Source organism: Shimia haliotis (assembly GCF_900114415.1).
GTDB classification, from domain to species: domain Bacteria; phylum Pseudomonadota; class Alphaproteobacteria; order Rhodobacterales; family Rhodobacteraceae; genus Shimia; species Shimia haliotis.
Map to the genome: position 1 here is coordinate 113,043 of NZ_FOSZ01000002.1, position 228,148 is coordinate 341,190.

233 protein-coding genes, 1 tRNA gene, 1 pseudogene and 1 riboswitch (2 of these 236 only partly in view) are annotated in these 228,148 nt (G+C 59.1%); of the genes and pseudogenes, 81 read left to right on the top strand and 154 right to left on the bottom strand.

Features of this window, described 5'->3' with window-relative positions; translation table 11 throughout:
• The 3 genes from BM069_RS05885 to BM069_RS05895 all read right to left on the bottom strand — a co-directional run.
• On the bottom strand, positions 1-40 hold the start of the coding sequence (locus BM069_RS05885; RefSeq protein WP_093321669.1) for a hypothetical protein. It extends 290 nt beyond the left edge of the window; the window shows 40 of its 330 coding nt (coding positions 1-40); it begins with the start codon at positions 38-40; its stop codon lies off the left edge, out of view.
• Complete coding sequence (locus tag BM069_RS05890; RefSeq protein WP_170846689.1) at positions 37-261, bottom strand: helix-turn-helix transcriptional regulator; 225 nt, start codon at positions 259-261, stop codon at positions 37-39. The genes BM069_RS05885 and BM069_RS05890 overlap by 4 nt, the downstream gene beginning before the upstream one ends.
• Positions 262-538: 277 nt before the next feature.
• On the bottom strand, positions 539-1,234 hold the full coding sequence (locus BM069_RS05895) for a hypothetical protein (RefSeq protein ID WP_093321671.1): 696 nt from the start codon (positions 1,232-1,234) through the stop codon (positions 539-541).
• A gap of 79 nt (positions 1,235-1,313) precedes the next feature.
• On the opposite strand from BM069_RS05895, the gene BM069_RS05900 reads away from it, so the two are divergent.
• The 5 genes from BM069_RS05900 to BM069_RS05925 all read left to right on the top strand — a co-directional run bounded on the left by BM069_RS05900 (position 1,314) and on the right by BM069_RS05925 (position 4,988).
• Positions 1,314-1,988 (top strand): XRE family transcriptional regulator, encoded by a 675-nt coding sequence (locus tag BM069_RS05900; protein ID WP_093321674.1) that lies wholly within the window; start codon positions 1,314-1,316, stop codon positions 1,986-1,988.
• Between the two features lie 340 nt (positions 1,989-2,328).
• The gene (locus tag BM069_RS05910; protein ID WP_093321678.1) at positions 2,329-2,781 is read left to right on the top strand and encodes a DUF2924 domain-containing protein; all 453 of its coding nucleotides are present in this window, start codon (positions 2,329-2,331) and stop codon (positions 2,779-2,781) included.
• The gene (locus BM069_RS05915) at positions 2,778-4,094 is read left to right on the top strand and encodes a recombinase family protein (protein ID WP_093321681.1); all 1,317 of its coding nucleotides are present in this window, start codon (positions 2,778-2,780) and stop codon (positions 4,092-4,094) included. The genes BM069_RS05910 and BM069_RS05915 overlap by 4 nt, the downstream gene beginning before the upstream one ends.
• Positions 4,091-4,486, top strand: coding sequence for a hypothetical protein (locus BM069_RS05920; RefSeq protein WP_093321683.1), 396 nt, complete (start codon positions 4,091-4,093; stop codon positions 4,484-4,486). The genes BM069_RS05915 and BM069_RS05920 overlap by 4 nt, the downstream gene beginning before the upstream one ends.
• A gap of 235 nt (positions 4,487-4,721) precedes the next feature.
• Positions 4,722-4,988: a type II toxin-antitoxin system ParD family antitoxin gene (locus BM069_RS05925; RefSeq protein WP_093321686.1), complete on the top strand. Its 267-nt coding sequence runs from the start codon at positions 4,722-4,724 to the stop codon at positions 4,986-4,988.
• 179 nt (positions 4,989-5,167) lie between these two features.
• Here the strand turns inward: BM069_RS05925 and BM069_RS05930 are convergent, their stop codons facing one another.
• From BM069_RS05930 to BM069_RS05960, 7 genes are all read right to left on the bottom strand, one after another.
• Positions 5,168-5,419: a hypothetical protein gene (locus BM069_RS05930; RefSeq protein WP_093321689.1), complete on the bottom strand. Its 252-nt coding sequence runs from the start codon at positions 5,417-5,419 to the stop codon at positions 5,168-5,170.
• The gene (locus BM069_RS05935; RefSeq protein WP_244503548.1) at positions 5,412-5,657 is read right to left on the bottom strand and encodes a hypothetical protein; all 246 of its coding nucleotides are present in this window, start codon (positions 5,655-5,657) and stop codon (positions 5,412-5,414) included. Before BM069_RS05935 ends, BM069_RS05930 begins: the two co-directional genes overlap by 8 nt.
• 79 nt (positions 5,658-5,736) lie before the next feature.
• On the bottom strand, positions 5,737-6,324 hold the full coding sequence (locus tag BM069_RS05940; protein ID WP_093321694.1) for a YgiT-type zinc finger protein: 588 nt from the start codon (positions 6,322-6,324) through the stop codon (positions 5,737-5,739).
• Positions 6,325-6,767: 443 nt separating this feature from the next.
• Positions 6,768-8,081, bottom strand: a complete 1,314-nt coding sequence (locus BM069_RS05945) for an McrC family protein (RefSeq protein WP_093321696.1) — start codon at positions 8,079-8,081, stop codon at positions 6,768-6,770.
• Positions 8,081-10,639, bottom strand: coding sequence for an AAA family ATPase (locus tag BM069_RS05950; RefSeq protein WP_244503549.1), 2,559 nt, complete (start codon positions 10,637-10,639; stop codon positions 8,081-8,083). Before BM069_RS05950 ends, BM069_RS05945 begins: the two co-directional genes overlap by 1 nt.
• The gene (locus BM069_RS05955) at positions 10,640-13,924 is read right to left on the bottom strand and encodes a TM0106 family RecB-like putative nuclease (RefSeq protein ID WP_093321699.1); all 3,285 of its coding nucleotides are present in this window, start codon (positions 13,922-13,924) and stop codon (positions 10,640-10,642) included.
• Between the two features lie 494 nt (positions 13,925-14,418).
• Complete coding sequence (locus BM069_RS05960) at positions 14,419-14,922, bottom strand: hypothetical protein (protein WP_139216153.1); 504 nt, start codon at positions 14,920-14,922, stop codon at positions 14,419-14,421.
• A gap of 298 nt (positions 14,923-15,220) precedes the next feature.
• Here BM069_RS05960 and BM069_RS05965 point away from each other — a divergent pair, with 298 nt between their 5' ends.
• From BM069_RS05965 to BM069_RS06005, 10 genes are all read left to right on the top strand, one after another.
• The gene (locus BM069_RS05965) at positions 15,221-16,327 is read left to right on the top strand and encodes a hypothetical protein (RefSeq protein WP_093321704.1); all 1,107 of its coding nucleotides are present in this window, start codon (positions 15,221-15,223) and stop codon (positions 16,325-16,327) included.
• 72 nt (positions 16,328-16,399) lie between these two features.
• Positions 16,400-17,092, top strand: coding sequence for a thermonuclease family protein (locus tag BM069_RS05970; RefSeq protein ID WP_093321707.1), 693 nt, complete (start codon positions 16,400-16,402; stop codon positions 17,090-17,092).
• A gap of 38 nt (positions 17,093-17,130) precedes the next feature.
• On the top strand, positions 17,131-17,634 hold the full coding sequence (locus tag BM069_RS05975) for a hypothetical protein (protein WP_139216154.1): 504 nt from the start codon (positions 17,131-17,133) through the stop codon (positions 17,632-17,634).
• Between the two features lie 40 nt (positions 17,635-17,674).
• Positions 17,675-17,839, top strand: coding sequence for a hypothetical protein (locus tag BM069_RS19790; RefSeq protein WP_170846690.1), 165 nt, complete (start codon positions 17,675-17,677; stop codon positions 17,837-17,839).
• A gap of 64 nt (positions 17,840-17,903) precedes the next feature.
• The gene (locus BM069_RS05980; protein ID WP_025047588.1) at positions 17,904-18,887 is read left to right on the top strand and encodes a helix-turn-helix transcriptional regulator; all 984 of its coding nucleotides are present in this window, start codon (positions 17,904-17,906) and stop codon (positions 18,885-18,887) included.
• A 26-nt stretch (positions 18,888-18,913) separates the two neighbouring features.
• Positions 18,914-19,576 carry a HEPN domain-containing protein gene (locus BM069_RS05985; RefSeq protein WP_051544589.1) on the top strand — a complete coding sequence of 221 codons (663 nt, stop codon included), beginning with the start codon at positions 18,914-18,916 and terminating at the stop codon, positions 19,574-19,576.
• 165 nt (positions 19,577-19,741) lie between these two features.
• Complete coding sequence (gene zorA / locus BM069_RS05990; RefSeq protein ID WP_139216155.1) at positions 19,742-21,754, top strand: anti-phage ZorAB system protein ZorA; 2,013 nt, start codon at positions 19,742-19,744, stop codon at positions 21,752-21,754.
• 2 nt (positions 21,755-21,756) lie between these two features.
• Entirely contained in the window at positions 21,757-22,860 is a 1,104-nt protein-coding gene (locus tag BM069_RS05995; protein WP_051544588.1) for an OmpA family protein, read from the top strand.
• Complete coding sequence (locus BM069_RS06000; protein ID WP_025047585.1) at positions 22,857-25,082, top strand: EH signature domain-containing protein; 2,226 nt, start codon at positions 22,857-22,859, stop codon at positions 25,080-25,082. The genes BM069_RS05995 and BM069_RS06000 overlap by 4 nt, the downstream gene beginning before the upstream one ends.
• A complete protein-coding gene (locus BM069_RS06005; protein WP_093321715.1) occupies positions 25,079-28,177 on the top strand; it encodes a DEAD/DEAH box helicase in 3,099 nt (1,032 codons plus the stop codon). The genes BM069_RS06000 and BM069_RS06005 overlap by 4 nt, the downstream gene beginning before the upstream one ends.
• Before the next feature lie 275 nt (positions 28,178-28,452).
• Here BM069_RS06005 and BM069_RS06010 read toward each other — a convergent pair whose 3' ends face one another.
• The 29 genes from BM069_RS06010 to BM069_RS06150 form a co-directional block, all read right to left on the bottom strand.
• Positions 28,453-28,962 (bottom strand): hypothetical protein, encoded by a 510-nt coding sequence (locus tag BM069_RS06010; RefSeq protein ID WP_093321717.1) that lies wholly within the window; start codon positions 28,960-28,962, stop codon positions 28,453-28,455.
• Between the two features lie 5 nt (positions 28,963-28,967).
• Complete coding sequence (locus tag BM069_RS06015; protein WP_093321720.1) at positions 28,968-29,393, bottom strand: hypothetical protein; 426 nt, start codon at positions 29,391-29,393, stop codon at positions 28,968-28,970.
• Positions 29,386-30,219 carry a hypothetical protein gene (locus BM069_RS06020; protein ID WP_093321723.1) on the bottom strand — a complete coding sequence of 278 codons (834 nt, stop codon included), beginning with the start codon at positions 30,217-30,219 and terminating at the stop codon, positions 29,386-29,388. The genes BM069_RS06015 and BM069_RS06020 overlap by 8 nt, the downstream gene beginning before the upstream one ends.
• Positions 30,220-30,275: 56 nt before the next feature.
• Positions 30,276-31,391 (bottom strand): phage tail fiber repeat family protein, encoded by a 1,116-nt coding sequence (locus BM069_RS06025; protein WP_093321726.1) that lies wholly within the window; start codon positions 31,389-31,391, stop codon positions 30,276-30,278.
• Positions 31,391-31,618 carry a hypothetical protein gene (locus BM069_RS06030; protein WP_093321729.1) on the bottom strand — a complete coding sequence of 76 codons (228 nt, stop codon included), beginning with the start codon at positions 31,616-31,618 and terminating at the stop codon, positions 31,391-31,393. The genes BM069_RS06025 and BM069_RS06030 overlap by 1 nt, the downstream gene beginning before the upstream one ends.
• Positions 31,619-31,620: 2 nt before the next feature.
• On the bottom strand, positions 31,621-31,965 hold the full coding sequence (locus BM069_RS06035; protein WP_093321732.1) for a hypothetical protein: 345 nt from the start codon (positions 31,963-31,965) through the stop codon (positions 31,621-31,623).
• Positions 31,966-32,100: 135 nt separating this feature from the next.
• Entirely contained in the window at positions 32,101-32,358 is a 258-nt protein-coding gene (locus BM069_RS06040) for a hypothetical protein (protein WP_093321735.1), read from the bottom strand.
• Positions 32,359-32,360: 2 nt separating this feature from the next.
• Positions 32,361-33,293 carry a C40 family peptidase gene (locus tag BM069_RS06045; RefSeq protein ID WP_093321738.1) on the bottom strand — a complete coding sequence of 311 codons (933 nt, stop codon included), beginning with the start codon at positions 33,291-33,293 and terminating at the stop codon, positions 32,361-32,363.
• Positions 33,294-33,374: 81 nt separating this feature from the next.
• On the bottom strand, positions 33,375-33,686 hold the full coding sequence (locus BM069_RS06050; protein ID WP_093321741.1) for a phage holin family protein: 312 nt from the start codon (positions 33,684-33,686) through the stop codon (positions 33,375-33,377).
• Positions 33,687-33,713: 27 nt separating this feature from the next.
• Positions 33,714-33,944: a hypothetical protein gene (locus BM069_RS06055; RefSeq protein ID WP_093321744.1), complete on the bottom strand. Its 231-nt coding sequence runs from the start codon at positions 33,942-33,944 to the stop codon at positions 33,714-33,716.
• Complete coding sequence (locus tag BM069_RS06060) at positions 33,944-36,508, bottom strand: phage tail protein (protein ID WP_093321747.1); 2,565 nt, start codon at positions 36,506-36,508, stop codon at positions 33,944-33,946. The genes BM069_RS06055 and BM069_RS06060 overlap by 1 nt, the downstream gene beginning before the upstream one ends.
• A 5-nt stretch (positions 36,509-36,513) precedes the next feature.
• The gene (locus BM069_RS06065; protein ID WP_093321750.1) at positions 36,514-36,918 is read right to left on the bottom strand and encodes a DUF6950 family protein; all 405 of its coding nucleotides are present in this window, start codon (positions 36,916-36,918) and stop codon (positions 36,514-36,516) included.
• Positions 36,915-37,475, bottom strand: a complete 561-nt coding sequence (locus BM069_RS06070) for a hypothetical protein (RefSeq protein WP_093321752.1) — start codon at positions 37,473-37,475, stop codon at positions 36,915-36,917. The genes BM069_RS06065 and BM069_RS06070 overlap by 4 nt, the downstream gene beginning before the upstream one ends.
• Positions 37,475-38,071 carry a hypothetical protein gene (locus tag BM069_RS06075; RefSeq protein WP_093321755.1) on the bottom strand — a complete coding sequence of 199 codons (597 nt, stop codon included), beginning with the start codon at positions 38,069-38,071 and terminating at the stop codon, positions 37,475-37,477. Before BM069_RS06075 ends, BM069_RS06070 begins: the two co-directional genes overlap by 1 nt.
• Positions 38,068-40,509 carry a phage tail tape measure C-terminal domain-containing protein gene (locus tag BM069_RS06080; protein WP_093321758.1) on the bottom strand — a complete coding sequence of 814 codons (2,442 nt, stop codon included), beginning with the start codon at positions 40,507-40,509 and terminating at the stop codon, positions 38,068-38,070. Before BM069_RS06080 ends, BM069_RS06075 begins: the two co-directional genes overlap by 4 nt.
• Positions 40,502-40,699: a DUF7697 family protein gene (locus BM069_RS06085; protein ID WP_093321761.1), complete on the bottom strand. Its 198-nt coding sequence runs from the start codon at positions 40,697-40,699 to the stop codon at positions 40,502-40,504. The genes BM069_RS06080 and BM069_RS06085 overlap by 8 nt, the downstream gene beginning before the upstream one ends.
• Positions 40,700-40,827: 128 nt before the next feature.
• Positions 40,828-41,196, bottom strand: a complete 369-nt coding sequence (locus BM069_RS06090) for a hypothetical protein (protein WP_093321764.1) — start codon at positions 41,194-41,196, stop codon at positions 40,828-40,830.
• Entirely contained in the window at positions 41,196-42,137 is a 942-nt protein-coding gene (locus BM069_RS06095) for a phage tail tube protein (protein ID WP_093321767.1), read from the bottom strand. Before BM069_RS06095 ends, BM069_RS06090 begins: the two co-directional genes overlap by 1 nt.
• A gap of 25 nt (positions 42,138-42,162) precedes the next feature.
• Positions 42,163-42,582: an acyl-CoA transferase gene (locus BM069_RS06100; RefSeq protein WP_093321770.1), complete on the bottom strand. Its 420-nt coding sequence runs from the start codon at positions 42,580-42,582 to the stop codon at positions 42,163-42,165.
• A gap of 120 nt (positions 42,583-42,702) precedes the next feature.
• Positions 42,703-43,119 (bottom strand): GFA family protein, encoded by a 417-nt coding sequence (locus BM069_RS06105; RefSeq protein WP_200880368.1) that lies wholly within the window; start codon positions 43,117-43,119, stop codon positions 42,703-42,705.
• A 133-nt stretch (positions 43,120-43,252) separates the two neighbouring features.
• Complete coding sequence (locus BM069_RS06110; RefSeq protein WP_093321773.1) at positions 43,253-43,882, bottom strand: DUF6441 family protein; 630 nt, start codon at positions 43,880-43,882, stop codon at positions 43,253-43,255.
• On the bottom strand, positions 43,879-44,190 hold the full coding sequence (locus tag BM069_RS06115) for a head-tail joining protein (protein WP_093321776.1): 312 nt from the start codon (positions 44,188-44,190) through the stop codon (positions 43,879-43,881). The genes BM069_RS06110 and BM069_RS06115 overlap by 4 nt, the downstream gene beginning before the upstream one ends.
• The gene (locus BM069_RS06120) at positions 44,190-45,203 is read right to left on the bottom strand and encodes a major capsid protein (RefSeq protein WP_170846691.1); all 1,014 of its coding nucleotides are present in this window, start codon (positions 45,201-45,203) and stop codon (positions 44,190-44,192) included. The genes BM069_RS06115 and BM069_RS06120 overlap by 1 nt, the downstream gene beginning before the upstream one ends.
• A gap of 25 nt (positions 45,204-45,228) precedes the next feature.
• Complete coding sequence (locus tag BM069_RS06125) at positions 45,229-45,606, bottom strand: head decoration protein (RefSeq protein ID WP_093321781.1); 378 nt, start codon at positions 45,604-45,606, stop codon at positions 45,229-45,231.
• A gap of 4 nt (positions 45,607-45,610) precedes the next feature.
• Positions 45,611-46,705 (bottom strand): head maturation protease, ClpP-related, encoded by a 1,095-nt coding sequence (locus BM069_RS06130; protein WP_170846692.1) that lies wholly within the window; start codon positions 46,703-46,705, stop codon positions 45,611-45,613.
• 4 nt (positions 46,706-46,709) lie between these two features.
• Entirely contained in the window at positions 46,710-48,233 is a 1,524-nt protein-coding gene (locus tag BM069_RS06135; protein WP_244503550.1) for a phage portal protein, read from the bottom strand.
• 3 nt (positions 48,234-48,236) lie between these two features.
• Positions 48,237-48,452, bottom strand: coding sequence for a phage head-tail joining protein (locus tag BM069_RS06140; RefSeq protein WP_093321785.1), 216 nt, complete (start codon positions 48,450-48,452; stop codon positions 48,237-48,239).
• A 4-nt stretch (positions 48,453-48,456) separates the two neighbouring features.
• Complete coding sequence (locus tag BM069_RS06145; RefSeq protein WP_093321788.1) at positions 48,457-50,457, bottom strand: phage terminase large subunit family protein; 2,001 nt, start codon at positions 50,455-50,457, stop codon at positions 48,457-48,459.
• Complete coding sequence (locus tag BM069_RS06150; protein ID WP_093321791.1) at positions 50,405-50,965, bottom strand: hypothetical protein; 561 nt, start codon at positions 50,963-50,965, stop codon at positions 50,405-50,407. The genes BM069_RS06145 and BM069_RS06150 overlap by 53 nt, the downstream gene beginning before the upstream one ends.
• Positions 50,966-51,076: 111 nt before the next feature.
• Here BM069_RS06150 and BM069_RS06155 point away from each other — a divergent pair, with 111 nt between their 5' ends.
• The 3 genes from BM069_RS06155 to BM069_RS06165 all read left to right on the top strand — a co-directional run bounded on the left by BM069_RS06155 (position 51,077) and on the right by BM069_RS06165 (position 51,904).
• Positions 51,077-51,346 carry a hypothetical protein gene (locus BM069_RS06155; protein WP_093321793.1) on the top strand — a complete coding sequence of 90 codons (270 nt, stop codon included), beginning with the start codon at positions 51,077-51,079 and terminating at the stop codon, positions 51,344-51,346.
• A 5-nt stretch (positions 51,347-51,351) separates the two neighbouring features.
• On the top strand, positions 51,352-51,570 hold the full coding sequence (locus BM069_RS06160) for a hypothetical protein (protein ID WP_093321796.1): 219 nt from the start codon (positions 51,352-51,354) through the stop codon (positions 51,568-51,570).
• A 91-nt stretch (positions 51,571-51,661) separates the two neighbouring features.
• Entirely contained in the window at positions 51,662-51,904 is a 243-nt protein-coding gene (locus BM069_RS06165) for a DUF3489 domain-containing protein (protein ID WP_093321799.1), read from the top strand.
• Here the strand turns inward: BM069_RS06165 and BM069_RS06170 are convergent.
• The 4 genes and pseudogenes from BM069_RS06170 to BM069_RS06180 all read right to left on the bottom strand — a co-directional run bounded on the left by BM069_RS06170 (position 51,886) and on the right by BM069_RS06180 (position 54,637).
• Positions 51,886-52,188 carry a DUF7220 family protein gene (locus tag BM069_RS06170; protein ID WP_425288665.1) on the bottom strand — a complete coding sequence of 101 codons (303 nt, stop codon included), beginning with the start codon at positions 52,186-52,188 and terminating at the stop codon, positions 51,886-51,888. The genes BM069_RS06165 and BM069_RS06170 overlap by 19 nt on opposite strands.
• Positions 52,185-52,667 carry a hypothetical protein gene (locus BM069_RS20005; protein ID WP_244503573.1) on the bottom strand — a complete coding sequence of 161 codons (483 nt, stop codon included), beginning with the start codon at positions 52,665-52,667 and terminating at the stop codon, positions 52,185-52,187. The genes BM069_RS06170 and BM069_RS20005 overlap by 4 nt, the downstream gene beginning before the upstream one ends.
• A gap of 205 nt (positions 52,668-52,872) precedes the next feature.
• Positions 52,873-53,487, bottom strand: a pseudogene (locus tag BM069_RS20165) (DNA cytosine methyltransferase); the annotation flags it as partial.
• Positions 53,384-54,637: a site-specific DNA-methyltransferase gene (locus BM069_RS06180; RefSeq protein WP_093321804.1), complete on the bottom strand. Its 1,254-nt coding sequence runs from the start codon at positions 54,635-54,637 to the stop codon at positions 53,384-53,386. The gene BM069_RS06180 and the pseudogene BM069_RS20165, both read right to left, overlap by 104 nt.
• A gap of 454 nt (positions 54,638-55,091) precedes the next feature.
• On the opposite strand from BM069_RS06180, the gene BM069_RS06185 reads away from it, so the two are divergent.
• Entirely contained in the window at positions 55,092-56,012 is a 921-nt protein-coding gene (locus BM069_RS06185) for an HNH endonuclease (protein WP_093321806.1), read from the top strand.
• 7 nt (positions 56,013-56,019) lie between these two features.
• Here the strand turns inward: BM069_RS06185 and BM069_RS06190 are convergent, their stop codons facing one another.
• The 16 genes from BM069_RS06190 to BM069_RS06265 form a co-directional block, all read right to left on the bottom strand.
• Positions 56,020-56,439, bottom strand: coding sequence for a DUF6362 family protein (locus BM069_RS06190; protein ID WP_009811235.1), 420 nt, complete (start codon positions 56,437-56,439; stop codon positions 56,020-56,022).
• Positions 56,432-56,635 carry a hypothetical protein gene (locus tag BM069_RS06195; RefSeq protein WP_093321809.1) on the bottom strand — a complete coding sequence of 68 codons (204 nt, stop codon included), beginning with the start codon at positions 56,633-56,635 and terminating at the stop codon, positions 56,432-56,434. Before BM069_RS06195 ends, BM069_RS06190 begins: the two co-directional genes overlap by 8 nt.
• Positions 56,632-57,168, bottom strand: a complete 537-nt coding sequence (locus BM069_RS06200) for a crossover junction endodeoxyribonuclease RuvC (RefSeq protein ID WP_093321811.1) — start codon at positions 57,166-57,168, stop codon at positions 56,632-56,634. Before BM069_RS06200 ends, BM069_RS06195 begins: the two co-directional genes overlap by 4 nt.
• 362 nt (positions 57,169-57,530) lie before the next feature.
• Positions 57,531-59,906: an AAA family ATPase gene (locus tag BM069_RS06205; protein WP_093321813.1), complete on the bottom strand. Its 2,376-nt coding sequence runs from the start codon at positions 59,904-59,906 to the stop codon at positions 57,531-57,533.
• Positions 59,903-60,661, bottom strand: a complete 759-nt coding sequence (locus tag BM069_RS06210; protein WP_093321816.1) for a hypothetical protein — start codon at positions 60,659-60,661, stop codon at positions 59,903-59,905. Before BM069_RS06210 ends, BM069_RS06205 begins: the two co-directional genes overlap by 4 nt.
• Entirely contained in the window at positions 60,661-60,867 is a 207-nt protein-coding gene (locus BM069_RS06215; RefSeq protein WP_093321819.1) for a DUF6511 domain-containing protein, read from the bottom strand. Before BM069_RS06215 ends, BM069_RS06210 begins: the two co-directional genes overlap by 1 nt.
• A complete protein-coding gene (locus tag BM069_RS06220; RefSeq protein WP_093321823.1) occupies positions 60,860-61,078 on the bottom strand; it encodes a hypothetical protein in 219 nt (72 codons plus the stop codon). The genes BM069_RS06215 and BM069_RS06220 overlap by 8 nt, the downstream gene beginning before the upstream one ends.
• On the bottom strand, positions 61,075-62,757 hold the full coding sequence (locus BM069_RS06225; protein WP_093321825.1) for a DEAD/DEAH box helicase: 1,683 nt from the start codon (positions 62,755-62,757) through the stop codon (positions 61,075-61,077). The genes BM069_RS06220 and BM069_RS06225 overlap by 4 nt, the downstream gene beginning before the upstream one ends.
• Positions 62,758-62,769: 12 nt before the next feature.
• The gene (locus BM069_RS06230) at positions 62,770-63,381 is read right to left on the bottom strand and encodes a hypothetical protein (RefSeq protein ID WP_093321828.1); all 612 of its coding nucleotides are present in this window, start codon (positions 63,379-63,381) and stop codon (positions 62,770-62,772) included.
• Between the two features lie 19 nt (positions 63,382-63,400).
• Entirely contained in the window at positions 63,401-64,276 is an 876-nt protein-coding gene (locus BM069_RS06235; RefSeq protein ID WP_093321831.1) for an ATP-binding protein, read from the bottom strand.
• Positions 64,273-64,806, bottom strand: coding sequence for a hypothetical protein (locus tag BM069_RS06240; RefSeq protein WP_212611517.1), 534 nt, complete (start codon positions 64,804-64,806; stop codon positions 64,273-64,275). Before BM069_RS06240 ends, BM069_RS06235 begins: the two co-directional genes overlap by 4 nt.
• Positions 64,806-65,159 carry a hypothetical protein gene (locus BM069_RS06245; protein WP_170846693.1) on the bottom strand — a complete coding sequence of 118 codons (354 nt, stop codon included), beginning with the start codon at positions 65,157-65,159 and terminating at the stop codon, positions 64,806-64,808. The genes BM069_RS06240 and BM069_RS06245 overlap by 1 nt, the downstream gene beginning before the upstream one ends.
• A gap of 22 nt (positions 65,160-65,181) precedes the next feature.
• On the bottom strand, positions 65,182-65,778 hold the full coding sequence (locus BM069_RS06250; RefSeq protein WP_093321834.1) for a sigma factor: 597 nt from the start codon (positions 65,776-65,778) through the stop codon (positions 65,182-65,184).
• A gap of 153 nt (positions 65,779-65,931) precedes the next feature.
• Positions 65,932-67,587: a DUF262 domain-containing protein gene (locus tag BM069_RS06255; RefSeq protein WP_093321837.1), complete on the bottom strand. Its 1,656-nt coding sequence runs from the start codon at positions 67,585-67,587 to the stop codon at positions 65,932-65,934.
• 150 nt (positions 67,588-67,737) lie between these two features.
• Complete coding sequence (locus BM069_RS06260) at positions 67,738-68,688, bottom strand: hypothetical protein (RefSeq protein WP_093321841.1); 951 nt, start codon at positions 68,686-68,688, stop codon at positions 67,738-67,740.
• Complete coding sequence (locus BM069_RS06265) at positions 68,648-69,889, bottom strand: hypothetical protein (RefSeq protein WP_093321844.1); 1,242 nt, start codon at positions 69,887-69,889, stop codon at positions 68,648-68,650. Before BM069_RS06265 ends, BM069_RS06260 begins: the two co-directional genes overlap by 41 nt.
• A gap of 337 nt (positions 69,890-70,226) precedes the next feature.
• On the opposite strand from BM069_RS06265, the gene BM069_RS06275 reads away from it, so the two are divergent.
• From BM069_RS06275 to BM069_RS20195, 4 genes are all read left to right on the top strand, one after another.
• Complete coding sequence (locus BM069_RS06275) at positions 70,227-70,679, top strand: DUF2924 domain-containing protein (protein WP_093321849.1); 453 nt, start codon at positions 70,227-70,229, stop codon at positions 70,677-70,679.
• A complete protein-coding gene (locus BM069_RS06280; RefSeq protein WP_093321852.1) occupies positions 70,676-71,986 on the top strand; it encodes a recombinase family protein in 1,311 nt (436 codons plus the stop codon). Before BM069_RS06275 ends, BM069_RS06280 begins: the two co-directional genes overlap by 4 nt.
• Positions 71,983-72,357: a hypothetical protein gene (locus BM069_RS06285; protein ID WP_093321855.1), complete on the top strand. Its 375-nt coding sequence runs from the start codon at positions 71,983-71,985 to the stop codon at positions 72,355-72,357. Before BM069_RS06280 ends, BM069_RS06285 begins: the two co-directional genes overlap by 4 nt.
• A gap of 323 nt (positions 72,358-72,680) precedes the next feature.
• A complete protein-coding gene (locus tag BM069_RS20195) occupies positions 72,681-73,328 on the top strand; it encodes an Eco29kI family restriction endonuclease (protein WP_425288671.1) in 648 nt (215 codons plus the stop codon).
• Between the two features lie 36 nt (positions 73,329-73,364).
• Here BM069_RS20195 and BM069_RS06295 read toward each other — a convergent pair whose 3' ends face one another.
• The 5 genes from BM069_RS06295 to BM069_RS06315 all read right to left on the bottom strand — a co-directional run bounded on the left by BM069_RS06295 (position 73,365) and on the right by BM069_RS06315 (position 79,578).
• Entirely contained in the window at positions 73,365-74,528 is a 1,164-nt protein-coding gene (locus tag BM069_RS06295) for a DNA cytosine methyltransferase (RefSeq protein WP_093321860.1), read from the bottom strand.
• The gene (locus BM069_RS06300) at positions 74,525-74,935 is read right to left on the bottom strand and encodes a very short patch repair endonuclease (RefSeq protein WP_093321863.1); all 411 of its coding nucleotides are present in this window, start codon (positions 74,933-74,935) and stop codon (positions 74,525-74,527) included. The genes BM069_RS06295 and BM069_RS06300 overlap by 4 nt, the downstream gene beginning before the upstream one ends.
• Before the next feature lie 61 nt (positions 74,936-74,996).
• Positions 74,997-75,506, bottom strand: coding sequence for a hypothetical protein (locus BM069_RS06305; RefSeq protein ID WP_139216158.1), 510 nt, complete (start codon positions 75,504-75,506; stop codon positions 74,997-74,999).
• An 8-nt stretch (positions 75,507-75,514) separates the two neighbouring features.
• The gene (locus BM069_RS06310) at positions 75,515-77,188 is read right to left on the bottom strand and encodes a DEAD/DEAH box helicase family protein (RefSeq protein ID WP_093321867.1); all 1,674 of its coding nucleotides are present in this window, start codon (positions 77,186-77,188) and stop codon (positions 75,515-75,517) included.
• The gene (locus BM069_RS06315; protein WP_093321870.1) at positions 77,185-79,578 is read right to left on the bottom strand and encodes an ATP-binding protein; all 2,394 of its coding nucleotides are present in this window, start codon (positions 79,576-79,578) and stop codon (positions 77,185-77,187) included. The genes BM069_RS06310 and BM069_RS06315 overlap by 4 nt, the downstream gene beginning before the upstream one ends.
• A gap of 91 nt (positions 79,579-79,669) precedes the next feature.
• Here BM069_RS06315 and BM069_RS06320 point away from each other — a divergent pair, with 91 nt between their 5' ends.
• Entirely contained in the window at positions 79,670-80,371 is a 702-nt protein-coding gene (locus tag BM069_RS06320; RefSeq protein WP_093321873.1) for a hypothetical protein, read from the top strand.
• A gap of 314 nt (positions 80,372-80,685) precedes the next feature.
• Here BM069_RS06320 and BM069_RS06325 read toward each other — a convergent pair.
• Both BM069_RS06325 and ychF read right to left on the bottom strand, forming a co-directional pair.
• Positions 80,686-80,775: transfer RNA gene (locus BM069_RS06325), tRNA-Ser, on the bottom strand.
• Between the two features lie 170 nt (positions 80,776-80,945).
• Entirely contained in the window at positions 80,946-82,043 is a 1,098-nt protein-coding gene (gene ychF / locus BM069_RS06330; protein WP_093321876.1) for a redox-regulated ATPase YchF, read from the bottom strand.
• A 96-nt stretch (positions 82,044-82,139) separates the two neighbouring features.
• On the opposite strand from ychF, the gene BM069_RS06335 reads away from it, so the two are divergent.
• Both BM069_RS06335 and trpA read left to right on the top strand, forming a co-directional pair.
• Positions 82,140-82,553, top strand: a complete 414-nt coding sequence (locus BM069_RS06335; RefSeq protein WP_093321878.1) for a VOC family protein — start codon at positions 82,140-82,142, stop codon at positions 82,551-82,553.
• A gap of 79 nt (positions 82,554-82,632) precedes the next feature.
• The gene (gene trpA / locus BM069_RS06340) at positions 82,633-83,424 is read left to right on the top strand and encodes a tryptophan synthase subunit alpha (RefSeq protein ID WP_093322789.1); all 792 of its coding nucleotides are present in this window, start codon (positions 82,633-82,635) and stop codon (positions 83,422-83,424) included.
• Between the two features lie 138 nt (positions 83,425-83,562).
• Here the strand turns inward: trpA and BM069_RS06345 are convergent, their stop codons facing one another.
• Entirely contained in the window at positions 83,563-84,942 is a 1,380-nt protein-coding gene (locus BM069_RS06345) for an ATP-binding protein (RefSeq protein WP_093321881.1), read from the bottom strand.
• Positions 84,942-85,487 (bottom strand): heme NO-binding domain-containing protein, encoded by a 546-nt coding sequence (locus BM069_RS06350; RefSeq protein WP_093321883.1) that lies wholly within the window; start codon positions 85,485-85,487, stop codon positions 84,942-84,944. The genes BM069_RS06345 and BM069_RS06350 overlap by 1 nt, the downstream gene beginning before the upstream one ends.
• 145 nt (positions 85,488-85,632) lie before the next feature.
• On the opposite strand from BM069_RS06350, the gene BM069_RS06355 reads away from it, so the two are divergent.
• From BM069_RS06355 to BM069_RS06365, 3 genes are all read left to right on the top strand, one after another.
• Positions 85,633-86,799 carry an alpha-hydroxy acid oxidase gene (locus BM069_RS06355; RefSeq protein ID WP_093321885.1) on the top strand — a complete coding sequence of 389 codons (1,167 nt, stop codon included), beginning with the start codon at positions 85,633-85,635 and terminating at the stop codon, positions 86,797-86,799.
• 146 nt (positions 86,800-86,945) lie between these two features.
• Positions 86,946-87,584: a 50S ribosomal protein L25/general stress protein Ctc gene (locus BM069_RS06360; protein ID WP_093321887.1), complete on the top strand. Its 639-nt coding sequence runs from the start codon at positions 86,946-86,948 to the stop codon at positions 87,582-87,584.
• 119 nt (positions 87,585-87,703) lie between these two features.
• Complete coding sequence (locus BM069_RS06365; protein WP_093321890.1) at positions 87,704-88,852, top strand: M24 family metallopeptidase; 1,149 nt, start codon at positions 87,704-87,706, stop codon at positions 88,850-88,852.
• An 83-nt stretch (positions 88,853-88,935) separates the two neighbouring features.
• On the opposite strand, the gene BM069_RS06370 is transcribed toward BM069_RS06365, so the two are convergent.
• The gene (locus BM069_RS06370) at positions 88,936-89,625 is read right to left on the bottom strand and encodes an FkbM family methyltransferase (RefSeq protein WP_093321892.1); all 690 of its coding nucleotides are present in this window, start codon (positions 89,623-89,625) and stop codon (positions 88,936-88,938) included.
• Between the two features lie 89 nt (positions 89,626-89,714).
• Between BM069_RS06370 and pth the strand changes: the two genes are divergently transcribed.
• From pth to BM069_RS06385, 3 genes are all read left to right on the top strand, one after another.
• Positions 89,715-90,422: an aminoacyl-tRNA hydrolase gene (gene pth / locus BM069_RS06375; protein ID WP_093321895.1), complete on the top strand. Its 708-nt coding sequence runs from the start codon at positions 89,715-89,717 to the stop codon at positions 90,420-90,422.
• Positions 90,419-91,459 (top strand): DUF2332 domain-containing protein, encoded by a 1,041-nt coding sequence (locus BM069_RS06380; protein WP_093321897.1) that lies wholly within the window; start codon positions 90,419-90,421, stop codon positions 91,457-91,459. Before pth ends, BM069_RS06380 begins: the two co-directional genes overlap by 4 nt.
• Before the next feature lie 62 nt (positions 91,460-91,521).
• Positions 91,522-92,685 carry a serine hydrolase domain-containing protein gene (locus tag BM069_RS06385; protein WP_093321900.1) on the top strand — a complete coding sequence of 388 codons (1,164 nt, stop codon included), beginning with the start codon at positions 91,522-91,524 and terminating at the stop codon, positions 92,683-92,685.
• Positions 92,686-92,771: 86 nt separating this feature from the next.
• Here BM069_RS06385 and BM069_RS06390 read toward each other — a convergent pair whose 3' ends face one another.
• Complete coding sequence (locus BM069_RS06390) at positions 92,772-94,136, bottom strand: FAD-dependent oxidoreductase (protein ID WP_093321901.1); 1,365 nt, start codon at positions 94,134-94,136, stop codon at positions 92,772-92,774.
• Between the two features lie 126 nt (positions 94,137-94,262).
• Between BM069_RS06390 and BM069_RS06395 the strand changes: the two genes are divergently transcribed.
• On the top strand, positions 94,263-94,637 hold the full coding sequence (locus BM069_RS06395) for a DUF2237 family protein (RefSeq protein ID WP_093321903.1): 375 nt from the start codon (positions 94,263-94,265) through the stop codon (positions 94,635-94,637).
• A 128-nt stretch (positions 94,638-94,765) separates the two neighbouring features.
• Complete coding sequence (gene hmuQ / locus BM069_RS06400) at positions 94,766-95,086, top strand: heme-degrading protein HmuQ (RefSeq protein ID WP_093322791.1); 321 nt, start codon at positions 94,766-94,768, stop codon at positions 95,084-95,086.
• 18 nt (positions 95,087-95,104) lie between these two features.
• Here hmuQ and BM069_RS06405 read toward each other — a convergent pair whose 3' ends face one another.
• The 5 genes from BM069_RS06405 to ihfB all read right to left on the bottom strand — a co-directional run bounded on the left by BM069_RS06405 (position 95,105) and on the right by ihfB (position 98,282).
• On the bottom strand, positions 95,105-95,446 hold the full coding sequence (locus BM069_RS06405) for a hypothetical protein (protein WP_139216159.1): 342 nt from the start codon (positions 95,444-95,446) through the stop codon (positions 95,105-95,107).
• Positions 95,447-95,592: 146 nt separating this feature from the next.
• Positions 95,593-96,849, bottom strand: coding sequence for a tryptophan synthase subunit beta (trpB, locus tag BM069_RS06410; protein ID WP_093321907.1), 1,257 nt, complete (start codon positions 96,847-96,849; stop codon positions 95,593-95,595).
• Between the two features lie 119 nt (positions 96,850-96,968).
• Positions 96,969-97,610, bottom strand: a complete 642-nt coding sequence (locus tag BM069_RS06415) for a phosphoribosylanthranilate isomerase (RefSeq protein ID WP_093321909.1) — start codon at positions 97,608-97,610, stop codon at positions 96,969-96,971.
• Positions 97,611-97,648: 38 nt separating this feature from the next.
• Entirely contained in the window at positions 97,649-97,999 is a 351-nt protein-coding gene (locus BM069_RS06420; RefSeq protein WP_093321912.1) for a lipopolysaccharide assembly protein LapA domain-containing protein, read from the bottom strand.
• 1 nt (position 98,000) lies between these two features.
• Complete coding sequence (gene ihfB / locus BM069_RS06425) at positions 98,001-98,282, bottom strand: integration host factor subunit beta (RefSeq protein ID WP_093321915.1); 282 nt, start codon at positions 98,280-98,282, stop codon at positions 98,001-98,003.
• Between the two features lie 324 nt (positions 98,283-98,606).
• Between ihfB and BM069_RS06435 the strand changes: the two genes are divergently transcribed.
• The 3 genes from BM069_RS06435 to BM069_RS06445 all read left to right on the top strand — a co-directional run bounded on the left by BM069_RS06435 (position 98,607) and on the right by BM069_RS06445 (position 100,975).
• On the top strand, positions 98,607-99,680 hold the full coding sequence (locus BM069_RS06435) for a bifunctional transcriptional activator/DNA repair enzyme AdaA (protein ID WP_093321921.1): 1,074 nt from the start codon (positions 98,607-98,609) through the stop codon (positions 99,678-99,680).
• Positions 99,677-100,447 carry an isocitrate lyase/PEP mutase family protein gene (locus BM069_RS06440; RefSeq protein ID WP_093321924.1) on the top strand — a complete coding sequence of 257 codons (771 nt, stop codon included), beginning with the start codon at positions 99,677-99,679 and terminating at the stop codon, positions 100,445-100,447. The genes BM069_RS06435 and BM069_RS06440 overlap by 4 nt, the downstream gene beginning before the upstream one ends.
• 96 nt (positions 100,448-100,543) lie before the next feature.
• On the top strand, positions 100,544-100,975 hold the full coding sequence (locus BM069_RS06445; RefSeq protein ID WP_093321926.1) for a GNAT family N-acetyltransferase: 432 nt from the start codon (positions 100,544-100,546) through the stop codon (positions 100,973-100,975).
• 508 nt (positions 100,976-101,483) lie between these two features.
• Here the strand turns inward: BM069_RS06445 and BM069_RS06455 are convergent.
• The gene (locus BM069_RS06455) at positions 101,484-101,882 is read right to left on the bottom strand and encodes a hypothetical protein (protein ID WP_093321932.1); all 399 of its coding nucleotides are present in this window, start codon (positions 101,880-101,882) and stop codon (positions 101,484-101,486) included.
• A gap of 256 nt (positions 101,883-102,138) precedes the next feature.
• Positions 102,139-103,818 carry a 30S ribosomal protein S1 gene (gene rpsA / locus BM069_RS06460; RefSeq protein WP_093321934.1) on the bottom strand — a complete coding sequence of 560 codons (1,680 nt, stop codon included), beginning with the start codon at positions 103,816-103,818 and terminating at the stop codon, positions 102,139-102,141.
• Between the two features lie 453 nt (positions 103,819-104,271).
• On the opposite strand from rpsA, the gene BM069_RS06470 reads away from it, so the two are divergent.
• Complete coding sequence (locus BM069_RS06470; protein WP_093321939.1) at positions 104,272-105,249, top strand: HAD family hydrolase; 978 nt, start codon at positions 104,272-104,274, stop codon at positions 105,247-105,249.
• Between the two features lie 44 nt (positions 105,250-105,293).
• Here the strand turns inward: BM069_RS06470 and BM069_RS06475 are convergent, their stop codons facing one another.
• From BM069_RS06475 to BM069_RS06490, 4 genes are all read right to left on the bottom strand, one after another.
• Positions 105,294-106,187, bottom strand: a complete 894-nt coding sequence (locus BM069_RS06475; RefSeq protein ID WP_093321942.1) for an AraC family transcriptional regulator — start codon at positions 106,185-106,187, stop codon at positions 105,294-105,296.
• A 150-nt stretch (positions 106,188-106,337) separates the two neighbouring features.
• Positions 106,338-107,183: an alpha/beta hydrolase gene (locus BM069_RS06480; RefSeq protein ID WP_139216160.1), complete on the bottom strand. Its 846-nt coding sequence runs from the start codon at positions 107,181-107,183 to the stop codon at positions 106,338-106,340.
• 167 nt (positions 107,184-107,350) lie between these two features.
• Entirely contained in the window at positions 107,351-107,626 is a 276-nt protein-coding gene (locus tag BM069_RS20015; RefSeq protein ID WP_342028840.1) for a DUF6525 family protein, read from the bottom strand.
• 119 nt (positions 107,627-107,745) lie between these two features.
• Positions 107,746-108,387, bottom strand: coding sequence for a nitroreductase family protein (locus tag BM069_RS06490; RefSeq protein WP_093322796.1), 642 nt, complete (start codon positions 108,385-108,387; stop codon positions 107,746-107,748).
• A gap of 138 nt (positions 108,388-108,525) precedes the next feature.
• On the opposite strand from BM069_RS06490, the gene BM069_RS06495 reads away from it, so the two are divergent.
• On the top strand, positions 108,526-108,915 hold the full coding sequence (locus BM069_RS06495) for a winged helix-turn-helix transcriptional regulator (protein ID WP_093322798.1): 390 nt from the start codon (positions 108,526-108,528) through the stop codon (positions 108,913-108,915).
• Positions 108,916-108,922: 7 nt separating this feature from the next.
• On the opposite strand, the gene BM069_RS06500 is transcribed toward BM069_RS06495, so the two are convergent.
• The 13 genes from BM069_RS06500 to miaB all read right to left on the bottom strand — a co-directional run bounded on the left by BM069_RS06500 (position 108,923) and on the right by miaB (position 122,027).
• The gene (locus BM069_RS06500; protein WP_093321947.1) at positions 108,923-110,089 is read right to left on the bottom strand and encodes a fasciclin domain-containing protein; all 1,167 of its coding nucleotides are present in this window, start codon (positions 110,087-110,089) and stop codon (positions 108,923-108,925) included.
• A gap of 113 nt (positions 110,090-110,202) precedes the next feature.
• Positions 110,203-110,811, bottom strand: a complete 609-nt coding sequence (locus tag BM069_RS06505) for a (d)CMP kinase (RefSeq protein ID WP_093321949.1) — start codon at positions 110,809-110,811, stop codon at positions 110,203-110,205.
• Between the two features lie 3 nt (positions 110,812-110,814).
• Entirely contained in the window at positions 110,815-112,161 is a 1,347-nt protein-coding gene (aroA, locus tag BM069_RS06510; protein ID WP_093321952.1) for a 3-phosphoshikimate 1-carboxyvinyltransferase, read from the bottom strand.
• Positions 112,162-112,286: 125 nt separating this feature from the next.
• Entirely contained in the window at positions 112,287-113,009 is a 723-nt protein-coding gene (gene trmB / locus BM069_RS06515; protein WP_093321955.1) for a tRNA (guanosine(46)-N7)-methyltransferase TrmB, read from the bottom strand.
• 69 nt (positions 113,010-113,078) lie between these two features.
• Positions 113,079-113,936, bottom strand: a complete 858-nt coding sequence (locus tag BM069_RS06520) for a bile acid:sodium symporter family protein (RefSeq protein ID WP_093321957.1) — start codon at positions 113,934-113,936, stop codon at positions 113,079-113,081.
• A 177-nt stretch (positions 113,937-114,113) separates the two neighbouring features.
• Positions 114,114-115,295, bottom strand: a complete 1,182-nt coding sequence (gene metK / locus BM069_RS06525; protein WP_093321960.1) for a methionine adenosyltransferase — start codon at positions 115,293-115,295, stop codon at positions 114,114-114,116.
• Between the two features lie 7 nt (positions 115,296-115,302).
• Positions 115,303-115,351, bottom strand: a riboswitch (SAM-SAH riboswitch).
• Positions 115,352-115,387: 36 nt separating this feature from the next.
• Positions 115,388-116,902, bottom strand: coding sequence for an apolipoprotein N-acyltransferase (gene lnt, locus BM069_RS06530; RefSeq protein ID WP_093321963.1), 1,515 nt, complete (start codon positions 116,900-116,902; stop codon positions 115,388-115,390).
• Positions 116,895-117,779: a hemolysin family protein gene (locus BM069_RS06535; RefSeq protein WP_093321965.1), complete on the bottom strand. Its 885-nt coding sequence runs from the start codon at positions 117,777-117,779 to the stop codon at positions 116,895-116,897. The genes lnt and BM069_RS06535 overlap by 8 nt, the downstream gene beginning before the upstream one ends.
• Positions 117,780-117,809: 30 nt before the next feature.
• The gene (gene ybeY, locus BM069_RS06540) at positions 117,810-118,301 is read right to left on the bottom strand and encodes an rRNA maturation RNase YbeY (RefSeq protein ID WP_093321968.1); all 492 of its coding nucleotides are present in this window, start codon (positions 118,299-118,301) and stop codon (positions 117,810-117,812) included.
• Between the two features lie 46 nt (positions 118,302-118,347).
• Positions 118,348-119,382 carry a PhoH family protein gene (locus tag BM069_RS06545; protein ID WP_093321970.1) on the bottom strand — a complete coding sequence of 345 codons (1,035 nt, stop codon included), beginning with the start codon at positions 119,380-119,382 and terminating at the stop codon, positions 118,348-118,350.
• A gap of 179 nt (positions 119,383-119,561) precedes the next feature.
• Positions 119,562-119,861 (bottom strand): hypothetical protein, encoded by a 300-nt coding sequence (locus BM069_RS06550; protein WP_093321973.1) that lies wholly within the window; start codon positions 119,859-119,861, stop codon positions 119,562-119,564.
• Between the two features lie 11 nt (positions 119,862-119,872).
• On the bottom strand, positions 119,873-120,448 hold the full coding sequence (locus BM069_RS06555) for an OmpA family protein (RefSeq protein ID WP_425288666.1): 576 nt from the start codon (positions 120,446-120,448) through the stop codon (positions 119,873-119,875).
• A gap of 229 nt (positions 120,449-120,677) precedes the next feature.
• Positions 120,678-122,027 carry a tRNA (N6-isopentenyl adenosine(37)-C2)-methylthiotransferase MiaB gene (gene miaB, locus BM069_RS06560; RefSeq protein WP_093321976.1) on the bottom strand — a complete coding sequence of 450 codons (1,350 nt, stop codon included), beginning with the start codon at positions 122,025-122,027 and terminating at the stop codon, positions 120,678-120,680.
• A gap of 123 nt (positions 122,028-122,150) precedes the next feature.
• Here miaB and BM069_RS06565 point away from each other — a divergent pair, with 123 nt between their 5' ends.
• Both BM069_RS06565 and BM069_RS06570 read left to right on the top strand, forming a co-directional pair.
• Positions 122,151-123,020 carry a hypothetical protein gene (locus BM069_RS06565; RefSeq protein ID WP_093322801.1) on the top strand — a complete coding sequence of 290 codons (870 nt, stop codon included), beginning with the start codon at positions 122,151-122,153 and terminating at the stop codon, positions 123,018-123,020.
• Positions 123,011-124,540, top strand: a complete 1,530-nt coding sequence (locus BM069_RS06570; RefSeq protein ID WP_093321978.1) for a phospholipase D-like domain-containing protein — start codon at positions 123,011-123,013, stop codon at positions 124,538-124,540. The genes BM069_RS06565 and BM069_RS06570 overlap by 10 nt, the downstream gene beginning before the upstream one ends.
• Before the next feature lie 6 nt (positions 124,541-124,546).
• On the opposite strand, the gene BM069_RS06575 is transcribed toward BM069_RS06570, so the two are convergent.
• Both BM069_RS06575 and irrA read right to left on the bottom strand, forming a co-directional pair.
• Positions 124,547-125,539, bottom strand: a complete 993-nt coding sequence (locus tag BM069_RS06575; RefSeq protein ID WP_093321981.1) for an NADPH:quinone reductase — start codon at positions 125,537-125,539, stop codon at positions 124,547-124,549.
• 80 nt (positions 125,540-125,619) lie between these two features.
• Positions 125,620-126,036: an iron response transcriptional regulator IrrA gene (gene irrA, locus BM069_RS06580; protein ID WP_093321984.1), complete on the bottom strand. Its 417-nt coding sequence runs from the start codon at positions 126,034-126,036 to the stop codon at positions 125,620-125,622.
• Positions 126,037-126,231: 195 nt separating this feature from the next.
• Between irrA and fabA the strand changes: the two genes are divergently transcribed.
• From fabA to BM069_RS06610, 6 genes are all read left to right on the top strand, one after another.
• Entirely contained in the window at positions 126,232-126,738 is a 507-nt protein-coding gene (fabA, locus tag BM069_RS06585; protein ID WP_093321988.1) for a bifunctional 3-hydroxydecanoyl-ACP dehydratase/trans-2-decenoyl-ACP isomerase, read from the top strand.
• 407 nt (positions 126,739-127,145) lie between these two features.
• Entirely contained in the window at positions 127,146-129,089 is a 1,944-nt protein-coding gene (locus tag BM069_RS06590; RefSeq protein WP_093321991.1) for a S8 family serine peptidase, read from the top strand.
• Positions 129,089-129,610, top strand: a complete 522-nt coding sequence (locus BM069_RS06595; protein ID WP_139216161.1) for a hypothetical protein — start codon at positions 129,089-129,091, stop codon at positions 129,608-129,610. The genes BM069_RS06590 and BM069_RS06595 overlap by 1 nt, the downstream gene beginning before the upstream one ends.
• 299 nt (positions 129,611-129,909) lie before the next feature.
• A complete protein-coding gene (locus tag BM069_RS06600) occupies positions 129,910-130,716 on the top strand; it encodes a crotonase/enoyl-CoA hydratase family protein (protein ID WP_093322803.1) in 807 nt (268 codons plus the stop codon).
• 98 nt (positions 130,717-130,814) lie between these two features.
• Entirely contained in the window at positions 130,815-132,044 is a 1,230-nt protein-coding gene (fabB, locus tag BM069_RS06605) for a beta-ketoacyl-ACP synthase I (protein ID WP_093321996.1), read from the top strand.
• Positions 132,045-132,051: 7 nt separating this feature from the next.
• Positions 132,052-132,840: an enoyl-ACP reductase FabI gene (locus tag BM069_RS06610; protein WP_093321999.1), complete on the top strand. Its 789-nt coding sequence runs from the start codon at positions 132,052-132,054 to the stop codon at positions 132,838-132,840.
• Positions 132,841-132,856: 16 nt separating this feature from the next.
• Here the strand turns inward: BM069_RS06610 and BM069_RS06615 are convergent, their stop codons facing one another.
• Together BM069_RS06615 and BM069_RS06620 are read right to left on the bottom strand one after the other, a co-directional pair.
• The gene (locus tag BM069_RS06615) at positions 132,857-133,927 is read right to left on the bottom strand and encodes an NAD(P)H-dependent flavin oxidoreductase (RefSeq protein WP_093322001.1); all 1,071 of its coding nucleotides are present in this window, start codon (positions 133,925-133,927) and stop codon (positions 132,857-132,859) included.
• Between the two features lie 98 nt (positions 133,928-134,025).
• Positions 134,026-134,454 carry an FKBP-type peptidyl-prolyl cis-trans isomerase gene (locus BM069_RS06620; protein ID WP_093322805.1) on the bottom strand — a complete coding sequence of 143 codons (429 nt, stop codon included), beginning with the start codon at positions 134,452-134,454 and terminating at the stop codon, positions 134,026-134,028.
• A gap of 140 nt (positions 134,455-134,594) precedes the next feature.
• On the opposite strand from BM069_RS06620, the gene BM069_RS06625 reads away from it, so the two are divergent.
• The 8 genes from BM069_RS06625 to BM069_RS06660 all read left to right on the top strand — a co-directional run bounded on the left by BM069_RS06625 (position 134,595) and on the right by BM069_RS06660 (position 142,720).
• A complete protein-coding gene (locus tag BM069_RS06625) occupies positions 134,595-135,278 on the top strand; it encodes a haloacid dehalogenase type II (protein WP_093322002.1) in 684 nt (227 codons plus the stop codon).
• On the top strand, positions 135,278-136,117 hold the full coding sequence (locus tag BM069_RS06630; protein ID WP_093322005.1) for an alpha/beta fold hydrolase: 840 nt from the start codon (positions 135,278-135,280) through the stop codon (positions 136,115-136,117). Before BM069_RS06625 ends, BM069_RS06630 begins: the two co-directional genes overlap by 1 nt.
• Positions 136,114-137,094 carry a threonine ammonia-lyase gene (locus tag BM069_RS06635; protein ID WP_093322007.1) on the top strand — a complete coding sequence of 327 codons (981 nt, stop codon included), beginning with the start codon at positions 136,114-136,116 and terminating at the stop codon, positions 137,092-137,094. The genes BM069_RS06630 and BM069_RS06635 overlap by 4 nt, the downstream gene beginning before the upstream one ends.
• 165 nt (positions 137,095-137,259) lie before the next feature.
• Positions 137,260-138,456, top strand: coding sequence for an endonuclease/exonuclease/phosphatase family protein (locus BM069_RS06640; RefSeq protein ID WP_093322010.1), 1,197 nt, complete (start codon positions 137,260-137,262; stop codon positions 138,454-138,456).
• A complete protein-coding gene (pcaD, locus tag BM069_RS06645; protein ID WP_093322012.1) occupies positions 138,456-139,244 on the top strand; it encodes a 3-oxoadipate enol-lactonase in 789 nt (262 codons plus the stop codon). Before BM069_RS06640 ends, pcaD begins: the two co-directional genes overlap by 1 nt.
• The gene (locus BM069_RS06650; protein WP_093322015.1) at positions 139,237-139,947 is read left to right on the top strand and encodes an alpha/beta fold hydrolase; all 711 of its coding nucleotides are present in this window, start codon (positions 139,237-139,239) and stop codon (positions 139,945-139,947) included. The genes pcaD and BM069_RS06650 overlap by 8 nt, the downstream gene beginning before the upstream one ends.
• Positions 139,948-140,341: 394 nt before the next feature.
• Positions 140,342-141,544 carry a TCR/Tet family MFS transporter gene (locus BM069_RS06655; RefSeq protein ID WP_093322017.1) on the top strand — a complete coding sequence of 401 codons (1,203 nt, stop codon included), beginning with the start codon at positions 140,342-140,344 and terminating at the stop codon, positions 141,542-141,544.
• An 87-nt stretch (positions 141,545-141,631) separates the two neighbouring features.
• Positions 141,632-142,720, top strand: coding sequence for a Zn-dependent alcohol dehydrogenase (locus tag BM069_RS06660; RefSeq protein ID WP_093322020.1), 1,089 nt, complete (start codon positions 141,632-141,634; stop codon positions 142,718-142,720).
• Here the strand turns inward: BM069_RS06660 and BM069_RS06665 are convergent.
• Complete coding sequence (locus BM069_RS06665; RefSeq protein WP_093322023.1) at positions 142,717-143,586, bottom strand: LysR family transcriptional regulator; 870 nt, start codon at positions 143,584-143,586, stop codon at positions 142,717-142,719. The genes BM069_RS06660 and BM069_RS06665 overlap by 4 nt on opposite strands.
• A gap of 121 nt (positions 143,587-143,707) precedes the next feature.
• Here BM069_RS06665 and tmpA point away from each other — a divergent pair, with 121 nt between their 5' ends.
• The 7 genes from tmpA (at position 143,708) to BM069_RS06700 (ending at position 150,881) form a co-directional block, all read left to right on the top strand.
• Positions 143,708-144,832, top strand: coding sequence for a 2-trimethylaminoethylphosphonate dioxygenase (tmpA, locus tag BM069_RS06670; protein WP_093322025.1), 1,125 nt, complete (start codon positions 143,708-143,710; stop codon positions 144,830-144,832).
• Entirely contained in the window at positions 144,829-145,410 is a 582-nt protein-coding gene (gene tmpB / locus BM069_RS06675; protein ID WP_093322028.1) for a (R)-1-hydroxy-2-trimethylaminoethylphosphonate oxygenase, read from the top strand. The genes tmpA and tmpB overlap by 4 nt, the downstream gene beginning before the upstream one ends.
• Positions 145,411-145,533: 123 nt before the next feature.
• The gene (locus BM069_RS06680) at positions 145,534-146,763 is read left to right on the top strand and encodes a mandelate racemase/muconate lactonizing enzyme family protein (protein ID WP_093322032.1); all 1,230 of its coding nucleotides are present in this window, start codon (positions 145,534-145,536) and stop codon (positions 146,761-146,763) included.
• Between the two features lie 60 nt (positions 146,764-146,823).
• Positions 146,824-147,156: an ArsR/SmtB family transcription factor gene (locus BM069_RS06685; protein WP_425288667.1), complete on the top strand. Its 333-nt coding sequence runs from the start codon at positions 146,824-146,826 to the stop codon at positions 147,154-147,156.
• Entirely contained in the window at positions 147,153-149,576 is a 2,424-nt protein-coding gene (locus tag BM069_RS06690; RefSeq protein ID WP_093322808.1) for a ligase-associated DNA damage response DEXH box helicase, read from the top strand. Before BM069_RS06685 ends, BM069_RS06690 begins: the two co-directional genes overlap by 4 nt.
• A gap of 107 nt (positions 149,577-149,683) precedes the next feature.
• On the top strand, positions 149,684-150,346 hold the full coding sequence (gene pdeM, locus BM069_RS06695) for a ligase-associated DNA damage response endonuclease PdeM (protein WP_093322035.1): 663 nt from the start codon (positions 149,684-149,686) through the stop codon (positions 150,344-150,346).
• Between the two features lie 106 nt (positions 150,347-150,452).
• Positions 150,453-150,881, top strand: coding sequence for a PaaI family thioesterase (locus BM069_RS06700; protein WP_170846694.1), 429 nt, complete (start codon positions 150,453-150,455; stop codon positions 150,879-150,881).
• A gap of 50 nt (positions 150,882-150,931) precedes the next feature.
• Here the strand turns inward: BM069_RS06700 and folD are convergent, their stop codons facing one another.
• From folD to ruvC, 22 genes are all read right to left on the bottom strand, one after another.
• On the bottom strand, positions 150,932-151,834 hold the full coding sequence (folD, locus tag BM069_RS06705) for a bifunctional methylenetetrahydrofolate dehydrogenase/methenyltetrahydrofolate cyclohydrolase FolD (RefSeq protein WP_093322036.1): 903 nt from the start codon (positions 151,832-151,834) through the stop codon (positions 150,932-150,934).
• Positions 151,835-151,846: 12 nt separating this feature from the next.
• On the bottom strand, positions 151,847-152,740 hold the full coding sequence (locus BM069_RS06710; protein WP_093322039.1) for a bifunctional 5,10-methylenetetrahydrofolate dehydrogenase/5,10-methenyltetrahydrofolate cyclohydrolase: 894 nt from the start codon (positions 152,738-152,740) through the stop codon (positions 151,847-151,849).
• A gap of 11 nt (positions 152,741-152,751) precedes the next feature.
• On the bottom strand, positions 152,752-153,048 hold the full coding sequence (locus BM069_RS06715) for a chorismate mutase (protein ID WP_244503553.1): 297 nt from the start codon (positions 153,046-153,048) through the stop codon (positions 152,752-152,754).
• A gap of 64 nt (positions 153,049-153,112) precedes the next feature.
• A complete protein-coding gene (locus BM069_RS06720) occupies positions 153,113-154,789 on the bottom strand; it encodes a formate--tetrahydrofolate ligase (RefSeq protein ID WP_093322041.1) in 1,677 nt (558 codons plus the stop codon).
• Between the two features lie 177 nt (positions 154,790-154,966).
• Positions 154,967-155,566: an MOSC domain-containing protein gene (locus BM069_RS06725; protein WP_093322044.1), complete on the bottom strand. Its 600-nt coding sequence runs from the start codon at positions 155,564-155,566 to the stop codon at positions 154,967-154,969.
• Between the two features lie 350 nt (positions 155,567-155,916).
• On the bottom strand, positions 155,917-157,320 hold the full coding sequence (locus tag BM069_RS06730; RefSeq protein ID WP_093322046.1) for a pyridoxal phosphate-dependent decarboxylase family protein: 1,404 nt from the start codon (positions 157,318-157,320) through the stop codon (positions 155,917-155,919).
• Positions 157,321-157,611: 291 nt separating this feature from the next.
• Positions 157,612-159,534, bottom strand: coding sequence for an ATP-dependent zinc metalloprotease FtsH (ftsH, locus tag BM069_RS06735; protein WP_093322050.1), 1,923 nt, complete (start codon positions 159,532-159,534; stop codon positions 157,612-157,614).
• Positions 159,535-159,641: 107 nt separating this feature from the next.
• A complete protein-coding gene (gene tilS / locus BM069_RS06740) occupies positions 159,642-160,832 on the bottom strand; it encodes a tRNA lysidine(34) synthetase TilS (RefSeq protein ID WP_139216162.1) in 1,191 nt (396 codons plus the stop codon).
• 24 nt (positions 160,833-160,856) lie between these two features.
• Positions 160,857-161,705 carry a tol-pal system protein YbgF gene (gene ybgF, locus BM069_RS06745; protein WP_093322055.1) on the bottom strand — a complete coding sequence of 283 codons (849 nt, stop codon included), beginning with the start codon at positions 161,703-161,705 and terminating at the stop codon, positions 160,857-160,859.
• A 13-nt stretch (positions 161,706-161,718) separates the two neighbouring features.
• Complete coding sequence (gene pal / locus BM069_RS06750) at positions 161,719-162,219, bottom strand: peptidoglycan-associated lipoprotein Pal (protein ID WP_093322058.1); 501 nt, start codon at positions 162,217-162,219, stop codon at positions 161,719-161,721.
• 81 nt (positions 162,220-162,300) lie between these two features.
• A complete protein-coding gene (gene tolB, locus BM069_RS06755; protein WP_093322060.1) occupies positions 162,301-163,626 on the bottom strand; it encodes a Tol-Pal system beta propeller repeat protein TolB in 1,326 nt (441 codons plus the stop codon).
• Entirely contained in the window at positions 163,623-164,714 is a 1,092-nt protein-coding gene (locus BM069_RS06760) for an energy transducer TonB (protein WP_244503554.1), read from the bottom strand. Before BM069_RS06760 ends, tolB begins: the two co-directional genes overlap by 4 nt.
• A 16-nt stretch (positions 164,715-164,730) precedes the next feature.
• Complete coding sequence (tolR, locus tag BM069_RS06765) at positions 164,731-165,210, bottom strand: protein TolR (protein ID WP_093322063.1); 480 nt, start codon at positions 165,208-165,210, stop codon at positions 164,731-164,733.
• A 3-nt stretch (positions 165,211-165,213) separates the two neighbouring features.
• Positions 165,214-165,888 carry a protein TolQ gene (gene tolQ, locus BM069_RS06770; protein WP_093322066.1) on the bottom strand — a complete coding sequence of 225 codons (675 nt, stop codon included), beginning with the start codon at positions 165,886-165,888 and terminating at the stop codon, positions 165,214-165,216.
• 115 nt (positions 165,889-166,003) lie between these two features.
• Entirely contained in the window at positions 166,004-166,390 is a 387-nt protein-coding gene (gene ybgC / locus BM069_RS06775; RefSeq protein WP_093322069.1) for a tol-pal system-associated acyl-CoA thioesterase, read from the bottom strand.
• Positions 166,391-166,463: 73 nt separating this feature from the next.
• Positions 166,464-167,747: a mechanosensitive ion channel family protein gene (locus tag BM069_RS06780; protein ID WP_093322071.1), complete on the bottom strand. Its 1,284-nt coding sequence runs from the start codon at positions 167,745-167,747 to the stop codon at positions 166,464-166,466.
• Between the two features lie 125 nt (positions 167,748-167,872).
• Positions 167,873-169,405, bottom strand: coding sequence for a glutamate synthase-related protein (locus BM069_RS06785; RefSeq protein ID WP_093322074.1), 1,533 nt, complete (start codon positions 169,403-169,405; stop codon positions 167,873-167,875).
• A gap of 145 nt (positions 169,406-169,550) precedes the next feature.
• Positions 169,551-170,180, bottom strand: coding sequence for a hypothetical protein (locus BM069_RS06790; protein ID WP_093322076.1), 630 nt, complete (start codon positions 170,178-170,180; stop codon positions 169,551-169,553).
• Positions 170,177-170,365 (bottom strand): nucleoside triphosphate pyrophosphohydrolase family protein, encoded by a 189-nt coding sequence (locus tag BM069_RS19795; protein WP_093322079.1) that lies wholly within the window; start codon positions 170,363-170,365, stop codon positions 170,177-170,179. The genes BM069_RS06790 and BM069_RS19795 overlap by 4 nt, the downstream gene beginning before the upstream one ends.
• Positions 170,362-171,387: a Holliday junction branch migration DNA helicase RuvB gene (ruvB, locus tag BM069_RS06800; protein WP_093322081.1), complete on the bottom strand. Its 1,026-nt coding sequence runs from the start codon at positions 171,385-171,387 to the stop codon at positions 170,362-170,364. The genes BM069_RS19795 and ruvB overlap by 4 nt, the downstream gene beginning before the upstream one ends.
• Positions 171,388-171,390: 3 nt before the next feature.
• A complete protein-coding gene (gene ruvA, locus BM069_RS06805) occupies positions 171,391-172,101 on the bottom strand; it encodes a Holliday junction branch migration protein RuvA (RefSeq protein ID WP_093322084.1) in 711 nt (236 codons plus the stop codon).
• Positions 172,098-172,604: a crossover junction endodeoxyribonuclease RuvC gene (gene ruvC, locus BM069_RS06810; protein ID WP_093322815.1), complete on the bottom strand. Its 507-nt coding sequence runs from the start codon at positions 172,602-172,604 to the stop codon at positions 172,098-172,100. The genes ruvA and ruvC overlap by 4 nt, the downstream gene beginning before the upstream one ends.
• Before the next feature lie 334 nt (positions 172,605-172,938).
• On the opposite strand from ruvC, the gene BM069_RS06815 reads away from it, so the two are divergent.
• A complete protein-coding gene (locus BM069_RS06815; RefSeq protein ID WP_093322087.1) occupies positions 172,939-173,127 on the top strand; it encodes a DUF1127 domain-containing protein in 189 nt (62 codons plus the stop codon).
• Positions 173,128-173,289: 162 nt separating this feature from the next.
• Here the strand turns inward: BM069_RS06815 and BM069_RS06820 are convergent, their stop codons facing one another.
• From BM069_RS06820 to BM069_RS06835, 4 genes are all read right to left on the bottom strand, one after another.
• Positions 173,290-173,637, bottom strand: a complete 348-nt coding sequence (locus BM069_RS06820; RefSeq protein ID WP_093322090.1) for a hypothetical protein — start codon at positions 173,635-173,637, stop codon at positions 173,290-173,292.
• Positions 173,638-173,905: 268 nt separating this feature from the next.
• Positions 173,906-174,775, bottom strand: a complete 870-nt coding sequence (locus tag BM069_RS06825; protein WP_093322092.1) for a 50S ribosomal protein L11 methyltransferase — start codon at positions 174,773-174,775, stop codon at positions 173,906-173,908.
• 63 nt (positions 174,776-174,838) lie between these two features.
• On the bottom strand, positions 174,839-176,071 hold the full coding sequence (locus tag BM069_RS06830; protein ID WP_093322095.1) for an MFS transporter: 1,233 nt from the start codon (positions 176,069-176,071) through the stop codon (positions 174,839-174,841).
• Positions 176,072-176,217: 146 nt separating this feature from the next.
• On the bottom strand, positions 176,218-178,425 hold the full coding sequence (locus BM069_RS06835; protein ID WP_093322098.1) for a primosomal protein N': 2,208 nt from the start codon (positions 178,423-178,425) through the stop codon (positions 176,218-176,220).
• 178 nt (positions 178,426-178,603) lie between these two features.
• Between BM069_RS06835 and BM069_RS06840 the strand changes: the two genes are divergently transcribed.
• Both BM069_RS06840 and BM069_RS06845 read left to right on the top strand, forming a co-directional pair.
• The gene (locus BM069_RS06840; RefSeq protein ID WP_093322816.1) at positions 178,604-179,314 is read left to right on the top strand and encodes a DUF484 family protein; all 711 of its coding nucleotides are present in this window, start codon (positions 178,604-178,606) and stop codon (positions 179,312-179,314) included.
• Entirely contained in the window at positions 179,311-180,225 is a 915-nt protein-coding gene (locus tag BM069_RS06845) for a tyrosine recombinase XerC (RefSeq protein WP_093322100.1), read from the top strand. The genes BM069_RS06840 and BM069_RS06845 overlap by 4 nt, the downstream gene beginning before the upstream one ends.
• A gap of 6 nt (positions 180,226-180,231) precedes the next feature.
• Here BM069_RS06845 and uvrC read toward each other — a convergent pair whose 3' ends face one another.
• The 8 genes from uvrC to BM069_RS06885 form a co-directional block, all read right to left on the bottom strand.
• Positions 180,232-182,106: an excinuclease ABC subunit UvrC gene (gene uvrC / locus BM069_RS06850; RefSeq protein ID WP_093322818.1), complete on the bottom strand. Its 1,875-nt coding sequence runs from the start codon at positions 182,104-182,106 to the stop codon at positions 180,232-180,234.
• 355 nt (positions 182,107-182,461) lie between these two features.
• Entirely contained in the window at positions 182,462-183,241 is a 780-nt protein-coding gene (locus BM069_RS06855) for an SDR family oxidoreductase (RefSeq protein WP_093322103.1), read from the bottom strand.
• A gap of 22 nt (positions 183,242-183,263) precedes the next feature.
• Positions 183,264-184,220: a calcium/sodium antiporter gene (locus tag BM069_RS06860; RefSeq protein WP_093322105.1), complete on the bottom strand. Its 957-nt coding sequence runs from the start codon at positions 184,218-184,220 to the stop codon at positions 183,264-183,266.
• Between the two features lie 167 nt (positions 184,221-184,387).
• Positions 184,388-185,185, bottom strand: coding sequence for a S49 family peptidase (locus BM069_RS06865; protein ID WP_093322108.1), 798 nt, complete (start codon positions 185,183-185,185; stop codon positions 184,388-184,390).
• Positions 185,186-185,277: 92 nt separating this feature from the next.
• Complete coding sequence (locus tag BM069_RS06870) at positions 185,278-186,039, bottom strand: ABC transporter permease (protein WP_093322111.1); 762 nt, start codon at positions 186,037-186,039, stop codon at positions 185,278-185,280.
• On the bottom strand, positions 186,036-186,965 hold the full coding sequence (locus BM069_RS06875; RefSeq protein ID WP_093322113.1) for an ABC transporter ATP-binding protein: 930 nt from the start codon (positions 186,963-186,965) through the stop codon (positions 186,036-186,038). The genes BM069_RS06870 and BM069_RS06875 overlap by 4 nt, the downstream gene beginning before the upstream one ends.
• Positions 186,966-187,216: 251 nt before the next feature.
• A complete protein-coding gene (locus BM069_RS06880) occupies positions 187,217-187,738 on the bottom strand; it encodes an SRPBCC family protein (RefSeq protein ID WP_093322819.1) in 522 nt (173 codons plus the stop codon).
• Positions 187,739-187,914: 176 nt separating this feature from the next.
• Positions 187,915-188,775, bottom strand: coding sequence for a crotonase/enoyl-CoA hydratase family protein (locus BM069_RS06885; protein ID WP_093322116.1), 861 nt, complete (start codon positions 188,773-188,775; stop codon positions 187,915-187,917).
• 295 nt (positions 188,776-189,070) lie between these two features.
• Between BM069_RS06885 and BM069_RS06890 the strand changes: the two genes are divergently transcribed.
• The 3 genes from BM069_RS06890 (at position 189,071) to BM069_RS06900 (ending at position 191,437) form a co-directional block, all read left to right on the top strand.
• Complete coding sequence (locus BM069_RS06890; RefSeq protein WP_093322821.1) at positions 189,071-189,553, top strand: MaoC family dehydratase; 483 nt, start codon at positions 189,071-189,073, stop codon at positions 189,551-189,553.
• 92 nt (positions 189,554-189,645) lie between these two features.
• Positions 189,646-190,848: an acetyl-CoA C-acyltransferase gene (locus BM069_RS06895; protein WP_093322119.1), complete on the top strand. Its 1,203-nt coding sequence runs from the start codon at positions 189,646-189,648 to the stop codon at positions 190,846-190,848.
• 133 nt (positions 190,849-190,981) lie between these two features.
• Positions 190,982-191,437, top strand: coding sequence for a YHS domain-containing (seleno)protein (locus BM069_RS06900; protein ID WP_093322121.1), 456 nt, complete (start codon positions 190,982-190,984; stop codon positions 191,435-191,437).
• Between the two features lie 19 nt (positions 191,438-191,456).
• Here BM069_RS06900 and BM069_RS06905 read toward each other — a convergent pair whose 3' ends face one another.
• Positions 191,457-191,900, bottom strand: coding sequence for a MarR family winged helix-turn-helix transcriptional regulator (locus tag BM069_RS06905; protein ID WP_093322124.1), 444 nt, complete (start codon positions 191,898-191,900; stop codon positions 191,457-191,459).
• A gap of 69 nt (positions 191,901-191,969) precedes the next feature.
• On the opposite strand from BM069_RS06905, the gene BM069_RS06910 reads away from it, so the two are divergent.
• Entirely contained in the window at positions 191,970-192,425 is a 456-nt protein-coding gene (locus tag BM069_RS06910) for a hypothetical protein (RefSeq protein WP_093322127.1), read from the top strand.
• Positions 192,426-192,488: 63 nt separating this feature from the next.
• On the opposite strand, the gene BM069_RS06915 is transcribed toward BM069_RS06910, so the two are convergent.
• The 4 genes from BM069_RS06915 to BM069_RS06930 are packed head-to-tail and all read right to left on the bottom strand — an operon-like array spanning position 192,489 to position 197,618.
• Positions 192,489-193,559 carry an acyl-CoA dehydrogenase family protein gene (locus BM069_RS06915; protein WP_093322129.1) on the bottom strand — a complete coding sequence of 357 codons (1,071 nt, stop codon included), beginning with the start codon at positions 193,557-193,559 and terminating at the stop codon, positions 192,489-192,491.
• A gap of 2 nt (positions 193,560-193,561) precedes the next feature.
• Complete coding sequence (locus BM069_RS06920; RefSeq protein WP_093322132.1) at positions 193,562-194,749, bottom strand: acyl-CoA dehydrogenase family protein; 1,188 nt, start codon at positions 194,747-194,749, stop codon at positions 193,562-193,564.
• A gap of 4 nt (positions 194,750-194,753) precedes the next feature.
• The gene (locus BM069_RS06925) at positions 194,754-196,841 is read right to left on the bottom strand and encodes a 3-hydroxyacyl-CoA dehydrogenase NAD-binding domain-containing protein (protein ID WP_093322134.1); all 2,088 of its coding nucleotides are present in this window, start codon (positions 196,839-196,841) and stop codon (positions 194,754-194,756) included.
• Between the two features lie 21 nt (positions 196,842-196,862).
• Positions 196,863-197,618: an SDR family NAD(P)-dependent oxidoreductase gene (locus BM069_RS06930; RefSeq protein ID WP_212611518.1), complete on the bottom strand. Its 756-nt coding sequence runs from the start codon at positions 197,616-197,618 to the stop codon at positions 196,863-196,865.
• A gap of 208 nt (positions 197,619-197,826) precedes the next feature.
• Between BM069_RS06930 and BM069_RS06935 the strand changes: the two genes are divergently transcribed.
• From BM069_RS06935 to BM069_RS06950, 4 genes are all read left to right on the top strand, one after another.
• Positions 197,827-199,479: a long-chain-fatty-acid--CoA ligase gene (locus BM069_RS06935; RefSeq protein ID WP_093322139.1), complete on the top strand. Its 1,653-nt coding sequence runs from the start codon at positions 197,827-197,829 to the stop codon at positions 199,477-199,479.
• A gap of 37 nt (positions 199,480-199,516) precedes the next feature.
• Complete coding sequence (locus BM069_RS06940) at positions 199,517-200,344, top strand: IclR family transcriptional regulator (RefSeq protein WP_093322142.1); 828 nt, start codon at positions 199,517-199,519, stop codon at positions 200,342-200,344.
• A 238-nt stretch (positions 200,345-200,582) separates the two neighbouring features.
• Positions 200,583-202,001 carry a calcium-binding protein gene (locus tag BM069_RS20115; RefSeq protein WP_093322144.1) on the top strand — a complete coding sequence of 473 codons (1,419 nt, stop codon included), beginning with the start codon at positions 200,583-200,585 and terminating at the stop codon, positions 201,999-202,001.
• Positions 202,002-202,074: 73 nt separating this feature from the next.
• On the top strand, positions 202,075-202,869 hold the full coding sequence (locus BM069_RS06950) for a phytanoyl-CoA dioxygenase family protein (RefSeq protein ID WP_093322147.1): 795 nt from the start codon (positions 202,075-202,077) through the stop codon (positions 202,867-202,869).
• A 17-nt stretch (positions 202,870-202,886) separates the two neighbouring features.
• On the opposite strand, the gene BM069_RS06955 is transcribed toward BM069_RS06950, so the two are convergent.
• Entirely contained in the window at positions 202,887-203,789 is a 903-nt protein-coding gene (locus BM069_RS06955) for a heparin lyase I family protein (protein ID WP_244503555.1), read from the bottom strand.
• A 121-nt stretch (positions 203,790-203,910) separates the two neighbouring features.
• Entirely contained in the window at positions 203,911-204,375 is a 465-nt protein-coding gene (locus BM069_RS06960; protein ID WP_093322149.1) for a GatB/YqeY domain-containing protein, read from the bottom strand.
• Between the two features lie 198 nt (positions 204,376-204,573).
• On the opposite strand from BM069_RS06960, the gene carA reads away from it, so the two are divergent.
• Positions 204,574-205,731 carry a glutamine-hydrolyzing carbamoyl-phosphate synthase small subunit gene (carA, locus tag BM069_RS06965; RefSeq protein WP_093322152.1) on the top strand — a complete coding sequence of 386 codons (1,158 nt, stop codon included), beginning with the start codon at positions 204,574-204,576 and terminating at the stop codon, positions 205,729-205,731.
• Between the two features lie 227 nt (positions 205,732-205,958).
• Positions 205,959-207,698 carry a glycosyltransferase gene (locus tag BM069_RS06970; protein ID WP_425288668.1) on the top strand — a complete coding sequence of 580 codons (1,740 nt, stop codon included), beginning with the start codon at positions 205,959-205,961 and terminating at the stop codon, positions 207,696-207,698.
• On the opposite strand, the gene BM069_RS06975 is transcribed toward BM069_RS06970, so the two are convergent.
• On the bottom strand, positions 207,699-208,337 hold the full coding sequence (locus BM069_RS06975) for a GntR family transcriptional regulator (protein WP_093322157.1): 639 nt from the start codon (positions 208,335-208,337) through the stop codon (positions 207,699-207,701).
• A gap of 100 nt (positions 208,338-208,437) precedes the next feature.
• Here BM069_RS06975 and BM069_RS06980 point away from each other — a divergent pair, with 100 nt between their 5' ends.
• The 3 genes from BM069_RS06980 (at position 208,438) to BM069_RS06990 (ending at position 210,681) form a co-directional block, all read left to right on the top strand.
• Positions 208,438-209,082: a pyrimidine 5'-nucleotidase gene (locus BM069_RS06980; RefSeq protein ID WP_093322160.1), complete on the top strand. Its 645-nt coding sequence runs from the start codon at positions 208,438-208,440 to the stop codon at positions 209,080-209,082.
• A 137-nt stretch (positions 209,083-209,219) separates the two neighbouring features.
• The gene (locus BM069_RS06985) at positions 209,220-209,399 is read left to right on the top strand and encodes a hypothetical protein (RefSeq protein ID WP_093322163.1); all 180 of its coding nucleotides are present in this window, start codon (positions 209,220-209,222) and stop codon (positions 209,397-209,399) included.
• 73 nt (positions 209,400-209,472) lie between these two features.
• Positions 209,473-210,681, top strand: coding sequence for a UbiH/UbiF family hydroxylase (locus BM069_RS06990; protein ID WP_093322166.1), 1,209 nt, complete (start codon positions 209,473-209,475; stop codon positions 210,679-210,681).
• 42 nt (positions 210,682-210,723) lie between these two features.
• Here BM069_RS06990 and BM069_RS06995 read toward each other — a convergent pair whose 3' ends face one another.
• From BM069_RS06995 to BM069_RS07010, 4 genes are all read right to left on the bottom strand, one after another.
• On the bottom strand, positions 210,724-211,848 hold the full coding sequence (locus BM069_RS06995; RefSeq protein ID WP_093322168.1) for an aminotransferase class V-fold PLP-dependent enzyme: 1,125 nt from the start codon (positions 211,846-211,848) through the stop codon (positions 210,724-210,726).
• Positions 211,849-211,928: 80 nt separating this feature from the next.
• A complete protein-coding gene (locus tag BM069_RS07000; protein WP_170846695.1) occupies positions 211,929-212,663 on the bottom strand; it encodes a GGDEF domain-containing protein in 735 nt (244 codons plus the stop codon).
• 74 nt (positions 212,664-212,737) lie between these two features.
• Positions 212,738-213,196 (bottom strand): Lrp/AsnC family transcriptional regulator, encoded by a 459-nt coding sequence (locus BM069_RS07005; protein ID WP_093322174.1) that lies wholly within the window; start codon positions 213,194-213,196, stop codon positions 212,738-212,740.
• On the bottom strand, positions 213,193-213,648 hold the full coding sequence (locus BM069_RS07010; protein WP_093322176.1) for an Lrp/AsnC family transcriptional regulator: 456 nt from the start codon (positions 213,646-213,648) through the stop codon (positions 213,193-213,195). Before BM069_RS07010 ends, BM069_RS07005 begins: the two co-directional genes overlap by 4 nt.
• A 141-nt stretch (positions 213,649-213,789) precedes the next feature.
• Between BM069_RS07010 and ilvC the strand changes: the two genes are divergently transcribed.
• A complete protein-coding gene (gene ilvC, locus BM069_RS07015; protein WP_093322179.1) occupies positions 213,790-214,812 on the top strand; it encodes a ketol-acid reductoisomerase in 1,023 nt (340 codons plus the stop codon).
• 190 nt (positions 214,813-215,002) lie between these two features.
• Positions 215,003-215,923, top strand: a complete 921-nt coding sequence (locus BM069_RS07020) for a DMT family transporter (protein ID WP_093322182.1) — start codon at positions 215,003-215,005, stop codon at positions 215,921-215,923.
• Here BM069_RS07020 and glmM read toward each other — a convergent pair.
• The 8 genes from glmM to BM069_RS07060 all read right to left on the bottom strand — a co-directional run bounded on the left by glmM (position 215,920) and on the right by BM069_RS07060 (position 226,741).
• The gene (gene glmM / locus BM069_RS07025; RefSeq protein ID WP_093322184.1) at positions 215,920-217,266 is read right to left on the bottom strand and encodes a phosphoglucosamine mutase; all 1,347 of its coding nucleotides are present in this window, start codon (positions 217,264-217,266) and stop codon (positions 215,920-215,922) included. The genes BM069_RS07020 and glmM overlap by 4 nt on opposite strands.
• Entirely contained in the window at positions 217,256-218,275 is a 1,020-nt protein-coding gene (gene folP, locus BM069_RS07030; RefSeq protein WP_093322187.1) for a dihydropteroate synthase, read from the bottom strand. The genes glmM and folP overlap by 11 nt, the downstream gene beginning before the upstream one ends.
• A 38-nt stretch (positions 218,276-218,313) precedes the next feature.
• The gene (locus tag BM069_RS07035; RefSeq protein WP_093322189.1) at positions 218,314-219,243 is read right to left on the bottom strand and encodes a dihydroneopterin aldolase; all 930 of its coding nucleotides are present in this window, start codon (positions 219,241-219,243) and stop codon (positions 218,314-218,316) included.
• Positions 219,244-219,346: 103 nt separating this feature from the next.
• Positions 219,347-219,988, bottom strand: coding sequence for a cell wall hydrolase (locus tag BM069_RS07040; protein WP_170846696.1), 642 nt, complete (start codon positions 219,986-219,988; stop codon positions 219,347-219,349).
• A gap of 149 nt (positions 219,989-220,137) precedes the next feature.
• Positions 220,138-222,678 (bottom strand): putative PEP-binding protein, encoded by a 2,541-nt coding sequence (locus BM069_RS07045; protein WP_093322195.1) that lies wholly within the window; start codon positions 222,676-222,678, stop codon positions 220,138-220,140.
• 82 nt (positions 222,679-222,760) lie between these two features.
• A complete protein-coding gene (gene glyS / locus BM069_RS07050) occupies positions 222,761-224,986 on the bottom strand; it encodes a glycine--tRNA ligase subunit beta (RefSeq protein WP_093322198.1) in 2,226 nt (741 codons plus the stop codon).
• Between the two features lie 9 nt (positions 224,987-224,995).
• Positions 224,996-226,210 carry a sodium/glutamate symporter gene (gene gltS / locus BM069_RS07055; RefSeq protein ID WP_093322201.1) on the bottom strand — a complete coding sequence of 405 codons (1,215 nt, stop codon included), beginning with the start codon at positions 226,208-226,210 and terminating at the stop codon, positions 224,996-224,998.
• Positions 226,211-226,213: 3 nt separating this feature from the next.
• Positions 226,214-226,741, bottom strand: coding sequence for a DUF6446 family protein (locus tag BM069_RS07060; protein ID WP_093322203.1), 528 nt, complete (start codon positions 226,739-226,741; stop codon positions 226,214-226,216).
• 107 nt (positions 226,742-226,848) lie between these two features.
• Here BM069_RS07060 and BM069_RS07065 point away from each other — a divergent pair, with 107 nt between their 5' ends.
• The gene (locus BM069_RS07065) at positions 226,849-227,487 is read left to right on the top strand and encodes a MarC family protein (protein ID WP_093322207.1); all 639 of its coding nucleotides are present in this window, start codon (positions 226,849-226,851) and stop codon (positions 227,485-227,487) included.
• 8 nt (positions 227,488-227,495) lie between these two features.
• Here the strand turns inward: BM069_RS07065 and BM069_RS07070 are convergent, their stop codons facing one another.
• On the bottom strand, positions 227,496-228,148 hold the 3' portion of the coding sequence (locus tag BM069_RS07070; RefSeq protein WP_093322210.1) for a glycine--tRNA ligase subunit alpha. The gene runs 277 nt beyond the window's last position; only the last 653 of its 930 coding nucleotides appear in the window; the start codon falls outside the window, past its right edge; it ends in the stop codon at positions 227,496-227,498.

Sequence of the window (228,148 nt, forward strand, 5' to 3'; positions counted from 1 at the left end):
CTGAAACAGCGGTCGAACTGGACGGGATATGCGCGATCATGCGGCGCACCCAACAATAGTCAGGGTCGGCGTTGGCCCAGCGGTCTCGATATGCTTGGCCTCGAAGGCCTGGATATCAGCTTGGCGATAGCGCACATGCCGGCCAATCCGGACGAACTGCGGGCCACGACCTTCGGCGCGCCAACGTTCCAGGGTGCGCGGCGCAATATTCCAGCGCCGGGACAAGAGCTTCGTGCTCAATAGGGTGTGATCTTGTTCCATGGCGGTCCTCATCGAGTTGATGAGGGCAACTTGCCAAACCCTTGGGTTGGAGGTCGTGGCACGAATGGTCGGTGGCAGAAATTAATTTTTGTTGGAAAATCAATGCCCGATAAATTTTCGGTCGGAGCTCCAACTCAACACCAACCAATCACCGACCAAGCTCCGACCGAACACCGACCGAAGGGAGCTACACAATGAGCGACAAAATCGAATCACGATGAGCGCCGGACACAAAAAAGCCCGCGTGAAGCGGGCCTGTTCAGCGTGAAGTTCGGCATCAGGGGCCGACGCGCATCGTCACCACCAAGGTGGGTTCGAGCATGTAATACCCCCGGCGCTTTGCGACGGGATGCACGATGTCGCGCCACCCCTTCCGGCTGGAAAACAAATAGCTGAGTTTCAAGGAGGCCGACCCTGCCGCCGCCAAGATTTGAACACCGCGCTGCTCCGGGTCACCCGTGATGGCGCAGATGAACAAATAGTTCAAAGCGCGCGCCTGCATGTCTGTAAAGAGATAGTGCTGCCCATTCAGATCAAACGACAAAAACCGATCATAATCATTGGCATGAGGGGCGCCAGCGGCCATGATTGTTGCCTCGAAATGCTCGCGCTCAGCGGCGCGGACAAGCAGCGCATCGCGATAGACCACCCAATCCACAGCGCCCTCAGACGTCGTCACGTTTCCACCGTTTTGCACAAAGGACGAGACAGAACAGGCTTTCTTGCGCAGTACCCGCATCGCGTCACGCCGCTCCAGATCCACTACCCCCTCGAAGTCAGGGTTGCACCGACCTGGGCGGTCTTTTCGATCGGCAACTACGAAGGAGCCGTAGACGCGGACCGACAGAGTCAGCTGACCCATCTCCACGACATAGCCCAGCTCAGACTCAGAGATGCCCCAGTCCGCCAAGACCTCCTGTAGGGTGAAATAGTCTCGTGGAATCAACACTGGCAGCACCCCCTTCTTGTTCATGTATTGTTCTTATCTATTTGACTGTCCATTTTCAACAGAATAGATATCCCACTTAGTCCACAACTTACTGGGGATAACCATGATCGTCACGAACATCGCACAGCGACTGAAGGCTCGCGCGTTTCAGCTCGACATGACGCCTGCAGCGGTGGCCGAGGCCTCAGGCCTGAACCGTTCCTTCATCTACGACATTATCCGCGGCAAGTCTGTGCGGCCGAGCCGTGCCAAGCTGCAGAAGGTCGCAGAGGTCTTGAAGGTCGATGTTGACTGGCTGATCGACGGTGATGGAACGATCGAGGGTGAAGCCCCCAAAATCTATTCTCCAGACACGACCTTCGTCGGCATTTCTGGCGTCAAGGCGAAGGCCTCAGCGGGTGGCGGCACAATCGTGCATGGCGAGGATGAGCAAGCCAGCAAGCTTTATCATTTCCGGCTGTCCTGGATTGAAGATGAGTTGGAGGCCAATCCGAAAAATCTTAGGATCCTCCGTGTCACTGGGGACAGCATGGTGCCCACATTGAATGATGGGGATACGATCCTGGTCGATATGGGGCGCAAGTCGCCCTATCCGCCAGGGCTTTTCGTCTTGCATGACGGCATGGGGCTGATGGCCAAGCGGATCGAGCACATTCCGTCCAGCGACCCACCGCGCATTCGTGTCACCTCCGACAACCCTAACTACTCGCCCTATGAATGCCTTCTCGACGAGGTCAATATCATTGGCCGGATTCGGTGGTACGGCCGTCGGGTCTGATTCAGCTTGCCGACATGAGGCGCCACAAACCGACATAAGACGACAAGACATTGTTTTTGCTTGAATAAGTGAACACAGGACGGTTCTCTCAGCGTACAAATCTGAGAGAACCCAAAATGTACGACGATATCTTCGCGCCGCTGGCAGCGGCCAATTCCTTGCATCCCACGAAAATGACACCACGCGAGCGGCGTGCTGAACTGTGCAAGATCCTTGCTATTGGATATTTGCGGCTGCGCGCGCGGAAAATTGGCCAACATACTGAAAATAATAGAGAAAGTTCTCTACACTTTTTAGGCGCGCGGAGCGTTCATGCGGAACCAACTCACAAGGAGGTCCCATGACCAAAGAAGATCCCGTGTACGCCCGCGTCGCCGCCCTCAAAATCAAGACGCCCACCGAACTGCGCGAAATTTGGCGCGACCTTATGGGAACGGAGCCACCGCCCTTCACCCGGCGCTACCTGGAAACGCGTCTGAGCTATCGCATCCAGGAACTCGCTTATGGCGGCCTGAAACCAGAGACCCGAAAACGGCTCGAAGAATTGGCCGAGAAATGGGACGGCGACAATTCCGCCAAAAGGCGCATTCGTCACGACCTCAAGCCCATCGCAGGCACCCGCCTGATCCGTGAATGGCAGGGGGAGGAATACGTCGTGACCGTCACCTCCGATGGCTACGAATGGCAAGGCCGCCCATATCAATCCCTATCCGCCATTGCACGGGCCATCACCGGCACACGCTGGAACGGCCCCGTGTTTTTTGGCCTCAACAATTACAGGAAGCGCAAATGACAAAACCAGCACCAAGAAAGATGCGCTGCGCGGTCTATACGCGCAAATCCAGCGAGGAAGGCCTCGAGCAAGAGTTCAACTCGCTTCACGCCCAACGCGAAGCCTGTGAGGCCTACATTGCCAGTCAGCGCTCGGAGGGCTGGGTCGCCCTTCGTGAACACTATGACGACGGCGGCATCTCGGGCGGCACATTGGAGCGGCCCGGGCTAAAACAACTGCTGGCGGATATCGAGGACGGGTTGGTTGATGTGGTCGTGGTTTACAAGATTGACCGCCTCTCGCGCTCACTGATGGATTTTTCCAAACTGGTAGAGGCCTTCGAACGAAATAACGTGACCTTCGTCTCCGTGACGCAATCGTTCAATACCACGTCCTCGATGGGCAGATTGACACTGAACATCCTTCTGTCCTTTGCTCAGTTTGAGCGCGAAGTCACCGCCGAGCGCATCCGAGACAAGGTCGCGGCTTCGAAGAAAAAAGGCATGTGGATGGGCGGCGTCCCACCATATGGCTACGTTTGTATCAACCGCCGGCTTGAGATCAACAACGCCCAAGCAGCAGATGTACGGTGGCTCTTTGAGCGGTTCGTTAACTTGGGGTCGGCCTTACTAGTCGCGAAGGAAGCGGCCAAGCGCGGCCTAACGACCCCCAGGGGCAAGCCCATGGACAACAAATACCTTTATCGTATCCTCCGCAACCCGATCTATATCGGCAAGATTGTGCACAAGGACGAGACCTATCCCGGCCTGCACAAACCCATCATCGACATGGAAACCTGGGAAAAGGCCCGCGCGATTAATAGTGAAAACCCACGGACGCGCGCCGCCAGCACGCGCAAGCAGACCCCTGCATTGCTGTCTGGCCTCATACGCGGGCCTGATGGCGCGATGTTTTCGCCGACCCACACCCGCAAGCGCAACCGCCTTTACCGTTACTATGTCAGCCAGACGATCTTGAAGCACGGTGCTGGCAGCTGTCCGGTGGGGCGCATCCCCGCCGGTGAAATCGAGGCCAACGTCACCGCGCAGTTGCGTGCAGTGTTCCGTCAACCTGAAATCGTGGCCGAGTCGTGGCGCAACGCTGCAGACGACAAGCGGGCCTGCAGCGAGCAGGACATCCACGCTGCGCTCAAAAGCCTTGACCCGCTGTGGGGCGAACTCTTCCCGGCCGAACAAGCGCGCATTGCCTCGATCCTGATCGATCACATCGACGTCTCCGAGACGGACATGAAGGTGCACCTGCGTGTCGACGGCCTTTGCCACCTCGCCCAGGACCTAAAATCCCGAACTCTCGACAGAAAGGACGCAGCATGACGGGGAAATCCTCCGCACCCGACACCATCACACTGACCATTCCCTTCAAACTCAAGCGACGCGGCGGACGCAAAGAGATGGTCTTGCCAGATTTTGCCACGCCACCGCCTAAACTGGATAACGCGCTTATAAAATCACTGGCGAGGGCGCATCGTTGGAAACGGCTTGTTGACGAAGGGCATTTTGCGTCGATCAAAGACCTGGCTGAGCACGAAAAAATTCCAGCCTCCTACATGATCCGCACCATGCGGCTAACAACTCTGGCGCCTGACATCGTCGAGGCGATCCTGAAAGGACGGAACCCCAACAAAACCCTTCGTGAGTTGCTCGATCCCTTCACGCCGATGTGGGCCGAGCAACGCTGGGAGCTTGGCTACCACGATATGCCATGAACGCGGCCGTCCGCGTGGACGTGGGCCAACCGATGCCGTTCGGCGCGAACCATTGATGAGTGGCGTGCTCAAGACAATGTCCGCATAAAATGCGGAGATTGTCGCCGGTATTCTCCGCATGTGCCCCAACGGTCCCGCATAGGCAAAAGCGTTATTCCTGCTCACTTTCTTGAAAATATGGGATATTTATGAACTATTATGAGGTATTCCGATATAAGGTGAAGAAGGCAACTTTATGGCTCGTCTGACCATCTCTTTGCCAGACCAGATGAACGACTGGGTTGAAGCACAAGTTACCGCTGGTCGTTATGGGAGCGTAAGCGAATACTTTCGCGACCTTGTTCGATGCGACCAAGAACGGCGTGATACAGCCATCGATGAACTTTGCGTAATGCTTGAACGCGCGGAAGCGAGCGGAGTTAGCAAGCGCTCAGTAAGTGAAATCTTAGAAGCAGCCCGTGAAGAGGCTCGGCGGAAGGGCCTGCTGAGTGGCGAGAATTGAACTTTCGGTTGAAGGCAAATTCCCCCTGATTGAAATTTTTATGACAGCTTTGCCTTCTGCAAATCATGGCAGGCCATCAGGTCCGTACTAAAAGTCCTGACTGGCAGCAGCATCGTCGCCAGCCGTTGCCTTCTGTACCGCAACTGCGCGAACTCGGCGGATGACTTCGGCCTTGCCCCTTATGTCGCCGGCACGGCCAAACCCACAACCTGCACCGAAGCTGATGGAAACGCGGCGATGAGCTGCGCCACCGCATCCATAAGGACTTCCTCCAAACCGGGGCCATCACGTGTGAAACTGAGTGCGATCCTGTCTGGCCGACCGAGCCCAACAATCGTGTCATCTAGGCCCGCTTCAAACAAGGCGTCCAAGACCACAGCTTCTTCAAGCGCTTCATCGGGAAAATTGATCACAATCTCGAATTCAAACATCCGCTTCATCTTTCGGTGAGTGCGGCATTTCCGGAAGGGGTGTCGCAAGAGGCAGGTCAAAACCGGCAAGCTTGGCAAATCCTGCGGCGACATTGGCCGCAGCTTCTGGATCAACACCCATTTCTTCTATGAACTCGCGCTGAAGGCGCTCGGAAACCTCTGAGAAAAACGCAAACACACATGCGTCGTATTGTTCAAGGCTTCGAGGATTAGAGATCCGCTGCGCCAGTTCCGCCACTGAGATAGATTTCCCATACGGCGCGCAGACAGTTGTAAGGATTGTTCCAGCACCGCGGCGTGCTTTCCCCGGCATGCGCCTATTTCCTATTTCGATCGATAATCTGTCCTGCATCGAGCGCTTGGAAGGTAGGCTCATCAGCGGAAAAGGCCCGGCGCAGTTCGGCCCGTAATCGCTCAAGCGCCGCATCCGAAGTGGCCATGTCATCACCGGAATGCACACCTTCGTCACACTCATCGCAGTACCATCCAGGCATCCCGATCATGGCCGATCGACCTCGGTACTCCAAGGTCATGTCGCGAACATCGTGCAGCATCTGCGCACCGCAGGACGGGCACGTTCGCTCTTTGAACAGGTCTGCGTCGTCGATCGCAACGGAAACTGTGCGGGCTCGAAATCTGGCAACAGCACTCTGCAATTCCTCACCCAATTCAGCACCTGCGCCCAACCCAGCAAAAAAGGCTTCACAATCAGAGGGGAGCAAATTCTTCGCTGAAGTCGTGCCCAGCCGTTTTGCCGCACGGACAGTCACGTCCAAAGCATCATCGATGAAAGCAGGGTCACCACAGGCCAAGGCGTCGGTCAAATACCCCAGGATCGCATCACCGTTCTCCAGGAAATCCGCAGGATCGAAGGGTGACGTTGATGGTTTATCTTCAGCTTTCATCGAATGGGCCCTCGTGCAACTCACCCCATCCTCAGAATGAACCGGGACGGATAAAATGCAAGTAATTTCATATGCTTATTGTGAATCGCGATAGCAAGTGCGCTACAACAATGTTCGATGCCAGCACCAGATTGCCATCGCGGCATTGCCAGCGAAAGGAACTACGATACGTCACAAAATCAATCATTTTCAATGCTTTAGCATGAATTTAGCGCGATTCTTGTGTTACCCGCTGCGGAGAATATCGGCCTATAGAGAGAGGATACGGCACCCCACAGCACGTGCGAGGTAAATACGGTGCCAGCTAAAGCCTTTGAATATAGGGAAAAAATTCGCGCCAGCTTACCTAGGAGAACGGTTTTTCTTTGGTAAGTGGCGGAGGGAATGGGTCTGACGTCGAACCTTCTCTACCCTGCAAGGCATTGAGAACGCTGAACGGTCTCTTACATCAAAAGCTCGGACACAGGCTCATCCCGTAGAAGTAGACTTCGTAGTCGGTCAAGAACGCTTCCTCCATTTGCCACATCAATGCTTGCGGTCTCTAGGATTGTCTCGTGACCGGTTATTCGGTGTCGAGCGTGAACCAGCTCTGTTGCACCCAGCCCCGGATGATGCGGATACAGAAGCGTAAGGCGCGGCGCGCGGTAAAGCTGCGCATAGGCCATCATCTGGTAGACATCGCCTTGTGTGACCCCCTGTTTTGGATCGTCAATCCGAGAGGAGATCCTCTTCCACTTGGTGTCAATCACATGAGTTACGGTGCCAGCACGACGTATCAGGATGTCTGGCTTAGTCTGGAAAAGCCCTCGTTCGGTCGAATCTGCGGAAAGGCAGAACAGACGCCCGCCCTGAAGGGAAACCGTCAGGTCCGTCCCAGCTAGTGCCCGAGAAATCAGACGCCCGACATATTCCTCGAACAGTGTGTTCATCTCAAAAAGCAGTGCTGTTCCCTGACCCGCGCCACCAGTCGTCGTCTGATATCGGCCCTCCAGGAAGAGACGGGCCATGCTCAGAAGCTCCCGCCACCGGCGATTGGTGCGGTCAATCACCACGTCATCCCATCGCAATGCCAAGGGCGAAGTATCCGCGATGTCCGCATATATAAAAGCCAGTTCTCGCAGCCGCTGTTGATTTCCCGAACTCCGAGACATCCGGGAGAGGTGCAACACGGCGGCTTTCATGATCCGGTTCAACGACGTGTCTTCCGACAAGATATCAAATTGGCATGCGAGACGGGACGGATTAACTACGTGTCGGGTAAACTGACGTGCTACGTCCAGCCTGCCGCGCAAGGCAGAAAGATCGTCCTCTTGCTCGACATAGCGGCGCGGCATTCCTTTCCGGACGGCCTCAGTAAGTTTGTCACAAAAGACCCGGATCAGAATTTCAAGCAAGGTTTCTCGCTGCCACGCTAAATCTGTTATCGATCCGAGATCGAGTTTCAAATTCAGAGCGACGGCAAGCATGTGGATCAGCCGCTTCCTAATCGCCGCATTCTGCTGTTCAACATTTCCTGTCCTCCCCACGTCAATCTTAGGCAGGATCTCGAGGCTACAATCCGCAGCGGCTAGAATTCCGACGACGCCTCTTGCGCGCAAAGCATGCCGTCCATGCTCGAGAACCCCGCTGCCACCCCTTCCCGCGAATGGAGAGCGCACAGCCAAAGCCGCAAGTTTATCCGCGTAGTGTGCAGGGATTTGCCCTTCACCATCACCGTAGGCGAGCTTCTCCCATTCGCGAATGGTATAGGATTGCATCAAGCCTCAAACTCCGAAAAGTCGAAGTTTGCCTTCACATTCCAACGGAATTTGTCACCGTTGATATCATCTTCGGGCATTCCTTTCGGAGGCGCAATCCTGACAGCTTGAAGGAAATGCTCCGTGGTCATTCCCGGTCCGTCACCCAGCACCGCAGCAACTTTGACCCAGTCCTCGTAGAAGTATTCAGCCAACAAAGGGATTACCTTGTGGCGCATAACGTCGTCTACGTCAGCCCGGCTACGACAATTGGTGAAATAAGCATGTCCTATCTGATGTTCACGATCGAACAGATACTCGATGCGTTCGTTGATCGTGGACAAAAGCGTGCGAAGGTTGATGCCACCGACGTCCTCAGAAAGAACTCTTGGGTCTGGCATCAACTCCTGAAACGTGAAACGTCTGCGCAACGCTGTGTCGAGCAGCGCGATAGAGCGATCCGCTGTGTTCATCGTGCCCACGATATGTAGATTGGGCGGCACCCCAAAGCGCTTCTTAGAATATGGCAGTTGAACACGAACTTCATTCTGCGCGCCCAATCGCTTGTCCTGTTCAAGCAATGTAATGAGTTCACCGAAAACCTTGGAAATGTTCGCGCGGTTGATCTCGTCGATGATCAGAACATAGTCCCGGCCCTCCTTGCTGTGGAGAGATGTGTCTTCGCCGAAAGTGATCTCTTCAAGCGCGTCCCAGTCGATTAACGACTGGTTCAGCTTGTAGACCGAATGTCGCCTGAACCCATTGGGGTAAAATCTACTGCGATCGGTTCCTTCATCGCTGCGCCAGAGCCACTCCATTTTGCGCCGGTGAGGGTGATAGGTCGCATCAGGATCGAAGTAATACTCACCAACAACCTGGCCGAATGCTTGGATACGATCACGACCATCAGAAACCACCACATAGTCGCCCACTTGCATATCAGCCCTAAACGAGAAGGTGCAGACGATGTTTCCGTCATGACCACTGGCATCTGGGTTCTTCTTCGTCCTCCATTCAGCGAAAATCTCGTTGAATTCGTCAAACCGCTCATCAGACCAATCGATGTCTTCTCCCCACCCAAGATGGATCAGATCGTTATCGAGGCCAAAGCGGATCCTGTCATCTTCGACATGTCTTCTGCCAAGAGCTACCTTAAAGACGCGCGAAGAACGGTCTAGGCGTTGCGATCCACCATGATCGCCTTGATCCAGCCTCGCACGTTCACTGATCCGTTTGAAAATTCCTTCATGGCATTTCAGCCGGAAGCCCGTTCCGCCAGCTGTTTCATCAGGACCTTCAAGGTCATCGTCGCCGGTACTCGGCCGCAAGCCCTCGACGAATTCTTCGTATGACAAGGATTGGTGAAAGGTCAGGAACTCTATCCGCCCCTCATTCGCGAGACGCCGATACTCAGTAGTTAATGCGTCTCTATCGTCTCTGAGCTCCGCGGCGGCCTCGGTCCCGATACAGAGCCGCACCGCTTCCCATGCCGTCTGATACGTCTTGCCCGTGCCCGGCGGGCCATAGAGGATCAAGTTTACGGCGGAAGGCGAAGTTGTATTGTTTGTGTCGGTCACGATGTCCGCCTCCGGTTGGGAATTGAGCGTGTATGTAAATACGGTCGAGCTGCTTGGGTTCGGCTCGGTACTTGTGGGCGGCGGAACTTGCGCAAGATTCTGGAACTTTTCACCGCCCAAGGCCTGGCAGATGTTCGGGAAGGCGTCCTTCAGCCCAATTGCCGCTGCAAGGTCGCCCGCGCGGATGGAGACCTCCCTAGCCGCCTTTTCCCGGGCTGGTTCGATGAAATAGTTCAGAGCACAGAGTCTGATCCGATCAGCGCCTTCCATCAGGTGCTCGTAGCGTTCAGGTCGCTCGATCGGCTGATCGTTTTGGTCAACGATAATGAAACCAGCATTGTGAAGACGCGCAGCAGCATCCGACTTCTGTCCCCAACCGCCGTTTAATTTTGTCTTGCCCAGAATGAATCCAATCAGCGGTTTGGTCGGATAGACGCGGTTTTCGCGATCTCGCGATGACCGGACCCAATAGTCGCGTGGTTCACCGAAAACACCAAAATTATCGCTATGAGCCCCGTTGTTGCGGAAACTATCGTACGCGTCCATCGCGGCTTCAATCTGGGCTCGAGATATTACTCTGCCTTGTGCGAAGCCTTGGGTCTCAGTGATCACAGAAATGAGCCGATCAATGTCCTCTGGACCAGTAACCTTAATACATAGGCAGTCGTCTTTTTCGAACGATTGTTTCTGACTTAAAGCCACATGGCGTCCGCCGCTTGGCGGCTTGGAATGATCGTATGGTCTAGGTTCTGGGAAGAAACCAGCCTCCTTCATTGCTTCCGCATGTTTGGCGTGAACAAAGAAGTTTAGCGCCGGTCGGGTCAGCTCCCAAAGAAAAGCCTCATCATCTTCGAGCTTGAAGAAGGCCATTTTCTTAACGGCGTGAACGGGAATTAGAGGTGCGTTCCTCAGCTTGCTAAAAATTGCCATACGATGTGGCGCGGGTGATTGTTCTGCGTCGGCCTCATTTTCCGACACTCTCTTTTCAATGTCGCTCCACATTTAATTCTGTTCCCATGTCTTTAGTGCACACAGCGTATTCACCAGCTGCACTTGCTCGACAGTGTTGCACTTGGCCTCGCGCAATCGCGGCGCGCCGAAAACCAAGGCCAGACCCTTAGCGCGTGAGACCGCGACATTGATGCGATTCAGCGAAAACAAAAACTCCATGCCTCGTGGTGTCTCATCTGCCGACGACGCGGTCATTGACACAAGACAAATTGGAGCTTCCTGCCCCTGAAACTTATCAACGGTGCCAACACGAATGGCCTCTGGCAGCGCGTCTCGAAGCGCATTGACCTGGGCATTGTAAGGAGCGACCACAATGATGTCGGTTTCCCGGAGCGGCCGTGTGGTTCCGTCCTTGTCCGTCCACGTCCCCTTGAGAAGGTCCGCGGCGGCGGCTTTGATTGCCTGAACTTCTTCCAGCGCAATCTGTGCGTTGGATTGATGCTCAACCGGCACCCAATAGGCACCAGAAAATGGAAGTGACGGGCAATCGACAGACTGGTTTTCGGTGTCCGGATGGCTCGACAGCCTGCCCTCATACACTTGGTCCGAAATAAACTCGCACACCTCAGGATGCATCCGGCGCGTCGTCGCAAGGAAAATACCCCGATCGGCGGGAACAGTCGCGTGCTCGCCGAGCATCCACTGGAGGCAAGACAAGTTCGCAGGCTCCGGATGTGCGCCCTGGATTACCTGGGGCAATTGCTGTGGGTCGCCCACCAGGACAATGTTGCGCGCAGAACGACCCATCGCGGCCATATTGGCCAGACCCACCTGCCCTGCTTCATCGACAAAGAGCCAATCGAAAGCTTGAATGTTTTCCTCTCGCGCGAAGAAAAATGCGGTCCCACCAACCACGTCACCGCCTGCGACAGCCTCATCATTGGACTTTGTGCGCCGAACTGCGCTGCCATTTGGATAGCCATCGTTGTCGCTGGAAACTTTGTGCACCAAGTCAGGCATCTCTGTTTGAACGCCCTCCTCCACCGCAGAAACGCAGCCCATCAGCACATTGCGAATGGCTTCATGGCTGTTTGACGCCACACCAACGCGATAGCCTTTGCGCACCAAGGACAATATTGCGCGAGCGCTGACATAGGTCTTGCCGGTGCCGGGCGGTCCCTGGATAGGCAAAACCGTTCGGTCCATGTCATTTACAACTGATATTGTTGCCTCGACCGGGTCTCCCCCGCCAACAAGATCAGGGGGGCGGCCGCTTCGAAGTCGAGGATGGCTACGCGACAGAAGATCGTCCACCGCACTATATACTCGCCCACCGCATTGATCCGCGATCACATCTTGCAACGCCGAAGCGATGACATCGGTTCGCAGAGGCCAGTCCGGATGTAGCGATAGATGATCAGTCAGCAGATCAGCTTTGCCTGGGCCAACCTTGATTTTGATTGTTCGCGCGCTGCGATCCATGGCCTCAATGCCAACAGTCACAGGGGGCGTATCAAAGGCCGGCACGGTCGCTTTTTTCCCTCGACGCAATTTGGTTTCTTGTTGTGGAAAGCTGTATTCACGTGCGAATGAGCGCTTGATCGGCTCAACCGCCCCAACCGCCACAAGACCACCCAGAGCATCCAGGTCGTCAATCAGGTCATCTTCGTCCTTTGCCGCACTTTCAAAGACGGCCCATTGAGCCGGTTTGACCTCGCGTTTGTGGAAACTTCCCAGGTCAAACAACATCGACTGCCGGTCTTCGGGTAAACCGCTTTCTGCAAGCTGTGCGCGCAATGCAAGCGCCTCGGCGTCTTCTTCATCCTCTTGCTCCTGCGCATCCGCAACCAACGCAGGCCAGGGACCAGCAGGACGAATACGCGCAAGCCAATCTCGCAACTCTTCCGTCGAAATGCAGTCGATGCGATTGTAATCCTCAATCTCGTCGAGAATTTGCTGCTCCTGCGTTTCACGCCACTGCTCGTAGGCAACGACAGAGCCGCCGGCAGTTGTGACCTCGCCGTCGCGCTTTCGGTCATAAAATGCTTCCATCGACTTGATGGAATAATTGCGCTCGGACCCGATCAGTCCACCGCGAACGACAGCAAACAGGTCGACGAAACGACGTTCTCTCAGGAGGCGGTCCAAGAACGCTTCACCAATCCCGTATTTGGATGTCAACCGCTTGAGCGCGGTGATTTCATACGGGGCGTAATGATAAATGCGCGCGGTCGGGTATTCTTCAATCCGGGCGCGAAAGAAGTCCAACAAGTCCGAAAGTGCCTGAGCTTCTTCCTTATGATCATGGGCCCAAAACGCCTTGAACGCGCCATCAAACCAAAGCCCATGCAAATATTCGAGCCCCCCCTCGTAATGCGGGTCACCTTCAATGTCATAAAACAGATCGCCAGCCTGCGGCTCCGGAAGAAGGTCAAACCCTTTGCCAGGCTCAGGCGACCGCAGTTCGAAATCCGGCTCTCCAGACTTACGGGCTTGCTGAAGGCGCGCCTGTGTCACCAAACGGGACAAAGTGTTGTCCGCCATTCCCCGAACAGCGTGATCGAGCTTCGAAAGGTCTTCCAAGGTTTTGACGCCTGCGGCTTCAAGCTTCTTTACCTGACCACGACTGATATTGGCGACATTGAACAAACTGTCCTCGACCTGCCAAATGCTCTCGCAATGATCGGCCCAACGGCAGAGGCCACAGCTTGCGCAGGGCATGGGGCGCGCTGGTTCAGGATTGGCCACAAAAGCTTCCAGCCGTTCGCGTGCCATACGGGCATAGGCAGCGTAGTCCGCCAGCCGCAGCGTCGCGCGCTCGCCATTGCCCAATTCAACATGTGCATATTCAGGTGCTACGCCTTGGATCTCAGCCAAGAGGTCAGAATACAAAACCAGCTGCAAAACATGACTTGGATGCGGCTTGCGTTTCAATTTCGTGTCGGCGACCTCGTAGCTGAAGTCACCTAGGTCCGACGGAGTCTCGATACGTTCTAGAAAGTCGGACCAGCCACCCCAATTACCAGACAAAAATGCCCCTTGGAAAATAACGTCGGCCCCTTGAGCCAGAACTTCACGGGTACGTTTCGCATCATCAAACAATTCAGTGCGTTCGATTTCCACAATGCTGAAACCTTGCGCCTTCAGCTTTTCCAAATGCGCCAGCTCATGCGCATCGCCCTGCTGCTGAAGTAAACGAGCATCATCCGTATCCACCCGTGGCTCGGGTCCGCCACCATTCATGCGGTCAATATCCAGCACCGTGGAATACGTACAGCCCAAAAACTTCATAAGATCTGAAGCTGACAGCAAGGTTATTCCATCGGTCTTCCGCATGATTTCTCCCGAAACGCAACTAAATCTGAGATTGCAACCGACCGCGCCCTTAGAGTTTCTAAAAACGCATTCGAATCCGTCTCTTGGTTAAAGACTACGAGTAATAACGCAGAAACACCACATGACGGGTGGGCCTTAAAATGTTGCATAATTAATGAGTTAATCGCGTTTCTATTTCGTTCACGCCAGCTTTTGACACCCTGAAAACCTTGGATTTATTCAAACCGAAGAAGGCAAGAATTCCAAACGCTATGGAACCTTTTTGTGCCCAGAAAGTCCTCAAGGTTCTTTGGTTCGCACTGCCAAAAGTTGTGTGCAGCTACCGCTGACATTCAAACGCTGTTGCGAAAGGCCGATGCAAGCCTTGTTCATCCACTAACATTAACAGATTTCGAACAATCGCTTTTCATCGTCAGCGAGGCTGAAAACGCTTTGATGACCGGATAAACTAGGCATCGCTGTCGAAATCGCACCGCAAAATCGCAGATTTCATCTCAGCCCCGTGGCAGGAATTGCTCATACTGCAAGTAGCCGCATTCCACCTTGGTTCCGACAGGCGTCGGCTCTGCCTCGGCCCACAGATCATTTTTCAATACCCAGTCTTCAGCCTTCTTTACCGAAGCGGTTGAGAACAAGGATAAACGAATACTCGGGAACATTTCCGAAAGTGTCCAATTCTCCGCAATGCCCGGGAACATGAAGTGATCTATTCCATTGGTGAACACGCCACATATGCGCGTCACCGGCAGACCTTCTAAAACCCAGGTCTTTTCCAGATCAAAGCAGTCCACAGCCTCACGGCCTATATTCTTCTCTAGGTCCACGAGATCGTTGACCGCGAGGGCCATTATCAACCGAACACTGTCGGGTTCTTGCTGACACTGAAGTTGATCCAATGCAAAACCGTCCACGTTGACTTGAGGCACAGGTCGCAAAGTTATCTCTGCGTGCGCCGGACCCGCAAAAATCAGCCCCAACAAGATTAATGTTTTTAACAACGGTGTCCCTCCTGACATTACACAATGCCCAACTGCGGCAGCCACGATTCTCTTGCAGATGGCGGAACTTCAGCCATCCAGAATGTGCCAACACAAAGAGTGTTACGGTCAAATTTCGACGGTTTCCACAGCCCAGATCAAAATGGATTCATTTAATTTCAATACCTTAAAACCGTTCTTATTTCGTTCGCGACTCTTTTTGACACCCATGGCGCCCAATTAACAACTCGTAAAGACGGCGGGACTGTGTCTGCACACATCACCCGGCCTGCTGCCCTGAGGAAGAAAGGTTTTGAAAATGAACGATCTGACAATCCATGCGCGTGCAGCGCGCTTTCTACGGTTTGCCGCGATTGGCTGCGCAATTCTGGCAGCCGTCAGTACAACAATTGGTCTGCATGCCTCAGACCCCGCCGCCGGATGGTTCATTCCCGTTCTGACTGGTGTGGTTATCGCCTTTGCGCTTGGTGTGCTCTGGCATGTCCTGATTGAAGCTGCAGAGCGTGTTCGCAGTTCTTTGGGCATCACCGTCATCGTGATTATTGGGGCCTTGGGGGTGGGTTTTGCCCTGATGTCATCTGCCTCAAACATCGCGGCCGCCATGGCCGGCAAGGCGTCGGTTTCTGCGGAGCTGACAGATCGTGTGGATGCCTATTCCAAAGCCTTGTCCCAATCAGCCCTTGCAGCCAAGAGCTTCCAACCTCTTGTCGACATCACCTCGGCAGCCGGGGCGACCATGGAAGGCAAGGCCAACCTGGAAGCCAGTGGCCTGAATGGCACCGGTACAGGCTGTGGCCAGCGATGCGAAACCTATAAAGGCGCGGCGACAAGTTTCCAGACGACAAGCCAACAGTTGCAGGCCCTTTCTGCGGAGGTCGAAACTCTGCGCCTGCAAGGGCTGGAGTATGTGAGTGATCTGCGCACGGCCGCGTCCTCATCCGATCAACTGGCTTTTGGTCGCGCTGCCCAGAACCTCTCGGCCGTGATCGACCAGCTCAACGCGGTTGATCACATGCCTCTGGTCGCGGCCACCGGCATGGTCACAGTGACCAACCTGTCATCCGAACTGACGCCAGAAACATCCAGCTTGCAAAGCAAGGCCAAGGACATCGCCGGCGAACGCGTTTTCGTAGAAGCGCCTGTCTTCGTGCCCTTCTCTGTCGGCGAGGCAACGCGCGCACAGATGTTCGGCGCCGCCCTGCAAGCCTGGATCGCGGCAGCCGCCATCGATGCCCTCCCCTTCGTGTTCATGCTCCTGGTGATGCTCACTGCGCGCGAACCGCTACTGCGCGACTTGCCAAGCCAGTCGACCAAGGAACGAACACCTGAGGCTGAGCGCGTGGCGAAGATCCGTTCTGATGAAGATCACATCGCGCAACGACCTTATCTGGCAGCTGGTGAGTGAGTGGGCTGCCGGATAACGGGGCGGTGACCACTCCACCGCCCCACCCTTCCCTTGCTCTGGAGATCTGACGCTATGTTTGTTGCGCACGTAAAACACCTCCTCGTCGTGGCGGTCCTTCTGGCTGCTTCCATCCCCGCGATCGCGGCCCAATCGGAAAACTCCTGGACCGGACAAGTCAGCGTGATTGATGGCGACACGCTGGGCATGGGAAAGCAGAGGTTTCGGCTGCACGGAATTGATGCGCCGGAAAGTGGACAATCCTGCAAACATCCCGAGCGGGGCACATGGCGCTGCGGTCAGCAAGCCGCACTGGCACTGGCCGACCAGATCGGGCGGGCGCATGTGACCTGTCGACAGACTGATAAGGATCGCTACGGGCGCATTATAGCTATCTGCGCATTGGGTTCCCAAGATCTGAACCAGTGGATGGTGCGCTCGGGCTGGGCCGTCGCATATCTCAAATATTCGCACGACTACGCCGCAGATGAGATCGCCGCGAAACAAGCCGGCATGGGCATTTGGAGCGGAGAGTTTGTGTCACCAAGTGCATGGCGCCGCGGAGAGCGGCTGGACGCCAGCACCAATGCGGAAGCCTCAGGCGATTGCCGCATCAAGGGCAATATCAACTCAAAGGGCAAGCGCATCTATCACCTGCCCGGCATGCGTTGGTACGCCAATACCCGCATCAATGAGGCCCAAGGGGAACGCTGGTTTTGCACCGAAGCCGAGGCGCGTCGTGCCGGCTGGACAAAGTCGAACTCATGAAGCGCGAGCCTAAAAAACCCGACTACGGAGGATCCACCATGAAGCTTTCCGTCCTTGCTTTGGCATTCATTGCAACATCGGCCATGGCCGAGGAGATAGCGGTATTGCCCGCGCCGCAACCGACCGTGGACGCCTATGTGATCAACGAGCTTAAATGCCAAAACGCGCCTGATGCGTTTGCGGCGGTGCTGGCATTGGCGGCAAATGGCGTCATTCATCTCCCGTCCGAATTGCCACCTGCCCCGTTACATTGCTTTGAGGCACAGATGCCTTGGTCGATCGATGGTCTGCAGGTCCAACGGATTTGCGCTAGCTGGACGTCCGACAATGGTCGCAGCGATGGGCCCAAAATACTTTGGCCCGCAAATCTTTCACAAAACCGGACGCAGTTGAGTTTGGAGCTGTACCAGGCCCAAGCCCAAGTGGCCGCTTGGGCGCAGTCAAAAGGCATTGCTGCGGCACAGATCACAACGTCATCGGATGGAGGTTCACGACTGACATGTCATGCCCCTGCCCTCCGTTTAGGCCGTTCAAACGGCTGACATCACATTCACACAACAAACTCTCAAATAGGAGAATACTATGGAAGTCATGATACTACTCTGGATCGTTTGCGCGGGCCTTAGCTACATGGTCGCACGCGACCGTGCTCCATCCAAGGCAGGCCTTGCAGCAGCGCTTGGGTTCTTACTTGGACCGCTCGGCGTTCTGATCTCGTTTTTCCTCAAAGATTCAGCGGAGCGTTAAAGCTCTGGACAAACATGGCACCCGCGGCAATCCTGCGGGTGTCAATTTCTGTCACGATAATTACATGTCCTTTGCAAAAGCCCAAGATCTGTTGCGCCTCGCCTTGATGGCCTCCACACGCCACTTCGGCGTGAGCCTTGAGGATATTAGGGCAGAGTTTTCTGTGTCCCACAGAACCGCACAACGCATGACCGATGCGCTTGAGCTGACATTTGCAAATGTGACCAAACAGACCGGTTCAGATCGACGTTCCTATTGGAAGGTCGACGATCCAACCATTGCCCAGCTTCAGCCCCATCAGGAAACCGCGGTTGAGGCCTTGGAGATCGCCAGTCGCCGCGCCAAGGAAGAAGGCCGGCTGCGCCATGCACAGGCTCTGGAGGACACCAGAAATGGCTTGATGCTGCGCCTTTCCGCACGCGACGCAAAGCGCGCGGAGACAGACGCGGAAGCCGTCCTGGAAGCCTTGGGCCAAGTGACTCGCCCGGGGCCGCGTGTGCCGCTGAATCAAAAGATTGCTGACGCTGTAACGGAGGGGCTCAGAGGGCCGTTTCGTCTGGAAATCATCTATAGCGGCCGCTCGGATCAAGCCCGAACCATCGAGCCTTACGGTCTGCTTCTGGGACCACGCAGCTATCTCATTGCCAAGCAACCAGATCGTGGTGCCGAGTTGCTGAATTTTAGAATGGATCGCATTCAATCGGCAAAATGCCTGGATGAATGGTTCATTCCCGAAAATGGGTTTTCTATCGAGAATTACGCCGCCCAGGCATTCGGCGCCTATCATGACCCTGATCAACTCAAAGAGGTGGTCTGGCGGTTCAAGCCGGAAGCTGCCGAGCGTGCCTCGGAGTTTCGGTTTCATCCAAAGCAGACGTTACAGTACCAGGCAGATGGCAGCCTGATTGTCCGCTTCACCGCCGCCGGATGGCTTGAGATGTCCTGGTTCCTGTACGAATGGGGCGATGCCGTTGAAGTCATTGACCCACCGGAGTTGCGCGACTTCGTCCAAGGCTATCAACGCGCCGATTTCCCGTCCCTACCCTGAAGCAATCACCCAATTGGAGCTACAATATGCAAGGCTGTATTCCCCATGCAGATCTCAAAGCCAAACAGCGCTCCATCAGGGATAACTTCCCTTCTACGATGGGATTGAGAGTGCATCGTGCAATCAGTTGGATTGAACGCTCCGAGATGTGCGAAGATCCTGATGGCCAGTTTCTGTTTCTATGGATCGCTTTTAATGCGGCTTATGCGAAGGAAGCGGATTTTCAAGAAATACCAACCGGCGAACGCACAACATTTAATGAGTTCTTCCAGAGGCTTGTAAGTCTGGACCAAGAGAACCGCATATACGACGCGATTTGGAGCGCTTTCAGCGGACCAATCCGAATGCTCATGCAAAACAAACATGTGTTCAACCCGTTCTGGCTCAATCAAAACGGCATTCCAAACAATGAAGACTGGGAAGATCGGTTCGTTTCATCAGCCCGCGTGTTCACTCAAGCCGTGCAAGCTCGTGACACTGTGCGATTGCTGGGCCTGGTATTCGACCGTCTCTATGTCCTAAGGAACCAACTGATCCATGGTGGCGCCACTTGGAACGGCGGCGTGAATCGCGATCAGGTCGGAGATGGTGCCGCCATCCTGGCTTTCCTCATGCCCGTCTTTGCCGACATCATGATGGACAATCCAGGCGAGGATTGGGGACAGCCGTTTTATCTGGTTGTGGAATAGATGTGATAGGAATTTTAGCCTTATGGTTAGGAACACCAAAAAATCCATTCAGTTGATATTTAAATCACCACGCAACTGCGGATAGTAACAAATCGACTTAGGCAAAGCGGCGTATGAGCAGGAAGGAAGACAGCAGTGGAGTTTTTTGCGGATATCGGAACGAGTATGTCCCGGTTCATTTTCTGGGGATCATCGTTCCTGACCAAAGAACAGGCGCCTGGTTTGGTTTCGATCGGGATCCTGATTTGGCTCCTGTTATCCGTTTTGGTTGTGGGGATCAGTGCTCACAGAAAACTGACGTCCCTCCGTTGGCTAGAAGGTCAAGTACGGGCTGCTAAAGACGAATTCGATTTCGCCACTCAAGTAAACAAGATCAGTCAGGAAGTGAAAAAGGTCCGGGCTCGGACAGGCTACACCCATATCACAGCTGCCTGGGACGAATTTCGTGAAACCATGATCGAGGATAAGAGCGCTGGTCAGCCGGTCCTGCGAAACAGCGTGCGCCCCTCAAGTTTCTTCAACCTTGAGGATCTGCATTTCGGCCCGGGATTTTCCCGCTACATGCCGGGCCTTTTCGTGACTGTCGGTCTCTTCCTCACTTTTCTCGGTCTCATCTCGGCACTTCAACAAATCACTGGGCTAAGCGACGCCTCTCCCGAAGAAATGCGCGCATCCCTCGACGGCCTTCTCGGCGCAGCCTCCGCCAAGTTCATCATGTCCCTGACCGGACTGCTGGCCTCGATCATTTTCACGATCGTCCTGCGTTCGCTCACGGGGCGGGTGGAGCGACGAATTCACACGCTATGCGCAGAGTTGGAAAGCCGACTAAGCTTCATTAGCCTCGAAGGGGTCGCGATGGAGCAACTCGAAATCGCGCGCGGCCAGAAGGACAGCTTCCTAGAGATCGGTACCACACTGGTGGCCGAGCTCGGCAGTTCACTTAAGAAAGAGATCCCAGAATCCATTTCAAGCTCGATCAGCACGGCCATGGCCCCGCTGCTGGACAAGGTCGGTGAGGCCGGCGCCGACGGGGTCGGACAGATGGTGACCGATCTCTCATCCCGGTTTTCGGACGATGTGGGGCGGGCGCTTTCCGACGCCAGCGCGCAGCTTTCCGCCGCGGGGGACAAGATTGCGAGCCTATCCGACCGGATGGACCGGAGCTCCGGACAGATGGGAGAGGAGATGGAGACCTCCGTGGCTAAGCTCGCCAGAGCGGCAGAAGACCTGTCAGCCGGACTTGCGTCAGCTGCTCAAACGACGGACGGAACTCTGAATGCCGGCGCAGAGAAGCTCCTCGGGATCATGAACGAGACGCTGGAAGGAATCCGGCGAAACACCGCCGAGGGGGCGGACGCGCTTAAAGAGGCGGCTGCGGATATGCGCGCCTCCGCCGGAACGTTCCGCGAGGAACTCGACGCCGCCGCCGCCAGCGGATCCGACGCGGTCCGTTCCCGAATGGAAACGGCTGGCGTGGAGGTCGAAGGGGCGATCTCCGAGGCGGGTCGCGGCATGGTGGATTTAGTCACGCGCAGCGGGCATGATCTCCTGTCCGCCTCGGGCGAATTCCGAGAGAGTATCCAGGCCGATCTTCTGGAGCCGATCACCCTGGTGGTGGGGCAACTCGACGAGATGGCGGACCGGCTGAAAGATGGGTCTGTTCAGATCGCAACCGCGGCTGGTCACATCAAGTCCGGCGGAGACGCGACCCGATCTGCGGCCGAAACTCTCACAACCGCCTCGCGGGACCTGCAAGTGGCGGCCGGGCCGGTCAGAAGCAGTGTGGAGCGGATCGAAACCGCAACCACTGGGCTTGCGAAGAGTACGGCGAACGCGGCAGAGACCGTTACCAGGTCTTCCAGGGAGACCGCAGAGAACGCGGCGCGAGTTCTGGACGCTGCAAAAGCCGCGCTGAGTGCGGAGCAGAAACTGATCGAAACGTCCCTCACGAAGTTGGGGGAGGGGCTAGACCATATGGAGCGACAGCGTGAACAGATCGACGACATGGATGACAAACTCGGCGCGGCGTTTAATCAGTTTGCCTCTCATGTCAGGACGTCGCTCGACACGTTTGCCGAGCATGTCCGCAAGATGAACGGCGAGCTGGCGCCCGCGCTGGATACAATGCGTGAGATCGTTGATCAGGCGGAGAAGTTTCGTCCTGAGCAGAGGCGCTGAGCATGCGCCGGCTGGAGCGAAACCGGACGCGCGCTGAGGAGGAGGAGTCCGTCTTTGTCACGATGACGGACATGACGATCAGCTTCCTTCTGATCATCATGATCCTGCTCGCCTTCTTCGCGACCCAGCTCAACGATGACGAGTCGGTCCCCTTGACCGCATATGAGAGGGTCCGTCAGGAGCGCGACGAACTGCGTGTCGAGAACCAGGACCTGCGCGCCTCTGTTAAGGCCCTCGAGGCCGAACTTGCCCGCGTCACGTCCGAGTTGGAGACGGTTACCGCCGAGCGAGACCGGCTGCTCAGCGAACTCGACCAGCTGCGAGACGAAAATGAGGCGCTCCGGGCCCGGGTTGCTGAACTGGAGGAGGAGAACGAGCACCTGCGTTCCCGGATCGACCAGCTTGTCGAAGAGATCGAGCGTTTGCGGGAGGAGATCAAGCGTTTGCGGGATAAGATCGAACGGCTCCAGGTGGTCAACCCGCTCGAGGCCTACCTCTCCCAGGCCATTGACCAGCGAAGGGAGATCCTCGTTGAACTTCGCGACCGGCTCCTGATCGAGTTTCCGGAGCTTCAGGTCGTGATCAGCCCGGAACAGGACGCGCTCCGGTTCCAGGGGGAAGGCCTTTTCCGCAGCGGATCACCCCAGCTCGAGCCGCGTCAACGCGCGATCGTGGAGACCATGGGTCGTCTTCTGGATGAGATCCTCGTCTGCTTTACCCTCGGGGAGAGGGCGGAGCGAGGGCCGGATTGTGAGAGCGGAAACGCCCTGATCGAGGCGGTCCAGATCGAGGGACACACGGACAGTGATCGAGGACGTATCGACAACGTTACACTGTCAACACGAAGAGCTAACGAGACATTTTTCGCAATACGAGAAGAAGTAGCAGGCATTTTGGCTCATAGAAACCTTCGCGACCAGCCGGTCATGTCCGTCTCAGGCTACGGGGAGATGCGACCGATTGAAACCAACGAGACGACCGAGGGGAAGGCCGCGAACCGGCGGATCGATCTTCGGATCATCATGTACGCGCCAAGTACCGTCGAGGAGGTGGAAGAAGTCGGACGCCGACTTGACGCGCTGCGCGCCGCAGGGGGATCGGAATGAGCCTCATGGATGCGCTTGAAAAGGCAGGGCAGCTCTCAGCCCTGTCCGTTCCGGAGCTTCGATACCTGCAAGCGGCCGCTGACCGGGTGCGGGAACGCTGGCCCGACGTTCAGGTGGCCAGAACAGAGAAGGAGCGCGAGGCGCTGGCGCAAAAGCTCCGGGATCGTGTTGAACGTAGCGATTGGGAGGAAACCCGCCTCTCCTTCGTGGTAGCCGCGGCTTCGGCCGTTTTCGACGCGGAACGGCGGGAGCGCCCTGACCTAGCCCGGACGCGAGACTTCCTCTACGCCGAGATTGACTTATCAACATCCGAGACCTTCCTGTCCGGGCTGCTGCGCGCTTATCTCGACAGCTACGTCCCCAAGGGTACGCACACGACCGCACTCGCGACCGCACTCGGCACGGCGGCTCGGCGGATGAGCACAACCGGACGTCTCCTTCTGGAGGCTATCCCGGAACTCATGGATCCCGTGTCAGGTCCGGAACGGCTCGCGGCCCGGATGTCGAAGATGTCTGCCCCCTACACAGAACTCCTCGGTCTCGGGGTTCGCAACCCACATGGCGGCGGGTTCATGGATTTCGCCCACCGGTCCCTAACCTCTATTGTCCAGCCACATCTGTCCGAGCGGGACCTGATTGACTGGTATATCAGATGGCTACGCCCACCGGGCAAGGACGTGGGCCGCAACACAGGAGCTGAGCTGGCGATCGAAGCCCTTATCTATCCATGGCTAGAAAAAACTCCGGAGGACAAACTCAGATCCTACCTCGTGGAAACCCTGATCGAGCTCTACGGGGATCCGCGGATCAAATCTGGTGGGGTATGGGGCGGCATTGACGAGCGCTACATGGCGATCGTGCACCGCTGGCTGACACGGGAAGATATGCGCTTTTTCACCGGGGTCGTTGACGCTACCCAGAAAGACGCAATGTGGCCGCCGCGCCGGGATTTTTGGCTTAAGCTTTACGATGAGGGAAAGATAGATGCGGCTTGGGCGGCTTTGTCCTCGCAGGCATTCGAGTATGCACGCCAACACCTCATGCGTCAGGATGCGAAGAACGCCCACACCCGGGTCGGGTATCAGCAGGCGCGCCAGAACACATCCCTCCTAATCATGAAGATCGGGAACAAGATTATGGTGGACGGGTGTCACAGCTACCGGACGCACGTGTTCGACATCGCCGACCCCATGGCACCGAAGCTGTTCGAGGAGGGGTATAATTGTGATCAGATCATGCGCGCGTCGGACCGGAGGGCTTCGGGCGCCTCCAAATCACACAGCAGCATTCCATCTTGGAGCCGCTGGGTCAGGGACATGATCAACGCTGATGTGCCATGGTCGCAACAAACGCGGCCCTACACAAAAGTGTTCAGGCCGCGTACACCGACACGTAGAACCACGCCATCACGGCACACCTCAACGCCGCGCCACACTGATCTTCAGCCTTCTCGGCGCGAAATTGGCGCTTCAACATCCGGTCAAGACATTTTCAGTTCAACAGGTGCCACGCGACCATCTTCCGCTACGGGACTCTCCAACCCCACCAGTCGACCCGCCGCACCTCCCGCAAGAGTTGCAGCCGCACAGCGCGTTCAGCCTGAGACCTCGCAGCCGGTACAAACCGATTCCGGCGATGCGGCCTCCTTGAAACAGGTCCGGTTCCCCAGTCTCACGGACCGGATGATAGCTTACGGTCCTGCGGCGGCCGCAGCGGTTCTCGCGTATCTGGAGGCACCCGAGAAAGGTAGAACCCGACCAGCCCTGTCGCCGAAATCCAGAGAAGGGTTGGCATGGGTTCGGGCCGTAAAGGGCGAACCTCCGCTTCGTTTGAGAAACGCGCTGGAGCATCTGCTTCTCAACCTGAAAACGAGCGGTGTGGATCTGGATGACCTGTTCGTATCATTCGCTGCGCCGCCTCCGATATCGAGTCAGCCCACCCGGTCCAAGACCGTTCCGAAAAAAGAAGTCGCGGAATCTGGAGGCCAGAAGTTCCCGCAGCTCCCGGATAACGCCAAGGGGCGCCTTGATCTCCTTCGCGCGCATGCGGACGCGCTTGAAGATCTCGGGATGTGGAAGCGCACATTCGATCAGCGCAAGCCTCTCGCGGTCGCGGTGCGGAAGCTGAGAGAGGGAAGTCCGGACCTTCGTCCGAAAGAGGTCGCGGAGCTTCAAATGCTCTATGAGGAGCTGCGCCGGGGCGGAAAGGGCGGACAAAAATGATCCAGCTTACCTATGATCAGGACTGGGTCACCCTCGAGTTCAGGTCGCGCCAGTCCCTGCTGGACCGGCTCCTCTCACGTGGGACGGTGCCAGATTTCGATCACGACAAGCGGCTGAGCTTCGCGTTGGCCGATCTACGAGCCACCGCAGAGGAGGCCGGCGATCAGGTGGAGATCGGGAGTGACCGTATTCAGCTCTCTCACAGAACGCTGAGCGCGCTCTCCTCGGAGACGGCGGACGCGCTTGGTCTTCCCCCCTTGGTGGACCTCACCCTGCGCACAGACGTCATGGGCCAGATCGGCAGCCCCGATTTCCGCCTGACCCATGACTGGGTCCGGGCGGGCCGAAAGGAGATCGCCCATCGGACCGGTGCGATCCTGGAGACCGCGGGCGACGGGGCCGACGGGCTTCGCCGCCTCCCGAGATGGATGCTGGACGCGCTTGAGGTAGCGGACCGATTCCGGGCCGGCTCTGACCTCGAGGAGCACTGGGAGGCGCTTGCCCGTTTTCGGCGCGCCCTTGAGCCCGGGGTCCGGATGTACCGGGCCGATGCGGAAGCGCGCCTCGGGATGACCGATTTCCTCTCTGGGCTCGAAGTGACCCTGACGGACCGGTTCTCGATCAGCCCGCAGGGCGAGGACCAGTTCGCGATCATCCCATTTCTCGGCGAGAGGGTCGAGGCCGCGGAACGTGACGGGGAGCAGATCAGCGAGGCGGAGGCGGAGCTGCAGGAGGGTTGGCTTCGCGCTTTTCAGGACAAGGCCTTCGCGCGGGGCGCCCGCCCCGCTTACAAGCTTGGCGGGCAGAGTTATCTGGTCGTGGACCCCGCCGCCACCCCGGTCCTCAAGATTATGACAGACATGCAACGAGCGGATCCGGTCACCCGAGCCGCGTTCGTCCGCAATCCACGTCAGAAGGTCACCGAGGCGATCACGGACCATCTGCGCTCGAAAGGCAAACTGGACGGGCTGTCGCCGGCCCAGGAGCAGGAGCTGATTGAGCAAACGGCAGAGCCCGCTTTTGTAGAGACACGGGAATACTCCGAACGGGTGATCGGGCTCACCGTCTACGAGAAACCGGCGCTCGAGATCACTGGGTCCGGGACAACATGGCTGCCTGAGGCGTTCACCGGAGCGGCAGCCGAAATAATCGAGGCGATGGCCCCGGACCAGGTCGAGCGGCTCATCCAGCAGGTGGATGCAGCAATCGCGAACGGACAGCCGTCGGTGAACGTCGACGGCGCCGAGATCCCCGCGACCCAGACAAGTCGCGCCGCGCTCGAACAGCGTCTCGAAGCCATCCGGAAGCGGGAAGAGCCAGAAAATAAACCAGTGATCGGGGAGGAAATCGATCCGCGGATCGGGCCTATCATCCTCGACACCGCCGACAACCTCGAGGACCTCACCTGGGCTGCAAAGATCAGCCCGCGCACCCGGCTCGCCTCGGACGCGCTCCCGGAAGTGGTGAAATCAGCCCTCAAAGGACACCAGACGGAGAGTTTTCTCTGGAAGCTGGAGGCTTGGGCTGCAGGACTGCCAGGGATCTTGAACGCGGACGAGCAAGGGCTAGGAAAAACCCTTCAGGCGATCGCATTTCTCGCTTGGATGAAGGAGAACATGTCCTGCTCGGAAGCCGGGCGCACCGGGCCAGTCCTCGTAGTGGCGCCCACCTCGCTGCTCGTGAACTGGGAGGAAGAGGTCGACAAACACTTGCGGGCGCCCGGACTCGGCAACGTGGTCCGGCTCTACGGGTCAGCCCTCGGAGGCAAGAAGCGACCTGGCCAGCAGGGCATCGAAACCGATTGCGGAAACACGCTGCTGGACCTCCGCGATCTGGAAGAGGCGATCGATGAGGGGCGAGGGCATCGTTACTGGGTGCTGACCACCTACACGACGCTGACGAACTACCAACATTCACTAGCGAAAATTCCCTTCTCGACCGCCGTGTTCGACGAGATACAGGCGGTGAAGAACCCCGTGAGCTTGCGCGCCAAAGCGGCGCTCGCGGTCAATGCGGATTTTCGGATCGGGCTGACCGGCACCCCGATCGAGAACAGCACGGTTGACCTGTGGGCGATCATGGAGCAGCTCACCCCGGGCCGTTTCGGCTCACTGAAGGCGTTCCGGGAGAAGTTTGGGGAGCCAGCGGAGGGAAACATGCGCGAGCTCTATTCGCTTATGTTCGAGCCGCAGAGCGGCCTTCCTCCGGTTGCGCTGCGTCGTCTGAAAGAGGATGTCGCCCGCGACCTTCCAGAAAAATCGCGCCGTCTGCACCCGCGGCTCATGCCGGAACCGCAGGCCGCCGCTTACGAGACGGCGCGTGGAAAGCTTGCCTCCGGTACCCGAGGCGGCGCACTCAAGATGCTTCATCATATCCGGTCCGTCTCCGTACACCCTGACGCATCGTCACCGACGGAGGACGAAACCTATATCAGCATGTCCGCCCGTCTCTTGGCGACGATGGACATCCTGCGCGGGGTGCAGGACCGGGGCGAGCGCGCGCTGGTCTTCATCGAGCACGTAAAGATGCAACACCGGTTCATCGAGCTCACGAAACGAGAGTTCGGTCTTCCCCGTGTCGATTTGATCAACGGAAGTACCCCGATCCCGCGCCGGCAAGAGATCGTGAACCGGTTTCAACGGCACCTCGCCCGCGACGAGGGCTTTGATATTCTGGTTCTCGGTCCTAAGGCGGCGGGGACCGGGCTGACGCTGACGGCAGCCACGCACGTGATCCACCTGTCACGTTGGTGGAACCCGGCCGTGGAGGAGCAGTGCAACGATCGTGTCCATCGCATCGGGCAGTCCAAGCCCGTCACCGTGCACGTCCCGATGGCGATCCACCCTGGGTACCAGCACAACTCCTTCGACTGCCTGCTGCATAGTCTGATGGCCCGAAAACGGCACCTTGCCACTTCCGCCCTTTGGCCGATGGGAGACACTGAGGAAGACGCGAGCCGGTTGCAGCAGATGCTCTCGGACGGTGGTGCAACGCGGGTTGAGGATCCCGTCACCGCCGCTATGGCGATGATGTTCAAACGGGACGATACACCAATGGGCCCCAAGAACTTGGACGGGTCGATCTCGTATCTTTAACTGGTTACTGAAGAAACCGGCATTGAGTGAAGGTTTTTCTCTATGCGGCGGCGCTTCCATGGTACGCGGTGTGCTGGTCAACCTGCTCGTTGAGACTACGAAGACGACGAGCTGCCGCCTGCAGGATCCGTCGTTGGATCACATTGGTTCTCTCCGTAGTTTCGTGGCGTTCAGCGAGACGCGCTACCCGTTGGCAAGCAGAACCGGCAATCCCTTGGAGATTACTGGGCCTATACCTACGCGAGGATAGAATCCGGCCGCAAAGAAACCTGCTTCTAGGGTGCCCTGGCAATACCCCGCACGAATACGCTTTGCCCATTCCTGGTCCCAACGTCGACCACCCCATCCAGACCCGCAGCCCAATCCTCAAGTTCCTTCGTCGCAAACCCATGCAGCAACGTATGGGTAAACATCGGGTTTGACCGTCGCGCCTGGTCCGTGAGCGCCAGCGTCACTCCCTGCCCCCAATAACCGGGATGCAAGTAGACAAAATGCGTGCATCCAACCTTTGCGAGATCAATTCCGTCACGGACAAGCCGAACCTTGACCGGCACCCAGTCGGGGTCTGTGGTGAAGTGATGGCAAGCGCCAAGGCAGACGCAACCGACGAGGCTGTCCCCTTCCCATGCCAACGCGGCGGTATCGCCACGCCTGGAAAAGCGCGCCAGCGCCGCCATCGCGTCGATGGGCAGAAGGCCTTTGGTCTCGCGGACAGCATTCGCGACCTCTGCAATCGTTTCATAATGCGGCGCGGCTTCGGCAAGCAGGATCTGTTCGTATCGCATCAGAATTACACCTCGATGGTTTGGGCGAGATTGAACAGGTCGTCCAAATCAGGCTCGGTAAGCGCCGTCCCATCCGGCCATGTCAGATAGGGTGCAAGACTATTGAGGAGCGGACTTGAGCGACGGAACTCGACAGCTTCGGTCCAGGCAAGCCGGGTCATGGCGTCCATGCCCGCCATCAAGCTCTCAACCTGATCCAAAAGACCCATCTGCAGGAGCGCTGCCTTCGCCTGGAATCGGGAAACGACCGGGTCTGGCGTGGCGGGACCATCATCCGCTACCGGTGCATATGGCGTGACGGATCCATAGCCGCCTTCGAGGGCCGTTTCGTATTCTGGATTAACGCCTTTTTCGAATGTCGCAAGCGTGTCGGTATCGATATCGACAGCGATCAGGTCGCCCTCTTCCGTCAAGAACCGCGGATTATACACTGTTGCCCTCCACTGCTTTCAAGATGCCGGGATAGAGATCCTCCCCCCCTGTCTGGAAGCGGACATTGCGGATGTAGATATTGTGATACTGGATGTCTTTTCCGGTCCCGGTGGTCGCGCCTTTGTACTGAACGATCACCTGGTCCCCCATTTTCACGGCGACATCGGCGGTTTTCGTGACCCAACTGGTCGTTGCGGTATAGGTCGCGATTGTGGTCCAGGAACCATTGCGCAAACGCCGAATACGGGTTTGCGGACCTGAGTTTCCAGACCGCATCAGATCATGCACAACGCGGATCGTACCCCCTTGAAGAAACTCGAAGGTATGGCGCGTGATCCAACTGGTGCTGGTCGTATTGGTTTGCCCATCAACTCGACTTCGAATGTTCGCGCCCGCCGCAAGCGACGGCAAACCAGATGTTGCGCTGAAGACGAACTTCTGAGTGCCGGTTCCTCCCAGCCCCGTATTGGTGATGGCAATTCCATCTCCGGCCTCGATGTTCGCCCCGTCAAGAACCGTGACCGCGCCATTCACACCTTGTTGCGTGCGGTAGAGGATCAACCCTTGCGACGCGTCGAACCCCAGATCGCCATCGCCCGAGAGCCCCGATTTCTCCAGATTGTCGAAGGTTAGCTTGCGGGCACTGAGGTTTTCGAAGTCCTCATCCTGTCCTGAGTTGGCAAGCCGCTGGATGCTCTCGCTCCCATTGTCCCGCTTGAGATAGAGCTTGCCGTCATGGGTGTTGACCGCAAGCTCGCCGAGATCCAGTTGACCTGTCGTGGGCACTTTGCCCGCCACGGCGGAGCGTTTCATCTTGAGGGCCATGTGGCCTGCCTCCTTGTCTGACTATGAAGTCGAAGCTGTCGGGGAACAGTCGGGGATCAGAATGTCCCGCCATCGAGCGCGATCCCGGAGATGCTGCCGCCGGTAATGGACACGTTGCTGGCCGCCTGGGTGGCAATGGATCCAAGGCCGAGGTTCGAGCGCGCTGTCGCCTTGTTCGGCACATCCGCCAGGTTCGACGCCTTGGCCAGTTTGTCTGCGAGCGCATTGGTTACCGTCGTGGCGAAGTTCGGGTCATCTCCGAGGGCGGCAGCCAGTTCATTCAGCGTGTCCATCGCGCCGGGAGCGGCATCGATCAGTGCCCCAATTGCCGCCGACACAAAGGCGGTCGTGGCAACCTGCGTTGTGCTGGTGCCATTAGTCGCCGTAGGGGCCGTCGGCGTGCCGGTCATTGCGGGCGATGCCAAAGGCGCCTTGGCGTCCAGGGCCCCTTGCAGCCCGGTCACTTGCGCGATGGCATGGCTGTGCGCAGACGGCGAAAAGCTGGACGGTTTGCCCGTGATGCCAGCCCAGGGCACGCTATCGGCCGCCTCGGCCGCATCGACCTTGCCATCGGCGTCACTGTCATAGGTGGCTTTGAGCATGTCGCCCGCCCCCAAGCCCGAAAGTGCCGACTGTACGAAGGCCGTGGTCGCGATCTGGGTCGTGTTCGTGCCGGATGTGGGCGTCGGTGCGGTCGGCGCGCCGCTCAGCGCAGGTGACGCCAGGGGGGCCTTTCCGTTGAGCGCCGTCTGCAATCCCGTCACATCGGCGATTGCGTGACCATGTGCGTTGTCCGACTTTCCATCGAGCGCCGTCTGCAACCCGCTCACATCCGCGATCGCATGGCCATGGCTGGCACCTGCCTTGTCCGCCAGCCCCGCATCGAACTGTGACTTGCGCACAAGGTCGGTTGCCGCGGAGGCGTCTTGCGAGGATTTCGGGACCACGGAAAAAGTCTTGGCCCCCGCGACGGTCTGGGTATTGCCGAGATCGACGAAGGCCCCGCGCCCGCCGAGCGGCAGGATCGTGGTGGCGTTGCCTGATCCGTCATCGCCCTTGCCGACATAGAGCGTATCGTCGACCTCGTTATGAGCGAGCTCGCCGGATTTGAGCGCGGCGGGCGCACCGGCAATGCCCGAAACGCGGCGTTTAAGCTGGATGGTATTGGCCATCAAAAATGCCCTCCATTGATGGGAGTATCGGTGGGTAGAATGGTGATCCCTGGTTCACCCTGATCGCCCTTGGCGCCTTGTGGGCCAGGGATGCCCTGCGGTCCTGGCGCGCCAAGCACCCGCAGTCCGATCGGAGCAGCCCCCAGCCGGAGCGTGATCGGTTCATGGGAGGCGACGCGCAGCCGGATTGGTGCCGTTGCGGCGCTGAGATTGACAGCCTCGGACATGCCTAAAGCCCTCGCGTCACCGGCAGCAGAACGGGAATTTCCAGAAAGACGTTCAAGTGCTGCGGCGGAACAAGATCGATCCGCACCAGATCCAGCACGACGGATCCGGGCGCGAGCGCGACCGTCACTGCCTCCGGAATGACGAGTTCCAGCGTGTTGTCGCTGCGCCGCAGGATCGTGCTGCTTTCGCTGTTCAGCGTTGCCAGAACGGTTTCGTCGTTGGCCTTGCCCCGCAACTGCCCGGCAAAACGCGCCTCGTCCGGAAACAGCGCGCCCTCCGCTTCGAGTTGCAGACGGTATTCATAGCCGATCAGGATGGCCGGGCCTTCGGCAAGCGCTGTCGTCATGGGCGCCACCCGCACAGCCGCGCGCCGATTTCATTATGGGCGAGGATCTGGTTTTTGGTGTTCTCCGAGAGCACATCGGCGCGCGCCGGACGGATTGGCTGGGCCCAATCGCAATCCTCACGCAGGAAACGCCGGTCAGTCCCGCATCCAGCGGTCAAGGCGGCGATCGAGATCAGCAGGATCAGAGGTTTCAACATCATGACGGATATCCCTGGAGGTGGTGAGCGCGCGAATGCGGGCCTCGGCACGGCGGGTCGCGTAGGCCGCCTTGCCTGCCGCCCTGCCCCGACGCCAGGTGATTGCCAGCGCTGCGATCAGCGCCAGACCAAGGCTGAGCCAAAGAGCCACCCGTCGCGACAGCCCAGCCAGACTGCCGGTGATCAAACCCAACATGCTCACATCGTCCTTCCGCTACGGTGATCCTCGATCCGGGCATGGCGGGCATGCACCGCGCAGGCGATCACAACGACAAAGCAGAGTACGCCAATCCATGGCGCCAGCCCTGAAAGCCGATCGTTCAAGCTGAGCAGATCGAAAAGCCGCGCCACCCCGTCCTGCGCTGCCTCAGCGTCTGACAGGATCGGTGCGGCCTGTGCCGTTACGGTTCCAACAACTCCCAAAAGCCCGACACCGATCTGGGCGTCACTGGCAGCAACAATGCGACTACGCTTCGGCATGCCGGCTGCACGCTCCGGCGCGACAGGTCGCGGACCTGCTGTCACCAGGGCCTCTTCCAGAGCCACATCGATGATCGGAACCAGCGGCAAATTATGCTCATCTCGGAAGGCCAAGATCGCGCCCCGCGTTCGCGGCCCGATCTGCCCGTCGGCAACTCCAACCTCATGATAGCCGAGGTCCTTCAGCCGCCTCTGCACCTCGCGCACCGTCATACGCGTGGCCGGCGACACCTGCCCCGCCCGGCGAATTCCAAGCAGTTTTGAGACCGGATAGCGCCTGACATTGACCGCATCGCCCTGGTTGCCGCCCAGCCCCCAGACCCAGCCGCCTTCGATCCGATCGACAAAGAAGACATGACCCTGCCAGCTGGAAGAGCCGCGCGGGATGATGCCAATGTCGCCGGGTTGCGCCTCTTCGATGTCAACCGGCACGCCCCAATCGAGATAGGAGCGCGCGGTCAGTTTACGCGTCGAGCGGATCCCGGCCTGTTCCAGGCAGTGGCCGACAAACGCCGCGCACCAGGCAACGCTGTCATGTTCCACCCAGTCGTGACCGACCGAAGCATACATCTCGAGTATGACCGGGTTGTTTTCCGGCCCGGGACCTTCCGCGGCCCCGATGTAGGATTTGGCAATGTCATATGGGGTCATGGCAATAGCCTCCTTGCCCCGCACGCGAAACGGCGGGTGATTTGATTGGTGGTTTTCTATGTGTCGTGTTGGGCTGAAGCCCTACTTCTTGCGCCCGAGCCAGGCGCAGAGCAGCGCTTCCGTGCCACGGGGGCCAAGATAGGCCAGCATGGCCACCAGCCCGGTACTGACCGGCTGTGTCAGTCCGAGGTAGGTTGCGACCGCTTCACCAATGATGGCCATGCCGACCGCAACAGGGATTTCCCACAGGAGTTCCTTGCCAACGAACCGGCGTCGGCCAAGCTTGACCTCGCCCGAGTGGTACATCAGCCGTCCGGCAGAGGCGCCGATCAACGTGGTCAGCGCGCCGCCAAAGAAGCTGTTGATGGTTTCTATGAAGCTGCCGTCGGTCATGGTGGTTTTCCAGGTGATATGGTTTCGTCAGTATGTGCCGCCATCGAGGAACTCCTGCCACGCGCTGTCCTGCGCATCGCGGATCTTCAGAACGGGTGGTGAGGCACTGGTGTCGAACCAGAGCATGCCCGGGCGTGTATCGGTCGGCGCCGTCGGCCCGGCATTTGATGATTGGAGTGCCGCCAGCACCTCGTTGATCCTGGTGCGCACCGCCAGACCGCTGTCATTCTCGATCACAAAGCTGTTTGTTTGCGCCATCACGCCACCTCGTCCGCATGAAGCCGCAGGGCACTGACCACCGGCGTGAACGCGGGATCGCCCGTACTGAGCCAGGCCCGCGCCTCGATTGCCCGGGCTTCGATTTCATGGTTGTCGACACGGCCCCAGGGGCCCCAGCTCGGCGCGCCAAGTGGATCGTCATCGGTTTCGCGCACTTCCACGACAACATCGATTTCCGCGCCTTCCGTGCCATCAAAATCCGCCCAGGCGTCGATAAGCTCTGCCCGCGCATCGATCTGATCCAGAAGCGCCAGTGCCGCCACGCTGATCTGGCTGCGCAGCCGAAGATGACGTACAGCGCCAAAATCAAGACCGGCTCCGAAACTGTAGAGGCCTTCATTGGTAGTGGTGCTGGGCACTCCTTCTTCATCCGTGCTCGTCGCCAGCCGCAAAGTGCTGCCAACCACGGCGAGATCCGTCATCCCACCCGGAAAGCCCGGGTCAGCCTGCAGACTGTCGATTGACGCAAAGCTCAGCGCCTGCGCCCCCTTGGTACTCACTGTTGCCACCGGCCCGAGCCGACCGCCGCTGTCCTCGGCCCGGATCAGATAACTGCCGGGTTTGAGCGGGACCACGGCAATGGCTTCCGCTCCCGCAACCCGGTCCATGGAATAGCTGTTGGCCCAGGTGGGGATGCCTTCGGTGCTGTGGCGGATGACGATATTGCCCGCCACACGCACATCCGGATCGGCCGCCCGGGTCCATTTCAGGATGGCAAGACCGCCCGCGGTTTGCAGTGTCACGTTTCGGAGCGCCTCTGGCGGAGCGGTCAGCCCGAGGATTTCTGCCTCGCGCATGCGCCAACCGGAGGACACACCCAAAACCGAGAGCGCCTTGACGCGGAACTTCCAGTGCCCCGGGCTCGCATCACGCAATTCCAACGTGGTGCCAGAGGTGCGGCCACAATCGAGCCAGGCGCCCCCGTCACGCTGCCCCTCCAGCTGATACTGGCCGACAAAGCTCGAGGCAGCCGCCGCCCAGGTCACACGGATCAGCACCTTTGCACCCCCACCATCGCGGGTGATGTACAACTCCTCGGAAATCTCCGGGCGCCCCGGTGCCGCCACGGCAAAGGCCGATGGCAGGTTCGTGCGAGGCGCGGCCGCGTAAATCTGCTCCTCAGACGCGTCCCAATCGTAGATCAGCGGTGAGGTCTCGCGCAGAACGAGGTCCGGCACCAGAAGCGGCGCATCGCCCATCTGCACCAGATCCAGCCGCATCGACTGCACATCAAAGGGTTTTGAGGCAAAGCCCCAACGGGCATAATCAAGTTGCACGGTTTCCCCCACGGCCACGGACCAGGCACTCAACTTGCCATCGAGTTTCACGCTCATCTGGCGGCGCGCACGCTCGAGCTCGATCTTGGCCAGCCTCTGGGCGGCTGCGGCCGAGATCGTGAACGGCAGCGCAATATCCCGCCAGATCCGTTCGCCGCCATCTTCAGTGAGGTAGACGTCAGAGGCGTAAGCCGGAAAGTCATCCGGCTGCCAGTCGTTTTCCGGACTGACAAACTGCCCACGCACCGCATTGAAGTTCGAGGCCCGGCTGAGACGCGTGGTGAGTTGCAAACCGCCCTCGCGCAGATCATCCGCGCCGAGCGTGACCTCTGGGATGCGATAGGCCCCTGCCTGCAGCCGCCATCGCCCGCCCTGCCAGATGCAACGCCCGGCCATGGCAGTGAGCATCGCCTCAATGATGGTCTTCGGGCTTTCAGACAGCGTAACAACACCATTGCAGCTGTATCGCGGTTCCGTTCCGCCAGCCGCAAGCGGCACCACCTCGTCGCAGATATTCGCTGCCTCAACCAGCGCATCGAGGTCGATACCGTCTTCAGCACCGATGCCAGCCCCAATCCCGTAGGCGGCATGCGCCATGTAATCGGCCACGCAGAGGGCGGCATTTTCTGTGTAGACCTGTTCTCCGGAACGCGGATCCAGAATGTCGTCTTTCCCCTCCATGTCGACCGTGATGTTTGGAATACCACCCGGGAAAGCATCAGCGTCGTAGGTCAGGCGTAAATAGATCGCAGCGCAGCCTGCCAGACGGTGATCCTCGGTCCAATGTTCGGACACGTCTTCGACAAGCCCCGCAAAGGCCGTCTGGTCTTCATGGCCAAGGCGTTTTTCCAACGTGACCTTGCCAGACCAGCGTCCCTGCGCCGTGCCACTGACATTGATTGCCTCTTCGCCCTCGAAGTAAATCGCCCCGATCGATTTGACGCGATGGGCCGCCAGCACGATGACCAGATGCAAATACTGATCCTTGTCGCCATTCGCATGAAGAAAGACGATCACCCCGCCCTTGCGCGCGCGGCCATAGACCATCTCCCTGGGCATCACCGGCTCGCGCACGGTCACGGTTCGTGCCTGCATCGCCACCGTTGGTTGCGGCATGAGCGCTTGCGCTGCTGCCGACAGCAGCATCGAGGCTCCGAAGTTTGCTGCGATACCTATCAGACCGCCGGCCGCCAGCGCAGCCCCGATCCCGCCCGCGGCAAGGGCCGCGCCGCCAAGAGCGGCAACCCCAAGAACAACTGGTGGCATGAGGCTCAGACCCTCCAGGCGAGCGAGCAATCAGAGAGCGAAATAAAAACGAGACCATCCGGGGCAACGAAAGCAACTTTGGCCCCCACGCAAACACCGTAAGCTGGGCCTGACCCGCCCAGAACCTGATCGCCGCGTCCGGCTTGAAGAACTGAGGGCAATGGCGTCCCGAGCAGATCCCGCCCCGCGGCCTCGAGACTGCCCCAGCCGAGACGTTTCATGATGCGATGCGCGCCCAGTGCGGTGCGATAGCGACCGCGCCAGAGAGCCGCGATGTCCTCGCCGCCGGTCAGGTCACGGCGGAGATCGAATGCCCAGGTTGCGCAATCATGAGTGCCCCAGGAAAAAGGCGTCTCCCGCGCCGCTTCGATGGCACCAGCCAGTCGGTTTTGCCAATCCGGCCGTCTCATCCACGCCCCCAGGTGATTTCCTTGTCCTGAATGGTGGTTACATGTTCAAATCCGCGGTCGCCGGGGTGAAGCGCCTGCTGGCTTTCGTGGGTATAGCGCCAGCTGCGCGGTGTGTTGAGATCGATGAGCCGGCTTTCATAGCTGATGGTCACGGTACAGCTTTGCGCATTGTCCGTGATCTCCGGCACGTCTAGCCGGCCCAGGAAAGCCTGTACCGGATCGGCAATGACATTCATGTTGTCGTCCAGTAGTCCCAACCAGACCCGTCCTGGCTTGCCCTGCCGCGCTTCCTCGATAGCAATCCCGACCATCTCCAGCGGCACGCCCGAGAGCGAGATCATGGTGCCGCTGGCGACCACATCGCTGGTTTCCTCAAGGGCGCCTATGCTGATGAGGCTGCCCATTCCGGTCCAGATCTTGCCGTCCCAGAACAGTTCCCCAAGCCCCGTCCAGACCCGCACCCAGCCCGAGGCAAATTCCCCCTCAAAGAACAGAATGGGGCGCAACGACTGTTCGGACAACGCCGTCGCAAAACCTGCTGTGACATCACGGCTCATCAGAGCGCCTCGCGGGCGGTCACGCTGAAACGGTGGTTGTCGGCTCTGTTGATCCGGGTCGGCACGGGGCCTGTGAGGCGCAAAAAGACTGCCGGTGCGACGATTTCCAGGGCAGCGCCGCTCAGGGGTGAGGACCGCAGGCGCGGCGTGATCTGCAGGGTCACCGCGCCCGATGCATCTGCCACGGCGTCTGCTGTGATCTGGTAAAGCCGCGTATCGGCATCGCTGCCCAATGAAATGAAGTCACCGATCTCGAGCACGGGCAATGAGGGCGCCCACCCGCTTGTTAGAAGCGTATTCCCGGATTGCCCACCGCCACTTACAACGGGATCGGCCAGGAGGTCCGAGCGACCGGCTGAGGGATCGCGGAACAGGAACTGACCGCGCATTCCGCCGAGTGCGGCAAAGAAAGCCGAAAGCCGTCGCGCTTCCCGACCTCTGGTCAATGCCATCTCGAAGGTGAAATCCCACCATTCACCGCCCCAGTCCTGCACTTGCTGGCTACCGGTAAAACCCGATGTGGCGGCTGTCACACTCGCGACCAGGCGCCGCTCGAGGTTTTCAACCAGATGCAGGGGAAGTGTTGGAACCGTCATATGGCATAGCCTCTGGCACGGCGCTCGGCGACGCTTTGGATGGCAACACGTTTGATTTCTGGGAGCGCGGCACGCAGCCGGGTATCGATTTGTTCCGCGACACCCATCTGCGCCCCACGGGCATCGATGTTCACAGTGACACCGCCGGACCCTTGGCGCGCGTGGCCATACTCGGCAGCTTCACGACGGTTCAGCACCCGCTCCCCGCGTTGCAGGATCGTCGGCACCTCGTCGGGCCGAAGTCCCGCCCAGCCACCGGTATGCAATTTTGGTGCGCCAGCGAAGGCCAGCGCAGGCACCTGCCTTTGATGGCCAGACAAACCGACGATGCCGCCTGCATGAGAAACGGCCGCCGTCACAGACCCGCCCCCGAAAATGCCGGAGAGCGCATTGGCGAGAGGGCCCAACACGGCGCGCTTGAAGGCCAGAACCGCAAGATCGGCGAGGATGGAGCGCACGAGGCTTTTGAAGTCGAGCTTGCCGGTTTCGACGAAGCTGCGGAAGGCGCTCTCCGCACCGCGGAAGGCTCCCAAAAGGCTCTCGCCAAGCCCCTTACCCAAATCAAGCGCTGACTTCGCGTAGTCCGATAGCGATTTCGAAACGGCACCAAAGCCCGTGACGATAGCGTCCTTGGCCTTTCCCGCCGCGCCACCCGCCCTGCTCACCGCATCAGCAAGGCGGTCAGCAGACGTGGTGGCCTCATCCAGCGCCGCAGCCCCGTCGTCTCCTGCGTCCGCAACGGCATCACGCAGCGCGCCCCAAGTGGTCAGCGGCGCCGTGGCCCCCGTGGCCAGGTCGGTTGCTGCCTGACGGTACGTGTTGGCGGTCGCGAGTGCCTCGGCGGCGATGCCATCGAGGCCAAGGTCCGGGGCAGTCAATGGGTTGTCCTCGAAGGCTCGCCGAAAAGCCTCCGCAGCGGCTGTACCGGCATCGGCCGATGCCCCTGCAAAGGGGTTTTCAATGTCGCCGAGGCTGATTTCGCCAATCTCGCCGAAGGTGGTCTCGATGCCGACCGCGGCCAACGCATCGCGGATGCGTCCCGTGAAGGCATCGATCCGGCGGATTGCGCCGTTCAGCATCGCCTCAATGCCGTCGAGCATGCGGTTCGCGGCTGAGAAGACGAGATCGCCAATCACATCCGGCAAGCGAGACCAGATCTCACGCACGGCCAGAAGCGCACCCTCGAAAGTGTTTGCCGTGGCGTTGCCAAAACTCACAACGCTCTCGATGGCGCCTGCCATACCCGTCGCGGCATCCGCCTTAAGATCGAAAAACATCGCCGTGGCCTGGGCCCCTGCAGCGGAGGCCCCCATCTTGATCCGGTCCCAAACCTCTACGGCGACATTCTTCAAGAGGCGCATGGCCTCTCCGAAGCCGCCAGCGCCGGACGCCAGACGGGTGAACCAGTACACGAGTTCCCCTGCCCCGACGATCAGCGCGCCAATGCCAGTGCGAATGAGAGCGCCTTTCAAGATCACAAGCGTCGTGGCCAGACCACGGACCGAGAGCGCGGCCGCGGCCATCGCGGCCACCCAGCGACCAGCGAGGAAGGTGGCAAATGTGCTGGCGTAGATCCCGAGGCGGTCGAGATTGGCGAGAACCGTATCAAAGGCCCGGCTGATCGGGCTGCTCGAAGAGGCCAGCGCCACAAAGGCGTTGGCCACTGCCTCGAGCGTGGGCGCCAGTGCCACCGCGATCCGGTTGCGCACACCGGTTAAGACCTGACCAATGCTGACGAGTGCCAGTTCAGAACGTCGCATGGCTGCGATCGCATCGGTGTCAAGGACTGCGCCGAGGGTTTGGGCTTGTGCCCCGAGCCGGGTCATTTCTGCGCCGCCGTTTTTCAGGAGCGGGATGAGCCGCGTGGTGTCCGAGGCCATGGCCTCGAGATAGAACGTCATTTCCTGCTGACTGACGCCTGCGCGTTCGAGACTGTCGACATAGAGCTGCAGCGCCTCCGGTCCTGAAAGCCGCTCAAATTGATCGGCCGTCACCCCAACCCTGGGTGCGATGTTTTCGAAAAAGTCGGCCATCGGGCCGCCGCCGGTCTGCAGGAAGTCGCCAACCCGGTCGTTCACATCCTTCAGGATGTCAGCGAGTTTTTCCTGTTCAATGCCGACCGTGGCCGAGGCCGCCGACCAGCGCTGGAACACCTCCGGGTTGGCATTGGCCAACTGGCTCAGCTGTCCAATCTCGTTGGCCGCCGCCACCGTGGATCGGGTCATGGACACCACAGCGGCACTGAGCGCGGCAGCGGCGGCCGTGGCCGCAATCCGCGCCCGGCGCGCAAAGGCAGCCATACGGGCGTTGGCCTGTTCCATTTCCCGCGACAGACGCCCGAAGCCGCTTGAGCCGGCTTTGCCGACCCCTTCGAGCTCGGCGCGCACCTGGCGGCCGCCGGTGGCCGAGAGGCGCACGGATACCTTTTTCTCAGCCATTGCTTTGCTCGATTTCTTCGTTGGTTTTGCGCACCATCACCGCCTCGATGGGCGGTAATAGTTCCGCGATGGTGAGTGGCGAAAGCCCGAGGGCTGCGCCAAGCTGTAGCGCGGCGCCCATGTCCCAGCCGACAACAGCACCGCCGCTTACACCACCGGCCACGCGCATCTGGCCGCCAAGGCGCTGCACCAGATCCCAGACCTGCCAGCCCTCAAGGGTTTGCGGCGCGTGAAGGGTGCGAGGGCAGTCAGGGCATGCCCCCGAACAAGCCGCACAATAGTCACCGCCCCCGCCGAACTCCCAGTCGGCGAGAGCGGTCAGCCGTTTTTTTCCTGCTCCAGGATCAGAGCGCCGGCGATGTATTTGGTCTGGAACGCCTCGAAGATCGGCCAGATTTCCAGAAGGGCGTCGATGCCGGAGGGCGTGACAGGCAGTGGTTTGTCCTCCGTGTCTCCGACGCCCTCCCAGTCCTTCACGACGATGCGCGCCACCGCTTTCGCCACGATGCGCGCAAGGTCGTCGTTCGAGGCGGCATCTTCGCCCTCGGCCACCTGTGTGGCGGCCAGGATCGCGGGATCGCTGCGTGCGGCAAGCATGACAGCGGTGGTCAGGGGCTCGACAAGCAGGCGCACGCCGTGGCCGAGATCAAGCCAGTGCGGCTCATTGGAAAGGTTCAATCGCAACATTAGTATGTTTCCCGGTCATTGATGAGAGTGACGGTACACATGCGGCCGACACTCGGATCGCTCGCCGCCTGCCAGTCAAAGGTCGCCTGCACGCCTTGGGGGCCCGAGATCTCGATCCGGGGCCGCGGCAGGTAAACTGCATGTGCCGTGAGCGTCAGGCTCTCACCACTTGCCAGCGTGTAGGAAAACTCCAGCTCGCAGGCCTCGCCGTTGATCGCCTGTTGCACGAGCGTCTGGTCGGCAAAGCGCACGACGACATTGCCAGTGAGCGCAGCAATGGACGGGTCTGCCCCGTCGATCTTGCCATCAGCGCGGATGGTCTCGATACGGTCGAGATTGTTGGCGTAGGTGATGTCGGCTGAGACGACGTTCCCGATATTGGCGCCGTTGCGTGTTACCGCCCCGTTGAAGTGGCCGAAGCGATTCAGCGTGATGTTAGCAAGCGTTCCCGCTGCCGTGGTCGTACCAATGTTCTCGCCCTGCGCCACGATGTTGGCTGTGGCGGTCAGAAGCCCCGACCGCGCCACCTGCCAGCTCAGACTGTCGACCATGCAACCCGAATACATCGCGTAGCGCGGTACCTCGGGCATGCCCGTCTCGATCGAGAAGGACGGCAACGACCAGTTCCCCGAGCAGAATTCGTGGGTATAGGGGGCTTCAGCGCCGGTGGTCATGGGCGTTCCAAAACCCGCCTTTAGCCAAAAGCCGAAGGCCTCGGCATCAATCGGCACGACGACATCACCATCCGCCGTCACTGCATCCTTGATCGGTGCCTGCGGATCCCGGCCGTAGCCCAGGAGTTCCGATGTCTGCAGCGGTTGCTCGGCCCCCAACGTCGTGCTTGCGAATGGCAGCCTCAAAAAACCGCTCGCAGGCGGCGTGCCATAGGTTGTCTCGAACGCAAGCGCCATTTGCGCCCGCGCCCCTTGGGCTCGTGCCATGTTTCAACTCCTCAGATGTTTGGGGTCAGCTGAGCGGGTCAGCCGTTGAATAGTGCAGCACCACCGGGATCACGGCGGCTTTCAGGCTGGTCGCGCCTTCGACCGGTAGATCGACAGGCTGCGGCGCTTCCGCCTCAATCCAATCGCAAAGGCCACCGAGCGTTCGGTCGTCAGCGAGCGCTGTCCCAATACCGGCGGACAGCCTGTCTAAGGCCGCGTCGCGGTCGGTGCCCTGCACGACCGCCTCGATCTCGGCGCGATGCTGGTAATGGTAGGCGAGCGGCGACAGCGTGACCTCCGGTTCCCCCGGATCACCGTCGCGCAGGATCAGCAGGCCTGCTACCGGAATGCGTTCGGGCAGCACTTCACCGCGCAGAGAGGTGGCGGGCAGTGCCGAAAGCCGCGCATGCAGCGCGATGAGGATGGTTTCGCGAAAGGTGGGCATGGGTGTTTGCTATCGTGCAGGTGCGGAGAAGGTCCATTTCGAAACCAAGCTCTGGATGCTGCGCCCTGCGCGAATGTCAGCTGACGACTGATGTCGACAAAAACAGCGACATTGGCAAAATCAGGCAGGCATTCCATCTGCTTTCGGGAGATTGGGGTCCATCTTATCCCACGGCTGTGCGCTGTTAACGTAAATGTCACGACTTGGCGCGTACCAGCTCGGATCATCCAGGCTCCCTGCGAACAGGATCATAGCCCCCTCACTTGCCTTGTTGATCAGGAACAGCGGTGACCCACAGTCAGAACAGAAGCCGCGAAGCATCGCATGGCCGCGATCTGCTCGGCGCTCGAACCACTTTGGGTCCCCTTTTTCGAGCTTGAAATCTGCCTGTTTCACCAGGACAGCCGGAAAATATGCACTTCCAGTAGCCTGCTGGCAATCACGGCAATGGCAATTCCCCATGTATCGGGCAATACCTTCGGACCTGTATCGGATTGCTCCGCACGCGCAGCCACCGGTGAACTGTTCTGGCAACATAAGTATTCCTCCCTCGTGTATCTTAGGAAGGAGAACCAATTTCGCAACACCATTAAGGTCCTGCGAGGCTGTGTTGGGAGAGCGCTCCTTGGACCATTGGGAGCCAAGGGCAGGTTTGTCCGCATAGCCGATGTCACAACCTTCCCCCCAGCCAGTCCGCCACGATCAGCCCCGGCAAGCTGTCATGCGCGCGCTCTGCGTCGCGCGCCAAATCGAGCCGTTTCGCCAGCTTCACCTGCGGCACCAGAAGGAAGATCGGCACCGTGGCCCGTCCGCGCCCGGTCTTCGAGCGCGATACCACGCCGAGCCCGCGGTTGTTCAACCGCCCATCGGCGACGAGCAGGCTTGGCCCTCGACGGCGGTAAACAAAGCGCAGCCGCAAGCCCCGTCGCCGTTCCCATTCGCCAGGCGTGATCCTTCCACCCCGCAACCCGCGTCCAGCGGCCTGCGTCGGGATTGCCAGCCAGAACCCATCTTTCGACCGGATCAGCGGCCCCGTGTCATGCGCGCCGACGATCACCGGCGCCTTCGACCAGACAAGTGCCGCAGCGTTCAGGCTTTCGCCCGTCTTCGGATAAGTCTGGCTCCGGATCGAGTTGGCGAGCCGCCGACCGAGTCCGGCTTGTGCAATCTGCCCGCGCCAAGACGTCTTGAGCCCGGTGCCAGCTTCCCGCATCGCCGTGGTCACGGCCTTTTCACCGGCTTTGATCTCGGCCGCCATCACGGCAACCAGATCAGGTGTGATGTCGAAGCCGAGTTTCATGCGGGAGCCAGGTCCAAGGTCCAGATGAGCCGCTCCCGGTCACGGCGCGGCTCACCCTGTATCAGGAAGGTTTCTTCGCCGATGAGTATCTGCTCCTGCGGCCGCGGATCAGGGATGTCACCGGCAAGCACGTCGATCCGCGTTGTTTCCGACATGAGCCGCGCCGTCCCGAACTCCGTGATCTCGTCGGGACGGCGGAGAATCCCGCGCGCCTGCGTAAACCGTCCCTCCATATCCCGATGCCAGATTTCGACCGATATATTGGGATCGACAAACAGCATGCCGACCGCGACGGCAAAGGCGGTCATCAGGTCCGCTTCGCCGTCCGCAGAACCTGCGGACGGGTGCAGATCGGCAGCGGGTTGCTCTCGATTTCGAGCCGCACCCATTCGTCACGGTCCCTATCGGGGATCGTGCGTGCGTAGAGCGGCAGGCCGAGGGTGTTGACCGTCTCGAAGGTGTCCGCAGGGGCATGGTAGATCTCGAAGAGGCCCTCCACTCCTTCGGGATAGAAGAAGGCCTTGTCGGTTGGCACGCCAAAGCCCGCCCCACCCCGGTAACGGCGGAAAGTAATGCCACCAAAGCTGACCTCATCGGCGACCCTGCCGCGCAGATCGGCAGCAGCGGCGGTGTTGAGATAGGTCTCGCGCACCTCCTTGTGGGCGATGAGATCAGCAAAAAAGGCCGACCCGCATTCAGCGCGGACCTGCACGGCCCCGGCGGCGAGCCCGCCCATGCTGTCTTCCACGCTTTCGATCAGCGCCTGGCAGCGTTTGCGCAGCACCCCGGAGCCGGGTGTCGCATTGTCGAGATCGAAATCGATCTCAGTGGCGGGAGTGATGCCGAACTCGGTGAAGTAGTTGATCACCGTGGCGCTGTCCTTGGGATCCTTCACGATGCCCTGAATGCCATTCAGCAGGTGATATTCGAACGTCGCCTCCGCATCCTGGCGCAGACGGCCAAGCTTTCGGGCGACCTCGCTTTGCACCTGCTGGGTGGCGCTTTCCGAGCCGAAGTCACGAATGCCCTGGATTTCCGAGGCCCAGAGCACGTCCTGCTTCTTGAACTGGCGGCACACAAAGGCGCGCATGTCGCGACGCTCGGGGACCTGTTGCTCGGCAGCCGAGCCACGTTCGGAGAACGGGATCAGCGACAGCGTACCGTCCCGGCTCTCGATCACGACGGTGCGCGAGCGCACGCCGCGCGGCGAGAACAGGCTGGCACCCGACAGGATCGCGGGCTTGAAGGGAATGTTTTCCAGAGCGCGGGTGAGTTCGATGATGGTGAAGGCATCGCCTTCGAAGATATCCATGGTGGTCATGGGAATGCCTCCGTTGAGAGTTTGATCAGCGAACGAGGATGCCGACCGCCAGCAGCGCGGCATGGGCGGCGGCAATCTCGCCCTCGCTGGGGGTACCGACAAAGACGAGATCGTGGCGATTGACGATGGCGGAACCGCGAACGAGTGCGACGGCTGGCACGTCGCCGCCCGTGGCATCGGCCTTGCCCCAGAGCACCGCCACCGCGGTTTCCGTGCCATCGACGGCGGCGGGATCATGGGCGGCGTATTTGCCAGACGCGGTGATCTTGCCCAGCACCGTGCCCGGATCGAGCGTGGCAAACGCTGTTCCTGTGGCGACGGTGATGGTTTCGCGGGTGAAGTCGCGGAAGGCTTCCCAAACGAGGAAGCCTCCGGGATGCGTGTTCTCGGTGAGCGTGGTCACGTGGTTATCCTTTCAGTTTGAAGGTACGGGCGACGATCTCGCCCCATGGGCGGGCCGTCGTCGTCCGGCCGGGTTGCGGGTGATGGGCGACGATCTCGGGTTCGGCCTCTGACCTCAAATCAAGAAGGGCCATGCGGACGTCGTCGAGGCTGGCGTCCTGTTCGAGGAAGCGCCCAGCCATCTGTGGCTGGCCTGCAAGGCGGCAGAGATCGACGACCGCGCAGGCATGGGTGATCGCCTCGGCGCGGATCGCGGCGGGATCGGGCGGTGCGCCATCCGGAGCCGGGACCGGATCCGAAGAGCTGGGCATTTCGTCGCCGACAACAGGTCTCTCGGGCTCAACGGTCCTATTGCCGTTGTTCCCCTCGCCGGTGCTGACGGCAGGTTCGACATCGCCGTCCACGATACTGTCGATCTCTGGGTGCGTGTTTATAACAGTGTCTGGATTGCCTTCGGCAAGAACGCCCTCCGCTTTGGTCGGAACACCCTCCTGGCCAGTGGCTTCCACTGCCTCGACGAGGTCCGGCGGCGCATTGCGGAACCGGCCGATGTCGAACCGCGCGGCCATCCTGACAGGGTCCGCCAGCCGGTCAGCAAAGCCCGCCGCCACCGCATCGGCTGCATCGAACCACGTCTCAGCCGCCATCAGCGCTGCGATCTCGTCGTCGGGCTTGCCGGATTTGGCGGCATATCCCCGGACGAGGCTGCCGGCGATTTTGTCCAGCGCCTCGGCCATGGCGCGCATGTCGCCCGCCGTGCCCATTGCCAGACCCGACGGGTCGTGGATCATCAGGAACGCGTTTTCCGGCATGACGATCTCGTCACCCGCCATGGCGACATAGGACGCGGCCGAGGCGGCAATGCCGTCGATCCAGACCGTGACCGTTCCCTCGTGCCGCTTCAGCGCATTGTAGATGGCCACCGCATCGAAGACTGACCCACCGGGGCTGTTCAGCCGCAGATCGACCGGCATCCCCTCGGGCAGTGCGCCGAGTTCGGCAAGGAACCCTTTCGCCGAGACCCCATAGGCGCCGATCTCGTCATAGATCGCCACTTCCGCGCCCGTTCCCCGGGCGCGGATCGCATACCAGCTTGTCATATTGTCACTCCTGTTCGGTGGCGGGATCGGTGGAGGCGGATCCGTCGCCTGTGTCTTCGCCTGTGCCATCTCCGGGGTCAGGCCGCGCGGCGGGCGTTGCTCGTGCGCCCTGCGTTTCGCCGGGGCTCGCGCGGTAGCTCAGCCCCAGATCAGCAACGCGTTTGGCATCCGCCGCATTCTCTCGGTCGACTTCTTCGACGTCATAGCCGGTGGCCTCGACCACCTTGCGACGCGAGGTGATGCCCGCTTCCATCGCCAGCACTTGCGCCTGGATGTCCTTCAGCGGGTCGACCCAGTCCCAGCGTGGCGGGATCCATTGCACCGGCCGCGCGACGGCGGGATTGCCGATATCCAGCGCCCCCGACAACACGGCCGTCTCAAGCCAGCGCCGCCAGATCGGCCGACACAGCTGGTGCGCCATCACCCCATGCTGCAGCTGGCCGATGCGTCGCCGGAACTCGACCAGCTCTGCCCGCAGGCTCGAATAGTTTGCCTGGCGCACATCCCCTGTTACGAGGTGGTACGGCAGCCCCAGTGAGGCTGATACCGACAAGAGCGTCCGGTATTGAAACGCCTCATAGCCGCCCCCAACATCTGCAGGACTCGAGAACTTCACATCCTCGCCCGGCAGCAGCACCTGCATCGTGCCCGGCTCGAGGCTCGCAATGGCGGTGCCATCGAGATCGGCCTCGGCCTCGCCCATCATCGGGTCTTCCGGCGCGGTCTTCGTGATGAACCCAGCGAACATCGCCGCGGTCTTCTTCCGGTCGAGTTCGGCGTCGTCGTACTGGTCCAGCAGAAACAGCCGCACCATGGCCGGCGCCACATGCGGCAGGCCCCGGATCTGCCCTGCATCGATGGGTCGGTAGATGTGCAGCACGTCGTCGGCTGGCACGCGGACCGTTTCCGGGATCACAGCCCCCTGATCGGTGCTGTCGCCCGGATGGCGACGACGGAAGTGATAGGCCACCCGGTGACCGATGCGGTCGAACTCGATGCCGCAGCGGATGCGATTGCCGTTTCCCGCCATCTCGGTCTTCTCGAACGGCAGCATCTCTGACTGCAGCAGCTGCAGTTGCAGCGGTACGAGAAGACTGTCCTCGGCGCGGCGTGGCCGCATACGCACGAAGCATTCGCCCGCCACGAACATCTCACGCGCGACCATGGCCTGCAGGCCGTAGAAGTCGGTCAGTCCGTCCACGTCGGCCTCGTCGGTCCATGCGAGCCACAGCTGCTGAACGCTGTCACGCAACGCCGCATCTGCGATCAGCGATGACGGCTTGATCCCATCGCCCACCAGGTTTGACGCAAACGCCTCGCAGGCATTGGCGGCATAGCCGTTGGTGACGACCAGTTCCCGCGACCGCGCCAGGAGACGAGGCCCACCCGAGGCGACCAGCGAATTGATGTTTTCAAGCGGCGGTTGCCAGCCCCGCAAGCGTCGCTTGGCCAGAGCGCCTTCCAGACGCGCGGACACGGCGGCGGGACCGCCGGGGACCCGGCGGCGAAAGTGATCGAACAGCCCCATGGATCAGAGCCCCTTCGTCGTCGTTGCACGCACCTGCCGAACGATCCGTCGTCCCTCTGCAGTCGCAATCTCGCGGTCGAGCGCCTCGATGGCCCGGTCGATTTCCACCACACTGCGATAGTCCACCGTCTTTCCGTCGTAACTGACGCGCGCCACGCCAGAGGAGCGTTGAACAGCCAGGGTCTCGCGGCGGGCACGGAGCTCGGCAGTCGTAGGCATCAATTCACCTCATGTAACTTGAGCGCACGGTTCGCCGCTGTGGTCCCGCGCGCCGAGAAGCGGGCGTGGTGTTTCCCGCCCCGTCCTCAGCCATGTCCTCCGCCGTGATCCCGACCTGTGCTTCCAGATCAGTCCACCGCGCATCGGACCAACGGTCTGCGCCCAATATCCAAGCGGCTGCTCGGGCATAGACCCGACAATCCAGAGCTTCATTGCGTTCGCGCAGCTTCTGCCATTCGAGCCGGGCAAAGCCGCGTTTGGTGCGCACCGTGATCAGTTGTTCGGCCGTGAATTGCTTCAACCACTCGCCGTCCGCCCAGTTTGGCAGATGGATCGTTCCGGGCGGGCAAAGATGCCCAGCCTCGATTTCCTCCCGCGTCGGGCGGTCCTGCCGCAGGAACCGGTAGGTCTCGGTCTTGAAGGTGGACGTGGCGACCGTCCAAAGCCGTGCACCGCGCCGCAACCTTTTACCTGCGATGGTCGCGTCCACATAAGTCGGGCCAGTGACCGGGCTCGAGCGGTTGAACCCCTCGACGCCTTTGACCGGAGCCACCTGCGCGAAGCCGACCTGTCGCGACCAAGCATACACGGCACTGGTCTCGTAGCCCGTGTCGATCGCCAGACGTGCCAACGTCATCTTCTGACCGGAAGTATGCTCCCATGTCTGACCGAGCAAATTGGCCAGTTGCTGCCAGCACGCCGGATCGCCGGGCCCGCCCTCAATGACCAAGTGATCGATCAGCCAGCTTTCCAGGCCGCGGCCCCAGGCCCAGACATCAACCTCGATGCGATCCTTCTGAACATCGGCCCCGGCTGTCAGGAACAAGCCGCGCTCTGGAACAGTCCCTCCGTCCCAAGTCTCGCGCCGGTCCGCCAAGCGCTGCCAGTCCGGCGCTTCGCCAGTTTCGACCCACGTCTCACCGAGGATCGTATTGCGGAAGGCCTTGATCGCCTCATCCGATCCTTGCGCCGCGTCCCATGCCCGTACGATCCGCTCCCAGCTGAGCCAGCCGATCGGCGAATAGAGCGCAGAGAGGTGATAGCCGACGGTATTAGGGTCGGCGGCCACGGCCGTCGCGCGCCATTCACCCGCTTCCAGCATGGCCGTCTTGTTATGCTCGGCGATGGGCTGTTCGCAGCCCTCGCAATGATATTCGGCCGTTTCCGGTCGACCCTTTTGCCAGCGCAACCGCTCGAACTTCAGCCACTGCATCGCGCCGCAATGCGGACACGGCACGAAAAACCGCCGCTGATCGCTTGCCTCGAACTCCCGCTCGATCCGGCTCAGCCCCCGGATTGTGGGTGTCGAGACCAGGAACACCTTGCGCCGATGGGCGAAGGTCAGCGACCGGGCTTCGGCCAGCGTGACGGGATCACCTTCCTCGTCGGCCGAGGCCGGATAGGCGTCGACCTCGTCGAGGAAGATGTAGCGAGCGGGCGTCGAGCGCAGGCCTACCGCCGAGTTCGCGCCCGTCATGATCAGGATGCCGCCCGCGAATTCCTTCGACAGCATGGTGTTCCCGGCGTCGCGGGAGCGCGCCGGTTTGACCCGTTCTCGCAGTTCCGGGCTCTCGTCGATCAGCGGATCGATCCGCTGGCGCGAGTTCCTTTTCGCCAGTTCCACCGTCGGCTGGACCGCAAGCATCGGTCCCGGCGCCTGGTGGATCGCAAAGCCGATCCAGTTGTTGCCAGCCTCGGTCGCGCCGACCTGCGCCGCCTTCATGAACACGATCCGCTGCGTCGGATCGCCGGGTGAAAGTCGATCCATGATTTCGCCCATGTAGGGCGTGCGCGCCGTTCGATACCGCCCGGGTTCTGCCGAAGCGCGCCCCGAAAGCATTCGGTGCCGGTCCGCCCATTCGGAAACGGTCAGGTCCGCATCCGGCGTGAGGCCAGCACCCCAGGCGCGCAGGATTTCCGCAGCGCCGTCAAAATCCAGCATATCGTCGGCGTCACCGGAGATCGGGTTTGACCTCGGCAAGATCGTCGAGTTGGGCACGGACATGTTTCTCCAGAACCTTCTGCATTGCTGCTGGCTCGACGCCCAGATCGGCCGCCATCAGCGCCGCCGCTCGCGACGGCCAGTTGACCCAGACGTCGCGCTCCTGCCGCGCCAGCCGGAACACCAGCGCCAGCGCGCGGGCCCGGTCGATCAACTCGCCTTTCAGCTTTTGTAACCGGAGGCGGCGCTCCTGCGCCTTTAGCACTTCGTTCGCCGTCTTGGCCTGCAGGAACGTGGTGCCGCTGCCGATTTGTGGCGCCGCTAACCCCTGTTCACGGAGCGTCTCGCCGACTGCGGACACTGCCGCCTCCGGGACAGGTTTGAGTTTTGGCTGCGGCGCTTTCCGGGTCTTCGACGGATCGGTCGCCTCGGCGCGCAGGGCATCGCTGGCCAACGCGTCAATGCTGCCATCGCCGTACAGAACCAGCCGCCCTGTCGCCTTGGCCTTCTGGATTGCCCCGCGCGACAGACCGACGCGAGTGGCGTATTGGCGCTCGCTCAGACCCTCCATTGCGCCCTCCGATTATCATTCAAAATCATGTGCTTATGTAGTTGATAAGCCTCCGTACCAGAGCGAACGTGGTTCCACGAAAACGATGCAACTCACAACGGAGCCGCCACGATGACCCGCCTGAACCCGATCACCACACCCCGCCACCAGCTGCGCGCCGAGAAGGCTGCGCGGAACAAGGAGGCGGCATTGAACGCCTTCATCGGCAAGAAAGCCGAGATCGACGAGGCGCTGGCGCGCTTGGCAAACCTCAGCGACGACCACTTCAACGCCCACCCCGACGAGATCAACTGGGGCCATGTCGGCACCCTTGAGCACTACGCCAACCTCCTGAAGCGCATCACCGACAGCGCCTTCAGCGAAGGCGAGCACGCGGAGTAAGCACCATGGAAACCAGCACCATCCGAATTGCCATCCGTAAGCTGCCCGATCATTTCGACCGAAGCCGCATCACCACGGTCCTCGACGAAATCGAAAGCACCCTGATGGACGATGGCGGCGTTTATGTCCGCGCCTACGCCGACAGCATGACGATTACCATCGAGGTGCCGACCAATCAGTTGATCGATGCGGCAACCTGCCTGAAAGACCTCGACCTGATCTGAACCGTGCTGCCGCGCAGACCCGCCCCGCATACGCGGGGCTCGTCCCGGTAGAAGGGCCGCATACCGCGCGCCCCGATGACCGGAGATAACCATGGCCAAGAAATCCACCCCTGCAACAACCGATGCAGCCCCGCGCCAGACCAAGCAGCAGATCATGATCGATCTCCTGCGGCGGCCCGAAGGCGCGGGCATCGAAGAGATCACCGCCGCAACCGGATGGCAGTCGCACACTGTGCGCGGCGCAATGTCCGGCGCGCTGAAGAAGAAGTTAGGCCTCGAGATCACCTCGAAGAAGGTCGAGGGGCTCGGACGGCTCTATCGTATCGAGCGCTGATTTCCATCCGGCGCACCGCTGAAGTCACGACTATAAGGAAGCCGTCGCCGTGTAAGCGGCGGCTTCGTCTTTCTCGTCCGGATCGCCTCGAAGAGCCGCCGCAGCACATAGGACCGCGCAACGCTCACTACCGTGAACACCGCGCCCATTTTCAGGTTCTGGGCCAGCGTCGTGTGCAGCCCGAAGATGGGGAAGATCAAGATCTGCGTGACGACCGCGACGCCGTAGCCCACGACCACATTGGCGAAGGACTCCACCAGCGACATGAGGCGCGACTGCTTCATGCCGCCCCCTTATCCATCGGCCAGCAATTCAGCTGCAAGAGTTCGCAGCGCATGCGCTGCAACCAAGGGGACCACGCCATTGCCGCAAAGGCGAAGCCGGTCCACCCGGTGGGCCAGCCCATCAGAGCCTCGACGAATGCTGGGTTCAGCGTCCGGCGCGGTTCGGAGGTATCGCTCCCAGCCGTCGGCGTCGCCAGGACCTGGCGGCCAAGCAGGCCGTTCACCGGGGTGTTCGCCAATGTGGTCGCGCCGTCCTTGTGATCCCGGGCCGTCGGCGTCATCCACATCTGGCTGGCACGGGTCAGGTCGGCGGACTTGCGATTGCCCGCGCTCGGCTTGTTGCCGTCGGTCGCCATCGGCGTCGGCCAGTCCCGGGCCATCCCGTCCAGGCCCTTCTCGTGTTTCCGGGCACCGCCCCGGCTCCGGAAACTGTCGGTCTGTGGCGTTGGCCACATCGCGGCCGTCGTCGCGAGATTCATCCCATGCTTGCCCGCTTCCTGTGAGGGTGTCGGTTTCGTCTGCCGGTTCTCGTTCGCGCTCGCCCGGGGTGTCGGCCAAAGCCGCAGCATCTCCGTCCGGTTCCCACCGCTCGAGCGGGTCCCAGAGCAGGCGCGCGGGGTCGGCCAGTTCGTCACCCTCTCTGATGGCGAGGATGAACAGCCGCTCGCGCTTGTGGGGCGCACCGACTTCCGCCGCCGTGAAGAGGCCTGCCGCAAGGCGGTAGCCCATGCCGACCAGTCCGCTGGCGACTTCGGGAAATCCGAGACGGAGATGATGGGCGACATTCTCGAGGACGACGAAGGGCGGCTCGACCTCGCCGATGATGCGCGCGACATGCGGCCAGAGATGGCGCGGGTCGTCCGCGCCCTGCCGCTTGCCTGCAACCGAGAACGGCTGGCACGGATAGCCCGCAGTGACGATGTCCACCGCGCCGCGCCATGGGCGGCCGTCGAAGCTGGCAACGTCGTCCCAGACAGGCGCTGGATCCATGGCCGCCTCTTCCATCCGTGCCACGAGAATGGCCGCGGCGTAGGTTTCCCGTTCGACATGGCCCACAGTTCGATATCCGGGCATGGCGATGGTGAGCCCGAGGTCGAGCCCGCCAGCGCCGGAGCAGAGCGAGAGGCCGAACAGGCATGCGTCTCCGGTTCCGGAAGCGTTTCCGGAGGGATGTAAAGCCAGGTCATGCATCGCCTCAGCGCGGGTTGGTCGCCAGATCGGCGAAGGTCTGGCCGGTCCCGCCCAGGACAGCGTCCTTGCCGGTGAACTGCTGCCACCGCTCCACAGCGACATCGACATAAGCCGGGTTGAGTTCGATCCCGTAGCAGACCCGGCCCGTCGTCTCGGCCGCGATCATGGTGGTGCCAGACCCCATGAAGGGCTCATAGACCGCCTGGCCCGGGCTGGAATTGTTGAGGATTGGCCGACGCATGCATTCGACGGGTTTCTGGGTCCCATGCACCGTTTCAGCATCCTGATCCCTGTTCGCGATCTGCCAGAGCGTTGTCTGCTTCCGGTCGCCCGCCCAATGGCCCTTGCCGGTCTTTTTCACGGCGTAGAGGCACGGCTCGTGCTGCCAGTGGTAATCCCCACGGCTCAGCACCAGGCGATCCTTGGCCCAGATGATCTGGGACCGGATGTTGAAGCCGGAGGCCTCAAGGCTCTCGGCAACCGTCGTCGCATGCAGCGCACCGTGCCAGACATAGGCCACATCGCCCGGGAACAGCGCCCATGCCTCGCGCCAATCCGCGCGGTCGTCATTCAGCACCTTGCCGGTGCGCCTGGTTGCGGCGGCGCCTGCCTTGTTGCGCCAGCCGGGATCGTATTCGACGCCGTAAGGCGGATCGGTCACCATCAGCAGCGGTGTCACATCGCCGAGCAGTCGCTCGACATCCGTGGCCACGGTCGCGTCCCCGCAGAGCAATCGATGCTTGCCCAGCACCCAAAGATCGCCGGGACGGCTGATCGGGGTCTCGGGGGCCTCGGGAACATCGTCCTCGCCCTCGCGGGATGCAGTTTCGGGGTCGAACTCACCAGCCCAAAGCGCCTCGAGCTCCGCGTCATCGAAGCCAATGAGCGACAGGTCGTAGTCCTCAGCCAGCAGGTCGTTCAGCTCGGCCGACAGCAGCGCTTCATCCCAGGTCCCGAGTTCTGTCAGCTTGTTGTCCGCGATCCGATAAGCCCTGCGCTGCGCCTCGGTCAGATGGCCCAGCACAATCACCGGGGCCTCGGTCAGCCCCAGTTGCGTGGCGGCCAGTACCCGACCGTGGCCCGCGATCAGCTCGCCGTCGTCGGCGACGAGGCACGGCACAGTCCAGCCGAACTCCGCCATGCTGGCGGCGATCTTCGCGACCTGATCCGCGCCATGCGTTTTCGCATTCTTGGCATAGGGCTGGAGCTTGGCCAGCGGCCAGGTCTCGATCGCATCCGGGGCAAAGCTCAGGGTCATGCGGGTCAGTTCGCCTCAATCGGGTGGACTCCGGACACCGGCAGCCAACCTGGACTCCGCAAAGGGTCCAGCGGCCACCGGACGTGTCCGGGTCCAAGAGTTTGTTTTGTTGTGGTTTTCAGCAGGTCGCGGGTGGATGCCCGCCGGGGTGGCTTCCCAAAAAACCGGCCCTGTCGCTGGCGATATTGCGCGCTTCGCCCGCCCGTATACGTTTACGTCCAGGAAGGACCCGTACAATCGCCCTGCCACCCACTTCTCTCGCGAGTATATCGAACTTTTACCGCTCAGCGCCGGATTTGTCTCGCCTCGCGATGTCTCACCGAAAAATGTCTCACGGAGTCAGAACGGGTTGACAAATGCGCGTTGGCAAGGCCCGACGGACAACAATCCTGTTTGTCAGATCGGCATCTTGCTCGTAGCCTTACCCTTGGGTTCATGAGGTATTTCGGGAAACATGGTCAATCTCTTCATTTCCAACACAGATAACCGATGGTTCGATTTTCTGTATCGGAGCTCTCCACATTCCGAAGTGAACTTCTGGCAGCCAAGCGCCACGAATTTTCGAGCAATTACCCCCGGCGAGTTCTTTGTTTTTCGATTGAAATCACCGCGAAATGTTATTGGGGGCTTCGGCGTCCTATCGACGGCAACCATTTTGCCAATCAAGATTGCCTGGGACGCGTTCGGGCAGGCAAACGGCGTTGCAAGCCTGACCGATTTTGTTGAGTTCATTCAAAACTATCGAAAAGATGAACGCGTCAGCCCGCAAAGCTTGATCGGATGCAGGGTTCTGACGCAACCGGTGTTCCTCGACGAACGGAACTGGTCAGAGCTTCCTTCATCCTGGTCGAGAAACATTGTTGGCGGCAAGACGTTCTCGACAGGGGAGCCAGAGGGCGCGGCCCTCTGGAACAAACTGGATCAGCTTTTGTCTTCTCATCAGGTTGCAAGCGGCATGGCTGAGGCGGCCGAACGTTTCGGCGGTCCCCAACTGGTCTTGCCGCGCCTGGGACAGGGATCTTTCCGAATCTCTGTCATAGAAGCCTACAAGCACCAGTGCGCGTTGACAGATGGCAGAGTTTTACCTGCTCTGGAGGCGGCGCATATCAAGCCCTATGCCGAAGGAGGGCAGCACACTCGATCGAACGGTATTCTTTTGAGGCGAGATATTCACAGCGTGTTTGATGCCGGTTACGCGATGATTGATGACGACTTCCGCTTTGTGGTCAGCGACAGGGTTCGAACGGTTTTCAACAACGGAAACGAATATCGCCGCCTGAATGGGCAGAAGCTTCGTTTGCCCGACAATCCCACCGATTTTCCAGACAAGGATTTCCTGCGATGGCACGCAGAAAACCGTTTTGAGGCGAGCTGACATCACTTCAAGCTTTAGAAATGACATGTTGGCGCGATAGCTTTTCATGAACGCTTTTTCCGTTCAGCCTCCAGACCATGACCGCAATTCCGTACTGCCACCTGCGGTTCGCGGTCGCCCGGCTGATCCCCATCTCCCAGCATATCGGTTTCCACGGCGTGCGCTCGGCACGCAGCCAGACGATCCGGGCATCGTCCCGTTCCAGCCAGCGCAGCCAGAGCAACGCCTCCTCGGCCTCAGTGATCTGGCGCGGGCCCGGTCGGGGCCGCCGCATCTGCGGCTCCTGACCAACCTTGTCCGCGAAGCTGTGGAAATACTCGGGCCAGGCGTTGAAGAAGCCCTGCGGCATGACGCCGGGCAAGTTGCGGAAGACGTCGACCGCGCTCTCCAGCCGGTCCTCCACCCGTGTGGTTGTCCAATCACCCATGGCGCGCCTGCCGTTCCAGTTTGCCATACAGGCGCTCGCCAAGCTGGCGCACCAATTCGCGCTCAGGCCAGGTCAGCCGGTCATCGTCAATTGCGACGGCCAGCAGCCCTTGTTCCTTCCAGCCGTCCCGTTTGACCTCGTCGGGCTGGCGACGATTGCCGCCATAGCCCTTGGGTGTGAAGCGCATTCCGGTCATTGCGCACCTCCGTGGGTTTCCATGGCCCAAAGCAGGATCGCGATGGCATCGGCCTCATTGTCATCAACTGGGCTGAACCCGCGCGCCCGGGCGGCGGCGATCATGGCGTCCTTGTTGGCGTTGCCCTTGCCGGTGGCGTGGCGCTTGATCGTACCGACTGGCACGCCCTCGTATGGCACGCCGCGCAGCTCGGCCCATGCCGTCAGCGTGGCCATCAGACCGCCATAGACGTGGGCCGCATCCGTGCCCGCGTGGCGACGGACCTCTTCGAACCAGATGGCAGCGATAGGCCCGGACAACCGCTCCAACTCGCCCAGCCAATTCGTGAAGCGCAGGTATCGCATCCCACCGCCATCGAACCGTCCATTGCGGAACGATGCTGTGCCGCTGGTGATCAGCCCGTCGGCGCCATGCAGCGCCCAGCCCGCGGTTGTGCCGAGATCGAGCGCCAGCAATGTGCGCTGGCGGGTAAACGCAGGTGGCACGTTCTGGACGGCGTTCTGATTGGGGTTGGTCATGGTCTGGTCCGCCATGGGCTTTCTCCTTTTGTGATTGGCTGCTCGAGGGGTGGATCGGGCCAGACTGCGGCCCGAGAAATTGCCCAGGGGTAGGTGGTGGCTCTCCCCGCCTGTAGCGGGGAGGACACCTACCCCTTTAGGGGGGACTTTTCTGAAATCTGAAATCTGGCATAGGGCACTGATTTTGTTAGACAAATCCAGATTGCGGAGCAGATTTCGGAAACCCCCTTCCAAAATCTGGAAAGGACCTTCCAAGTCGCTGAAACCAAATGGTAAAAGCCAGATTCCAGATTTCGCCAGGATTTCAGATTTTGCAAAATCTGGCCAGATTTCAGACTTTTGCACCCAGATTTCGGAAGGCAAAACGGCGTGTTTCATCATGCGTCCTCCACCTCGCGATAGACCCAGACAGACGGGTTTTCGACGGGCAGAACGGCACCGGTCTGTGGGCATTTGTAGTGGCTGGGCAGGACATCGATCAGCTCCGGTGTGACCTCTCCGGTGCCTGAATCGACACGCTCCCTGCTGGTTGCAAGACGCATGGTCTCGACGCAGAGATAGCCATATTTGCTCCGCTCGGTCGCCAGATCCAGCGCAGTCGCAGCGGCCCCGCGGACGAACTTCACGTAGCCTTTCGTGGTCAGCACGTTCAGCCGTTCACGGATGATCGATTGCCCACCAAGACCTCCAGTGTTCTCGAAGGTCTCCGCGAAATGGGTCATCGTGTACATTCGACCCTGAAGCGCCTCTTCGTACAGCAGGCCGCAGATCACCTCGCCCTTGCGATCCCGTTCTGCATCATGCTTCGCGCCGACGTCCTTGCGCACCAGCCGTTCGTTCATCGGGTTGATCTCGACCCATTGGCCGCCGACCTTGTCGATTACCTTGGGCGGCAGCGCAGGGCCATTGCGCAGTTCGATTTCCAGCTTGCGTTCCGGGGCCTCCTCGTCGGGACGGTGCAGGATCAGGCCCGAGGTATAGAACCCGCGCAGCGCGCTGGCGCCGGAGAGCGCGAGGAAAGGATCGTCCTTCACCTGCTGCTTGCTGAGCTTCTTGGTGTGATGGATCAGGATGACCCCGCAGTCGGGGTCGATATGGTCGCGCAGGACCTCGACCCGTTCCTTCAGGAAAAACATCATGGCTGTGTTGTCGTTTTCGCCGCCGCCATCGGGCCCGCCGTCGAAGAGGTTTCGGATCGGATCGACGCAGAGAATGTCGGGCGGTGCCTCCGGGAACGCGGTTTGCACGGCGCGCGAAACCCGCACGCTGCCCTCGTTGTCGAGCAACATCTTCAGCTTGGGTGTGGCGACGAAGGTATCGCGCGCGGCCGCCAGCACCTCCGGCGGCAGGGCAATCTGCTTCAGCCGCTCGCGCAGATAGTGATACTGGATCTCGGCCTGCAGGTAGAAGATCCGCAAGGGCCGTGGCGGCGTGAAGCCGAGGAACGGCACGCCTGCCGCCATGTGCACGAGCCAGGAGATCAGAAGGTCGCTTTTGCCAACCTTGGGCGCGCCACCCAGCACCAGCAGCCCACCTGGCGTCAGCACGCGCGGCGCAATGATGTCCTGCGGCATGGGGCTCTGGTCGTCCAGCAGCGCGCCGAGCGTGAAGGCAGGCATGTCCTCCGGCCCCGGTGCGCCGGAGTTCAGCCGGATCAGCGGCGGGCCGTACTTCTCGACATGCCGGTTCCAGAGGCGCTCGGACTCGCGCTTCAGCCGTTCGACCGGCCACTCAGGCCGCAGCATCGCGGCGTTGTAGCCGCAGATGCCTTCCCAGCCCTCGTCCTTTGTTATCCGGCCCTCATGAACCATCCGGATGAAATGCCCGATCGCGGCCGACGCACCCTCGAAACGGGACCAATCGTCCTGCGCCCCCTCGCGCACCGGCGTGACCAGCACATCGTCCATGGCGGGTTTGTCCGGATGGGTGAACTCGGGTTGCAGCGACACGCCCGGCGCGGGCGGCATGTCCGTCACGACCTCGATGAACTCGGCCAGATCGCGTTCCCGGTCGGCGTTCAGCTCGACAATCCGCACCTGCGTCTTGAGGCTGTTCTTGTAATAAACGCTGCCTGCGACCCGGATCGGCTGGTGGGCGGAGCGGAAATGCATGTCCCCACCGACCTTGGCTGCAATGTCACCGCGCAGTCGGCAGACGCGGCGAATATCATCGCCCTCGGCAGGCTCGGTCAGCGCCCACCAGACATGGGCTTTCCGCTGCCCCTCCGGCGTCAAGCCACCGCTTTCCACCACCATGGTCGGCGCGCCAAGATGGCGCTCCAGATGGGCCCGCTTGGCGGCAATATCGCCGGTGTCGAGATCAACCACGACGGTCTGCATCTGCAGGATCTCGGCAGCCTTTGCCTGACCGGGTGCGGCCACGGTGCCGGGGATCACATAGACAGCCGCGCCCTCGCGTGAGGCCCATGTGGCGAAGGTCGCCATCTTATCGGGGGCGGCCTGATCCGCCTCGAGCCAGATGTTGTGCGGGCGGCCATCGATGCCCTGACCCTTGTCGATGAAACTGCGGACCGGAATCAGGCCTTCGCAGTAGCCGAAGACGACCTGCATGAACTGGGCGATCTGCTCGGGATCAGGCTCGTCGCCGAACACATCAATCTGCGGGGCCGCGTCGTTGAAGTCGCGCCACGGATTGAAATGGACGACGTTTTTCGTCGGCATATCTGGAGTTGTGTCGTCGCGCATGGGTGTGTCCTGGTCGGGATCTGATGGATCGGTGGGCTCGTCGGTCATCTGGCCAGCCCCCAACACCGCTCGGAATGGGCGCAGAACCGGCATTCGAAGAAGTCACGGTTGGCGGCGATGCGGGGCAGCAGCTCGCCCGCGTCGGTGGCCTGCAGGATCCGCACGGCGCGGTCAGACATGCGCTGCGCGAGATCGGCATCGAAGGGGACGAGCTCATGGTGCAGCTCGGCCGTGTCCTTGTTGATCGCCGTAAACAGCGCCGGTGAGGCCGAAATTCCCGGCACCGAAGACTCCATGTAAGCTTGGTAGATCGCGATCTGGGCGGCGTAGACGGGCTTGGAAACCGTGACCCCATCCTTGACGCAGGCGCGCCAGTTCTTCGCGTTCATCGTCTTGCATTCCCAGAGCGCCGGGGCGCGCAGACCAAGTGCTGCCGGGGCATCAGCGATGATCCCGTCGACATGGCCGCGGATGCGACCGCCCGCGACGGAGAAGCCGAACTGGCCGCCATCGCGTTTTTGGGTCACCAGATCGATCTCGGCCGCGCGCAGCCAGCGGATCGCCAGATCCTCGAGTTGATGACCAATCGCGAAGATCCGCAGCGTCTGGCCGCCGAAGTCGGCACCCTCATCCTTGGGCGCGCCGGCGAACTCGAACTGAAGCGCGCGTTCGCAGGCATGACCCAAGCGGGATGCGCCGAGATAGGTCCTGGGCGGCGTGGCCTCGCGCTCGGCAATGAGAGCGGCGTCGATCAGTTCGTTGATCCGCTCGGCCATCGAGGGACGCGGGTTGAAATCCAGCATCAGAACGGCACCTCCGGTGATTGAGCCCGGGCGATGTCGGCCATGGCCTCGCGGAAACCCTCGACGGCCTCCTCAATCAGGGCACGCACCTGTGCCTCGGTCAGATCGGCGAAGGCGGTCTGCCAGCCGATCTCGTCCATCAGCATGGCGATGCGTTTCATGGTGGCGGTGACGGCGGTGCGTTCTTCTTCTGTCAGGTCAACCATGGCAAACCGCTCCCGCGCCAAACGCGTCCACAAGCCTTGGCAGGGCATCGAGCAGAACCAGACCGATGGCCGGGGCCGCCTCGACCGGACCGGATCGCGCCAGCCAAAACCACGCGTGGGTTGCCGGCAAACAGCACAGAGCGTTCCACGCGGATGCCAGAGACGCCGCCGGTCCTCGGCCGGCATGGGGACTAAAGATGTCATGGGTCATGCCGCCCTCCGTTCGGGACCAGCCACCGCATTTACGGCTGCATGGATGGCGCGCTTGTTGAAGCCGAAGGTCATCAATGCCGAGGCGCGATAGCGCGTCAGGCCGAAGTCGTGGCGACACTCGGCAGGCAGGTATTTCAGCTGCTTGTCGGTCGGCGGCTGACGCAGCCACGACTTGGTCTTGAAGGCGCTTTCATCGCTTTCGTGGGTGTTCAGCCAGTCGTCGGCCTGAGCGAGGCAGACGGCGCGCTCGCCGACGCCCAGCAAGCGTGGCCGCTCGCCCTTGGCCCCGCCGATGGCGTACCAGACGCCGTCCATCCAGAAGATACCGCCCCAGGCCGAAAAGCCCGTGGCCATCAGAGCATCGTCCGTCCCGAAGAGATCGACCCATGCGAAGCTCGAGCGTTTCAGCAGATCGATTTCGGTCATCACAAAGCCCGAGAGTGGCACTGCGTCCGTGCCGGTCTGGCCTTCTTCCTGCAGCAATACCTCACCGCAGAGCGGGCATTCGGTGGCGGCAAGTGGAATCTCCGCTGCGCAGGCCGGGCAGGATTTGGTCGGGGCTTCACCGGTGCCGATCTTGCCATCGAGATCGACATCCTGTTCCAGCGTGCCGTGGATCAGGCTCGATGTGCCGAAATCCAGCACCACGCAGTCGGTCTTGACGATGCCGGGGTGTTCTTCCGGATCGACCGTGCGCAGCCCGCGCCCGACCATTTGGATCATGGTGGATTTGTAGGAACTGGGCCGCAGCAGCACCACACAGGAGGTGGGCGGATGGTCCCAGCCTTCAGTGAGCACGGCCACGTTAACGACCACGCGGGTCTTGCCCGACGCGTAATCAGCCAGGATGGCCTTGCGTGTCTCGGAAGCCAGATCGCCATGGATCAGCGCAGCCGTGATCCCCGCAGCGCGGAAGGCCTCGGTCACATGGTCCGCGTGGGCGACGGTTGAACAGAAGACGACCGTCTGACGGTCGCCTGCCTTCTCACGCCAATGGCGGATCACCTCGTCGGTGACAGGCGCGCGGTCCATGATGTCGGCCACCTCGGTCATGTCGAAATCCGCGCTGGTCTTGCGGACCGACTTCAATTCCTCCTGCACGCCCACATCGATGACAAAGGTGCGGGGCGGCACGAGGTGGCCAGAAGTGATCAACTCACCCAAACGGACCTGGTCAGCGACATTGTCGAAGACCTCGCGCAAACCTTTCTTGTCGCCCCGGGCCGGCGTTGCCGTCACCCCGAACACCCTCGCGTCGGGATTTGCATCGCACACCCGGTCAATGATGCGGCGGTAGCTGTCCGCCACCGCGTGATGCGCCTCATCGATCACCAGAAGATCAAGCCGCGGCATGTCGGCCAGGTTCGATGCCCGCGCCAGCGTCGGCACCATGGCAAAGGTGACGTCACCGCCCCAGGATTTCTCGGCGGCGTCGACCACGGATGTCGACGCCTCCGGCACCACGCGCTGGAACTTGGCGCGGTTCTGTGCCGTCAGCTCGTCGCGGTGGGCCAGAACACAGGCCTTGGCACCATCATCGATCATCTCGCCGGTAACCGCCGAAAGCATGATGGTCTTGCCCGCGCCGGTAGGAGCCACGCCGAGCGTGTTGCCGTGTTGTTCGAGCGCAGCAACACTGCGCTCGACGAAGGTTTTCTGACGGGGGCGAAGGCGCATGACCGATCCCCCTTACTGCGCCCAGCTCGGCCGCCCGGGGGCACCGGGGCTGACTGCTGGTGGATTTGACGAGGACGTCTGGGCGGCAGCATTCTGCTGCGGGGCATTGCCGCTGAACTGGAGCGGCGCCGTGCCCATGATCTGCGCATAGTCGCGATGATCTGGCGTCACCGCGCTACGGATCTCGTTCTTGTCGTCACCGCTGGCATCTGTGCCGATGTCGATGCGGGCGACGAACTCGATGCCGTCGAGATCGGAAAAGCCGCTGATGCGCCGTGCTGCCTGCGCCTCGGGCGACATGTCCTTGTCGGAAATCCCGCGTGCCGAGTTCAACATGCCGCGCACCAGGCTGCGGCCCATGTTGGTCCAGTCCGGACCCTTGGGACTGTAGAGCCCGATCAGCGTGAAAATCTTGCGGCGGGCATATTGCCCTTCGGTGACGGTGAACTCGCCGTTCAGATACACCGCGCCTGTAGAGCCGCGCGTGGCATAGCCGCCAGTCCAGCCCTGCGAGGCATCGTCGAATCCGCCGGGACGGATGGTCAGCCGCACCTTGGCCAGCGTGCCCTTGGGAATGAGGTTGGTATTGCTCTGTGCGTCGTTGAAATCGTTCCAGGAACCCATGGGGAACCTCCTTCTTTGTTCAGGATTGCGATTGGGATTCGTCGGTGGCCGCCGGATCGGCGGGTGGCGGGGTGTAGGTCAGCCTGTCGGGCGCCGGGCTAGCGGGCGTCCGGATTTTCGCCATCAGGCGGCCGAGATGTGGCTCTTCGACTTGGGTAAGCCGCCCGGAGCGGTCCTTGGCCGGGAAACCCCAGGGGTTGATCGTCTGGCAGACAAAGGCCCGGTACGGATCACCGCCATCGGCCTTCAGTTCCGCCATGGTGATCACCTCATCGACGATCCCCGGCAGTTCGAGGCCTGTCTTTGAGCCGTCGATCTGCGGCTGGAACACCTTGCGATTGAAGTCGTCGAGCTTCTCGTCGAGGATCCCGACAAACCAGACATTCTTTGCGCGCGTGTGCTGCAGATGGGTGAGCCAGCCGATCATCTCGCGGCCGTGCAGACCATACGCCCCGCGCACATCCGGCTTGCCGGTCTTCTCCGACAGCGCCTCGGGCTGGCCCTCGCACCAGCCGAAACACAGCCGCCCAGCGACAGTGATCGAATCCACGAAGATCGTTTCGTAGCGGTCAAGCGCTGCCGGATCGCCAAAGCGCTCGCACACGGCGTCATAATGCGCCGGGCTGTAGGGTTGCTCGTCGCGCAGCGCCGGGTTGGGTCCGCCGATGAACACCGCGAAATCCCGGCATTCCGTCCAGGTGCGCGGCCGGATGCTGTCACCTGCCCAGCCCTCGATGGCGAGATCGCCCGCTTCGAGATCCATGAACAGCGTGCGCTCAGCGTCGAGGGTCCAGAGCAGCGAGGTTTTCCCGATTCCGGATTTCCCGAAGATGCAGCCCTTGATTCCGCGCGGCTCGGCCAACCGCTGGTCGGCGCTGATGATGGGGAGGCTCACTGGTCAGCCCCCTGCGCGAGGATCTCGACCTTCAGCGTGCCGGGCCGGACCGTGCGCGCCGGTTCGAAGCCTTGCCGGATCGCCTCGGGCCAGGCGGCGTATTTGCGCTCGGGCACCTTGTAGGCGAGATCGACATATTCGGCGGGGTCGTCGCCGGCATCACGGATCCGCGCGACCATGTCGGCCAGTCGGTCCTGATCCCAATCCACCCGCTTCGGCAGATCAGCGACCACGGTGAAATCGCCATCATCAAAGCGGACTGTGCCGGTGTCTTTGCCCGAAACCTTCCGTTCTTCGGCGGCCCGGGTGGCATAGCGGACGGCCAGTCCGGCATCGAAGCGGGCCTTGGCCGCCTTGTCGCGCTTCATACGCTCGTCGATCTCGCGCTGCAGGATTGCCAGCAACTCGACCGGCAAGGCCGCGATCTCGGCCGCGCTGAGGGACGGCAGATCATCCGGCGTGGGGGTGTTCTCGGGGAATGGCATGAAATGGTCTCCATGATCGGTGAATAGGGATTGGAAGGCGGGCATCACGCGGCCTCCTGTTCGGCGAGCAACAGCTCGGACAGCGAGACAGCGGCGGCTTTTGGCTTGGGCCGGGCGACGGCGATGTAGGCGAACTGATCCGGGCCCACGCGCTCCTGCACGAGATGCACGAGGCCTTGCTCGGCGGCCCAGAAGGCCCGCGATCCAAGCCTGCTCAATTCGGCCCGCGCCGCATCCGACAGCCCTGAAAACACAGGGAAGATGTCGAGCACCAGAAAGCCGCGATGGTATTCCAGCCGGTCGCCGGGAACGGCCTGCGCCACCCAGGCGCAGAACTCGATCTCGGACAGCGGTCGGCTGGCGCGAACGGTGATAAAGGGTGTGGTTCCCATGAACATGATCTCCTCCTTTCGCCTCTACTCAGGCCGCAGCCACATCGTCCCAGGAGAGACCGATGCCATGAGCGGTGAGGACGTGGCGGAGATCGACAAGGCGGCGGTAAAGCGTGGACCGGCTGCCGAAACCTTCGGAGACCAGCGCCGAAATCGGGCGATGCGCCAGTGCTGCGCAGAGGCGACGATCCCCGAGCGGCAACCGTGAAATTGCGGTTTGCACGGCCTGATGCTGCTCAGTGGATGCACACGCGTTGGTCGCCTGGCCGTGCCAAGCGGACAGCCCATCGTCCTCACCGATTGTCTCGGCGAGCGGACGCTGGTCCTCAGAACCCGAGGGCGCATCGAGCGACAGCAACCCGCCACCCTGCGCCCTGCGTTCACGCATTATCCGGATCGCGATCCGTGAGGATTGATTGCGCAGGACCAGACCTGCGAATGCGCCGAGGCTGCCGCGTGCCGGATCAAAAGCTGGCAAGCGGCGCAGAAGATCGATCAGGAGATCCTGACCCAGATCCTCACGATCGCAGGCGGGCAAGCCCAGCCGCCGCCGCAGCCTCCAGGCCGCGGAGTCGGCCTCGGAGATGATGGTTTCAATGTCGTCGGGTGAGAGTTCGATCTGCATCGCTGTGCGCCTCGGTCATCGTTTCTGATGAGCCGAAACTGACGGATGCAGCTGGTGCTTTGGTGGGAACGATCTGGGAAAGTTCTGTGGGTTTCTGGGAGCCGCTAGCGCGACAACCTACCAATATCCCAGCCGGACCGTCGCACGATCAGTTCAAGGGACGGAGCCTTCGCAGAGTTTCTGCATCGACGTGTGGATCAGATCGGCGCGCGTTTCGATGAACTTCTGAAAATCACCGTCAACCAGATCGTCGTAAGGCACGCGATGGCTTTCGAGCCTGTGCCGAACCTGTTCTTCAGTGGCATTGGCATCCTGCCCGCGCTCCTCAAGATACTGCTTGGGGTTTTTGGCCGCGATCTTTCGATTGGTCTTCCAAGAGATCAGCGCACAATTCAGAGCGGAGTTCACCTCGTGATCGGGGAACTGATCCTGCACAAGGCTACGCGGGTAGACGTGGTGGTACTCGCGAAAGCGCACGTTGTCTGCGGTTGCTTTCGCCCCATCTGCGAAATCATAGCCGCCGTCATAGAGTGAGACCGCAATGATTGCCCGCCCAAGCCGGTCCTTGCGGCTCGGCCAGCCGCCGCGAATGAGCTCAGCGGCCGGAGGCAACGGATTTTGGGCCTCATCAAACAGATCCGGCGCGGCACTTGAATCCGGATTTACGATCATGTCCTGGATCGCCTTGTAGTCGGCGAAGGCACGTGTGGTTGCTGTCTTGAGATAGCGATCTGTGAAGCTGGCGCGCCAGATTGCTTTCCTGATCAACGTTCGCGCGCGCCCCTCCTGATCCGCACCGTCGACAGGAACATGCGCCCATAGGGCACCAGTCAGGTAGACAATCACCTCGGTTGGCAGCAAACGCTCATTGAAAATCGCTTCGTCCCGCAAGAACGACACGCCACGCTTCAATCCAACCACAACCTGATCCCAAACATTGGCCAGCTCGCTGCCGAATGCTGGGTCAAGATAAGTGCGCTTTAATGGTGGCTTGCCGTTCAGCAACGCCCCAATCGCCAAGGCCGCGTCTTCTACCTTTCCATAGTCGGCGGCGGCGGGAACCTTTTCGTTGAGTTCGGTAATCATGTCGTGCAGCGAGTCGCCGACAGCACCCTCGAGCTGTGCAACAACGATGTCGAAATCCTTCAGCGGCGATGCCGACGTGTTCATCTTAATGAAGACGTCGAGCGCCGTTTCCTGTTCCGTGGTCACAGGCAACGACAAGAAGGGAATGGGATAGGAGGCAAGCCTTTGGCGCAAACGCATGATGGCTTTGTCAGTCGCCTTGTCCGTCTCCGCCGCCTCGGTCCATTCGTCCATCGCGTGCTCACCTTTGGAGCCAGGGCAAAGAATAGAAACAGGGAAATAATTGCGCGCTAAACACTCGGCCGGATTGTCAGCCCAAAGAGGCATGCGTTTGCCAGACTTGGAAATATAGCGTTTCACGATTTCAATTTCGGGGCGCTCTTCGTTTTCCAACGAAACGAAGACCGTGAACTCGTCATAGTCATCAATCAGTGACCGCCACAGAGCTGTCATGCGCTGCTGCCCATCAAGCAGGTTCATTTGCGGCATGCCTTTTGGGCTCGGGGCTCCAGAGAGCGGCCGTGAGTGGAAAAGCTCCTTGTCACCCACCTCCAGGAGCAGAAGTGCGCCGATGGGCAGCGACGGAACACGAAGGATATTCTCCAGAACGCCTTCGATCTGGTTTGGTCGCCACGCCTCAAAGCGCTGGAATCTCGGGAGCGTCGGAAGCCCCTCGCGGACCATTGCAAACCAGTCTTCGACCGTTTTCGTGCGGGCTTCCATATGAAATTCCTACGTTAAATTCCTGTTCCTCAATGCTACTACAGCCGCCAATGAGAAGGACAGCGGCTTTTTCGGCGATGACGGGAAGCAGTGTTGGTTTGGGGATCCATCGGAGGTTAGTCGCGGTCGCGCTGCAACGGCTGCCTGCAGCTACTCGATTATCGTAATCCGCGAGGGATCGACCTGCAGTCGATAGCCTCTGCCATGCACCGTCCTGATCAAATCCTTTGCCTCGGCTTGCGAGAAGCCACATTCCACTATCTTATCGCGCATCTCCCGGACAAGATCTGACGCGGCCCGACCGGTTGTGTCCTCAAGAAAAGCCTTCGAGGCAAGCGAGTCCCTTGAACGTGCTTTATCCACCAGCCGTCGAAGCGACGGAAAAAGCTGGTGGGGGAAGGAAATGACGCAATTGCGCCATTCGATTGCGCCCGATTGCACGTGCACGACCAACTCCGCTTCTTCTGATGGAGGATCGAGGACCGAACTGCCTTGGCTGGCGGGATACCTTGATAGCGGCGCGGCTAAGACAGTTTCAGATCCAATGACATGGATCCCGGCGTCGATCAGATAGGCCGCTATCTCAGCCGGTGCTTGTGGCGCAATAAGTGTCGCAGGACTTGAACCAGACGACCTGCGAATAATCGGCACAAGCCCATCCAGTTTCAGAACAGACGTCTGAAAGATCAGGAAAACAAGCCTTCCAGCCTCCGTTTCACCGAGGTTCCAGAGGCCTGCCGCGACGGCTTCGGCTGGGCTTCGCAAGCCAGCCATAGTGGAAATCTCTCTTGCAAGACCGTTGAGATTGATCCGGAAAGACCGGACATCCTCGGCACTCAGGACAACGTCCTCACGAGGATCGAGCGGGCAATCGGCCTGGTATTGATCGCCGTTCTGTCGAATTGGCCGCGAGATCATTCCGCATTCACAGCGATCGCAGACATCCCAATCGCTTATTGGTGCTGCTTCGACCAAGACGCGCTTGCGCAAAAGTCTGTCAAACTCGGATCCGTAATGCGATTCTGCGACAGACCCCGAAAGAAAGGCGTCGTCGCCAGCCTCACTCAGCCGCGTCAATAACTGCAAAATCGTCTCGGTCATTCGTCAGCCCATTCCGTTCGATCAAGGTCATCACCCGCGCCTCATGCTGGGTGCGCCGGAACTGCACGACGCCGGGCGGGCGCAGTTTGACGGTCACCTGCGGTTGGCGCTTGCCATCGCCCTTGAACAGGATCCGAAAGACGATTTCACCAAGGCGCCATGATCCTGCAAACGACACCGGCGTGCCACCAAAATACCGAAGCGCTTCGCCGCCAAGGTCGCGCGACCGCAGCGTCCGCGTCACGCGCGGATATCCCTTCTTTCCAGGCACCATCAGGTCTGCCGCCGCCTCGATGATCAGGACGCGGTCAATCATGGGATCGTAGGCGTGATCAAACGCGAATTCGGGGCCCGCGAGTTCAACCGGTCGCAGCGTGTAGAGGTCTTGTGCATCATCACCGTCGAAAAAGCCCGGCCGCTCCAGGATAATCGCGGCGAAGAGTTCGGCGATCTCCGGTTGGTGGGCTTTTCTGATCCGGGCGAGCCGGAGCATGCCGGTGTTCTCGGAATAGCGCAGAACGGCATGAGCAATCTGCCGAACGCTGATGACCCGCTCCTGCAGGCCTTCGACAACCGGCATGGTCGAGACCATGGAGCCGTGACTGACCACCAGGTTGATCTCGTCGCCATCGGCGTAATCGCCGACCCGGCAGTAATCTCCCAGGAACGCGTTGCGGAACATCTCGGCGACAGCCTTTCGGAACGCCTCGACTTTCTCCTGCGTCAGGTCGATCGCTACGCCCCGTTCCTTCCCGGCGTACTCATGCAGTCGGTCAGCGGCCAGCATCGCCATATGATCGGCAGCGGCGTCGAATAGGTCGGGATGTTCCAGAAACACCCGAACGGCGATGTGCTTCGGCTCATGTGCCTTGTTAGGCGCATCCTCATCGCCTGTTTTCATGTCCGGGAACAAATCGATGCCCTGACGGTCAGCCTGGGTCTGAATAACTTCGAGGCCGCGTTTGTCGCCCAGTTCGGCGATACGGTGGAGATCGGCCCGTAAACCTTCTGGATAACTGTCCTCAGCCCCCGTCAGGAGGTCGTGTAGCGCGCCCCGTGCCGCATCTTCTTCCTGATCGAGCACATTGATGGAGAAATCGGTGAATTTGCCTTCGTGACGGGCCAGAAATGCTTTCATCAGGCTCAAATCAATTGTCTTAATGAACCGAGGATTCACGAACTTTTTCAAATTGCCGGCCATCGCGAATCTCCTTTTCCATGAAACGAATGTTCATAATATGTTCTCGCCCAAATGGCCGCAACCGTTGGGTGAACAGTTGGGACGGTTCCCGAGGCTGATGAGTAGAGGCCAAGAGAGACAACCGCTCCGAGGCCCGTATGAAACGACCCAATCCACTCCCACCCTGCCAGATGACGCCCGCAGAACGCCGCGCCGAGCTATGCGGCCTGCTGGCTCTCGGGCTGGTTCGATTGCGGATGCGAGATCGGGCAAAAGTATCTGACGAAATTGGAGAAAGTAGCCTACACTATCCGGCCGACGAATGGCGTCATGCAACTCCAACTCACCGGAGAAACTCATGACCAAACAAGATCCCATTCCCGCCCGCCTGGCCGCGCTCAAGACGACATCGACGCCAGACTTGAAGAAACAATGGCGTGAGCTGTTCGACAGCGAGCCACCGCCGTTCAATCGCCGCTATCTCGAAAGCCGCCTCGCATACCGCATCCAGGAGCTGGCCTATGGTGGTCTGAAGCCGGAGACGGTGAAACGTCTGGAAGCCCTTGGCGAGAAACTCGATGGCGGTGATCGCAAAAGGAGCCGCATCCGCGCTGACCTGACGCCCATCGTCGGGACGCGGTTGATCCGTGAATGGCACGGCGTCGAACACGTCGTCACCGTCACCGCCGACGGTTTTGACTGGCAGGGACGCCCCTACAAATCGCTCTCTTCCATTGCCCGCGCAATCACCGGCACACGCTGGAACGGCTGGGTGTTCTTTGGCCTGAAAAACCATCGGAGGGGCGCATGACCAAACCGATTGTTCGAAAACTGCGCTGCGCGATCTACACGCGCAAATCCTCCGAGGAAGGGCTGGAGCAGGAGTTCAACTCACTCCACGCCCAACGGGAGGCCTGCGAGGCCTATATCGCCAGCCAGCGCTCCGAGGGCTGGGTACTGGTCCGCGATCAATACGACGACGGTGGAGTTTCCGGCGGTACTCTGGACCGCCCCGGACTGCAGCGACTAACGGCGGACATTGAGGACGGGCTTGTCGACGTGGTGGTCGTCTACAAGATCGACCGCCTCAGCCGCTCGCTCGCCGACTTCGCCAAGTTGGTGGAGGTGTTCGACAGGAACGGCGTGACCTTCGTCTCAGTGACGCAGTCGTTCAACACCACCACGTCGATGGGGCGGCTGACGCTGAACATCCTGCTCAGCTTCGCCCAGTTCGAACGCGAGGTGACCGCCGAACGCATCCGCGACAAGGTCGCCGCCAGCCGCAAAAAGGGTATGTGGATGGGCGGGGTGCCGCCTTTCGGCTACCGCGTTGAAAATCGCAAACTGCTCATCGACGAGGAGCGCGCGGAGCATGTGCGCTGGATCTTCGCCCGCTTTCTCGAGATCGGTTCGGGAACGGAACTGGCCCGAGAAGTCGCTAAACGCGGCATCCGAACGCCCCGCGGGAACCGGATCGACAAGAAGTATCTCTACCGCATGCTGAACAACCGCGCCTATATCGGCGAGGCGGTCCACAAGGGCGAAAGCTATCCGGGCGAGCACGATGCTATCATCGACAGGGACGTCTGGGACAAGGTCCACACGATCCTGACCGAAAGCCCCCGCAAGCGCGCCGCTCGCACCCGAGCCGATATGCCCGCGCTGCTCAAAGGGCTGCTCTACGGTCCGGATGGAGCGGCGTTCTCGCCAACCCACACGCGCAAGGGCGGTAAGCTCTACCGGTACTATGTCAGTCAGACAGTTCTGAAGCACGGCGCCGGTACGTGCCCGGTCGGCCGCGTGCCCGCTGGAGAAATCGAAGCGGCAGTCATCGACCAGCTTCGCACTGTCTTCCGCCAACCCGAGATCGTGGCGGGCACGTGGAAGGCCGCGCACGCCGACGCCGACGACATCACCGAAGCCGACGCCCGCAGGGCCCTTCAGCAGCTTGATCCGCTGTGGGACGAACTCTTCCCTGCCGAGCAGGCGCGCATCGTGACGCTTTTGGTCCAGCGGGTCGATGTCGGCACCGATGGCCTGAATGTCCGGCTGCGCGTCGACGGTCTCAGTGGCCTTGCGCACGAGATGCTTGCAGACCGCATCGAGGCGGCTGCATGACCAGCAGAACGCCGATCCCGGACACCGTGACGCTGCACGTGCCATTCCGCATCGTAAAGCGCGGTGGGCGAAAGGAGATGCAGCTGCCAGAAGGCGCCCCGCAGTCGCGGCGGACCGACAACACGCTGGTCAAGGCGCTGGCGCGAGCGTTTCGCTGGAAGCGGATGCTGGAATCCGGCGAATTCACGACAATGGTAGAACTGGCCGAACACGAGGGGATTGCGCCGTCCTACATGACCCGTGTACTACGCCTGACCCTGCTCGCACCCGACATCGTCGAGGCGATTCTGGACGGCCAGCAGAGCGCAGAGCTGACGCTCGCACGCGTTCTGGAGCTATTTCCGGCTGAGTGGAGCAGACAGCTTCGTTAACTTCTGGTGCTGTCCTTGCATCGACCAATACCGCGCCCGTAAAAAAATCGGTTCCCACAAGTCAAACGGGTGGGGTGCTCCCTACGCGGAGAAGCTTTCTACTTCGTGGCGAACTCCGCACCAGGAAGCGTCTTGAATTTCGGGTACGTGTGTGACGCACCGTTGACTTCAAGCCGCCCGGCAAAAGAAATCTCATGCTTCACAAAAGTCTTCGCTGACAGCTTCTGGACCAGCCCCATATGATCAACTAGGATCAAAGCTCTCTCTGCAAATCGTCCTTGGCAGAGGTGCAAGGGCTGAAAGAATTGTACGACCCTCTAGATATGGTCAACTTGGCAGCAAGCATAGCTTGCGAACTCTTCCGACGGGAGGAGCGATCTCTCACGCCGTTCGATATCAAGGGAATATCCGACAGCGGTGGTATCTACGCAATATTCTACCGAGGAGCCGTCAAACCTTACCGGCTCTACAAGCACTTAAATAGCAGCGCCGGGATATTGCCGATTTATGTTGGAAAGGCTGCAGAGAGCGCAACCGTTAACGGGCTCCAAGACTTTCGCAGTGGGCCGGGGTCAAACAGTGTTAAGAAACGGCTTCAAACACACAAGCGGAAGATTGACAGTTTTTCTACTGGAGCTATCCCAGTTCAGACTTCTGACTTTTCTTTTAGGTTCCTTGGGCTGCCCGACGCTCACGTATCAATGGCTGAAGCGGGATTGATCACGTTCCTAAGCCCTATTTGGAATGGGGCGGGCTTTGGAAGTAATGCACCAGGTGGAGGCCGCCCAGGGAAGCTGCCGCCAAACTGGTTAGGATTGGCACATGGACCCAGTGCCCCCGGGTTGTCGCAATCGCAGGAAGACGATATTCGATCTAAGATCTTGGAACAGGCAAGAAAGGTTCTGCGAAAGCAGAATGACCCTCGGCTCGAGAGGGCAAGGTCAGCCATCCTCATTGCAGCACGAGCTTGAAAATAGGTCACGCCGTCGAACCCGAACCCTATCGATCTAGGCCGCGCTGAGCTTGTCTCGAACGCCTGTGGCGACTATCCGAGCCAATTGGCACGGGACAGCGTTGCCTAGCTGCCGCATCGTCTCCGTCCACGAACCGTGGAACACCATGTCGTCGGGGAAGGTCTGTAGGCGAGCGCTCTCTCGTATCGTGAAATAGCGCACCGAGCCATCCGGCCTGCGCAGCATGTTCTCGCCTCCAGGAACACCGTGCACGCCCGCCTTCAGTGTCTTGCCCGGCTCATCCAGTGGGCTTCCCGTGTGCCCGGGATAGGAGCGTGCACCGGGCTGAAACCGGTGGTCATGAAAGTCCAGCGCCGTGCCGGACGCATGTTCCGGATCCGGAAGGTCGGAGATCGCGTCGCGCACGGTCAGCCACGGTTCGTCCAGAGGCCGCTCAGCTATCTTCAAAGCCCGCGCCTGCGCCGCACCACCATCCGGCCTGTTCTTGCGAGAGACGCCGTGCAGGTCCCAATAGACCTCCTCGCGCCATTGCGACCAGAGCAGCGCGTCCCGCGAATGGGTCGGCTTCGGAAAGTGCCACTCGATCTCGGTGTCAGCACGGAACCCGACGAGGAAGATGCGCTCTCGCCGTTGGGGGACACCGTAGTTCGCCGAATTCAGTACCCGCATCACCACACGATAGTGCAGGCCCTTCTCGGTCCCCTTGGTATGATGGTTCTCGAGACGCACGAGGTGGGCCATCCATTCCTCTTCCCTCTTGGCAACAAGATCGGGATAGGTCAGCTGCAGTCGAATGTACTCGAGGTAATTCGCGAAACTGCTGCGCGTAAGCCCCTTCACGTTCTCGAAGATGAAAGCCCTAGGTCGAAGCTCGCGCACGGCACGGATCGCCTGCGGGAACATGTCCCGACTGTCGAGAAAGGCGCGGTGGCGTCCGCCCATCGAAAAAGGTTGGCAGGGCGGTCCGCCCGTAACGAGGTCGACGGAGCCGCCTACGGTCCCAAAATCGAACTGCCGCACATCGCCCTCGTGGATCGGCCAGTGCGCAATTGGATCAAGACCGCGATCTTTGTTCTGGCGGAGAGTGTCGCACGCCCATCGGTCCCAGTCCATGACGGCTACCGGACGGAATCCTGCTTGGCTGACGCCGATTCCAAGTCCGCCAGCGCCCACAAACAGCTCGACCGATCTCATCATCCCAGGAACTCCCTGATCCTTGCCTGCAATTCCTCTCGATTTTTTGTCTGGCATTCCCATACTACGAGGACGTCCCAACCGAGTTCTGCGAGCAGGACGATACTACGCTCGTCCCGTTTCCTATTTGTTTCCAGCTTCGGCCCCCAAAAGTCCAGTCTGGATTTCGGGAGTCTCGCCAGCGGGCACGCCGGATCTGGGTGTCGGTGCCAAAAACAGCCGTGTACGAAGATTACCTTTCTTCGAGCCGGAAAGACCAGATCGGGCTTCCTGGGCAGGTCAGGACGATGAAGCCTGTAACGATAGCCCATACCATGCACCAGGCGGCGCACCAGCAGCTCCGGCTTGGTGTCTCGGCCGCGGACCCGGCTCATGCGCTCGCTTCGCTGTTCTGGCGTTAGTGTATCCATGGGCAACCTAATGCTGGCGCGCAGAGAGGACCGACACGCAAATCTGTCAAACTCAAACTAGTTAGTCCAACCAAATCAGGTGCTTGATCCCAATTTTGTCCGCCGCGCTTTCGACGACCGCGCGCTGGGTTGCCATCCCGAACTTTGCTGAAGATTCGGTCAGCACAACTGCAAAAGGCTCGCTATTCTCGAAAGCGCGCTCATGCAGGGCCATCAACGTTGCCTTCCAGTCAGCTGCCTTGCTCCAAGCGATCTGGCGCCCATCGGGGAGAAGGCAGCCGTGCGGTTTAATGAAAGTCGCGCTGACCTCTGCACCCTCGTCAATCCCGAGCACCCGGAATACGCGCGCGGGGTTGGCTGAGGCCTCCCTAGTGTATGACTTGAGGAGCGTATCCTTGATATAAACGCGAACTTTTCGCGGGTCCATGTACTGACCCAGCCTTCCGCCAATACTCTCCGTCTCGGTCCACACCGAGTAGTACCGCGACTTGTCGGCAGCCGAGAGCGCCGACCAATTGAGCCGATCAGCTTCTGCCCACAGGTGCTCCTTGATCTCGCCTCGAACGCTCACTGGCACCCTCATTGCACGCCTCCCGGCTGCGGCGCGGATGGAAACTCAAACTTCGGAACTTCTAACTGCGCGTCACCCTCGCGCAAAATCAAATCCGCCTGATCCTTCATCCATTCGAGCATGAAATTTCCTGCCGATGCGTCGCGGAAATTGATGAGATTGTGTCCGAGAGGCAGCCGCTCGATAGGACCTGCAGCGGCCTTTTCAAGTTCGATCACTTCCGCCACTCGACGCAGATCGGTCACGAAATCCATCACGATTACCTTGTCTTTACCGTGACTCAGGCGGAGCCCTCGGCCAAGCTGCTGGACAAAGATGCGACGGCTATGCGTCGCGCGCATGAAGACGATTAGATCAACATCGGGCACATCAACGCCTTCGTTAAACAAATCGACACTGGACAATACATCGATATCCCCTCGTCGGAACATTGCCATTAGCCGATCGCGCTCGCGGGCTTCCTGCCTCGACGAAATAGATTCAGCGCGCAATCCGTAGCCACGAAGTGTGCCCGCGAAACTCTCAGCGTGATCAACCGTTGGAGAGAACACAATCCCACCCCGCCGCTTCTCGCTGCGGAAAGCCTCGACAATGTGCCTGGCCGCTTCATCGTCGCGAGTTGGCATCAAGAGCTTTTTGTTCAGTTGGTTTAGCGAATAGTTGTGCGAAGAGATTTCCTGTACAAACTCCCAGTCGACGTTGTCTGCCAGCAGTCGATAATCGACCTCGCAAAGGTACTTCTGCCTCAGGCCGTCTGAGATACCGAGCCGAACAAGCGGCTTGCCCAATAGCTCATCGATGTCGAAACCGTCGCCGCGCCACGGTGTTGCCGTTGCTCCACCAACCATAGGTGGCTCAAGAGCAGCGAGCGCGCGCCGAAAACTAGCGGATCCGATATGATGCGCCTCATCGACAAGCACCAAACCGAAATTTGGCAGATCATCGACACGTCCAATGATACTTTGGACCGTCGCGAAAGTGATTCCATCGTAGAAAGATGGAGTCTCATCGCCCGAAAGCATGTGCGTTGGAACCCACTTGGGGAGCTGATGCCAAAATCCGAATTGTAGCTGTCGAATGAGCTCACGTTTGTCGGCGAGAACGAGCACCCGGTTTTCGCGAATGAGGCCATCACGGTAAAGATCCGCAACAACTTCCGCCATTACCACGGTCTTGCCTAAACCCGTTGCGAGCACGACTTGAGCGCGACCCGTGTCCGTGAGGCCTTCGCGAAATCTATCGACTGCCTCTTGCTGATATGGCCTTAGATCCCTTCTTGACTTAGCGTACTCAGGGACTTCTTGAGCAAGGTGCGCAAGACGAGCTGGATCGAGCAATTCGACATTGATCCCTATACGGCGGAAACGTTCGATTTCGGCCAGGACTCCACCACCGACCGCGCGTGAAGTCGCCAGAAGCATACGGTTGGCGCCATAGTATGTTCCGGCGTCGACAACTTCTTGGACCGCATGCTTCGTGGGCGGGGCGGTCGTGGTGTGTTTGCACTGCACCACCCAAATCTCACCGTTTTTCACGCCAACGACATCTGCGCCTTTGTCGCCCGAACCGCCAACAACGCGCACATCATCGAAGCCTGCATGCATCAAAATTCTTGCAACATCGCGCTCAAACGCTTGCCATGGGCCACGTAGGAGTCGCCTGTCGTCAAGAAAGTGCGTCATGCAGAGATCTCAACATCTGGTTTCAATAGCTCCAGAGACATTACAGCCCGAATGACCTCACTCCGTGAACTGCTGGCAAGATCTCCGCTGTCTTGCTTGGAGAGCCAAACAGCGTCGTCAATCAGAGCAAGATAACGTGACAAGACACCAGCGCGTGCTTCGGCGGTGATTTGCGGGTCGCCGTAATCGAGGTCAGCGTAAGGGGAATCCCAAAGCTTGCCATCGAAGCATAGGTCCGGTCGTTTCTCAACGGCAATCCGAATAATTTCGAGTGGCCCAGAAAGAAGAAAACTACCATTCACCGTGGCCTCGGAAGGCTTGATTTTTTTTGCTGCCAACGCGCGCATAACCGTAGTCTGCTCATCCACCCCTAAGTCGTTGAAGAGAGAAGCGCGTTCCTCCTCAGGACAAACCGAAACAAGACACCGAGCTACGTCAATTAGAACCGACGTCGCACTGTTGGGTAATGCCTTAAGGTCAAGAGCCGTCTCTTCCCCGTAGGTGTCCCGGAAATCCGCGAACAATTGAGCGAAGTCGGGCACTTGGCTAGAGTTGCGAGTCTGGTCGGCAGTCATGTGAGCGAGATGCGCTAGGCGCGCGTCCCTTGGTGTCATTGTGATTGACTCAAAGGTTTTGTGTGCAGGATTGAAAAGAAAATGATGGGTCTTGGTCGTCACGTCCCCCATAATCATGGCCCATGGCGCATCTCCCGCTAAATCGGGGTCCTTGGCGTCGACCTCATATGCGATGACATTCCATCTCATGCCAGTGCCGGCATGGTGATACCGTCGACTAAGGAGCGGCGCTTCGCGGCGCTCCGGCGCTGCGGGTTTCTCTGGTTCGGGAGGCGTTGCCGGGCCTGGATCACGCGTATCGCCGCCGGATGTGACACCGCCGAGGAGGCCTGGCGGAAGTTGTCCATCGCCACCAGATGATGGTTCCTTGGCTCCAGTTGCTCGTCCGCCGGCACCGTAGAGCAACTCACGGTCAGCGGCTTCAACGAGCTCCCACCATTTACTGTCGTCCTGATAGTCAGGATTGCCATCGTGGAAGGCGTTGACCATTTCGACGGCGCGAGCGTTGTCCTTGACGATCAGAATTCGTCCGTAGGCGCCTGCAGTCTTGGAATGAGGACTCGTCCGTCGGAACGCTTTGAATAGTCGAAAGAGCGGTGAATCATTTGGGCCATACCCAAGGTCTTTAGCTTTTTCAGGTCGAAGCGGTCCCTCTCCTCGGATGACTCTATACATTTCATCCCATGTCGGGTCAGCGCGATCAAAACGATCCTTAGCATAGCTGACCCGGCAATGATCGATGTGGATCTCACCAACTATGCGGCCTCGGTTTCGCTGATCGTCAATCGGGTACTCCCGCTCTTCATTCTCCCCATCGCTCCAGGAAAAAAGATCTTTGTTCCCAATCTCAATTTTTCGCCCATTGCGAACAAAATCGATACCGAACTCGGACTGGTCGAGATATCTCTGAATTCCCAGCCACCCCGTAACCTTGCGTTTACGTTCGACTACAGAATTCGCCGTCTCGCAATTCGGACATGTTCCGCCCACTTCCGCATCTACGAGCCAACTCATGCAATTGACGCAGTACAACCGGGCTGCGAGTTCATGATTGATGCTGATTACTGCTGGAACATTGGTTCCGCCAGGCCCGGGAACAACCCGATCTTCATTCCACAGGCAGTGACGTCGCGCCTCAACGCGCTTGTGGTTAACATAGAGCTCGAAACTGATTGGAATCCCGTTCGGCCGAAGCATCGAAGAGTAAGCTTGCGAGAGCCGTTTGCGTATTGCCGTTTGGTTCGCATTTTTTGCGAGCCATTTTCTTTGCTCTGGCTTGAGTTGCTTGATCGTAATCTCGGTACCATGTTGATCGGGGTCGGCCTTTGCGCGCGACAAACGCGGCGTCCGAAAGTGACGCTGCAGACGCAACTTGTCGAAATCGATCAGGAGTCCATGCCACTCACGCTCACCCTTACGCGTAGTCCAAACTTCGGTAACCGAACCAAGACGAGCCGTGGCAATGTTGAATCCCATGCCAAACAGCCCAAGGCTATCGATTGGATTATTGCCTGACCAACCGGCGCGTACGGCGCGCTCCAGCATATCTGGTGTCATGCCGGGACCATTGTCGATGATCCGAAGTGTCGCTCCAGGTGAGTCCGCTTGCGGCAAGTGGACATCGACCTTCGCACCAGCGACCGAGTTTCCAGCACGTCCTTCTTTCAAAAAGCCGTCAACTGCGTTGTCGACGAGTTCTGCAACGCAGCGCCACTGATCGATGTTGATCTCGCCAAGCATCGGCAATACGCGCGGATCAGGCTCGAGATTGAATTCGTTCGCTGGCCGCAGATCGTTCGCATCGATGCTCGCCATTACACTGATTCCCCATTAACCTCAGGATATTCATTCAATATCTCCGTACGATATGGAGGCCTCAGGTTGAACACAAGCGAAGGAAGAAGATTTGACTGTAGGTACTCCAGTTCCCACGACTTCGGAACTCGAAGACTACCTCGAGCGCATGCGGCCGACAGTAGACGAGACGATCGACAGGCTAGGTGCAACCCGCTTCCGGGAAGATCCCATCGCGGGTAGAAAGTACTCCCGTGCGACCTCGATTATCAGCTCAGCCTACAAAAGACATGGCGCCATCCTTCAAAGGGCCCTACTTGAGCGGCTTAAGGACTGCGCAAGGTTGCGCGTTTGGACAGAGGACGACTTCAAGCTTTCACATGACACACTCCGGGAGGTCCGAATCGCGGAGCGGCTAGACTCTTTGTCGCAAGTGCACCTTCCGTACGGAGATCGTGAACGCTCCGTGCGCGTCGATATCTTGGTATTCGACGAGGTAAGTCGCTCCCTAAACGCCTACAATGTCAAACGCGGCAACGGCTCATACGATGGAGGAAAGCGGCGCCTTATTCACGAAGAGCTCGTCCGTACCCAGATGCTTCTCACCGATTACGGCCGCGGGCTTGGGCTTTCGTCGGAGACGAGCAATGCTCACGTCATCTTCTACTACGGCCTTCTATCGCTACCACCGCCACTTGCGATCTCTGGTGACGATCTCGACGAGCATTTCCAATTTCCTGTCCACGAGGCAATCGAACACGTGAACGCTTATTTCGTGACACGGTTATCAGCGCTCATTGAGCAGGAAGACTAGCCCCACCAATGCTTTAGGTGGCTCCGTGCGCCGTTTACCTGGCGCCCCAAAGCGGTTCGGTCCCAGTCTCTTTTGAGCAGATGGGACCAAGATCGAAAACACTTCTGAAATCAATTTTTAATATTTATTATCAATTGCTTGTTGTAAATTCACCTATTCAGCGCAGTCAACAGCTCCGGAGAATATCGGCCGGAGAGAACGCTTTCTGGCCTCTTTGCACCGGGGCCGGTGCTCAGCCCCACCCGCATAACCCTCGAAAACAACGGAAAAATCCGGCCGTGGCCGGTCGCGGAGAAACTTTTCTCAGGGGCAAGTGGCGGAGACGAAGGGATTCGAACCCTCGATACCGTTCCCGGTATACTCCCTTAGCAGGGGAGCGCCTTCGACCACTCGGCCACGTCTCCGCCGACGCGTGTATCAGCCTTCTGACAGGAAGGACAAGCACAAAAATCCAGTCGATCCGACAATTTTCGCAGACTTCTGCCACCGGCAATCCAGCGCCGAAATTCTCAACGAAAACGGCCGCCTGAAACAGGCGGCCGCATCAAGCGTATTCAAAAGCTGGCTTTGCCGATCAGGTGTTGAACAAAAAGTGCATCACGTCGCCATCTTGCACTTCATAGCCTTTGCCTTCAGCGCGCATCTTACCCGCTTCCTTCGCGCCACTCTCGCCATTGCAGGCGACATAATCGTCATAGGCGATGGTTTCGGCCCGGATGAAACCTTTTTCAAAGTCCCCGTGGATCACACCGGCCGCTTGCGGGGCCATCGTGCCCTGACGGATGGTCCAGGCGCGGGCTTCTTTGGGGCCGACGGTAAAATATGTCTCCAGATGCAAGAGCTCGTAACCCGCACGGATCAAACGATCCAGACCGGCCTCTTCAAGCCCCATTTCGCCCAAAAACATTTCAGCTTCATCATCTTCAAGCTGGCTGATTTCTTCTTCAATCTGGGCGGAAATGATCACATGACTGTTGCCCTGTGCCGCGGCCATTTCGGCGACGGCGGCAGAATGCGCATTGCCCTCAGCCGCTTCACTCTCGCCGACATTGCAGACATAAAGCACCGGCTTGGTCGACAAAAGCTGAAGCATTTTCCAGGCCTTAGCGTCTTCGTCATCCACTTCAACAAGCCGCGCGGGCTTGCCGTCTTCCAAAGCCGCCAGCGCATCTTTCAACAAGCGTTCCTGCTGGACAGCCTCTTTATCGCCACCGCGCACCTTACGCACCAGACCCTGCAGGCGCTTCTCGATGCTCTCGATGTCGGCAAGCATCAGCTCGGTCTCGATCGTTTCGGCATCCGCGACCGGATCGACCCGTCCGTCAACGTGGGTCACGTCGCCATCCTCAAAACACCGCAGCACATGTGCAATTGCGTCGGTTTCGCGGATATTGGCGAGGAACTGGTTTCCGAGCCCCTCCCCTTTGGAAGCGCCCTTCACCAGACCGGCGATGTCCACAAAGGTCATACGGGTCGGAATGATCTGTTTGGATTGCGCAATTGCGGCCAACTTGTCCAAACGTGCATCCGGAACGCCGACCTCCCCCACGTTGGGTTCGATCGTGCAAAACGGAAAGTTCGCCGCCTGCGCCGCAGCGGTTTTGGTAAGCGCATTAAAAAGTGTCGACTTGCCCACATTCGGCAAACCCACGATACCCATCTTGAAACCCATGGCCGGTCTCCTGTCACAGCTTTGACGCTGCTCTTATGCAGAGTTTGGGCGCGGCGCAAGGCGCGTGTTAAGTTGCGCCCTAGGAGGACCTTGCATATGACATTCATTCCTTATCTCAATTTTGACGGCCAATGTGCCGAAGCGCTGACATTTTATGCCGAGATCTTTGGCGCAAACGACCTCACTTTGATGCCTCTCAGTGACGCTCCCGACAGCGAAAACATGCCGGCCTCAGACCGGATCATGTATGGCCACATCATGGTTGGAGAGGCCTGCCTGATGGCGTCGGACTTCATGCCGGGCATGCCCGTTAAACTGATGGAGTCGGTCTCGGTCAACCATCCTGTGCCGGACGCGGCAACAGGACAGAGGATTTTTGCCGCTCTGGCCGAAGAGGGTCAGATCACCATGCCCTTCGGGCCAACGTTTTTCTCCAAAGCTTTCGGCATGGTGCGCGACCGATTTGGCACCAACTGGATGATTGGCGTCGCTCCGGAGCAGCAGCCTTAAGTCTGTTGAACTGGCGGCATTGATTTTCCCGCCCGAAACAGGCATCCCTGCCTCAGCACTTTGTTGAGGGATGCCTGAAATGACTCGTATCGACGCGAAATTCGCCGAACTGAACGCCGCTGGCAAAAAGGCCTTTGTAGCCTATGTGATGGCGGGCGATCCCGACTACGAGACGTCGCTTGAGATCGTCAAAGGCCTACCCGGGGCGGGCGTGGACGTGATTGAGCTCGGTTTACCATTCACCGATCCCATGGCGGATGGGCCCACAATTCAGCTTGCAGGTCAGCGTGCGCTTGATGGCGGCATGACGTTGCAGCGGACACTGGATCTGGCCGCGGCATTCCGCGAAACCGACAACACCACGCCCATCGTGTTGATGGGGTATTACAACCCGATCTTTTCCCGCGGGGTCGACACATTCCTTGCCGACGCCAAGGCGGCAGGCATTGACGGTCTGATCGTGGTGGATTTGCCGCCGGAAGAAGACGACGAGCTGTGCATTCCTGCGCAAGCCGCCGGCCTGAACTTTATTCGTCTGGCAACGCCGACAACCGATGACAAGCGCCTGCCCAAAGTTCTTCAGAACACATCGGGCTTTGTTTATTATGTGTCGATCACAGGCATCACAGGGGCCGCAGAAGCCGAAGCCACCAATGTCGGTCCGGAAGTGGCGCGCATCAAATCCGCCACCGATTTGCCCGTAATCGTGGGCTTTGGCATCAACAGCCCCGAGAAATCTCAGGCGATTGCCTCCGTCGCTGATGGCGCGGTTGTCGGTTCCGCGATCGTAAGTCAGATCGGCGCAGGCAAGCCCGTGGACGAAGTGCTTGCATTCGTCAAATCATTGGCAGACGGCGCGCATTCTGCATAATTTGCGGACCATCAAGTCCGCAACCACGCCCAAGCGCGCCGTCGCCGCGCTGCTGGCCTGATTTCGCATCGCGCCCTGCCCGCATGTCCAGCTCACGGGCGTTTTTGGGGCTGACATCCCCGGCACGACGCTTCGGCCTCAGGGGTCCGCCCCCCGGCTGCGCTTTTCTTCCAGCGCCTTGATCATCGCTTCCACCAACACGGCCCTGCTGACCGGTTTTGAAACATGGCCTGTCATGCCCTCCGACAAGTATCCCGCCACTTGATGCACCATTGCGTTGGCCGAAACCGCAATGATCGGGACGGCCTCTTTCATGGCGGCCCGTTCGGCTTCCCGTATCAGACGCGTCGCCTCAAGGCCGTCCATCACCGGCATATTGATGTCCATTAGAACCATATCGAAAGCGCCCGCGCTCCAAGTTTCGATCGCCTGCTTGCCATCCGGCACAATCGTCAACTGCACCTGCGCCTTCTTCAACATATGCCTCAGAACCAACTGGTTGGTCTTGTTGTCTTCCGCTGCCAGAACCCGCAGCCCTTCAAGAGTGACGACTTCCTTCACCTCACTCAAAGAGGCATCCGCCGGTGTTCTTTCCTTCAGTGGGACAACTTGCACCTTGGCGACAAATGTCGCCCCTTTTCCCGCATCGCTTTTGACCGATATACTCCCCCCCATAAGCTCGCAAATGCGGCGCGAAATCGCGAGGCCAAGACCCGTGCCTCCATGCATGCGAGTGATCGAGGTGTTGGCCTGCGAAAACCTCTGAAAAAGGCGCGGTTGTTGGGATTTTGCAATCCCCGGCCCGCTGTCCGTGACCGTCATTTTCAACCAAGCTTTGCCGTTTCGTGCCTCTTCCAGCGTCATATGCAGCGACACGCGCCCGCTATCGGTGAACTTCACCGCGTTAGACAACAGATTGCCAACCACCTGCTGCAAGCGCGTTGGATCTGTTTCCGCCATCACCTTGGCGCTGTCATCGATCGTGACCTCAAACTGCAGCCCCTTTTCTTCGGCGGCAACACGGTGATGCTGACACATCACCCGCGCCAGTTCCGGCAAAGAATAGGCCACGGTTTCCAAATCAAATTTGCCCGCCTCAATCTTTGAAATATCCAAAACATCGTTGATTATGGACAAAAGCAGCCGACCGCTTTCGCCCAATACTGTGACCAACTGGTGCTGGGCCTGCGTCAGGCCGCTGTCATCCAGCGCCTGCGCCATGCCCAAAATACCGTTGAGCGGTGTACGGATCTCGTGACTCATCGACGCCAGAAAAACGGATTTCGCCTCATTCGCAGCTTCCGCCGCCACCCGCGCGGTCTCAAGCTCTGCGGTGCGCAAGTGCACGGCGGTTTCAAGCGTCTCGGCCAGTTTGGTCAGACGTTGGTTGGCCTCATACAACTCCCGGCTTTTTGCCTCCAGCAGGCGTTCCGCCTCCTCCCGCCCTTTTCGCTCACGCAGATACCGGCGCCGAGACACATGGTCAGGGGTCGAGCCAACCTGTTCACCCAAATACATCAGGCCACTTTCTGCACAAGAAATTCCGCGCGATGCTGTCCTTGGGCAGAGCTTTCCTGCATGTCGACCGTATAAGTGTGCCCGAAATGATCCATGCAGCTTTCCAGCATCCCGCGGCAAAAATGTTGCAACGGACGCTCGGACGCATAGACCATTTTCAACTGCCCTTCACCCGGCCGTTCCGTCGCAAATGTTGGCAGCTCGACCTCAGGATACAACTTGCGGACTTCGACATGCACCTCGTTCTCGATCGAATCGAGCATGTCAAAACCGTCATGCTTGCCCTCGAAAAAGGCGGGATAGCCTTCGACAAAACGCGCGAACATCCAATGCCCGAACTTGGCCTGCAAAGCGTCCACCGGCGCGTCCAGATAAGTTCCGAACGCATCGACAAGGGCCATTAGCTCGCTACAGGGATAGTTACCCACCACGCTAAAGGCGCCGTCGGATTCCAGGTCAACACTTTCCAGAATATCATCGACCGCTTCTTCGCCCATGACGGATTCGGCCATGCGGATCAATTCCACAAACACAACGCCCTTCATCAGGACCTCCAACAAATACACTCTTTAAACTCGGGCCAAACTACGCCCAAGGCGTTAACACGAGCCTAACGACTGCAAAGAGGATTGCGCGAAACCTTGCGTATTGGTAAGGAACATTTACCAAAGTGAGGGAGTTTGGACCAAAATGCCGGTGATTACCTGTATCGATGACCTGAAACGGATTTACGAACGGCGCGTGCCGCGCATGTTTTTCGACTATGCCGAATCCGGCAGCTGGACCGAGCAGACCTTCCGCGAAAACACCTCGGATTTCGAAGACATCTATTTGCGCCAGCGGGTTGCCGTTGACATGTCCGGCCGCTCCACAGCCAGCCAGATGATCGGTCAAGATGTGGCGATGCCTGTCGCCCTCGCCCCTGTTGGCCTGACCGGCATGCAATGTGCGGATGGCGAAATAAAAGCCGCCCGGGCAGCCGAGAAATTCGGTGTGCCCTTCACGCTGTCCACCATGTCGATCAACTCGATCGAGGACGTCGCCGAAGCCACAACCAAGCCGTTCTGGTTCCAACTTTACACAATGCGCGACACGGATTACGTAAGCCGCCTGATCCAGCGGGCCAAGGTGGCCAACTGTTCAGCACTGGTGATCACGCTTGACCTGCAAATTCTTGGGCAACGGCACAAAGACCTGAAAAACGGCCTTTCCGCCCCGCCGAAACTGACTCCCTCGACCATTGCAAACCTGATGACCAAATGGTCGTGGGGCATTGAAATGCTGGGCGCCAAACGGCGCAACTTTGGCAATATTGTCGGCCATGTTGACGGCATCTCGGATGCCAAGGATCTGGGCGCCTGGACCAAAGAAAGCTTCGACCCTACGCTGGATTGGGACAAAGTCGCCAAACTCAAGGAAGAGTGGGGCGGCAAGGTGATCCTTAAGGGCATTCTGGATGCAGAGGATGCCAAAATGGCGCTCAAGGTTGGGGCCGATGCCATCATCGTGTCAAACCACGGCGGCCGTCAGCTGGACGGAGCACTCTCATCCATCCGCGCCCTGCCCTCAATCCTCGAGGCGGTAGGCGATCAGGTCGAAGTCCACCTTGATAGCGGCATCCGCTCCGGTCAGGACGTGCTCAAGGCGCTGGCTATGGGGGCCAAAGGCACCTATATCGGGCGCGCCTTTGTCTATGGGCTTGGCGCTATGGGCCAGAAAGGCGTCGAAGAAGCTCTGCGCGTGATCCACACCGAACTTGACCTGTCCATGGCGCTCTGCGGACGTCGCCGCATCGACGAGTTGAACCGCGATATTCTGCTGATACCCGAGGCCTTCGAAGGACGCTGGCAGGCCTAAAGGCAGACAACGGGCGGGATCGCGCGGAAATTCCCAAAGGAGCGCGCGAATCCCCTTTGCTTTCTAAACAAACCCCGCTATACGCGCGGCTTCACGCGAGGATACAGCCTTGGAGGATCCTCGCCTTGGTATATGGAGAATTCAAAATGGCTGGTCAAATTCCTGATCTTATCGCCGAAGCACGCACGGGGACAGGCAAGGGCGCCGCTCGTCAAGCACGTCGTGACGGCTTCGTTCCTGGTGTTGTATACGGTGGCGACGCCGATCCGCTGGCAATCCAGATCCCTTTCAACGTTCTGTTCAAGAAACTGAAAGAAGGCCGCTTCCTGTCGACCCTGTTCAACCTCAAAGTTGAAGGCGAAGAAGACGTGCGCGTGATCTGCCGCGGTGTGCAGCGTGACGTGGTCAAAGACCTTCCGACACACATCGACCTGCTGCGCCTGCGCCGCACCTCGAAAATCAACCTGTTCATCCACGTTGATTTCGAAAACGAAGAAGCAGCCCCCGGCATCAAAAAAGGCGGCGTTCTGACTGTTGTCCGTCCTGAGGTTGAACTGAACGTGACCGCGGGTGACATCCCTGAGCGTCTGGTTGTTGACCTGACCGGCAAGGAAGTTGGCGACACCATCACCATCTCCCAGATCGACCTGCCGGCTGGCGCCAAGCCAACCATCGACCGTGACTTCGTGGTTGCAAACCTCTCCGCTCCGTCCGGTCTGCGTTCTTCCGAGAACGAAGAGGGTGAAGGCGAAGAGGCCGCTGAAGAAGCAGCAGCCGAAGAATAAGACCCCGCCGCAAGGCGCGTGGCAGAACGCGGCGTCCTCCGGGACGCCGCGTTTTTTTGTCTTGGGTGAAAGGTCCCATTGGCTCTAGGTTCGATCAGGTATCACCAATGAGCGCACCCATGTCCTTGCATTTTTCCACCGAAGAGTTTGCGATCCGAAACCAGAAGGCCTGCGCCGCGCTGGCCGCCGCCGGTCTGGACGCGATCCTGCTTTTTGCCCCCGAAAGCCACTATTGGCTCACCGGTTACGACACTTTCGGTTTTGCCATGTTCCAATGCATGGTTCTCGGCGCGGATGGTCGTGTCGACCTGCTGACCCGCGCACCGGACTTGCGTCAAGCCCGCCATACTTCAATCCTGCAAGACGACCAGATTCACATCTGGCCTGAATTTGAAGGCGCAACACCACAAAAGGATCTAGCGGTTCTGCTTGCCAAGCGAGGCCTTTCAGGCAAGCGCATCGGCTGGGAAACACAAACTGCCGGCCTGACGATGTGGGTCGGCCAACAGGTACAGGCGGCAATCCCCGACCTGATCGAAGCCTCCGACGTGCTCCGCCAATGCCGCCGTGTCAAATCGCCCGCCGAAATCGCCATGCACCGTAAGGCAGCCGCCCTGTCAGACGACGCATTCGATGCCGCCCTGCGCACCACGCACGCCGACGCTTTTGAAGGCGACATCCTGAGCGCCATGCAAGGCGCAGTTTTTGAGGGCGGCGGCGACTATGCTGGCAATGAGTTTATCATCGGCTCAGGCCCCGGTGCGTTGCTCTGCCGCTACTATTCCGGACGCCGCCATTTGGACCCACAAGACCAACTAACGCTGGAATGGTCGGGCACCTACGCCCGCTATCACGCAGCCATGATGCGCACTCTGATCGTCGGTGACGCCTGCGACGCACAGCGACGTATGCACGCCGTCACTCTCGAGGCTCTGGAAGCCTGCGAGGCCGCCATTCGCCCAGGCGCGCCCATGGGGGAGGTCTTTGACGCCCACGCGCGGGTGTTTGATGCGCACGGGCTGCACAATGCCCGTTTGCAGGCATGCGGCTATGGAATGGGGGCCGTTTACAATCCGATCTGGGTCGATTTTCCAATGTTTTACGAAGGAAATCCTCTGCTGATGGAACCCAATCAGGTGTTCTTCCTGCACATGATCCTCATGGATTCCGACACGGGATTCGCCATGTGCACCGGCCACTCTGTTCTGGTCACGGAAACCGGTGTCGAACGTCTGTCACGCAGCTCCCTCGACTTGCACGTCTTGTAACCCCGCCAAATTCGACCCTTCAGAACCGTATTCTTTCCGGCCGGAATACCCCGGGGTGAGCCGCATTCAGCGAGGGAAGCGCCCTACCCCTTCTTCACCTTGCCAACGCGCATAAACCCAAGCGTGCGCCCGCTACTTGTGGCCGGATCATAGGTCAGGCCTGACCGGCTCATACAGTCCACGATCTTCTTGAGAACCTTGCGGGGATATTTGGACAAATGCACTTCCAACACCACGTGGCGCACGCATTTGGGCCACTTCTTGTCAAAAAGGAACTGTTCTCCGCCTTCGATGTCCATCATCACAAAATGCGGCTGATGGATCGCCAGCAAATGCCCAATCGGCACAGCCGGCACCTCGACAAGGTCATCAGGCGCCTTGCCCTCTTCAACCAAGGCGCCCCCCCAGAAAAGCGAACCGGCGCGAAAAGCGACGCTTTCAGTCAAATGCGCATCACCGACTACGGCGCCGTGCACCAAAGTGACATCGCCCTGCCCGTTGCGCTGCAAATTTTGACGGATCGGCTCCAGCATCCTCGGGTTGGCCTCTACGCTCATCACGTTCTCAGCCCCCGCCGCTTGCCCGCAGATCGCGCTGACATAGCCAAGCCCTGCGCCAATCTCCAGAACCCGCCAGCCTTTCTTGATCCGCTTTAGGGCCGCATTGCTTTCCTTGTTTTCATAGTCGCCCGAGGTCAGCTTCTCCTCGATCCGCGTGTCCCTAAGCCAGTCGGGAATGTCAATCTCAATGCCTTTGAGCGTATATACTGTCATTCGCGCACTGCCGCCTTGCCTTGTCATTTCATTGAGTCCTAGGGGCTTGGCCGCTATAGAGCAACCGTGAGCAGCACAGGTGAACTCCCATGAAACTCTTTGTCGGCCTCGGAAACCCAGGCAGCAAATACGCAGGCAATCGCCACAACATCGGCTTTATGGCTCTGGATCGCATTGCCGATGATCACGGGTTCGGTCCGTGGAAGGGCAAATTTCAAGGCGCCCTGACCGAAGGACGGTTGGGCTCGGAAAAAGTGCTGCTGCTAAAGCCCGAAACTTTCATGAACCTGTCAGGACAGTCTGTGGGCGAAGCAATGCGGTTTTATAAGCTGACCGCCGAAGATGTGGTTGTGTTCCATGATGAACTCGACCTCGCGCCTGGCAAGCTCAAATACAAAAAGGCGGGTGGCCACGCTGGCCACAACGGGCTGCGCTCCATGCATCAGCATATCGGTGAAACCTACGGACGAGTTCGGATGGGTATCGGCCACCCTGGTCGCAAAGATCTGGTGAGCCATTATGTGCTGCACGACTTTCACAAAATGGATCAGGAGTGGCTGGACGACATGCTGCGCGGCATCTCCGATGGCGCGGCCCATCTGGCCGCAGGTGACACCGCCAAATTTTCCAACGCGGTGGCCTTGCGTCTGACCCCGCCACGATCCTCGAAATCCCGCCCCGAGGCCCAGAAATCCAAACCGGAGAACGCCAAATCCGCGCCCGACCCCGCGCCAAAAGCGGCCTATCAGGAAGACAGCCGAAGCCCTCTGCAAAAGCTGATGGACAAGTTTTCATGACGGCCGGATTGGTCGCCGCTTTTGGTGATCAGGCGGGCCATTGCGAAGGTCTGGACAGCCCCTTTATGGCGCGCCTGCTGCGTGTCTTGGCCAAAACTTGGCCGACAGACACAGCGCTGGCGACCAAATGCGCCACGTTCACAGGTGACATCGGTCCGCTGGGTCACAGCCTGCCCCTGCGCATCGCCAGCGGCCTGCATGCTCTGGTCCTACAAGACAAAGATGCAGTGTTGTCCGCGGTCTACCCCCCAAATGAGGCGGAAGACGCCACTTTTGCAACGACCATTTTGAAGGCCTTGTACAACCACGACGCATTTCTTTGCGACTGGATCGACAACGCACCGCAAACCAACGAAGTACGCCGGTCTGCCGTGTTGATTGGCGCCGCACAACTTTTGGCGGCCCATTTTGATATACCTTTTCAGCTTTCAGAACTGGGCGCTTCGGCGGGCCTCAATCTGATGTTTGACCATTTCCGTCTGCAAATCGGCAACGGGTATGGTCCCGCAAGTGACGTGACCCTGACACCCGAATGGCGCGGGCCTATGCCCCCTGATCACTCCACAACAGTTGCAGAACGGCGCGGCGTGGATCTCAACCCACTCAACACCAAAGACGCCGCAGACGCTCTGCGTTTGCAGGCCTATCTCTGGGCGGATCAGACCGACCGCATCACCCGCACCCGCGCAGCCATCGCGCTGCAAAACGCGCAGATAGATCAGGACGACGCGATCGCATGGCTGCAACAGCGTTTGCAATCGGCTTGGAATGCCCGCCTGCACCTGATTTTTCACACAGTCGCATGGCAGTATTTCCCAGAGGCCGCGCAAGAGCGTGGCCGCGCACTCATTGAAGCAGCCGGAGCGCAAGCGACCCAGAACGCGCCTTTGGCGTGGCTTAGCTATGAGGCGGACGATCAATCCCCCGGCGCTGCGCTCAGCTTGCGGCTCTGGCCCGGTGATCTGCACATCAACCTTGGACGTGCCGATTTCCACGGTCGCTGGGTCGATTGGAAGGCGCCTCCGTCTCTGACCTAAGGTAAGACTTGCCCTAGCAGCAGAAGCAGTGATCAATTCCCTCCAAATTGGAGGAGACATTCATGCGCACTTTTGGCAAATGGCTGGGCCGCGCCCTGCTGATGCTTGTTCTGGCCGCGGCAGTGGTCGGTTTTCTGAAACGCGAAGAACTGATGCGCCTGATGGCGGTCAATTCACTCTTTGCCGAAGACAAGATTGTGCACAATTTCTCCCACATGAACGGCGCCTTTCTTAGCCGCGATGTGGCCCACGGCGACGGTCCCGTGATCGACCTGCCCAAAGGGACCGAGGCAGCTTTGCCCGCACAAACAGAGCAATGGGTGCAAGACCGCAGCGTGACCGCGCTTGTTGTGCTCAAAGACGGCGCGCTGGTTCACGAGAGTTACTATCAGGGCACCACCCAGGAAGACCTCCGCATCAGCTGGTCAGTGGCCAAGTCCTATCTCTCCGCCCTCATGGGCATCGTCTTGGCTGAAGGCCATATTGACGACATCAACGATCCTGTCACGAAATATGCGCCGCTCCTAAAGGGCTCCGCCTATGACGGGGCGTCGATCAAAAACGTGTTGCAAATGTCCTCAGGTGTGACCTTCAACGAGGACTATCTGGACTATGACAGCGACATCAACCGTATGGGGCGGGTCGTGGCACTCGGCGGCACATTGGACGGATTCGCAGCGGGCTTGACGGAAACCTTCGTCGCGCCGGGCACACAGTTCCAATACGTGTCGATCGACACCCACGTTCTGGGCATGGTGATCCGCGGCGCAACGGGGCGCGATGTGTCCTCGCTGTTGTCTGAAAAAATCATCTCCAAACTCGGCTACGAAGCCGCGCCCTACTATGTCACCGACGGTGAAGGTGTGGCCTTTGTCCTTGGCGGTCTGAACATCCGCACGCGCGACTATGCCAAGTTTGGGCAATTGTTCCTGCAAGAAGGCCAGTTAAACGGCACTCAGATTGTGCCGGCGGATTGGATCGCAGCCTCCACAGTGCCCAGCGCCAACACGGCAGACGGCAACCTGCACTACGGGTATCAGTGGTGGATGCCCAAAGACCCACGCCCCGGTGAATTTTTTGGCATTGGCGTCTACGGGCAATATATCTACGTGAACCGCGCCAACAACGTGGTGATCGCCGTCAACTCTGCGGACCGGAAATTCAAGGACGAGGGCGTCACCGATGGCAACATCGCTCTTTTCCGCGAAATTGCCGAGGGCCTGTGATCCGAACCGTTGACGGCCTAACGGCTTAGGTTTCAAAACCGGGGGCGCGCTGCCCCCGCGCACCTCCGTTGGTGCCGAAAAACCGCCTAGTGAACCCGCGCGCCCTGCTTCACCAGTTCGGCTTGAATCTCGGTGATATTGAGCGCGTCAAGCGCGCGCGCCTGCCGCACGGCCAAGGCCGCGGCAACACCTGCGCCCTGCCCGATCACCGCACAGCACGCCATGTTGCGGGTGGCCGCATGCGCCACTTTGTGGCCTGCCGTGGCCCGCCCTGAAATCAGCAGGTTCTTGATCCCTTTCGGCAGCAGGTTGCGATAGGGCACCTCGAAATATCGTCCCGTGGTTGGCAGGATCAGAATTCCATAGCCGTCAATGAATTCGGGGAAGATGCCGATACTGTCCTCAAAGCGGCCCTGCTCGCGCACATCAAGCTCAGTCATGCTATAGACCGTGTCGACCTTACGGGTGTCGCGAATGCCAAGCGACATGCCAAAGTTGCGCAGACGTGCGTTTTCGCATCCGGGCGTAAAACGCCGAAGCGCGTCGATGGCCAACATCGCCTGTTTGCGCCCCTCGATTTCGCCTTGGGTCAAACTGTCGGGGTCCGTGCCATCAATGCCCGCCAGATGCACGAGATTCATATAAGTCAGCTCGCCCGTGTCATGCATCGCGCCCCACGTACCCGCAATGGTGTTCAAAGCGGCTGGAATCATGCCCGCCTCAATCGCTTGGGCAAAGGGTTTGTGCAGGAAAGGCGAGAACATCTCGTCCTCCTTCCCAGAGGTTTCAATGTTCCATTCTCCGCCACCACCCCAGTCGGCGTAGGTCTGCGGATCGGCCTTCACTCCCTCAACAAATGCTCGTTTGTCCACGCCAGCAAGGTGGAACATGACCGAGGCCGCCATCAAGTCTTCGCGCTGGGCCATCTGCGTTGGTGCACCGGCGCGATGGGCCACGTCTGCGTCCCCCGTCGCATCAATCACCACCTTGCCAAGAATGGCTTCCCGCCCCGCTTTGGATTCGGTGATGATACCCTTGATCTCGTCGCCTTCCATAATTGGCGCGACAAACTGTCGGTGAAGCATCGGGTGGATGCCCGCCTCTTCGACCATGCGGTCGGCTACCAGTTTGAACCCCTCACTGTCGATTTCATAACTCAGTGATTGGCTCTCCGGCACTGCAGCCCCTTCGTCTTTCGCCGCATCCTCAAACTCCTTCGGGATGCCCATGCTTTCAACGGTTTGCTCATGGCGATACCAATGCATACCCTCAACGCCCACCACGGTGATATTGCCGCCAAAGCAGCCATAACGCTCCACCATCGTGACCTGCGCCCCCGCCCGAGCCGCAGCAAGAGCAGCGGACAGACCGCCTGGGCCGGAGCCCACGACCAGCACTTCGGTTTCATGGATCACGTCAATCTGGCGGGCGGGTTCGAGAATCTGTTTCATGAGCGCAGGTTTGCGCGCGACCCTACTTTTGGTCAATCAGAATCCTGAATCACCATTTAACTTTTTTCAAAGCCCGAATGCGTCGTTGGGCTATGCGCAGCTTCTGAGCCGTGCAATGGTTAATACATGACCGAAAAAGACCCTTCATTGAACGTCCTTGGTGGACCGCTTGCGCCCTGTTCTCTTGACCCTCTCACCGGATATTTCCGCGACGGAGCCTGCAACACCTGCGCCGAGGATAGCGGCAGCCACACAGTTTGCGCGATCATGACCGCCGAGTTCCTCGCCTATTCAAAATATGTGGGCAACGATCTGTCGACACCACGACCCGAGTTCGGTTTTTCAGGCTTGAATGCGGGCGATCAGTGGTGCCTCTGCGCGGCTCGATTCCTTCAGGCACACGACGAAGGCTGCGCCCCCAAGGTGAGCCTTTCCGGCACCCATCAGCGCGCGCTGGAGATTGTGCCCCTATGGGTCTTGGAAGATTACCGCGCGGACTAGCGGCACGCCCTCACCGCTTGACGGTTTTGCGCGATCCGTGTCATCTGCGCTTTGCGGAACCCGCCATGCCCCTTTGCACCGGCCCAGCCAGTTCGCGCACTTTCTGACATCAGCAAAAGGGGATGACCATGGGCTTTATCGCCATGAACCGCTTCAAAATCACCGAAGGTCGCGAGGCCGATTTCGAAACCATCTGGAAATCAAGAGAAAGCAAACTCAAAGAAATGCAGGGCTTTCGCGAGTTTCGTCTGCTCAAAGGACCAAAAGGTGAGGATCATACCCTCTATTCCAGTCATGTGATTTGGGACAGCCGCGAGGATTTTGAGGCTTGGACCAAATCACAACAATTCCGCGACGCACACAAAACCGCCGGCCAAAACCGAAACGAGAGCCCGATTATGGGCCACCCCAACTTTGAAGGGTTTGAAACGGTCCTGCACGAGGCCTAGCGGCTTGCCCATCGAAGGTCAGTGTGTTCGCTGGCCTTCGATGTCGGCAAAATCGGGGCCTTTGTTCGGATCCCACGTCGGAACAGTCAGAGGCCAGTCAAATGTTTCATCGCGCTTGACGCGGCCTGACTTCGGAAAGAACGCCACCTCTCGGGCCACATCACCCTTGATGCCCAGAATCCGGACCTCTCCAAACGGACGCCGTTTGACACGGATCTCTTGATACCCCTGCGCGACGATGTCCTGCGTCACGTGATCAATCAACGGCTGCCCTGTCAGACCTTGGGTATCAATTTGCGCATGGACTGGCGTGGCCAGTGCCAAAAGCAGCGAAAAAACGACAAGTGGCTTGGCGGGCATGACGACTTCCTTCGGTTTCATACACCATAGGTGGGCACGACCTCTCTGCCAACACAGGGGAATTTGCCCCAAAATTCCCTACATCGACGCCAAAAAACACAAAAGGCGCCCCCAAGGGCGCCTTCCGCTCTAGACCACAGATCAGATCACTCGGCTGAACGCCCTTCTTCCGTGTCGGACATGTCAAAGCCAAGGTAGCGCGCAACAGTCTGCACGTCCTTGTCGCCACGACCACACATGTTCATCACCAGAACATGATCTTTGGGCAAAGTCGGCGCGATCTTCATGACATGCGCCAAGGCATGACAGGGCTCAAGCGCCGGAATGATCCCTTCCTGCGCACAGGAGAACTGGAACGCCTCAAGCGCCTCTTTGTCGGTGATCGACACATATTGCGCACGACCGGTGTCGTTCAGCCAGCTGTGCTCCGGCCCGATTCCCGGATAGTCCAGACCGGCAGAGATTGAGTAGCCTTCAAGAATCTGCCCGTCATCATCCTGCAAAAGATAGGTACGGTTGCCATGAAGAACCCCGGGGCGGCCGCCTGTCAGCGACGCACAGTGCTCCATCTTCTCGTCCACGCCTTTGCCTCCGGCCTCAACACCGATGATGTTGACGGACTCATCGTCAAGGAAAGGATAAAACAGGCCCATCGCGTTGGAACCACCACCAATCGCCGCAATCACCGTGTCCGGCAGGCGGCCTTCGCCTTCATGCACAGGCAACTGCCAGCGGACTTCTTTGCCGATGATAGACTGGAAATCCCGCACCATGGCCGGATAGGGATGCGGACCTGCCACCGTGCCAATGCAATAAAAGGTGTCATGCACATTTGTCACCCAATCGCGCAGCGCATCGTTCATCGCATCCTTCAACGTGCCACGACCGGACGTGACCGGCACCACCTCGGCCCCCAAAAGGCGCATGCGGAACACGTTCGGGGCCTGACGCTTCACATCATGCGCGCCCATATAGACCACACATTTCAGGCCAAACTTGGCACAGACCGTCGCCGTAGCCACGCCGTGCTGCCCGGCACCGGTTTCCGCGATGATACGCGTCTTGCCCATGCGGCGCGCCAGAATGATCTGGCCCAGCACGTTGTTCACCTTGTGCGCGCCGGTGTGGTTCAACTCGTCACGCTTGAGGTAAATTTTCGCGCCGCCCAATGTCTCGGTCATACGCGAGGCAAAATAAAGCGGGCTGGGACGGCCCACATAGTTCTTCCACAGATCATCCATTTCCGCCCAGAAGGTCGGATCGTCCTTGGCCTTTTCGTATTCCGCCTCAAGATCAAGAATCAGCGGCATCAGGGTTTCGCTGACAAAACGGCCACCAAACTGACCGAACCGGCCATTCTCGTCCGGGCCATTCATGAAACTGTTGAAAAGATCATTGGACATAGAAGTCTCTCCCTTGCGTCGAATGTACCTAAATCGGCACATGGGCAAAGGGCAAGACCAAAGCGTCAGTGTGGCGCGAAGTCTCGCAAGTGTGAGGCCCGCAAACCGCTTGAAAGCGCCTAAGCTGCCTTCACCGCGTCCATGAACGCCCTTATCAGTTTGGGGTCTTTCACGCCCGGCGCGCTTTCCACACCTGAAGACAAATCCAACTGCCGCGCGCCCGTCATGCGGATCGCCTCAGCCACGTTGTCAGGCGTCAGACCTCCGGCCAGCATCCACGGCGCGGGCCAGTATTTGCGGTTCACCAGACGCCAGTCAAAGGACAAGCCGTTGCCGCCGGGCAAGGCCGCCCCTTTGGGCGCCTTGGCGTCGACCAAAAGCTGATCCGCCACCGCGCCATAAAGGTCGATCTGTGCCACGTCGGCCTCTTCGGCGATACCAATCGCCTTCATCACCGGCAGACCATAGCGCGCGCGCACCTCGGCCACCCTCTCGGGGCTTTCCTTGCCATGAAGTTGCAGCATATCCAGCGGCACCGTGTCGACCAGCTCATCAAGGAACGCATCATCCGCGTTCACTGTCAGCGCCACCTTGGCAACGCCGACCGGCACATCCAGCGCCAGATCACGCGCCCGCTCAAGGCTCACGTTGCGTGGAGATTTCTCAAAGAAAACAAAGCCCACATAGGCAGCCCCGGCCTCTGCCGCAGCCGCCACATGCTCAGGCTCTTTCAAGCCACAGATTTTGACGCGAATATCCATGACCCGGCCCTACAGGAGCTGGCGCAAAAAACAAAGCCTCAGCTGGCTTCATCTAGCAGCGCCAGAACCTCGTCCTTGTTCTCGGCCTGTTTGCCTTTCAGCCGGCGCACTTCACGCTTGGTTTTATGAAGCTCTTTTTCAGCCTTGGATTTGTCGGCCCGATGGCGATGTTCGCGCATCCATTCCCAAGCAAATCCAATCACCAGGCCCAAAACAATGGCACCAAGGATCACAACAAACAGCGGCAGGTTGATGGCAAAATTAACCCCGATCAACTCCCCCAATGCATCTGGCAGCAGGGACACTGTCACGAGGTCACGGTTTGCCAGGCACACAGCAATAAGGATGACCCCAAGGGTCCCCAAAAACGCATAACGCAAATAGCGCATTTTACTTTCCGTTCAGTCGGTCTCGCAGCAACTTGCCCGTCTTGAAGAAGGGCACGTGTTTTTCTTCCACTTCCACCGATTCACCAGTGCGCGGATTGCGGCCCGTGCGGGCATCGCGCTGTTTGACTGAGAATGCACCAAAGCCCCGAAGCTCAACCCGATCGCCTTCGCTCATCGCGTCCGTGATCTCGTCAAAGATCGTGTTCACGATGCGCTCTACGTCGCGCTGATAGAGATGGGGGTTTTCATCGGCAATTTTCTGAATCAATTCCGAACGGATCATCGGCTATGTCTCCCTGGGGGCGTGCAAGTCTTTGCGCAAGCATCTTCTTTGACTATAGGTAGAAACCGTCAAAACGGAAACGGAAAGGCACCCGTTGCGTCCGGTTTTCCGCCCAAATAGGCAGATTTTTGCGGCCAGTTCCCGCGTATCAGGCCATTTCCTCCGGATTTCGCCCCAAAAATTTTGCGCCGCACTGCAGAGAACCCATTGATTCGCAAAGAAAAGACGCACCGCGCTTTTGGCACCATTTTTTGTGCGGCCAAGCGTGACAATAGACGCCTGATTTCTGGCTGACGCGCCACAATCAGATGATAGGCTGCCAGCATGTTATTTGATCTGCCCGACCACGACACCCTCTATCATGCATTGCTCCACCGCGATGACCGCTTTGATGGGCAGGCATTTGTATGCGTGGCCACCACCGGCGTGTTTTGCCGGCTCACCTGCCCCGCGCGCAAACCCAAGGCCCAAAACTGCACCTTTTTTGCTACCATCGGCGAATGCATCGAAGCCGGATACCGTGCGTGCAAACGCTGCCATCCGCTGCGTCCGGCAGCACAGGCCGATCCCGCAATTGCAGCGCTCCTGACAGCACTCGATGAACGCCCCGACATCCGCTGGTCCGAAAGTCACGTCACGCAGATGGGCTTTGACCTTTCCACGGTGCGGCGCAGTTTCAAGCGCCAGTTTGGCATGACCTTTCTGGAAATGGCCCGCCAACGACGCCTCAGAGAAGGCTTTGAAACACTTGCAAGCGGCGACAAAGTCATCGCGGCACAACACGACGCCGGTTTTGACAGTCCGCAGGCCTTTCGGTCCGCTTTCGCCCGCCTGCTCGGCTGCCCACCCTCAGCGCTGAAGTCCGGCGGCCTGCTACGCGCCGACTGGATCAAGACCTCCCTTGGCGACATGATCGCAGTCTCCTCAGTCACGCATCTGCACCTCTTGGAATTCACCGACCGCAAGGCGCTGCCCCGCGAACTGTCCCGCTTGCGCGATCACGCCAAAGGCGACCTGGGCTTGGGCCGGTATGCGCCCACCGACCAGATTGAAACCGAACTCAACGCCTTTCTTGACGGCAACCAGCCCACATTTGACACCCCGCTTGCAATGCACGGCACGGCCTTCACCAAAGATGTCTGGCGCGAACTTCTGAAAATCCCTGCCGGTCACACCAGAAGCTATGCATCCATAGCTGCCGAGATGGGACGCCCAACCGCGACCCGCGCTGTGGCCCGCGCCAATGGCGCCAATCAGATCGCCGTTGTGATCCCCTGCCACCGCGTCCTTGGCGCGGATGGATCGCTCACCGGCTACGGCGGTGGCCTCTGGCGCAAACAGAAACTCCTTGAAATCGAACGTCTTTACAGACCTCAAGCAGAAAGGCTTCCCGCATGACCGACACCCCCTCTTCTTTGGACAAGGCCGAAACCCTACGCGCCCTGCATATCCCGGGCACCCCCCTTGTGCTTTACAACATCTGGGACGCAGGCAGCGCCGGTGCCGTCGCCAAAGCTGGCGCCAAAGCGCTGGCCACCGGTAGCTGGTCCGTGGCCGAAGCACAGGGGTTTCGCGATGGCGAGACCCTGCCGATGGAGTTTCTTCTTTCCATCGTTGAACGCATCGTCGCCACCAACGACCTGCCCCTGTCTGTGGATTTCGAAGGCGGCTATGCAATTGCCCCTGATGACGTCACGCTGAACGTCGAGCGCCTTATTTCCGCGGGCGCTGTGGGTCTCAATTTCGAAGACCGCGTCGTCAAAGGCAAAGGTCTGCACGCGGTTGATGCACAAGCAGCCCGCGTTGCCGCTGTACGGGCCGCCGGAAACCACACAGGCATACCAATCGTCATCAATGCGCGCACCGACCTGTTCCTGCAATCCAAACCCGAAGATCATGCCAGCCACATCGCCGAAGCACTGGAACGCGCCCACGCCTACGCCGAAGCAGGGGGCGACAGTTTCTTTGTGCCAGGCCTGTCTGACCCAGACCTTATCCAAAAAGTCTGCGCCCAAAGCCCCTTGCCTGTGAACGTGATGCTGCGCGATGTGACCGCGCAGGTTGCCCCGTTGGCCGCTTTGGGCGTCGGCCGTATCAGCTTTGGCCCGACACCCTATGCGGTTGCCATGAACGCCATCACCGAACAGGCGAAGGCGTTTTACTGAACCGTTGGGAAACAGCCGGCGGCGCGTTTCCGCGCGGAAGTACCGAATGCGCCGCTCCGGATGGTTGCCTGTCCTTGTCTCTGTTAGGTTCGCCCCATGATCCGTGACTTCACCCCCGCCGACACCGACGCCGTTGTCGCGATCTACACCGACGCCAGCCTGAAAGCGCACGCTTTCTTGGGGCGCGAGCGCATCGCGCAGTTCGCCCAGATGGTGCGCGACATCTATATCCCCATGGCCGACACCCGCGTTTTTGGACAGAACGGGGTGGTCCTTGGCTTCATCTCAGTTTTGGAAGGCCGAGAAGTTGGTGGGTTCTTTGTGGCCCCTAACCAGATGGGCAAAGGCATCGGCCAAGCCCTGATGCGCGATGCGGTGACGCGTTTTGGCACGTTGGAACTCAGCGTGTTTGAGGACAACCCCATCGGGCGGCGGTTTTATGAGAAGTTTGGCTTCAAGGAATTCGCACGCCAGGTCACGCCGGAAATTGGCGAACCGGAAATCCGGTTAAGATACACGGCCGACTGATCCCGAAAAAACACGGGCATGCCCGTAGATTGTGCTGGGAATAAGAAAGCGGACCTTCGTCGCAAGCTGAAGTAGGGTCGGTTGTGCGGGGCGAACGGGACGTTTGCTGCGCTTGGCCGAATGTCTGGTTTATACCAGATTTACCCAAAGCATCTTTGGGTTTCAGCTGTGGAATCCAAAGAAGTCACTTAGCGAGTGACAAACGGGCTCCGTTATTTTCCCAATAGGCTTTCTTTTGGCCGTGACCTCTTATCTGGGCTGTCGGATGCATAGTGCAGAAATAGGATATGCCGCCGGACTTGGCCACGTGTACGCCATCTGTTTTGTCAAAACACACACCCACGATGTCTTGCCAATGCGACAGATACTGTTTGCTGTAAAACACAACGTTGCGGGGCTGGTGTTCCTCGATCGCGCTTATGAGTTTAGCTTTGCGAATTGGGAGCATTGCCGCACTATAGCTAGACCGATCGAGAAGAATTGGGTCGTTTGAAAATTGGTTGTAGTGTTATACGTTTACATTGGGCGAAGGTAGTGGCAATAATTCGAGCCCGCAGGTCTTAGAGTCACTACGCAACCACCGCTCACACTGCATCATCTTGGAAGCAGAAATGTCGAATGGTTTACCCTCGGAGATCAGCTGCGCCCGAATTAGCCAATCCCATGTTTTTTGTGCAGCACGTACCGGTGGCGTAAACAAGTGACCCTTTCCGATCGCGTGATGATACTCTGCGCAATCCTCAAGGGCACGTCTTCCACGCTTGTCCCAAGTTCCTATGCGCATTTGGACATCTTCAAGGCTATTGCCGCCGCCTTCTTCCATTCCAATGAACCAAGTGTCGGCAGACAGATCGCCATAACCCAAGAATGAATTCATAAAATCGCTAAGCAGTTCTTGGTTTAGCATATTTCCCGCTGTGGATTTTTTGACGCATTCAACCAACTATTCTGGTGGAATAATTCCACGTTGTCTTTTTTTGTTGATAGCAGACATTCGGACACTTTGAAGCATTTGGTACTTTGGGCTCAAAGCGGTCCACTGCTGCGACCGGCCAAATATCCCCATAGAAATTATCAAAGCCAACACAAAACACTGCCGCCCAAAAGAGAAACCCCGCCGTTTCCGGCGGGGTTTCTTTTTGCTTCAAAAGAAGAAGGTCGACTTATTCGTCGCCGGTCTTCAGTGCGGCGCCGAGGATATCGCCCAGCGATGCACCGGAGTCCGAGGAACCATACTGTTCCACGGCTTCTTTCTCTTCTGCGATCTCGCGTGCTTTGATCGACAGGCCAAGACGACGGGTCTTGCTGTCAACGTTGGTCACGCGCACGTCGATCTTGTCGCTGACGGAGAAACGCTCGGGGCGCTGCTCTGCGCGATCACGCGACAGGTCGGAGCGGCGGATGAAGGACTTCATGCCTTCGTATTCCACTTCGATCCCGCCATCCTCGATGGCTGTCACGTTCACAGTGATGATCGAGCCGCGCTTCACGCCACCAACCGCTTCTGCGAACTTGTCGCCACCCAGTGCTTTGATCGAGAGCGAGATGCGCTCTTTGTCAACGTCCACTTCGGAGACAACGGCCTGAACCACGTCGTTCTTGTGGTAGTTCTGGATCGCATCTTCGCCGCGCTCGTCCCAAGACAGGTCGGAGAGGTGAACCATGCCGTCGATCTCGCCAGGCAAGCCGATGAACAGACCGAATTCGGTGATGTTCTTGACTTCGCCTTCGACTTCGGTGCCCTCGGGGTGTGTTTCTGCAAACACTTCCCACGGGTTGCGCATGGTCTGCTTGAGACCAAGGGAAACGCGGCGCTTGGCGCCGTCGATTTCCAGCACCATGACGTCCACTTCCTGAGAGGTGGAAACGATCTTGCCGGGGTGTACGTTCTTTTTGGTCCAAGACATTTCGGACACGTGAACCAGACCTTCAACACCGGGCTCGAGCTCAACAAATGCACCGTAATCGGTGATGTTGGTCACGCGGCCTTTGTGCACAGACTCCAGCGGATACTTCGCAGCAACCAGATCCCATGGATCTTCTTGCAGCTGCTTCATGCCGAGGCTGATGCGGTGGGTCTCTTTGTTGATCTTGATGACCTGAACCTTAACGGTTTCGCCGATCGTCAGGATCTCAGAGGGGTGGTTCACACGGCGCCATGCCATGTCTGTGACGTGCAGCAGGCCGTCAACGCCGCCGAGGTCAACAAACGCACCGTATTCGGTGATGTTCTTGACCACACCGTCGACCGCTTGGCCTTCGGACAGGTTGCCGATGACTTCTGCGCGCTGTTCGGCGCGGGACTCTTCGAGGATCGCACGACGCGAAACCACGATGTTGCCACGACGACGATCCATTTTCAGGATCTGGAAAGGCTGCTTCAGACCCATCAGAGGGCCAGCGTCGCGCACGGGGCGCACGTCAACTTGCGAGCCGGGCAGGAAGGCCACAGCGCCGCCGAGGTCGACAGTGAAGCCGCCTTTGACGCGACCGAAGATCGCGCCTTCGACGCGTGCATCGTCTGCGTATGCTTTTTCCAGGCGGTCCCATGCTTCTTCACGGCGGGCCATCTCACGAGAAATAACCGCTTCGCCGCGGGCATTTTCAGCCGCGCGCAGGTACACTTCCACTTCGTCGCCAACAGCGATCTCGGGAGCTTCACCAGGATTTGCGAATTCTTTTACGTCAACGCGGCCTTCCATTTTGTAGCCGACGTCGATGATGGCTTGGCCCGCTTCAACTGCGATGACCGTACCTTTGACAACAGAACCCTCTTCGGGTGTGTCCATTTCGAAGCTTTCTTGCAGGAGGGCTTCGAATTCCTCCATAGTTGTATCAGCCATGTGGCGTCATTTCCTTTTCAAACGTTTTATCTGGCCGCACGGTTGTCTCCGTCGGTCTTGGTTGCCATTGGTCTGCGGCGCGCCATCATCGAGAAAAACACAAAAAACAAAGAAGGGCCGGCATGTGCGCGACCCTGCTCGTCTCGATGTGTCTGGCATTTGCGCCTTATAGACAGGCCGCCATATAGCGTTGTTTTGTGAGGGTCGCAAGAGGATTCGGGCTGTTGAAACTTGCTGCCAAACTCAATGCGATCTCTCGGCATGAGGCGACCTGCCAATCTGCTCTGGCAGCGCAAAATCCCGACTGGCGCGGCGGCCGCCTTGCACCCCCGCGCCCCTGCCCGCCAAATTCCACCTTTTCTACCCACAATCACGCGGGACAAATCGGCTCCGCTCATGCAATATCGGCGACATTGAACCCAAAGACCGTTTTCGCCCATTTGGAGCCTCCCAATGCGTTTTCTTCTTTCTCTTTTCGTTTCGTTTCTTGTGACCACAACCGCCAGTATGAGTTTCGCCGACCCGCTTCCCTCGTGGAACGCAGGTGATACCAAATCCGCCATCATCAGCTTCGTCGAAAGCGTCACGGATCCCGCGTCAGACAGCTACGTCACACCCGCCGACCGCATTGCCGTTTTTGACAACGACGGCACACTCTGGGCGGAACAGCCGATCTATTTCCAGATTGCCTTTGCCGTCGATCAGGCCAAGAAAATGGACCCTGCCGACCTCACCTCTGACGCGCTCAAGGCCGCCGCCGCTGGGGATGTAGAAGGCATGCTCGCCACAGGAAAATCCGGCCTGCTGGAAATTCTCGCGGCCTCCCACACCGGCATGAGTGTCACCGACTTCAAAGCCAGCGTCGAAGCTTGGCTCAAAGAGGCCCGCCATCCCGACACCGGTCGCCCTTATGACCAGATGATCTATCAGCCCATGCTGGAACTGTTGCGCTATTTGCGCGACGAAGGCTTTGCCACCTATATCGTATCCGGCGGTGGCATCGACTTTATCCGCGTTCTTTCCCCCGACGCCTATGGCATCCCGCCAAAACAGGTGGTCGGCTCCTCGCTGGTCAGCGAATACATCGTCGCAGAAGGCGCTCCGATGCTGATGAAATCACCCGAGCTGTTCTTTAATGATGACAAAGCCGGCAAACCCGTCGCCATCAACCACCATATCGGGCAACGCCCCATCTTTGCCGGAGGAAACTCAGACGGCGATTTTGAAATGCTGGAATGGACCACATCCGGCGACGGTCCCGCTTTTGCGCTCTATGTGCACCACACGGATGCCGATCGCGAATACGCTTACGATCGCGAAGGCCACATCGGCGTTTTGAACCGTGGCCTTGATGAAGGCCCCGAACGCGGTTGGGTTTTCGCCGATATGGCCAAGGACTGGGCGGTGATATTTCCGGCTCAAGCCCAATAACGCACGGCAATTACCCCAAATACGTGAGCGGGACTAAGGCCCGCTCACACCACCCCTTCCGGCACGACCGCGTTCTGACTCCACTGTTTGGGCGACTGGCCATAGGCGCGCTTGAACTCGCGGCTGAACTGTGACGCGCTCAAGTATCCCACATCCATAGCGGCCGTGCTCACCGGCGCGCCTTGGGCGATCTTCATCGCCGCAGAATTCAGGCGCATCGACTTCACAAACTGAATTGGGGACATGGTGGTGGCCTGTTTGAACTTGCGGTGAAACACCGCGCGGCTCATGCCCACCTCTGACGCCAAGGTGTCAATCGTGACGGTTTCGTCCAACCTTGTGGACAGAAACGCAATGCTGCGCGCGATTTCGTTGCCAACCCCAAAGGCCCGCCGCGCACTCTCGCCTGCTTCCCCCTTGAGCACCGCAAAATACAATTCCCGCAGCCGCCCTGCTCCCAACATGGCGGCATCGGCTGGCGAGTCTGTCAATTGCACCAACCGCAACAAGGCGTCTGAAAATCCGACATCCCACCGCGCCAATGCCACCCCTTGTGGCACCGCTCCACCCTTGGACGTGCGCACCCCATGAGGCGCGTTCTCCATCTCGATTGCAAGTTCGGTCATCACGCGGGTATCAAGCGAAACCGACACGCCCAGCAACGGTGTCTCTGGCGACGCCTCCGGTGTGCCGGCCTCTGCTGGCATCGACATAGAACAACACATGTAACGCTCGCTGTCATAGACGTGGCGCGCGCCATCCAGCACCGCCTCTTTGGCGCCGCTGACAATCGCCACCACCGAAGGCTCATAGACCGCCGGAACGCAGGGCATCGCCGAGGTCACGCGAAACAATTGCACGCCGTTTATGGCCGTCTCCACCAGCCCGTCCTCTTGCAGACGACGGTCAAGGATCTCTCGGATCTGATCTTTGCTCATGGGTTGTATTTAATTGCCGGTTGTGGCGCAGTCCAACCCCGTCGATACAAATGGGCAAAAATGCGCGATGAAACAGCATCAAATCAGCCCAAAACGATCTGTATTTACTCAAAAAAGTGCGTACCGGCACTGTGCTAACCGTTCTTTGCCTCACTCAGACGTCAAAAACGCCGCCGCCGCCGCCAGCGCTTGATCTGCCTCCGGCGTCACTGAGCTATACATCTGATAGCAATGCATCAAACCGTCACTTTCCCGCAATGTCACCGGCACCGATTGCTCCTGCAATGCCGCCACCATTCGGGTGGAATGATCATAAAGCCGCTCTGTCTTGTCGACCTGAAACAACATTTTGGGCCCGCCGGAAAAAGTGCCAAACAGCGGCGACACCTCCGGATTGTGCGGATCCGCGTCGCCGACATAGGCCGCATTGCCACGCAGCACAAAACGTCTTGGCAATAGCGCGTCCTTAGCGGCGTTAGCCTCAAAGGACGGCGACCGCCCCGTCAAATCCGTCACCGGAGAAAACACCGCGACCGCGGAAGGCGCAGCCTTCTCCTTGGCCAAAACACGATGGGTCAACGCCAAGGCCAAACAGCCCCCCGCACTGTCGCCCGCCACCGACACCTGCGCCGCACCATAGGCCTCTTGCAAAAACCGCAAAGCCGCCTCGGCGTCGTTCAGAGCCGCCGGAAAAGGATGCTCAGGCGCCTTGCGGTAATCAAGGAAATAAACCGCACAACCAGCGGCATGGGCCAGCCCGGACAACAGGGCCTTGTAGTCCCGCAAACCACCGATCATGAATGCGCCACCATGTAGATACAGCACCGCCTTGCCCGACTTCCGCCCGTTCGGCGCCACGCGGATCATCCCCGCCTGTCCCGCCACCGGTTCAAAGCTCACGTCCCTGCGTACCTTATGCATAGTCATCGCATTCACCGCCGCAACAGACCGAAGAACCGCAGGCCATGGCAAAGCTGCCAACAAGGGTTTCTGCATCAGACGCGCATGAAGATTGACCAAACGCTGTTTTCTGGAAATTTGGGTCAAAAGAAAAATTTCGTGCTTGAGGGGAAGCAAAATCCAAGGCCATGCTCGAGGCCGCGCCTTTACCCTAGTCAATTAATTCCGCAACGAAAGCACAGCCTCGCATAGGTTGCGCAAGGTCATGCATTTGGGTGCAGAACCATCGCGGACCGGTCCTTTTTTAACATCGCCGACTCAACCGCCCCAAGTCGGGCAAGCGCGGCCTGCGGCGTCGTCGCACCGCCCGCTTTCAACCATATCTTCTTTGCCGAAGCTGGGCTCCAAGGCAAAGCAGCCCCGCGCAACCAGCACCGCAGATCTGCGGGCAAGGCGTCGTAAGACCTCATCGTATCCCCTGGACGAGACCGGCGGCGAAGGCTGCTTTGGAGATTTTTGGACATGGCAGGGTATTGCATCGTGTTGGATGGAGTTTATGCAATGTTATTACATTGCAATAAATCCTAAGACAACCCCGCAAACCAAATCAGCGGCGCCCGATCCGGACGCCGCTGCTGCTCAAATCTCTGAACCGGAGTTACCCGATTTTTTTGATCATCTCGTCTTTTGCCTTACGCACTTTCGGCATCGGCAGCAGCCAATCCGCGCCTTCCTGACGATAGCCCAGCGGCAAAAGCGTAACCGATTTCAAGCCCAGTTCTTTCAGGCCCATGATCTCGTCCACAGCGTTGGCGTCAAACCCTTCCATCGGGCAGCTGTCTACGCCCAACTCAGCCGCTGCCAGCATGGCAAAGCCCAGCGCAATATAGGCCTGACGGGCGGCGTGGTCATGGTTCACGGTCTCCTCGCGCGGCAAATACACCGACTTGAGGTTCTCATAGTACTGACCCAACATCGGGTTTTCGCCGCGCAACTCTTCCATATGAGCGCGCACCGCGTCGATACGCTCCGCCGAGTAGTTGTCCCAAGCGGCAAAAACCAACAAGTGCGATCCTTCGGTGATCTGGCTCTGGTCCCAACCCACTTTCCGGATTTTTTCGCGCATGTCGTCGTTGGTCACGACAAACACCTCAAACGGCTGCGTGCCACTGGACGTCGGGGCCATACGGATGGCCTCCAGAATGGCCTCCACATTTTCCTCGGAAACCGACTTCGCCGGGTCCATTTTCTTTGTGGCATAGCGCCAGTCCATCAGCTCTTTCAATGTGCTCATTGTCATCTTTCCCTGCACCCCGCCCGCGCTCACCATGAGCGCCCTAAAGGGGTGGTATATTTCTGTAACCGGAGATATATGAAGAACTGGAAAACGCCGCAAGAAGTCACATTGCGTACACCCGGTCACAAAAAGGGAACCACCATGCCCAAGGACACAGCCAAAGGCGGAAACTGCCCGGATTGCAGCCGCATCAACGAGGTTATCAGCCGCGTTGGCGACCGCTGGTCAGTGCTGATCGTGATCTCTCTTGCCCGTTATGAGACTTTGCGTTTTAACGAACTCAAACGCCACCTCGGCATATCACAGCGCATGCTCTCTTTGACCCTGCGTGAGTTGGAGCGCGACGGGTTGGTACATAGGGAATACTACCCAACCATCCCGCCCAAAGTGGAATATTCCCTTACCGACCTCGGCCAATCCTTCCGAGAGCCTGTGGAAACCCTTGGCCTGTGGGCGCTCAACAACCTGCCCAATATCGACGCCGCGCGCGAAACGTATGACTTGGAAAATCCCACCAAGGCCAGCGCCTGATCAAGACTCAGACCACGAAGATCAGCAACAACATCATAGCCGCCAACCCAAGTCCGGCGAAAAAGTCGTCATCGCCACCTTCGTCCGCGCCTGTCACGTCAACATCACCGTCGCCGTCTTCGTCTTCCGGCGGCAAATCATCAGGGCGCAAGATCGCATCGATCACATGCGCCACGCCGTTGCTGGCCTCCAGATCAGTCTGCACAATTGTCGGATCGGTGGCGTTTGGGTCCTGATCCACCAAGGTTGCGCCATCGACGCCGATTTCGCCGCCCTGAAGCGTGTCTAAAACCTCTGATCCAAGCACAACTTCGCTGCCCTGCTCACCTGGGCTTACGTGATAGGTCAGGATATCGCTGACAACCGAAAGCGGGTCTTCAGGGTTCAAAACCGTTGCGGCATCCACAATCGTCTGAAACGCCCCAGCTTCATCCTCGCCCTCATAACCGAGATCCTGCGCGAACGCTATGAACGCACTGTCTGGCGGCACAAAAACAGTCAACTCTGCGTCCGGATCATCCACAGCCTCATCCAACCCAGTGACCTGCAAGGCGGTAAGCAACATGTCGAAATCGTCGGGATTTTCGTCGAAACTGCCGCCGCTTTCCTCAAGCAATCCCAGCAACGTCGGATCACCGCTTTCGGCCGGTGTGTCCAGCGGCAGCAAAACCTGATCCACAACCTGTACTGTGCCTGCGCCGACGTCTACATCTGCGGCGACAACATCCGCGTTTTGAAAATCCGGATCGCCGTCCACAACCGTGCCAGCAGTGACCTCAAACACCGCCCCGTCCAGCAAAGTGTCGACCTGTCCGTCGGCATTGAATCCGCTCAGGTCACCCTCTTCCGGCGTCACGTGATAAAGCAGAATGTCGGTCAAAAGCGGGATCGGATTGTCGTCCTCTGCCAACTCCGTCAGCGCTGCCGCGATTGCGCCGAAGACCGCGCTTGCATCCTCCGGATCGCCGTCAAACCCAAGATTTTGCGCCAGACTGGCAAAGGCGGCATCTGTCGGCGCAAAGAGCGTGAAGTTCTCCAGACCTCCCACTGTGCCGCTCAGGCTGGCCGCATCAAGCGCCAGCCCCAGCACCTCAAAGTCGCCCGCCGTCGACAGGGTGCCGGAGCCGGTCTGGATCATAGGCGCGATCGTCGGAAACAGCGTTTGCAAAGACATGTCGTTCTCCCCCGAGTGTTTGCTTCACTACGGAGGACAGCTTTGCAGGGGTCACAATACCGCAGGCACATCACGCAAATGTGACACACCTTTAAGCTGAACGGCAGTGCAGATCAGCCGCGCGCGGCTTCGATCGCCGAAACAGCCGCTGCAATCGCGTCATCGATAGACAATGCGGAGGTATCAATCACAGTGGCATCCTTAGCCGCCACCATCGGTGCCTCTGCCCGATCCCGATCCCGCGCGTCACGCTCCTTCACATCCGCCAAAACGGTCTCGAAACGGGTCTCAAGCCCTTTATCAACCAGTTCCTTGAACCGGCGCTCCGCGCGCACTTCGGCGCTTGCAGTGACAAAAAGTTTCGCCTCGGCATTCGGACAAATCACCGTGCCAATATCGCGCCCGTCCAACACCGCCCCACCGGCACGCCGCGCAAACGCGCGCTGAAAATCTTCCAACGCCGCACGCACTTCGGCAATCACCGCCACACGGCTTGCGGCCTGCGCAACCTCTGGCGACCGCAAGTTGTCGGCCTCCAGATCTTCGGCGACCAAAGCCTGCGCCGCCGCAATGGCATCAGTCCCATCCAGCGTCTTGGCTCCAACCGCGCGATAGAGCAGACCGGTGTCCAGATGCGCAAAACCGAAATGCGCAGCCACCGCCTTGGAAATTGTCCCTTTGCCCGCCGCTGCTGGCCCGTCAATCGCGATGGTAAAGCTCATGGCTCAGTCCCGCACCACATCCGCGCCCAGACCACCCATCAGCGGCTCAAAGATCGGGAAGGACGTGGCAATCGGGCTGCCGTCATCCACACTCACTGGCTTTTGCGCGGCCATGCCCATGACCATAAAGCTCATGGCGATGCGGTGATCCAAGTGGCTGGCACAGGTCGCGCCGCCCGGCACGTTGCCGTGACCCAGCCCTTTGACGATCCACCAATCCTCGCCCTCGTCAACTTCGACGCCATTCAGGCGCAGACCAGTGGCCATCGCATCAATACGGTCGCTTTCCTTTACACGCAGCTCCTTGACGCCGCGCATCACGGTCTCACCTTCAGCGAAAGAGGCCACTACCGACAAAACGGGGTATTCATCAATCATGCTCGCCGCACGCGCAGGGTCCACTTCGATGCCCATAAGGTTCGGCGAGAACTTCGCCCGCAGGTCTGCCACCGGCTCCCCGCCCTCTTCGCGCTCGTTCTCATAGGTCAGGTCCGCGCCCATTTCCCGCAGCGTGGTGAACAGGCCCGCCCGCGTCGGGTTCAAACCGATGTTGGGCACCAACACATCCGAGCCCGGCGTGATCACCGCCGCACAAACCGGAAAGGCCGCCGAACTAGGATCACGCGGCACCGCAATCACCTGCGGCTTCAGCTCCGGCTGGCCGGTCAGCGTGATCACACGCCCCTCTCCGGTTTCTTCCACGGAAATCTCCGCGCCAAAGCCCGCCAACATGCGCTCGGTGTGGTCCCGCGTCGCTTCTTTCTCGATCACCACGGTTTTGCCCGGCGCATTCAGGCCCGCCAGCAACACCGCCGACTTCACCTGCGCCGAGGGCATCGGCACCTCATAACGCACCGGCACCGGATCTTTGGCCCCCACGATGGTCATCGGCAAACGCCCACCTGCGCGGCCCACAGATTGCGCCCCGAAAAGCGCAATCGGGTCTGTCACCCGCGCCATCGGCCGGCCATTCAGGCTCGCGTCACCCGTGAAGGTCACAGTGATATCGCAGGTCGCCATCGCGCCCATGATCAAGCGCACGCCAGTGCCCGAGTTGCCGCAATCAATCACATTGTCCGGCTCACCAAAGCCGCCAACGCCCACACCATGCACCGACCAATTGCCGCCGCCGTGGTTGATGACCTCAGCGCCAAACGCCGCCATCGCTTTACCGGTGTCCAAGACATCTTCCCCTTCCAGCAGGCCGGAGATTTTGGTTTCCCCCACAGCCATCGCGCCAAGGATCAGACTGCGGTGACTGATCGACTTGTCGCCAGGCACATTGGCCTCGCCCTTGAGAGGCCCGCACGGGCGGGAAGTCATCGGAATAGGAGTGCCGTGGCCGGACATAATACGCGTATCCTTCTTGCTCTTGGATACGCTGTTAGCGCAACAGGTGCCGTCCGTAAATGCGCCCGCTCTTCCTTTTGCCAAAAATACCTCGGGGTGAGGCCGCAGGCCGAGGGGCTGGCCCCTCACACCTTCCTGAATGTCAGATAATGCGGCGTGCGCCCCTCGCGGAACGCCTTCTGCTCATAGCGTGTGGAAATCCAATCCCCCCACGGCTCGCGCCAGTCATCGGGCTTCTCCGCCAGCCACTCAAAGCCGTGCTTGGGCACCTGCTCCAAGGTCTGGCGAACGTAATCGGGAATGTCCGTCGCCACGCGGAAGATCGCACCGGGCTTCAGCTTGCGCGCCAAAGGCTCCAGATGCTCAGGGGTCACAAACCGGCGGCGATGGTGGCGCTTTTTGGGCCACGGGTCCGGGTACAGCAAAAACGCGCGGCTCAGGCTTTGATCCGGCAGCACGTCAAACATGTCGCGCGCATCGCCGGGATGCACACGGATGTTGTCAGCCCCCGCCTTGCGGATTTTGCCCAACAACATCGCTACGCCGTTGATGTAAGGTTCACAGCCGATGATGCCCACATCGGGGTTCTGCACCGCCTGATGCACCATGTGCTCGCCGCCGCCAAAGCCAATCTCAAGCCATACATCACGCCCGCCAAACAACGCCTCTAGATCGATGTGCTCGCGTTCAGGATTGTCTTCCCATGTCACCTTCCCGGGGCTCAGCCTGGCCAAGTCCTCATCCAGATAGGCCTCTTGCGAGGATCGTAACCCCTTGCCCTTGAACCGGCCATAAAAGTTGCGCCATGGGGCGCCGGATGGGTGGGTGTCGCTGGGCTTGTCAGACATGGGTTCTCTCGCTTGGATCGCCCGTGCCTTTGCCGCACGGGACGCTCAAGGTCAAGATGGCGTGCTGTTTCACTCCCGAAAGCGGCGTTTCAGGATGAACATGCCTGGAATGGTAACAATATACATTGTGATGCCATAAAGCGCTGCAGGCACCGCAAACTCCGGAATGCCCGAGGCCTGCGCCACCATGCCGGCCACCGTGATGCCCAGCGTGGCGTTCTGCACACCCATCTCCACCGAGATACACAACCCGTCCGGCCCCGATAGCCCCAAAGCGCGGGCCACATACACTCCAAGAACCAGCAAAATCGCATTCAACAGCATCAAAACCGGCCCCAGCGTCCAGATGTTCGCCATGAACAAATCCCAGTTCGTCGCCAATGCGGCGGCCACAATCACCAGAAACAGCACCAGAGCCACAGCCGACACAATTTTCTCGATCTTATCCGCCACGCCGCTTGCCACCCAGCGAGTCAGCAGGCCGATGATCACCGGCACGGCAGTGATGGCAAACATCGACATCCCGATGCCCAAAACATTGACCTCTGGCGCGGCCTCACCAAGGAACGTTGCCCCCGCCCACGCCACCAGGATCGGCACCGTCACCACCGACAAAAGGCTCACCACAGCCGTCAACGTGATCGACAGGGCCACCGTACCCCCAGCCAGTTTGGTCAGGATGTTCGACGTCACCCCACCGGGGCAAAACGATAGGATCATCACCCCAAAGGCCATGGCTGGCGGCAAATTGAAGATAAACAGCAGCAGATAGGCCACCAAAGGCACCGCCACGATCTGCATCACCACCCCCGTGAGAACCGCCTTGGGCATGGTCAAAACCCTGCCGAAATCGGCAAAAGTCAGGCCGAAGCCCAGTGAAAACATGATGAAAGCCAGTGAGAGCGGCAGCGCCACGTCGATCAACATTGATAGTCCTCCCTATTCGCGAGGCGAGATTTGCACAAAAAGGGTGTGAAACCAAAGTTTTCGTTGGGGAAAGCCCGCGAGGGTATGTCTGCCACTCGCCACAACTGGCTGAAGGCTCGCCAAACAAAAAGCCCGCCGCAACGCGACGGGCTTTCCAATGTCACAAAACCAGCGACCTCAAAGCGCCGATTTCAGGTCCTCAACCAGATCGGTGCGCTCCCAGCTAAAGCCGCCATCGGCCTCAGGGGCACGGCCAAAGTGGCCGTAGGCCGCGGTGCGTTGATAGATCGGCCTGTTCAGTTGCAGCTTCTCGCGAATGCCACGCGGCGTCAGGCTCATGACCTGACGGATCGCGTTTTCGATCTTCGCAGGCTCAACCTCACCGGTGCCGTGGTTGTCACAGTAGATGGACAGCGGCTCGGACACGCCAATCGCATAGCTAAGCTGAATGGTGCAGCGTTCGGCCAGACCAGCCGCCACAACGTTCTTCGCGAGATAACGCGCCGCATAAGCTGCAGAGCGGTCCACTTTCGTCGGGTCTTTGCCTGAGAACGCGCCACCGCCGTGCGGGGCAGCACCACCATAGGTGTCCACGATGATCTTACGGCCCGTCAGGCCGGCGTCGCCATCCGGACCACCGATCACAAATTTGCCGGTCGGGTTCACGTGCCACGCGGTTGCGTCGCTGATCCAGCCCTGAGGCAGGGTTTCGCGGATATAGGGTTCCACCACCGCGCGCACATCCGCGCTGCTCATGGTCTCATCCAGGTGCTGCGTTGACAAAACGATCGAGCTGACGCCCACCGGTGTGCCGTTTTCATAAACCACAGACAGCTGCGATTTCGCATCCGGCCCCAATGTCGGCTCTGCACCGGACTTACGCACTTCAGCCAGACGTCGCAGGATTGCGTGGGAATACTGGATCGGTGCCGGCATCAGCGCGTCGGTTTCCGTCGTGGCATAGCCGAACATGATGCCCTGATCACCGGCGCCTTCGTCTTTGTCGCCCGATGCGTCAACGCCTTGCGCGATATGCGCAGACTGTTCGTGCAACAGGTTGGTGATTTCCACAGTCTCGTGGTGGAACTTGTCCTGCTCGTAGCCAATGTCTTTGATACAGGCGCGCGCGATCTCGTCGATCCGCCCCATGTATTCATGTAGCTTGTCCTGATCGGACAGGCCGACCTCACCGCCGATCACCACGCGATTGGTGGTGGCGAATGTCTCGCAGGCCACCCGGGCCTCAGGCTCTTCCGCCAAAAACGCGTCCAGAACTGCGTCCGAAATGCGGTCACAAACCTTGTCGGGATGCCCTTCCGAAACGCTCTCGGAGGTGAAAATATAATTGTTTCTTGCCATGGGGGGGTGCTCCAGTGAAAATTGATCGCCACGTCAGGAAGCCGTTGTGACAACATATGAGAACTAGCCCTTACGTGGGGTTTACCGATTGGTCAATGCGTTTTGCGGCGTCGAACGATCACACCAGCGGCGATGAGCACAGCCAGCAACACCCCGACAGGCAGATCTCCGGTCCGTGCATAGACCGTTTCGTCGGACAGGCGCGGCAAAGCCACATCCAAAGCGCCCGCCTCGTTCAACGCCAAAGCCGCAAGCACGCGGCCCTGCGCATCAATCACCGCCGACACACCTGTATTGGCAGACCGCAGCACCGGCACACCGGTCTCGATTGCCCGCATCCGCGCCTGTGCAAGATGTTGGTAGGGACCGGAGAAGTTGCCAAACCATGCATCATTGGTCATGTGCAAAATGACGCGCGGCCGCGCCTCTGGACCTCGCATGTCCTGCGGAAAAACCGCCTCGTAACAAATCAACGGAAGCGCCTGCCCCAGCGCCCCAAGGTCAATCAATTTCGGCCCCTGACCGGCGGAATATCCACCGCCATGCTGGCTCGCCAAGCCGCGCAGACCGAACCGACCCAGAAAATCACCGAAGGGGATGTATTCGCCAAACGGCACCAGATGGTGTTTGTCATATAGATCAGACACCTCTCCCGCCGGATCAATCACAGCCACAGTGTTGTAAATCCGTGGCCCGTCATAGCGGTTCAAACCCAGCACCACCGGCGCACCGCCGGCCATCTCTGCCGCAGCTTCAAGCGCCCCGCCAGCGGTCTCCAATACCCACGGCACCGATGTCTCCGGCCAAACCACCAGATCCGGCTGAGGCGCATCGGCCCCGCCTGCGGTCAACGCCAGCGCCCGCTCAAAATGCTGCAAAACATAGTCCGGATGCCATTTCAGATGCTGCGGCGCATTGGGTTGCACCAAACGCACCAAAGGCGCATCCGCCGGCACCTCTCCGGCCTGCGGCACAGGGATCCACAAGCCAAGCATCACCGCCCCCGCCACACCCCAGATCCAGCGCCACCGCGCCACGGCACCTAGCGCCAGACCGGCAGCCAAAAGGAACAGACACAGATTCAACCCATGCGGCCCAACATAGGCCGCAGCCTGCCCCGCCACCTGCCCAACCAGCACATAAGAGGGCATCGCCCAGGGAAAGCCGGTAAAAAGATAGGCCCTCAGCAGCTCCGTTGCGCTCAGCGCAACCGCCAGCGCAACCGCGCCGGCCCAGCCACCGCGACGCAGCCAACCCGCCACCCCGAAAGCCGCCGCCCAAAAAATCGCTCCGCCCGCCGCCATGAACACCAGCGCAAACGGCGCCATCCAGCCATGACGTGCAATGTCCACAAGGAAGGGTTCGACAATCCAGTGCAACGCAACGGCAAAATAGCCAAAGCCGAACCAGAAACCCGTCTTGGCCATATCCCGAACACGCTCTGCGCGCAGCGCAAAGCCAAAGACCGCGACAAAAGCGGCTACCGTCAGATACCACTGATCAAATGGCGGATGCCCGAGCGCGCCTAATCCGCCCAGCAGCACACACAACACCCCATGCATCCAGCCACCGGCCCGCCAGCGCTGCACCACAGCGCTGTCAGCCATTGGCGGCGTCCGCCGGCAACAAAACCCTCAGGCGTTTGATACGGCGGGGATCTGCATCCACCACCTCAAAACTCATCCCGTCCGGCAGTTCCACCACCTCACCGCGCGCGGGAACATGGCCACACAAAACAAAGACCAACCCTCCCAGAGTATCGATCTCCTCGCGGTCGATGTCCGCATAGTGTGTCAAAGATCGCCCGATCGCGGCCTCAAAATCTTCCAAAGGCGTTTTGCTCAGCGCCAGATAGCTGCCCGGTCGCTCCTGAACCCAGAAATCCACCTCTTCGGCGTCATGCTCGTCTTCAATCTCGCCAATCACCTGTTCGATCAGGTCTTCGATTGTTGCCAGACCATCCACGCCGCCGTACTCATCGATCACCAACGCCATATGCCGCCGTTCCGACTGCATCTTTGCCAACAGAACACCGATCGCCATAGACGGCGGCACAAACAGCAACGGCCGCAACATCTGGTCGATTTCCAACGACCCCGCATCGCCGTTGAATCCGTGGCGCAGGGCGAAATCCTTTAAGTGAACAAACCCGATCGGCGTATCCAGCGTGCCGTCATACACCGGCAAACGCGTCAGCCCGCTATCACGGAAAACCTGCAACAGTTCCGCCTCGCTGATCGTATTGGGCACGGCGACAATGTCGGCCTTGGGCACAGCAACGTCTTCGACCCGCATGCGACGCAGGTTGATCATTCCGTGGGATTGGGGTGTCGGTGTCACATCCGCCCGCACACCATTGCTGGTTGCCGGCATCTCTGCGGATTTGGAAAACAGACGTGCTATCCAGCCGCCCTTTTTCTCTTTTTGACCTTCCGGCCGCGCGCTCAGCGCCGCGTTAGAAGACCCGTCTATGGTGTCGCCCATTGGTCCTTTCCGTTGGGGATTTGTCCCCGTTCAACTTTCATATGGGTCCGAAAACCCCATTTTGCCAAGTATGGCTGTTTCCAGCCCTTCCATCAAAGTGGCATCTTTGTCACGGATATGGTCATAGCCGAGAAGATGTAAAACCCCGTGAACAACCAAATGTGTGACATGTTCGGCCATCGGCTTTCCCGCCGCTTCCGCTTCCCGTTCGCAGGTTTCAAAGGCAATGGCAATGTCGCCCAACTCCGTGTCCGGCCCCTGCGGTGGATGTGGCGTGTCACCATCCGCCTCCGCACCGCGCTCTTCACTCGGCCAGCTCAAAACATTCGTCGGTGTCGGCTTGTCGCGAAATTCGGTATTGAGTTCGGCAATGCGGGAATCATCACAAGCCAGCACAGCGATTTCCCAATCGTCCGCATCAAGTGCCAGATGCGTCAAAGCCGCCTGCGCCGCAGTCTCTGCCAGTGTTGCGAAATCCAACGCCGCCCAGCGGTCGTCTTCAATAAGTGTATCGGTCAGCATACAACGCCTGCAGTCAGGCCTGACAAAGAGCCATAGTGCAGACCCGTCACGCCTTTTTCTCTTTCTTCTCTTTGTCCGCCAAAGCGCGCATCGCGTCTGCGTCATAGGCCTTGATGATCGCTGCCACCAACGGGTGACGCACAACGTCATCGGCGGTGAAATAGTTGAAGCTAATGTTCTTGATGCCCGACAGCAAACGCTCCGCATCCTTCAGGCCCGACGGCACCCCGCGCGGCAAATCGATCTGGCTGCGGTCACCGGTGATCACCATCCGCGACCCCTCGCCCAGTCGCGTCAGGAACATCTTCATCTGCATCGTCGTCGCGTTCTGCGCCTCATCCAACACCACAAACGCATTTGCCAAGGTCCGCCCGCGCATGAATGCCAAGGGCGCGATCTCGATCTTCTTTTCTTCAATCAGCTTGCCCAACTGTTTCGCGGGCAGAAAATCATTCAACGCGTCGTAAAGCGGCTGCATATAGGGATCGACCTTGTCCTTCATGTCACCGGGGAGATAGCCAAGCTTCTCGCCCGCCTCCACCGCAGGCCGCGACAGGATGATCCGGTCCACCTGCCCAGAGATGAACATGCTGACACCTACAGCCACAGCGAGATACGTTTTGCCCGTGCCCGCAGGCCCGATGCCAAACGCCAACTCGTTGTTAAACAACGACATAACATAGGCTTTCTGGGCGTCAGTACGGGGCTCAACCAGCTTTTTGCGCGTCTTGATCTCGACCGCACCGCCTTTGAACATCTCCATCTGATCGCCGTCCCGCACGCCGGTGCCCTCTTCCGAGCCCCCCATGCGAATCTCGCGATCAATGTCGCCGCCTTCGACGGACTTGCCGCTCTCCAGCCGATCATAGAGGGATTGTAGCACCTCCACGGTCTCGGCTCGCGCGGCATCTTCGCCAAAAACAGCCAGATGGTTGCCTCGGCGCAGGATCTGCACACCCATTTTCTGTTCTATATCCGCGAGGTTGCGGTCAAACTCTCCGCAAAGCTCGATCAAAAGGCGGTTGTCCGGAAACTCGACCGAAGTCTCTTTGGCTGTTTCGGATGCTGGCGGCGGGGTCATCGCACCTGTGGGCAATCAGATCTCCTGGGAACAAGATGTTGTATCTATGATCGTGCCAACTTGCCCGCCAAGGTGCAAGCGCTGGCCAATGAAATTTGTTTGAATGGCGCAATTTTCCGCCCGTCCAACGAAAAAGGCCGCCCCCGAAGGCGCGGCCCAAAACCTTAATGCGATCCAGATCAGATCTGGTCTTTAAACGCGGACCCGCTCTTGAACGGTCCGGTCGCCACACCCGGAGGCGCCGCATTGGAACAGACCGGCTTGCCATAAGGGTCAAGACGTTGGGACAGATAACCCTCAACACCGTCATCAATAATCCAATGGTCACAGCCGTTCGGATCCACCCAGATACCGGCTTTCAACTGGCTCAGGTGTTTGCTGTCAAACCCGCGGTCAACGGTCTTGTCGACTTTGTTGTCGGTACACGCCGACACGCCCACGGCCAATGACAAAAGGAGAGCGCCTTTGATCAATTTCATTCTCTCTCTCCTTAGCGCAAACAAATGATTTCGACGCGACGGTTCTGCGCCATGCCGGATGCAGAGCGGTTCGACGCCCGCGGCATCCGCTCGCCATAGCCACGCACATCCACGATGCGCGCCCCTGCCTGCTGGCCCACTTTGGCCACCGCGTTGGCACGGTTATAGCTCAGACGCATGTTGTATTCGTCGCTCGCACGGCTGTCTGTGTGTCCGGCGATAATAAACGCCGAAGCGGTCGCGTTCTGAAAGAACTGCGCCAGACTCTGCCGGTTGGCCGAATTGATATAATATTTGTCGGTCGCAAAGAACTGATCAGAGTTCATGACTCCGCAGACATTGCCACGTCGGCAAACGGGAATGCCCTGACGGTTCACGTGGGGCGTCATAAAGCCCTCAACGCCGTCATCCATAACCCAATGTTCACAACCGTCCGGATCAACCCAAACCGTCGGAACATATTCCTGACCCAAAACCGTACGCTGCGTCTGAGCAGCGGCGGGTTGAGCAACGGCCACAAGCGCCACACAGGCAGCAGCAAGACCAGCACATGCCGCACGGACCGTTTTTTTGATTTTCTCCGCCAAAACGCCTTCCTCTCACTATCCCCCAAGGCCGCGACACGATGAAATCACGCAGCATCGCGTCCAACCAATGGACAGGAGATTACCGGAAATCGTAATTTTTCCAAGGACTAATGCCCCGCAGGTAGGGCCAGCCCTCAAAAAAATGGCAAATTTGTGGCTCAACTTTGCCTCAAAATGACGGTCGCCTGACCAATCCCAGCAAGTCGAGAAAACTGTTTCCAGACTGCGATCAATCGCCCGACAGCACGCCACCCAACGAATTTGGACCGCTTTCCACGATTCTCACCTTGGCAATGTCGCCGACTTTGGCGCCGGACTCGGCCACGTGAACCGCGTGCAAATATTCAGATTTGCCAACCATTTGGCCTTCAAACCGCCCCGCGCGCTCGAACATCACGCTGACCTCGCGGCCCACCATGCTGTCCTGGATCTCACGTTGCTGTTTGGTGATCAGCGCTTGCAACCGGTAAAGCCGGTCACTGGCTTCGGCGTCATCCACCAACGGCCGCTCCGCCGCCGGTGTGCCCGGACGGGTCGAGTATTTGAAACTAAAGGCCTGTCCGTATTTGACCTCTTCGATCAGGTCCATCGTGTCCTGAAAATCCTGCTCGGTTTCTTCAGGAAAACCGACAATGAAATCCCCGGACAACAGTATGTCCGGACGCGCCGCGCGGATGCGTTCTATCAACTTGAGATAGCTGTCACGATCATGGCTGCGGTTCATGCGCTTGAGGATTTTGTTGGATCCTGACTGCACCGGCAAATGCAGGTATGGCATGAGTTTTTCGCAGGTCCCATGCGCCTCGATCAGGTCATCCATCATGTCGTTGGGATGGCTTGTGGTGAACCGGATACGCTCCAGCCCGTCGATCTTGTCGAGTTGCCAAATCAGGCCGGCCAACGTCATGTCTCCGTCGCCGTAAGCCCCGTGATAGGCGTTCACATTTTGCCCCAGCAGCGTGATTTCCCGCACCCCGCGCTCAACCAGATCGCGCGCTTCCGCCAGCACCCGATCCACCGGACGGCTAACTTCGGCCCCACGGGTGTAGGGCACCACGCAGAAGGCGCAGAACTTGTCGCAGCCTTCCTGCACCGTGAGGAACGCTGCCGGTGCCCGCTTGGCTTTTGGGCGGCTCTTCAGCCGCTCAAATTTGTCTTCTTCTGGAAAATCCGTGTCCAGCGCCTTCACGCCTTCTTGTGTCTTGGCTTCCATCTCCGGCAAGCGGTGGTACGCCTGCGGGCCGACAACCAGATCCACCAGCGGCTGACGGCGCATGATTTCTTCACCCTCGGCCTGAGCCACACAGCCTGCCACGCCAATTTTCAGGTCCGGTTTCTCTGCCTTCAATCCCTTGAAACGACCCAGTTCGGAATAAACTTTCTCCGCAGCTTTTTCCCGAATGTGGCAGGTATTGAGCAGGATCATATCCGCATCATCAGGGGTCTCGGTGGTTTCATAGCCCGCCCCGCCCATGGCCTCTGCCATGCGTTCACTGTCATAAACATTCATCTGACAGCCATAGGTCTTGATAAAGAGCTTCTTCTTCTCAGAGGTCTTTTCAGTGACAGAGTCGGTCATCACGGGCTTCCTGCTGCGGTTTCAAGGCGCCTCCCTACATCAAAAGCGGTGCGGCTTGCAATGCACGGCATTTTAACCGATTTTGGCCACAGCAGGCGCAAAAGACGCACCCAGGGGCCAGGCATGATCTACACCTCAATCAACCATCTGATCCGCGAGGAGAAATCCGCTTTGGCGAAGGGGCCGATCGCGTTGATTTTTGTCGAGGATGACGTCGAGATCGACAGCACAATCCGTCACCACATCGATCTGGGATTTCTCAAGGTTGTGGTCTTCATGCCCGACGCCTTCGCGCTCGCCGAAGATCTGGCCGAAACCTGCCTGAGGGTGCGTATGGAAGACCCACGGGGGGGCAACGTGTTGGCGGCGGTCAATGCGATCAACGAAGCAGCGACTGGCCAGTGGATCTACTACTGCTTCAACGCCGAATATCTGCTGTTTCCTTTCTGCGAAACCCGCACCGTTGGCGAAATGCTGACCTTCCATACCGAAGAACGTCGCGACGCGATGCTGACCTATGTGATCGACCTCTATGCGCCGGATCTCAACAAAGCGCCCAACGCGGTCTCTCTTGAGGACGCGCAATTGGACCGTTCCGGCTACTACGCGCTGGCGCGTAACGATGCGGACAATCACAACCATCCCAAAGAGCGACAGCTGAACTTTTTTGGCGGCCTGCGCTGGCGGTTTGAAGAACACATCCCCGCGGACAAACGGAAAATCGACCGCATCTCGCTGTTCCGCGCCAAACCCGGATTGCAGCTGCGCGACGATTTCACGTTTTCGGATGAGGAATACAACACCTACGCCTGCCCGTGGCACAACAACCTGACCGCGGCGGTCTGCTCTTTCAGAACAGCCAAAGCGCTCAAATCCAATCCTGGCAGTACCTTTGCGGTGCAGGAGTACCGCTGGCACAACTCCGTGCCCTTTGAATGGCATTCCCGCCAACTGCTTGATCTCGGCCTGATGGAGCCGGGGCAATGGTTCTGACCCCGAGAGCGTTCTGCTTTCTACTGTTCGCAGCGCTTGCTCTCACCGCCTGTGCGAAAGTGCCGTTTGATGCGCCGCGCGAGCCGTCTTTCGCGACAAGCCAAACCGTGACCTCCCGTTCTGACGTGATTGAGGCTCTTTCTCTGCGATCCGATTCAGCCTATTTCGAATTGAACAATGGCACCGACGCGCTCGGCATGCGTCTGCGGATGATTGAAAAAGCCGAGCACAGCATCGACATCTCCACTTTCTTGATAAAATCAGACACTGCCAGCGCCATTCTCGCACACCGGCTGTTTGACGCAGCAGATCGCGGTGTGCGAGTGCGCTGGCTGGTCGATGACGTCTTCACCACGGCATCCGACAAAGACCTCGCCGTGCTTGACGCACACCCGAACATTGAGCTCCGCATTTTCAACCCAACATCGCGCAACGCTCCCAAAGCCATGGGGTTCGTTTGGGATTTCGCGCGGGTGAATCGCCGTATGCACATCAAGACCTTTGTGGTGGACAATGTCATGGGCATCGTGGGCGGACGCAACTTTGCCGACGAATACTATGCGCTCAAACCTACAGAGGTATTTGCCGACTACGACCTCGCTCTTTTTGGGTCGGACGTGGCCGAAATCAACACTGTGTTTGACAGCTACTGGAACGATCCTTACTCGCTTCCTGTCCACACGCTGCTCCCCAAATCCGCGCCACCTCCCCCGCAGATTGCCCTTTCTGAGTGGACATTTGATCCACAGAGCCGCGAAGTGCAGGCCTATCGCAAGGCGATAGACACGCCATACCTGCAGCAAATCGAGAACGGCACGATTGCCCCTTACCGCGGCACATCAAAAGTGATTGCCGACCCGCCGGAAAAGCTGAGAAATCCCAACGGCAAAGGCCCCCATGTGTTGGGAGAGGCCTTTTTTGCAGCCATCGGTGCGGCCCGAAATGAAGTCACGCTGATCACCCCTTATTTTGTTCCGGAGAACTACGGCGCCGCATTTTATGAACGCCTTGCACTGTCAGGCGTGCGCCTCCGCATCGTGACCAATTCACTGGCGTCGACAAATCACGCCTACGTGCACGGAGGATATGCCCGTCATCGATCCAAACTGCTGGCCGCAGGCGTTGAACTCTATGAAATCCGCCACGACGCCGTCGAGGCGCTTGGCCTCATGCACGCAAGTGATGCACCCGACATCACCCTGCACAGCAAGTTGGCGATTATTGATGACCACTCCGTTCTGGTCGGTTCGCTCAACCTTGATCCACGCTCCATCAAAACCAACGCCGAAATCGGCCTTCTTGTGCAAAGTCCGGCCTATGCGCGGGCTTTGCTCGCTGACTTGGACGAAAACCTCGAAAATTTCGCCTATCGGGTCACAGCCTCCGAGACATCACTGATCTGGTCCCACACACCACAAGGTGCGCCAACCCGCGAAACCACATCGGACCCCGATGCGACCCTTTGGCGGCGCTTCCTGTCGGTTTTACCTCAATGGTTCGGGCTCGAAGGCCTGACGTGATCCGTATCACCGCGATGTCTTGACCAGCACCGCCCCTTTGCGTCCGCCTGCCTCAACCATCTGGTGCGCCTTGCCGGCATCCTCCATAGCGAACACATGCGGCGTCTCAAACGCCAAAGCCCCAGCTGCAAAAGCTGCGTGCAGCTTCTCGACGGCCGCGGTCCGCTCTGCCAACGGCAAGATATAAATCAACGTGATGTCCAGCTTCAGCGCCTTAAACAGCATCGGTCCGAACGGCATCTGCGGTGCCATATCTTTGGCCGACCCATAGGCCGCAATTGTGCCCAATGGCTTCATGACGTCACACAGCATCGGCAGGTTTGGCCCCAATTCGACCTCCACCGCCCGATCCACGCCTGTGCCATCAGTGGCCGCCATGATCTGCGCCGCCAAATCCGCGCTGGCATAGTCCAGCACCACATCCGCACCGGCCGCTTTCACACGGTCCAAATCCCGCGCACCGCAAGTCGCAATCACCCGCGCGCCGCCCCACGCGGCCAACTGCACCGCCAGATACCCAACCGAACCGCCGCCGCCCGAGACCAACACGGTCTGGCCGGCCACATCGCCGCCGCCAAAAACCGTCTGCGCCGCGGTCAACCCCGGAATGCCCAACACGGCCCCGTCTTCCAACGACACGCTGTCGGGCAAGGCCACTGCCTGCTCCGCCGGAACCGCAACAAACTCCGCGCAGGTGCCAAAGGCCCGTTGCCATTGACCGTTCCAAAGCCAAACCCGCTCGCCTACGCGACCTGCGTCAACACCCGCGCCCACCGCCTCGATCACCCCTGCCCCGTCGCTGTGCGGCACGATCATCTCAAACGGTGGCTTGGTCACACCGGGCCGCGCCCCACCACGCGCCTTACAATCAGACGGGTTCACGCCGGAATAGGCCACCCGCACCAGAACCTCTCCCTCGCCCGCCACAGGCATCGCAACATCCTGAACGGACAACACATCCGCCGCCGGCCCAAAGGCCGTCCAAACCACTGCTTTCATGACACATCTCCCTCGTTGGTCGCCATGCTTTCACAGCGCGCCCAAAGTCACAATTGTCGCTATTGATAAAGAACCCGACGTCAGGTGCGCCGCAGTCGGATCACCACATCGACCTTGGCGATCTCCGCGCCCTCAGGCACATCCGGCAACTGCGCGATTTGCAGCTGCTCCGCCGGCGCATCGGTCAGCGTCCGGTCATCTTCCCAGAAAAAATGCGGGTGATCATGCGTATTGGTGTCAAAATAGCTCTTGGAGCCATCCACCGTGATCTCCTGCATCAGCCCTGCTTCGCAAAAGGCGCGCAGAGTGTTGTAGACCGTGGCCAGCGACACGCTGTCGCCATGCGCGCGCACCGAGGCAAACAGGCTCTCGGCAGTCACATGCCGGTCATTGCCATCCCCCACCAGCAACGCTGCCAGAGCGACACGCTGCCGCGTCGGACGCAATCCAGCCGATGCCAGCCAGTCGGTGCCATTCCGGGTCGCTTGGTCAATCATGCTGTATTCCCATGGGGTTACTGCGCAGATGCGCCTGCCTGACAGGGTTTATACCCCGCCAAGCCCCATATGTTCAAATGAAAATCAGTCGCAAGGGGCCGGACCGAGTGTCACAGCCGCCTTGCGGGATCGCGCCCGCAGGTGCTAGACGGAACGAAACCCTGAGAAAAACGTAAAAACGACAAGGACTCTCGCATGGCCGACCACCCCACCAGCTTTGACAAAGAGGACCTGCTGAAATGCGCCCGTGGCGAACTCTTCGGCCCTGGCAACGCGCAACTGCCAATGCCGCCGATGCTGATGATGGATCGCATCACCGACATCTCCGCAGACGGCGGTGAATTTGGCAAAGGCCATGTGGTTGCGGAATTCGACATCACACCGGACCTGTGGTTCTTTGACTGCCACTTCCCCGGCAACCCGATCATGCCCGGCTGTCTGGGTCTGGACGGCCTGTGGCAACTGACCGGCTTCAACCTCGGCTGGCGCGGCATGCCCGGCAAGGGCATGGCGATGGGCGTGGGCGAAGTGAAGCTCAAAGGCATGGTCAAACCCGACCGCAAAATGCTGACCTACCACGTGGATTTCACCCGCATCATCGACCGCAAGCTGAAACTCGGTGTGGCAAATGGCAAAGTCTTTGCTGACGGCGAAGAAATCTACGCCGTCAAAGACATGCGCGTCGGTCTGGCTGCAGAGTAAGCTGCGCGACATTTGGAATTGGAAAAGAGGCCTGCGGGCCTCTTTTTTTGGGACTTTGTTCGGAAACCCAGTTGGCGCCAGCGATCCCAAAAGAAGACACCGGACCGAATGCGGCGCATGCCAGCTTTGAGCTCAAAGTGACAAATGCAGTAATGCCCATGCTTGGCCGCTTTTGCGGGAACCGCTAAAGCTTTTTGTTGGTTGCCACAGGATTTTTTCCAGCATGTCCAAAATGGAGTTTCTGATCTTCCCCCTGACACTCAGGATCAGTTGTACTCGAGGGACATCGGTGTAGGGAGGCATTCTGAGATCCACGGTTCACACTGAACATATCACTTGCAAAAAAGGACATTTGAGCCTTAGCCTAATGCATATTTAACGCGAATCCCTGCGATAGAGGTTAAACTATGAAGTGTTTTTTTCGCTCCTTTGTGCGGTTTTCTCTTACACTAATCCTATGTTCGGCATTCGGCCAAGAACTCAGAGCGGACACATCAGACCGAGAGTTTTTCGAACTGGTTTCTTCGGAATTGGAAGAGGTTGAAAGTCGGAACATTAAAATCCTTTCAAATCCACCAGCAGAGGTTTTGGTGCGCCACTTTCAAGGCGGCTCCGAGCTATTTGATGCCGACGGTATCTTAGTATGGGAATACCGGAATGAAATCGGAGAAGATGAGGTTCTTTATAGGTTCTCATCAGCGAACAAAGTAATCTTGTCATTGGAAAACCCTGAAGCGAATACCGCGATAGTTGAAGCAACAACTGCCGCAAGCGTAGATCCAATTCCGTTTTCAACGGCTTTTGTTGCCACTCTTGAGGAGACATCAGCAGCTACGGTTGTTGGTGCACTTGATGATTTACTCTCGCTTTCGGAAGTTCTTTCAGCTGGCCCAGACTGGATACACTTCCCGACTCGAACGCCGAGCGACCCTCAATTTGGCTCGCAGTATGGGCTACCCTTAATTGATGCGCCTTCGGCATGGGATCAGACCATTGGTGACGGTGATGTGGTCGTGGCGATCATAGACACTGGTGTTGACTATCGACATTCCGATCTTGCAACAAAGATATTTGAAAATCCCGGGGAAACAGGATTGGATACAAATGGTAATGATAAATCTCGCAACGGTATTGATGATGACAACAATGGGTTGATTGACGATTGGTCGGGTTGGGACTTTAGAGATGATGATAACGACCCAAACGACATTGGAGGCCATGGCACCCACGTAGCTGGGACTGTTGCTGCGCAGTCGGATAACGGTATCGGGGTGGCTGGAGTATCTTGGAATTCCAAGATACTCCCAATCCGCTTTCTCGGCCCGGCCGGTGGTAGTACAGCTGATGCCATTTCGTCCGTCGGATACGCGAGATCACTGGGAATTCGCATTACCAACAATTCCTGGGGAGGTGGTGGTTTCAATCAACAGCTGCTTGATGAGATCAATACCGCAGGGCGTGATGGATCACTGTTTATTGCAGCTGCTGGGAACAATGGTCGAAATACAGATATTTCTCCGCACTTTCCGTCGTCGTACGATAGCCCATACATTGTTTCGGTACTCGCATCTGATCAGTCAGACTCTCTTGCCAGTTTTTCAAATTATGGGGAAGAAACCACTGACTTGGCAGCTCCTGGGGTGAGTGTGTTGTCCACGCATCTGAACGACGGGTACCGCTCCCTGAGTGGCACATCTATGGCCGCGCCGCATGTCGCAGGAGTTGCTGCGCTTGTTCTATCTAAAGACGGCCACCTCACGCCGCTTCAAGTAAAGGCACGATTGTTGAATGGTGTCGAGAAAGTTCCCAGTATGAATAAAAAATCGGTTACTGGTGGTAGATTAAACGCAAATAAAGCTCTTGCTGAAATTGTCTCCATAGACCTTCCGGTAGGGGCAGTTACGCCGTATTTTGGCGATCCTGCAATGCTACCGGAGAACTGGATTGTTGCTGACGGTAGTACTGTCGCTGATCCAAATTCTCCATATTTCGGAAAGAAGGTCCCTGACTTGAGAGGCCGCTTTATGATGGGCAGCACTGACGGAAGTATCGGTCAGACCGGGGGGCAAGAAAAAACGCGTCATGGTCACTCAGTTTCCGTCAGATCGAATTCAGTCTGGTTTGGGTTGCAGAGTGGAAACGGCCGAAAAGGGGGACACAGCCCTGCAAACAGGGCTGGCGGGTTTAACACGTCACTGAGAGATTTGACATCTGACGCAAGCATAACAAACCCATACGAAACGCATGGTCACATGAATGGTACAGCCAGGTCGAGTGGCAACACATCGAGTGCACTGCTTGATAATCGACCGCCATTCATTACTGCGCACTACATTATTAGGATAAAGTGATGAAAGTTCTTCAAATGGATTTTGCAAAGGGCTTGGCAGGAGTATTATTGGTCCTATGCTTTGCTAGTGCATCAATACTACACGCACATGATGAGGGTGAACTGTCCGAAGACACGCTGGAAAACGATCTTCTCGCTATCAGTGAACCAGAGTATTTTCAGTCAAGAGTCATCGAGCAGAACCGAGACAGGTTGTATCCGGATATCAATTTCTATGCAGGCTACAAAACAGTTCTGTGGGGTGCAGAGCTCCAAAATCTTGAGCTGCTTCAGAATGCCTCGGACAGACTCTCTGCAAGTGAAGTCATGCCCATAGTTGATGGCCAGGGAATTGCCGGTTTGAGTTTTAGCTTAGGTTCATCCTCAGAAGAGTTTGATCTTCACCTACAAAAGCTTGTCGCCGAATATGGTCCACCGTCAGTTGAGACGGATAACGCGTACGAATGGATCGGAGTGAATTCAACTGTTCGGCTTGTTAGGAGTTTCACAAGCAATAGACTAGTTTTTCGGACCCGCCAATAGTGATCAAAGGCTGGGATTGGGAGCGGTTAGGTTTTCTAGACGTTTCTGATCCTCAGCCCATGCGCTCTATTGATGGCTAAATAAACCGGTCATTCGTCTAGGCGAGTGGAATGACCGGTTTGTCCCGCACAGCCGACCTTGGGTCTGAGCTCGTTGAAGGACTGTTTCTCTCCAACACGGTTCGCGGACATACCCTTTCTTTTTGGCGCGCCGCGACGTCGTTCCGCGCCCCGTGTTGCTTTACCTTGGATAACCTGCTCAAGCTGAGGAAATTTTCCATTCCATTCCGGAGCTTCCGCATGGCGATCCAGATCGACAAATCCCGCTTCACCAACCTTGCCCTTGAAGAACGCGAAAACGGCGTCTGGGTCGTGACCCTGAACCGCCCGACCAAGCGCAACGCGCTGGACATCGACACCATCGAAGAACTGGTCGAGTTTTTCTCGGTCGCCCCGCGGGCCGGCGTGAGCGTCGCGGTGCTGGCCGGCTCTGGCGACCACTTCTGCGCCGGTCTCGATCTGATCGAACACCATGACGAAGACCGCAGCCCCGCCGACTTTATGCATGTCTGCCTGCGCTGGCACGAGGCCTTCAACAAAATGGAATACGGCGGCGTGCCCGTTGTGGCTGCGTTGCAGGGCGCCGTAGTTGGCGGCGGTCTGGAATTGGCCAGTTCGGCCCACATCCGCGTGATGAACGAAACCACTTATTTCGCCCTGCCCGAGGGCCAACGCGGTCTTTTCACCGGCGGCGGCGCCACCATTCGCGTGACCGATCTTGTGGGCAAGGCCCGCATGATTGACATGATGCTGACGGGCCGTGTGTATCAGGGACAAGAGGCCGTCGACCTCGGCCTTGCGCAATACATCGTCGAGGGCTCCACTCTGGACCGCGCAATGGAAATTGCCGACCGGATTTCGCAAAACCTGCCGCTGTCCAATTTCGCCATCTGTTCCGCGGTGAGCCATATCCAGAACATGTCCGCTCTGGATGGAGCCTACGCCGAGGCCGTGGTGGCTGGCGTGGTCAACACACAGCCCGACGCCCGTGCTCGATTGGCCGCGTTTGCCGACAAAAGCGCGGCCCGCGTGCGCCGCAACGACTGATCAAGGCAGGGTCGCGGTGTCACCGGGCTCGCGACCCGACCTTGCGCCCTGCCTTTTCAACGCCTACTAAGACGCAAGCAAAGTTAAGGAGAGCGCACATGCGTCGCGTCGTCGTTACCGGACTGGGTATCGTTTCCTCAATCGGCACCAACGCCGAAGAAGTCACAGCCTCGCTCAAAGCAGGCAAATCCGGCATTTCCGCCAGCGCCGAAATGGCCGAGCACGGCTTCCGCAGCCAGATCGCCGGCCACATCGACATCGATCCCAAGGAACATGTCGACAAACGCACCCTACGTTTCATGGGCGCAGGCGCGGCCTATGCCCATATCGCCATGCAACAGGCGATTGCCGACGCAGGCCTCACCGAGGATCAGATCGTCAACGAACGCACCGGCCTTGTGGCGGGCTCCGGCGGCCCGTCCACGTCGGCCATGCTGGTGGCGCATCAGACCGTGGAAAAGACCGGCGCAACCAAGCGTATCGGGCCTTTCGCGGTTCCCAAATGCATGAGCTCCACGATCTCCGCCAACCTTGCAACGGCGTTCAAGATCAAAGGCATCAACTACTCCATCACCTCTGCCTGTTCGACCTCCCTGCACTGCATCGGCAACGCGGCCGAGCAGATCATGATGGGCAAACAGGACGTGATGTTTGCCGGCGGTGGCGAAGAACTCGACTGGACGCTCAGCTGCCTCTTTGACGCCATGGGCGCGATGAGCAGCAAATATAACGACACCCCTGAAAAAGCCTCCCGTGCCTTTGACGAAAGCCGCGACGGTTTCGTGATCTCCGGCGGCGGCGGCATTGTGGTGCTCGAAGACCTCGACCACGCCCTTGCGCGCGGTGCGAAAATCTACGCCGAAGTCACCGGCTTTGCCGCGACCTCCGATGGTCACGACATGGTGGCCCCGTCGGGCGAAGGCGGCGAGCGCGCCATGCGTCTGGCCACAGCCACCCTGCCTGAGGGGCGCAAGGTCAGCTACATCAACGCCCACGGCACATCCACGCCGGTTGGCGACGTTGGCGAAGTCGAAGCGGTGCGCCGCGTCTTTGGCGAAGGCACCACCCCGCCAATCAGTTCCACAAAATCCATGACCGGCCACGCTCAGGGCGCAGCTGGCGCGCTGGAGGCCATTTTCTGCCTTCTGATGCTGGATGGCGATTTCATCACGCCTTCCATCAACGTGGAGACCCTCGATCCGGCGATCAATCCGGACGAAATTGCGACAAAAACCATTGAAAACGCCGGACTTGATACGGTGATGACAAACAGCTTCGGTTTCGGCGGCACCAACGGATCGATGCTTTTGTCCAAATACCAGGGATAATTCTTTCATGACCACACTGCAGGGCAAGCGCGGCCTGATTATGGGCGTTGCCAACGACCGTTCGATTGCCTGGGGCATCGCCAAGGCGATGCACGAGGCGGGCGCGGAACTTGCGTTCACCCATCAGGGCGCAGCTTTTGGCAAACGGGTGGCCCCGCTTGCCGCAAGTCTCGGAAGCGACTTTCTGGTGGATGTGGATGTGACAGACGATGCCTCACTGGATGCCGCATTCGATCAACTGGCGGCCAAATGGCCGACAATTGATTTCCTCGTGCACGCGATTGCCTATTCCAACAAGGACGAATTGACCGGCCGCTTTATTGACACCACGCGCGACAACTTCAAGAATTCGCTGGATATTTCCTGCTATTCCCTGATCGAAGTCGCCCGGCGCGCCCATCCGATGATGGCCGAAAACGGCGGCACGCTTTTGACCCTGACCTATCAGGGCGCAACCCGCGTGACGCCTTATTACAACGTCATGGGCGTTGCCAAGGCCGCGCTGGAAAGCGCCACCCGCTATCTTGCAAATGACCTCGGCCCGGACGGCATCCGCGTGAACGCCATCTCTCCGGGTCCGATGAAAACACTGGCTGGTGCCGTGATCGGCGGCGCGCGCAAAACCTTCAAGCACACGGGCGAAAACGCCCCGATGCGCAGCAACGCGACGCTGGACGCAGTTGGCGGCACCGCCGTTTATCTGACCTCTGACGCCGGCGCCTGCACCACCGGAGAAATCCTGCGTGTGGACGGCGGATATCATGTGCTTGGCATGCCTCAACCGGACAATCTCTGAATCCGCAGCTGACCCGTCAGGGCGCTCCACGAGATTGCACCGCCTCAAGCTCTGCGCCCAGCAATTGCAGAAGTGACTGCGCGCTTCCGGCGCGCACACGCATCGCCCCGCATCCGGCCCATTGCGCACCATATCCGGTTTCGCCAACCGCTTTCGCCGCCGCATTCAGAGCCTTGCCAAGGTCATAGGCCACCGGATAATCCGGCGCGTTTCTTGCGCCCAACCGCGCGCCCAGCGCCACATATTTGTTGTTCAGACACCGCGCCGCACGCCCCGAAATCGCGCGGGTCAGCACCGTCGGGTGGCTCTCCGGCAATCGCAACGCCGCACGATAGGCCGCATCAGCCACCGACTCCTCGCTGTCAATAAAGGCCGTGCCCAATTGTGCGGCCACCGCTCCCGCGTCCAAAGCCTGCGCAATTCCCGCTCCGTCCATGATGCCGCCCGCTGCGATCACCGGCACATCAACCGCCGAGGCGATCTGCGCAACAAGGTCCAGCGTCGACAAGGCCTGATCTTCGGCCTCTGGGTCAAACACACCACGGTGCCCGCCTGCCTCGATGCCCTGCGCCACCACCGCGTCGGCCCCCGCCGCGACACAAGCCTGTGCTTCTGTCATAGACGTCGCCGAAGCAAACACCAGATTTCCCGCGGCCTGCAACTCTGCGATCCACGCCCGATCCGGCAGCCCGAAATGCACGCTCACCACGCCGGGTTTTTCCTCAAGCAACATCTCCATCATCGCGCGATCCTCGAGGAATGTGCGATATATTTCAGAGAGCTGCTCGGGTGGCTGCGCATCAAATCGCGCAAATTCCGGTGCCGTCGCCGCGATCCAGTCCGCTTCCTTGCGCGGGTCTCGCACCGCCGGCGCGTGGCAAAACACATTGGCATTGATCGGCCGCTCCGTCAGCGCCCGCGCCGCGCGAAGCATATCGCGCGCACCGTCAACACCCGCTGCTCCAAGCCCCAGACTGCCAAGCCCGCCTGCGCTGCTCACCGCCGCCGCCATCTCCGGCGTCGACACCCCCGCCATTGGCGCCTGAACGATCGGCCATTTCAGGCCCAAGTGTGCGACCAGATCCATATCCTGCCTCCCTTTGCGCCTCAGGCTACGCGGCCCGCGCTCAAAGAAAAAGCCCGCCGAAATACGGGCGGGCTTTTGACCTAATCTGACAGGGTGACTTAGTTGATCGACACCAGTTCAATCGCAAAAGTCAGATCCTTGCCCGCCAGCATGTGATTGGCGTCCAGCTTGACGATCTCGTCTGTGATCTCGACCACGGTCACGGGAACAACCTGACCTGTGGGCGCCTGCATCTGCAACTGCAGACCAACCTCAAGAGGGATCTCCGCAGGAATCTGCTCGCGCGGTACGTCCTGAATGGCGTCGTCATGGCGCGGGCCATAGGCCTGATCGGCAGGAATTTCCGCGACCTTTTTGTCGCCAATGCTCATGCCGTCCACGGCATTGTCGAATCCGGGGATCACCTGACCGGAGCCCAGCGTGAATTCCAGCGGGTCGCGCCCCTCGGAGCTGTCAAAAACCGAGCCGTCGCTCAGAGTGCCAGTGTAGTGAATGCGAACAGTGTCGCCCGATTTTGCGGCTGTCATGGTGTGTTCCATCATTGTTTCGTCGCGCACCTCACCGGCCCGCATAAAGCGCGCACCCTAAAGTCGTCGCGACCAAAGTGCAAACGCCCCTTTTCGCCCCCTTAGAAACCTGCCAATCTGCCAGCGAACGGGAGGATCACATGGCCATCACAACCTGCATATTTGACGCCTACGGCACGCTCTTTGACGTCGCCGCGGCAGCCCGCGAAGCTGCCGCCGAACCCGGCCGCGACGCCTTTGCCAATCACTGGCAGAAGGTTGCGAACGACTGGCGCCTGAAACAGCTTCAATACACGTGGCTGCGCGCCGTGGCCCATGCGCACACCGATTTCTGGGAGGTCACGCAAAACGGCCTCGACTGGGCGCTTGAGGCCTCAGGCCTTCAGGGCGACGCCGAACTGCGCGAACGTCTGCTGGCGCTGTACTGGGAACTCGCGGCCTACCCCGAGGTGCCCGAGATGCTCGCAACGCTCAAGGCGCGCGGTCTGAACACCGCCATTCTGTCAAACGGCTCGCCTGATATGCTGAACGGTGCGGTAGAGAGCGCAGGCGTGCAGGAATTTCTCGACGATGTGCTCAGCGTCGAAGACGTGGGCATCTTCAAACCCGCGCCCGAGGTCTACGAACTTGTCACCAAACGTTTCAACTGCGCCCGCGACGAGGTTCTGTTTGTGTCGTCCAACGGCTGGGACGCCGCCTGCGCCACCGGCTATGGCTTTAAAACCGCATGGGTCAATCGTGCGGGCGAACCTGTAGACCGCATGCCATGGACCCCTGCCATCATTCTCGACGATCTGACAACCATTCCCGAGCACGCCAAATAATGCCAACATTCCAAACCTCTGACGGCCTTTCGCTTTATTTTGAAGACACCGGCGGCGACGGCCCCGTTGTGCTGTGCCTCGCCGGCCTCACTCGGAACAGCACCGATTTTGACTACGCCCTGCCCGCGCTCACAAATGCCCGCGTGATCCGGCTTGATTACCGTGGGCGCGGCAAATCGGACTGGGCCGAGGACTTCATGACCTACAACGTCGATCGCGAGGCCCGCGACGCGCTGGAACTGCTCGACCATCTTGGCCTTGCCCAAGCCGCCATCCTAGGCACGTCCCGCGGCGGACTGATCGCCATGCACCTTGGCCAGATCGCGCCAGATCGCCTATCCGGTGTCTGCTTCAACGACGTCGGACCCGTGATCGAGACCAGCGGTCTGGAAATCATCCTCGTTTTCATCGGCCGCAACCCGATCTGGAAAACCATGGACGAAGCCGCCGAGGCCTTCGGCACTCGCATCATGGGTTTTGACGGCGTGCCGGCAAGCCGCTGGCGCGAGGAGGTCGAAAAGCACTTCATCGAAACGCCCGACGGCCTCGCGATCAACTACGACCCCAAGTTGCGCAACGCCACGCTCGCCACCTTCGATCCCCGCGCAGAACAGCCCGACCTCTGGCCGCTCTTTGACGCGCTCAAAGACCTGCCATTAGCGGTGATCCGTGGGGCAAACTCCGACATACTTTCGGCAGAGACTTATGCCGAAATGCAGGAACGAGGCCCCATTCTGGCAGCCGAAATTCCCAACCGCGGCCATGTGCCTTTCCTTGACGAACCCGACGCCGTCGCCATTCTGCGAGACTGGATTGCCCAACTGGAGCCCCGCCCATGAACATCGACATGATCCGCGCTGCCGCCCAGCGCCTCAAAGGCCACGCGCGGCGCACGCCGCTGCTCACCTCGCCTTTTTTGGACGAGATCGCAGGCCGGCAGGTCTTGGTCAAACCGGAATGCCTGCAACACACCGGTTCTTTCAAATTTCGCGGCGGCTGGTCGGCGGTCTCGGCTTTGGACGAAGCCACCCGCAAGGCTGGTGTCATCGCCTTCAGTTCCGGCAACCATGCCCAAGGCGTTGCACTGGCAGCAGCCAAACACGGCGCGCCTGCGGTCATCGTGATGCCCGCTGATGCCCCCAAACTCAAAATCGACAACACCCGCGCACTAGGTGCCGAAGTTGTGCTTTATGACCGTGCCGGCGGCGAAAGCCGCGAGGCGGTGGGCGACGCCATTTCACAAGAACGCGGCCTCACCCTGATCCGCCCCTATGACGAGCCGCAGGTGATCGCGGGCCAAGGCACCACCGGGCTTGAAATTGCTCAACAGGCCGCGGAATTGGGTGTGAATGACGGCGACGTCCTCGTATGTTGCGGCGGCGGAGGTCTGACGTCCGGCATCGCGTTGGCGCTTGAGGCCGACGCCCCCGCCATGCGCGTGCGCCCTGTGGAGCCCGAAGGTTTTGACGATGTCACCCGCTCGCTCGCTTCGGGCGAAATCCAGTCCAACGCCACACAGTCCGGCTCGCTCTGCGACGCCATCATCACCCCTGCGCCGGGCGAGTCGACCTTCCCGCTCATGTCCCGCCTATGCGGCACAGGTCTTGTGGTGTCTGAAGATGAAGCCCTTCACGCCATGGCGCTCGCCTTCAAACGTTTGAAAATTGTTGTCGAACCCGGTGGCGCAGTCGCCTTGGCCGCTGCGTTGTTTCATGGTGACAAGATCGAAGGCGATGCCGTCGTCGCTGTCTGCACCGGCGGCAATGTGGACGCCGAGGTCTTTGCCAATACCATCACCAAGTTTGACAAGCACTAGGATCGCACCCGACACCGAGGGCGGCCATCGTCACCGCGGCGTCCTCACCCCATTTGCAACGCCCCATTTCGTTGCAGCCTATCAAAATCGCACCCGCCCTGGGGGGCGGGGTCGGGTGCGATCCGGGCCACTCCGTGCCCCGGGGACATCTGGAAACCGCGCACAATGACCCGCTTCACCATTGCCTCTTTCAACGTCAAAAACCTCATCGGGCCGGATCAGGAATACTACACCTTCCAATCCTACACGCCCGAGGAATACGCATGGAAAGAAGACTGGACCGCCTCCCAGATTTTCTCCATGGACGCCGACATCATCGGCTTTCAGGAAATCTTTGACGAGGCCACCCTGCGCGAGGTCATCGCAGAAGCCGACCACATCGGCGAGGAAAGCAACAAAGCTGTCATCCCCGACAAATCCAAGCGCTATCACCGCAAGGCGATCTTCCGCAAACTTGGCTACACACCATACGGCGCCGATGGTCTCTTTGTGGCCTCCAACATCAACGACACCGGCAAACCCGGCCACCGCCGCCCCGGCGTTGCGATCCTGTCGCGTTTCGGCTTTGTCGGCACGCCAGAAATCATCCAGGACCTGCCCGAACCGCTCGACATTCCCTTCCGCGACCTGACTGGCGAGGACGGCGGCCACTACCGCCTCACCCGCCTGTCGCGCCCCATCCTCAAGGCCCGCATTCCGGTTACGGACAACACAACAATCACAATCTTCAACTGCCACCTGAAATCCAAACTTGGTGAATTTCCGCGTGGCGAAGACGGCACCGCGCCCGAGGCTGACCTGACCAACTACGACCCCGTTGGCCGTGCCATGGGCGCCATGCGCGCCGCTCTGCGTCGCATGGCCGAAGCATGGGTGCTGCGCCGCTCCATCGTCGAAGAACTTGAGGCAGGCCATCCCGTCATGGTCATGGGCGATTTCAACGACGGCGAACACGCGGTCAGCTCCGAAATCATCTCCGGCGAAGTGCCTTTCCGCAACTATTCATGGATGCTGCGCCATGATGCCAAGCATGGCGCGGACCGCTACAGTCGCGAAGACAACGACCGCATCCAAAGCGCGGTGAACAAAGTCCGCCTGACCTCTGCGGAATCTCTTTTCGTGAAAAAATCCATGCGCGACATGGTCTACACCACGGCCTTTGGCGGCGTTTACGAAAGCATCGACCAGATTTATCTCAGCCAACACTTCCACCCCGACAACGCGCAAGCCGCTGGTGAAATGGAGTATTTCTCGGTCTTCAACGACCACCTCACCGACGGCAGCCACGCCGAGGCTCCCTATAACAAACTCGCCTCTGACCACGGTCAGATCATGGCCCACATCCGCCTCAAGGACGACTGATGCCCCACGCCACGCTTAACGGAATTTCCGTCCACTACCGCGACGAGGGCGACCCCAAAGGCGCGCCGGTCCTCTTCATCAACTCGCTGGCCACCACGATGGGCCTGTGGGAGCCGATCCTGCCGCACCTGACGGGCGGCCTGCGCATCGTCCGCTACGACATGCGCGGCCACGGCGACTCCGAAGTCCCGCCCGCGCCCTATTCCATGGGCACGCTCGTCAAAGACGCCGAAGCGCTGCTGGACCACCTGAAAATCAAGGACGCGCTTGTGGTCGGCCTCTCGATTGGCGGCATGGTCGCGCAAGGCTTGGCGGTCAAACGCCTTGACTTGGTGCGCGCTATGGTGCTCTCCAACACAGCCGCCAAAATCGGCTCCCCCAAGATGTGGGACGAGCGCATCGAAACCGTAAAAACCAAAGGCCTCGCCACCATGGCCGACGCCACGATGCAGCGCTGGTTCAGCCGCGACTTCCTGAACCGCCCCGAACTGGCCCACTGGAAAACCATGTTCGAAAGCACACCTGAAGAAGGCTACATGGGCTGCTGCGCCGCGATCAAAGGCACCGATTTCTACACGCCCACGTCGGGCCTGCGCCTCTCCACTCTGGGCATCGCAGGCTCCGAAGACGGGGCCACGCCCCCCGATCTGGTGCGCGAAACCGTCGAGTTGATCCCCGGCGCGCGGATGGAGCTGATGCGCCGCACCGGTCACCTGCCCTGCGCCGAAAAGCCCGAAGACTACGCCGCTCTGATCAACGCCTTCCTCAAGGAAACCGCCCATGTCTGATATCCTGCTGGTGCACGGCTCCTGTCACGGCGCATGGTGTTTCCGCGACCTGATCCCCGCGCTTGAGGCTCTGGGCCACACCGCCCGCGCCATCGACCTACCGAGCCACGGCGAGGACCAAACGCCCATCTCTGACGTCACGCTTGATGCATGCGGCCAAGCCGTCGCCGACGCGCTTGGCGAGGACACCGTTGTTCTGGGCCACAGCTGGGGCGGCTATCCGATCTCCCGCGCCGCCGACCTCGCGCCAAACAAAATCGCCCGCCTGATCTTTCTCTGCGCCTATGCCCCATGGGACGGGCATTCGTTGGCCGACATGCGCCGCGCGGCCCCGCGCCAACCGATCCTTGACGCCGTCATCAAATCTGACGATGGCGTCAGCTACACCATCGACCCAGCCAAAACCCGCCGCGTGTTTTATCACGACGCGCCCGAAGGCACCGAAGATTTTGCCAACGCGCGCCTCTGCCCGCAACCGATCCTGCCACAGGAAACCCCGATCACATTGGGCGACGGATTTGCGAACGCGCCAAAATCCTACATCCGCTGCAACAACGACCAGACCATCCCGCCCGAATTCCAGCGCACAATGACAGAGACCTGGCCCGCGCAGGACGTCTATGAGATGGACACCAGCCACTCGCCGTTTTTGGCCGCGCCTAAGGAATTGGCGGCCCTGATCGACCGGATCGTGAACACCTGACGCGCCCAATAGGCAAGTACGCGCGCCTCGTTGGTAAATGGGAACCGGTCCTTCGCCGAGACAAGAACCAAGCGTGACGCGCCCGAACCGAGGGGTGGACGCAAAGCGCTCGCGTTTTGCCAGAGGCAAACCTCCGGTTTGACGGGGGCGGTTCGGGCGCTGCCAAATCTGCGATTTGGCTTCATGGAAAAACAGCAAGCTGGCCACGATGGTCTCAAAGCCGCCACTTGCCGCAACCAGCCCGATGCCTTCAAAGGAACTGCTGCAGCCAACCCAAAACGCGGCCCCGCCAAAATCTTGAAAAATAGGGTTCCCCGCACTTCCCATTTAAAAAAATTGGCTTCATGTTCGGCGCCACCGCAATTCCCGCGCGCTTGCGCAATTGGACTGAACAATGACGAACCGCCTGCCTGTATTGGTCATTCTGGCCACCGTGATGATCGACTCGATGGGCTTTGGCCTGATCATTCCGGTGATGCCCGACCTCATCCGCGAGGTCATGGGCGGCGATCTGGCAGCCGCCGCCGTTTGGGGAGGTTTCCTCGCCACCGCGTTTGCCATCATGCAGTTCCTTTGCGGCCCGCTTCTGGGCAACCTCTCGGACCGCTACGGGCGTCGTCCTGTGCTGCTGGTCTCACTGGCGGTCATGTCGGTGGACTATGTGATCATGGCTTTGGCCGACAACATCTGGCTTTTGTTCTTCGGCCGCATCATTGCCGGCATCACCGCTGCCACCCATGCCACAGCCCTCGCCTATATGGCCGACATTTCCTCGCCCGAGGACAAGGCCAAAGCTTTCGGCCTTGTCGGCGCAGGATTTGGCATCGGCTTTGTGCTTGGCCCCGTCATGGGCGGGCTTTTGGGCGAGTACGGCACCCGCGCTCCGTTCTGGGCGGCCGCCTTCCTTGCTGGTGCCAACGCGCTCTTTGGATGGTTTGTGCTTAAGGAAACCGTGACCGACGCCACCCGCCGCGCGTTTCAATGGCGTCGCGCCAATCCGCTGGGCGCGCTCAAAGCTCTGGGCCACCTTCCGGCCATGAACCGCCTGCTGGTGGTCTTCTTTCTCTACCAGATTGCGACCGCAGTTTACCCCTCGATCTGGCCCTACTTCACCGCCGAGCGGTTCAACTGGGAACCCGGTATGATCGGCCTGTCGCTTGCAATATATGGCGTCGGATTTGCCTTGGTCCAAGGCACGCTTATCGCACCGTCCATCCGTATATTCGGCAACCGCAACACCGTGATGATCGGTCTCGCCATCGAAGTCGCCGCTTTCTTGTTCCTCGCATTTGTGACCTCAGGCCTTTTGATGCTGATCACCGTGCCCATCGCAGCCCTCGGCGCCCTCGGTCTGCCGGCGCTGCAAGGCATCATGTCCCGCCGCGTGCCCGACGACGCACAAGGCGAACTGCAAGGCATGCTCGCCTCCCTCACCTCACTGACCCACGTCATCGCGCCCTTGGTGATGACCCAGACCTTCGCCATCTTCTCCAGCGACAACGCGCCAATATACCTTCCCGGCGCACCCTTCCTGCTGTCGATGCTGCTCATGTTGCTGTGCATGTTGGTTTTCGCAAGTTCACGTGGCGGCAAATAATCCAAAAGCGACACTTTTGTCTGGTTTGGCAAGAAAGCCGCCCTATCCTGACCCAGACTGCAGGGAACAGGAGAGGACACCAACCCCATGACCACCATCAAAGCCGCCGTCTGTCACGAATTCGGCCAGCCCCTTGTCGTCGAAGACGTCACCCTGCGCACGCCCCAAATGGGTGAAATCCAAGTGGACCTCTCCGCGGTCGCCATATGTCACTCCGACATTTCCTTTGCCGACGGCGCTTGGGGCGGCAGCCTGCCCGCCGTTTACGGCCACGAAGCGGCAGGCCGCATTTCAGCCCTCGGCGACGGCGTCACCGGTCTCGCCATTGGCGATCCCGTTGTTGTGACCCTGATCCGCGCTTGCGGCACCTGCCCGACCTGTTCCGAAGGCAAGCCGGTGATCTGCTCCACACCATATGACGGCGACAAAGGCCCGCTGACCACCGCAGACGGCGGAAAACTGCATCAGGCCATGGCCTGCGGTGCGTTTGCCGAAAAGGTCGTCGTAGACCAATCCCAAGTGGTGAAAATCTCCGATGACATCCCCATGGAGGCCGCCAGCCTGATCGCCTGTGGTGTGATCACCGGCGTCGGTGCCGTGGTGAACGCAGCGCAAATCCGCGCTGGCCAGGATGTTGTCGTGATCGGCGCCGGCGGCGTTGGTCTCAACGCCATCCAAGGCGCGCGCATCGCCGGCGCACGCCGCATCGTCGCCGTCGACATGAGCGAGGAAAAACTCGCCATCGCCAAGGAATTCGGCGCCACCGATGGCGTGCTTGCTACCGACAAGAAACCCTTTGTCAAAGCCATGCGCGCCATGGGCCGCGGGGCCGACGCGGTGATCGTCACCGTTGGCGCGATCCCCGCCTATGACGACGCCCCCCGCTATCTCGCACCGGGCGGCAAAGTCATCATGGTCGGCATGCCACATTCCGGCGCAAAATCCACTTACGAGCCGGTCATTCTCGCCGCCATCGGTCAAGGCATGCAGGGCAGCAAAATGGGCGACGTCGTGATCAAGCGCGACATTCCCTGGATGGTGGACCTATATGAACAAGGCCGCCTGAAGCTGGACGAGCTGATCTCCGGCCGTTGGTCGCTGGACCAGATCAACGAGGCCATCGCCGACACCAAAACCGGCAGCGCCAAGCGCAACGTCATTGTGTTTGACAGCTAAAGCGCGCCCGTCGCGTCGGTCAGGCAAGCAGACAACTGCTGCCACTGCCGGCGCGACACACGCTCTCTGGTGCCCAGCAACCAATAGGTCTCATGGTGGTGCAAAACATGGTCACTGACCCGCTCCAACCGCCCTTCCCGCAGATCCCGCGCCACCAACGGCAGCGAGGCCAGCAAGACGCCGTGTCCTTCCCGCGCCGCCGCCAAAGCGGCGCTGAAACTGTCAAACCGCAGCGACGGAACCGGCGTCGTAGGTGTGCCTGTCTGCTCACACCACCGTGCCCACCCCGGACGCGGGCCAGCGACCGCCAAACGCGGCAACTCCTGCCAAGGGCCACGGCCCAGCAAACCAGACGCCACAACCGGACTCATGCGCTCCTCATAAAGCGGCTGGGCATAGCTCACCGGCCAATCACCGCCGCCATATCTGATCCGGATTGTCGCCTCCTCTGCGGTTTCCCCCGCAGCCACAACCATCGTGCTCAGCGTGATCTCGGCACCGCTCACCTGCGCCAACCGCCCCATCCGCGGCACAACCCAAAGCTCGTGAACCGACGCACTCGCGGAAATCGCAATCCGGTTGCGCGACACCCCGAACACCGCATCCGTGCTGTCACGCAGCCCCAACAAAGCTCCCTGAACATGCGGCAGCCACGCCTCGCCTTCGGAGGTCAGCGTGATTTGCCGCGCCTGCCGGATAAACAGCTGCGCTCCAAGCCGCGCCTCCAGATGTCCGATGCGCTGGCTGATCGCGGATTGCGTCAGCCCGCATTCCTCCGCCGCAGCTGTAAAACTGCCCAACCGCGCCGCCGCTTCAAAGGCCCGAATCCACTCCAGCGGCAACCTGTCGAAACCGGATTTATCCATTATCAAAACACCCCCTCAGGCATCAAAAGGCTAATTTGAATTTATGTCGGTGCAGCGCCAGATTGTCCATGACGCCGCCCCAAATCGGGCGAACGCATCTCAGCCAGCAAAAGGAACGCCCATGCCACAGGTCAGCCTCTCACCGGATGGACACCAACTCTCGCTTCAGACAGCAGACGCAACACTCCGCTTCCATGCCATCTGGCTGCGCCACAACGCGCTGGACGCGGACACACGCGACCAAAACAACGGCCAGCGCCTGATCACCCTTGCGGATTTGCCCGACGACTGCACGCTCGCAGCGGCCGAGACCACCGATACCACCGCCACCGTGACCTTCGCCGATGGCAAAACCACCGCTTTCCCGATCGCATGGCTCACCGCCAACGCCTATGACCGTCCGCAAGACACCACTGCCGGCCACCTGCCAGAGCACGCTGAAACATGGGGGGAGGACCTCAACACATCGGTCCCAACCGGCCATCTTCCTGCCCTGCAATCCGATCCCGCCTCCAAACGCGAATGGCTCGCGGCCATCCGCAAATTCGGCTTTGCCAAAGTCACCGGAATGCCGACCACCTCTGGTGCGCTTTTTGACATTGTTGCCCTCTTCGGATTTGTCCGTGAAACCAATTACGGTCGCCATTTCGAAGTCCGCACCGAGGTCAATCCAACCAACCTCGCCTTTACCGGCCTTGGACTTCAGGCCCATACCGACAACCCCTACCGCGACCCTGTGCCGACTCTGCAAGTCCTTGCCTGTCTTGAAAATTCCGCTGAAGGCGGCGACAACATGGTTGTGGATGGCTTTGCCGCAGCGCAAAAGCTGCGCGAGATTAACCCCGAAGGTTTTGCACTCCTGCACAGCCACTCCGCGCGATTTGAATACGCAGGCGAGGCTGGCGTGCGCCTCACCTCCCGTCGCCCCGTGATCGAACTCACCCCCGAGGGCACCCTGCAATCCGTACGCTTCAACGCCCGCTCCGCCGCCGCGCCGGTGGACGTGCCTTTTGACGACATGCCCGCCTATTATGCCGCCCTGCGCCAACTGTCTGACATCATCGACGACCCCGCGTCCGAGGTGCGCTTCAAACTCGCCCCCGGCGAGGCCTTCATCGTCGACAACACCCGCGTCCTGCACGCGCGCAAGGGCTACTCCGGTGCAGGCAACCGCTGGCTTCAGGGCTGCTACGCCGACAAAGACGGCCTGCTCTCCACCCTCGCCGCACTGGAGGCAACCGCATGACCACCTTGACCCAAGACACCATCGTGGCCTTCATCGGTGATATCTTTGCCCGCTGCGGCGATGAGGAATACCTTGGCGAGCCCGTGACGATGGCACAGCACATGCTGCAAGGGGCCACCATTGCCGAACAAAACGGCCTGCCCGAGGACATCATCGTCGCGGCCCTCTTACACGACATCGGTCATTTCACATCGGAATTCGGCACTTTCTCTATGGAAGACACCGAAGACCGCTTTCACGAAGAGGCGGGCGCGCGAGTGCTTGCCGATTTCTTTCCCTCCGTCGTCATCGATTGCGTGCGCCACCACGTCGCCGCCAAACGCTACCTTTGCGCCACCAAGCCGGAATACTTCAACCGCCTGTCCGAGGCCTCTATCCATTCCCTCAACCTGCAAGGCGGCCCCATGAGCGACGCCGAAGTCGCTGATTTCCAGAAAAATCCCAATTTGGAGAAAATCATTCAGGTCCGCTACCTTGATGAGGCCGGAAAACATCCGGACATGCAGACGCCTGACTACGCCCATTTCGCCCCGATGGTGCAGCGTGTGGTTGACGCTCACATGCGCACGCTTGGTTAACAACTCGCTGGGGCCGAAAACACACCGACGGAATACCGACGCAATACCGACGTTTTGCCTACATGAATAGACAAACAAAATCATACGATTAACCACGATTCGGCCACCAAGAGGGACAACCCTATGAAACTCACCGACCTCGACGTCATCGTCACCGCGCCGCCCGCCCCCGGTTGGGGCGGGCGGTACTGGATTTTGGTCAAGCTCACCACCGACTCCGGCATCACCGGCTGGGGTGAATGCTATGCCTCCTCGGTTGGTCCAGACGCCATGACCCACGTGATCCGAGACGTGTTTGAACGCTACTTCCTTGATGAGAACCCGGAGAACATCGAACGCCTCTTCCGCCGCACCTATTCCTCGGGCTTCACCCAACGCCCCGACCTCACCGTCATGGGTGCCTTCTCAGGTCTCGAAATCGCCTGCTGGGACATTCTCGGCAAAGACCGCGACCGCCCCGTCTATGCGCTTCTTGGCGGGTTGATGAACGAACGCCTACGCGCCTACACTTATCTCTATCCCCTTGACCACCATAAGGTTTCCGACTTCTGGACCTCCCCCGAGATGGCCGCAGAGACCGCAGCCGAAATGGTGCGCCGAGGCTACACAGCAGTAAAATTCGACCCCGCTGGGCCCTACACAATGCGCGGCGGCCACATGCCCGCGATGAGCGACATTTCCATGTCCGTCGCCTTCTGCAAAGCCATCCGAGAGGCTGTCGGCGACCGCGCGGATCTCCTGTTCGGCACCCATGGCCAATTCAACACCGCAGGCGCGATCCGCCTTGGCCAAGCCTTGGAGCCTTACTCGCCTCTGTGGTTCGAAGAACCCACCCCGCCCGACAACATCGACGACATGGCCCGCGTCGCCCGCAATGTGCGTATCCCCGTCGCTACGGGCGAGCGCATGACCACCAAAGCCGAATTTGCAGCCGTCCTCAAAACCGGAGCTGCCGAGATTTTGCAGCCCGCCTTGGGGCGCGCTGGCGGCATTTGGGAAATGAAAAAAGTCGCCGCAATTGCAGAGTGTTATAACGCTCAAATGGCCCCGCACCTTTACGCCGGACCCGTTGAGTGGGCCGCCAACATCCACCTCGCGGCCTCCATCCCGAACCTTCTGATGATAGAAACCATCGAGACCGGTTTCCACGACCAACTGATCTCCTCGTCGCTCAAAGTAGAGGACGGTTTCGTCACACCTCCAACCGCCCCTGGCCTTGGCATTGAAGTCAACGAGCCCCTCGCCCGCGCGCGCCCCTACACCGACACTGGCCTTCATCTGCAAATGCAGGACGCGCCCTGTGATTACGTCAACGGCAACAGCTTCGAAGGCGGTGCGCCACCAAAAACCTGACAAGACCTCGAAAATCGGAATCACCGATGCTATATCTCTGCCAAGCAAGAGAACAACGTGATGACCGAGACACTTCAAAAACCACCTGCGCCGCCATCCGAGATGGCGGAAAACGCCAGATCCGCCGCCGCCTACCTCAAGACGCTGGCGCATGAGGGTCGTCTGATGATCCTCTGTCATCTCGGCACCGGCGAAAAATCCGTGGGCGAACTCGAGGAACTTCTCGACCTGCGACAGGCCGCCGTCAGCCAAATGCTCGCCCGCTTGCGCGACGAAGGTTTGGTGGCCACGCGGCGCGATGGCAAAACCATCTACTACACGCTTTCGGACCCGAGCACGGCACAGGTTATCTCCTTGCTTTATAACCTATTTTGCGCCCCGACACCCAAGTGACACCGCCGTCTCTGCCAACTGAGATCGAAGGTTGGTTCTCCACACGTGGCTGGGACATCCACCCCCATCAGCGTGACATGCTTGCGCGGTCAACTGATCCCTGCACACTGCTGATTGCCCCGACGGGCGGCGGCAAAACCATGGCCGGTTTTCTGCCTACGCTGGCTGAATTGTCAGATGGCACGCATGACGGCCTGCACACGCTTTATGTGTCGCCCCTCAAGGCGCTTGCGGCCGACATCAAACGCAATCTGCGCACACCAGTTGACGAAATGGGCCTACCGATCCGCATTGAGGACCGCACCGGCGACACCAGCCAAACCGTCAAAAAACGCCAACGCGCCGACCCGCCTCACATCCTTTTGACCACGCCGGAAAGCCTTGCGTTGCTGACCTCCTACGAAGACGCCCCACGCATCTTCCGTGGCCTCAAGCGTGTCATCGTTGACGAAATCCACGCCCTCGCGGACTCCAAACGCGGCGATCAGCTCTTCCTTGCGCTCGCGCGTCTGCAAACCCTCTGTCCCGACCTGCGCCGCGTTGGCCTCTCAGCCACTGTAGACCGCCCCGCAGACGTCGCAAGCCTCCTCGCTCGCCATCCTGATCCCTGCGCCATCGTCACCGCAGACCCCGGTCCCGCGCCCGACATCGCCATGCTGCAAACCGACGAAACCCCGCCGTGGTCTGGCGGCGGAGCGGCCTATGCGATCCCCGCCGTGCTCGAGCACGTCAAGCAACACAAAACCACTTTGATCTTCCACAACACCCGCGCACAGGCGGAAATTTTCTTTCATAATCTGTGGCTTGCCAATGACGAAAGCCTGCCGATCGGCATCCACCACGGCAGCCTTGACCGACAACAACGCGAACGTGTCGAGGCCGCGATGGTGCGCGGCGACTTGCGCGCAATCGTCTGCACCGGCTCGCTCGATCTCGGCATTGATTGGGGCGACGTGGACCTTGTGATTCAGGTTGGCGCCCCCAAAAACGTCAAACGCCTCGTGCAACGCATCGGCCGCGCCAACCACCGCTACAACGCCCCGTCCAAAGCCCTCTTGGTGCCCGCCAACCGCTGGGAAGTTGTCGAATGCGTCAACGCCTTGCAAGCCGTGCGCGAGGGCGATCTGGATGGCGATCCCCGTCCCCGCGGCCCGCAGGACGTGCTCTGCCAGCACATCTTGCTCGCCGCCGCCGCCGCGCCCTTCTCCGCCGATGATCTCTTTGCGGAAATGACCTCCGCTGGTGCCTACGCCGATTTGACCCGCGCCGAATTTGACGCCTGTCTCGAATTTTGCGCCACGGGTGGCTATGCCTTTCGGACCTATGACCGTTGGCAACGCCTGCAAAAACGTGGCGACCTTTGGCACCTGCGCGACCCGCGCGCCGCCGCACGCATTCGCATGAATGCCGGCACCATTCAGGACAGCGACAAACTCAAGGTGCGCCTCAAGCGCAACCGCGGCGGCAAGCCCTTGGGCGAGGTCGAAGAATCCTTCGCCGCGACGCTCTCTCAGGGCGATACATTTCTCATTGGCGGCCAGATCGTGCGCTATGAGGGATTGCGGGAGATGACCGTCGAAGTCTCTAGAAACGCCGCAAAAAAGCCGCGGGTCGCTGTCTTCTCCGGTACCAAATTCGCCACTTCCACCCAACTTAGCCAACGCACCCTGCGGTTTTTGCAACACCCAAGCTGGCCGGAGCTGCCAGACCACACCGCCGATTGGTTGCGCCTGCAACGTGATGTTTCGCGCCTGCCGGAACCAAACCGCCTTCTGGTGGAAACGTTTCCCCGCGACGGGCGCGAAAATATGGTCGTTTATGGGTTTGCCGGACGCAATGCCCAGCAGACGCTCGGCCTGTTGCTCACCAAACGCATGGAAGACCGTGATCTTGCCCCGATGGGGTTTGTGGCCACCGACTATGCGACATTGATATGGGGGTTGGACGAAATTGCGAACCCCGAAGCCCTGTTTGATCTCAACGCCTTGCGCGACGGTCTTGATGGTTGGCTGGCGGGAAATGCGCTCATGAAACGCACCTTTCGCGGGGCCGCCACCATCGCGGGCCTGATCGAACGCAACACCCCCGGGCAACGCAAATCCGGTCGTCAGGCAACGTTCAGTTCAGACATTCTTTACGACACTTTGCTGAAATACGATCCGGAACACCTTCTGATGCAAGTCACCCGCACAGAAGCGCTTAGCGGCTTGGTGGATTTCGCGCGGATTGAGGACATGCTCGCGCGGATTGAAGGGCGGATTGACCATGTTCGAGCACCGCATGTGACACCGCTTGCCGCTCCTCTCTTTCTTGAGGTGGGAAAAGTGCCGGTTCAAAGCGGCAGTGCCGAAGAAAGATTGCTCGCCGAGGAAACAGATGCGCTCATGCGGGACAGTGGACTTCAAAATGTTAAAGGTTAACGGGCGTTAACGAATAAACCCGCGAAAATTGGCCTGAAAATGTTCGAAATCTATAAGAATTTGAGTCGAGGATTGCGCCAAATAGCGGGACAGGCTAGGAACGTACCATGAACGGGATAGACTTCTCTGTCGCAGGCGCAGGCCTGACTGCTTTGGGCTCGGGAGCTCTCTGGTGGGCCGAGCAGCGCCTGCTTGTGGTTTCGGACCTGCACTTGGGAAAAACCGAACGCATTCTAAGGCGTGGCGGCCCTTCTTTACCTCCTTATGAAACCCGCGACACGCTCATTCGGCTGGAAAATGACCTCAACGCGACCAATGCTGCGACCGTGATTTGCCTCGGGGACAGCTTCGATGACGCCGAAGCCGCCCGCACTTTACCCGAAGCGGACCGTTTGTGGATCAACCGCCTGCAAGCCGGCCGGCGTTGGGTCTGGATTGAAGGCAACCATGATCCCGGTCCGATTGATCTTGCCGGCACGCATTTGGTGGAATTGCCGCTGTCGCCGCTTACGTTTCGCCACATCGCAGAAAGTGGCAAAAGCGGCGAGATTTCCGGCCATTACCACCCCAAAGTTCGCGTGCAAACGCGGCTGCGCAGCATCACACGTCCCGCGTTTCTGATCGACAGCGATCGTGTGATAATGCCGGCCTATGGCACCTACACTGGTGGACTTCGCAGTTCCGAAGACGTGCTCAATACACTCATGCGTCCAGAGGCGACCGCAATCCTTACCGGCCAGACACCTCGCATGATGCCGATGCCACGTTAAGTGTGCAGAGCAAGCGCCTGAGGTGAAGCTAGAAAATCCGCCCGCTTGACCGCACGAACCAAATCGATGTCAGTTAATATAGAACCTTCAATTTGCGGAAATACACATGTCTTTGGCGCCTGAAATCTCCGAAAAACTCCGCCTGAGCTTTGGCAGGCAGTCGATGATGGCCACCTTTGGCGCTGAGATCGACGAGATCGCATTGGGTCAGGTCACGCTGCGCGCCGCGATCAACGATGGCTGCAAACAACAACACGGTTTTGCCCATGCGGCTCTGACCTTCGGCCTCGGTGACTCGGCAGCCGGCTATTCCGCTTTGTCTGTCATGCCCTTAGAGGCCGAAGTTCTGACGAGTGAAATGAAGATACACCTGTTAGCGCCGGCTCAGGGAGAGTATTTGGAGGCCGTCGGCAAAGTTATAAAACCCGGCAAGCGGTTGGTGATTGTGCAGGCAGAGGTTTTTGCGGTCGCCAATGACAGTCGCACGCAGGTCGCACTGATGACTGGCACCATGGTGCCTCTCCTGCCAAGGTAAAGGGCGATCCTGTCTAGAACCGCCCTCTAACCATCTACAAATCTGAGTTTTTACGCGGTTAACCCTTCCGGCTCCGCGAGACCGTTCGCACGACAGCAAGCGGTCACGGTGTTGGCCAGCAGGCAGGCGATGGTCATAGGCCCAACTCCGCCTGGCACCGGCGTGATGGCACCGGCCACGGCCGCTGCGCTTTCATAGTGGACATCCCCCACCAAACGGGTTTTGCCCTCGCCTTTTTCTGGCGCGTCGATGCGGTTGATGCCCACGTCGATCACAGTCGCGCCCTCTTTGATCCAATCACCTGGCACCATCTCGGGGCGCCCCACGGCGGCCACAACGATGTCCGCACCACGCACGACCTCCGGCAGGTCTTTCGTGCGGGAATGCGCGATGGTCACGGTGCAGCTTTCGCCCAGCAAAAGCTGCGCCATGGGCTTGCCCACGATGTTGGATCGCCCGATCACAACCGCGTTCATACCCGAAAGACTCCCGTGGTGGTCCCGCAGCATCATCAAACAGCCCAGCGGTGTGCACGGCACCATGGATTTTTGCCCGGTGCCCAAGAGGCCCACATTGGAAATGTGGAAGCCGTCCACATCTTTGGCCGGATCAATCGAGTTGATCACCAAGTCTTCGTCCAAATGGCCAGGCAAAGGCAATTGAACAAGTATTCCATGCACTTCCGGATCGTTGTTCAACTGATCAATCAGCGCCAGCAAATCCGCCTCTGACGTGTCCACGGCCAGCTTGTGCTCAATGCTTTTCATACCGACTTCGACCGTTTGCTTGCCCTTGGAGCGCACATAAACTTGGCTCGCAGGATCTTCGCCCACCAGCACAACAGCCAACCCCGGTGTCAGTCCGTTTTCTTCCTTAAGGCGCGCCACATGGCCCGCCACTTTCTCCCGCACGGTTGCCGCAAAGGCTTTGCCGTCAATCACTTGCGCTGTCATCTTGATCTCCCCTTACACATTTGTCCGGGCATAGGAATCCCGGTAATGGTCCATCTGCATCCGCGTTGCCAACACGGCGTTTTTCATCAATGTCGCAACCGTCACCGGCCCGACACCACCAGGCACCGGCGTGATCCACCCCGCCACTTCGGCGCAGCTTTCAAAGTCCGCATCGCCCACCGTGCGCGGCCCGTCCGGTGTCTCGACGCGGTTAATCCCGATATCGATCACCGCCGCGCCCGGTTTGATCATGTCGCCGGTCACAAGCCCGGGCTTGCCAACGGCCACGAATACAGCATCCGCAGCACGGCTGTGCATCGCCACCGAGCGTGTCATGTGGTGACACACCGTGACCGTTGCGCCCAGTCCCATCATCAAAAAGGCAATGGGTTTGCCAACGATCTCGGAATGTCCGATCACGGTCACGTTCAGCCCTTCCATTTGCAAGGGCAAGGTTTTTAGAATCTCCACCGCTGCCACCGCGGTACATGGCCCCAGCGCTAGGTCGTTATAAACGATGTTGCCAATCGAGGCAGGGTGCATGCCTTCGACGTCTTTCAAAGGATGCACCGCCTTCTGGAGCGCTTTCACGGGGATATGCTCGGGCAAGGGACGCTGAATGATGATGCCGTTGACGCGCGGATCGTGGTTCAATCCCTGCAAAATCCCGATCAACTGCTCCAGCGACGTTTCCGCCGGATAGTTGCGCGCCTCAAACTCGACACCCGCACTTTCGGCCTGCTTTTGCTGGTTTCGTACATACAACTCGGCGGCCGCCGTTTCCCCGACGCTCACCGACACCAATCGCGGGGACCACCCAAGTTCACTCAGCTTTTGCGCCTCTGTCCTGACGTCCGCCCGCAGCTCTTCCGCCACCGCTTTTCCGTCTATCACTGCTGCGCGCATGCTGTTCTCCGCTATTCGAAATCGATGCTTTGCGCCTCACGCGCAATCGACCAATCAATCAATGTGCGCCACATCACTTCGACAATTTCGGGATCCAATCCCTCAGCCTCGGCTGTGGCTTTTACCTTGCTCACCACATCTTCGACGCGGGCCGGTATGGAGGCAGGCAGCCCCGCCTCCGTCTTGATTTCCACCGCGCGGTCGATATACCCCGTGCGCTTGGCCAGCAGCCGGATCAAGTCCCGATCCAAGATATCGATCTGCGCGCGCAAAGTTGGCATATCGGGGCATTGGGCGGGGTCAAGCATGGCGTTCCTCTCGGAATATTCTCGCGCATGCCCTACCCCGCCTTTCACCAAACCGCAATCCGGATCAGAAGAGGCCTTCGACCAGACCTTCGTCGTTGATGCAGATGCTCTCCGCAGCGGGTTTGCGAGGCAGACCCGGCATGGTCATGATCTCACCGCAGACAACCACGATAAAGCCAGCACCAGCGCTCAGGCGTACCTCACGCACCGGAACAGAGTGCCCAGTGGGTGCGCCGCGCAAGCTCGGGTCGGTAGAGAAGCTGTACTGCGTCTTCGCCATACAAACCGGCAAGTGACCATAGCCGGCCTCTTCCCACTCTTTCAGTTGGTTGCGGATCTTTGCATCGGCCAGAACCTCATCCGCACGATAGATGCGCTTTGCGACGGTTTCGATCTTCTCAAAGAGCGGCATGTCGTCGGGATAGATCGGCGCGAAGTTGGCAGAGCCACCTTCAACGATCTCGACAACCTTCTCAGCCAGCGGCGCAGACCCTTCAGAACCCAGCTCCCAGTGGCGCGACAGAACCGCTTCCACGCCGTGCGCCGCACAGTAATCTTTGACCGCCTGCACTTCGGCGTCGGTGTCGGTGACAAAGTGGTTGATGCCCACAACAACCGGCACGCCAAAGGATTTCACGTTCTCGATGTGACGGCCAAGGTTGGCACAGCCGTTTTCGACCGCTTCGACGTTTTCCGCGCCGAGGTCTGCTTTGGCAACGCCGCCGTTCATCTTCATCGCGCGCACAGTGGCAACCAGCACAACCGCATCCGGTGCAATGCCCGCCTTACGGCACTTGATGTTCATGAACTTCTCGGCACCCAGATCGGCACCAAAGCCCGCCTCGGTCACCACGTAGTCCGCAACCTTCAGCGCGGTGGTGGTGGCGATCACGGAGTTACAGCCGTGTGCAATGTTGGCGAACGGACCGCCGTGCACGAAGGCCGGGTTGTTTTCCAGTGTCTGCACGAGGTTGGGCTGCATTGCGTCTTTCAGCAGCACGGTCATGGCGCCCGCTGCCTTGATGTCGCGGCAGTAAACCGCGGTTTTGTCGCGGCGGTAGGCCACGATGATGTCGCCCAGACGTTTTTCAAGGTCGGCCAGATCGTTTGCCAGACACAGGATCGCCATAACTTCGGAAGCCACGGTGATGTCAAAGCCGGTTTCACGCGGGAAGCCGTTGGAAACACCGCCAAGGCTGGCTGTGATCTGACGCAGGGCGCGGTCGTTCATGTCGACCACACGACGCCATGCAACGCGGCGGATGTCGATTTCCTGCTCGTTGCCCCAATAGATGTGGTTGTCGATCATCGCGCTCAGCAGCGAATGCGCCGAGGTGATCGCGTGGAAGTCACCTGTGAAGTGCAGGTTCATCTCTTCCATCGGCACGACTTGCGCATGGCCACCACCGGCCGCGCCACCCTTCATGCCGAAGTTCGGACCCAGCGATGCTTCGCGGATACAGATCATGGCATTCTTGCCGATCTTGTTCAGGCCATCACCCAGCCCCACGGTCGTGGTGGTCTTGCCTTCTCCCGCCGGCGTCGGGTTGATCGCGGTGACAAGGATCAGCTTGCCATTGTCGCGCCCCTGAACGGAGTTGATGAACTCTTGGCTCACCTTGGCCTTGTCGTGGCCATAGGGCAGCAAGTCGTCGCTGCCGATGCCAATCTTGGCACCGATTTCCTGAATCGGGCGTTTCTTGGCCTCGCGGGCGATTTCAATGTCGGTTTTGAAGCTCATAGCGGTCCCTGTCGCAAAATGTTGGCGCTCTCTCTACTTCTTTTGTAGCGCTCACAGACGCGTCGGCGAGATGCATTTCCGACATTTCCCGCGTCTGTTGCGTCGGCATATGCGACACCGGTTTCGTTTTGGAAACGTAACGTCAACATCGGCACCACAGATGCCTCAGATCGAGTCTCACTGACCACGGGCGCGCTCCAGCTCGCTCCAGACCGGTTGGTCAGGTATGAAAAGCCGCAGCGTATCGCCCAAATTCAACGTTCCGGGACACTCAACCCACGCCGTCACCCCGCGCAGATTTTTGGCCGCTGGTTTGAAGGCTTTGCCAAAACCTTCGTGAACGCCCTCAATCACACGCCCTGGGAAAATGCAGGGGCGGTTTTCCATGTCGATGGTAAGGGTTGCGCCGTCGGGCCCTTGTAAACGTGAACTGGGCGGCACGTGGGTGAAGTCGGGAATGCCTTTGATCACGAGCGACGCGCCTACCCATGCAGGATGAATGTGATCAAGCTCCATGGCCTGCGCGATCCGGTCCAGCTCTTCCTGACTGACAACCGAAAGCTGGCGCACATTCGCAATTTCCGTGTTCTTAGCGTAAAGCGCGGACACACGGCTGCAAGAAGCGCGCGTCACGCCCGCGTGACACTCTCCAGCAGCCCCCCCAAAGGCCAGCGGCAGACTCCGCACTTCCTCAGCCTGCAAATCCTGTTCACGGTCAACCACACGACCAAGCCAAACAACCTCTGCCTCAAAATCCGTTGCTTTCAACGCAGGCATTGCGCCCTCCCTGCTCAATTCCTTTTGCCAAAAACCTAGACAAGCGCTGGAAATCAAACAACGCACGTTATGTGACGCTTGGTATCAGTGGTGGTGATACGCCCCTCAAAAAAAACGACAGTGGGCAAACCACACAAAAATAGCTGTGTCCGCATTTGATGTTGGTTCCGTTCGTTTCTGCTCGGACTTAAGAGCGACTGCAACAAAATTGCATTTTGTGTCCAGAATCACCAAACCTGCGGTCTATCTGGAGCTCAGCCTTCAGAAAACCTCGTGACAGAGGATCACCGCCACATGTGTTTTTCACTGGTACGGTGCCGCGGCTGGGCGAAGACAGCTGGTCTGAGGCGTCAAGCCTCAGCTCTGTATGCATCCACAATTTCGTCTATGAGAAGGTCAATATCGGCCTTGGTGGTGGCATGGTTGATTATTGAGACACGAATTATTTGCCGATTCTGCCAAGCCCCGTGACTGGGATAAACTCGAGCTCTCTCTTGAATGCGGGCAAGAACCTTTGTCGTCAGTTCATCAGTCTCACAGGCAATGGCGACCTGATTCAAAACAACCTCGTTCATGATCGTGATACCCGGCACAGCGGTCAATCGATCCGCAAGATATACCGCCAAGGCGCAGTGGCGCGCGATCATCTTCCGCACGCCTTGTGCCCCCAAATGCTTAATGATCGCGTAACTCGGAATACCGCGCGCACGACGGCTCAGCTCAAGAGTTGACTCGCTAGGCTCCCATGTTTCGCCAAGTTCAGGAAGATACGCGCCTCGAGCGCTCATAGCTGATACCAGTGCCGCGCGGTCACGCACGATGCAAAGGCCAGCATCATAGGGCGCATTGAGCCATTTGTGTAAATCAACAGCCCAACTGTCTGCACCATCCACGCCGGCTAGCCGCTCCCGCAATTCAGGCACGGCATGCGCCCAAAGCCCGAAAGCCCCATCCACATGAACCCAGCCCCCCGCGGCGTGGACCATCGGAATTACGTCCGCAAAGGCATCGAAACTGCCCGTGTTGATTTGGCCCGCCTGAAGAATAACCAGAGGAGGATGCTTGCAGTCTGCGAGCGCCGCCCGAAGCGCGCTTACGAGAATGCGGCCTTGATCGTCCGTTTCAAGATGTATCGCGTTGCCAAGCCCAAGACCCGCATAGCGGATCCCTGCCATCGGGGCGGAATGCGCAGCGTCACCAATCAACACCGGAATATTGGGCGCACCAAAAAGCCCGTTCTCGCTGAAGTCCCATCCTTGTCGAGCCAACAGTGCGTCGCGCGCCGCGATGATGCCTTGGGTGTTTGCAACAGTTGCACCCGTCACGATCCCGACACCGCTGTCTAATGGCAATCCCAATAGCTCAAGGCACCACTGGCAAACAGTTTGTTCGATCAGAGCAACAGAAGGGCTTTCCCAAGACGATGCCGAATTCTGCCCCCATGACGTCACAAGGAAATCAGCGGCAGCACCGACAGGCATTGACCCGCCACACACATACCCAAAAAAACGAGGAGACGCGTGTCCGTGGAGCCCCTTACCGGCAAATGCAATCAAATCGTCGATCACAGATGAAGCAGTGTCCCCTTGTTCAGGAAGCGTTCCGTCAAATTGTGGCGCCAAGTCAGAAGGCCGCAGGGATGGCTTGACCGCAGCCGTTCCAAGGGAGGCCCGATATTCCACTGCCTCATGCGCCGCAACCAACATCGCCGCGCGGTCGTCTTCAGTCAGAGGCAGTCGCTCATCGTTCGACATATTGGCATTCCCGATCAGGTTGTTGTTCAGGACACGCTAGCTTGCACCGAAACCGTGGTCTAGCTTTTCTCCCTTCAATAGAGGTGCCACTCAGAAGGCTGACCGGATATTCCGTTGGCCGCCTGAAAGTCAGTTTTGCCCCGCGCGGCCCGCCTTGGAGCTGATCCCAGCGAAGGGCCAATCCTGCTCGACATTGAGGCATGCAAGCAAAGTAAAAAATCCCCAAGGCGCCCTCACACCTTGGGGATCTCTCAGTCTTGGGCCCCGATATCGGGGACTGTCCCTCTCGTATTAGCCGGTGGGTTCCGGCTCCATCCCGCCATCATCGCCAGACGGCTTGCTGCGGGGTTTGGTCTTAGGGATCGCGGTCACGCTGGGCGCGTTGCCTGCATCCGCGTCGTCATCGTCGTTCGTGCTGGGCGACTCGCCATTCATCACACGTTTGATTTCGTCGCCAGTCAGGGTTTCGTATTCAAGCAAGCCCTGTGCCAGACGTTCCCATTCGTCGTTCTTCTCGGTCAGGATCCGCATGGCGTCGTCATAGCCCTGCTGGATAAAGCGTTTCACTTCATCCTCGATCATTTCCTTGGTCGACGCCGACACCGAGAACCCGCCTGCGCCGCCGTTGGCCTGATAGCCCGCCGCCGCTTCCTGATAGTCGATGTTGCCTACTTTGTCAGACATGCCCCACTGCATCACCATGGCGCGCGCCAACGCACTTGCCTGCTGAATATCGCCCGCAGGGCCATTGGACACGTGGTCTTCACCGTATTTGATCACCTCGGCGGCCTTGCCGGCCATGGTCATCGCCAATTTCTGCTGACACTCATCACGGTGATAGTTCAGACGGTCCATCTCAGGCAGGCTCACCACCATACCCAGCGCACCACCGCGCGGAATGATCGTTGCCTTATAGACCGGATCACACAACGGCAGCTCCAGACCGACCACAGCGTGGCCCGCTTCGTGATAGGCTGTCTTTTCTTTCTGGTCCTGTGTCAGCACCATCGAGCGGCGCTCAGCGCCCATCATGACCTTATCTTTGGCCTGCTCAAAGTCTTCCATCGTCACAAACCGACGTCCCACACGCGCAGCCATCAACGCCGCCTCGTTTACGAGGTTCGCTAGATCCGCACCGGAAAAGCCCGGTGTGCCGCGCGCGATGATGCGCAGATCCACGTCAGGACCCAGAGGTGTCTTGCGCGCATGCACGCCCAGAATTTTCTCACGGCCCTTGATGTCAGGGTTGCCCACGGTCACGTTGCGGTCAAAACGACCCGGACGCAGCAACGCAGGGTCCAGAACATCCTTACGGTTGGTGGCCGCAAGGATGATCACACCTTCGTTGGCCTCAAATCCGTCCATCTCGACAAGCAACTGGTTGAGCGTCTGTTCGCGCTCGTCGTTGCCACCGCCATAGCCCGCGCCACGGTGACGGCCCACGGCGTCGATCTCGTCGATAAAAACGATACAAGGCGCGTTTTTCTTGGCCTGTTCAAACATGTCACGCACACGCGATGCACCAACACCCACGAACATCTCGACAAAGTCGGAACCGGAGATTGTAAAGAACGGCACGCCTGCCTCGCCCGCGATTGCACGCGCCAAAAGCGTCTTACCGGTGCCCGGAGGGCCAACAAGCAGTGCGCCTTTTGGAATTTTACCGCCGAGTCGGGAGAATTTCTGCGGGTTGCGCAGGAATTCTACAATCTCTTCCAGCTCTTCCTTGGCCTCATCAATGCCGGCCACATCGTCAAAGGTCACGCGACCATGTTTCTCGGTCAGCATCTTGGCTTTGGATTTGCCAAAGCCCATCGCGCCGCCTTTGCCGCCGCCCTGCATGCGGTTCATGAAGTAGATCCAGACCCCGACCAACAGCAACACCGGCAGCAAACTCACCAGCAAAGCTTGGAAACCAGATGTTTCCTGGCTCTCCGCATTGAACGGAATACCGTTTTCCAACAAAAGCTTACTGGCCTCAGCATCGCTGGGCATGATGGCCACGAATTTGTCACCGTTCTTGGTGGTATAAATGGCGTTTTCGCCATCAATCGTTGTCTGAGCGACATCGCCACGTTCCACGGCGGCCACAAAGTCAGAGTAGCTCTGCTCGCGGCTCTGCATCGCAGATCCGTTGCTATCAAAAAGGTTGAACAAGGCCAGGATCAGCAAAAAGATGACGACCCAAAAGGCTATATTGCGCGCATTGCCCAAGGCAAATCTCCCGTAAAAACCACCGCGGTTCGTATCATGGCGGCGATTAGAGTTAAATAGACATCACACAGCGCAGTTCAATGCGTTTTTGCGCTTGTTTGTCACTATCAGCCAAACACAGCCCGCCCGTTAATCAATTCAGCATACCAACCTTCACCGAATCCGACCAGCGGGGCGGCGATCAATTCCCCGTCACGCCAAACAGCCGGCGACGCCAAGTGGCATTTGCGGGGCAATGCTCTTGACCGCCACTGCGGACACAATTGCAGGCCGGCCTCTCCCAGACAGCCAACCGAATATTCCGCTTCGGCGCCACGCAGCCGCCAACGCCCATCCCAGACATCACCCACCTTTGCCTGCATATCGCGAACTGCGCGCCATTCCCTTGCAACCACAATGCTCTCTTTGGTGTGAAGGATCAGGCAACCATGCAGAGCGGTATCCGCCGGACCACTCAAAGCCTCGTTCAGCGCTTTGAAACGCGGCCGATAGGGCGCTCCGGACACAAATCGCAAGGCGTCCGCCAACAATCTCAAAGCCACAGCCTCAGGCACTTTCGCCAAGGCTTGCCGATCCAGCACAACATTCCCGTCTTTCACACAGGCAGCACGCGCCTTGGCCTCTGCCACCGCCCATGCCGACACGTCGCGCTCCCGCGCCATATGGTCGGCGGTTTGCACCAATCGCTCGACCGTCAGCCCCAGTGGCGCCAGCGTTTTCATCATCTTACGCGCCTTTACCCGATCAAAATGGGTGTCTTCGTTGCTGGGATCATCCGCCCATTCAAGGCCCGCTTGCAGCAAATGTCTGCGCAAGTCATCTCGGCGCACCGTCAGCAAAGGACGCAACCACGTAAGCCCCTCCTCTTGGCGCACCTCCGACATCCCCGCGAGCCCGTCCACGCCTGAGCCGCGCGCCAACCGCATCAAAAATGTCTCGGCCTGATCATCTGCTGTGTGCCCAAGCGCCACATGGGCAATCCCGCAACGCTCGGCCCATGCGCGCAGGGCTCCCCGCCGTCCGACCCGTGCTGCGCTCTGCAAATTGCCGCGCCCGTCCCATTGCCAGTCCAAAGTGTCATGCGACATCCCATGCGCCGCCGCATAGGCGGCCACCAGCGCGATTTCTTCAGCGGCTTCTTTGCGCAAACCATGGTTCACGCTTGCCACACACACTGTCGCCCGCCCCCAGCGACGTAGCAGGTCCAGCAAAGCCATGCTGTCTCCCCCGCCGCTGACGGCCACACCGATTTTTTCGGGAATGTTATCACCCAAGGCGCTGTCCAGCGCCTTAGTCACCGTTGCATCAAGAGCGGACACCGCTCAGGAACACTGCAACGCAGTCATCTCATCCTGCGCCTGTGTCACAAACCCGGACTGCGGATAACGCACGCTCACCTCGTTCAAGGTCACGCAGGCCTCACTGGTTTGGCCCAACGCCCCCAAAGACCTGCCCAACCGATACAAGGCTTCGGGCGCGGTGCCAGCCTGTGGTCCGCCCGAATATGCCTCAAGAAAGGCCCGCGCCGCGCGGGTATTTTCCGCCATCCCCTCCAGCGCCTGACCACGTCGCAAATGCGCCTCCGCCTCAAGCGGGCTACCCGGATAGGTCTGCACAAAAGAGGCAAACTGGTCCGCCGCTGCGCCATAATCGCCGCCATCCAACGCAGACATTGCGCGGGCAAAATCAGCTTCCTCGCCCACGGCCAACTCACTGGTGTCCACACTGTCACCGGACCCGCCCGTGTCGCTTTCCACCACACGATCGCTCTCTTCAATGTCGCCACCCAACGTGGTGGTCTCACCCAAAGCGCTCAGATCGCCGCCCTCAAGTTCAACCAACCGGAACTCCAGATCTCCAATGCGGTTGGTTCCGTCCTCAACAATGCGCTCCACACGGTATTGCAGCTGTTCGGTCTTGCCGGTCAGCACCTGCAACTGACGCTCGATCACATCTACCCGCTCAAGCGTGCTTGCGCCTGTCGGTGCCGCGCTGCCCGCGCCGCCTGTGGTGGACAGCTCACGCTTCAGCCGCTGAATGTCGACATAAAGCACGGTCAATTGCTGTCGGATATCCGCGAGCGTTTCGTCATTGCTGTCCTGCGCCCAGCCCATAACCGGTGCCAGCGCCAGAGCCATCGCGGTCAGCCCGCCAAAAACCGTGCTTTTCATGTCCGTTTCTCCGTTAGCTCGACAGGCCAGCGGTCAGCACCGTCACCGAGCGCCGGTTCTGCGCATAACACGCCTCTTGCGAACACACCTCGAGCGGGCGCTCCTTGCCATAGCTCACTGTTTTCAAACGGTTGGATGCCACGCCTTGCGACACAAGCAACTCCTGCACCGCAGCCGCACGTCGTGCGCCCAAAGCAAGGTTGTACTCCCGCGTGCCCTGCTCATCGGCGTGACCTTCGATCACGGCGGTAAAATCGCTATTTGCCAACAACCAGTTCGCCTGCGCCAACACCACCAGACGGCCTTGCTCGCTCAATGTGGACTGGTCCACCTCAAACAACACCCGATCACCAATCGTTTCGTTAAAATAGGCCACCGAGGTCGGGTCAGAGGCGCTACCTGCTTCGCCCAAACCGGATCCAGTACCGGTGCCCGACCCGTCCAGATGCGGCTGGCTACACGCCGCGAGCGCTACGCCGGCCACAAGTAATGCGACTTTGCTCAGATGTTTCATCTCGAAGTGCCTCTTCGTTTGCTTGCCTGTTCTTGCGCCAGTCCTATCACAGCTGGCGCGGCGTTGAAATAATGCCTTGCCTTACTGCAAGGGAGACCACGCGGGGTCTGATCCGCCACCAGTCACCTCAACACGTTTGAGGTTACGACCGGACACATCCACAGAATAAAGCGCCGACACCCCGTCAGAGCCGCGGGTTTCTCGGGTGAACATAATGACACGCCCGTTGGGCGCCCATGTCGGCCCTTCGTCGAGGAATGACGCCGTCAACAGGCGCTCATCGCTGCCATCCGTGCGCATCACACCGATGTGGAATCGCCCTTTGTTTTGCTTGGTAAAGGCAATCAGGTCGCCGCGCGGACTCCAGACCGGTGTGCCGTAGCGCCCCTGCCCAAAGCTGATGCGCTTGGCCTCACCGCCGTTGGCGCTCATGATGTAAAGCTGAGGCGAACCGGACCTGTCGCTCTCAAACACGATCTGGCTGCCATCGGGGCTAAAGCTCGGCGCAGTTTCGATAGAGGGGGTCGAGGTCAAACGCACACGTTTGCCACCCCCGATTGCCATCTTATAAAGGTCGGTGTTGCCACCTTCGGTCACAGACATCACCACACTCTTGCCATCCGGGCTAAAGCGCGGCGCAAAACTCATGGTACCGCTTTGGTTGCTAAGAACGCGTCGCTGTGCGGACCCCACGTTTAGGACGTAAACCTGCGGAAATCCGGTTTCGTAGCTGGTATAAAGAACGCGGTCTCCTGTCGGCGAAAACCGAGGAGCCAGCACGATCGAGCTGCTGTCGGTCAGATATTGCAGGTTCGCCCCGTCATAATCCATGATCGCCAGCCGCTTCTTGCGGTCATTCTTCGGGCCTGTTTCGCTCACGAAAACCACGCGGCTGTCAAAATACCCGCCTTCGCCTGTGATCCGGCTATAAACCGCATCGGCCACCTTATGCGCCATGCGTCGCCATCCGTCGGTTGTGCCTTTGAAACGCAAACCGTTGCCAAGCTCTTGCCCCGCAAACACGTCAAACACGCGGAACTTCACCTCAAGCTCGTTGCCAGAGACCGACACACCGCCCGTGATCAGCGCTTGCGCGTTGATCGCTTTCCAGTCGGCAAACTGCACAGGGCTGCCAAAATGCGTGATCGTCGAGATATGTGCCTTGGCCGGAATTTCGCGGAACAATCCGGTGCCGTTCAAATCCGCCGCAATGACCCGCGCCATGTCTTTGGCAATCTGGTTCGATCCGGGGGTTTCGGCCACAAGATCAGGCACAGCATAGGGCAAGGGTTCGATCACACCGTCGGTGATTTCGATCCGCAAGGGTCCGCTCTGCGCCTTCGCAAGCTGCGCCATCGCGCCAAACGCGCAAAGGCCGATCAGAAGGCTCGCTGCAAGTTTCTTCATTTGCGCCTCATTTTCTCCGGATTGAATGTAATTTCCACGTCTTTCCAGTGGTCGTATTTATCCTGCGGCAGATCATAGCCGCTTTTTTGACATCTAAGAACCGCTCGCCGTGCGGCCTGAAACGCGGTCTGCACTGCCGCGCTGTCTCCACCGGTGGCATCGATCAGCCGCACGTCGCCCTGCACCTTGCCATTGCGGTCAAGCGACAGCCCCACAATCACGGTCACATCCGCCGCTCGGCTGCCCACATCCACTACCCAGCATTGCTGCACCGAAAGACGCAACGCGTCTTTCTCTCCGCCTGTCAGGGGCGGTCCGCTCGCTGTGCGGGTTTCGGCGGGGGCCGATTCTGCAGCGGCCTCTGCAAGGGCGGCCGCCACCGCATCTTCGGTGCGCGGTGTCTCTTGCGGTGCGGACTCAGTCACAACGGGGCGCTCAGGCCGCAGTCTTGGGCGCACCGACGTGCTCGGTGCAGCGCTGGCGATGTCTTCCTGCTTGGGTTCCGTGACGATTTCGCTTGAGGCGGCCTCGGGCGCGGTCTCTTCCAACACCTCCTCCGCGGCCTGCCCCGCCTCGTCCGGCGTCGTGGCCTCCTGCACATCGTCGGCAATGGCCACCTCCGGATCAGGTTGCGCCACAGGGTCCGGCGCCACCCGCTCCGTCGGCACAGGTTCTGGCCGGATGGGTGTGTCAGGGATCACAACGGCCGTGTCCGCCTCGGGCTGCGGCAGGACAGGTGCCTCATCAGCAACATCCTCCGGCTCCGGCGGCTGCGGGTCAGGCACATCCGGCAAGGCTTCCGGCGCGGCTTCTTCCACAAGCTCTGGCGCGGCTTGCTGAATGGCCTCGTCAATTGCGGCCTCTACCTGCGGGGCGACGCTGTCTTCTGGCGCGGTCGGGATGGCGACATCTGTGCTTAGATCGGGTGAAGGTTGCACAGCACTGAGCGTTGCGAATTCTTCGGCGGTGATAATGGCGACTTCGGACACCTCTACTGGCGGTGCGTCCGGACGGAACACGCCGCCCAACAGGACCCAGCCGATCAGCCCGACATGGGCTGCGCCAGAGATATAATGTCCGATATGCACCTGTTCGCGCTCCGGCCTATTGCCCGTCTTGGCCGTCCAGCGTCGGCCCGCCTACGTCTGTCACCAGACCCACGTTGGAAAACCCGCCTGCGTTCAAAGCGCCCATAACCTGCACCACAGCCTCATAGGGGATTGCCCCGTCCGCCCGCAGATATACACGGTCGCTGTCACGCTCGGCGGCCACCGCACGCAACATCGGAACCAGTTCATCAGCCGCGACCTCGGTGGTCATGACACTGATCGAGAGGTCCGCGGCAATGGTCACGGTCAAAGGCTCTTCCTGCTCGCCCGGCAACGGGTTCGCCGCCGTTTTCGGCAGTTCCACAGGCACGCCAACGGTCAACAAAGGCGCCGCCACCATAAAGATAATGAGCAACACCAGCATGACATCCACGAAAGGCGTCACGTTGATCTCGCTCATCGGCTGGCTGCCGCGCCGGCTGCGGCGACGTCGCTTGCCGCCACCTCCGCCGGATTTCATCACACCCGCGCCCATGGCTTATGCGTCCAACTGGCGGCTAAGGATCGTGGCGAACTCATCGGCAAAAGCTTCGTATCCGGCGATGACCCGGTCGCTGTCCGCGCTCAGCTTGTTGTAAAAAATCACGGCAGGAATGGCGGCCAGTAGCCCCAAACCGGTCGCCAAAAGCGCTTCGGCAATACCAGGTGCGACCACGGCGAGGTTGGTGTTCTGCTGCGCCGCAATTTCGATAAAGGCATTCATGATGCCCCAGACCGTACCAAACAGGCCAACAAACGGCGCCGTCGACCCGACAGTCGCCAAAATCGGCAACCCGTGCTGCAACTCATCCGCTTCTTTTGCAATGGCCACGTCCATGCTCCGGTCAATCCGGCTTGTGGCATTGGCAATCAACACCCCGTCCTGACGATGGCTGCGCTGCCATTCCACCATGCCGGCGGCAAACACCCGCGCCGAACGCCCACTCGGCTCCGGTCCCAGCTCTTCAAACAGTTTGTCCAAAGGCTCGCCCGACCAGAACGCCCGATCAAACTGCGCCGCTTCCCGACGGGCTTTGCGATACATGATGTGCTTCTGGATGATCACCGACCATGACCAGAAAGACGCCACGATCAGCATCACCATCACCAGTTTCACGGTCAGGGTTGCGCGCGCGAAAAGCGCCCACATCGAAAAATCGACTGCTGCTTCCATAATGCCTGCTCTACTACTTTTGGCCCTCTGTCGGGGCTTTGATTTGCTGGAAAGTTAACGCAGGTCCAGTGGGAAAGCTATCAATTTGGCGTTAGAAGCCGGGATAAGCCCGCAATTAGTGCACCATTTGGCGGATATCCGCCGGTAGCCGCACGGGCTGTCCGGTTTCGTTCATGCACACAACCGTAACGGTGGCCTGAAACAAAACCTCTTCCCCACGCTTTACCCACTGCTCCATCACCAGCCGCGCGGCGCTGACGCTGGCCACTTTAGTTTCCACTGTCAGAAGGTCGTCCAAAACCGCACTGCCAAGATAGTCGCATTCCACCCGCCGCACAGCAAAGACGATGCCCTCGGCCTTCATCTCGTGCTGATCCATACCGATCTCGCGCACCCATTCGCTGCGCCCGCGTTCGATGAATTTGAGATAGTTTGCATAATAAACGATCCCCGCCATATCGGTGTCTTCATAGTAAACGCGGATCGGCAGGGTGTAGATCATGGCAAAAACTCCGAGAAATATGTGGTGGAATGCGTAGGTGGAAACCGACGCAGGGGCAAGTCCTGCCCCTGTCTCAGTTTTCCACGGAGATCAAATGCACATCGCGTTGCGGGAAAGGGATCGAAATGCCTTCCGCATCGAACCGCTCCTTAACTTGGCCCGTCAAATCCCAATAGACATCCCAATAGTCGTCTGTTTTCACCCAAGGTCGGCAGAAAAGATTGACCGAACTGTCTCCCAACTCGCCAACAAAAATTGCCGGTTCAGGATCGGTCAAACAGCGCTTGTCCGCCGCGACCAGCGACTTGAGAACTTCAAGCGCTTCCGGTGCACTGTCGGAATAGGCAATCCCAAAAACCAGATCGACCCGTCGGGTTTTGGCGGCGCTCACGTTGGTGATCACATCCCCCCAGATCTTGGAGTTCGGCACCACAATGATCTGGTTGTCAAACGTGCGAATCTGGGTGGACACAACCGACATGTCATCCACGACACCACTGGCTCCCGACACCTCAATGAAATCTCCGGTGTCAAAGGGCTTCAGCACCATGATCATCAGCCCGCTTGCCAGATTCCCCAGCGTGTCCTGTAGCGCAAAGCCAATGATAAAGCTGAGCCCGCCAAACACAGCAAACAACGGAGTCACGTTCACGCCCGCAATACCCAACGCCACCATGAGGCCAATGAAAACCGTGAACCAATACACAACCGTCAGGACAAAATTCTGCAACAGCAGGGACATTGCCGGCAAACGATGCAGCGAGCGCGCAACGATACCTCGAACAAACCGCGCGATAAAAAGCAGCACCACAAAGGCAATCACAAACACGCTCAATTGCATCAACAGCCCGATCCCACCATCGCGCGACCCCATCCAGCCCAGCACGATTGCCACCATCGTTCGGGCATCCGAAGCCTGCAGCGTGGCACTCGACATTGCCGTTAGAAACTTCTGGTGTGGTGTGATGTCGTCAACAGCCCCGCCCTTCGCCGCCCAGTTCGCCAGGATCGTTCGGTAATTCTTGGCAACCCGCGCCTGTTCTTCGGACGTATTGGCAACCGCCATTCTGGCGGTCTCTGCGGCAGATCCGGTCAGGGTTTCGAGCTTTAAGTTGAGGTCAACAAACTCCGCCATGACGTCGGACATATGGCCCTGCCAAACGGTGGCCAGTTCAGAAAGCTGGTCGTTTGTAAGCGGAACAACATACAGCTCAAGAGTTTGCGGAGAGACGTCCCTTGAGGAAGCCTTGTCGACCAGTTCGTCGCTCGACGCCGATGCGACCTGCGCCCAAACGCCAAACAGAAAAACCGAAACAAATCTCAAGAACCAAAGGCTTACCGCTCCGGAATTAGCCATGTTCGAACCCCTTCAATGCAACTCCCAGACATCCTTCCCTGTCAGGCAACGCATTTCAAGCTTGCTCATGAAAATGACCACCCGCTCGGTTGCGGATGGCCTTAAAACTGTGTCAGCGCGCGGATCTAGCCACTGACGCCCGCAAATTTGACGCCGCTCAAATCCGCCATCTCGCGTTTCCACGTGGTGATGTCGTCGTGGTTCAGGTCTGACAGGTTTCCATGCCCGCAGGCCCGTGCCAGAACCTGCATCAATTCCACACTGGCCCCGAAATAGCGCGCCAACTTCTCAGCACCGATCTGCACATCCAGCCGTTTTCGCAGTTCGGGCTTTTGTGTCGCGACGCCGACAGGGCAGTTGTTGGAATTGCACATCCGTGCCGCGATACAGCCCACCGCCTGCATGGCAGAGTTCGACACCGCCACGGCATCCGCGCCCAAGGCCATGGCTTTGACAAAGTCCTCCGCCACCCGCAGCCCGCCGGTGATCACCAATGTGACCTCGCTGCCCGCTTTGCTGTCCAGATGCCGCCGCGCGCGGGCCAGTGCCGGAATGGTCGGGACCGAAATGTGGTCGCGGAAGATCAGAGGCGCAGCCCCTGTGCCACCGCCGCGGCCATCCAGAATGATATAGTCGGCACCGGCTTCAAGCGCGAAATCAATGTCCGCCTCAATATGGTTCGCCGACAACTTGAACCCAATCGGAATACCGCCAGATCGTTCGCGCACCTGATCCGCCACCTTGGCAAAATCCGCTGGCGTCTTGAGATCCACAAAAGTACTCGGCGAAATCGCCGCCTGCCCCGATTGCAATCCACGCACATCGGCAATCTTGCCTTGCACTTTCTCACCAGGCAAGTGACCGCCCGTGCCGGTTTTCGCGCCCTGCCCGCCTTTGAAATGGAACGCCTGCACGCGCTCGGTCAGTGCAACATCCCAGCCAAACTGCGCGCTCGCCAGTTCATAAAAATAGCGCGAATTCTCGGCTTGCTCCTCGGGCAGCATACCGCCCTCACCAGAGCAAATTCCGGTGCCCGCCATCTGGGCACCCCGCGCCAATGCGGTCTTGGCCTCTTCGCTCAGCGCCCCATAGCTCATGTCCGACACAAACAGCGGAATATCCAGCGTCAGCGGCTTTTTGGCCCGAGGCCCGATCACCACCGAGGTCGCCACCGGAGCGTCGTCCAGCAAAGGCTTGCGCGCCACCTGCGCCGGCAGAATCTGGATATCATCCCAATGAGGCAAATCCTTGCGCGGCACCCCCATTGACCCCATCTCGCCGTGGTGCCCGAGCTTGCTCAACCCATCTCGCGCCAGTTCATGAATGCGCGCCACAGTTGGCTCCTCGGGTGTCGGTACGGCATCAGGTGTATCAGACACGGGTTTCGGCGCGTGATCTCCGGCCTTAAGGTCGCCCAGTTTGGCATGGCTCCCATCGCAAAACGGCGCGTTCGCGCTCGCTTTGCACTGACACAGAAACGCTGTGCCGCTTTTGTCTGACACAAATTTCTTGGGCGTCATGCCGGTGCCAGCATGGCTGCCGTCACAAAACGGCTGGGTCTTGGACCGCCCGCAACTGCACCAGAAATAGCTCTTACCGTCTTCCAACTCGACCTTGGTGGGGTTGGTCGCCGCAATAATGGGCACGTCACTTGCCATGTCACTCTCCCGTTCGCATGAGGTTGATACACCTCACACTGCACAGAAGTGGAAATACACAATACCCCCGCAGGCGCACAGAAAGGTGCGGAAATGCGCAGGTTAAGTGGCCGAGGTCGTAGTCCGACCTCCCAAGCCGCGCCCCTTAGCTTTCCAGTCGCAACCGCGCAAAAAGCCGCAAAGCGTGGCTGGCATCCGCCGCCGCGGACGGCATCATCCGGTCATAGGCCGCTGCAATCACGGCGGCAATTTCCGGCCGCAATACCGTTGCCCCGCTGTCAGGCACCACCGCCAATGGGCTGGTCTCGCGAAACGCCTCCGATCCCCAAGTCACAATCACTTGGACCGCCTCGCCAAGCGCCAGTGCTTCCGCGGGGATATCCATCATTGCGTCGTTCATCCGCAAGAAAACAAAGGCCGCTTGAATCGCGCCGTCGTTGTCAAAGCGGAACGCCCGATATTGCGTCGCGTCCGCCGCCTGCAATTTCGCAACAAGACTTTCCAATCCTGGAATCATGCGTCCCAAATCCGGCACATCCAGCAATTCCGCCCACTCTCGGAAGAAAAACACCATCAGGTTGCTGCCCAACTCGGGGTCGGTTTCCGCCATCTGGTGCCCGACCAAAGTTGCCACTGCCTCGATCGCCCCTTTCACGGTCGCCAGCGTTTCGTCCTGAACACCAAAAACAACCGGCGCAATCGGCCGCCCCCAACGGGCAAAACCATAACTGCCGTCTTCGCGTGTAAACAGCCGCTCTACGTCTTCGGGGGTCATATCTGCGTGTCCTCTTTAGGTCTCAAACAAGCGCCCCACTTCTTGTCCAAAGCCGCGCCGAGGTCCACCCCCTGCCACCGCGCAAACAGCAGCAAAAAGCCAAAAAGGTCCGCCAATTCGTCCTCTGGATCACCCGCCAACACCGCCGGATCGCCATCCCGTCCCGCCCGCGGCCAGATCCTCACTCAAACAAACTGGTTTGATCACCCCGCTTTGGCGCTTCAAGTCCCAGATGCCGCCACGCCTTTTGGGCCAACATCCGCCCTCGCGGTGTGCGCTGAACCAGTCCCTGTTGCAACAAAAACGGCTCAATCACTTCTTCGATGGCATCACGGCTTTCGCTTAGAGCGGCGGAAATCGTGTCTATCCCAACCGGCCCGCCGCCATAGTTCTCAGCAATGAATGTCAGATACCGTCGGTCGGCCCCATCCAGCCCGAGACTGTCCACCCCAAGACGCGTCAACGCACCATCCGCCAGCGGCTTGGAGATTGTTCCATCCCCCTCCACCAAGGCAAAATCCACAACCCGCCGCAGCAATCGCCCGGCAATACGTGGCGTCCCGCGAGAACGCCGCGCAATCTCACGCGCGCCAGCGTCATCAGCCGGCACGCCCAGCTTGCGGGCATTGCGGGTGACAATCTCGTTCAACTCATCTTCGGTGTAAAACTGCAACCGGGTCGGAATACCAAACCGGTCGCGCAACGGCGTCGTCAGCAAGCCGAGCCGCGTCGTCGCCCCCACAAGCGTAAAAGGCTGCAACTCGATCCTGACCGTTCGCGCCGCTGGCCCCTCGCCAATCACCAAATCCAGCTCGAAATCCTCCATCGCCGGATAAAGCACTTCTTCCACAGCCGGATTGAGCCTGTGAATTTCATCAATAAACAGCACGTCGCGGGCTTCCAGATTGGTCAGGATTGCCGCCAGATCACCCGCCTTTGCAAGTACAGGGCCGGAGGTCATGCGAAAACTCACCCCAAGCTCGCGCGCCATGATCTGCGCCAAGGTGGTTTTCCCCAAACCTGGCGGTCCATGAAACAGCGTGTGGTCCATCGCTTCGCCGCGCCGCTTGGCGCTTTCGATGAATACCCGAAGGTTCGCCCGCGCGTCTCGCTGACCGATAAACTCCTCAAGCGCCTGTGGCCGCAAGGCGCGGTCCGCATCTTCAGGCCGCGGTTCTGGACGCAATGTCGGGTCTGGTTGATCCATCGTTTACCCCTTCGGCGCCAATAGCTTCAGAGCCAATCGGATCAAATCCGCCGCTTCTGCGTCCGGCACATCGCCCGCCGCCTCGGCCACCGCTTGCGCCGCCTCTGACGGGCCATAGCCAAGATTGCTCAATGCACTCAACGCATCCGCCTGAACGCTCGCAGCCGCTTGCGCCGCGGCGCCGCGGGCCGAAGCCCCTGACCTAACCTTTGTCGGTGCGCCGTCCGCGTCGTCAATCACGTCGTCTGCCCTCTGTGGTTCGGCCGGCGCCTCACCCATCGCCTGAGACAGAGTGCCCCCCAACGCCATGATCTGCGGAGCTTTGTCTTTGAGTTCTATCACCACCCGCTGTGCTGTCTTGGGGCCAATCCCCTTGGCCGCTTTTATCGCAGTCACATCTCCAAGGGTGATCGCCCGGCTCACGCCATCCGCGCCCAACGTGCCGAGAATGGCCAAAGAGGCCTTTGCACCAATCCCCTGAACCGACATCAGCAACCGGTGCCACTCTTTCTCCAGAAGCGTGCTGAACCCGAACAGCTGCAACAGATCCTCGCGCACCAACAAATCGGTATAAAGCGCCACGGCCTCACCAGCCGGTGGCAGCGTCGCCAACACGCGATCACTGCAATAAACCACATAGCCCACGCCATGTACGTCAATCAGAACGTGGTCCGTCGTGCGGTATTCCACCCGCCCCGAAATCTTGCCAATCATGCGCTCGCCCTCTTGAGTGCCGCGTCATACCCTGCGCCCGCCTTGGCATAGTGCGCATGACAAATTGCAATCGCCAGCGCATCGGCCGCGTCGGCGCCCTTGATGCTCACCCCAGGCAATTGCAGCTTCACCATATGCTCGACCTGATGTTTTTCCGCATGCCCAACGCCAACAACGGTCTTCTTCACCTTGTTGGGGGCATATTCGCCAATGACCAGCCCTGCCTGTGCGGGCACCAACAGGGCAATCCCGCGTGCCTGACCCAGCTTGAGTGTGCCCGCGCCATCCTTATTCACAAAAGTCTGCTCAATCGCCGCATGGTTGGGCTGAAACTGTGCCACCACATCGGTCAGTTGCTCATGCAGGCTCAACAACCGCTCCGCCAAATCTCCGCCAACCGAATGGCAAATGCCATTTGCGACATGACTGAGTCGGCTACCTTCCGCGTCGATGACGCCCCAACCCATGTTGCGCAACCCGGGATCGATCCCCAAAACCCGCATCTTTTGCCTCACTGCCATAAAGTTTTTCACATTTTTTCCAGCAGTAGCACGAAACGAGAACAAACGCCAAGACAATAGCGCGGCGACATTTTGCGACACGGCATCGCCTATCAGCGACACGTGTTAGTCATATGGCAAGAATTTGCGGTCAAAAGCGACGCGCAACAGGTCGTTTTCCGCCATGTTTTTAAGGCAAATGAGCGACAATCCACCTATGCAACAAACGCATCCCACCTATGCCAAAAATAATCTTGTTTCCTTAACGCCGCATCCATATTTGCCGGTCATCAAGACAACGCGGACCACCCCAGCATCAACACAAAGGAATTAGGAAATGGCCTCGATTGACAACACCTCGAACACCGCAACCACTGGCCATTTCGGCCAGTTTATCAGCTCCATTGTTGCCTCTGTCGCAGCATGGAATGACACGCGCCTGACTCGCAACGCCTTGCGGCAGCTCAGCGATCGCGAACTGGAAGACATCGGTCTGTCCCGCGACGATATCGACGGCATCCGCTAAGTCGGAATGCCCGCCCGCAAGGGCGACGATAACACCGCATTGGAAACCGTGGCGCCATCTGGCTCCGCGGTTTTTCTTTGCCCAATAACAAAACAGCCCCGAGGAGAGAGACCCGGGGCTGTTTTGTGTGATCTTGGAGGGATCAACAAATTTCGAATTGGCTTAGAAGATGGTCTTGAGCTGCAGCGCAACCCAGCGGCTCACCGGATCAGGGCGCATGGTAAAGGACGCCACCTGCTCGACAGTCGAGGCATCCGCCATGCGAGACACTTCCTGCGCATAAAAGTCGGGACCAAATTGAGCGATCAGAAGCCCTTTGACGCCAAAGAAGGCCACCGCGATCATCGTCACCCCCATCCAGGGGAAGCTACGGCGATTGGCTTTACCTTTGACAACAACATACCCGTTGCGGGTCACGACGACGGACTCACGCCCTTTGCGGCCAGTCTTGGCCTGCTTGCGATAGATCTTGGCAAGACGGTCGTGAAATTCTGCGTAGGACTCACTCATGACACTAGCTCAACATTTGGCCCCCACCAAACGTGTTCAAAGTCGCGCCGAAATGTGGCGGAAATAAGGCAAAGGACTTGAAATACGGCAAAATCAGGACAAATCTGGCAATAATGCCAAAGTCTTAGGGGGATTTTGGAAACAGTGCCGAGGCCAGCCATCAACTGTTTTAAAATGGCAAACAATGGGTTCGACACAGTCACAAAAAAGGGCGACCAACGCCGCCCGATTCTCAAGATACGTTAAGATCCGCCTAAAGAGACAAATGTCAGCGCTTTGTTAAGGTCAGCGTGGTCCACTCACCCACTTCCTCACGGGTGTGCACGTCAAACCCCGCGGCATCATATGCCGCCACAACGTCATCTGCCTGCTCGTTGAGAATGCCCGACAGGATCGCGTGACCCTCAGCGGCGATATTGGCTCCCATCTCGGGCGCAAGATCCACCAGCGGCGCTTTCAGGATGTTGGCAAAGACCAGATCATAGGGGGCTTTCGCCGCAAGGTCAGGATGTCCAAAGCCCGCCGCCTCAAGGCAAATCACCTTGCCGGTGAGACCATTCGCTTTGACGTTGGCTTCCGCAACGTCCACGGCAACCTCGTCAATATCGCTGGCAAGCACAACGTCCGGCCAGATCCGCGCAGCGCCCATGGCCAGAACCGCAGTGCCACACCCGATGTCGGCAACACATTTGCCCACAAAACCTTCATTTGCCAGCCGGTCCAAGGCCTTGAGGCACCCCAACGTTGTGCCGTGGTGCCCTGTGCCAAAGGCCATCGCCGCCTCGATCAACAAAGGCTCGGAGTTGTCCGGAACTTTGTCCGCGTCGTGACTGCCATAGACAAAGAACCGCCCAGCCTCCACCGGAGCCAATTCCCGCTTCACATGCGCGACCCAATCGGTCTCAGGCAGTTCGCTCACAACAAAAGGCTTCGCGCCAAAGGCCGCCGCCAGAACGGCAAGCGCCGCCTCGTCAGGGGCTTCGGTAAAATAGCCGCCGATCTCCCAGAGACCCGAGTCGTCTTCGATTTCGAACACGCCGATCCCCGTGGGTTCCGGAACCAGCCGCTCCATGGCTTCGCCAAGCTTTTCGCCCTGCTCTTTGCCGGGCAAGGTGGTTAATGCGGTGAATGTGGGCATGACAGCTCTCCAGATGACGCTGCCTGCGCTTAGGGTGTCTCAGCCGCAGCGTCAAGCAAAGCCCTATTCGGCTGGCGACCGGACATAGACAGAAAACCGAGTTTCGTTGCCTTTTTCGGGATGACGCGGGATCAGGGTCGCAAGGAACAAAGAGATCCCAGCCATCCCCGCGGCCAGCGCAAAGACAGCGCCCGGAGAAACCAGCCACAAAAGCCCGAGAAGCACCGGCAGAAAAACAGCCGCGATATGGTTGATTGTAAAGGCCACCGCCGCCGTCGGCGCAATGTCCTCTGGGTCGGCGATCTTTTGGAAATACGTCTTGAGCGCCAGCGCCAAGGCGAAAAGCATGTGGTCAATCACATAGAGAATGCAGGCAAGCATCAGCCCCCAGCCAAAGAAATAGATGCCCCCATAAGCAAGGAACACAATCACCAAACCGGCGTATTCAAAAATCAACGTGCGGCGTTCACCAAAGCGGGCCACCGCATGTCCAAAGATCGGGGCCAGTGCCATGTTGGCCACCAGATTGATCAGATACAGCGCGGTGATCTCATGCACGTCAAAGCCAAAGCGCTCGACCATCATGAAACCGGCGAAAACCACAAAAATCTGGCGCCGCGCACCCGCCATGAACTGCATCGCATAGTAAAGCCAATAGCGCTTCTTGAGCACCATTTTACGCACTTGTGGCGTGCGGCTTTCAAACTGTGGAAAGGCAAAAAGGCAGTAGAGGGCGATCAATACAGTGACGCCGCCACCCGCCATATAAACAACCTCATAGCTCAGATCGAACCGCTTCCAACTCAGGACAATCAGCCCATAGGCCACCAGCGTTGCCGCAGAGCCCACGGCCGCCAGATATCCGAGAACCTTAGGAGCGTTCTTTTTGTCGAGCCACTGAAGCTGGAGCGACTGGTTCACCGTTTCATAATAGTGAAAGCCGATCGAACTCAGCATGGTGATCATCAGAATGCCAGCCATCGACGGAAAATATGCAGTAACTGCGGTCGCCGCACCCAAAAGCAGCAGCGACACCAATCCCAGCGTCTGTTCCCGAAAGAGAAACAGCAAATAGATCACCAGAACCGCCAGAAACCCTGGAATTTCGCGCACGGTGTGCAACAAACCAATGTCGGACCCGTCAAATCCGGCGACCTCGATCACAAAATTATTCAACAGAGCCGACCATGTGTTGAACGCGATCGGCATGGCAATCGCCATAAGCACCAAAAGCGCAATAGGCCGCCGCCAAACAGGCAACGTATGCGCATCATCAAGGGAAATTTTTTCGATCATAGTCCGCGTTTACGCCTGTGCCGCGACCTTGGCGAGAGGCAATTTTGCACAATTCCTGTGTGGCGCGTCGCACCGATCCTATGCGCGGGATCGAATTGTGCCGACGCTCTGTCTCACAGCCCGCGGTATTTGCGGCCGGAAAAAGGTCAGTAGAAACTTTGCGGATCGATGTCGACCGCGAGGCGCAGATCGCCCTTGAGCTTGAATTGTCCAACCCATTTCGCCAGCGCCGCCTGCAAGGGCGCTCCCTTGTCGGCCTTCACCAGCAATCGCACGCGATGGCGCCCTCGCACGCGCGCAATGGGCGCCGGTGCCGGACCATATACCTCGGCGCCGATATCGCGCAGCATCTGGGCATTTCGCGCCAGCGCGTTGCCAAGATCAAAGACCTGCGCCGCGTCCTCGCCCGACAGGATAATCCCCGCCATGCGCCCAAAAGGTGGCACACCCGCGTGGCGGCGCTCATCAGCCTCGGCCCGCCAAAAACTAAGTTCATCCCCTGCCAGCGTCGAGCGGATCACCGGATGCTCCGGCTGATAGGTCTGCAACAAAGCCTGCCCCGGTTTTTCCGAACGCCCCGCGCGACCCGCAACCTGCCGCATCAATTGAAATGTGCGTTCCGCCGCACGCAGGTCAGATCCCTGCAATCCAAGGTCCGCATCGATCACACCGACCAAGGTCAACAGCGGGAAATTGTGTCCCTTGGCCACAAGTTGCGTGCCAATGATGATGTCGGCCCCTCCATTGGCGATCCTTTCGATACCTTCCTTCAAGGCCCGCGCCGAGCCAAACAGATCGGAAGACAACACCGCCTGCCGCGCATCCGGCCAAAGCTTCTCGGCCTCCTCCGCCAGCCGCTCCACCCCAGGGCCGACCGGTGCCAACTTGCCCTCAACTTCACAACTTGGGCAGGCCTCAGGCATCGGTTTGGTCTCGCCGCATTGATGGCACACCAACCGTTTCAGGAACCGGTGCTCCACCATGCGCGCGTCACAGTGGTCGCACCCCACCTGATGCCCGCACGCCCGACAGATTGTGACAGGCGCATAGCCGCGCCTGTTGATGAACAATAGCGCCTGTTCGCCCTTTTCGATCCGCTGATCCACCGCCCGCTTCAGCGTCGGAGAAATCCAGCGATCCCGCGGCAGGTCTTCGCTGCGCATGTCGATGGCCCGCATCTGAGGCAAAATTGCCTTGCCATAGCGCGAGGTCAGCTCAAGCTTCTCGTATTTTCCAGCCTCAGCATTCGTCCAGCTTTCAAGGCTCGGTGTGGCCGAGGCCAGCACAACGCGCGCCGAGGCCAAGGACGCCCGCAAAACCGCCATGTCACGCGCGTTATAAAGCACGCCGTCTTCTTGCTTATAAGATGTGTCGTGTTCCTCATCGACCACGATCACCCCAAGATCACGGTAAGGCAAAAACAAAGCCGAACGCGCACCGATCACCATCTGGGCGCCGCCCTGCCCGACCATCTTCCACGTGCGCCGCCGCTCGGTCATGGTCACACCGGAATGCCACTCCGCGGGCTTTGCGCCAAACCGCGCCTCTACGCGGGTCAGAAACTCCGCGGTCAGGGCAATCTCGGGCAAAAGCACCAGCGCCTGCCGCCCCTTGCGCAGGCATTCCGCGACGGCCTCAAGATAAACCTCGGTCTTGCCGGACCCTGTGACCCCACGCAGCAACGTTGTGCCGTAATCCCCGGACCGCACACCAGCCCGCAACGCGTCGGCCCCCGCCGCCTGCGCCTCGGTCAACTCCTTGCCGCCATAGTCCGGATCAAGCCGCATGAACGGCACGTCCCGCGGGGTGTCCTCTTCGCGCACCACGCCCTGTTTGACCAATCCCTTGATGACCGAGTTCGTCACGCCCGCCATCTGGCCAAGCTCACCCATTGTGAAGCTTAGCCCCCCATATTCGCGCAATGTCTCGAGCACCCGACGCCGTGCGTCCGTCTGCCTGTCGGGCTCGCCATCTCCAAGGCGGTAAATCTTGCGCATCGAAGGTGGATCCGACAGCCCCGGCGCGCGCGTCGCCAGCCTGAGCATCGCGTGCAGAGGAGTCAGCGTATAGGCCGCCGCGCGCTCCAGAAAACCCCGCATATCCTCGCCCATTGGCGCCACGTCCAAGATCCTCTGCACCGCACGGATTCGCGAAATATCAAAATCACCTTTGCCCGGCCCCCAAACGACACCCAGCACACGGCGCGGCCCCAGCGGCACCTCAACAAATGCACCCCGAAAACAGCCGCCCGCAGGCGCCTTGTAGTCCAGAAACCGGTCCAGCGGCTGTGTGGTCAGAACCGCCACCAACGCGCCTTCTTCAAAATATGCCGGTCCCTCTTGGGCCTCTGTCATTGCTGATGATCCGCTGTGCCTGATTTGCCCCATCGGGGTCTGCCGTAAGCATCCGCATCTGGACGGCAAAGGCAAGATGGCGATCCTCTGCCCGTCACAACCCAAGCCTACAAAAAAGTTGCGGCAATCACCGCCGCCCTCTGCTATGGTGCGCACAACGAGAAAAAACGGCACAGACATGAGCAGCACTCCACAGATTGATGACACCCTGCGGGACAAGATCATCTCGTCCCCCAACGTGATTCTTGAAGATCGCGACCTCATGCGTGCGTTGATTGCCGCAAACGAAAAAACCATGGGCGGCAATATTGTCGATCTGCGCGGCATCGCGATGGAACGGCTGGAGGCGCGTCTGGACCGTCTTGAAGACACCCATCGCAGCGTGATTGCCGCAGCATATGACAATCTGGCCGGCACCAATCAGGTACACCGCGCCATACTGCGCATGCTTGATCCGGTGGATTTCGAAAGCTTCCTGCGCGATCTCGGCTCCGAAGTGGCCGACATCCTGCGCGTGGACAGCGTGCGCCTTGTTCTGGAAACTGATCAGGACGCTTCTAGTGACGCAAACGTCCAGAAACTTGGCGACGTGTTGTGCATGGCGGAATCCGGTTTTGTCGACGGCTACCTGACCGGCGGGCGCGCCATGCCTGCCCGACAGGTCACTTTGCGGCAACTGCAAACCGGCGCCGAGATGGTCTATGGCGAGGACGCCGACTGGATCCGGTCCGAGGCTTGTTTGCGACTGGACCTTGGAGAAGGCCGCCTTCCTGGTCTCTTGGTGATGGGTGCCGAAGATCCGCACCAGTTCACGCCGCAGCAGGGCACCGATCTTCTTGCGTTTTTTGCCGGTGTCTTTGAACGGGCCATGCGCCGCTGGTTGTCGTGACCAGCCCCGCTGCACAGGACGCTCTTGACCATTTTCTGACCCACACGGCCACGCTTGCGGGGGCATCCGAGAACACGATCCTCGCCTATCGCCGTGACATCACCGGCTATCTCGCCTTCATGACCCTGCACAAGGGCGCACAACAGGGCATCGGCCCGCTTATGCAAATCAGCGTGCCCGATATGCGCAGTTGGATGGCATTTGAACGCGGCGATGGTCTTTCCGCCCGCTCACTCGCTCGTAAACTGTCCGCCGTCAAAAGTTTTTATCGCTGGCTCGCTGACCGCGAAGGGTTTGACCCGACCGCCGTCCTCTCGACCCGCGCGCCCAAGTTTCAGACGAAACTTCCCCGCCCGCTGGCCGAAGACGCCGCCAAGGCGGTGATCGACACCGTGGAGGTGCAGGCCCGCGAAGATTGGGTCGGTGCGCGTGACACCGCGGTCGTGACCCTGCTTTATGGCTGCGGATTGCGCATCTCGGAAGCGCTTGGTCTGACAGGCGAGGATGTCCCTTTGCCAACGTCCCTGCGGATTGTTGGCAAGGGCGGCAAAGAACGTGTGGTGCCGGTAATCGACGCAGCACGCGAGGCGGTTGAGGCGTATCTGCGGCTTTGCCCTGTTGAAATCTCCGCCGACATGGCGCTGTTTCGGGGCGTGCGCGGTGGTCCGCTCGGCGCCCGCGCTGTGCAAAAGGTGATGGAACAAACCCGCATGCAACTTGGCCTGCCCGCCACCGCAACGCCCCACGCCATGCGCCACAGCTTTGCAACCCATCTGCTGACCGCGGGCGGTGATCTGCGCGCCATTCAGGAATTGCTGGGGCACGCGTCGCTCTCAACCACACAGGCCTACACCCAAGTCGACACTGCGCGGCTCATGGAAGTTTATAACAAGGCCCACCCCAAAGCCTGAGAGACCTCAGGTGCCCTCGTGGAAAAAGTCGTAGATCGTTTCCGCCAGCGCATCCGACACGCCATCTACCGCCTTCAGGTCCACCAAATTCGCGCGGCTCACGGCTTTGGCTGACCCGAAATGCGCCAACAAGGCCCGCTTACGCGTAGCGCCCACACCTGGCACGTCATCCAACGGTGTCGCGCCGATGGCCTTGGCCCGTTTGGCGCGGTGCGTACCAATCGCAAACCGGTGTGCCTCATCCCGCAAACGCTGAACGAAATACAAAACCGGATCATTGCGACGCAAAGCCATCACGCTCTTGCCGATCCGGTGGAACTCTTCCTTGCCGTGATCGCGATCCACGCCCTTTGCGACCCCGACCATCGGAATGTCCTCGACGCCAAACTCGGCCATGATCTCGTGCACGGCACTCACCTGTCCCGCGCCCCCGTCGATCAACAACAGATCAGGCCACATGCCTTGCTCGCGGTCAGGATCTTCTTTCAAAAGCCGTTTGAAGCGTCGTTCAAGCACCTCTTTCATCATGCCAAAGTCATCGCCCGGCGTCAGGCTCTCACCCTTGATGTTGAACTTGCGATAGCTGTTTTTCATGAACCCGTCAGGGCCCGCGACAATCATGCCGCCCACCGCATTGGTGCCCTGAATGTGGCTGTTGTCATAAACCTCGATCCGCTGCGGCGGCCCATCAAGGTCAAACGCCTCCGCAACACCGCGCAGCAGCTTGGCCTGCGTCGCGGTCTCGCTCATCTTGCGAGCCAGACTTTCTCGCGCGTTGCGCGCCGCTCCGCTCACCAGTTCCGCCTTTTCGCCCCGCTTCGGCACCAGTATCTCGACCCTGCGCCCCAGCTTGCCACTCAGGGCCTCTGCCATCAGGTCCGCGTTCTCGATCGGATGGGACAGGATCAACTGCCGCGGCGGCTCTTTGGTGTCATAGAACTGCCCGACAAAGGCCTCCAGCACCTCTGGCGCCTCCACATCCGCTCCGACGCGCGGGTAATAATCGTGGTTGCCCCAGTTCTGGTTGGCACGGATAAAGAACACCTGCACACAGGCTTGCCCGTTTTCCAGATGAAGTGCGATTACATCTGCCTCGGACACGCCGCGCGGGTTGATACCTTGCGCGGTCTGCACCGCCGTTAAGGCGCGAATGCGGTCCCGCAAAGCGGCCGCCCGCTCAAATTCCATCGCCTCTGACGCGTCCATCATTTGCGCAGCCAGCGTTTCCTGTATTTGCGTGGACCGCCCCGACAGGAACCGCTCGGCATCACGGACGCTGATCGCATAGTCCTCTTCGCTGATCTTGCCCACACAGGGGCCCGAGCATCGCTTGATCTGATACAGCAAACAGGGTCGCGTCCGGCTTTCAAACATCGCATTCGAACAGTTTCGCAGCAGGAAAACCTTCTGCAACTGGTTCAAGGTTCGATTGACTGCCCCCGCATTGGCAAAAGGTCCATAGTAGCTACCCTTTTCTTTCTTCGCCCCGCGGTGCTTTTTGATCTGGGCAAACGCGTGAGATTTGCTGACGAGAATATTGGGAAAGCTTTTGTCGTCCCGTAGCAGCACGTTATATTTTGGCTTGAGCTGTTTGATCAGGTTCTGCTCAAGCAACAGCGCCTCTGTTTCGGTCTTTGTCGTCAAAAACATCATCGACGCGGTTTCCGAAATCATCCGCGCGATCCGGCCCGTGTGATTTCCGGGGCGGGAATAATTGCTGACCCGTGCGCGCAAATTGCGCGCCTTGCCGACGTATAAAACCCGACTTTCCGCATCCAGCATCCGGTAAACCCCGGGCGATCCGTCAAGCGTTTTCAAATAGCCTTGAATGCGTGCATAGCCCGTTTCGGGCGACGCTTCTGGGGTGTGCTGCTCACTCATGTGCAAGAAATATGATTCTTTGCCCGCGGCTGCAATCTTGAGCATTTGGTTTCAAGCAAAAACAAATCCACGAAAGCTGTGGATAAGTTTGGAGATAACTTTCGGCAAACCGCGATTTTTCTATGTTTTTGGCCCATTTCGCCGAAATGCCTAAAAATTAGGCACTTTTGCAAGCCATTGATTTCATTTCGTAAAAAAATACAATGCATGCAAACGATTGAAAACATTACAGAAAAGTTAACAAATTTGTAACGGATTCTTGAACGGTGCAAAACTTGCGCCGCAGGTGCATCATTTTCTGCGTTTGCAAAGGCCAATCACCCGCAAACCGAGCTGGAAATTTGTTGGCAAATCATCACTCTTTCCCCACCACATCCGGCGTCTGCCAGCCCAAGTGCTGGCCTCCATCCACACAAATCAACTGTCCGGTTACGCCCGACGCATCCAGCAGATACCCCAAGGCTGCGCAAATGTCCGCGGCGCTCACACCACGCCCCAAAACAGTGGCCGCCCGCTGTGCGGCAAACTGAGCCTCTGTCTGCTGTGCACCGCGCAAGGTCGGCCCTGGACCAATGGCGTTCACCCGCAAAGCCGGCGCCAGCCCCTGTGCCGAGGTCTGCGTCAGGGCCCAAAGCCCCATTTTTGCCAGCGTATAGGTCGAAAACTCGGGCGTCAGCGCGCGCACACGCTGATCCAGCATGTTGACGATCAAGCCCGCGGCCACTGGTTCACCTTCTGAATCCAACTTCGCAATCAACCCCTGAGTCGCCATGGCCTGCGTCAATACATACGGCGCGCGCAGGTTGCTCTCCATGTGCCGGTCCCAGCCGGATCGCGTGGCGGTTTGAAGGGTGTCATGTTCAAAAATTGAGGCGTTGTTGACCAGACAGGTCACTGGCCCGCCAAGGGCCTCCACGGCCCGCGGCAACAGGCTCTGCACCTGAGCTTCGTCCAAAACATCCGCATGAAGCGCCACGGCCTGTCGGCCTTTGGCCCGTATCAACTCGGCAACCTCTTGGGCCGCAGTCTCGGACTGTCCATAGTGAACCACCACGTCAAACCCGCGATCCGCCAGATACAACGCCATCGCGCGGCCAATCCGTTTTCCGGCGCCTGTAACCAATGCTCGTGTCATTTCCCCTCCCGCCTACGCAGAATCAGGTAAGCGTAATCAATACGAACGACACGTAAAGTAGGGTAAAGATCACGCCCCAGACCCGTGTAATATCCTTCTTCATGAAGACAAACGGGACAAGCAATAGCGACGCCCCCAACATGACCCACAGGTCAAACTCAAGGAAATCGGGCGCAACGGTAATCGGGTGGATCACGGAAGTGATGCCGATAATGGCCAACAGGTTGAACATGTTGGACCCGATCACATTGCCCAACGCCACATCCGCCTGACGCCGCAGCGCCGCCATCAAAGTGGTCGCCAGCTCCGGCAAAGATGTGCCCAACGCCACAAGCGTCAGGCCAATCACGGTGTCCGACACTCCGTACCGGCGGGCGATGATCTCGGCATTGTCGACCATCAGATCCGCGCCCAAGGGCAATCCGATCAAACCGAGCAGCAGGAAGACAATGATCTTCCACCACCGCATCTCAGGGTCTGCCCCTTCGACCTCTTCATCATCCTCTGCGACACAGGCCGCAGCAACGCCCTTGCGGTGTTTGTGTGTCTGATGCACCGCATCCGCCAGCATCAAAGCCAAGGCACCGAGAAGGATCACACCGGACCAGAACGTAAAGGTTCCACAGGCCGCCAAACCGATAAAAAGAAGCGTTGCCAGGATCATGGAGATAAAACTGCGTCGCGTGTCGCTGCCGCTTGTGTGCAAAACCGTCAGCATCGCTGGAACGCCAAGCACCAAAAGCACGTTTGCGATGTTGGACCCGACCACATTGCCGATCGCAATGCCGGGCGCGTTTTTCAAGGCCGCCTGCAACGAGATCAGCAACTCAGGGGCAGAGGTGCCAAACGCAACGACGGTCAATGACACAATCAGCGCCGGAATCCCGATCCGCAAAGCCAGGTTCACCGCACCCCGCACAAGTGCGTCCCCTGCGAGAAGCAGGATCACAAGCCCCAGCGAGATTAGCAGCCATTCCATAAACTACCCCTTTTGGCAGGGGCATGATCCCTTGCCGATCTTGAACCGCCCGCATTTCGGGCACTTCGCAGACTCCAGCTGTTTCTGCCCCGGATACCGGAGTTTCCCGAACATCGCCAAAACCGCGATGAACGCCAGAAACAGAGAGACAACCTTAAACATCACGCCTACAAACCAAAGCGCGCATATTCCGCACGTTCCTCAATACCGGCCAACGCATCCTGCGCGACCGTTGCGCCGAACCTTTGGAACACGGATTTACGCACACCATAGCGGCGCAGCTTAACCTTATCCCCGAACCGCTCCTTCAAGACCGGAACAATATGACCGATGCCGTCAATCAGTCCGACATCCACCGCATCTGATCCAGCCCAGATCTCGCCAGTAAACAAGTCTTCGCTCTTGTCCAGCTTGTCGCCACGTCGGCTTTGGACGTGATCGATGAAATTGTTGTGAATCTGCCCAAGCAACCGCTTGAGCCGCGCCACGTCTTCTTCTTGTTCCGGGCGGAACGGGTCGAGCATGGACTTGCTTTCGCCTGCGGTGTGCACACGTCGCTCGATCCCTTGGCGCGACAAAAAAACATGCGCGCCAAAGCCGGCCGAAATCACCCCAATTGATCCGACAACCGAACTGTGGTCCGCATAAATCTCATCCGCTGCTGCCGCCAACCAATAACCGCCCGACGCGGCCACATCTTCAACAAAGGCAATAACCGGAACGCCGTTCTCCTCGGACAAACGCCGAATGCGGGCGCCGATCAGCGCGCTCTGCACAGGGCTGCCACCTGGAGAGTTGATTTCAAGCGCCACCGCCTTGGGCTTTCCGCGACTGAAGGCTTTCTCAAGGATTGGGCCGATTGTTTGGTCATTCAGTTGCCCGCGCGCGCCACTGGCAATCGCGCCATTCAGGCGCACAACGGCAACGGTGGGGTCAGATTTAAGAAATGGGATCCATCGTTTCATGTGTTGGGATGTAGAGCGCAGTGCGGGGTTAAACAAGGCAACGCCCGCAGGAAACCGCAGGCGTTGCGAATTTGCCGTGTCATTTGGCGGGATTAAGCACGAATGCGCCATCCGGTTCGGAAAATCCACCAGATCACGCCCATACACAGCGCCGTAAAGCCTGCAATTGCCAACAAACTCAGGCCCACAGGCACATCCGCAGTGCCAAAGAAACTCCAGCGGAACCCGCTTATCAGATAGACAACCGGATTAAACAGCGTGATTTTTTGCCAGATCGGCGGCAGCATCGAAATCGAATAAAACGATCCACCCAAGAACACCAAAGGCGTGATCACCAAGAGCGGGATCAGCTGCAATTGCTCAAAGTTCTGCGCCCAAATGCCGATGATAAACCCGAACAGCGAGAAGCTGAGACAGGTCAGCAGCAAAAACAACACCATCGCCAGAGGATGCTGAATCTCGAAATCGACAAACAATCCGGCGGTCACAAGGATCACCACCCCGATAAACAGCGCCTTCGTCGCGGCTGCACCGACAAAGCCCAGAACCACCTCAAGAAAGTTCACAGGGGCCGAAAGCAGCTCATAGATGGTGCCGATGAACTTCGGGAAGTAGATGCCAAAAGAAGCGTTGGAAATCGCCTGCGTCATCACCGACAACATGATGAGCCCAGGCACGATAAACGCGCCATAGCTCACGCCTTCAACCTGATCGATCCGGCTGCCGATGGCAGCGCCAAACACCACGAAATATAGCGACGTGGACAAAACCGGCGAAATAAAGCTCTGTGCAATCGTGCGGAAGAACCGCACCATTTCAGAGGTGTACATCGCCCAAATGGCCGAAAAGTTCATGCCGCGCCCTCCTTCACAAGCCCCACAAAGATGTCCTCAAGGCTCGACTGCTGTGTTTGCAAATCCCTCAGATGCAGTCCCGCCTCCGAAATCGCCGCCAAAAGCCGCGTAATGCCGGTGCTTTCTGCGCGTGTGTCATAGGTATACCGCAGCGCGCTGCCGTCCTTGACCAGGTCCAGATCATACGCCGCCAGTGCCGCCGGAATCTCCGTCACGCTTTCTGACAACTCGATCTGCAACGTCTTTTGCCCGAGCCGCTGCATCAGCGCGTCTTTTTCCTCGACCAGCAACAACTGCCCGCCGTTGATGACGCCCACACGATCGGCAATCGCCTCGGCTTCTTCGATGTAATGCGTGGTCAGAATGATGGTTACGCCTAGCGCCTTCAACTCGGCGACCACGTCCCACATGTCCTTGCGCAACTCCACGTCCACGCCGGCCGTGGGTTCATCCAGAAACAGAACTTTCGGATCGTGGCTCAGCGCTTTGGCAATCAGCACCCGCCGCTTCATCCCGCCTGACAATTCCACCGTCCGCGCGTTTCGTTTGTCCCAAAGCGAAAGCTGCTTCAGGATCTTTTCGATCGCCGCATCGTCACGGGGTTTGCCAAACAGCCCACGCGAGAACGCCACCGTGTCTTTGACTTTGGTGAAAGGCTCAAGGCTGATTTCCTGCGGCACCAACCCGATGATTGCGCGCGCCCCTCGATAGTCTTTGACCACATCATGCCCGCCAACCAAGACTTGGCCAGAACTCGGGTTCGTTATCCCGCAAATCGTTGAAATCAGGGTTGTTTTACCCGCCCCATTGGGCCCCAAAAGCGCGAGAATCTCGCCTTCTTCAATGCTCAGACTGACACCTTTGAGTGCCTCGAACCCGCCGCTGTACACTTTGCGCAGATCGCGAATGTCGACAATCGCAGCCATACCTACCCCTCTCGTTTCCACCGCGCAGCCTATCAGCCGCAGCGCCAGCGCCAAGACCCAAACGCGCGGTTTCCAATGTGCGCCACCGCAGGGTGTATTGTGCGCTCACTCCTGCAAGTCGCCCCGCCCGAAAAGTGCTTTCAAAAATGCGGAATCAAAAACACCCGCGCAAATCAGCACGGGCGTATATTTTTCAAAACCAAAGTGGGTCGATCAGCGACAGGTAAGAAAGGCGCCCCCGCAAAGCCGCCTCACCCGCCGGTCAGGCGCTTCAGCAGGCCCTTTTTCTCCCCGGCCTCCGCAGCCTCGCCTTCTGGCTCGGCCTCCTCAGACGGCCCTTCCAGTGTTTCCTGAAGGTTGGTGAAGAACTGATCCGCCATTTTCTTGGCAAAGCCGTCAATCAACCGGCTGCCCAACTGCGCCAGCTTGCCGCCGACCTTGGCATCCACCTCATAAGACAGCAACGTGCCACCTTCGGTCGCCGCCAGCTTGACGTCGGCACCACCTTTGGCAAATCCGGCAGCGCCGCCCTTGCCTTCACCAGTCAGCGTCAGGCTTGTGCCCTCAACCATGTTGGACAGAACAACATTGCCTTTGAACGTCGCTTTCACGGGACCGACTTTCTGAGTCACCACCGCTTCGAACCCATCCTCAGCCGATCCAGTGACCTCCTTGGCCCCGGGCACACATGCTTGCAAGGTTTCCGCGCTGGTCAGCGCTGCCCAAACTTCCGCCACCGGCGCCGCAATCTCGCGTTCATCACTCATATGCATGGGGTGGTCCTCCCGTTCCTGTGCCATCGATTTCGCCGCACCCTAGGGCCGGCCGCCCTGCCCCGCAAGCACACCAAGGTCGTATGCCGCGCTGAATGCGACATGGCCCATTGGCCGAGACCGCAGGCGAAGTTTGCACAGTAGCTTGGACCTGCTGCCTCACACGACGCTTGCCCTCATCGGTTCCGACGCGGCAACTCCTCCCCGGTTGTCCAGTCAAACGTGCCCTGATCACGCTCCTGCACGGCCTGTTTCCACCCCATTTGCTCGGACCGTTGTTTGAACATCATGCCCTCTGGCGAATGCCGTGTGATCCCGTCAAAAATCGTTGCCAACCGCTGGGTTTGCTGGATGCCCGCCATTTCCACGGCCTGATTGACCACCATCTTCTGCATTGCAAGCTGGTTGATCGGCACCGTCGCCATGCGCCCTGCCAGCTGCTCGACCTCATCATCCAGCTGCGCCGCAGGCACCGCCTTCAGCACGAGCCCCATCTCTTCAGCTTCGCGACCGGAAATCTTGTCTCCTGTCAACAACATGCGCTTGGCCTTTTCCGGCCCCAGCCGCATCACCCACATCATGGTGGTCGGGCAGCCCCAGACGCGGGCAGGCATGTATCCGATCTGCGCATCTTCCGCCATAACTGTCATGTCCGCACAAAGTGCGATATCGCTCCCACCCGCCACGGCAAACCCATGGATTTTGCTGACCACAGGTTTCATCGCCCGAAACAGCGACATGAAATCCTGCGTGTTCTGCCACATGAACTGATAATCTTGCATCGGATCCCACGGCATGTCCTGCACACCAGGGTTCGGCCCTTCCGCCTGCGCAAACTCGGTCAGGTCATAGCCTGCACAAAAAGCCGCGCCGGCTCCCGAAAGAATCATCACATGCACATCCCGATCTGCCTCAGCCTCCGCCACCGCTGCGGCAATATCCGCAGGCATCCGCATGGAAATCGCATTCATCACCTCAGGCCGGTTCAGCGTGATACGCGCAATCCGCCCATCTTTCTCGTAACTTACATGACTCATGTTTGGTCCTCCTTAACGGCACTTCAATCCGGACCTCGCGCTCTGGCAAGCACGTCGCCACGTCACCGCGCCCGTTGTGACGTAGGTGCAGGTTACGTAACGTTCACGTGACCACCGCACGTCCGAGACACTGGCATCCCTATATTTTTAAGGGCCAAATTATAAATTCCGCAATGCAGAATAACATTCCGCAAAGTTGACACGCGGTCGCGAATCCTTTCTTCTACCCTCAAGATGCGGAATGAATTTCTGCAATGCGGAATTGTTGGCAAAAGCCATGATGGGAGGACATAAGATGATTTCGAGACTGCTAAACTTCGAAGATGGTGTGGGCTGCGAATACGGCCTGTCCAAGTGGGTCAAAATCGATCAGGACATGATCGACGCCTTTGCCAAGGCCACAGGTGATCATCAGTATATCCACACCGATCCCGAGTCAGCCAAAGACAGCCAATTTGGCGGCACCATCGCCCACGGCTTTCTGACGCTGTCGCTGCTGTCTCAAATGATTGCCGACGCAGTGCCGCGCACCGAAGCTGAATCCACCGGCGTCAACTATGGCTTTGACAAGGTACGTTTCGTGGCCCCCGTCCGCGCCGGCGCCGAAATCCGTGGTCGCTTCACTCTCGCCAAATACGCCGAGCCGCAGCCAGACGTGATTGAGATGCAATGGAACGTCACCGTCGAGATCAAAGGCGAAGACAAACCTGCCCTGATCGCACAGTGGAAGAACCTGCGTTTTGAAAACGCGGCCGAACCTCTGAAAAAAGCGAGCTGAGACGTAGCGTCCTTTTGAGGACGCAAATCCCACCGACGCAATACCGACGTTATACCGACGTCATACAGACAGCAAAAACAGGACTTTAGAAGATGCGCGACGCTCTTATCGTCTCCACCGCCCGCACGCCGATTGGCAAAGCCTATCGCGGGGCATTCAACAACACTCAGGCTCAAGAACTGATCGGCCACGCCGTCAGCCACGCCGTGTCTCGCGCCGGTCTGGACGGTTCCGAAATTCAGGACTGCGTCATTGGCGCGGCTCTGCAGCAAGGATCCACCGGCGGCAACATCGGCCGTCAGGCCGCGATCCGCGCGGGCCTTCCCGTGACCGTGGCTGGCATGTCTCTGGACCGCCAATGCGCCTCGGGCATGATGGCGATTGCCACCGCCGCCAAACAGGTTGTGCATGACGGCATGGATGTCGCCATCGGCGGCGGAGTTGAATCTATCTCTCTGGTGCAAAACGAAAAAATGCGCATGGACCGCGCCGGTGATCCCTGGATCAAGGAAAACAAACCGGCCCTTTATATGTCCATGCTCGAGACCGCCGAGATCGTCGCGGAACGGTATGGCGTCAGCCGCGAAGATCAGGACGCCTACGCGCTGCAGTCCCAGCAACGCACCGCCGCAGCACAAGAGGCTGGCAAATTTGACGACGAGATCGTGCCCCTGACCTCCACCATGGGCGTCATGGACCGCGAGACCAAAGAGATCTCCTTCAAAGAGGTCACTCTGGACAAGGACGAAGGCAACCGCCCGTCCACAGTACTGGAAAACCTGCAAGGACTGAATCCGGTTTTCAAAGGCGGCCAGCAGGTCAAAGAAGGTCAATTCATCACAGCAGGCAATGCCAGCCAACTGTCTGATGGCGCGTCCGCATCCGTTGTTATGGAAGCAAAAATGGCTGAAAAACGTGGGCTTGAACCGCTGGGCCGTTATGTTGGCGTGATGGCTGCCGGGCTTGAGCCGGACGAGATGGGCATTGGTCCTGTCTATGCCGTTCCAAAGCTGCTTGAAGCGCACGGCCTGAAAATGGACGACATCGGCCTGTGGGAACTCAACGAAGCTTTCGCCTGTCAGGTGCTGCAATCAGCACGCGTTCTGGGCATCCCGAACGAGATCCTGAACGTCAACGGCGGCGCGATCTCCGTGGGCCACCCCTATGGCATGTCCGGTGCCCGCATGGTCGGCCACGCCCTGATCGAAGGCAAGCGCCGCGGTGCAAAATACGTCGTCTGCACCATGTGCGTTGGCGGCGGCATGGGCGCGGCAGGTCTCTTCGAGGTCCTGTAAGCAGCCGAATTCACTTTAAAGGGCGGCGCTCAGGCGCCGCCTTTTTCATTCACACCCCGATCACACTCTGGTCAGGTGGGTGCAACAGGCAGCGATCGCGTCCTATAGTCTTTCTCAAACAGGAGGACTGACTATGATCTCACGACGCGCCGCTCTCGGCCTTTTTGCAACCGCCCCCGTCGCTTTTGCGCTGACATCCCAAGTCGCGCGCGCCGGTGAACCCGAGGTGTTCCAAAATCCCACAGCCATCAACGGCTATGATCCTGTCGCCTATTTCAGCGAAGGCAAACCCGTCGAAGGGTCAGCCGCCAATCTGGTCGAGTGGAACGGCGCCAACTGGCATTTCGCCTCAGCCCAGAACGCCGCCAAATTCCTCAAAGATCCGCAAGCTTATGCCCCTGTCTTCGGCGGCTACTGCGCTTACGCAGCGTCTAAGGGCTATGTCGCGCCAACCGTGCCCGAGGCCTGGACCGTTCATGAGGACAAGCTTTATCTCAATTTCTCTTTGCGGGCGCAGGAACTGTGGCGCGAAGACATACCCGGCAACATCGAAAAGGGCCTTGCCAACTGGCCAGCTATTCTGGGCTAGTCCGCCCAATCGGGCACCGTCAGCCGTTGTTTTCGGTGCCCTCAACCGACAGGATCACCCGCCGGAGCAACGCCATGAGAAGTTCGCGCTCCGCCTCATCAAACCCCTGCAACGCCTTGGCGTTCACATCCATTGCAGCGTCGTAGGCCACTTCCCGCAGCGCGCGTGCCTTGGGCGTAAGGCGCACGCGCTGGACACGTCCGTCGCCCTCGTCCCGTCGCCGCGTCACCAGACCATCACGTTCCATCCGCGCCAGGGTCGCGGCCAATGTGGGCTGTTCAATGCCAAGCCGCGCCACCAGCTCTTTTTGGGTCAGCCCGTCCTTTTCCCACAGATGCAACAAGGCCGGAAAGGCGCCCAAAGCGATTCCCTCCGGTTTGATGCGCGCTTCGAGGTCGCGCGCCAAAAGGCGCGCTACGTGGTTGATTTGATAGCCTAAAGATGTGTCGACAGAAAATTCCATAGCCTCATCTTGCACTATATAGCAAGCTATGCAATATTACATAGCAAGCTATGTATTGGAGTTTTCAAAATGCTTTCCTCTGTTCACAAGTCTGCCGCAGCCATTGCCACCCTGATGATCGCGACCTTCTGGGTCTCCACCGTCGTTTCCGAATTGTTTCTCGGGCATGCTGCAATTACCGCCATCAAAACCGCCATTCCCTACGGCTTTCTGATCCTGATTCCGGCAATGGCGGCGACCGGCATCACCGGCGCGCGCCTTGCCAAAGGCCGCAAGGGCGGCGTTCTCGGAAAGAAAAGCAAACGCATGCCGATCGTGGCGGCAAACGGCGTCTTGGTCCTTATCCCCGCCGCTCTTTTTCTCGCATCCAAAGCGCAGGCCGGCGCCTTTGACACCACGTTCTACGTTGTGCAGGTTGTCGAACTGATCGCCGGCGCCACCAACCTGACCCTTATGGGGCTCAACATCCGTGACGGCCGCAAATTGACCGCGGGCAAACGCCGCCGCGCCGCGCAACACACTTGATCCAAAACGCAAAAGGCGCGGTCGATTGCCCGACCGCGCCAGTTTTCAGCTTTGGGGCCTGATTTAGGCCGTATAGCTCTTTATCACCTGCGTCAGGTGATAATCCGTATCGCCCAACTGTGCGTCCAACATGATTAGGCGCTTGGCATAGTGGCTGACTGCGTATTCCCAAGTCATCGCGATGCCGCCATGCATCTGGATGCTTTCCTCAGCAACCAAACGCGCGGCCCGCCCGATCAGGTTCTTGGCCATTGACGCGTATTTGGAGGCCTCGTCGCCCCCCAATTCCGCCGCCGCCTTGATCACAATCGAACGTGCCTGTTCAATCTCCGTCAGCATGTCCACCGCACGGTGCTGCAACACCTGAAACTTGCCAATCGGCACACCAAACTGCTTGCGCTGTTTGAAATACTCCACGGTCGTCGCATGGGTGACTTCCATCGCGCCCACGGCCTCAGCGCAGATCGCCACGATGCCCGCGTTGATCGCATCTTCCAGCGCCGCTCCGGCATCTGCCAACAGCAAGGTCGCCGGTGCATCATCAAGCAACACCTCCGCCGCGCCGCCGCCATCCATCATGCCATAGCTGGTGATATTGGCGTCACTTGCGCTCACCGCAAAGACTCCCAGACCACCGCCATGCTTGGCCGCAACCAGCACAACATCAGCCGCTTGCCCGCCATAAACGGTCGACTTGCGGCCAGACAAAGCAAACCCGTCGCCCTTGGCCGTCGCCACAGTGGCAATCTGGCCCAACTCATATGGCGCATCGATTTCGGTGATCCCCACGGCATACTTTGTGGCACCCGTCAGCAACGCTTCCTGATCCGCTCCTGCGGCGGTCAACAGCCGCAAGGCCATCAACGCGCCAAGCACAGGCTCCGGCGTCAAGGTCTTGCCAAGCGCCTCAAACAAAACGGAAATATCAAATCCGGTGCCGCCCATTCCTCCAGCGTCTTCCGGTGCCAGCGCATATAGCGCCCCCAGTTCGACAAGCTGGTCCCAAAGTGTAGGATCATGATACGGCGCGTCATAGGCCACCTTGATACGGTGCTCGACTGGGTACTGTTCCCCAAGGAACCGGTTCAGGGTGTCCGCCAGCATCTGGCGGTCTTCAGTCAGATTAAAGTCCATCTTCAGAGCTCCAGCATAGTTTTGGTCACGATATTGCGCTGGATCTCGTTAGATCCACCGAAAATCGAGGTTTTGCGGTTGTTGAAATACCGCGCCGCGTTGTGCTCGGTATCGGCAGGGCCAAACATCAGGTTGCCCTCGGTGACATGGCCGGGGAACGGCGCTGCGGCCGGACCCAACGCACGCCGCGCAAGGTCTTTGAGTTCCTGATTGATCACCGTGCCTTTGATTTTTAGCAATGATGTCTCCGGCCCCGGCGCACCCTGTTCCTGTGCTTTGAACAGCATCCGCAGGTTGGTGATTTTCATCGCCTCAAGGTCGATCTCCGCCTGCGCGATCCGCGCCGCAAAGAGCGGGTCCTCAATGAGTGGCTTGCCACCACGCATCGTCTTGCGCGCAATCGCCTTCACTTCCTCAAGCGCCTGCATCGAGAAGCCGACACCGGCAATGCCCGTACGCTCATGGGTCAGCAGAAACTTGGCAATGGTCCAGCCTTTGTTTTCCTTGCCCACAAGGTTGCCGATCGGCACCCGCACGTCGGTGAAGAAAATCTCGTTCACCTCATAGCCGCCTTCGATCAGTTTGATAGGACGCACTTCGATGCCTGGTGTCGCCATATCCACAAGGATAAAGCTGATGCCTTCCTGCTGTTTCGCATCCGGATCCGTGCGGCACAGGCAGAAAATCCAGTCCGCGTGCTGACCCAGCGTGGTCCAGGTCTTCTGACCGTTGATCACCCACTCATCACCATCGCGCTCGGCTTTGGTCTTGAGCGAGGCCAAATCCGATCCGGCACCCGGCTCGGAATAGCCCTGACACCACCAATCGGTGCCGTCCAGAATACGCGGCAGATAGTGGTCCTGCTGCTCTTTGGAGCCAAACACCTGAAGCACTGGCCCAAGCATTGACAGGCCAAACGGCACAATGCGCGGCGCATAGGCGCGACAGCATTCCTCCTCAAAGATGTGTTTCTGAACTGGGCTCCATCCCGGCCCGCCGAACTCCTTGGGCCAGATCGTCGCGAGCCAGCCGCGCTTGTTGAGAATGGCGTGCCATTCCTCGATCACCTCTTTGGTCAACTCACCTCCGGCGCGGACCAGATCACTGATACGCTCGGGCAGGTTTTCCGCCAGATATGCGCGGACTTCATCGCGAAATGCGAGGTCTTCTGCTGAATAACTCAGGTCCATTGGATCATTTCCCCTTGTTCAATTTGTCAAAGTTGCCGCCTTCGTCTGCCATCTTGCGCAAGAGAGCCGGCACCTGCCAGTAGTGTGCATCTTCCTTGGCATAGGTCTCGATCCGCTCCACCAGCGCCTTTGCACCGATGGTGTCAGCGTAATGCAGCGGCCCGCCACGATGACGCGGGAAGCCATAGCCCATCAGGAACACCACATCGACATCCACAGGACGCAGCGCGATGCCATCCTCAACCACGCGCGCGCCTTCGGAAATCATCGCGGTCATATAGCGATCCACGATTTCTTCGTCGGTAAAGGTTTTGGGCGTGATGCCCGCCTCCGCCCGCACGGCATCGATGATGCCGTTCAGATCCGGATTTTCCAAAGTCTCCCGGCCCTCATAGACATAATAGCCCTTGCCGGTCTTGCGTCCGTTCCAACCGTTCTCGCTCAGCTTGTCGGCAATCGCACCGCCATAGCGCTCTTCGGCAGGACGGGTCGACTCAAGCCGCTTGCGGGTCATGTAGCCGATATCGAGACCCGCCAGATCACCCACGCGGTGCGGTCCCATGGCAAACCCGAAATCCTCCAGCGCCTTGTCCACCTGATCGGGATGTGCGCCGTCCAGAACAAGATAGCTTGCGGTTTTCAGGTAGTGGCCGAGAATGCGGTTGCCGATGAACCCGTCACAAACGCCAGCCCGCACGCCAACTTTTCGCATGCGTTTCGCCAGCGCAAAGCCGGTCGCCACAACGGCCGGTTCGGTCTTCTCGCCAACCACAACTTCCAGCAGGCGCATGATGTGCGCGGGCGAGAAGAAGTGCAGACCCAGCACATCCTGCGGGCGGTTGGTCATCGCCGCAATCTCGTTGATGTCCAGATAACTGGTGTTGGATGCCAGAATGGCGCCCTCTTTGCAGATGGTGTCGAGCTTGCCAAATATCTCTTTCTTGATCTCCATTTTCTCAAACACCGCCTCGATCACCAGATCGACCTCGGCCAGTGCTTCCATCTCGGTCGACGGCGTCAACATCGCCAAAGCTGCATCGCGCTTGGCTTCCGACATTTTGCCGCGCTTCACCGCGCCATCAAGGTTGGCGGTGATCGTTGCAACACCACGGTCCAGCCCTTCTAGGCTTACCTCAATCAGCGTCACTGGCAGTCCCGCCATCAGCGCCGAAGTCGAAATCCCGGACCCCATAGTGCCGCCACCGATCACGCCCAGCGATTGCACATCGCGTGGGGTTTCTTTCTTCTCCGGAATGTTCGCCACTGCGCGCTCGCCAAAGAACGCGTGGATCATGCCGCGAGATTCATCTGTGCCCATGCAAGCCATGAATGCCGCACGTTCTGCTGCCAGACCTTCGTCAAACGGCAGCGTCGATGCCGCAACGGCCTTGATCGCCTGCACCGGCGCATTCAGGCCGCGAGCTTTCTTGGCGACCATCGCTTTGGCCGCTTCAATCGCCGCATCATCTGCCGTGGTCTCGATATCGCGGGTCACGCGGGTGGCTAGCGTTCCGGCGACAACCTCTTGCGCTGCCGCCAGAGCAATCTCACGCGGTTCGCCGTCTTCAATGCGGTCAACAATACCGGCTGCAAGCGCTTCCTTGGCGGGCATCTGACGGCCCGACAGAGACAGGTCAAGCGCCACCGGAATGCCTGCAAGACGCGACACACGCTGCGTACCACCGGCACCGGGCAGCAAACCAAGGTGGATTTCCGGCAGACCGACACGGGCACTCGGCAACGCAACACGGGCATGACAGGACACGGCCAGTTCCAGACCACCGCCCAGCGCGGTGCCGTGGATAGCCGCCACCAGAGGAACGCCAGAGGCTTCGACTTCATTGTAAAGGTCGGGCATGAAAGGCGGCTGCGGAGGTTTGCCAAATTCGGAAATATCCGCACCGGCAACAAATGTACGACCCGCGCAATACAGACCGATCGCCTTGGCCTTTCCCGCCGCATTCACTTCCTGAACAGCCTTTTGCAGGCCTTGGCGCATCGCAGCGCTACCGGCATTTACCGGCGGGTTATCGATGCAGATCAGGGCAACTTCGCCCACATACTCAACGCTGACGACTTGTTTATCGCTCATCTTTTAACTCCCTCAAATCTCTTAGCAAATGGTCTCGCCACCATCAGCCACGATGGTCTGGCCGGTGATATAGGCGCTGGCGTCAGTGGCAAGGAACAAAGCCGCGCCCGCGATGTCCTCAGGTTGGCCAATGCGGCGCAACGGGTTCTGGCCTTCGACTTTCGCCAAATAGTCTGGGTTCTCCCACAGGGCGCGGGCAAAGTCGGTTTTCACCAGACCGGGCGCGATCGCATTCACACGGATGCCCTTAGGCCCCCACTCAACAGCCAGATTGCGCGCGAGCGACGCGTCCGCGGCTTTGGAAATGCCGTAGGCGCCAATCACGGGATTGCCGGTCAGGCCAGCGATCGATGACAGGATCACAACATTGCCACCCCCGCGTTTCGCCATGCCCGGCAGCACCAGATTGCAAAGTTGCAACGGCGACAGCACGTTGGCCGTCATAATCTTGGCGAAGGCCTCATCATCCAGCTGGCTCATTGGGCCATAAACCGGATTGATCGCCGCGTTGCAGACCAGAACATCAATCTGTCCCCATTCCGCCAGTGTCTTTTCAACCAGACCTTCGACCTCATCGCGATTGCTCACGTTGCACGGCACCACCAGCGCTTCGCCGCCATCTGCGCGGATGGCTTCAGCCACCGGCTCACAGGCCTCCGCGGTACGGCTCGACACCACAACCTTGGCACCAGCTTTGGCATACATCTCGGCGATCGCACGGCCAATGCCACGGCTCGAGCCCGTGATAACGGCAACCTTACCCTTAAGATCAAACATCTGATTTCCTCCCGTATGTGTGCTTTGATTCACAAAACGCACCAAGTCCATTTGGCGACCATCCTAGGCCCCCTTCCGCATCGCGGAAACGCGTTTCGCTGCAATGCGGCCAAAAACGACGCGACGACACTTGTCGCAAATTCCGCATGACGAAACGCAAGTTGACGCTAGGCTAGCTCAACTTGACCACCCAAAACCGGAGCGCCCGATGCCTCACCCAAATGCCCGCATCCCTGACTTTTGGCCTGCCGGAAAACCGTGGACTTTCGAGCGCCCCGACACGCCGCTAGACGTCAATCTGGACACCACCGTTGCCAAATGGGGGGACCGCATCGGCGTCACCTATAATGGCGCAGATTACACCTACAGTCAGATAGCAGACCGGGTTTCTGCGCTGGCGGGTTACTTGCAACACATCGGCCTGAGCAAAGGCGACCGCGTGTTGCTCTACACCCAGAACTGTCCGCAATACATCATCGCCTTTTACGCCATCCTGCGCGCGGGCGGCGCCGTGGTGCCTGTGAACCCGATGAACAAAAAGGCCGAGATCGACTATTTGGTGGAGGACACGGGCGCCAAAATTGCGGTCTGCGCTTTGGAGTTGGCCGACAACATCCTGCCCGCCCTTGAACGCGGTGAGCTGAAAACCCTGATCGGCACCCGCATGACCGACATGGGCCTGCCAGATTTTGACCTCGTGCCGGAAAAACAGGTGCCGGCCATGAGCGAGGCCGAGGCCGAAGCCCTTGGCATGACCGGCTTTCAGTCCGCCATTGACCAAGGCCACAGCCCCGCCCCGCGCAACACGACCGCTGACGACCTCGCCGTCATCCCCTACAGCTCTGGCACCACTGGCAACCCCAAAGGCTGTGTCCATACCCACCGTACGGTCATGGCTTCGCTTGTGGCGGGAGTGATTTGGAACCCGACGACCGAAACCACCGTGCACCTCGGCGCGCTGCCGTTTTTCCACGTCACCGGCATGATGAACGGCATGCACGCGCCGATCCTGACCGGTGGTCGCAACGTGATCCTTCCACGCTGGTCCTCAAAACTGGCGGCGGGTCTGATCGAACGCTTCAAAATTGCCCGCTGGCGCTCGATCGCCACCATGGCGATTGATCTGGTAAACGACCCGAAATTCGACAGCTATGACCTGTCCTCTCTGGAAATGATCGGCGGCGGCGGCGCGGCCATGCCCGAGGCCATCGCCAAGAAACTCAAGAACATGACCGGCCTTGATTACGTCGAAGGCTACGGCCTTTCCGAGACCATGGCCGCCACCCATGTGAACCCCATCGACGCCCCCAAACGCCAATGCCTTGGGCAACCGATCTATGAGGTCGACAGCCGCGTGCTTGAAATCGGGGGTGACACCGAACTGCCCCACGGCGAGGTCGGCGAAATCGTCATGCACGCGCCGCAAAACTTCCTCGGCTACTGGCAGCGCCCCGAAGCAACCGCCGACGCATTTGTAGAGATCGACGACGTGCCGTTCTTCCGCTCCGGCGATATCGGCTATCGGGATGCGGACGGCTATTTCTTTATGGTGGACCGCGTCAAACGCATGGTGAATGCCGCCGGCTTCAAGGTCTGGCCTGCCGAGATTGAGATGCTGATGCTGCACCATCCTGATATCGCCGAATGCTGTGTTGTGGCCGCCAAAGACGAGCGCCGCGGCGAATGCGTGAAAGCCATCGTCATCCCCCGCCCCGAGGCACGTGACACGATCACCGAACAAGGTGTCATCGACTGGTGCAAAACCCAGATGAGTGCCTACAAATGCCCGTCAATTGTGGAATTTGTCGACGATCTCCCCCGTTCTGGCGCGGGCAAGGTCTTGTGGAAAAACCTCACATGACGCATAGAAATTCCACAATGCGGAAATACGAACACTCATGAGAAAACGCACCCAAGCCACCAGCGAGCCCACCAAGGCCCCCGAAAATGACCGCCAATTCGTCACCGCCCTTTCGCGTGGTCTCGAAGTGCTACGCTCATTTAGGCCCTCTGACCGCGAAGGCCTTTCCAACCGCGAGCTGGCTGAACGCACCGGCTTGCCCAATTCGACCATTTCGCGCCTGACATACACGCTGATGACCACCGGCTATCTGCTCTATAACGAGACCACGGGCCGCTATAACATCGGCGTACCGGTGCTCGGCCTCGGCTTCTCTCTTCTTGGCGCGATGCCGATGCGTGAAGCCGCCAAAGATCTCATGCAAGACCTTGCTGACTATGCGGGTGACGGCGTGCAGGTCGCGCTGGGCGCACGCGACGGACCCACCGTGACCTACCTCGCCTGCGCCCGCGCCACCAACGGCGTGGTCTCACTGCAACTGGGTGTCGGCTCACGTATTTCTCTGGCACGTTCGGCAATGGGCCGAGCATATATCGCGGGCTGCATCGGTGAAGAAAAAGAAGAAATTCTCGACCTGCTTGCCGCCTACTATGGCCCCCAGGACTGGCCCGAAACGCTTGACGGTATCGACAACGCCGCCGACCAGATCGCGCAAAAGGGTTTTTATGCCAACTACGGCGACTGGCATGACGGCGTGCACTCGCTTGCAGTGCCCTTTCCGGTGCAAGATGAAGGCTCCCCCAATATGGCCTTTAACCTCGGTGGACCCGCGCATTTTCTCCCGCGTGAGCGCATGGAAAACGACTTGGGCCCGCGCCTTGTCGCGATGGCTCAAAGCCTGCACAGACGTGGCTCGGGCTATTAATTCCAATTTGGAAACAGTCTTGTGATGCCGTGGGTAGCCTTGACCGATTGGCGCCCATGCCGCATTCTCGCCACAATATAGCCAGTAAAAAACCGCATTCTCCCAAAAATGCGCACTGACTGCCGTGCGAGGGAAATTCTGTTCAGCCACCGGCCTTAGGGGGGATGAAAGACCGAGCGCACGACCCGCGTGTTTTCGGCTCCCCGCGTGGGGGCCGCTTTAACAATTGGAAGTCGTTATGCCTGTCATTTTGCCTGTTCTCCCAACACTGGAAAGCCTTTACACACCACTGCCGGTTCAAACCGAAGAAGAGATCATTCTCTCGGTGGGACCCTATGACCTGACCTTCTTCTTCACCGGCTTTCTGCCACACATCTTTCCAATCAACTCGCTCGCCATTGGTGGCCCCGACGAGGAAACCGTGGTGGTGCTGGCTGGGCGCCTTACATTTGTTGCAGGGGACGGAAACGACACTTTCGTCGGTGGTGCACTTAACGATATCGTCTTTGCCGACGACGGTCAGGACGACATCGACGGCGGTGGTGGCGATGACCGTCTAGAAGGTCAAGGCGGCGATGACAGCATGACCGGCGGCGACGGGTTTGACACGCTTCTTGGCGGCTTGGGCAACGATTGGCTTGGCGGCGGTGCTGATGACGACCACATCGAAGGTGGCGACGGCAACGACACAATCCATGGCGGCACAGGCAACGACACGGCCTTGGGTGGCACCGGCAACGACACCATTTTTGGTGACGACGGAGATGATCTCATTGGCGGCGGCGCGGGCATTGACTCGCTTCGAGGCGGCGACGGGGATGACAGCCTCTTTGGCGGTGCGGATCGCGACATCCTGTCAGGCGACCACGGCAACGATCTGATTGACGGTGGCGATGGCAATGACCGCCTCAAGGGCGGCGGAGGCAACGACCTGATGTGGGGCGGCGACGGCAACGACCAGATGACCGGAGGCGCCGGCGAAGACACCATGTTCGGGGGCGCAGGCAACGACCGTTTGTCCGGCAAAGATCATGACGACCTGATCTTTGGTGACGATGGGAATGACACAATCTGGGCTGGTGGAGGCAATGATGTGTCTTCCGGTGGCGACGGCAATGACAGAGTCTATGGCGGACGTGGCAACGACGAAATCGACGGCGACGCAGGCAACGATCTGCTGTCCGGCGAAGACGGCAACGATACCCTGCGCGGCGGTGACGGGAATGACACCATGTTTGGCGGCGACGGCTCGGATGTTCTGTCCGGCGGTCGTAACGACGACGTTATGCAGGGCGGTGACGACAACGACCTGCTATTCGGCAACAGTGGCAATGACACCGTTGATGGCGGGGCTGGCGATGATGTCGTCTTCGGTGGCTCAGGGGCAGATGTGCTGATCGGCGGTCCCGGTGCGGACACTTTGCGCGGCGGTTCTGATGCGGATATCTTCGAATTTTCCACTGATGCGGCGGGCGCAACCAACACCATTGTGGACTTCGAAGACGGCATTGACCTGATCGAGATCACCACCGGCTACAGTCCCTACACCGTTACCGACACAACAGACGGCGCACTGATCGCGATGGACAACGGCATCTCGATCCTTTTGGCGAACGTATTGGCCGCCGACATCACCGACGACGACTTCCTCTTCTAACGCGTCGCTTCCGCAATTGACCTTGCGCCCTGCGGGGCGCAATCTGCTCTCCGGACAATAGAGAGGGCGCCCCATGGTCACGGTCACACAGCATGAGATCGACAGCTTTCAAACCGACGGAGTCGCGATCATTCGCGGGCTGTTCGCGGATCATCTGGAGACCCTGCGGGCAGGCGTTGCGCGCAATATGGCGGAACCCGGCCCCTATGCCTCGGAAAACAAAAAGAGCGGCGAAACCGGCCGTTTCTTTGACGACTACTGTAATTGGCAGCGCATTCCTGAATTTCAGGACGTCATCACCCAGAGCGACGCCGCCACGGTTGCGGCGCAACTGATGCAATCGCAAACCGTACAGATGTTTCACGACCATGTACTGGTCAAGGAGCCTGGCACATCGATGGCAACGCCATGGCACACTGACGGGCCTTACTATTTCGTCGAAGGCACCCAAACCCTCAGCTTCTGGTCCCCGCTTGACCCTGTGAAAGACGCCACACTGCGCTTGGTCGCCGGTTCACATCGATGGGAAAAACCCGTCCTGCCCACCCGCTGGGTGTCCGAGGAGAGCTTTTTTCCTAACGAGGACGACTACATGCCCATACCCGACCCCGAGGCGGAAGGCATGCGCATTCTGGAGTGGGAGATGGAGCCGGGCGATGCGGTCGCTTTCAACTACCACATCCTACACGGTGCCCGCGGCAACCAAGCCACCGCGCGCCGCCGCGCGTTCTCGTTGCGCCTTTTGGGGGATGACGCACGCTATGTCACCCGCCCGGGCCCGACGTCGCCACCATTTCCCGGCCATGACATGTCTGAGGGGCAGAAGTTGCGCGAAGACTGGTTCCCGATGCTCCTCCCACGCGCCTAAGCTGCTTCCGAAACCGATCAGTCGACCGGCGGCACACCGCGCGCTTCTAGCATTTTGACATCTACATCCTCGCGGCGACTGCCATACCGCATCTCGTCATAGTAGATCACATGTGTCGGTAGCTGCACGCCCCAGTCAAATTTGAACGGCGTCGGTGATGGGCTTTTGGATTTCCCGCCTTCATGAGACTGGGCATATGCTTTGGCCGCCGCCGGCGTGCGCCCATGTTGGGCAAGATAGCGACTGACAAAACTGTTATAAATTCCGTATTTTAACCCCAGTTTCGGTGTCCTTTTCGTAAACTCTGATGGCACAAACGGCGTCTTTCGCTGGCAAAGAAGTTTGCCATCCTTAAACAGCTGGAAATAGACAGGCTGACCGCTGGTCGCATAATGCGCAAAAATCGTCAGATCGATCCATCGTCCCTTCCAGGACGCCAAGGACCCGAGGCGGCATTGCTGATTGTCTGCGAAGTTAAGGTACGGATAGTCATTAAAGGTCAGCGACCACATGGGCATCAACCACCCTTCGGCCTTTACCTGCCCCAACATGGTATTGCCTTTACCCAAACTGACAAAGTCCGACGGGATCAACAAGGAATAGCCGTACCAGACTCCCTTGCCAGGTTTGGACATGCTGTTTTTGGGCCGTTCTTTCATTTCGACGCGGCCGCGATCCGTTTGGCAATCACTCCACCCGCTGGATTGCCCGCAATCGCCATGCCGGATTTCGAACCTCTGTGCCTTGGCACCGCGTCTGGTTGGCTGCTTCACCATTCCGAACCGGTACTTGCCGCGAAACGACAGATCTTCGATCTTTACTTTCTTAGTGATCGCGTTGCGCAATTGCTTTTCCTTGGCCGACGCACCGCCGCCCAGAGCCAACGCAGCACTCAGCGCTGCAACAAATAGAGTTTTCACAAATTCACCTCAAAAAAACATGACTGATCTTACGACACCGCGGACGCCTAGCAAGTCCAACTTACGCCCAAACAAAAAGGCCCGCCAATGGCGGGCCTTTCAACTCAAACTGAACGCAAACTTACTTGCTCAGCTGATCTTTCACCTTCGGGCCGACTTTGCCGAAATCCATCTGGCCGGTGTATTTCGCCTTCAAGGCCCCCATCACCTTGCCCATGTCGCGGATCGACTCGGCGCCAACCTCGGCCACAGCCGCCTCTACAGCCGCAACCACTTCGTCATCGCTCAGCTGCTTGGGCAAAAACTCTTCGATGACCGTGATTTCGTTCATCTCGCGCTCCGCCAGATCAAGCCGTCCACCCTCTTCATAGGTGCGTGCGCTTTCCTGACGCTGCTTTACCATCTTCGCCAGAATGGCAAGAATTTCGGCGTCATTCACGCCGCTCGTGTCCTCGCCTTCGCCGCGGGCCGCGATATCGCGGTCTTTGATTGCCGCACTGATCAGCCGAAGCGTGGACAGGCGGTCTGCCGCACGATCGCGCATCGCCTGTTTCAAGTTCGCGTTGAGGTCATCTCTCAGAGTCATCTACTTTGCCATTAGCTGCCAAACACAAGTTCCGGACAATATAGAAAGGCCAACGGGCGTGCAACGATTCAGATTGCGCTATCACGCCCATAAAAATAAGGGCTTCTGCGCCTTTTGACCGATACTTAACTCTTCGCCTTGACGCCATGGGGGCTCCGACATAGTTTCCCGACAATTTGTCAGCCGGAGAGTCGCGCCATGGCCCATAAAGCCCCATCCCACCCGACCGCATGTCTTGCTCTTGCCGATGGGACGTTGTTTTACGGACGCGGCTTCGGCGCCACAGGCGAAACCGTCGCCGAACTCTGCTTCAACACAGCAATGACCGGCTATCAGGAAATCATGACCGACCCCTCCTATGCAGGCCAGGTTGTGACCTTCACTTTTCCTCACATCGGCAACACCGGCGTAACGCCCGAAGATGACGAAACGGGCGATCCCGTGGCCGAGGGCATGGTCGTGAAATGGGATCCGACCGAGCCCTCCAACTGGCGCTCTGTTGACACGCTCTCCAACTGGCTGGCCTCCCGTGGTCGCATCGCCGTTGGAGGCATAGATACCCGCCGCCTGACCCGCGCCATCCGTCAGCAGGGCGCGCCGCATGTCGCACTGGCCCATGACCCCGAAGGCAACTTCGACATCGAAGCTCTGGTCGCCAAGGCCCGCGCGTTTGCCGGTCTCGAAGGTCTGGACCTCGCCAAAGACGTGACCTGCGCACAGTCCTACCACTGGAACGAAATGCGCTGGGCATGGCCAGATGGCTACCCGACGCAAGACGCGCCAAAGCACAAGGTCGTCGCAGTCGATTTTGGCGCGAAACGCAACATCCTGCGCTGCCTCGCATCCGCTGGCTGTGACGTCACTGTCCTGCCCGCCACTGCGACCGCTGAGGAGGTGTTGGCCCACAACCCCGATGGTGTGTTCCTGTCCAACGGCCCCGGCGATCCGGCAGCGACCGGCGAATACGCCGTGCCGATGATCAAAGGCGTTCTTGAGGCCGACCTGCCAGTTTTCGGAATTTGCTTGGGCCACCAGATGCTCGCATTGGCGCTGGGTGCCAAGACGGTCAAGATGAACCACGGCCATCACGGCGCAAACCATCCGGTCAAAGATCACGACACCGGCAAGGTGGAAATCACCTCGATGAACCATGGCTTCGCCGTGGATGCCCAAACCCTGCCCAAAGGCGTGGTCGAAAGCCACGTGTCGCTCTTTGACGGTTCCAACTGCGGCATCCGCCTTGCGGACAAACCGGTCTTCTCGGTTCAGCACCACCCCGAAGCCAGCCCGGGCCCGCAGGACAGCTTCTATCTCTTTGAGAAATTCGCAGCCAACATGGCCGCCCGCGCCAACTGATCCTTTCCCGGATTAACCAATCATTAACCCTAAACCCCGCAGACTTGCTTTGATGCTTCTGCGGGGTGATTTCTATGAACCAGCCGCGACCCAATCTGGCGCCGCGCCGAAATTTACGGCCTGACCTTCCGCCTATCCCTTTGGGACGAGACCTTGTGGAACGTGGTTGGATAACACCTTGGCAATTGTTCTTCGCGCTCCAACGGCAGCGGATCTGGAACGCAACCTTGGCGGAAATTCTGCTGTCACGGGGCTGGCTGACCCCTGTTCGGTACTGGCGCCTGCATGCGGAGCGCACGGGCATGCGGCTCGTTGATCTGTCAAAAGAACTTCCGGAACCGGAACTTTTGCCGCTGCTGCCACCGGAGTTCTGCCTCAAACACAACGTCTTGCCTTGGCGTCGAGACAGAGGTCAGGCAACTTTCGTCACGGGGCGACCTGACCACATCGCCTCTCTCCGGCGAGCTCTGCCTCTGCCTTTCAGCAAGGCACACTTCGTCATCGCACCAGAGGCCGAGGTTGCAGCCGCGGCTGCACGTCTCTCGCGCCAAACTCTGACCAAACTGGCCGAAAACAGGCCTCATCCGCGCTTCAGTTGCCGCGGTTGGGACAAGCGGTCTCTTAGGGCCAAGGTCGCGTTGACGTCGGCGCTCATCGCGCTTCTTTTCTTCGCAGCTTTCGTCCCTCGGATGCTGTTTTTTGCTGCGGTGACGTGGGCCATTGTGACACTCGCAGCGGCAACAGCCTTGCGCGTGGCAGCACTTGTAGCTTTTGCTCGCAAACCGGCGCGCGCGCCACCGCCGGCATCACCTGCGCCCTTGCCACGCATTTCGGTAATGGTGCCTCTATTTCGTGAAAAAGAGATTGCCCGCGCCCTGATCCGGCGCCTGACCCGCCTCACCTATCCCCGCGCCCTTCTGGAGGTTGTGCTGGTGCTTGAGGAAACAGACACCGTCACCCACGACACCATCGCCCGCACCATTTTGCCCAAATGGATGCGGGTTGTTGTGGTGCCCGATGGCGCAGGCCTGACCACCAAACCCCGCGCGCTGAATTACGCGTTGGATTTCTGCAAAGGGGACATCATTGGCATCTGGGACGCAGAGGATGCACCGGCGCCGGATCAGCTCGAACAAGTCGCCGCCCATTTTGCTGCCGCCCCCAAAGAGGTCGCCTGTTTGCAAGGTATTCTGGATTTCTACAATCCCGACACCAACTGGATATCACGGTGTTTTGCCGTGGAATACGCCACTTGGTTCCGCATCATTTTGCCGGGCCTCGCAAATTTGAAACTCGCGATTCCACTGGGGGGCACCACATTATTTCTACGTCGCGACGCCATCGAACAGGCCGGCGGCTGGGACGCCCACAACGTGACGGAAGATGCCGACCTCGGCTACCGGCTGGCCCGCTTTGGTTTTCGGACAGAGTTGATCCAGACCGTAACGATGGAAGAGGCCAATTGCCGCCCCATTGCGTGGATCCGTCAACGCTCTCGATGGCTGAAGGGGTATATGGTCACGTATCTCGTCCACATGCGCGACCCCGTCCGGCTTTGGCACGACCTCGGGCCACGGCAATTTTGCGGGTTTCAACTGGTTTTCCTCACAACCCTCAGCCAGTTTTTTCTGGCCCCTCTGTTGTGGGTTGTCTGGGCCGCCGCCTTTGCCCAGATCGCGCCACCTCTCGGCTCAGGTGCTTTTGCCGTTCCGGCATGGCTTACCATCGCATTGTTGCTCTCATCGGGCTCAAACCTCACCGCATGGATCGCTGCAGCGGCGCATTCAGGCCGCAAGCGACTGATAGTTTGGGTTCCAACGATGGTGCTCTATTTTCCCTTGGCCACGTTCGCGGCCTACAAAGGGCTGATCGAGTTGCTGGTTGCCCCGTATTACTGGGACAAAACCGAGCACGGCAAAACGGCCGAAGCCACCGACCTCGTTCACAACGCACACGCCACCGACTGATTAGCCTTCGTTTTCCGCCTTCAGCCGCGTCACAAACGCCGTGCTGATATGGGTGCGCAAGGCCTCATATGCGCCGTCCTCGTCACGGTCACGGATCGCGTCCACAATGGCCTGATGCTCCACCAACGTATCTTCTCCCCGCCCTTCGGCCGCGATCGATGTGGTCGCCATCAAGGCCATTGAACGATGTACGAGATCCAGTTGCTGCACCAGATACCGGTTGTGGCTCGCCAGATGAATCTGCTTGTGAAACCGACGGTTGGAACGCGCCAAAGCAGACGGATCGTTCACCAGCTTCTGATCGCTGTCCACCATATCCTGCAACACACGCACTTCTTCCACCGTCGCATGCCGCGCCGCCAGCCGCGCCGCCAGACCTTCCAGCTCCGTGCGCACAACATAAAGTTCGGCCATCTGATTGTGATCAAGCGAATTCACAATCAGACTCCGCCCGTCGCGCGCCAGCAACGACTGCGTTTCAAGCCTCTGGAGCGCCTCTCGGATCGGCGTACGGGACACCCCGAAACGTTCTGCCAAATCACTTTCAACAAGCCGGTCGCCGGGCTTGTAGACACCAACATCTATCGCCTCAAGAATAAGCGTGTAGGCGTCTTTGTTCGGGCGCTGGCCTTGTGCCATGTGTTGGTCTCCATCTGCGATGCCCGCCAGATTACGCGCAAGGCGTCGTGATGCAACCCCGCCATTGCGTCGCCGACCGCATCGGCGTAACACCACTCCTATGCCAAAAACTTCCTTTGCCCATGTCGACACCTGGGTGTTTGACCTCGACAACACCCTATACCCGCCCGCAATGCGCCTTTTTGACCAGATCGAGGTGCGCATGACGAACTATGTCATGACGTCGCTGGGCGTGGATCGCCCGACAGCCGATCATCTGCGTCAGGATTACTGGGCCCGCTACGGCACCACGCTGACCGGTCTCATGCGCGAACACAACGTTGACCCCGGTCCCTACCTTCACGACGTGCACGAGATCTCGCTTGATCATCTGAGCGCCGATCTCACCCTGCGCAGCCATATCCAGAATCTCCCGGGGCAACGTATCGTTTATACCAACGGCACCGCGCCTTATGCAGAACGGGTGCTGGAGGCGCGCGGCCTGTCCAACTTGTTTGACGGTGTTTACGGCGTGGAAAACGCGGATTTCCTGCCCAAGCCGGAACGCGCGGCGTTTGAGACCGTGTTTGAAAAGGCCGACGTCGACCCCACACGCGCCGCAATGTTCGAAGACGATCTGCGCAACCTGCAGGTTCCGCACGAAATGGGCATGCGCACGGTCCATGTCGCCCCCGAAGACGCAGGCGCGGACCACGTGCATCACCACACGCCCGACCTCACAGAATTCCTCGGAAAGCTGACCTGACCCCTGCGGGTTTCCGCCTTGCGACAAACTGCCTGATCGCACTTGCCAGCGAGAGGCTTAGATGCATGTCACATACACCAAAACGCCGAACCTGACGCCGCCTGATATAAGGTGCGCGCCCTAAGGAGCTTGTACAAATGGCATCCACCGAACCTGTGTCGAACAAAACCCTGATTGCGATCTATGCTGTGCTTTTACTTGCCGTGCTTCTCTGGGGCGGCGCCATTGCGATCTTCGGTATCCCCGGTCTCTATATTCCTGCGCTATGCGCGGTTCCGGTGATCTATACGCTTCTGATCATTATCTCGCGCGGATGACCGCCAAGGGACATTTCGCCCCCTTTAACCCTCTCTCCTTCGGGCGTATCGTCGCCCGCAGGAGGCCCCGCGCATGACCAAATCCGAATCCGCAACCGTTGATGTCCTGATTTCAGGGGGTGGCATTGCCGGCCTGACCGCCGCTGCGGCCTTTGGGTCTGCCGGATTTTCGGTGCAATGCGTCGACCCCACACCACCTGTGACCGACCGTGACGCGCAGGGCTCTGATCTGCGCACAACCGCCTTTCTGCAACCCGCGCGAACCCTTTTGGATGAGGCCGGCCTCTGGGACCGGCTCGCCCCGCACGCGGCCCCGTTGCAGGTGATGCGCATTGTCGATGCCGGAGGTGAATTGCCTGAGCCGCGCATCATCAAGAATTTCGATGCCGCAGATATTTCGGATCAGCCTTTCGGCTGGAATCTACCGAATTGGCTGCTGCGCCGCGAAATGCTGGCCCGCCTGCAGGATTTGCCCAACGTCGACCTGCGCCTAGGCACAGCGACCAAAACCCTGTTCACACGGCTGAACGAAGCCCGCGTCGGTCTGACCGATGGCACTCAGACAACCGCGCGCCTTGTGATTGCCGCAGACGGGCGCAACTCGCCCATGCGCGAGGCTGCCGACATCAACGTTCACACGACACGCTATGGTCAAAAGGCTCTTGCACTCGCGGTGACCCATCCGATTCCGCACGCAAACGTGTCCACGGAAATTCATCGCTCAGGCGGTCCTTTCACGCTGGTGCCGCTGCCAGATTACAATGGCATGCCCTCTTCTGCACTGGTTTGGATGGAACGCAGCGCCCGCGCCAATGAACTGTTTGAAATGGATGAGGCCGCTTTTGAGGCCGAAATGACCGAACGCAGCTGCGCTCTTTTCGGCCCACTCAAACTCGCCTCACGCCGCACCATCTGGCCGATTATCTCGCAATCTGCCGCCAGCCTTTATGGCGAACGGCTGGCGCTCGTGGCAGAAGCCGCCCATGTGGTCCCGCCGATTGGCGCGCAGGGTCTCAACATGAGCCTTGGGGACATGCGTGTGCTGCTGGATCTCGCCGTCGCCAATCCGGATCGACTGGGTGATGAGCAGATGCTCAAAACCTATCACCGCAAACGATTTGCCGAAGTAAAATTGCGCGTGCAAGGCATCGACATGCTCAATCGCGCCTCAATGGTGGAGGCACGCCCCCTGCGCGATGCACGCGCCATGGGGCTCAACGCGCTCTACTCTCTGGCGCCGGTCCGCAAGACCCTCATGCAAATGGGACTTGGCGCGCGATAGCTGCGCGCGCCAAGCAAAATCTATACCCAACGGATTAGCGCTTCAAAGCACCTCATCCAGCACGGCCTTCAGCCGCGCCATCGTGCCCTCGACGTCATAAAGCTTGTCCAGCCCGAAAAGGCCCAGCCGGAACGTCATGAACCCATCCGGCTCATCGCAAGCAAGCGGCACACCGGCCGCGATCTGCATGCCCTTGGCTGCAAACTTGCTGCCGTTCTGAACGCCCGCATCGCTGGTGTAGCTCACGACCACACCGGGCGCACCAAAACCTTCGGCGGCCACGGATGTGATGCCTTTATCGGCCAGCATCGCCCGAACACCATCGCCCAACGCCCACTGCGCATCACGCAGTTTGTCAAAGCCATAGTCTTTGGTTTCCACCATTGTGTCGCGAAAGGCCTTGAGCGCGTCAGTCGGCATCGTGGCATGGTAGGCATGGCCGCCATTTTCATAGGCCGCCATGATGTCGCGCCACTTCTTGAGGTCGATTGCAAAGCTGTCGGACTGTGTATTTTCCAGTCGTTCCAGCGCCTTGCCTGACATCATCACCAATCCAGCAGAGGGCGACGCGCTCCATCCTTTTTGCGGTGCCGAACACAAAACATCCACACCCAGCGCCTTCATGTCGATCCAAGCACAGCCCGACGCGATACAATCCAGCACCATCAGCGCGCCAACCTCATGCGCCGCCGCCGCCATCTCGGCGATATAGTCGTCAGGCAGGATTACCCCTGCGCTGGTTTCCACATGCGGGGCGAAAACAATCTCGGGTTTTTCGGCTCGGATACGTGCCACCACATCCGAAATCGGCGCTGGCGCAAAGGGCGCAGTCGCTCCGTTGCCGGTTTGGCGCGCTTTCATCACCGTGCTTTCGGCCGCAAACCCGCCGGTCTCGAAAATCTGGCTCCAGCGATAGGAAAACCAACCGTTGCGCACCACAAGCGTACGCGCACCCCGCGCAAACTGCCGCGCGACGGCTTCCATTCCAAAAGTCCCGCCACCTGGCACCAAGGCCACGCCATCCGCGTTGTAGACCTCTTTCAAAAGGTCCGAAATGTCACGCATGACCTGCTGAAAGGATGCACTCATATGGTTCAGGGACCGGTCCGTAAAAACAACCGAAAACTCCTGCAACCCGTTCGGGTCTACCACCGATTCATGCGCCATAGTTGCCTCCCAAATAGCATTTGCCGTCACCCTAGGGTTCGAGCTTCAAAAAGAAAACGGGCAAAGCTCAGGAAACAGCTTTAGGCCGCATCCGAAAAGCTCTCCGTCTCCACATCGCGCCAGCTGACCACCAAACGGTTGCGCCCGCCTTCCTTGGCCGACAAAAGCGCGTCTCCCGCGAGCCCGATGGCTTGGTCAAGCTCACCGGCATTGTCCATGCGGGCAGCGCCAAGAGACACCGTGACATTCACTGTCTCGCCTTTCCCAATCGGGGTTAGGCGTTTCTCGATCACTCCGCGCAGACGCTCACCTATTGACGCGCCGGTAGTTTCGTCCTGACGATTGAGAAAAATCAGAAATTGTGCACCACCAAAGCGGCAGATCAGGTCTTCACCCCTGATGTTTCCGGACAATTGCACAGCAACATCACGTATCACCTGGTCGCCGATCTGATGGCCATGCTTATCGTTGATCGCTTTGAACCGGTCCAAATCAACCATCAGGATCACGCCCTGCATGTTGCTTCGTCTTTCCACTTCGGAGAAAAACAAGTCGCGGCTGGCCACGTTGGTCAATCGGTCTCGGTTCAGGACCCGTTGCAATTCCTGCGTAAGGGCATGCGACTTCTTCACCTGCCGCGCGAGGCTCCAACTGACCCCGACCGTGAGGGCGGTTGCAAGGAGTATCACGATTGGCAGATCAGCCGCCCATTCCTCCCGCTCTGTTAGAAAACTCGCAACGAAGACCACGCACCCGTTCACAAAAATCGTAACCGCTGCCACCTTGGCGACAATCTCTTTGGTACTTGCCTGCATTCGCACCATCCCCAGTGTCGTTTTCTTCGACATAGCCGGAAGGCGTTAACGTTCAGTGAGCCCTACCTCAAAAATCATCCCAATGGCCCTGGCCGCCGTTCCTCGCTGAGTAACACATTGGCCTCGACATTTCCGACACCTGGCAACGTCATGATCCTGCGGCGTAAAACTCTCTCGAAATCGGCAATGTCGCGCGCCACCACCCGCAAACGATAGTCATACATGCCCAGCACGTGCTCTACCGTTTGTACTTCCGGTATGGCCGTGACCGCCCGTTCAAAATCCTCAAGACTGACCCGCCCCTTGGTGGCAAGTTTGACACCCAAAAACACGGTCACACCAAAACCCAGTTTTTCGCGATCCAGATCCAGCTTACGCCCCGCGATTGCCCCGCTCTCGGTCAACCGCCTGATCCGCCGCCAGGTTGCCGGTTGGCTCAAACCGAACCGGCGCCCCAAAGCACCCGCGTTTTGGGTTGCATCGTCCGCCAAAGCGGCAAGAAGACCGCGGTCAATGTCATCCAGATCAATCATAACGGCAGGCTTTCATCAGATTTGATCCGCGCCACATGCATCAATGATTCAATATCCGCGATATGCGGTAACGTCAGAATGCGGCTCCGATAGACTTCCTGATAATGCGCCATATCTCGGGCAATCACCGAAAGACGCACATCCACCTGCCCCAAAAAGGTCTGTATCTCTGTGACTTCCGCAATTTCACGCGCCGCCTCGATGAACTCATCAAACGCTCGCGATTGCGTCTTGTCCAAAGTCACCCTCAGCGACACTTCCACCGCATAGCCCAAAACCTGCCAATCGATCACCGCCCTTTGTCCACGCAAAATTCCAGCGTCGCGCAATTTGTCCAAACGCCGGGTCAAACGCGACGTGGTAAGCGTCAGCCGATCAGCCAGATCCGGCAGCGACTGAGTCGGGGTGTCCTGCATATAGCGGAGAATGCGGCGGTCGAGATCATCAAGCATGAATCATCTAATAGTTGGAACTTTGAAGAATGAACACATCCAAATTTTGAAAAAAACAATGCATTCATGCGCTCCCCTTCCCGCAACATAGCACTATGATCACCTCAAACGTCACACAGACCAACAAAAGGAGCGCCCATCATGCGCGTTTATTACGATCGCGATTGCGACATTAACCTGATCAAAGACAAAAAAGTTGCCATCCTTGGTTACGGCTCTCAAGGCCACGCCCACGCGCTGAACCTGCGTGACTCCGGCGCCAAAAACCTGGCCGTGGCTCTGCGTGAAGGCTCCGCTTCTGCCAAGAAAGCCGAAGCCGAAGGCCTGACTGTTATGGGCATCGCCGAAGCAGCGGCTTGGTGTGATGTGATCATGTTCACCATGCCCGACGAACTTCAGGCAGAAACCTACAAGAAATACGTGCACGACAACATCAAGCCCGGCTCTGCGATCGCGTTTGCCCACGGCCTGAACGTACACTTTGGCCTGATCGAGCCGAAAGAAGGCGTTGACGTGATCATGATGGCGCCCAAAGGTCCGGGCCACACCGTGCGTGGCGAATACACCAAAGGCGGCGGCGTGCCCTGCCTCGTGGCTGTCGACAACGACGCCTCCGGCAAAGCGCTGGAAATCGGCCTGTCCTACTGCTCCGCAATCGGTGGCGGCCGCTCCGGCATCATCGAAACCAACTTCCGTGAAGAGTGCGAAACCGACCTCTTCGGCGAACAGGCTGTTCTCTGTGGCGGCCTCGTGGAACTGATCCGCTGCGGCTTCGAAACTCTGGTCGAAGCTGGCTACGCGCCGGAAATGGCCTACTTTGAGTGTCTGCACGAAGTGAAGCTGATCGTTGACCTGATCTATGAAGGCGGCATCGCCAACATGGACTACTCGATCTCCAACACCGCGGAATACGGCCAGTACGTCACAGGCCCACGCATCCTGAAGTACGACGAAACCAAAGCCCGCATGAAAGAGGTTCTGACCGACATTCAGGAAGGCAAATTCGTACGCGACTTTATGCTGGAAAACGCGGTTGGTCAGCCAACCATCAAAGCGGCCCGTCGCCACAACGACGAGCACCAGATCGAAGCCACCGGCGAGAAACTGCGCGGCATGATGCCTTGGATTTCCGCAGGCAAAATGGTCGACAAAGAAAAGAACTGATCGATCAGATCAGATCAATCAAGGGCGCCTATATGGCGCCCTTTTTCATTCTCCATCAAAGGCTTGCGTGACACTTATTACGCACAACCTTTACATTTACACATGATTAACCCAAACCGAACCGACGCGCGCCAGTGTATCGACCACCCAGCATTACGCCCCATTGAACCCTTCCGGAATCTGTCTTTCCATGTCCACGCAAACGCCTCCATCCCCCACGCCCTCAAGCTGGCTCATGATTGGCCTTCTTGGGCTTGTCTGGGGGGGCACATTCATGGTCATGGCCATTGCTCTGGAGGGTTATCCGCCACTGACGGTCGCCTGCGCCCGCACAGTGCTCGGTGCACTTGGGTTGCTCGCGCTATTGCCTCTGACGGGCCGCCGCATCCCAATGTTGCCGCCGCGGGTCTGGGCCACTGTGGTCTGGATCGGCCTCTTTTCCACTGCCATCCCCTTCCTGTTGCTCAGCTGGGGCATCTCGCACGTGGCGTCAGCCTTTGCCGGCGTGTCTATGGCAGCCGTTCCCTTGTTCGTTCTGCCACTGGCACATTTTTTCTCCGACGAAAAACTCATCCCCCGACGGCTGATCGGTGTGTTGATCGGGTTTTCCGGCGCCTTGGTCCTGATCGGCCCCGGCCTTGCCAACATCGGCAACGGCAGCGAGCCTCTGGCCCAACTGGCCTGCCTTGCGGCGGCCCTCTGCTATGCCATCTCATCCACCATCACACGGCGTTGCCCGCCGATTGATCCGCTGGTCCTGTCAGCCTTAACCCTATTGGTTGGGGCAATACCTCTGGTGCCCCTGATGCTGGTGGTGGATGGTGTCCCCGAATGGCAAGGCATGCGCACAAGCGGCGCCATCCTTTTCCTCGGCCTGATCCCGACGGCGGCGGCGACCCTTCTGCGGGTACACGTCATCCAAACCGCCGGATCCGTTTTTATGACACTGGTGAACTATCAGGTGCCAATCTGGTCGATGGTTTTCGGCGCAATCGTGCTCTCCGAAGACTTGCCCTTCCGGTTTTTTATCGCTCTTTCTCTGGTTCTGGTCGGCTTGGCCGTTAGCCAATGGAACAGCCTCAAAGGCCTTCTGCGCCGCGCCAAATCCTAGGCAACGGCAGCCTTCACCGCATCGACCACACTGTCGACCGTGCGCTCAAGCAACTGAGCATCCTCACATTCCGCCATCACGCGAATAAGGGGCTCTGTGCCGGACTTCCGGATCAACAGGCGCCCTTTGCCCACAAGCGCCGCTTCGGCATCGGCGATCGCTTGCATGACAGAAGGCGAATCAAGGGGCGCTTGGCCCTCGCCATAGCGCACGTTCTTCAACATCTGTGGCACCGTCTCAAACACGTTGGCCAACTCAGAAGCTTTTTTGCCGCTCTCAACCATCGCTGCAAGAAATTGCAACCCCGCCATCAAACCATCGCCGGTTGTGGCGTGATCCGTCATCACGATATGGCCGGACTGTTCGCCACCCAAATTGTAACCGCCCTTGCGCATTGCTTCGACGACATAACGATCCCCCACGGCGGTGCGCTCCAGCCGCAGACCTTCGCCTTCCAGAAACCGCTCCAACCCAAGGTTGGACATCACCGTCGCCACCAAGGCCCCGCCCTTAAGCTGACCGCTCTTAGCCCAGCGAGACGCCAGCAGCCCCATGATCTGATCTCCGTCCGCAACATGGCCGGTCTCGTCAATAATCATCACCCGATCCGCGTCACCATCAAGGCAAATGCCCACATCCGCCCCGTGTGCGACCACAGTTTCGCAGGCCGTACGGGTGCTGGTGGACCCGCAGTTTTCATTGATATTCAAACCGTTCGGAGACACACCTACGGTAATCACCTCAGCACCCAGTTCCCACAAGGCTTCGGGCGCAGCCCGATAGGCCGCACCATTGGCGCAATCCACCACAACTTTCACACCACGCAGGGGAAGATCTCTTGGCAGAGAGCCTTTGACGCGTTCGATATAGCGGAAGCGACCGTCGTCAATCCGCGTTGCGCGCCCGATATTGTCAGCCTGCGCCGATTCAACACCACTTTCGATTAGCTTTTCGATCTCCAGTTCGGCTTCGTCAGAGAGTTTAAATCCGTCAGGGCCAAAAAACTTGATCCCGTTGTCCTGCGCTGGATTGTGGCTCGCAGAAATCATCACGCCCAAATCCGCTCGCATCGACGTGGTTAGCAAACCCACAGCCGGTGTCGGCACCGGCCCCAGCAGGAACACGTTCATGCCGGTCGAGGTCAGACCCGCGGTCAGCGCGTTCTCAAACATGTACCCCGACAGGCGCGTGTCCTTGCCGATCACCACGCGGTGCTGGTTCGTGCCATCGTTGCGGAAATACCGCCCCACGGCCGCCCCGATGCGCAGCGCCATTTCGGCTGTCATCGGATACGTATTCGCAGTGCCGCGCACCCCATCGGTGCCAAAAAATTTACGCGTCATAAAAAACTCCTGTCGTCACGGCCCACCAAAGACCCAGCGCCTGCGCGGTCTCAGCCACGTCATGCACCCGCACAATTTGAACGCCCTGCGCCACAGCTTCAAGCGCGACCGCAATTGACCCTGGCACACGGGCGTCGGCAAGCGGGGCTTTGCCGATGGTGCCAATAAACCGTTTGCGGCTTGCTCCCAGCAAAACGGCACACCCCAGCGTATGAAAGAGACTGATACGCCCCAACAAAGCAAGGTTATGTTGCAGTGTTTTGCCAAATCCGATGCCCGGATCAACCACGATGCGATCACGTGGAATTCCCTGCGAAATCAACGCCTCAACTTGTGTTTCAAGAAAGTCATAAACATCCAGCAACACATCGTCATAGGTCGGATTCGCCTGCATCGTCTGTGGATCACCCTGCGCATGCATCACGCAAACCGGCATGTCCCGCGCCGCGGCCAAGGGGCCCAGTTGCGGATCAAAGGTGAAACCCGCGACATCATTGACCAATGTCGCACCCGCCAAAATTGCCTGTTCGGCAACGTCAGACTTGCGGGTATCAATGCTGATCGGGATATCACTTTTACGGCGGATGGCGTCGATAACCGGAGCGGTGCGGGAAATCTCTTCGGAAATTCCCACCTCTTCAGCTCCGGGCCGAGTGCTTTCACCGCCAATATCGATGATAGATGCACCTTGCGCAACCATCTCGGCCGCATGGGCCTGTGCATCCGCGACGCCCTGATGCTGCCCCCCATCGGAAAAGCTATCCGGCGTCACATTCAGGATGCCCATAATCTGTGGCTGCGCCATCGCCAGCCCAGCGATTTCCGAACGCGGTGACGCCATGCGCGCCAAAATGGTTTCGGGCACATCCGCCACGGGCACGACACGCGCCGCGCATCCTCGTTGCAGGACTTCGACATGGGAAAACCAGCACCAACCGCCCGCCAGCGTCAAGGCATCGGCTGGTCGGGCCGCATCGGTTTGCGGGATTGCGCGATAATAGGTCGTCATGGCGTTTCAATGCGCCCAAATGCTTCAAAACTCAAGCCTCAGAGCGCTGCCTGATCCAAGGGCACCAAACGCACCGGCACCGTGCCTACAGCCGAGGCCTCCACCCCGATCACACAAAGCTGAAGCCCGTCCATCTCACCGGCAAACCATTGGCACAGCTCCAGACCGTCAGTTGTTTCGGCTGACGGCCCGTCCACCGCGTCCAGCACAATCTTGGACGGCGCCCAGACACAGATCTGGCCGTTCTTCATGGCCCAATCAAGTTCCGTACGGGTGCCCACCACAACACACCGATCATCCTTGGCTGCCAGCCGCCATGCGTTTTGCTCCACGGCCAGCAAATCCACGCGCCGCTGTGTCATCTTGTGACCGGTCTGCGGTGCCGCCACATCTGGCGCGCCAACACAGAAAATCAACGGTGCGCCCTGTGCTTGCAATTGATCAATCCAGCCGTCCAACAAAGGCGACTCCATCGCGGCATTGGACAGAAACACCACCCGCGGATGGGGTGCTTCTTCCTCTTCGATCTCCTCGATCGGCGCCAAATGTGCCGCGCGACTGCGCACGATCTCGACACCCAAGGCCCCAGGACCACGATCCAGTTTCTCTATGCGCACGAAAACCCGCATCGCCTGCGGCTCCAGCAAGATGCGATCCGCGACACGCGCGGCCAGAGTCTCCAGAAGATTCAACCGTTCGGCAGCCAACTCAAAGGCAATCGCCTCGGTCACTTTGTCATAAGACAATATCCGGTCGACATCGTCATCAACCGGCGCAGCGATCGGGCGCACTTCAACCACAACGTTGAAACACACCCGCTGCGTCGTGCCACGTTCCGCCTGAAACGCTCCGATCTCCACGTCGACCGTATGGTCACGCAACGAAATCCGATCCAACGGCGCCCCGTCCGCCATAGCCTCAGACCGCTCCGACGGATGCGCAAATGCAAGGCGAATTTCATTGGTCATGGCGGCGCTCCCAAAGTCTGTCTGGCCAAGGCCACACTATATCCGATGCGCGCGCATAACAGAGCCGCGGGCGGCACGCCATAGTCCAAAGGCGTCAACAAACTCAGTTCTGGGTCAGACGGGTCGGCATCCGGTAGAAGTGATGCACACCGATTGTCGCCGTACGCGGGAAGGTCCGCGACCACCGCGGGCTCACCGCTTTGGTGTGATAGTGGGTTGCCCCGTCTGTCAACTCACGCGGCGCACCGTCCAATGTCAGGTGGGCGACTTTCATCACCCGCTCATAGGCATCTTTCTCGTGAATTCGGTTGGTGACACCATCGCAATTATACGTGAATTGGCACTGATACTTGCGGCCCGATGCTGTACCTTGGTTGATGACACCACACACGCTCTCCGGAAAATTCCCGTGCTCGGCCCGGTTCATGATAACTTCAGCCACCGCAAACTGGCCTTTCACGCTCTCGCCGCGCGCCTCAAAGTAAAGCGCCTCTGCCAGACAGACATGCGCATCGCTGCGCTTCTTGTCGTCGATCTTAGGCAAGCTGTCGATGAACGCCCGGCTATAGGAGACTTCGGTTGGCTTTCGCTTCTTGGGCGCAAAAATCTCGCGCAGCGATTTGCCATCAAACAAAACGACTGTTCGTGGCTGATCTGCCGCGTCCTGACCGGCCGGCGAAGCCTCTGAAACAGCGATAGACGCCGACAAAGTCGCCGCCACAAAGGCGCAAATAAAAGTCCGCATAACGTCCTCATAACCAAGCATGCGGATTGCCCCCCGCACCAAAACAGCCGTTCTATTAGCTCAAATTGCAAAAATGGTAAACTTTTGCCGTTGCCTACCTAGTGGCCTTGTTTTGGATTTCAACAGAGATTCCTCATAAATATCTAAAATCATTCAATTTTATCACGGATGGCCAATTGTGCCGCAGCCAGCCGCGCAACCGGCACACGGAACGGAGAGCACGACACATAGTCCATTCCGATCGTTCTGCAGAAGGCAATCGATTCGGGTGACCCACCGTGTTCGCCGCATACCGACAGCGTCAGGTCAGGCCGCGCCAGTCGTCCGCGTTCGGCACCAAGCTTGAGCAATTCACCCACGCCTTCCTGATCCAACGTGTGGAACGGGTCTTCGGGGAACACACCTTGCTGCACATAAGGCGACATGAACCGGCCCGCATCATCGCGCGAAAGCCCATAGGTCATCTGGGTCAGGTCGTTTGTCCCGAAGCTGAAGAATTCACAGTGCTGCGCAATATCTTCGGCGCGCAGCGCGGCCCGTGGTGTTTCGACCATAACGCCGAGGCGATACTCAAAATCGCGCCCACGCTCGGTGCGCACCGCCGCCGCAACCGCGTCTATGCGCGTCTTCACCAGTTCAACTTCGCGTTTTGCCGACACCAGCGGAATCATGATCTCCGAAACCACCGGCTCCCCATCACCTGCGGCATCAAGCATGGCTTCGAAAATCGCGCGCGCCTGCATATCCAGAATTTCCGGAACGGTGATGCCCAACCGCACGCCCCGCATGCCCAGCATCGGATTGTATTCCCCAAGTTCCTCAACCCGCCGCGTGACAGTGCTCAAGGACAGGTTCAACGCCTCCGCAAGATCGCGTAACCCTGCGCGGTCGGTTGGCAAGAACTCGTGAAGCGGCGGGTCAAACAAGCGAATGCATACCGGCCGGCCGTCCATGATCTCAAACAGTTCGACAAACATCTCGCGCTGCATCGGCAAAAGCGCCTGCAAAGCCACGCTGCGCCCTTCTGGATCATCTGCGAAAATCACCTCGCGCATGGCAATCAGCTGATCCGCCTCAAAGAACATGTGCTCGGTGCGCGCCAAACCGATTCCCTCGGCCTGAAACACCAGCGCTGTGCGTGCATCTGCAGGTGTGTCGGCATTGGCCCGCACACCAATATCGCGGCTTTCGTCCGCCCAGCCCATCAGCGTCTGGAAACTTTCATCCAGCGCCGCTTCCATCATCAGCGGCTCACCGGCAAGCACCTGTCCGTTGGTGCCATCCACGGTGATCACGTCACCCTCATGGAACACGCGCCCATCCTGTGCGACCAACTGTTTTTTGGAAGTGCGGAATTTCAAACTTGTCGCGCCGACCACGCAAGGCAATCCAAGTCCGCGCGCAATCACCGCCGCGTGGCTGGTCATGCCGCCCCTCTCGGTCAGCGCCGCATTTGCCGCATGCATGCCCCGAATGTCTTCAGGATTGGTTTCCCGCCGCACCAGAATACAGGCTTCGCCGCGCGCCGCGCTGGCCTGCGCCTCGGCGGCAGTGAACACGATTTTTCCCGTCGCCGCACCTGGGCTGGCGCCAATACCGTCCCCGATCATGTCCCGTTCTGCGTCCGGATCAACTTGCCGGTGCAGCAATTCATTCAGCGCGCGCGGCTCAATCCGCATCACCGCTTCCTGAACCGGAATAATCCCGTCTTGCGCCAGCGACACCGCAATCCGTACCGCCGCCCGCGCGGTCCGCGCCACACGCACACCATCCAAAATGTGAATCACGCCGTCTTCCAACGTGAATTCCATTTCCATCTCTTCTCTCAGCTTCGCGCGCATCACCGCCGCGTATTCCTTGAGCTTGGCAAACAACTCCGGCGCATGTTCCTCAAGAGAAGGGCCGCGTTCATCCGCCTGCAAATACAGCGCTTCAGCACCCGTTTGCAGCGCATCGCGTCCCTGTGACTGACTCATATAGCGGCCTGTGATCTGCGGGTATCCACTGTCGCTGTTAACCAACTGCAACACACCCGAGCCGCTTTCGCCATTGCCGACACCAAGCGCAAGCGCCTGAATAACAAGCCCCAGCCCCGCGTCGGCCGGAGCCCCTTTGGCCTGTCGCAAAAGCCGCGCGGTGGTGCCTTCCCACGCCCGCGCCATCGATTTCAAAACACCTGCCAGCTGCACATCACGATCTTGCGGGAAAGGTTCCTCCGCCTCATCTTCGTAAGCCGCGAGGTAATCCTCAAGCGCGCCTTCTTCCCGCGGATTGATGTCGTCAAAAATATCCGGATCAAGTCGCGCCACGTGGGTCGAATAAGACTGGATAAACTTCAGATAAAGGCGCGTCGCCGCCTCATTTCCGATTTCGTCAGCCAGGGCCTGATGTCGTGCCGCGTTCATCCCAATATTCAGAATTGCTCCCGGCCCCCCCCAATCGGGGTCCTCAGAACTCGGTCGCACACACAATAGCTGGCCATCCTCGAACGCCACCGCCATCGCCGCCATGTCTGGCACTTCACCCGCCGCAATCTGATGCACCGCAACAAAAGACAACGCGACCGTTGCCGGCACCGGAAGGTCCAGCCGCACCAAACGTTGCAAACATTTCGCCCGACCGCCATGGGTGTTCACAGCCACCGGCGCTTCAGGGGAAATCAGGGTGATGTTGGGATCGTTCTGCTGCACTGCGGCACCTCGCTATGTGGCCGCAGAATACGCCGGTTGACGTGCGAGGCAAGCCTTAGCTGCCTCGCATCAACCGAAAGTCTTAGCCTTCAACCCGCGTCAAATCCGCCGCCTGCAAGCAAATGCCGCGAATGCGAGACAGCAGGTTCAGACGGTTGCGGCGCACAACTTCGTTGTCGCTGTTGACCTGCACCGCCTCAAAGAACGCATCAATCGGTGCCCGCAGCGACGCCATGGTGCCCATGGCCAAGGCAAAGTCCTCGGACCCAAGAGCCGCCGTAATCGCGCCATCTGCGCCATCCAACGCCGCAAAGAGCGCCTTCTCGGTCTCGTCCTCGGCGAATTTCACATCCGCACCATAGGAATACTCGACCCCGTCTTTTTCTTCGGCCTGGGACAGAATGTTGTTGGCCCGCTTAAAGCCCTGCAACAGGTTTTCACCATCCTCGGTCGACATAAAGTCCTGCAACGCCTGCGCACGGGCTACCAGAAGCGCCAGATCATCATTTCCAGGCATCGCGATGCAGGCATCAATCACGTCGTGGCGAATGCCCTGATCCCGCAAATAAACCTTGAGACGATCGTGGAAAAAGCCCAGCAAATCTCCCGACACATCCGGCAGGCTCTCGCGCAGCTTGTCCAAATGCTTGGGCAACTCGCCATCCACGGCCGCTTTGATGGTATGAAACACCGCGCCTAGAACGCCATGATCGGCGATCTCGACTTCAATGTCTTTTGCCAACGCATCCGTCAGCATGTCATCTTCGCTCTGATGCGCTTCGTGGCGCAGCAACTGGCGTTCAAAATGCGCATCCAGCGGCATCCGCAACCCATTTTCCAGCACCAGCCGGATCACACCTAACGCAGCGCGGCGCAGCGCAAACGGGTCTTTCGATCCCGTCGGTTTTTCGTCAATCGCCCAGAAACCGGTGAGCGTATCCAGCTTGTCCGCCAGCGCCACAGACACCGAGACCGGTGCGCCAGGCACGTCATCAGACGGCCCCAAAGGCGAGTAGTGTTCTTCAGCAGCGGCCGCGACCTCAGCCGGATGACCTGCGGTCTCTGCATAGTACCGGCCCATTAGGCCCTGCAATTCGGGGAATTCGTAGACCATTTCCGAACTCAGGTCCGCCTTGGCCCACCGTGCCGCTGTATCCGCAACCACAGCTTCGGCACCCGCCACCGGCGCCAGTTCCGCCGCCAATGCAGCGATCCGACCGATCCGGTCGCCCTGGCTGCCCAGCTTGTTGTGGAAAGTCACATTGTCCAGACTTTCAAGCCATTCCGCCGCACCTGTCGAAGCCACGCGAATATCGTTTTCCCAGAAGAATTTGGCATCTGAAAGACGCGCAAAAAGCACCTTCTGGTTGCCCGCCAGAATGGTCGCGCCCTGATCGGCGGTCTCACGGTTGGCAACGGTGATGAACTTCTCGATCCGGCCCGTCTTGGGGTTCTTCACCGAGAAGAACTTCTGATGCTCTTTCATCGAGGTCTGAAGCACCTCGGGCGGCAGTCCAAGGAAATCCTCGGCAATGTCACCCATCAGCACTACGGGCCATTCCACCAGCCCAGCGACCTCAGCCAGCAAACCCTTGTCTTCAACAACTTCCATGCGCTGTGCGAAGGCCATGTTGGTCGCTTCTGACCAAATCGCCTCGGCGCGCTCTTCCGCATTCAGGATCACCCGATCACGCTTCAGCTTAGCCTCATAGTCCTCAAAACCATGCACCGCGAACCGGCCGCTGCCCATGAAGCGATGCCCCTCGGTGGTGTCACCCGCCGTGATGCCATCTACATCCATCGCCACAACCTCGTGGCCTTCGTCGGAAGACAGCACACAAAGGATCGAATGCAACGGACGCACCCAACGCAAGGACCCCGCGCCCCAGCGCATCGACTTCGGCCAAGGGAAATTGCGGATCGCATCTTCCAGAACCTCGGCCACAATCTCCGCCGCCGGACGGCCCGGTTTGGTTATCGTCGCGAAATAGACAGCGCCCTTGGGCGTGTCGCGCTCTTCCAGATCTTCGCGCGCAACACCAGCCCCGCGCAGGAACCCTTCCAGAGCCTTTTCTGGCGCGCCGACCTTCGGACCCTTGCGTTCTTCCTTCACCGTTGGGCTTTCCGACAGCAAATCCTCAAGCGCCAGCGTCAGACGACGAGGCGTCGAAAATGCCTTTGCGCCGCCATAGGTCAAACCGGCCTCCACCAGACCGTCAGTGACCTTTTTCTTCAGGTCATCAGCGGCCCGCGCCTGCATGCGCGCGGGGATTTCTTCGGAAAACAGTTCGATCAGCAGGTTAGGCATGATGGATCCTTAGAAGTTCACAATCGCCTGAATGACGATGGCGTTGGCGATATCTACAAAAAAGGCCGAAACCAAGGGCAAAACCACAAATGCGAGCGGCGCAGGGCCATATCGCTTGGTCACGGCGGTCATATTGGCGATGGCTGTAGGCGTCGCGCCCAGCGAGAAGCCGGCAAAGCCCGAGGCCAGCACGGCAGCATCATAGTTGCGCCCCAAAAGCGGAAAAAGCAGCAGGATCACAAGCGCCACAGTGGTCACAGTCTGGAAGGCAAGCGTGCCAAGAATGGCCGCCCCCAATCCGTTCAACGTGGCAAAGTCCAACGTCATAAGCGAAATCGCCAAAAACGTGCCCAGCGCGAATTCGGAAATCACGGCCAAAGTTGGCGTGCGTGCCACTTGTGGCGCATTGGAAAAAACCGTGCTGTGCAGATTGCCCAGCGCGATACCCACGATCAAGCACGGCACAAACAGTGGAAGCATCAACCCAAGCTCGGACAGGACTCCGTGCAAAACGTACCCAAACAGAATGGCCAGATGCAGCATCAGCATCACCCGCATCAGACTTTCGTGCGAAATGTCGCTCTTGGCGCTGTCCTCGTCCTCAAAGGAGACACCGACCACATCCTCATCTTCATGCGCTTCCGACTTCAACTTGTGCCGCGACACCAGATACTTTGCCACGGGACCACCGACCAAAGACGCCGCAATCAGCCCGAGTGTCGCCATAGCCACACCGAGCTCCGAGGCGCCCTGAAGTCCTGTCACCTCGGCCACATTCGGCGCCCATGCAATTGCCGTGCCATGCCCGCCAATCAACGCCGCCGAACCAAACAGAACTCCGGATTGCATCGGAAAGCCAAACATTGCCGCGCCTGCGATGCCAATCGCGCTCTGAAGCAGGATTGCGATGAACGTCAGCACCAGCAAAAGCGCCAAAAGTTTGCCGCCCGATACCAAATCCGCGAGCCGTGCGTTTAGGCCGATACCGGCAAAGAACAGCACCAGAAAGTAGTCCCGCGCGCCCATCTCGAAATCGAGAGTCACGCCAACAACTGCGGCAATCAGCCCGAAAAGGACAGCGGCAATCAAACCGCCCGTGACAGGCTCGGGAATGTTGAACTCCCGCAAGAACGCGACCTTGCGCGTCAGCCGCGCCCCAAGCAGAAACACCGCAAACCCGAGGGTCGCAGTAATAAAACTTGGTATGACTATCGCGCCCGCCATGATCTAGTCCTCAGGTTTGGCCGGACAATGTGCTGGCAAAGGATCACCATCAAATGCAATCTCACCGCATTCGTTGATCTCGTGCCACACGAAACCACGGCCATCCGGCATAATCGCAACCAGCCGATCAATGCCATAGATCACTTCTTTCTGCCCCATAAAGGCCAGCGCCTCACCTTGTTCCAACGCGACGCCAATTTCCTTTGCGTCGAAACAGTCAAACCACTCCGGAGCGTTGCGCGGTTCGGCGTGTTCCACCATCTCATAAGTCTCGGTGAGCAAAGCTTCGCTCATCTTGGTGGTGAAACAGGCTCGATACCGAATGGGGGAACTGTCCGCGTCAATCGCCTTGAAGTTCTCATACAAAATTGGCTCAGGCTCACCGGTTACGAGCAACGTCAGTTGAACATCATCCTTCGCCCCCGAGGCCTCGACGGTGTCATAAAACCCGTAGACCTGAAGCCAATAAAGCGCCACGCCTCCGACCAAAGCTGTCAGCACGATCACCGCTCCTATGATTTTGCCGGTCATCCGGTTGCTCCTCTAAGTGACATCGGGCTACTGTTGCGCAACTCCGCGCAAGACAGAAATCTTGTCACAAGCGCTTTCAACGCTTCACTACTTACATACGGCGTACCATGTCCGAAGACTTTGCTATCACCATGTTCGGTGCTTTGTTCGCCGTGATGAACCCGTTCATCAACCTGCCTGTTTTCCTTAGCCTGACCCATGACCTTGACCAGTCGGAACAGCGCAAAACCGCCCTTCAGATCATTACATACACCGCGATTGGCTGTGCCATTATCGCTGTCGGCGGCTCGCAAATCCTGAACTTCTTCGATGTCTCGATAGATGCCTTCCGCGTCGCAGGCGGCATGGTTCTGATCTCTATCGGATTCAACATGCTGAACGGGCGCAACAGCACCGCGCACCATCGCACCGAACGCGAAAAGGAAGTTGGCGCCAAGGTTGTCGCCGACAGCATCGCCTTTTACCCGATGACCTTCCCGATGCTCATCGGTCCCGGCACGATCACTACGCTCATTCTCGCCGCTCAACGTGTCGAACAGCCCGAGGGCTGGATTGTTTATGCGGGCTGTATTGGCGTTGTGCTGGCCCTCATGGCCATTGTATTTTTCTTTGCCAGCAGCATCGGTCGATACCTCAGCGTCACCGCGCGCACGATTATGACACGCCTGATGGGCATGATCCTGATCGCAATCGCCGTCGGCATGGTAGCCGAAGGCGTCAAAGTTCTCTTGCCCGGACTTGCCTGACACCAAGATCACGCGGCGTGCCCTCCGGCCTCGGTCAACACAAAGGCATCCGCGCATTGTTTCGCCAAGGCGCGCACGCGACCAATATAGGCCTGCCGCTCCGTGACAGAAATCACGCCCCGTGCATCCAACAGGTTAAACAGGTGGGACGCCTTGATACACTGATCATAAGCGGGATGCGCCATGATGATGCGCTTGCCGGTTTTCGGATCTACATGCTCCTGCGCGAGGATTTTCTCGCACTCGGCTTCCGCTTCTTCGAACTGCTTGAACAACACATCGGTGTTCGCGACGTCAAAGTTCCAACGGCTGTATTCCTGCTCGGTCTGCTTGAACACATCGCCATAGCTCAGCGCGATATCCGCATCGGGGCTGTTAAACGGCATGTCCATCACGTGATCCACGCCCAGCACATACATCGCCAGACGCTCCAGACCATAGGTAAGCTCGCCGGACACCGGATGACAGTCATGGCCGCCAACCTGCTGGAAATAGGTGAACTGGCTGACTTCCATACCGTCACACCAGACTTCCCAGCCAAGCCCCCACGCGCCAAGCGTCGGGCTTTCCCAGTCGTCTTCCACGAAACGGATGTCGTGCATTTCCATATCGATGCCAATCGCCGCCAGCGAGCCAAGGTACAGCTCCTGCAAATTGGGCG

Coding starts and splice junctions, on each gene's coding strand:
- BM069_RS05895 (WP_093321671.1), bottom strand. CDS start 1,234: ATGAACAAGAAGGGGGTGCTGCCAGTGTTGATTCCACGAGACTATTTC.
- BM069_RS06095 (WP_093321767.1), bottom strand. CDS start 42,137: ATGGCACGAGCCCAAGGGGCGCGGGCGCAAATGGCGCTTGCGTTCGAG.
- tmpB (WP_093322028.1), top strand. CDS start 144,829: ATGACCACCTTGACCCAAGACACCATCGTGGCCTTCATCGGTGATATC.
- BM069_RS06925 (WP_093322134.1), bottom strand. CDS start 196,841: ATGAGCGATAAACAAGTCGTCAGCGTTGAGTATGTGGGCGAAGTTGCC.
- BM069_RS06435 (WP_093321921.1), top strand. CDS start 98,607: ATGTTATTTGATCTGCCCGACCACGACACCCTCTATCATGCATTGCTC.
- BM069_RS05915 (WP_093321681.1), top strand. CDS start 2,778: ATGACAAAACCAGCACCAAGAAAGATGCGCTGCGCGGTCTATACGCGC.
- tolR (WP_093322063.1), bottom strand. CDS start 165,210: ATGGGCGCGGGTGTGATGAAATCCGGCGGAGGTGGCGGCAAGCGACGT.
- BM069_RS06090 (WP_093321764.1), bottom strand. CDS start 41,196: ATGTTGCGATTGAACCTTTCCAATGAGCCGCACTGGCTTGATCTCGGC.
- BM069_RS06905 (WP_093322124.1), bottom strand. CDS start 191,900: ATGGAATTTTCTGTCGACACATCTTTAGGCTATCAAATCAACCACGTA.
- BM069_RS06915 (WP_093322129.1), bottom strand. CDS start 193,559: ATGGACTTTAATCTGACTGAAGACCGCCAGATGCTGGCGGACACCCTG.
- BM069_RS06835 (WP_093322098.1), bottom strand. CDS start 178,425: ATGACAGAGGCCCAAGAGGGACCGGCATATTTTGAAGAAGGCGCGTTG.
- BM069_RS06665 (WP_093322023.1), bottom strand. CDS start 143,586: ATGGATAAATCCGGTTTCGACAGGTTGCCGCTGGAGTGGATTCGGGCC.
- BM069_RS06550 (WP_093321973.1), bottom strand. CDS start 119,861: ATGAAATTGATCAAAGGCGCTCTCCTTTTGTCATTGGCCGTGGGCGTG.
- BM069_RS05950 (WP_244503549.1), bottom strand. CDS start 10,639: ATGTGGAGCGACATTGAAAAGAGAGTGTCGGAAAATGAGGCCGACGCA.
- BM069_RS06635 (WP_093322007.1), top strand. CDS start 136,114: ATGAACATCGACATGATCCGCGCTGCCGCCCAGCGCCTCAAAGGCCAC.
- BM069_RS06380 (WP_093321897.1), top strand. CDS start 90,419: ATGACGGCCGGATTGGTCGCCGCTTTTGGTGATCAGGCGGGCCATTGC.
- BM069_RS06150 (WP_093321791.1), bottom strand. CDS start 50,965: ATGGAGGGTCTGAGCGAGCGCCAATACGCCACTCGCGTCGGTCTGTCG.
- BM069_RS06495 (WP_093322798.1), top strand. CDS start 108,526: ATGCCCAAGGACACAGCCAAAGGCGGAAACTGCCCGGATTGCAGCCGC.
- BM069_RS05940 (WP_093321694.1), bottom strand. CDS start 6,324: ATGAAAGCTGAAGATAAACCATCAACGTCACCCTTCGATCCTGCGGAT.
- BM069_RS06045 (WP_093321738.1), bottom strand. CDS start 33,293: ATGACCCCATATGACATTGCCAAATCCTACATCGGGGCCGCGGAAGGT.
- hmuQ (WP_093322791.1), top strand. CDS start 94,766: ATGGGCTTTATCGCCATGAACCGCTTCAAAATCACCGAAGGTCGCGAG.
- BM069_RS06950 (WP_093322147.1), top strand. CDS start 202,075: ATGGTCACGGTCACACAGCATGAGATCGACAGCTTTCAAACCGACGGA.
- BM069_RS06680 (WP_093322032.1), top strand. CDS start 145,534: ATGAAACTCACCGACCTCGACGTCATCGTCACCGCGCCGCCCGCCCCC.
- pal (WP_093322058.1), bottom strand. CDS start 162,219: ATGAAACATCTGAGCAAAGTCGCATTACTTGTGGCCGGCGTAGCGCTC.
- BM069_RS06615 (WP_093322001.1), bottom strand. CDS start 133,927: ATGGATCTGGTCGCACACTTGGGCCTGAAATGGCCGATCGTTCAGGCG.
- BM069_RS06355 (WP_093321885.1), top strand. CDS start 85,633: ATGCCGGTGATTACCTGTATCGATGACCTGAAACGGATTTACGAACGG.
- miaB (WP_093321976.1), bottom strand. CDS start 122,027: ATGACCGACTCTGTCACTGAAAAGACCTCTGAGAAGAAGAAGCTCTTT.
- BM069_RS05945 (WP_093321696.1), bottom strand. CDS start 8,081: ATGCAATCCTATACCATTCGCGAATGGGAGAAGCTCGCCTACGGTGAT.
- BM069_RS06780 (WP_093322071.1), bottom strand. CDS start 167,747: ATGGCTAATTCCGGAGCGGTAAGCCTTTGGTTCTTGAGATTTGTTTCG.
- BM069_RS06165 (WP_093321799.1), top strand. CDS start 51,662: ATGGCCAAGAAATCCACCCCTGCAACAACCGATGCAGCCCCGCGCCAG.
- ruvB (WP_093322081.1), bottom strand. CDS start 171,387: ATGGATCAACCAGACCCGACATTGCGTCCAGAACCGCGGCCTGAAGAT.
- BM069_RS06655 (WP_093322017.1), top strand. CDS start 140,342: ATGACGAACCGCCTGCCTGTATTGGTCATTCTGGCCACCGTGATGATC.
- BM069_RS06475 (WP_093321942.1), bottom strand. CDS start 106,187: ATGAGCAAAGATCAGATCCGAGAGATCCTTGACCGTCGTCTGCAAGAG.
- BM069_RS05900 (WP_093321674.1), top strand. CDS start 1,314: ATGATCGTCACGAACATCGCACAGCGACTGAAGGCTCGCGCGTTTCAG.
- BM069_RS06640 (WP_093322010.1), top strand. CDS start 137,260: ATGACCCGCTTCACCATTGCCTCTTTCAACGTCAAAAACCTCATCGGG.
- BM069_RS06060 (WP_093321747.1), bottom strand. CDS start 36,508: ATGCCACCAGTTGTTCTTGGGGTTGCCGCTCTTGGCGGCGCGGCCCTT.
- BM069_RS06595 (WP_139216161.1), top strand. CDS start 129,089: ATGAAAGTTCTTCAAATGGATTTTGCAAAGGGCTTGGCAGGAGTATTA.
- BM069_RS06455 (WP_093321932.1), bottom strand. CDS start 101,882: ATGCTAAACCAAGAACTGCTTAGCGATTTTATGAATTCATTCTTGGGT.
- BM069_RS06080 (WP_093321758.1), bottom strand. CDS start 40,509: ATGGCTGAGAAAAAGGTATCCGTGCGCCTCTCGGCCACCGGCGGCCGC.
- BM069_RS06395 (WP_093321903.1), top strand. CDS start 94,263: ATGACCGAAAAAGACCCTTCATTGAACGTCCTTGGTGGACCGCTTGCG.
- BM069_RS06715 (WP_244503553.1), bottom strand. CDS start 153,048: ATGCTTGACCCCGCCCAATGCCCCGATATGCCAACTTTGCGCGCGCAG.
- BM069_RS05970 (WP_093321707.1), top strand. CDS start 16,400: ATGTTTGTTGCGCACGTAAAACACCTCCTCGTCGTGGCGGTCCTTCTG.
- BM069_RS06935 (WP_093322139.1), top strand. CDS start 197,827: ATGCCTCACCCAAATGCCCGCATCCCTGACTTTTGGCCTGCCGGAAAA.
- BM069_RS06875 (WP_093322113.1), bottom strand. CDS start 186,965: ATGGCTGCGATTGTCGACATTCGCGATCTGCGCAAAGTGTACAGCGGC.
- BM069_RS06710 (WP_093322039.1), bottom strand. CDS start 152,740: ATGCGCGCAGCAGTGATAGACGGAAAAGCGGTGGCGGAAGAGCTGCGG.
- zorA (WP_139216155.1), top strand. CDS start 19,742: ATGTCCCGGTTCATTTTCTGGGGATCATCGTTCCTGACCAAAGAACAG.
- BM069_RS06440 (WP_093321924.1), top strand. CDS start 99,677: ATGACCGACACCCCCTCTTCTTTGGACAAGGCCGAAACCCTACGCGCC.
- BM069_RS06930 (WP_212611518.1), bottom strand. CDS start 197,618: ATGTTTGATCTTAAGGGTAAGGTTGCCGTTATCACGGGCTCGAGCCGT.
- BM069_RS06890 (WP_093322821.1), top strand. CDS start 189,071: ATGATTTCGAGACTGCTAAACTTCGAAGATGGTGTGGGCTGCGAATAC.
- BM069_RS06480 (WP_139216160.1), bottom strand. CDS start 107,183: ATGCAGAAACCCTTGTTGGCAGCTTTGCCATGGCCTGCGGTTCTTCGG.
- BM069_RS06980 (WP_093322160.1), top strand. CDS start 208,438: ATGCCAAAAACTTCCTTTGCCCATGTCGACACCTGGGTGTTTGACCTC.
- BM069_RS06420 (WP_093321912.1), bottom strand. CDS start 97,999: ATGCGCTATTTGCGTTATGCGTTTTTGGGGACCCTTGGGGTCATCCTT.
- BM069_RS06870 (WP_093322111.1), bottom strand. CDS start 186,039: ATGAACTTTTCGGCCATTTGGGCGATGTACACCTCTGAAATGGTGCGG.
- BM069_RS06220 (WP_093321823.1), bottom strand. CDS start 61,078: ATGACCCATGACATCTTTAGTCCCCATGCCGGCCGAGGACCGGCGGCG.
- BM069_RS05975 (WP_139216154.1), top strand. CDS start 17,131: ATGAAGCTTTCCGTCCTTGCTTTGGCATTCATTGCAACATCGGCCATG.
- BM069_RS06860 (WP_093322105.1), bottom strand. CDS start 184,220: ATGGAATGGCTGCTAATCTCGCTGGGGCTTGTGATCCTGCTTCTCGCA.
- ybgF (WP_093322055.1), bottom strand. CDS start 161,705: ATGAAAAGCACGGTTTTTGGCGGGCTGACCGCGATGGCTCTGGCGCTG.
- BM069_RS06285 (WP_093321855.1), top strand. CDS start 71,983: ATGACCAGCAGAACGCCGATCCCGGACACCGTGACGCTGCACGTGCCA.
- BM069_RS06790 (WP_093322076.1), bottom strand. CDS start 170,180: ATGACCCCCGAAGACGTAGAGCGGCTGTTTACACGCGAAGACGGCAGT.
- BM069_RS06255 (WP_093321837.1), bottom strand. CDS start 67,587: ATGGAAGCCCGCACGAAAACGGTCGAAGACTGGTTTGCAATGGTCCGC.
- BM069_RS06010 (WP_093321717.1), bottom strand. CDS start 28,962: ATGCGATACGAACAGATCCTGCTTGCCGAAGCCGCGCCGCATTATGAA.
- BM069_RS06500 (WP_093321947.1), bottom strand. CDS start 110,089: ATGTCTTTGCAAACGCTGTTTCCGACGATCGCGCCTATGATCCAGACC.
- BM069_RS06785 (WP_093322074.1), bottom strand. CDS start 169,405: ATGGCAAGTGACGTGCCCATTATTGCGGCGACCAACCCCACCAAGGTC.
- BM069_RS06000 (WP_025047585.1), top strand. CDS start 22,857: ATGAGCCTCATGGATGCGCTTGAAAAGGCAGGGCAGCTCTCAGCCCTG.
- BM069_RS19790 (WP_170846690.1), top strand. CDS start 17,675: ATGGAAGTCATGATACTACTCTGGATCGTTTGCGCGGGCCTTAGCTAC.
- BM069_RS06535 (WP_093321965.1), bottom strand. CDS start 117,779: ATGGGCGACACCATAGACGGGTCTTCTAACGCGGCGCTGAGCGCGCGG.
- BM069_RS06620 (WP_093322805.1), bottom strand. CDS start 134,454: ATGACAGCCGCAAAATCGGGCGACACTGTTCGCATTCACTACACTGGC.
- BM069_RS06700 (WP_170846694.1), top strand. CDS start 150,453: ATGTCTTTGGCGCCTGAAATCTCCGAAAAACTCCGCCTGAGCTTTGGC.
- BM069_RS05920 (WP_093321683.1), top strand. CDS start 4,091: ATGACGGGGAAATCCTCCGCACCCGACACCATCACACTGACCATTCCC.
- BM069_RS05890 (WP_170846689.1), bottom strand. CDS start 261: ATGGAACAAGATCACACCCTATTGAGCACGAAGCTCTTGTCCCGGCGC.
- BM069_RS06070 (WP_093321752.1), bottom strand. CDS start 37,475: ATGAGCCGTGATGTCACAGCAGGTTTTGCGACGGCGTTGTCCGAACAG.
- BM069_RS06505 (WP_093321949.1), bottom strand. CDS start 110,811: ATGAGCTTTACCATCGCGATTGACGGGCCAGCAGCGGCGGGCAAAGGG.
- BM069_RS20015 (WP_342028840.1), bottom strand. CDS start 107,626: ATGCAATACCCTGCCATGTCCAAAAATCTCCAAAGCAGCCTTCGCCGC.
- BM069_RS06830 (WP_093322095.1), bottom strand. CDS start 176,071: ATGATCGAAAAAATTTCCCTTGATGATGCGCATACGTTGCCTGTTTGG.
- BM069_RS06910 (WP_093322127.1), top strand. CDS start 191,970: ATGCTTTCCTCTGTTCACAAGTCTGCCGCAGCCATTGCCACCCTGATG.
- BM069_RS06405 (WP_139216159.1), bottom strand. CDS start 95,446: ATGCCCGCCAAGCCACTTGTCGTTTTTTCGCTGCTTTTGGCACTGGCC.
- glmM (WP_093322184.1), bottom strand. CDS start 217,266: ATGACGCGTAAATTTTTTGGCACCGATGGGGTGCGCGGCACTGCGAAT.
- BM069_RS06025 (WP_093321726.1), bottom strand. CDS start 31,391: ATGGCCAATACCATCCAGCTTAAACGCCGCGTTTCGGGCATTGCCGGT.
- BM069_RS06120 (WP_170846691.1), bottom strand. CDS start 45,203: ATGACCACCATGGATATCTTCGAAGGCGATGCCTTCACCATCATCGAA.
- BM069_RS06040 (WP_093321735.1), bottom strand. CDS start 32,358: ATGTTGGGTTTGATCACCGGCAGTCTGGCTGGGCTGTCGCGACGGGTG.
- metK (WP_093321960.1), bottom strand. CDS start 115,295: ATGGCAAGAAACAATTATATTTTCACCTCCGAGAGCGTTTCGGAAGGG.
- pth (WP_093321895.1), top strand. CDS start 89,715: ATGAAACTCTTTGTCGGCCTCGGAAACCCAGGCAGCAAATACGCAGGC.
- BM069_RS06625 (WP_093322002.1), top strand. CDS start 134,595: ATGGCCATCACAACCTGCATATTTGACGCCTACGGCACGCTCTTTGAC.
- BM069_RS06140 (WP_093321785.1), bottom strand. CDS start 48,452: ATGCCTACGACTGCCGAGCTCCGTGCCCGCCGCGAGACCCTGGCTGTT.
- BM069_RS06350 (WP_093321883.1), bottom strand. CDS start 85,487: ATGAAGGGCGTTGTGTTTGTGGAATTGATCCGCATGGCCGAATCCGTC.
- BM069_RS06385 (WP_093321900.1), top strand. CDS start 91,522: ATGCGCACTTTTGGCAAATGGCTGGGCCGCGCCCTGCTGATGCTTGTT.
- BM069_RS06335 (WP_093321878.1), top strand. CDS start 82,140: ATGACATTCATTCCTTATCTCAATTTTGACGGCCAATGTGCCGAAGCG.
- BM069_RS06065 (WP_093321750.1), bottom strand. CDS start 36,918: ATGAGACGGCCGGATTGGCAAAACCGACTGGCTGGTGCCATCGAAGCG.
- BM069_RS07035 (WP_093322189.1), bottom strand. CDS start 219,243: ATGACCAATGAAATTCGCCTTGCATTTGCGCATCCGTCGGAGCGGTCT.
- BM069_RS06360 (WP_093321887.1), top strand. CDS start 86,946: ATGGCTGGTCAAATTCCTGATCTTATCGCCGAAGCACGCACGGGGACA.
- BM069_RS06725 (WP_093322044.1), bottom strand. CDS start 155,566: ATGCCTGCGTTGAAAGCAACGGATTTTGAGGCAGAGGTTGTTTGGCTT.
- BM069_RS06885 (WP_093322116.1), bottom strand. CDS start 188,775: ATGAGTCATGTAAGTTACGAGAAAGATGGGCGGATTGCGCGTATCACG.
- BM069_RS07065 (WP_093322207.1), top strand. CDS start 226,849: ATGTCCGAAGACTTTGCTATCACCATGTTCGGTGCTTTGTTCGCCGTG.
- folD (WP_093322036.1), bottom strand. CDS start 151,834: ATGACAGCGCAAGTGATTGACGGCAAAGCCTTTGCGGCAACCGTGCGG.
- BM069_RS06995 (WP_093322168.1), bottom strand. CDS start 211,848: ATGGCGCATGAATCGGTGGTAGACCCGAACGGGTTGCAGGAGTTTTCG.
- tolQ (WP_093322066.1), bottom strand. CDS start 165,888: ATGGAAGCAGCAGTCGATTTTTCGATGTGGGCGCTTTTCGCGCGCGCA.
- BM069_RS06470 (WP_093321939.1), top strand. CDS start 104,272: ATGCGTTTTCTTCTTTCTCTTTTCGTTTCGTTTCTTGTGACCACAACC.
- BM069_RS07040 (WP_170846696.1), bottom strand. CDS start 219,988: ATGCGGACTTTTATTTGCGCCTTTGTGGCGGCGACTTTGTCGGCGTCT.
- BM069_RS06825 (WP_093322092.1), bottom strand. CDS start 174,775: ATGCCCACATTCACCGCATTAACCACCTTGCCCGGCAAAGAGCAGGGC.
- BM069_RS06050 (WP_093321741.1), bottom strand. CDS start 33,686: ATGACCGACGGCAGCTTCATAGAAACCATCAACAGCTTCTTTGGCGGC.
- BM069_RS06265 (WP_093321844.1), bottom strand. CDS start 69,889: ATGGCCGGCAATTTGAAAAAGTTCGTGAATCCTCGGTTCATTAAGACA.
- BM069_RS07060 (WP_093322203.1), bottom strand. CDS start 226,741: ATGACCGGCAAAATCATAGGAGCGGTGATCGTGCTGACAGCTTTGGTC.
- irrA (WP_093321984.1), bottom strand. CDS start 126,036: ATGATTGACCAAGCGACCCGGAATGGCACCGACTGGCTGGCATCGGCT.
- BM069_RS06895 (WP_093322119.1), top strand. CDS start 189,646: ATGCGCGACGCTCTTATCGTCTCCACCGCCCGCACGCCGATTGGCAAA.
- BM069_RS06035 (WP_093321732.1), bottom strand. CDS start 31,965: ATGACGACAGCGCTTGCCGAAGGCCCGGCCATCCTGATCGGCTATGAA.
- BM069_RS06520 (WP_093321957.1), bottom strand. CDS start 113,936: ATGTTGATCGACGTGGCGCTGCCGCTCTCACTGGCTTTCATCATGTTT.
- ruvA (WP_093322084.1), bottom strand. CDS start 172,101: ATGATTGGCAAGATTTCGGGGCGGGTGGAATACCGCACGACGGACCAC.
- BM069_RS06545 (WP_093321970.1), bottom strand. CDS start 119,382: ATGACCCCGCCGCCAGCATCCGAAACAGCCAAAGAGACTTCGGTCGAG.
- BM069_RS06990 (WP_093322166.1), top strand. CDS start 209,473: ATGACCAAATCCGAATCCGCAACCGTTGATGTCCTGATTTCAGGGGGT.
- fabB (WP_093321996.1), top strand. CDS start 130,815: ATGCGTCGCGTCGTCGTTACCGGACTGGGTATCGTTTCCTCAATCGGC.
- BM069_RS06250 (WP_093321834.1), bottom strand. CDS start 65,778: ATGCAGATCGAACTCTCACCCGACGACATTGAAACCATCATCTCCGAG.
- BM069_RS05965 (WP_093321704.1), top strand. CDS start 15,221: ATGAACGATCTGACAATCCATGCGCGTGCAGCGCGCTTTCTACGGTTT.
- rpsA (WP_093321934.1), bottom strand. CDS start 103,818: ATGGCTGATACAACTATGGAGGAATTCGAAGCCCTCCTGCAAGAAAGC.
- BM069_RS06570 (WP_093321978.1), top strand. CDS start 123,011: ATGGTTCTGACCCCGAGAGCGTTCTGCTTTCTACTGTTCGCAGCGCTT.
- uvrC (WP_093322818.1), bottom strand. CDS start 182,106: ATGAGTGAGCAGCACACCCCAGAAGCGTCGCCCGAAACGGGCTATGCA.
- ybgC (WP_093322069.1), bottom strand. CDS start 166,390: ATGATCTACACCCTGCCGATCCGCGTTTACTATGAAGACACCGATATG.
- BM069_RS06815 (WP_093322087.1), top strand. CDS start 172,939: ATGGCCTCGATTGACAACACCTCGAACACCGCAACCACTGGCCATTTC.
- BM069_RS06685 (WP_425288667.1), top strand. CDS start 146,824: ATGACCGAGACACTTCAAAAACCACCTGCGCCGCCATCCGAGATGGCG.
- BM069_RS06240 (WP_212611517.1), bottom strand. CDS start 64,806: ATGCCCGCCTTCCAATCCCTATTCACCGATCATGGAGACCATTTCATG.
- BM069_RS20005 (WP_244503573.1), bottom strand. CDS start 52,667: ATGAATCTCGCGACGACGGCCGCGATGTGGCCAACGCCACAGACCGAC.
- BM069_RS06630 (WP_093322005.1), top strand. CDS start 135,278: ATGCCAACATTCCAAACCTCTGACGGCCTTTCGCTTTATTTTGAAGAC.
- trpA (WP_093322789.1), top strand. CDS start 82,633: ATGACTCGTATCGACGCGAAATTCGCCGAACTGAACGCCGCTGGCAAA.
- ychF (WP_093321876.1), bottom strand. CDS start 82,043: ATGGGTTTCAAGATGGGTATCGTGGGTTTGCCGAATGTGGGCAAGTCG.
- BM069_RS06730 (WP_093322046.1), bottom strand. CDS start 157,320: ATGTCGAACGATGAGCGACTGCCTCTGACTGAAGACGACCGCGCGGCG.
- BM069_RS06415 (WP_093321909.1), bottom strand. CDS start 97,610: ATGGATATTCGCGTCAAAATCTGTGGCTTGAAAGAGCCTGAGCATGTG.
- ilvC (WP_093322179.1), top strand. CDS start 213,790: ATGCGCGTTTATTACGATCGCGATTGCGACATTAACCTGATCAAAGAC.
- BM069_RS07000 (WP_170846695.1), bottom strand. CDS start 212,663: ATGCAGGCAAGTACCAAAGAGATTGTCGCCAAGGTGGCAGCGGTTACG.
- BM069_RS06600 (WP_093322803.1), top strand. CDS start 129,910: ATGGCGATCCAGATCGACAAATCCCGCTTCACCAACCTTGCCCTTGAA.
- BM069_RS06160 (WP_093321796.1), top strand. CDS start 51,352: ATGGAAACCAGCACCATCCGAATTGCCATCCGTAAGCTGCCCGATCAT.
- BM069_RS06245 (WP_170846693.1), bottom strand. CDS start 65,159: ATGTTCATGGGAACCACACCCTTTATCACCGTTCGCGCCAGCCGACCG.
- BM069_RS06210 (WP_093321816.1), bottom strand. CDS start 60,661: ATGCTGGATTTCAACCCGCGTCCCTCGATGGCCGAGCGGATCAACGAA.
- BM069_RS06135 (WP_244503550.1), bottom strand. CDS start 48,233: ATGGGGCTGTTCGATCACTTTCGCCGCCGGGTCCCCGGCGGTCCCGCC.
- tmpA (WP_093322025.1), top strand. CDS start 143,708: ATGCCACAGGTCAGCCTCTCACCGGATGGACACCAACTCTCGCTTCAG.
- BM069_RS06155 (WP_093321793.1), top strand. CDS start 51,077: ATGACCCGCCTGAACCCGATCACCACACCCCGCCACCAGCTGCGCGCC.
- BM069_RS06075 (WP_093321755.1), bottom strand. CDS start 38,071: ATGACGGTTCCAACACTTCCCCTGCATCTGGTTGAAAACCTCGAGCGG.
- BM069_RS06985 (WP_093322163.1), top strand. CDS start 209,220: ATGGCATCCACCGAACCTGTGTCGAACAAAACCCTGATTGCGATCTAT.
- BM069_RS06590 (WP_093321991.1), top strand. CDS start 127,146: ATGAAGTGTTTTTTTCGCTCCTTTGTGCGGTTTTCTCTTACACTAATC.
- BM069_RS06180 (WP_093321804.1), bottom strand. CDS start 54,637: ATGACCCTGAGCTTTGCCCCGGATGCGATCGAGACCTGGCCGCTGGCC.
- BM069_RS06855 (WP_093322103.1), bottom strand. CDS start 183,241: ATGACACGAGCATTGGTTACAGGCGCCGGAAAACGGATTGGCCGCGCG.
- BM069_RS06660 (WP_093322020.1), top strand. CDS start 141,632: ATGACCACCATCAAAGCCGCCGTCTGTCACGAATTCGGCCAGCCCCTT.
- BM069_RS06300 (WP_093321863.1), bottom strand. CDS start 74,935: ATGGATACACTAACGCCAGAACAGCGAAGCGAGCGCATGAGCCGGGTC.
- BM069_RS06575 (WP_093321981.1), bottom strand. CDS start 125,539: ATGAAAGCAGTGGTTTGGACGGCCTTTGGGCCGGCGGCGGATGTGTTG.
- BM069_RS06115 (WP_093321776.1), bottom strand. CDS start 44,190: ATGACCGCCTTTGCCGTCGCGGTCGGCATGCTGTTTGTCGATCCCAAT.
- BM069_RS06490 (WP_093322796.1), bottom strand. CDS start 108,387: ATGACAATGAGCACATTGAAAGAGCTGATGGACTGGCGCTATGCCACA.
- gltS (WP_093322201.1), bottom strand. CDS start 226,210: ATGGCGGGCGCGATAGTCATACCAAGTTTTATTACTGCGACCCTCGGG.
- pcaD (WP_093322012.1), top strand. CDS start 138,456: ATGCCCCACGCCACGCTTAACGGAATTTCCGTCCACTACCGCGACGAG.
- BM069_RS06390 (WP_093321901.1), bottom strand. CDS start 94,136: ATGAAACAGATTCTCGAACCCGCCCGCCAGATTGACGTGATCCATGAA.
- BM069_RS06880 (WP_093322819.1), bottom strand. CDS start 187,738: ATGCATATGAGTGATGAACGCGAGATTGCGGCGCCGGTGGCGGAAGTT.
- BM069_RS06370 (WP_093321892.1), bottom strand. CDS start 89,625: ATGACAGTATATACGCTCAAAGGCATTGAGATTGACATTCCCGACTGG.
- BM069_RS05995 (WP_051544588.1), top strand. CDS start 21,757: ATGCGCCGGCTGGAGCGAAACCGGACGCGCGCTGAGGAGGAGGAGTCC.
- aroA (WP_093321952.1), bottom strand. CDS start 112,161: ATGTCCGGCCACGGCACTCCTATTCCGATGACTTCCCGCCCGTGCGGG.
- BM069_RS06820 (WP_093322090.1), bottom strand. CDS start 173,637: ATGAGTGAGTCCTACGCAGAATTTCACGACCGTCTTGCCAAGATCTAT.
- glyS (WP_093322198.1), bottom strand. CDS start 224,986: ATGCCTAACCTGCTGATCGAACTGTTTTCCGAAGAAATCCCCGCGCGC.
- BM069_RS06185 (WP_093321806.1), top strand. CDS start 55,092: ATGGTCAATCTCTTCATTTCCAACACAGATAACCGATGGTTCGATTTT.
- BM069_RS05985 (WP_051544589.1), top strand. CDS start 18,914: ATGCAAGGCTGTATTCCCCATGCAGATCTCAAAGCCAAACAGCGCTCC.
- BM069_RS06920 (WP_093322132.1), bottom strand. CDS start 194,749: ATGGACCTGAGTTATTCAGCAGAAGACCTCGCATTTCGCGATGAAGTC.
- tolB (WP_093322060.1), bottom strand. CDS start 163,626: ATGAAGAAACTTGCAGCGAGCCTTCTGATCGGCCTTTGCGCGTTTGGC.
- BM069_RS06315 (WP_093321870.1), bottom strand. CDS start 79,578: ATGGCGAGCATCGATGCGAACGATCTGCGGCCAGCGAACGAATTCAAT.
- BM069_RS06195 (WP_093321809.1), bottom strand. CDS start 56,635: ATGACCGGAATGCGCTTCACACCCAAGGGCTATGGCGGCAATCGTCGC.
- BM069_RS06610 (WP_093321999.1), top strand. CDS start 132,052: ATGACCACACTGCAGGGCAAGCGCGGCCTGATTATGGGCGTTGCCAAC.
- carA (WP_093322152.1), top strand. CDS start 204,574: ATGGCCCATAAAGCCCCATCCCACCCGACCGCATGTCTTGCTCTTGCC.
- BM069_RS06840 (WP_093322816.1), top strand. CDS start 178,604: ATGAGCAGCACTCCACAGATTGATGACACCCTGCGGGACAAGATCATC.
- BM069_RS07010 (WP_093322176.1), bottom strand. CDS start 213,648: ATGCTTGATGATCTCGACCGCCGCATTCTCCGCTATATGCAGGACACC.
- BM069_RS06145 (WP_093321788.1), bottom strand. CDS start 50,457: ATGTCCGTGCCCAACTCGACGATCTTGCCGAGGTCAAACCCGATCTCC.
- BM069_RS05910 (WP_093321678.1), top strand. CDS start 2,329: ATGACCAAAGAAGATCCCGTGTACGCCCGCGTCGCCGCCCTCAAAATC.
- BM069_RS06975 (WP_093322157.1), bottom strand. CDS start 208,337: ATGGCACAAGGCCAGCGCCCGAACAAAGACGCCTACACGCTTATTCTT.
- BM069_RS06900 (WP_093322121.1), top strand. CDS start 190,982: ATGATCTCACGACGCGCCGCTCTCGGCCTTTTTGCAACCGCCCCCGTC.
- ybeY (WP_093321968.1), bottom strand. CDS start 118,301: ATGCTGACCGATACACTTATTGAAGACGACCGCTGGGCGGCGTTGGAT.
- BM069_RS06720 (WP_093322041.1), bottom strand. CDS start 154,789: ATGAGCTTCAAAACCGACATTGAAATCGCCCGCGAGGCCAAGAAACGC.
- BM069_RS06055 (WP_093321744.1), bottom strand. CDS start 33,944: ATGGCGCAAACAAACAGCTTTGTGATCGAGAATGACAGCGGTCTGGCG.
- BM069_RS06445 (WP_093321926.1), top strand. CDS start 100,544: ATGATCCGTGACTTCACCCCCGCCGACACCGACGCCGTTGTCGCGATC.
- pdeM (WP_093322035.1), top strand. CDS start 149,684: ATGAACGGGATAGACTTCTCTGTCGCAGGCGCAGGCCTGACTGCTTTG.
- BM069_RS07005 (WP_093322174.1), bottom strand. CDS start 213,196: ATGATTGATCTGGATGACATTGACCGCGGTCTTCTTGCCGCTTTGGCG.
- BM069_RS06275 (WP_093321849.1), top strand. CDS start 70,227: ATGACCAAACAAGATCCCATTCCCGCCCGCCTGGCCGCGCTCAAGACG.
- BM069_RS06130 (WP_170846692.1), bottom strand. CDS start 46,705: ATGACAAGCTGGTATGCGATCCGCGCCCGGGGAACGGGCGCGGAAGTG.
- ruvC (WP_093322815.1), bottom strand. CDS start 172,604: ATGCGGGTTTTGGGGATCGATCCCGGGTTGCGCAACATGGGTTGGGGC.
- BM069_RS06005 (WP_093321715.1), top strand. CDS start 25,079: ATGATCCAGCTTACCTATGATCAGGACTGGGTCACCCTCGAGTTCAGG.
- BM069_RS05980 (WP_025047588.1), top strand. CDS start 17,904: ATGTCCTTTGCAAAAGCCCAAGATCTGTTGCGCCTCGCCTTGATGGCC.
- BM069_RS06940 (WP_093322142.1), top strand. CDS start 199,517: ATGAGAAAACGCACCCAAGCCACCAGCGAGCCCACCAAGGCCCCCGAA.
- BM069_RS06260 (WP_093321841.1), bottom strand. CDS start 68,688: ATGACCGAGACGATTTTGCAGTTATTGACGCGGCTGAGTGAGGCTGGC.
- ihfB (WP_093321915.1), bottom strand. CDS start 98,282: ATGATCCGTTCGGAATTGATTCAGAAAATTGCCGATGAAAACCCCCAT.
- BM069_RS20195 (WP_425288671.1), top strand. CDS start 72,681: ATGGTCAACTTGGCAGCAAGCATAGCTTGCGAACTCTTCCGACGGGAG.
- fabA (WP_093321988.1), top strand. CDS start 126,232: ATGGCCGACCACCCCACCAGCTTTGACAAAGAGGACCTGCTGAAATGC.
- BM069_RS06650 (WP_093322015.1), top strand. CDS start 139,237: ATGTCTGATATCCTGCTGGTGCACGGCTCCTGTCACGGCGCATGGTGT.
- BM069_RS07020 (WP_093322182.1), top strand. CDS start 215,003: ATGTCCACGCAAACGCCTCCATCCCCCACGCCCTCAAGCTGGCTCATG.
- BM069_RS05925 (WP_093321686.1), top strand. CDS start 4,722: ATGGCTCGTCTGACCATCTCTTTGCCAGACCAGATGAACGACTGGGTT.
- BM069_RS05955 (WP_093321699.1), bottom strand. CDS start 13,924: ATGCGGAAGACCGATGGAATAACCTTGCTGTCAGCTTCAGATCTTATG.
- BM069_RS06100 (WP_093321770.1), bottom strand. CDS start 42,582: ATGCCCACCTTTCGCGAAACCATCCTCATCGCGCTGCATGCGCGGCTT.
- BM069_RS06110 (WP_093321773.1), bottom strand. CDS start 43,882: ATGAAACTCGGCTTCGACATCACACCTGATCTGGTTGCCGTGATGGCG.
- BM069_RS20115 (WP_093322144.1), top strand. CDS start 200,583: ATGCCTGTCATTTTGCCTGTTCTCCCAACACTGGAAAGCCTTTACACA.
- BM069_RS06190 (WP_009811235.1), bottom strand. CDS start 56,439: ATGGGTGATTGGACAACCACACGGGTGGAGGACCGGCTGGAGAGCGCG.
- BM069_RS06565 (WP_093322801.1), top strand. CDS start 122,151: ATGATCTACACCTCAATCAACCATCTGATCCGCGAGGAGAAATCCGCT.
- BM069_RS06105 (WP_200880368.1), bottom strand. CDS start 43,119: ATGTTGCCAGAACAGTTCACCGGTGGCTGCGCGTGCGGAGCAATCCGA.
- BM069_RS05930 (WP_093321689.1), bottom strand. CDS start 5,419: ATGTTTGAATTCGAGATTGTGATCAATTTTCCCGATGAAGCGCTTGAA.
- BM069_RS06205 (WP_093321813.1), bottom strand. CDS start 59,906: ATGACCGACGAGCCCACCGATCCATCAGATCCCGACCAGGACACACCC.
- BM069_RS06960 (WP_093322149.1), bottom strand. CDS start 204,375: ATGACTCTGAGAGATGACCTCAACGCGAACTTGAAACAGGCGATGCGC.
- BM069_RS06865 (WP_093322108.1), bottom strand. CDS start 185,185: ATGAAACGATGGATCCCATTTCTTAAATCTGACCCCACCGTTGCCGTT.
- BM069_RS06310 (WP_093321867.1), bottom strand. CDS start 77,188: ATGACGCACTTTCTTGACGACAGGCGACTCCTACGTGGCCCATGGCAA.
- BM069_RS06030 (WP_093321729.1), bottom strand. CDS start 31,618: ATGTCCGAGGCTGTCAATCTCAGCGCCGCAACGGCACCAATCCGGCTG.
- BM069_RS06295 (WP_093321860.1), bottom strand. CDS start 74,528: ATGATGAGATCGGTCGAGCTGTTTGTGGGCGCTGGCGGACTTGGAATC.
- BM069_RS06230 (WP_093321828.1), bottom strand. CDS start 63,381: ATGGGTTCCTGGAACGATTTCAACGACGCACAGAGCAATACCAACCTC.
- BM069_RS06170 (WP_425288665.1), bottom strand. CDS start 52,188: ATGAAGCAGTCGCGCCTCATGTCGCTGGTGGAGTCCTTCGCCAATGTG.
- folP (WP_093322187.1), bottom strand. CDS start 218,275: ATGACGACCTATTATCGCGCAATCCCGCAAACCGATGCGGCCCGACCA.
- BM069_RS06200 (WP_093321811.1), bottom strand. CDS start 57,168: ATGGCGGACCAGACCATGACCAACCCCAATCAGAACGCCGTCCAGAAC.
- BM069_RS06365 (WP_093321890.1), top strand. CDS start 87,704: ATGTCCTTGCATTTTTCCACCGAAGAGTTTGCGATCCGAAACCAGAAG.
- BM069_RS06280 (WP_093321852.1), top strand. CDS start 70,676: ATGACCAAACCGATTGTTCGAAAACTGCGCTGCGCGATCTACACGCGC.
- trmB (WP_093321955.1), bottom strand. CDS start 113,009: ATGTCTGACAAGCCCAGCGACACCCACCCATCCGGCGCCCCATGGCGC.
- BM069_RS06215 (WP_093321819.1), bottom strand. CDS start 60,867: ATGGTTGACCTGACAGAAGAAGAACGCACCGCCGTCACCGCCACCATG.
- lnt (WP_093321963.1), bottom strand. CDS start 116,902: ATGGCTGACAGCGCTGTGGTGCAGCGCTGGCGGGCCGGTGGCTGGATG.
- trpB (WP_093321907.1), bottom strand. CDS start 96,849: ATGTCCAATGATCTTTTCAACAGTTTCATGAATGGCCCGGACGAGAAT.
- BM069_RS06225 (WP_093321825.1), bottom strand. CDS start 62,757: ATGCGCCTTCGCCCCCGTCAGAAAACCTTCGTCGAGCGCAGTGTTGCT.
- BM069_RS06020 (WP_093321723.1), bottom strand. CDS start 30,219: ATGGCCCTCAAGATGAAACGCTCCGCCGTGGCGGGCAAAGTGCCCACG.
- BM069_RS06345 (WP_093321881.1), bottom strand. CDS start 84,942: ATGTATTTGGGTGAACAGGTTGGCTCGACCCCTGACCATGTGTCTCGG.